General features: G+C 67.3%; 211 protein-coding genes and 1 riboswitch (2 of these 212 cut by a window edge). Of the genes, 115 read left to right on the top strand and 96 right to left on the bottom strand.

Features of this window, described 5'->3' with window-relative positions; genetic code table 11:
- Both BLS50_RS23585 and BLS50_RS23580 read right to left on the bottom strand, forming a co-directional pair.
- A protein-coding gene (locus tag BLS50_RS23585) for a glycosyl hydrolase family 79 C-terminal domain-containing protein (protein ID WP_124621087.1) crosses the window boundary here: on the bottom strand, window positions 1-110 show its beginning. It extends 1402 nt beyond the left edge of the window; the window shows 110 of its 1512 coding nt (coding positions 1-110); it begins with the start codon at window positions 108-110; the stop codon falls past the left edge of the window.
- Between the two features lie 626 nt (window positions 111-736).
- Window positions 737-1747, bottom strand: a complete 1011-nt coding sequence (locus BLS50_RS23580; RefSeq protein ID WP_074804439.1) for a GlxA family transcriptional regulator — start codon at window positions 1745-1747, stop codon at window positions 737-739.
- A gap of 88 nt (window positions 1748-1835) precedes the next feature.
- On the opposite strand from BLS50_RS23580, the gene BLS50_RS23575 reads away from it, so the two are divergent.
- On the top strand, window positions 1836-2936 hold the full coding sequence (locus BLS50_RS23575) for a DJ-1/PfpI family protein (RefSeq protein ID WP_074804437.1): 1101 nt from the start codon (window positions 1836-1838) through the stop codon (window positions 2934-2936).
- A gap of 15 nt (window positions 2937-2951) precedes the next feature.
- Here the strand turns inward: BLS50_RS23575 and BLS50_RS23570 are convergent, their stop codons facing one another.
- Window positions 2952-4031 (bottom strand): alcohol dehydrogenase catalytic domain-containing protein, encoded by a 1080-nt coding sequence (locus BLS50_RS23570; RefSeq protein WP_074804435.1) that lies wholly within the window; start codon window positions 4029-4031, stop codon window positions 2952-2954.
- A 109-nt stretch (window positions 4032-4140) separates the two neighbouring features.
- Between BLS50_RS23570 and BLS50_RS23565 the strand changes: the two genes are divergently transcribed.
- Window positions 4141-4932 (top strand): helix-turn-helix transcriptional regulator, encoded by a 792-nt coding sequence (locus BLS50_RS23565; RefSeq protein ID WP_074804433.1) that lies wholly within the window; start codon window positions 4141-4143, stop codon window positions 4930-4932.
- A gap of 96 nt (window positions 4933-5028) precedes the next feature.
- On the opposite strand, the gene BLS50_RS23560 is transcribed toward BLS50_RS23565, so the two are convergent.
- Window positions 5029-6507 carry an aminotransferase class V-fold PLP-dependent enzyme gene (locus BLS50_RS23560; RefSeq protein WP_074804431.1) on the bottom strand — a complete coding sequence of 493 codons (1479 nt, stop codon included), beginning with the start codon at window positions 6505-6507 and terminating at the stop codon, window positions 5029-5031.
- A 638-nt stretch (window positions 6508-7145) separates the two neighbouring features.
- On the opposite strand from BLS50_RS23560, the gene BLS50_RS23555 reads away from it, so the two are divergent.
- The 13 genes from BLS50_RS23555 (at window position 7146) to BLS50_RS36050 (ending at window position 19506) form a co-directional block, all read left to right on the top strand.
- The gene (locus BLS50_RS23555; RefSeq protein WP_053526102.1) at window positions 7146-8399 is read left to right on the top strand and encodes an MFS transporter; all 1254 of its coding nucleotides are present in this window, start codon (window positions 7146-7148) and stop codon (window positions 8397-8399) included.
- Window positions 8400-8559: 160 nt separating this feature from the next.
- Window positions 8560-9489: a LysR family transcriptional regulator gene (locus tag BLS50_RS23550; protein WP_011694479.1), complete on the top strand. Its 930-nt coding sequence runs from the start codon at window positions 8560-8562 to the stop codon at window positions 9487-9489.
- Between the two features lie 115 nt (window positions 9490-9604).
- On the top strand, window positions 9605-10099 hold the full coding sequence (locus BLS50_RS23545) for a cupin domain-containing protein (RefSeq protein WP_006479834.1): 495 nt from the start codon (window positions 9605-9607) through the stop codon (window positions 10097-10099).
- Window positions 10100-10136: 37 nt separating this feature from the next.
- Window positions 10137-11156, top strand: a complete 1020-nt coding sequence (locus BLS50_RS23540; RefSeq protein ID WP_012338804.1) for a hypothetical protein — start codon at window positions 10137-10139, stop codon at window positions 11154-11156.
- A 56-nt stretch (window positions 11157-11212) separates the two neighbouring features.
- Window positions 11213-12679 carry an aldehyde dehydrogenase family protein gene (locus BLS50_RS23535; protein WP_074804428.1) on the top strand — a complete coding sequence of 489 codons (1467 nt, stop codon included), beginning with the start codon at window positions 11213-11215 and terminating at the stop codon, window positions 12677-12679.
- A 7-nt stretch (window positions 12680-12686) separates the two neighbouring features.
- Complete coding sequence (locus BLS50_RS23530; RefSeq protein ID WP_074804425.1) at window positions 12687-13754, top strand: maleylacetate reductase; 1068 nt, start codon at window positions 12687-12689, stop codon at window positions 13752-13754.
- 108 nt (window positions 13755-13862) lie between these two features.
- Window positions 13863-14174: a YciI family protein gene (locus BLS50_RS23525; RefSeq protein WP_011694483.1), complete on the top strand. Its 312-nt coding sequence runs from the start codon at window positions 13863-13865 to the stop codon at window positions 14172-14174.
- Between the two features lie 3 nt (window positions 14175-14177).
- A complete protein-coding gene (locus BLS50_RS23520) occupies window positions 14178-14513 on the top strand; it encodes a Rieske (2Fe-2S) protein (protein ID WP_074804423.1) in 336 nt (111 codons plus the stop codon).
- Between the two features lie 192 nt (window positions 14514-14705).
- Window positions 14706-15794: a porin gene (locus BLS50_RS23515; RefSeq protein ID WP_074804421.1), complete on the top strand. Its 1089-nt coding sequence runs from the start codon at window positions 14706-14708 to the stop codon at window positions 15792-15794.
- A 346-nt stretch (window positions 15795-16140) separates the two neighbouring features.
- Window positions 16141-16794, top strand: coding sequence for a MipA/OmpV family protein (locus BLS50_RS23510; RefSeq protein ID WP_256334123.1), 654 nt, complete (start codon window positions 16141-16143; stop codon window positions 16792-16794).
- An 8-nt stretch (window positions 16795-16802) separates the two neighbouring features.
- A complete protein-coding gene (locus BLS50_RS23505; protein WP_012338797.1) occupies window positions 16803-17477 on the top strand; it encodes a response regulator transcription factor in 675 nt (224 codons plus the stop codon).
- Between the two features lie 51 nt (window positions 17478-17528).
- Window positions 17529-18881 carry a sensor histidine kinase gene (locus BLS50_RS23500; protein ID WP_074804417.1) on the top strand — a complete coding sequence of 451 codons (1353 nt, stop codon included), beginning with the start codon at window positions 17529-17531 and terminating at the stop codon, window positions 18879-18881.
- A gap of 158 nt (window positions 18882-19039) precedes the next feature.
- Window positions 19040-19143, top strand: a riboswitch (SAM-I-IV-variant riboswitch).
- Window positions 19144-19185: 42 nt separating this feature from the next.
- A complete protein-coding gene (locus tag BLS50_RS36050; protein ID WP_176934280.1) occupies window positions 19186-19506 on the top strand; it encodes a hypothetical protein in 321 nt (106 codons plus the stop codon).
- 696 nt (window positions 19507-20202) lie between these two features.
- On the opposite strand, the gene BLS50_RS23485 is transcribed toward BLS50_RS36050, so the two are convergent.
- Window positions 20203-24210, bottom strand: coding sequence for a PIN domain-containing protein (locus BLS50_RS23485; protein ID WP_074804411.1), 4008 nt, complete (start codon window positions 24208-24210; stop codon window positions 20203-20205).
- 488 nt (window positions 24211-24698) lie between these two features.
- Window positions 24699-26528: a glutamine--fructose-6-phosphate transaminase (isomerizing) gene (gene glmS, locus BLS50_RS23480; RefSeq protein ID WP_074804409.1), complete on the bottom strand. Its 1830-nt coding sequence runs from the start codon at window positions 26526-26528 to the stop codon at window positions 24699-24701.
- Between the two features lie 156 nt (window positions 26529-26684).
- On the opposite strand from glmS, the gene BLS50_RS23475 reads away from it, so the two are divergent.
- Complete coding sequence (locus BLS50_RS23475; RefSeq protein ID WP_006479823.1) at window positions 26685-27176, top strand: Lrp/AsnC family transcriptional regulator; 492 nt, start codon at window positions 26685-26687, stop codon at window positions 27174-27176.
- Window positions 27177-27205: 29 nt separating this feature from the next.
- On the opposite strand, the gene panB is transcribed toward BLS50_RS23475, so the two are convergent.
- A complete protein-coding gene (gene panB, locus BLS50_RS23470; protein WP_074804407.1) occupies window positions 27206-28060 on the bottom strand; it encodes a 3-methyl-2-oxobutanoate hydroxymethyltransferase in 855 nt (284 codons plus the stop codon).
- Between the two features lie 77 nt (window positions 28061-28137).
- Here panB and BLS50_RS23465 point away from each other — a divergent pair, with 77 nt between their 5' ends.
- On the top strand, window positions 28138-28956 hold the full coding sequence (locus BLS50_RS23465) for an AraC family transcriptional regulator (RefSeq protein ID WP_074804405.1): 819 nt from the start codon (window positions 28138-28140) through the stop codon (window positions 28954-28956).
- Window positions 28957-28969: 13 nt separating this feature from the next.
- Here the strand turns inward: BLS50_RS23465 and BLS50_RS23460 are convergent, their stop codons facing one another.
- Window positions 28970-29503, bottom strand: a complete 534-nt coding sequence (locus tag BLS50_RS23460) for a methylated-DNA--[protein]-cysteine S-methyltransferase (protein WP_074804403.1) — start codon at window positions 29501-29503, stop codon at window positions 28970-28972.
- The gene (locus BLS50_RS23455) at window positions 29500-30978 is read right to left on the bottom strand and encodes a DNA-3-methyladenine glycosylase 2 family protein (protein WP_074804401.1); all 1479 of its coding nucleotides are present in this window, start codon (window positions 30976-30978) and stop codon (window positions 29500-29502) included. Before BLS50_RS23455 ends, BLS50_RS23460 begins: the two co-directional genes overlap by 4 nt.
- A gap of 323 nt (window positions 30979-31301) precedes the next feature.
- Between BLS50_RS23455 and BLS50_RS23450 the strand changes: the two genes are divergently transcribed.
- On the top strand, window positions 31302-32594 hold the full coding sequence (locus BLS50_RS23450) for an MFS transporter (protein ID WP_006479818.1): 1293 nt from the start codon (window positions 31302-31304) through the stop codon (window positions 32592-32594).
- 75 nt (window positions 32595-32669) lie between these two features.
- On the opposite strand, the gene BLS50_RS23445 is transcribed toward BLS50_RS23450, so the two are convergent.
- Window positions 32670-33773: a LacI family DNA-binding transcriptional regulator gene (locus BLS50_RS23445; RefSeq protein ID WP_006479817.1), complete on the bottom strand. Its 1104-nt coding sequence runs from the start codon at window positions 33771-33773 to the stop codon at window positions 32670-32672.
- 70 nt (window positions 33774-33843) lie between these two features.
- Between BLS50_RS23445 and BLS50_RS23440 the strand changes: the two genes are divergently transcribed.
- Window positions 33844-34680 (top strand): NAD-dependent epimerase/dehydratase family protein, encoded by an 837-nt coding sequence (locus BLS50_RS23440; RefSeq protein ID WP_074804399.1) that lies wholly within the window; start codon window positions 33844-33846, stop codon window positions 34678-34680.
- Window positions 34681-34696: 16 nt separating this feature from the next.
- On the opposite strand, the gene BLS50_RS23435 is transcribed toward BLS50_RS23440, so the two are convergent.
- A complete protein-coding gene (locus tag BLS50_RS23435) occupies window positions 34697-35017 on the bottom strand; it encodes a DUF1330 domain-containing protein (RefSeq protein WP_074804397.1) in 321 nt (106 codons plus the stop codon).
- Between the two features lie 190 nt (window positions 35018-35207).
- Window positions 35208-35666, bottom strand: a complete 459-nt coding sequence (locus BLS50_RS23430) for a MerR family transcriptional regulator (protein ID WP_012338788.1) — start codon at window positions 35664-35666, stop codon at window positions 35208-35210.
- 79 nt (window positions 35667-35745) lie between these two features.
- On the opposite strand from BLS50_RS23430, the gene BLS50_RS23425 reads away from it, so the two are divergent.
- Window positions 35746-36990 carry an NADH:flavin oxidoreductase/NADH oxidase family protein gene (locus BLS50_RS23425; protein WP_074804395.1) on the top strand — a complete coding sequence of 415 codons (1245 nt, stop codon included), beginning with the start codon at window positions 35746-35748 and terminating at the stop codon, window positions 36988-36990.
- An 88-nt stretch (window positions 36991-37078) separates the two neighbouring features.
- Here the strand turns inward: BLS50_RS23425 and BLS50_RS23420 are convergent, their stop codons facing one another.
- The 4 genes from BLS50_RS23420 to BLS50_RS23405 form a co-directional block, all read right to left on the bottom strand.
- Window positions 37079-39202, bottom strand: a complete 2124-nt coding sequence (locus BLS50_RS23420; RefSeq protein WP_074804393.1) for a TonB-dependent receptor — start codon at window positions 39200-39202, stop codon at window positions 37079-37081.
- A gap of 41 nt (window positions 39203-39243) precedes the next feature.
- Window positions 39244-40719: a PepSY-associated TM helix domain-containing protein gene (locus BLS50_RS23415; RefSeq protein ID WP_074804391.1), complete on the bottom strand. Its 1476-nt coding sequence runs from the start codon at window positions 40717-40719 to the stop codon at window positions 39244-39246.
- Between the two features lie 241 nt (window positions 40720-40960).
- Window positions 40961-41446 carry a hypothetical protein gene (locus tag BLS50_RS23410; protein WP_011694508.1) on the bottom strand — a complete coding sequence of 162 codons (486 nt, stop codon included), beginning with the start codon at window positions 41444-41446 and terminating at the stop codon, window positions 40961-40963.
- Window positions 41447-41812: 366 nt separating this feature from the next.
- Entirely contained in the window at window positions 41813-42136 is a 324-nt protein-coding gene (locus BLS50_RS23405) for a hypothetical protein (protein ID WP_006484612.1), read from the bottom strand.
- 145 nt (window positions 42137-42281) lie between these two features.
- On the opposite strand from BLS50_RS23405, the gene BLS50_RS36045 reads away from it, so the two are divergent.
- Together BLS50_RS36045 and BLS50_RS23400 are read left to right on the top strand one after the other, a co-directional pair.
- The gene (locus BLS50_RS36045; RefSeq protein WP_166488163.1) at window positions 42282-42431 is read left to right on the top strand and encodes a hypothetical protein; all 150 of its coding nucleotides are present in this window, start codon (window positions 42282-42284) and stop codon (window positions 42429-42431) included.
- A gap of 295 nt (window positions 42432-42726) precedes the next feature.
- The gene (locus BLS50_RS23400) at window positions 42727-43359 is read left to right on the top strand and encodes a LysE family translocator (protein WP_074804389.1); all 633 of its coding nucleotides are present in this window, start codon (window positions 42727-42729) and stop codon (window positions 43357-43359) included.
- A gap of 73 nt (window positions 43360-43432) precedes the next feature.
- Here the strand turns inward: BLS50_RS23400 and BLS50_RS23395 are convergent, their stop codons facing one another.
- Window positions 43433-45061 carry an NADP-dependent glyceraldehyde-3-phosphate dehydrogenase gene (locus BLS50_RS23395; RefSeq protein ID WP_011694510.1) on the bottom strand — a complete coding sequence of 543 codons (1629 nt, stop codon included), beginning with the start codon at window positions 45059-45061 and terminating at the stop codon, window positions 43433-43435.
- Window positions 45062-45730: 669 nt separating this feature from the next.
- On the opposite strand from BLS50_RS23395, the gene BLS50_RS23390 reads away from it, so the two are divergent.
- The 4 genes from BLS50_RS23390 (at window position 45731) to BLS50_RS23380 (ending at window position 49923) form a co-directional block, all read left to right on the top strand.
- A complete protein-coding gene (locus BLS50_RS23390) occupies window positions 45731-46702 on the top strand; it encodes an ankyrin repeat domain-containing protein (RefSeq protein ID WP_012338783.1) in 972 nt (323 codons plus the stop codon).
- A 140-nt stretch (window positions 46703-46842) separates the two neighbouring features.
- Window positions 46843-47208, top strand: coding sequence for a hypothetical protein (locus tag BLS50_RS23385; protein WP_011694512.1), 366 nt, complete (start codon window positions 46843-46845; stop codon window positions 47206-47208).
- A gap of 46 nt (window positions 47209-47254) precedes the next feature.
- Window positions 47255-47572, top strand: a complete 318-nt coding sequence (locus tag BLS50_RS35510; RefSeq protein WP_124621103.1) for a hypothetical protein — start codon at window positions 47255-47257, stop codon at window positions 47570-47572.
- Between the two features lie 221 nt (window positions 47573-47793).
- On the top strand, window positions 47794-49923 hold the full coding sequence (locus BLS50_RS23380; RefSeq protein WP_012338782.1) for a TonB-dependent receptor: 2130 nt from the start codon (window positions 47794-47796) through the stop codon (window positions 49921-49923).
- A 193-nt stretch (window positions 49924-50116) separates the two neighbouring features.
- Here the strand turns inward: BLS50_RS23380 and BLS50_RS23375 are convergent, their stop codons facing one another.
- Window positions 50117-51064 carry a LysR family transcriptional regulator gene (locus tag BLS50_RS23375; RefSeq protein ID WP_074804387.1) on the bottom strand — a complete coding sequence of 316 codons (948 nt, stop codon included), beginning with the start codon at window positions 51062-51064 and terminating at the stop codon, window positions 50117-50119.
- 225 nt (window positions 51065-51289) lie between these two features.
- On the opposite strand from BLS50_RS23375, the gene BLS50_RS23370 reads away from it, so the two are divergent.
- The gene (locus BLS50_RS23370; RefSeq protein ID WP_074804385.1) at window positions 51290-52318 is read left to right on the top strand and encodes a DUF1338 domain-containing protein; all 1029 of its coding nucleotides are present in this window, start codon (window positions 51290-51292) and stop codon (window positions 52316-52318) included.
- A gap of 238 nt (window positions 52319-52556) precedes the next feature.
- Here BLS50_RS23370 and BLS50_RS23365 read toward each other — a convergent pair whose 3' ends face one another.
- The 3 genes from BLS50_RS23365 to BLS50_RS36040 form a co-directional block, all read right to left on the bottom strand.
- The gene (locus tag BLS50_RS23365; RefSeq protein ID WP_006479804.1) at window positions 52557-52754 is read right to left on the bottom strand and encodes a CsbD family protein; all 198 of its coding nucleotides are present in this window, start codon (window positions 52752-52754) and stop codon (window positions 52557-52559) included.
- Between the two features lie 53 nt (window positions 52755-52807).
- On the bottom strand, window positions 52808-53158 hold the full coding sequence (locus BLS50_RS23360; RefSeq protein ID WP_074804383.1) for a BON domain-containing protein: 351 nt from the start codon (window positions 53156-53158) through the stop codon (window positions 52808-52810).
- Window positions 53159-53234: 76 nt separating this feature from the next.
- Window positions 53235-53399 (bottom strand): hypothetical protein, encoded by a 165-nt coding sequence (locus BLS50_RS36040; RefSeq protein WP_012338780.1) that lies wholly within the window; start codon window positions 53397-53399, stop codon window positions 53235-53237.
- Between the two features lie 397 nt (window positions 53400-53796).
- Here BLS50_RS36040 and BLS50_RS23355 point away from each other — a divergent pair, with 397 nt between their 5' ends.
- The 4 genes from BLS50_RS23355 (at window position 53797) to BLS50_RS23340 (ending at window position 58562) form a co-directional block, all read left to right on the top strand.
- Window positions 53797-55329, top strand: coding sequence for a helix-turn-helix transcriptional regulator (locus BLS50_RS23355; protein ID WP_011694516.1), 1533 nt, complete (start codon window positions 53797-53799; stop codon window positions 55327-55329).
- A gap of 142 nt (window positions 55330-55471) precedes the next feature.
- The gene (locus tag BLS50_RS23350; protein ID WP_012338779.1) at window positions 55472-55663 is read left to right on the top strand and encodes a CsbD family protein; all 192 of its coding nucleotides are present in this window, start codon (window positions 55472-55474) and stop codon (window positions 55661-55663) included.
- Window positions 55664-56086: 423 nt separating this feature from the next.
- Window positions 56087-57238 carry a branched-chain amino acid ABC transporter substrate-binding protein gene (locus tag BLS50_RS23345; protein WP_074804381.1) on the top strand — a complete coding sequence of 384 codons (1152 nt, stop codon included), beginning with the start codon at window positions 56087-56089 and terminating at the stop codon, window positions 57236-57238.
- Between the two features lie 151 nt (window positions 57239-57389).
- Window positions 57390-58562 (top strand): NAD(P)/FAD-dependent oxidoreductase, encoded by a 1173-nt coding sequence (locus BLS50_RS23340; RefSeq protein ID WP_027809733.1) that lies wholly within the window; start codon window positions 57390-57392, stop codon window positions 58560-58562.
- A 98-nt stretch (window positions 58563-58660) separates the two neighbouring features.
- Here the strand turns inward: BLS50_RS23340 and BLS50_RS23335 are convergent, their stop codons facing one another.
- Window positions 58661-59842: a serine hydrolase domain-containing protein gene (locus tag BLS50_RS23335; protein WP_074806639.1), complete on the bottom strand. Its 1182-nt coding sequence runs from the start codon at window positions 59840-59842 to the stop codon at window positions 58661-58663.
- A 276-nt stretch (window positions 59843-60118) separates the two neighbouring features.
- On the opposite strand from BLS50_RS23335, the gene BLS50_RS23330 reads away from it, so the two are divergent.
- From BLS50_RS23330 to BLS50_RS23315, 4 genes are all read left to right on the top strand, one after another.
- The gene (locus tag BLS50_RS23330) at window positions 60119-61246 is read left to right on the top strand and encodes an aminotransferase class V-fold PLP-dependent enzyme (RefSeq protein ID WP_053526801.1); all 1128 of its coding nucleotides are present in this window, start codon (window positions 60119-60121) and stop codon (window positions 61244-61246) included.
- A gap of 96 nt (window positions 61247-61342) precedes the next feature.
- Entirely contained in the window at window positions 61343-61912 is a 570-nt protein-coding gene (locus BLS50_RS23325; RefSeq protein WP_074804380.1) for a YdeI/OmpD-associated family protein, read from the top strand.
- 96 nt (window positions 61913-62008) lie between these two features.
- Window positions 62009-62443, top strand: a complete 435-nt coding sequence (locus BLS50_RS23320) for a lysozyme inhibitor LprI family protein (protein WP_234621348.1) — start codon at window positions 62009-62011, stop codon at window positions 62441-62443.
- 131 nt (window positions 62444-62574) lie between these two features.
- Window positions 62575-63054, top strand: coding sequence for a GNAT family N-acetyltransferase (locus BLS50_RS23315; protein WP_256334120.1), 480 nt, complete (start codon window positions 62575-62577; stop codon window positions 63052-63054).
- A gap of 102 nt (window positions 63055-63156) precedes the next feature.
- On the opposite strand, the gene BLS50_RS23310 is transcribed toward BLS50_RS23315, so the two are convergent.
- The gene (locus BLS50_RS23310; RefSeq protein WP_074804374.1) at window positions 63157-63732 is read right to left on the bottom strand and encodes a TetR/AcrR family transcriptional regulator; all 576 of its coding nucleotides are present in this window, start codon (window positions 63730-63732) and stop codon (window positions 63157-63159) included.
- Between the two features lie 146 nt (window positions 63733-63878).
- Here BLS50_RS23310 and BLS50_RS23305 point away from each other — a divergent pair, with 146 nt between their 5' ends.
- Entirely contained in the window at window positions 63879-64571 is a 693-nt protein-coding gene (locus tag BLS50_RS23305) for a glutathione S-transferase (RefSeq protein ID WP_074804373.1), read from the top strand.
- Between the two features lie 211 nt (window positions 64572-64782).
- Here BLS50_RS23305 and BLS50_RS23300 read toward each other — a convergent pair whose 3' ends face one another.
- The 9 genes from BLS50_RS23300 to BLS50_RS23260 all read right to left on the bottom strand — a co-directional run bounded on the left by BLS50_RS23300 (window position 64783) and on the right by BLS50_RS23260 (window position 72940).
- Window positions 64783-66003, bottom strand: coding sequence for a cation:proton antiporter (locus BLS50_RS23300; protein WP_027808197.1), 1221 nt, complete (start codon window positions 66001-66003; stop codon window positions 64783-64785).
- 74 nt (window positions 66004-66077) lie between these two features.
- Window positions 66078-67220: an acyl-CoA dehydrogenase family protein gene (locus BLS50_RS23295; protein ID WP_074804371.1), complete on the bottom strand. Its 1143-nt coding sequence runs from the start codon at window positions 67218-67220 to the stop codon at window positions 66078-66080.
- Between the two features lie 11 nt (window positions 67221-67231).
- The gene (locus tag BLS50_RS23290; protein WP_012338768.1) at window positions 67232-67705 is read right to left on the bottom strand and encodes a YbaK/EbsC family protein; all 474 of its coding nucleotides are present in this window, start codon (window positions 67703-67705) and stop codon (window positions 67232-67234) included.
- A 5-nt stretch (window positions 67706-67710) separates the two neighbouring features.
- Entirely contained in the window at window positions 67711-69276 is a 1566-nt protein-coding gene (locus BLS50_RS23285) for an amino acid adenylation domain-containing protein (protein ID WP_074804369.1), read from the bottom strand.
- Between the two features lie 4 nt (window positions 69277-69280).
- Window positions 69281-70036 (bottom strand): thioesterase II family protein, encoded by a 756-nt coding sequence (locus BLS50_RS23280; RefSeq protein WP_074806636.1) that lies wholly within the window; start codon window positions 70034-70036, stop codon window positions 69281-69283.
- Window positions 70037-70041: 5 nt separating this feature from the next.
- Window positions 70042-70299, bottom strand: coding sequence for a phosphopantetheine-binding protein (locus tag BLS50_RS23275; protein ID WP_023475379.1), 258 nt, complete (start codon window positions 70297-70299; stop codon window positions 70042-70044).
- A 22-nt stretch (window positions 70300-70321) separates the two neighbouring features.
- Window positions 70322-71281, bottom strand: coding sequence for a chlorinating enzyme (locus BLS50_RS23270; protein ID WP_074804367.1), 960 nt, complete (start codon window positions 71279-71281; stop codon window positions 70322-70324).
- 155 nt (window positions 71282-71436) lie between these two features.
- Entirely contained in the window at window positions 71437-71718 is a 282-nt protein-coding gene (locus BLS50_RS23265; protein WP_011694535.1) for a hypothetical protein, read from the bottom strand.
- Between the two features lie 100 nt (window positions 71719-71818).
- Complete coding sequence (locus BLS50_RS23260; protein WP_412668071.1) at window positions 71819-72940, bottom strand: branched-chain amino acid ABC transporter substrate-binding protein; 1122 nt, start codon at window positions 72938-72940, stop codon at window positions 71819-71821.
- A 304-nt stretch (window positions 72941-73244) separates the two neighbouring features.
- Between BLS50_RS23260 and BLS50_RS23255 the strand changes: the two genes are divergently transcribed.
- Together BLS50_RS23255 and BLS50_RS23250 are read left to right on the top strand one after the other, a co-directional pair.
- Window positions 73245-73892 carry a GntR family transcriptional regulator gene (locus tag BLS50_RS23255; RefSeq protein WP_074804363.1) on the top strand — a complete coding sequence of 216 codons (648 nt, stop codon included), beginning with the start codon at window positions 73245-73247 and terminating at the stop codon, window positions 73890-73892.
- Window positions 73893-74001: 109 nt separating this feature from the next.
- Window positions 74002-74679, top strand: a complete 678-nt coding sequence (locus BLS50_RS23250; RefSeq protein ID WP_074804362.1) for a hypothetical protein — start codon at window positions 74002-74004, stop codon at window positions 74677-74679.
- A gap of 4 nt (window positions 74680-74683) precedes the next feature.
- On the opposite strand, the gene BLS50_RS23245 is transcribed toward BLS50_RS23250, so the two are convergent.
- Window positions 74684-75655 carry a LysR substrate-binding domain-containing protein gene (locus BLS50_RS23245; protein ID WP_074804360.1) on the bottom strand — a complete coding sequence of 324 codons (972 nt, stop codon included), beginning with the start codon at window positions 75653-75655 and terminating at the stop codon, window positions 74684-74686.
- Window positions 75656-75790: 135 nt separating this feature from the next.
- Between BLS50_RS23245 and BLS50_RS23240 the strand changes: the two genes are divergently transcribed.
- Window positions 75791-78091, top strand: coding sequence for an NADP-dependent malic enzyme (locus BLS50_RS23240; protein WP_074804358.1), 2301 nt, complete (start codon window positions 75791-75793; stop codon window positions 78089-78091).
- Between the two features lie 168 nt (window positions 78092-78259).
- Here the strand turns inward: BLS50_RS23240 and BLS50_RS23235 are convergent, their stop codons facing one another.
- Both BLS50_RS23235 and BLS50_RS23230 read right to left on the bottom strand, forming a co-directional pair.
- The gene (locus BLS50_RS23235; protein WP_074804356.1) at window positions 78260-78883 is read right to left on the bottom strand and encodes an ABC transporter ATP-binding protein; all 624 of its coding nucleotides are present in this window, start codon (window positions 78881-78883) and stop codon (window positions 78260-78262) included.
- Window positions 78884-78894: 11 nt separating this feature from the next.
- Window positions 78895-80133 carry a hypothetical protein gene (locus BLS50_RS23230; protein WP_124621125.1) on the bottom strand — a complete coding sequence of 413 codons (1239 nt, stop codon included), beginning with the start codon at window positions 80131-80133 and terminating at the stop codon, window positions 78895-78897.
- A 472-nt stretch (window positions 80134-80605) separates the two neighbouring features.
- Between BLS50_RS23230 and BLS50_RS23225 the strand changes: the two genes are divergently transcribed.
- The gene (locus BLS50_RS23225; RefSeq protein WP_074804352.1) at window positions 80606-81079 is read left to right on the top strand and encodes a GNAT family N-acetyltransferase; all 474 of its coding nucleotides are present in this window, start codon (window positions 80606-80608) and stop codon (window positions 81077-81079) included.
- Between the two features lie 104 nt (window positions 81080-81183).
- The gene (locus BLS50_RS23220) at window positions 81184-81645 is read left to right on the top strand and encodes an SRPBCC family protein (RefSeq protein ID WP_074804350.1); all 462 of its coding nucleotides are present in this window, start codon (window positions 81184-81186) and stop codon (window positions 81643-81645) included.
- Window positions 81646-81748: 103 nt separating this feature from the next.
- Here BLS50_RS23220 and BLS50_RS23215 read toward each other — a convergent pair whose 3' ends face one another.
- Both BLS50_RS23215 and BLS50_RS23210 read right to left on the bottom strand, forming a co-directional pair.
- On the bottom strand, window positions 81749-82054 hold the full coding sequence (locus BLS50_RS23215) for a GNAT family N-acetyltransferase (protein ID WP_256334118.1): 306 nt from the start codon (window positions 82052-82054) through the stop codon (window positions 81749-81751).
- 173 nt (window positions 82055-82227) lie between these two features.
- Entirely contained in the window at window positions 82228-83157 is a 930-nt protein-coding gene (locus BLS50_RS23210; protein ID WP_074804348.1) for a LysR family transcriptional regulator, read from the bottom strand.
- A 258-nt stretch (window positions 83158-83415) separates the two neighbouring features.
- On the opposite strand from BLS50_RS23210, the gene BLS50_RS23205 reads away from it, so the two are divergent.
- The 5 genes from BLS50_RS23205 to BLS50_RS23185 all read left to right on the top strand — a co-directional run bounded on the left by BLS50_RS23205 (window position 83416) and on the right by BLS50_RS23185 (window position 87729).
- Entirely contained in the window at window positions 83416-84327 is a 912-nt protein-coding gene (locus BLS50_RS23205; RefSeq protein WP_074804346.1) for a DMT family transporter, read from the top strand.
- Between the two features lie 59 nt (window positions 84328-84386).
- On the top strand, window positions 84387-85412 hold the full coding sequence (locus BLS50_RS23200; protein WP_074804344.1) for an alpha/beta fold hydrolase: 1026 nt from the start codon (window positions 84387-84389) through the stop codon (window positions 85410-85412).
- Window positions 85413-85633: 221 nt separating this feature from the next.
- Window positions 85634-86833: an aminotransferase-like domain-containing protein gene (locus BLS50_RS23195; protein ID WP_074804343.1), complete on the top strand. Its 1200-nt coding sequence runs from the start codon at window positions 85634-85636 to the stop codon at window positions 86831-86833.
- Window positions 86834-86845: 12 nt separating this feature from the next.
- Entirely contained in the window at window positions 86846-87037 is a 192-nt protein-coding gene (locus BLS50_RS23190) for a hypothetical protein (RefSeq protein WP_074804341.1), read from the top strand.
- Window positions 87038-87129: 92 nt separating this feature from the next.
- Window positions 87130-87729, top strand: a complete 600-nt coding sequence (locus BLS50_RS23185; RefSeq protein ID WP_074804339.1) for a pyridoxamine 5'-phosphate oxidase family protein — start codon at window positions 87130-87132, stop codon at window positions 87727-87729.
- Between the two features lie 25 nt (window positions 87730-87754).
- Here the strand turns inward: BLS50_RS23185 and gcvA are convergent, their stop codons facing one another.
- Window positions 87755-88645, bottom strand: coding sequence for a transcriptional regulator GcvA (gene gcvA / locus BLS50_RS23180; protein WP_074804337.1), 891 nt, complete (start codon window positions 88643-88645; stop codon window positions 87755-87757).
- Window positions 88646-88779: 134 nt separating this feature from the next.
- Between gcvA and BLS50_RS23175 the strand changes: the two genes are divergently transcribed.
- Window positions 88780-89484 (top strand): SDR family oxidoreductase, encoded by a 705-nt coding sequence (locus BLS50_RS23175; protein ID WP_074806633.1) that lies wholly within the window; start codon window positions 88780-88782, stop codon window positions 89482-89484.
- 203 nt (window positions 89485-89687) lie between these two features.
- The gene (locus BLS50_RS23165) at window positions 89688-90965 is read left to right on the top strand and encodes an epoxide hydrolase family protein (RefSeq protein ID WP_074804334.1); all 1278 of its coding nucleotides are present in this window, start codon (window positions 89688-89690) and stop codon (window positions 90963-90965) included.
- A gap of 53 nt (window positions 90966-91018) precedes the next feature.
- Here BLS50_RS23165 and BLS50_RS23160 read toward each other — a convergent pair whose 3' ends face one another.
- Complete coding sequence (locus BLS50_RS23160; protein WP_074804332.1) at window positions 91019-92404, bottom strand: aminotransferase-like domain-containing protein; 1386 nt, start codon at window positions 92402-92404, stop codon at window positions 91019-91021.
- Between the two features lie 162 nt (window positions 92405-92566).
- Between BLS50_RS23160 and BLS50_RS23155 the strand changes: the two genes are divergently transcribed.
- From BLS50_RS23155 to BLS50_RS23090, 13 genes are all read left to right on the top strand, one after another.
- Window positions 92567-93853 (top strand): hydroxymethylglutaryl-CoA reductase, degradative, encoded by a 1287-nt coding sequence (locus BLS50_RS23155; RefSeq protein WP_012338747.1) that lies wholly within the window; start codon window positions 92567-92569, stop codon window positions 93851-93853.
- Window positions 93854-93952: 99 nt separating this feature from the next.
- Window positions 93953-94450: a hypothetical protein gene (locus tag BLS50_RS23150; protein WP_011694549.1), complete on the top strand. Its 498-nt coding sequence runs from the start codon at window positions 93953-93955 to the stop codon at window positions 94448-94450.
- Window positions 94450-95829 carry a tripartite tricarboxylate transporter permease gene (locus tag BLS50_RS23145; RefSeq protein WP_069230647.1) on the top strand — a complete coding sequence of 460 codons (1380 nt, stop codon included), beginning with the start codon at window positions 94450-94452 and terminating at the stop codon, window positions 95827-95829. Before BLS50_RS23150 ends, BLS50_RS23145 begins: the two co-directional genes overlap by 1 nt.
- Before the next feature lie 256 nt (window positions 95830-96085).
- Window positions 96086-97129, top strand: a complete 1044-nt coding sequence (locus tag BLS50_RS23135) for an alpha/beta fold hydrolase (protein WP_074804330.1) — start codon at window positions 96086-96088, stop codon at window positions 97127-97129.
- Entirely contained in the window at window positions 97129-97671 is a 543-nt protein-coding gene (locus tag BLS50_RS23130; RefSeq protein WP_012338743.1) for a cytochrome P460 family protein, read from the top strand. The genes BLS50_RS23135 and BLS50_RS23130 overlap by 1 nt, the downstream gene beginning before the upstream one ends.
- Window positions 97672-97954: 283 nt before the next feature.
- Window positions 97955-98302 (top strand): DUF4148 domain-containing protein, encoded by a 348-nt coding sequence (locus BLS50_RS23125; protein ID WP_006479766.1) that lies wholly within the window; start codon window positions 97955-97957, stop codon window positions 98300-98302.
- An 84-nt stretch (window positions 98303-98386) separates the two neighbouring features.
- Window positions 98387-99178: an alpha/beta fold hydrolase gene (locus tag BLS50_RS23120; protein ID WP_074806629.1), complete on the top strand. Its 792-nt coding sequence runs from the start codon at window positions 98387-98389 to the stop codon at window positions 99176-99178.
- A gap of 76 nt (window positions 99179-99254) precedes the next feature.
- A complete protein-coding gene (locus BLS50_RS23115) occupies window positions 99255-100655 on the top strand; it encodes an amidase family protein (RefSeq protein WP_074804328.1) in 1401 nt (466 codons plus the stop codon).
- A 374-nt stretch (window positions 100656-101029) separates the two neighbouring features.
- Entirely contained in the window at window positions 101030-101500 is a 471-nt protein-coding gene (locus BLS50_RS23110; RefSeq protein WP_012338739.1) for a rhodanese-like domain-containing protein, read from the top strand.
- Window positions 101501-101528: 28 nt separating this feature from the next.
- Window positions 101529-102467, top strand: coding sequence for a serine O-acetyltransferase EpsC (gene epsC / locus BLS50_RS23105; RefSeq protein ID WP_011694557.1), 939 nt, complete (start codon window positions 101529-101531; stop codon window positions 102465-102467).
- An 8-nt stretch (window positions 102468-102475) separates the two neighbouring features.
- On the top strand, window positions 102476-102697 hold the full coding sequence (locus BLS50_RS23100; RefSeq protein WP_006484517.1) for a helix-turn-helix domain-containing protein: 222 nt from the start codon (window positions 102476-102478) through the stop codon (window positions 102695-102697).
- A 137-nt stretch (window positions 102698-102834) separates the two neighbouring features.
- On the top strand, window positions 102835-103767 hold the full coding sequence (locus BLS50_RS23095; RefSeq protein WP_006479760.1) for a family 2A encapsulin nanocompartment shell protein: 933 nt from the start codon (window positions 102835-102837) through the stop codon (window positions 103765-103767).
- Window positions 103742-105751 carry a family 2A encapsulin nanocompartment cargo protein cysteine desulfurase gene (locus BLS50_RS23090; protein ID WP_074804327.1) on the top strand — a complete coding sequence of 670 codons (2010 nt, stop codon included), beginning with the start codon at window positions 103742-103744 and terminating at the stop codon, window positions 105749-105751. The genes BLS50_RS23095 and BLS50_RS23090 overlap by 26 nt, the downstream gene beginning before the upstream one ends.
- A gap of 70 nt (window positions 105752-105821) precedes the next feature.
- Here the strand turns inward: BLS50_RS23090 and BLS50_RS23085 are convergent, their stop codons facing one another.
- The 7 genes from BLS50_RS23085 to BLS50_RS23060 all read right to left on the bottom strand — a co-directional run bounded on the left by BLS50_RS23085 (window position 105822) and on the right by BLS50_RS23060 (window position 112695).
- Entirely contained in the window at window positions 105822-106706 is an 885-nt protein-coding gene (locus BLS50_RS23085; RefSeq protein ID WP_074804325.1) for an amino acid kinase family protein, read from the bottom strand.
- A gap of 47 nt (window positions 106707-106753) precedes the next feature.
- Window positions 106754-107275 (bottom strand): PTS sugar transporter subunit IIA, encoded by a 522-nt coding sequence (locus tag BLS50_RS23080; protein WP_080486909.1) that lies wholly within the window; start codon window positions 107273-107275, stop codon window positions 106754-106756.
- A gap of 198 nt (window positions 107276-107473) precedes the next feature.
- The gene (locus tag BLS50_RS23075) at window positions 107474-108088 is read right to left on the bottom strand and encodes a LysE family translocator (RefSeq protein ID WP_074804323.1); all 615 of its coding nucleotides are present in this window, start codon (window positions 108086-108088) and stop codon (window positions 107474-107476) included.
- A gap of 161 nt (window positions 108089-108249) precedes the next feature.
- Window positions 108250-109062: a protein kinase family protein gene (locus tag BLS50_RS35505; RefSeq protein WP_143028364.1), complete on the bottom strand. Its 813-nt coding sequence runs from the start codon at window positions 109060-109062 to the stop codon at window positions 108250-108252.
- A gap of 263 nt (window positions 109063-109325) precedes the next feature.
- Window positions 109326-110966 (bottom strand): chaperonin GroEL, encoded by a 1641-nt coding sequence (gene groL / locus BLS50_RS23070; RefSeq protein ID WP_006479755.1) that lies wholly within the window; start codon window positions 110964-110966, stop codon window positions 109326-109328.
- Between the two features lie 12 nt (window positions 110967-110978).
- Window positions 110979-111269 carry a co-chaperone GroES gene (locus BLS50_RS23065; protein ID WP_011694564.1) on the bottom strand — a complete coding sequence of 97 codons (291 nt, stop codon included), beginning with the start codon at window positions 111267-111269 and terminating at the stop codon, window positions 110979-110981.
- A 142-nt stretch (window positions 111270-111411) separates the two neighbouring features.
- Window positions 111412-112695: an alpha/beta fold hydrolase gene (locus BLS50_RS23060; protein ID WP_074804321.1), complete on the bottom strand. Its 1284-nt coding sequence runs from the start codon at window positions 112693-112695 to the stop codon at window positions 111412-111414.
- A 376-nt stretch (window positions 112696-113071) separates the two neighbouring features.
- Here BLS50_RS23060 and BLS50_RS23050 point away from each other — a divergent pair, with 376 nt between their 5' ends.
- Window positions 113072-113752, top strand: coding sequence for a class II aldolase/adducin family protein (locus BLS50_RS23050; protein WP_069230657.1), 681 nt, complete (start codon window positions 113072-113074; stop codon window positions 113750-113752).
- Window positions 113753-113872: 120 nt separating this feature from the next.
- Window positions 113873-115006 carry a sigma-54 interaction domain-containing protein gene (locus BLS50_RS23045; protein ID WP_074804319.1) on the top strand — a complete coding sequence of 378 codons (1134 nt, stop codon included), beginning with the start codon at window positions 113873-113875 and terminating at the stop codon, window positions 115004-115006.
- Here the strand turns inward: BLS50_RS23045 and BLS50_RS23040 are convergent.
- Genes BLS50_RS23040 through BLS50_RS23025 form a run of 4 tightly spaced genes read right to left on the bottom strand, consistent with a single transcriptional unit; the run spans window position 114997 to window position 118840 of the window.
- The gene (locus BLS50_RS23040; protein ID WP_074804317.1) at window positions 114997-115785 is read right to left on the bottom strand and encodes an ABC transporter permease; all 789 of its coding nucleotides are present in this window, start codon (window positions 115783-115785) and stop codon (window positions 114997-114999) included. The two genes, BLS50_RS23045 and BLS50_RS23040, sit on opposite strands and share 10 nt — an antisense overlap.
- A gap of 22 nt (window positions 115786-115807) precedes the next feature.
- Complete coding sequence (locus BLS50_RS23035; protein WP_074804315.1) at window positions 115808-116626, bottom strand: ABC transporter permease; 819 nt, start codon at window positions 116624-116626, stop codon at window positions 115808-115810.
- Window positions 116626-117732, bottom strand: a complete 1107-nt coding sequence (locus tag BLS50_RS23030; RefSeq protein WP_074804313.1) for a PhnD/SsuA/transferrin family substrate-binding protein — start codon at window positions 117730-117732, stop codon at window positions 116626-116628. The genes BLS50_RS23035 and BLS50_RS23030 overlap by 1 nt, the downstream gene beginning before the upstream one ends.
- Window positions 117733-117763: 31 nt before the next feature.
- Window positions 117764-118840, bottom strand: a complete 1077-nt coding sequence (locus tag BLS50_RS23025) for an ABC transporter substrate-binding protein (protein WP_011694571.1) — start codon at window positions 118838-118840, stop codon at window positions 117764-117766.
- A gap of 441 nt (window positions 118841-119281) precedes the next feature.
- On the opposite strand from BLS50_RS23025, the gene BLS50_RS23020 reads away from it, so the two are divergent.
- From BLS50_RS23020 to BLS50_RS22985, 8 genes are all read left to right on the top strand, one after another.
- Window positions 119282-120454: an LLM class flavin-dependent oxidoreductase gene (locus tag BLS50_RS23020; RefSeq protein WP_011694572.1), complete on the top strand. Its 1173-nt coding sequence runs from the start codon at window positions 119282-119284 to the stop codon at window positions 120452-120454.
- A gap of 50 nt (window positions 120455-120504) precedes the next feature.
- The gene (locus tag BLS50_RS23015) at window positions 120505-121551 is read left to right on the top strand and encodes an ABC transporter substrate-binding protein (RefSeq protein WP_074804311.1); all 1047 of its coding nucleotides are present in this window, start codon (window positions 120505-120507) and stop codon (window positions 121549-121551) included.
- A gap of 33 nt (window positions 121552-121584) precedes the next feature.
- A complete protein-coding gene (locus BLS50_RS23010; RefSeq protein ID WP_074804309.1) occupies window positions 121585-122385 on the top strand; it encodes an energy transducer TonB in 801 nt (266 codons plus the stop codon).
- 40 nt (window positions 122386-122425) lie between these two features.
- Window positions 122426-123142 carry a MotA/TolQ/ExbB proton channel family protein gene (locus BLS50_RS23005; RefSeq protein ID WP_074804307.1) on the top strand — a complete coding sequence of 239 codons (717 nt, stop codon included), beginning with the start codon at window positions 122426-122428 and terminating at the stop codon, window positions 123140-123142.
- A complete protein-coding gene (locus BLS50_RS23000; protein ID WP_006484323.1) occupies window positions 123142-123552 on the top strand; it encodes an ExbD/TolR family protein in 411 nt (136 codons plus the stop codon). The genes BLS50_RS23005 and BLS50_RS23000 overlap by 1 nt, the downstream gene beginning before the upstream one ends.
- A 36-nt stretch (window positions 123553-123588) precedes the next feature.
- Complete coding sequence (locus tag BLS50_RS22995; protein WP_074804305.1) at window positions 123589-124653, top strand: ABC transporter substrate-binding protein; 1065 nt, start codon at window positions 123589-123591, stop codon at window positions 124651-124653.
- A complete protein-coding gene (locus tag BLS50_RS22990) occupies window positions 124650-125867 on the top strand; it encodes an MFS transporter (RefSeq protein ID WP_074806624.1) in 1218 nt (405 codons plus the stop codon). Before BLS50_RS22995 ends, BLS50_RS22990 begins: the two co-directional genes overlap by 4 nt.
- A 195-nt stretch (window positions 125868-126062) precedes the next feature.
- On the top strand, window positions 126063-128378 hold the full coding sequence (locus BLS50_RS22985; protein ID WP_074804303.1) for a TonB-dependent receptor: 2316 nt from the start codon (window positions 126063-126065) through the stop codon (window positions 128376-128378).
- Window positions 128379-128450: 72 nt separating this feature from the next.
- Here BLS50_RS22985 and BLS50_RS22980 read toward each other — a convergent pair whose 3' ends face one another.
- Entirely contained in the window at window positions 128451-129470 is a 1020-nt protein-coding gene (locus BLS50_RS22980) for a zinc-dependent alcohol dehydrogenase family protein (RefSeq protein WP_074804301.1), read from the bottom strand.
- Window positions 129471-129596: 126 nt separating this feature from the next.
- On the opposite strand from BLS50_RS22980, the gene BLS50_RS22975 reads away from it, so the two are divergent.
- Both BLS50_RS22975 and BLS50_RS22970 read left to right on the top strand, forming a co-directional pair.
- Entirely contained in the window at window positions 129597-130526 is a 930-nt protein-coding gene (locus tag BLS50_RS22975) for a LysR substrate-binding domain-containing protein (RefSeq protein WP_074804299.1), read from the top strand.
- A 153-nt stretch (window positions 130527-130679) separates the two neighbouring features.
- Complete coding sequence (locus tag BLS50_RS22970; protein ID WP_074806621.1) at window positions 130680-131987, top strand: MFS transporter; 1308 nt, start codon at window positions 130680-130682, stop codon at window positions 131985-131987.
- Window positions 131988-132009: 22 nt separating this feature from the next.
- On the opposite strand, the gene BLS50_RS22965 is transcribed toward BLS50_RS22970, so the two are convergent.
- Window positions 132010-132723 carry a hypothetical protein gene (locus BLS50_RS22965; RefSeq protein ID WP_143028363.1) on the bottom strand — a complete coding sequence of 238 codons (714 nt, stop codon included), beginning with the start codon at window positions 132721-132723 and terminating at the stop codon, window positions 132010-132012.
- A gap of 277 nt (window positions 132724-133000) precedes the next feature.
- Here BLS50_RS22965 and BLS50_RS22960 point away from each other — a divergent pair, with 277 nt between their 5' ends.
- The 5 genes from BLS50_RS22960 (at window position 133001) to BLS50_RS22940 (ending at window position 138217) form a co-directional block, all read left to right on the top strand.
- On the top strand, window positions 133001-134971 hold the full coding sequence (locus BLS50_RS22960) for an arylsulfatase (RefSeq protein ID WP_074804295.1): 1971 nt from the start codon (window positions 133001-133003) through the stop codon (window positions 134969-134971).
- Between the two features lie 15 nt (window positions 134972-134986).
- Window positions 134987-136036 (top strand): formylglycine-generating enzyme family protein, encoded by a 1050-nt coding sequence (locus tag BLS50_RS22955; protein WP_074804293.1) that lies wholly within the window; start codon window positions 134987-134989, stop codon window positions 136034-136036.
- The gene (locus tag BLS50_RS22950; protein WP_074804291.1) at window positions 136033-136845 is read left to right on the top strand and encodes a MetQ/NlpA family lipoprotein; all 813 of its coding nucleotides are present in this window, start codon (window positions 136033-136035) and stop codon (window positions 136843-136845) included. Before BLS50_RS22955 ends, BLS50_RS22950 begins: the two co-directional genes overlap by 4 nt.
- Entirely contained in the window at window positions 136839-137825 is a 987-nt protein-coding gene (locus BLS50_RS22945) for a YkgJ family cysteine cluster protein (protein WP_074804289.1), read from the top strand. Before BLS50_RS22950 ends, BLS50_RS22945 begins: the two co-directional genes overlap by 7 nt.
- 65 nt (window positions 137826-137890) lie before the next feature.
- Window positions 137891-138217, top strand: a complete 327-nt coding sequence (locus BLS50_RS22940; protein ID WP_074804287.1) for an antibiotic biosynthesis monooxygenase family protein — start codon at window positions 137891-137893, stop codon at window positions 138215-138217.
- 10 nt (window positions 138218-138227) lie between these two features.
- On the opposite strand, the gene BLS50_RS22935 is transcribed toward BLS50_RS22940, so the two are convergent.
- Both BLS50_RS22935 and BLS50_RS22930 read right to left on the bottom strand, forming a co-directional pair.
- Window positions 138228-139124: a hypothetical protein gene (locus BLS50_RS22935; RefSeq protein WP_074804285.1), complete on the bottom strand. Its 897-nt coding sequence runs from the start codon at window positions 139122-139124 to the stop codon at window positions 138228-138230.
- 155 nt (window positions 139125-139279) lie between these two features.
- Window positions 139280-140212 carry a LysR family transcriptional regulator gene (locus BLS50_RS22930; RefSeq protein ID WP_012338709.1) on the bottom strand — a complete coding sequence of 311 codons (933 nt, stop codon included), beginning with the start codon at window positions 140210-140212 and terminating at the stop codon, window positions 139280-139282.
- A gap of 206 nt (window positions 140213-140418) precedes the next feature.
- On the opposite strand from BLS50_RS22930, the gene BLS50_RS22920 reads away from it, so the two are divergent.
- The 4 genes from BLS50_RS22920 (at window position 140419) to pdeR (ending at window position 148918) form a co-directional block, all read left to right on the top strand.
- Entirely contained in the window at window positions 140419-141192 is a 774-nt protein-coding gene (locus tag BLS50_RS22920) for a putative hydro-lyase (RefSeq protein WP_074804280.1), read from the top strand.
- 86 nt (window positions 141193-141278) lie between these two features.
- On the top strand, window positions 141279-142577 hold the full coding sequence (locus BLS50_RS22915) for an MFS transporter (RefSeq protein ID WP_006479741.1): 1299 nt from the start codon (window positions 141279-141281) through the stop codon (window positions 142575-142577).
- Window positions 142578-142705: 128 nt separating this feature from the next.
- Complete coding sequence (locus BLS50_RS22910; RefSeq protein WP_074804277.1) at window positions 142706-146344, top strand: hydantoinase B/oxoprolinase family protein; 3639 nt, start codon at window positions 142706-142708, stop codon at window positions 146342-146344.
- Window positions 146345-146914: 570 nt separating this feature from the next.
- On the top strand, window positions 146915-148918 hold the full coding sequence (gene pdeR / locus BLS50_RS22905; RefSeq protein WP_074804275.1) for a cyclic di-GMP phosphodiesterase: 2004 nt from the start codon (window positions 146915-146917) through the stop codon (window positions 148916-148918).
- Window positions 148919-148966: 48 nt separating this feature from the next.
- Here pdeR and BLS50_RS22900 read toward each other — a convergent pair whose 3' ends face one another.
- Together BLS50_RS22900 and BLS50_RS22895 are read right to left on the bottom strand one after the other, a co-directional pair.
- Window positions 148967-149830, bottom strand: coding sequence for a crotonase/enoyl-CoA hydratase family protein (locus tag BLS50_RS22900; RefSeq protein WP_006479738.1), 864 nt, complete (start codon window positions 149828-149830; stop codon window positions 148967-148969).
- A gap of 270 nt (window positions 149831-150100) precedes the next feature.
- Window positions 150101-150397, bottom strand: a complete 297-nt coding sequence (locus tag BLS50_RS22895) for a hypothetical protein (RefSeq protein WP_256334112.1) — start codon at window positions 150395-150397, stop codon at window positions 150101-150103.
- Window positions 150398-150525: 128 nt separating this feature from the next.
- Between BLS50_RS22895 and BLS50_RS22890 the strand changes: the two genes are divergently transcribed.
- Entirely contained in the window at window positions 150526-152442 is a 1917-nt protein-coding gene (locus BLS50_RS22890) for a DUF3857 and transglutaminase domain-containing protein (RefSeq protein WP_074806615.1), read from the top strand.
- A gap of 69 nt (window positions 152443-152511) precedes the next feature.
- Window positions 152512-152676: a hypothetical protein gene (locus BLS50_RS36035; RefSeq protein ID WP_012338702.1), complete on the top strand. Its 165-nt coding sequence runs from the start codon at window positions 152512-152514 to the stop codon at window positions 152674-152676.
- Window positions 152677-152719: 43 nt separating this feature from the next.
- On the opposite strand, the gene BLS50_RS22885 is transcribed toward BLS50_RS36035, so the two are convergent.
- Window positions 152720-153769: an AraC family transcriptional regulator gene (locus tag BLS50_RS22885; protein ID WP_074804273.1), complete on the bottom strand. Its 1050-nt coding sequence runs from the start codon at window positions 153767-153769 to the stop codon at window positions 152720-152722.
- A 70-nt stretch (window positions 153770-153839) separates the two neighbouring features.
- Between BLS50_RS22885 and BLS50_RS22880 the strand changes: the two genes are divergently transcribed.
- Window positions 153840-155042 carry an MFS transporter gene (locus BLS50_RS22880; RefSeq protein WP_027807128.1) on the top strand — a complete coding sequence of 401 codons (1203 nt, stop codon included), beginning with the start codon at window positions 153840-153842 and terminating at the stop codon, window positions 155040-155042.
- A 48-nt stretch (window positions 155043-155090) separates the two neighbouring features.
- Here BLS50_RS22880 and BLS50_RS22875 read toward each other — a convergent pair whose 3' ends face one another.
- Window positions 155091-155969, bottom strand: coding sequence for an aldo/keto reductase family oxidoreductase (locus BLS50_RS22875; protein ID WP_074804269.1), 879 nt, complete (start codon window positions 155967-155969; stop codon window positions 155091-155093).
- Window positions 155970-156070: 101 nt separating this feature from the next.
- On the opposite strand from BLS50_RS22875, the gene BLS50_RS22870 reads away from it, so the two are divergent.
- Complete coding sequence (locus BLS50_RS22870; RefSeq protein ID WP_074804268.1) at window positions 156071-156970, top strand: LysR family transcriptional regulator; 900 nt, start codon at window positions 156071-156073, stop codon at window positions 156968-156970.
- A 198-nt stretch (window positions 156971-157168) separates the two neighbouring features.
- On the opposite strand, the gene BLS50_RS22865 is transcribed toward BLS50_RS22870, so the two are convergent.
- Both BLS50_RS22865 and BLS50_RS22860 read right to left on the bottom strand, forming a co-directional pair.
- The gene (locus BLS50_RS22865; protein ID WP_074804266.1) at window positions 157169-157930 is read right to left on the bottom strand and encodes an isocitrate lyase/PEP mutase family protein; all 762 of its coding nucleotides are present in this window, start codon (window positions 157928-157930) and stop codon (window positions 157169-157171) included.
- Between the two features lie 146 nt (window positions 157931-158076).
- Window positions 158077-158544 carry a MarR family winged helix-turn-helix transcriptional regulator gene (locus BLS50_RS22860; protein ID WP_074804264.1) on the bottom strand — a complete coding sequence of 156 codons (468 nt, stop codon included), beginning with the start codon at window positions 158542-158544 and terminating at the stop codon, window positions 158077-158079.
- 81 nt (window positions 158545-158625) lie between these two features.
- Here BLS50_RS22860 and BLS50_RS22855 point away from each other — a divergent pair, with 81 nt between their 5' ends.
- Both BLS50_RS22855 and BLS50_RS22850 read left to right on the top strand, forming a co-directional pair.
- Window positions 158626-158994 carry a hypothetical protein gene (locus BLS50_RS22855; protein WP_027807123.1) on the top strand — a complete coding sequence of 123 codons (369 nt, stop codon included), beginning with the start codon at window positions 158626-158628 and terminating at the stop codon, window positions 158992-158994.
- Window positions 158995-159091: 97 nt separating this feature from the next.
- Window positions 159092-159709 carry a glutathione S-transferase family protein gene (locus BLS50_RS22850; RefSeq protein ID WP_027807122.1) on the top strand — a complete coding sequence of 206 codons (618 nt, stop codon included), beginning with the start codon at window positions 159092-159094 and terminating at the stop codon, window positions 159707-159709.
- Between the two features lie 60 nt (window positions 159710-159769).
- On the opposite strand, the gene BLS50_RS22845 is transcribed toward BLS50_RS22850, so the two are convergent.
- The 5 genes from BLS50_RS22845 to BLS50_RS22825 form a co-directional block, all read right to left on the bottom strand.
- Window positions 159770-160492 carry an HAD family hydrolase gene (locus BLS50_RS22845; protein ID WP_074804262.1) on the bottom strand — a complete coding sequence of 241 codons (723 nt, stop codon included), beginning with the start codon at window positions 160490-160492 and terminating at the stop codon, window positions 159770-159772.
- 24 nt (window positions 160493-160516) lie between these two features.
- A complete protein-coding gene (locus tag BLS50_RS22840) occupies window positions 160517-161488 on the bottom strand; it encodes an ornithine cyclodeaminase family protein (protein WP_074804260.1) in 972 nt (323 codons plus the stop codon).
- Between the two features lie 106 nt (window positions 161489-161594).
- A complete protein-coding gene (locus BLS50_RS22835) occupies window positions 161595-162725 on the bottom strand; it encodes a DSD1 family PLP-dependent enzyme (RefSeq protein WP_074804258.1) in 1131 nt (376 codons plus the stop codon).
- A 129-nt stretch (window positions 162726-162854) separates the two neighbouring features.
- On the bottom strand, window positions 162855-163814 hold the full coding sequence (locus tag BLS50_RS22830; protein ID WP_074804256.1) for a LysR substrate-binding domain-containing protein: 960 nt from the start codon (window positions 163812-163814) through the stop codon (window positions 162855-162857).
- Between the two features lie 137 nt (window positions 163815-163951).
- Complete coding sequence (locus BLS50_RS22825; protein WP_074804254.1) at window positions 163952-164866, bottom strand: NAD(P)/FAD-dependent oxidoreductase; 915 nt, start codon at window positions 164864-164866, stop codon at window positions 163952-163954.
- 140 nt (window positions 164867-165006) lie between these two features.
- On the opposite strand from BLS50_RS22825, the gene BLS50_RS22820 reads away from it, so the two are divergent.
- The 4 genes from BLS50_RS22820 to BLS50_RS22805 all read left to right on the top strand — a co-directional run bounded on the left by BLS50_RS22820 (window position 165007) and on the right by BLS50_RS22805 (window position 170899).
- The gene (locus tag BLS50_RS22820; protein WP_006479723.1) at window positions 165007-165447 is read left to right on the top strand and encodes an RrF2 family transcriptional regulator; all 441 of its coding nucleotides are present in this window, start codon (window positions 165007-165009) and stop codon (window positions 165445-165447) included.
- Window positions 165448-165708: 261 nt separating this feature from the next.
- Window positions 165709-166299, top strand: a complete 591-nt coding sequence (locus tag BLS50_RS22815; protein ID WP_027807116.1) for a DUF2760 domain-containing protein — start codon at window positions 165709-165711, stop codon at window positions 166297-166299.
- Window positions 166296-168137, top strand: coding sequence for an Hsp70 family protein (locus tag BLS50_RS22810; RefSeq protein ID WP_074804252.1), 1842 nt, complete (start codon window positions 166296-166298; stop codon window positions 168135-168137). Before BLS50_RS22815 ends, BLS50_RS22810 begins: the two co-directional genes overlap by 4 nt.
- Window positions 168138-168142: 5 nt before the next feature.
- Window positions 168143-170899, top strand: a complete 2757-nt coding sequence (locus BLS50_RS22805) for an Hsp70 family protein (RefSeq protein ID WP_074804250.1) — start codon at window positions 168143-168145, stop codon at window positions 170897-170899.
- A gap of 91 nt (window positions 170900-170990) precedes the next feature.
- Here BLS50_RS22805 and ctlX read toward each other — a convergent pair whose 3' ends face one another.
- The 3 genes from ctlX to BLS50_RS36030 form a co-directional block, all read right to left on the bottom strand.
- Entirely contained in the window at window positions 170991-172001 is a 1011-nt protein-coding gene (ctlX, locus tag BLS50_RS22800; protein ID WP_074804248.1) for a citrulline utilization hydrolase CtlX, read from the bottom strand.
- 59 nt (window positions 172002-172060) lie between these two features.
- Complete coding sequence (locus BLS50_RS22795; RefSeq protein WP_074804246.1) at window positions 172061-173140, bottom strand: ornithine cyclodeaminase; 1080 nt, start codon at window positions 173138-173140, stop codon at window positions 172061-172063.
- Window positions 173141-173267: 127 nt separating this feature from the next.
- Window positions 173268-173435: a hypothetical protein gene (locus tag BLS50_RS36030; RefSeq protein ID WP_155123361.1), complete on the bottom strand. Its 168-nt coding sequence runs from the start codon at window positions 173433-173435 to the stop codon at window positions 173268-173270.
- Here BLS50_RS36030 and BLS50_RS22790 point away from each other — a divergent pair.
- Complete coding sequence (locus tag BLS50_RS22790) at window positions 173434-173865, top strand: Lrp/AsnC family transcriptional regulator (RefSeq protein ID WP_006479718.1); 432 nt, start codon at window positions 173434-173436, stop codon at window positions 173863-173865. The genes BLS50_RS36030 and BLS50_RS22790 overlap by 2 nt on opposite strands.
- A 34-nt stretch (window positions 173866-173899) precedes the next feature.
- Here the strand turns inward: BLS50_RS22790 and BLS50_RS22785 are convergent, their stop codons facing one another.
- From BLS50_RS22785 to BLS50_RS22770, 4 genes are read right to left on the bottom strand one after another with little or no spacing between them, the layout of a single operon-like run.
- Window positions 173900-174493, bottom strand: coding sequence for a peroxidase-related enzyme (locus BLS50_RS22785; protein ID WP_023476118.1), 594 nt, complete (start codon window positions 174491-174493; stop codon window positions 173900-173902).
- A complete protein-coding gene (locus tag BLS50_RS22780; RefSeq protein ID WP_074804244.1) occupies window positions 174490-175020 on the bottom strand; it encodes a CMD domain-containing protein in 531 nt (176 codons plus the stop codon). Before BLS50_RS22780 ends, BLS50_RS22785 begins: the two co-directional genes overlap by 4 nt.
- Complete coding sequence (locus BLS50_RS22775; RefSeq protein ID WP_074804242.1) at window positions 175017-176477, bottom strand: NAD(P)-binding domain-containing protein; 1461 nt, start codon at window positions 176475-176477, stop codon at window positions 175017-175019. The genes BLS50_RS22780 and BLS50_RS22775 overlap by 4 nt, the downstream gene beginning before the upstream one ends.
- Window positions 176474-177487: a LysR family transcriptional regulator gene (locus tag BLS50_RS22770; RefSeq protein ID WP_012338678.1), complete on the bottom strand. Its 1014-nt coding sequence runs from the start codon at window positions 177485-177487 to the stop codon at window positions 176474-176476. The genes BLS50_RS22775 and BLS50_RS22770 overlap by 4 nt, the downstream gene beginning before the upstream one ends.
- 44 nt (window positions 177488-177531) lie before the next feature.
- On the opposite strand from BLS50_RS22770, the gene BLS50_RS22765 reads away from it, so the two are divergent.
- The 6 genes from BLS50_RS22765 to BLS50_RS22740 all read left to right on the top strand — a co-directional run bounded on the left by BLS50_RS22765 (window position 177532) and on the right by BLS50_RS22740 (window position 183053).
- Window positions 177532-177828 (top strand): hypothetical protein, encoded by a 297-nt coding sequence (locus tag BLS50_RS22765; protein ID WP_256334111.1) that lies wholly within the window; start codon window positions 177532-177534, stop codon window positions 177826-177828.
- Between the two features lie 13 nt (window positions 177829-177841).
- The gene (locus tag BLS50_RS22760; protein ID WP_074804240.1) at window positions 177842-179035 is read left to right on the top strand and encodes an ABC transporter substrate-binding protein; all 1194 of its coding nucleotides are present in this window, start codon (window positions 177842-177844) and stop codon (window positions 179033-179035) included.
- 39 nt (window positions 179036-179074) lie between these two features.
- The gene (locus BLS50_RS22755; RefSeq protein ID WP_074804238.1) at window positions 179075-180886 is read left to right on the top strand and encodes an ABC transporter permease; all 1812 of its coding nucleotides are present in this window, start codon (window positions 179075-179077) and stop codon (window positions 180884-180886) included.
- An 11-nt stretch (window positions 180887-180897) separates the two neighbouring features.
- Window positions 180898-181755, top strand: a complete 858-nt coding sequence (locus BLS50_RS22750; RefSeq protein ID WP_074804236.1) for an ABC transporter ATP-binding protein — start codon at window positions 180898-180900, stop codon at window positions 181753-181755.
- Entirely contained in the window at window positions 181752-182516 is a 765-nt protein-coding gene (locus BLS50_RS22745) for an ABC transporter ATP-binding protein (RefSeq protein ID WP_074804234.1), read from the top strand. Before BLS50_RS22750 ends, BLS50_RS22745 begins: the two co-directional genes overlap by 4 nt.
- Before the next feature lie 87 nt (window positions 182517-182603).
- A complete protein-coding gene (locus BLS50_RS22740) occupies window positions 182604-183053 on the top strand; it encodes a hypothetical protein (protein WP_074804232.1) in 450 nt (149 codons plus the stop codon).
- 57 nt (window positions 183054-183110) lie between these two features.
- On the opposite strand, the gene BLS50_RS22735 is transcribed toward BLS50_RS22740, so the two are convergent.
- Together BLS50_RS22735 and BLS50_RS22730 are read right to left on the bottom strand one after the other, a co-directional pair.
- Window positions 183111-184535: a sensor histidine kinase gene (locus BLS50_RS22735; protein WP_074804230.1), complete on the bottom strand. Its 1425-nt coding sequence runs from the start codon at window positions 184533-184535 to the stop codon at window positions 183111-183113.
- Window positions 184522-185187 (bottom strand): response regulator transcription factor, encoded by a 666-nt coding sequence (locus BLS50_RS22730; RefSeq protein ID WP_006479706.1) that lies wholly within the window; start codon window positions 185185-185187, stop codon window positions 184522-184524. Before BLS50_RS22730 ends, BLS50_RS22735 begins: the two co-directional genes overlap by 14 nt.
- 237 nt (window positions 185188-185424) lie before the next feature.
- Here BLS50_RS22730 and BLS50_RS22725 point away from each other — a divergent pair, with 237 nt between their 5' ends.
- The 4 genes from BLS50_RS22725 (at window position 185425) to BLS50_RS22710 (ending at window position 188574) form a co-directional block, all read left to right on the top strand.
- On the top strand, window positions 185425-186450 hold the full coding sequence (locus BLS50_RS22725; RefSeq protein WP_074804228.1) for an ABC transporter substrate-binding protein: 1026 nt from the start codon (window positions 185425-185427) through the stop codon (window positions 186448-186450).
- A 129-nt stretch (window positions 186451-186579) separates the two neighbouring features.
- Window positions 186580-187890 (top strand): MFS transporter, encoded by a 1311-nt coding sequence (locus BLS50_RS22720; RefSeq protein ID WP_027808611.1) that lies wholly within the window; start codon window positions 186580-186582, stop codon window positions 187888-187890.
- A gap of 112 nt (window positions 187891-188002) precedes the next feature.
- The gene (locus BLS50_RS22715) at window positions 188003-188278 is read left to right on the top strand and encodes a YlcI/YnfO family protein (protein ID WP_006482105.1); all 276 of its coding nucleotides are present in this window, start codon (window positions 188003-188005) and stop codon (window positions 188276-188278) included.
- A complete protein-coding gene (locus BLS50_RS22710) occupies window positions 188275-188574 on the top strand; it encodes a type II toxin-antitoxin system RelE/ParE family toxin (protein ID WP_012338669.1) in 300 nt (99 codons plus the stop codon). The genes BLS50_RS22715 and BLS50_RS22710 overlap by 4 nt, the downstream gene beginning before the upstream one ends.
- A gap of 36 nt (window positions 188575-188610) precedes the next feature.
- On the opposite strand, the gene BLS50_RS22705 is transcribed toward BLS50_RS22710, so the two are convergent.
- Complete coding sequence (locus BLS50_RS22705) at window positions 188611-190407, bottom strand: sensor histidine kinase (protein ID WP_074804226.1); 1797 nt, start codon at window positions 190405-190407, stop codon at window positions 188611-188613.
- A complete protein-coding gene (locus BLS50_RS22700) occupies window positions 190404-191051 on the bottom strand; it encodes a response regulator (RefSeq protein WP_027811557.1) in 648 nt (215 codons plus the stop codon). Before BLS50_RS22700 ends, BLS50_RS22705 begins: the two co-directional genes overlap by 4 nt.
- Window positions 191052-191383: 332 nt before the next feature.
- Between BLS50_RS22700 and BLS50_RS22690 the strand changes: the two genes are divergently transcribed.
- Window positions 191384-191836 carry a hypothetical protein gene (locus BLS50_RS22690; protein WP_012338666.1) on the top strand — a complete coding sequence of 151 codons (453 nt, stop codon included), beginning with the start codon at window positions 191384-191386 and terminating at the stop codon, window positions 191834-191836.
- Window positions 191837-191951: 115 nt separating this feature from the next.
- Window positions 191952-193970 carry a VTT domain-containing protein gene (locus BLS50_RS22685; RefSeq protein ID WP_074804222.1) on the top strand — a complete coding sequence of 673 codons (2019 nt, stop codon included), beginning with the start codon at window positions 191952-191954 and terminating at the stop codon, window positions 193968-193970.
- Between the two features lie 24 nt (window positions 193971-193994).
- On the opposite strand, the gene BLS50_RS22680 is transcribed toward BLS50_RS22685, so the two are convergent.
- The 4 genes from BLS50_RS22680 to BLS50_RS22665 all read right to left on the bottom strand — a co-directional run bounded on the left by BLS50_RS22680 (window position 193995) and on the right by BLS50_RS22665 (window position 199199).
- The gene (locus tag BLS50_RS22680) at window positions 193995-194324 is read right to left on the bottom strand and encodes a helix-turn-helix domain-containing transcriptional regulator (RefSeq protein WP_006479699.1); all 330 of its coding nucleotides are present in this window, start codon (window positions 194322-194324) and stop codon (window positions 193995-193997) included.
- Window positions 194321-194653 carry a type II toxin-antitoxin system RelE/ParE family toxin gene (locus tag BLS50_RS22675; protein WP_011694634.1) on the bottom strand — a complete coding sequence of 111 codons (333 nt, stop codon included), beginning with the start codon at window positions 194651-194653 and terminating at the stop codon, window positions 194321-194323. Before BLS50_RS22675 ends, BLS50_RS22680 begins: the two co-directional genes overlap by 4 nt.
- Before the next feature lie 390 nt (window positions 194654-195043).
- On the bottom strand, window positions 195044-197494 hold the full coding sequence (locus tag BLS50_RS22670; protein ID WP_074804220.1) for an alpha/beta hydrolase fold domain-containing protein: 2451 nt from the start codon (window positions 197492-197494) through the stop codon (window positions 195044-195046).
- The gene (locus BLS50_RS22665) at window positions 197481-199199 is read right to left on the bottom strand and encodes a GMC family oxidoreductase (RefSeq protein ID WP_074804218.1); all 1719 of its coding nucleotides are present in this window, start codon (window positions 199197-199199) and stop codon (window positions 197481-197483) included. Before BLS50_RS22665 ends, BLS50_RS22670 begins: the two co-directional genes overlap by 14 nt.
- Window positions 199200-199480: 281 nt before the next feature.
- Between BLS50_RS22665 and BLS50_RS22660 the strand changes: the two genes are divergently transcribed.
- Together BLS50_RS22660 and BLS50_RS22655 are read left to right on the top strand one after the other, a co-directional pair.
- Entirely contained in the window at window positions 199481-200512 is a 1032-nt protein-coding gene (locus BLS50_RS22660) for an AraC family transcriptional regulator (RefSeq protein ID WP_023476096.1), read from the top strand.
- 64 nt (window positions 200513-200576) lie between these two features.
- Window positions 200577-201086 (top strand): GNAT family N-acetyltransferase, encoded by a 510-nt coding sequence (locus BLS50_RS22655; protein ID WP_053526629.1) that lies wholly within the window; start codon window positions 200577-200579, stop codon window positions 201084-201086.
- Window positions 201087-201103: 17 nt separating this feature from the next.
- On the opposite strand, the gene BLS50_RS22650 is transcribed toward BLS50_RS22655, so the two are convergent.
- The 3 genes from BLS50_RS22650 to BLS50_RS22645 form a co-directional block, all read right to left on the bottom strand.
- Window positions 201104-202057: a M29 family metallopeptidase gene (locus BLS50_RS22650; protein ID WP_011694639.1), complete on the bottom strand. Its 954-nt coding sequence runs from the start codon at window positions 202055-202057 to the stop codon at window positions 201104-201106.
- A gap of 58 nt (window positions 202058-202115) precedes the next feature.
- Window positions 202116-202238: a hypothetical protein gene (locus BLS50_RS36395; RefSeq protein ID WP_006479692.1), complete on the bottom strand. Its 123-nt coding sequence runs from the start codon at window positions 202236-202238 to the stop codon at window positions 202116-202118.
- Window positions 202239-202643: 405 nt separating this feature from the next.
- Window positions 202644-203099: an Lrp/AsnC family transcriptional regulator gene (locus tag BLS50_RS22645; RefSeq protein WP_074804216.1), complete on the bottom strand. Its 456-nt coding sequence runs from the start codon at window positions 203097-203099 to the stop codon at window positions 202644-202646.
- 115 nt (window positions 203100-203214) lie between these two features.
- Here BLS50_RS22645 and BLS50_RS22640 point away from each other — a divergent pair, with 115 nt between their 5' ends.
- Window positions 203215-203760 carry an RBBP9/YdeN family alpha/beta hydrolase gene (locus BLS50_RS22640; RefSeq protein WP_074804213.1) on the top strand — a complete coding sequence of 182 codons (546 nt, stop codon included), beginning with the start codon at window positions 203215-203217 and terminating at the stop codon, window positions 203758-203760.
- A 183-nt stretch (window positions 203761-203943) separates the two neighbouring features.
- Complete coding sequence (locus BLS50_RS22635; protein WP_074804211.1) at window positions 203944-205194, top strand: YbfB/YjiJ family MFS transporter; 1251 nt, start codon at window positions 203944-203946, stop codon at window positions 205192-205194.
- A gap of 39 nt (window positions 205195-205233) precedes the next feature.
- On the opposite strand, the gene hpaC is transcribed toward BLS50_RS22635, so the two are convergent.
- Window positions 205234-205779 carry a 4-hydroxyphenylacetate 3-monooxygenase, reductase component gene (hpaC, locus tag BLS50_RS22630; protein ID WP_006479688.1) on the bottom strand — a complete coding sequence of 182 codons (546 nt, stop codon included), beginning with the start codon at window positions 205777-205779 and terminating at the stop codon, window positions 205234-205236.
- 354 nt (window positions 205780-206133) lie between these two features.
- Here hpaC and BLS50_RS22625 point away from each other — a divergent pair, with 354 nt between their 5' ends.
- A complete protein-coding gene (locus tag BLS50_RS22625) occupies window positions 206134-206766 on the top strand; it encodes a response regulator transcription factor (protein WP_006479687.1) in 633 nt (210 codons plus the stop codon).
- Between the two features lie 140 nt (window positions 206767-206906).
- Here the strand turns inward: BLS50_RS22625 and BLS50_RS22620 are convergent, their stop codons facing one another.
- The 5 genes from BLS50_RS22620 to BLS50_RS22600 form a co-directional block, all read right to left on the bottom strand.
- Window positions 206907-207650, bottom strand: a complete 744-nt coding sequence (locus tag BLS50_RS22620) for an SDR family NAD(P)-dependent oxidoreductase (protein ID WP_074806612.1) — start codon at window positions 207648-207650, stop codon at window positions 206907-206909.
- A 59-nt stretch (window positions 207651-207709) separates the two neighbouring features.
- The gene (locus BLS50_RS22615) at window positions 207710-208834 is read right to left on the bottom strand and encodes an amidase (protein WP_074804209.1); all 1125 of its coding nucleotides are present in this window, start codon (window positions 208832-208834) and stop codon (window positions 207710-207712) included.
- 31 nt (window positions 208835-208865) lie between these two features.
- Window positions 208866-209387 carry a nuclear transport factor 2 family protein gene (locus BLS50_RS22610; RefSeq protein WP_074804207.1) on the bottom strand — a complete coding sequence of 174 codons (522 nt, stop codon included), beginning with the start codon at window positions 209385-209387 and terminating at the stop codon, window positions 208866-208868.
- Window positions 209388-209395: 8 nt separating this feature from the next.
- Window positions 209396-209773 (bottom strand): hypothetical protein, encoded by a 378-nt coding sequence (locus BLS50_RS22605; RefSeq protein WP_006490490.1) that lies wholly within the window; start codon window positions 209771-209773, stop codon window positions 209396-209398.
- A 102-nt stretch (window positions 209774-209875) separates the two neighbouring features.
- Complete coding sequence (locus BLS50_RS22600; RefSeq protein ID WP_074804205.1) at window positions 209876-211069, bottom strand: acyl-CoA dehydrogenase family protein; 1194 nt, start codon at window positions 211067-211069, stop codon at window positions 209876-209878.
- Window positions 211070-211214: 145 nt separating this feature from the next.
- On the opposite strand from BLS50_RS22600, the gene BLS50_RS22595 reads away from it, so the two are divergent.
- Window positions 211215-212762, top strand: coding sequence for an ATP-binding protein (locus BLS50_RS22595; RefSeq protein ID WP_074804203.1), 1548 nt, complete (start codon window positions 211215-211217; stop codon window positions 212760-212762).
- A 50-nt stretch (window positions 212763-212812) separates the two neighbouring features.
- Here the strand turns inward: BLS50_RS22595 and BLS50_RS22590 are convergent, their stop codons facing one another.
- The 3 genes from BLS50_RS22590 to BLS50_RS22580 all read right to left on the bottom strand — a co-directional run bounded on the left by BLS50_RS22590 (window position 212813) and on the right by BLS50_RS22580 (window position 215161).
- Complete coding sequence (locus BLS50_RS22590; protein ID WP_027811337.1) at window positions 212813-213199, bottom strand: 2-hydroxymuconate tautomerase family protein; 387 nt, start codon at window positions 213197-213199, stop codon at window positions 212813-212815.
- 178 nt (window positions 213200-213377) lie between these two features.
- Window positions 213378-213881: an aromatic-ring-hydroxylating dioxygenase subunit beta gene (locus BLS50_RS22585; protein ID WP_074804201.1), complete on the bottom strand. Its 504-nt coding sequence runs from the start codon at window positions 213879-213881 to the stop codon at window positions 213378-213380.
- Window positions 213878-215161, bottom strand: a complete 1284-nt coding sequence (locus tag BLS50_RS22580; RefSeq protein ID WP_074804199.1) for an aromatic ring-hydroxylating oxygenase subunit alpha — start codon at window positions 215159-215161, stop codon at window positions 213878-213880. The genes BLS50_RS22585 and BLS50_RS22580 overlap by 4 nt, the downstream gene beginning before the upstream one ends.
- 140 nt (window positions 215162-215301) lie before the next feature.
- On the opposite strand from BLS50_RS22580, the gene BLS50_RS22575 reads away from it, so the two are divergent.
- A complete protein-coding gene (locus BLS50_RS22575) occupies window positions 215302-216219 on the top strand; it encodes a LysR family transcriptional regulator (RefSeq protein WP_074806609.1) in 918 nt (305 codons plus the stop codon).
- A 136-nt stretch (window positions 216220-216355) separates the two neighbouring features.
- On the opposite strand, the gene BLS50_RS22570 is transcribed toward BLS50_RS22575, so the two are convergent.
- On the bottom strand, window positions 216356-217345 hold the full coding sequence (locus tag BLS50_RS22570; RefSeq protein WP_074804197.1) for a PDR/VanB family oxidoreductase: 990 nt from the start codon (window positions 217343-217345) through the stop codon (window positions 216356-216358).
- 215 nt (window positions 217346-217560) lie between these two features.
- On the bottom strand, window positions 217561-218964 hold the full coding sequence (locus BLS50_RS22565; protein ID WP_074804195.1) for a spinster family MFS transporter: 1404 nt from the start codon (window positions 218962-218964) through the stop codon (window positions 217561-217563).
- A 410-nt stretch (window positions 218965-219374) separates the two neighbouring features.
- Here BLS50_RS22565 and BLS50_RS22560 point away from each other — a divergent pair, with 410 nt between their 5' ends.
- Window positions 219375-220493: a porin gene (locus BLS50_RS22560; RefSeq protein ID WP_074804193.1), complete on the top strand. Its 1119-nt coding sequence runs from the start codon at window positions 219375-219377 to the stop codon at window positions 220491-220493.
- Between the two features lie 38 nt (window positions 220494-220531).
- On the opposite strand, the gene BLS50_RS22555 is transcribed toward BLS50_RS22560, so the two are convergent.
- Window positions 220532-221569 (bottom strand): LysR family transcriptional regulator, encoded by a 1038-nt coding sequence (locus BLS50_RS22555; protein ID WP_074804192.1) that lies wholly within the window; start codon window positions 221567-221569, stop codon window positions 220532-220534.
- Window positions 221566-222540 (bottom strand): AraC family transcriptional regulator, encoded by a 975-nt coding sequence (locus BLS50_RS22550; protein ID WP_074804189.1) that lies wholly within the window; start codon window positions 222538-222540, stop codon window positions 221566-221568. The genes BLS50_RS22555 and BLS50_RS22550 overlap by 4 nt, the downstream gene beginning before the upstream one ends.
- Window positions 222541-222689: 149 nt before the next feature.
- Between BLS50_RS22550 and BLS50_RS22545 the strand changes: the two genes are divergently transcribed.
- Both BLS50_RS22545 and BLS50_RS22540 read left to right on the top strand, forming a co-directional pair.
- The gene (locus tag BLS50_RS22545) at window positions 222690-223796 is read left to right on the top strand and encodes an NAD/NADP-dependent octopine/nopaline dehydrogenase family protein (RefSeq protein WP_074804186.1); all 1107 of its coding nucleotides are present in this window, start codon (window positions 222690-222692) and stop codon (window positions 223794-223796) included.
- On the top strand, window positions 223793-224728 hold the 5' portion of the coding sequence (locus BLS50_RS22540) for a 3-hydroxybutyryl-CoA dehydrogenase (protein WP_074804184.1). The gene runs 75 nt beyond the window's last position; 936 of the gene's 1011 nt are visible here — the first part of the coding sequence; its start codon is at window positions 223793-223795; its stop codon lies off the right edge, out of view. The genes BLS50_RS22545 and BLS50_RS22540 overlap by 4 nt, the downstream gene beginning before the upstream one ends.

Here is a 224728-nt window from a genome sequence, read left to right as displayed (position 1 = left end):
GGGTGCACTGCTGCGGGAGGTGGCTTGACAGGCGTCGACGCTATCGCGTTGCTCCAACAGCCACCAGTCATCAGTGCCAGCAAGGCGGCGGCAAGCGGAATGGATTTCACGACACGGTTCAATCTGGTGTCGCGTACGTGGACAGGCATACTCTCCGATCTGATCTGCATGGATATCTCGATTGCTTCAGATGATGCGTGGGTGATAGAGCGCGTCGTTGCATCAATCCCGATCGCCAACCTCGTTGCGCCACCACACGCCAGATGTGTTCAAGGGTCAACGCGTGGTGCTTTCTCGCGGTGGAATCGAGGGGAGTGCGCTGTGCGCGATGCTCGACCGCAAAAGTCGAGCATCGACGCAGCAACCCGATGAGTGGACAGCGCCGCGACGGGCGCCGGTTGCGCGCAAACGTCGACACGTCACGCATCGCATCAGGTTGATGCAACGATGCGAGTCTACGCCCAACGTTGATGAGTCTGCTTTCTCGCGGGCATGTATGGGCCGGGTGTATCGGCCATCCGATAGCGCGTAACAAGGCCCGGCCGCGCAGGGGATACGGCTCGGTGGACCTGAACGTAAGCGCGAACGCCTTCTGTCGGCATCTGTTCAACACCACCCGAGCGCGCATGATGGTCGGTGCGTGCAACGGGCGGCATCCGCCCGGTTCGTCGTCGATGACGATGCGCGGTTTCGGCGTGAAGCAAGCCGGGATCGTCGGCAACCTGATGGCGACGGCTTATTCCGTCCGCGGCTTGTTGCGTCGCGGCCCGAAGCGCGCGCGATAGTCGCGCGGCGAGGTGCCGACGCGTTTCGCGAACGCACGCTGCAGTGCGTCCACGCTGCCGAATCCCGCGCGTTCCGCGATCCGTTCGAGTGGCCAGTCGGCCCGCTCCAGCAGCGCCTTCGCTCGCTCGACACGCGCGGCCAGCACGTACTGCGCGGGCGACACGCCGGTCTCCTTGAAGAAATGGCGCGCGAAGGTCCGTTCGCTCATGTGCATTCGCGCGGCCAGCGCGGCGACGCCGAGGTCGCCGGCCGGATCGTCGGCGATGTCGGCGAGCAGCGACCGCATGCGCGGCGTCGCACGAGCCTGGATGTCGAGCCCGACGCTGAACTGCGCCTGTCCGCCGGGACGATGCATGAACAGCACCAGTTCGCGTGCGACCGCGAGCGCGGTGGGCGCGCCGCAGTCCGCCTCGACGAGTGCCAGACACAGATCGATGCCGGCCGTCACGCCGGCCGACGTATGGAACGGCGGATCGCTCACGTAGAGTGCGTCCGGTTCGATCCGCGCGTCGGGACAGAGCGCCTGTAGCGTCGCGCACTGGTTCCAGTGCGTGGTCGCGCGCTTGCTGTCCAGCCATCCGCCGGCGGCGAGCACGAACGCACCCGTGCAGATGCTCGCGATGCGCCGCGTGTCCGCAATCCGCGTGCGAAGCCACGGCAGCACGCCGGCTTCCGACGCGGCGTGCCGCAGCGCCGCTTCGTCGCCGCCCGCGACGATGATCGTGTCGATTCGTGCGGGCAGCGCCGCCAGTGCGGCCGCGCCGGCGAGGCGCAGGCCCGCGTGCGTGACGATGTCGTCCCCGTGTTGCGACGCGAGCGTGAGCCGGTATGGGGCGGCGTGCGCCGGAAGATGACGGTTCGCGACCGCGAACACTTCCATCGGCCCCGTGATGTCGAGCGACTGGACGCCTTCGAAGCCGACGACGACGATGTCGCGTGCCGAGCAGGTTGACTGGGACATGGCGGAAAGTGCGGTGGAGTTGTCCTTGTGACCGCGAGCATGATCCTTGTAATTTTCCGGACATGCAATCGATCGATACGGGTGGACGATGCGGGAACGGAAGACAGGCAGCGCGGTGTTGCTCGTGTGCGGGCTGCTGGGTGCGTGGGCATTGGGGGGGCCGACGCGGGCGATGGCGGAAGATGCGCCGGCGGCGGCCCGGACGCTGACGATCGCCATGCCGAAGGCGGGCCGCACGCGGCCGCTCGTGGCGATCGTCGCGGACAACGCCGGCACGGAGACGACCGATTTCATCGTTCCGTATGCGATTCTGAAGCGCTCCGGCGCCGTCGATGTCGTCGCCGTGTCGGCCGACGAAGGCGAGGTCGAACTGATGCCCGCCCTGCGCATGCTGGCCGATACCACGTTCGACCGGTTCGACGCGACGGTGCCCGCGGGGGCGGACGTCGTGATCGTTCCCGCGCTGCATCGTGCGGACCGGCCGGCCGTGCTGGCCTGGCTACGCAAGCAGGCCGCTGCCGGCGCGACGATGGTGGCGATCTGCGATGGCGCCGAGGTGCTCGCGAATACCGGCCTGCTGCGGCAGCGCACCGCGACGTCGCACTGGTATTCGCGCGAGGGCCTGCGTCGCCGCTTCACCGAGACGAAATGGGTCGACGATCGTCGCTACGTGATGGACGGCAACGTCATGACGACGACCGGCGTGTCCGCATCGATTCCCGCTTCGCTGGCGTTGCTGGGTGTGCTGGCCGGACCGAATGTAGCGCGCGAGACGGCGCGGGGCCTCGGCGTGCAGACATGGAGCGATGGTCACGACGGTGACCGGTTCGGGTTGACCGCGCGCGTGGTGGCGATTGCATTGATGAACCGCCTCGCGTTCTGGCGGCACGAGACGTTCGATCTGCCGGTCGAAAGCGGGTTCGACGAACTCACGGTCGCGTTGACCGCCGACGCATGGGCGCGGACCTGGCGTAGTGATGTCGTCGCAACGGCAGATGTGGGCGTGGTCGAGTCGAGGCACGGGCTGCGGCTGCTGGCGCAGCCGGCCGATGTCCGGCACGCGCGTGTGGCGATGTCGGCTGGCCGGCGGGGCGATTCGGCGCTTCCCGGCGTGCTCGCCGATATCGCGGCGCGCTACGGCGACACGACGTCCAGCTGGGTGGCGCTGCAACTGGAGTATCCGAAGTAGCACCCATCGCGCAGGCTACGGCGCGATCACCGTCATCCTGAACGGCCCGCCATGCTCCGCCGCATGCACGACCGCGTCGTTCGCGTCGTCGAGCGCGAAAACCGTCACGTCGAAATGCCCGAGGTCGAGCAGCCCGCCGCGGACGAGCCCGGTCATCAGCGTCACGGCTTCCGTCGGGTACATCCATTTGCCGCGCAGCGTGATGTCGTTGCGCATGATCCACGGATACGGCAGCTCGAGCCCGGCTCCGCCGAGCATGCCGACGCCGCCCATCAGCACCACGCGTCCATAAGGACGCACGGCCATCACGGCGGCACGCACCGTCGTCGCCGGCACCGACGGCGGCATCAGGTCGATCACGCAGTCGATCGGCCCGGGCGCCGCCTGCTGCATGCGGATGCGGTCCGCGGTTTCGTCGCCGGTCAGCTCGACCGTGCGTACGCGGTCGCCGAAGCGGCGCTCGAGATCCGCCAGCACGCGTGCATTGCGGCCGGGCGCGACCACGCATTGCGCGCCCATCGCCAGCGCCACCGCGATGCAGGCGCTGCCAAAATTGCCGGTCGCGCCGCTGACGAGCAGGATTTCGCCGGCGCGCAGGTCGGACGCAAGCAGGCCGCCGTAAGGCACGAGCAGCGTATTGAGCGCGCACCAGCGCGCGGCGTCGGCCGGCGCGATCGCGCCGATGCGCACCGCGTTCTCGGTCGGCACGCGCAGCCGCTCGGCGAACGGGCCGTCGTGAAAGTAGCGCTGCAACTGCTTGCCGCCTTCGCCGCGCGCACTCCAGCCCTGCAGCACGATGTCGGGCATCCGCGCATCGTCGCGCGAGCGCACGGTCGGGTCGCAGAATACCCAGTCGCCGGGCTGCAACTGCGTCGCGTCGGGGCCGGTTTGCCGGACCCGGCCGATCGCGCCGCAGCCCGGCACCATCGGCAACTCGATCGGATAGCGGCGCTCGCCGCTGAACACTTCCCGCGCATAGGACAGAACCGGCGTCGCGACGACGTCCACGACGACTTCGCCGGTGCCGAGCACGGGGTCGGGCATCGCTTCGATCGCGAGCGGCTGGCCGAGCGACTTCAGAATCGCAGCTTTCATGACGCTTCCTCGGGGTAGGGACGCGTCGATTCTGGCAGGCTTAGAATCGGCAACAAGGCCCGGCGCGAGCCCAGGATTGGCCGGTACCACCCAGCACGGAGCGAACCCGATGACCGTCACCACGCGAACCCCGTTCGGCGATTTCCTGCGCTCGCGGCGCAAGAAGTTGCGCCCGGATGCCGTCGGCCTGCACGACGGCCCGCGCCGGCGCACGCCCGGCCTGCGGCGCGAGGAAGTCGCGGAACGGGCGGGCATCGGTGTCGACTGGTACGTGCGGCTCGAGCAGGGGCGCGACGTCAACCCGTCGGATGCGACGCTCGACGCGCTGGCGCGCGCGTTGCGGCTCGACAAGGCCGAAGCCGCCCACCTGCGCACGCTCGCGCGGCGCGACGGGTCACGTGCGTTCGTGCCGGAGCGTGTGCCGCCGGCCATCGCGCGGCTCGTCGCGCATCTTCAGCAGCCTGCCTACGTGACCGGCCGGCGCTGGGACATCCTCGCGTGGAATGCGGCCGCGGCCGATTTGCTCGGCTTCGACCGGCTGGCGCCGGCCGATCGCAACATCCTCGTCTACATGTTCGAGGCGCCGTACGCGCGTGCGCTGTTCGCCGCAAGCTGGGCCGACGAGGCGCGCCGGATGATCGCGCTGTTTCGCGCGAACCACGATCTCTACGCGAGCGACCCGGCGTTCGTCGCGCTGGTGGCGCGCTTGCGCACCGGCAGCGGCGAGTTCGCGCAGTGGTGGGATGCGCATGACGTGCGCAGCGGCGTGTCGGGCGAGAAGGTGCTCGTGCATGCGCGACACGGCACGCAGCGCTACGAGTACGCGACGTTTCAGGCGAACGACGATCCCGCGCTGAAGCTGGCGATCTATACGCCGGTGAGCGGCGATGAACAGACGTGATGCGGCTGTGACCGGCGCCATCCGGCGTTCACGCAGCGAGGCATCGGCTTCGTGCGTGAACGCAGGGGTGACGCGTAACGGCGGAAGGGCGGCGGCTCAGGCCGTGCGTCGCGCGGACAGCCGATTCCACAGCAGGCCGGAGCGGCTGCCGCTGCGGCAATACGCGAGCACCGGCTTCGGCAGCGTGTCGACCAGCGCGCCGAACGCGTCGACTTCCGCGTCGCCGATACGGTCGCGCTCGACCGGCAGGTAGCGCGCGTCCATGCCGAGTTCGCGCGCGGCCGCAGCGATCTCCTCGAACGCCGGCTGATCGTCGCCTTCGCCATCCGGCCGGTTGCAGATCACCGCGCGGAAACCGGCATTGCGGATCGCCTTCAGGTCGGCCGGCGTGATCTGCCGCGACGCGGTGAAGCCGGTCGCCGCCGCGGCCCGACATTGCTCGATCGCCCGCGCAAAACAGCCGATCGCGAAGTCGACGTCCTGCTCGGTCGAGAAACGCCCGAAGCTGATGCGCACCGTGCGCCCGGCCGTTTCCGCATCGAGGCCGATCGCGGTCAGCACGTGGGACGGCGCGCCGCTGGTCGAATTGCAGGCAGAGGTGGACGACACGGCGAGCGCATCGCCGAGCATGAACGGGAAGAAGCCCGGCGCATGCACCGTCAGGCTCAGCGTGTGCGGGATGCGGCGGGCGGCGGCCGCGTTCTGCGTGACGTCGCCGAGCGCGAACAGCGCGCCGGTGAGCCGCGCGCCGAGTGCCGCGATCCGCGCGGCTTCGCCGTCGAGCTTTTCAGCGGCGAGCTCGCATGCGACGCCCATGCCGACGATCTGATGCGTGGCGAGCGTGCCCGAGCGCAAGCCGCGCTCGTGGCCGCCGCCGTGAATCTGCGGCGCGATCCGGCTCGCGATCTCGCGGCGCACGAATAGTGCGCCGATGCCCTTCGGGCCGTACACCTTGTGGGCGGACATCGACATCATGTCGATACCGAGCGCGCGCACGTCGATCGGCGTCTTGCCGAGCGCCTGCGCGGCGTCGACGTGGAGCAGCGCGCCGGCGGCATGCACGACGCGGGCGATCGCGCCGATGTCGGTCAGCGTGCCGATCTCGTTGTTCACGAGCATCAGCGACACGAGGCCGGTGTCGGGGCCGATCGCGGCCGCCACCGCGTCGGCGGTGATTTCGCCGTGGGCGTCGGGCGTCAGGAAGGTGACCTGCGTGCCGTGCTTCGCCAGGTTCGCCATCGTGTCGAGGATGGCCTTGTGCTCGAGGCGGCTCGTGATCAGGTGGCGCTTGCCGGTCGCGTGTTCCGCATAGCCCTTCAGCGCGAGGTTGTTCGATTCGGTGGCGCCCGACGTCCAGACGATCTCATCGGCATCCGCGCCGATCAGGGAGGCGACTTGCGCGCGGGCGTGCTCGACCTTGTCTTTCGCGAGCCGGCCGGCGGCGTGCGAACTGGATGCGGGGTTGCCGAAGATGCCGTCGAAGCCGAGGCAGGCCGTCATCGCTTCGATCACGCGCGGATCGGCGGGGGTCGTGGCTGCGTAGTCGAGGTAGTGCAGCGGGGTGGTATCGCTCATGTCCGTCTCTTGCTGATTGCGTAGTGACGGAAATGATACGGGGGACAGAAGGGAAAAAGGATCCAAAGTTGGCTGGGGATTGGGCTCCGTGTGGAATAACGTTTTATGAGATCGATGAATAATGGAATTTACTTCTCGATCTGGCCGGTGCCCATACAGGTGAAGATTGGCGACGAAGTTTTCGACGGCGACGGCTCGCCGGAAGGATGCCCGGAGCACTTCTTTCCAGTTGCTCCGCATCCATCGAGCACGTTTTCCAACACGGAATCGACCGGCACCGAGCGAGCAGTCCACCGACACCCCGAGGTCTATGAGGGATTCCCCCGGTAACACGCGAGCGAGTGCCACTCCAGTGCCGCGCCCTTCGCCCGACGCTTTCCCGCTGCCCCTTCCCGCCCGCCGCTCCCGATTATTTGCGTTTCGCGAATGACGCGTTCGCTGGTTGTTCCATACCCGATCGGCGGGCGTGCACCTATCGTGGTGGCGTTGGCTGAGCCCGTTCGATGCGTCGAATCCGGACGCCAGCCGGCACTTCCTCGCGATCCTCGCGATTCGCGTCGCACACAAAAACCATCGGACCCGGGCCATGCGCAGGCGCTGCGGCGCGCGCGGGCGAACCGGCGTCCACGGAGACGGACATGAAAGCAAACGAGTGGGATACCTCATACGAGTGGAAGGCGGTGACGCTGCTGGCGCTCGGCTTCGGGCTGGTCGGCCTCGACCGCTGGCTCATCGCGCCGCTGTTTCCTTCGATCATGAAGGACCTCGACCTGACCGCACAGGACGTCGGCAACTGCATCGGCGTGCTCGGCCTGTCGTGGGGCATCTTCGCGGCGCTGATGGGCGGTATCTCGGACAAGATCGGCCGCCGGAAGGTGCTGATTCCGGCCATCATCGCGTTCTCGCTGCTGTCGGGCTTCTCGGGGCTCGCGGGCGGGCTGCTCGGCCTGATGGCGATTCGCGGGCTGATGGGCGTCGCGGAAGGCTCGTTCTGTCCGACGAGTTTTGCGGCGACGGCCGATGCGTCGCATCCGCGGCGGCGCGGCCTGAACCTCGGCCTGCAGCAAAGCGGCTTCGCGCTGTTCGGCCTCGCGCTGTCGCCGATCATCGCCACGCAGTTGCTCGGTTTCGTGTCGTGGCGCTGGGTCTTCGCGCTCGTGGCCGTGCCCGGCCTGATCCTCGGCGCGATCATGTTCTTCGTGATCCGCGAGCCGAAGGTCGCGAAGGAAGTCGCGTCGGAGCATGCGCCCGCGTCGCTCGGCCATGTGCTCAGGAGCCGCAACATTCTGGTCGCGATGGCCGCGCTGTGCTGTGCGATGACGGGTGTCTTCGTGCTCGGCGCGCTGCTGCCGCTGTACCTGACCGATTACCTGTCGCTCGGCACGCAGAAGATGGGGCTCGTCGTGTCAGCGATCGGCTTCGGCGGCTTTCTCGGCCAGTTCGGGTTGCCCGGCCTGTCCGATCTGGTCGGCCGCCGCATCGCCAGCATCGTCGGCTTCGCGGGCACGGCCGTGATGCTCTACGTCTTTCGCGGCCTCGGCCCGCAGCCGCTCGCGCTGTTCGGTGTGCTGTTCGTCGCATCGTTCTTCACGCTCGGGCTGGTGTCGCTGCTGTCCGGGCCGGTAGCGACCGAGGCCGCGCCGGTCGGCCTCGTGTCGACGTCCATCGGCGTGGTGGTTGGCGTCGGCGAGATCTTCGGCGGCGGCATCGCGCCGGCGATGGGCGGCTACGTTGCCGCACACTTTGGCATCCAGAACATTCTGTGGCTGCCGATGGGCTCGGTGCTGCTCGGCATCGTGGTCAGCCTGCTGCTGAAGGAAACCGCACCGGCCGTGCTGCAGCGCCGCGCGGCCGTGCAACCGGGGCTGGCCGCCGGCGAGCAGCCGCGGTAATGCCGGCGGGCGCATACCGGCGCGGGCGTACCTTCGAGCACCGGTGCCGGCGCGCCCCGCGATTGACATCGATTTGGCGACACAGTGACGCCTTTTGCATGACACAGCGCTCCGCCCGCACAGGTAGACTGCCGGTTCCGCTGTCGAAAAAGGGTGCGGTATGGACCGGTTTCTGAGCATCGAGGCATTCGTGAGGGTCGCGGAGGCCAGCAGCTTCGCCGAAGCGGCGCGGCAACTGGGTGTGACGAGTTCGGTCGTGACGAACCGCATCCAGCAGCTCGAGAAGTTCGTCAATGCACCGTTGTTCCACCGCAGCACGCGCCACGTGCGGCTGTCGGAAGTCGGCGAGACGTTCTATCGCGAGTGCGCCGAGGTGGTGGGCCGCGTCAACGAGCTGACGGACCAGATGCGCGAACTGCGCGCAACGCCGACCGGCCGGCTGCGCATCCAGATGCTGCCCGGCTTCGCGCTCGATCACTTCGGCGCGCCGCTCGCCGCATTCAATCAGCGCTATCCGGGCATTCAGCTCGACATCATCGTCAACGATCGCGTCGTCGATCCTGTCGAAGAAGGGTTCGACATCGCATTCCAGATCTTCCCGCCGATTTCCGAGTCGCTGATCGAGCGACGGCTGTTCACGGTCAGGCGTCTCTTCTGTGCCGCGCCAGCGTATGTCGACGCGCATGGTGCACCACAACATCCGCGCGATCTGCTGCAACACACCACGGCGCTGTATTCGGGCTACCCGTCGCGCAACCGCTGGACGATGACGCGCGGGGACGAGGTCGTCGAAATGGAGTTGCCGGGCATGATCCGCTCGAACTCCGTTCATCTGTTGCGCGAGTACGCGTTGACCGGCGGCGGCGTCGTCTGCCTGCCGACGCTCGTGGCGAGCGACGCGCTCGTCGCGGGCCGCCTGGTGCCGATCCTGACCGACTACCAGCTCGCGCCGCTGAGCTTCGCCGCCGTTTATCCCGCGACGCAGCGACAGGCGTTGAAGGTGAGAGCGTTGGTCGAATTCCTCGCCGAATACATCGGCGACGAATCGCCGTGGGATCTGCCGCTGCTGGCGCGCGGCTGGGTGCGTTGACCCGCGCGGATTATTCGCGAAACGCAAATGCCGTAATCGTCGTCCGTTGCCTTGTTGCGGCTGTTCGTTGCCCCTAGAGTGGAATCCAACAAGCGGTTCAACTCAGGAGACAGCAATGACCAGCACGGCATTCCACACCGTCTTCGGTTCGCTCGACGGTTACCGGAAGGGCGAGATCGAAATCACCAGCGGCAGCGCGCAGCACTACGCCTTCTCGAACGTCTTCGAGGTGGCGTCGAAGTCGGCCCCTTACGAAAAGGTCGTCGCCGGCAAGAACCTCGAATACGTGATCGAAGTGTTGCGGACCGACGGGCAGTCGCCGTGGTTCGCGTGCGCGCACGACGAGTTCGCGATCCAGATGGACGGCGAAGTCCGCATCGACTTCATCAAGCTCGACGATCCGCCGCAATCGGGCCGCGGCACCGTGCGCGCGGGCGCGCATCCGGCCGGCCGAAACATGGGGTACGTCGTGTTGCGTAAAGGGCATCAGGCGCTGCTGCCGGCCGGCTGTGCGTATCGCTTCACCGCGAGCCGGCCGGGCGTCGCGCTCGTCCAGACCGTGCTCGGCGAGCTGTCCGTCGAGAAGTGGGCCGAGATCTGCCTGCACTGACCTTCCGACCGCATTCGACTATTCCAGGAGACACGTAATGGCCACCCTCGAGACCCTAGACCTTTCCACGGGCTTTGCCGCCGATCTGGTGCGATCGACCGAAGCCGATGCCGTCACCGGCTACCGCCGCTTTCAGCTCGGCGAATTCGCCTTCCAGCGCGACGAATATTTCGTGAAGATCAGCTGGCCCGCGAAAGGCCAGACCCGCACGCATGCGATGCCGGCGGACGCGTTCCTGCGCGCGATGATGCGCGACGTCGCGTGGGGCTTCTTCTACGGCTGGGTGAATTTCGACCACGTATTCGGCACGCGCAATCACTACGGCAAGGTCGACATGTATGCGGGGACCTTCAACGGCATTCTGAAGGACGCCGGCGTCGACTACACCGAGACCTTTGATACGCCGACGATCATGGCGACCTTCAAGGCGATGCTGCACGACTGGACCAACGAAGGCTTCGACCCGTTCGCGGCGCCCGAGGAAACGGGCACGGCGTTCGGCCGCAAGCACGGCGAGAACGGCGCGGCGATCGAGCGCACGCGTATCGCGACGCGCCGCATGCCGGGCCTCGAGGGCGACTCGCCGCTGCGCGACGAGCTGCCGGTCAACCGCGCGTTTCTCGACGTGACGCAGGACGAACCGGAAGTGCATGTCGAGCCGGGCTTCGAGGGCGAACTGCACGCGTTCAACCTGTTCAAGTACCTGTCGCGCTCGGACGTGACGTGGAATCCGTCGGTCACGTCGGTGTGCGGGCGCAGCCTGTTCTGCCCGACCACCGAGGAATTCATCCTCCCGGTTTTCCACGGCAACGATCGCGTCGAATGGTTCCTGCAACTGTCCGACGAAATTGTGTGGGACATCGGCGACAAGAACACCGGCGCGCCGCGTGCGCGCATCACGATGCGGGCCGGCGACATCTGCGCGATGCCGGCCGATATCCGGCATCAGGGCTATTCGACGAAGCGCTCGATGCTGCTGGTCTGGGAAAACGCGACGCCGGATCTGCCGCAACGCTACGAGAGCGGCGAGCTCGCGCCGTACCCGATCGCGTTCTAGGCCACGCGTCAGTTGCAGCTTTCGCTTTTGCTTTTGCGATACACCGAGGACGATTCATGCAAACCCAACTCTTCATCGACGGGCGCTTCGTCGACGCCGTCGATCGCGGCACGATCGACGTGCTGAACCCGCACGACGGCTCCGTCATCACGAAGATCGCGGCCGCCACTGCGGCGGACGTCGATCTGGCCGTCGAAGCCGCGGCGCGCGCCTTCCCGACCTGGTCGGCGATGCCGGCCGCCGAGCGCGGCCGTCTGCTGCTGCGCCTGGCCGATGCGATCGAAGCCAACGCGGACGCGCTGGCGCAGCTCGAATCGCTGGACACCGGCCACCCGATTCGCGATTCGCGTGCGCTCGACGTGCCGCGCACGGCGGCCTGCTTTCGCTATTTCGGCGGCATGGCCGACAAGCTGCAAGGCTCGGTGATCCCGGTCGAGACCGGTTTCCTGAACTACGTGCAGCGCGCGCCGATCGGCGTCGTCGGCCAGATCGTGCCGTGGAATTTTCCGTTGATGTTCACGAGCTGGAAGATGGGGCCGGCGCTCGCCGCCGGCAACACGGTCGTGCTCAAGCCGTCGGAAATCACGCCGCTGTCGACGCTGCGGATCGTCGAGTTGATGGCCGAGGTCGGGTTTCCTGCCGGCGTCGTCAACATCGTGCCCGGCTACGGACATACGGCCGGCCAGCGGCTCGCCGAACATCCGGGCGTCGGCAAGATCGCGTTCACCGGGTCGACGGCGACGGGCCGGCGCATCGTCGAAGCGTCGCAGGGCAACCTGAAGCGCGTGCAACTGGAACTGGGCGGCAAGGGCGCCAACATCGTGTTCGACGATGCCAACCTCGATGCGGCCATCAACGGCGCCGCGTGGGCGATCTTCCACAACCAGGGGCAGGCCTGTATCGCGGGGTCGCGCCTGGTGCTGCACGAACGCATCGCGGACGCGTTCCTCGAACGCTTCGTCGCGCTCGCCTCGTCGATCCGGATCGGCAATCCGCTCGATCCGGATACCGAAATGGGGCCGCTCACGTCGAAGCAGCACCTCGATCGCGTGCTGTCGTATGTCGACGTCGCGCGCGAGCAGGGCGGCCGCGTGCTGACCGGCGGCAGCGCACCGCAGGACCCGGCGCTCGCCAATGGCTACTACGTGCGCCCGACGATCATCGAGGCGAAGCGCGCGACCGACCGTGTCGCGCAGGAGGAAGTGTTCGGCCCGTTCGTCACCGTGCTGCGCTTCGGCAGCGACGACGAAGCGCTGGCCATCGCCAACGCAACCGAATACGGGCTCGGCAGCGGCCTGTGGACCAACGACCTGTCGCGTGCCCACCGGATGGCGGCGCGGATCGACGCGGGCATGTGCTGGATCAACTGCTACAAGCGCGTCAATCCGGGCAGCCCGTTCGGCGGCGTCGGCAAGTCGGGCTACGGCCGCGAGATGGGCTTCGAGGCGATGCACGACTACACGGAAGCGCGCTCGGTGTGGGTCAACGTCGACGGCCACGTGCCGCCGCATTTCAAGCGCTGAGGCTCGTATGGAGCGCTTCGTCTATCAGGGCACCCCGTCGCGCGTGGTCTTCGAATGGGGCGCGCTGGCCCGGCTGCCGGACGAGCTGTCGGCGCTCGGCGCCCGCCGTGCGCTCATCCTCTCCACGCCCGAACAGCAGCCGCTCGCCGATCGCGTGAAGGACGTGCTGGGCGAGCAGGCGGCCGGCGTGTGCGCGCTGGCCGTGATGCACGTGCCGGTCGAAGTCGCACGCGCGGCGTGCGAGACGGCCGCCGAACTGGGCGCGGACTGTTGCATCGCGATCGGCGGCGGTTCGACGATCGGGCTGGGCAAGGCCATCGCGCTCCAATCGTCGCTGCCGATCCTCGCGGTGCCGACGACCTACGCTGGCTCGGAGATGACGCCGATCTACGGGCTCACCGAAGATCGGTTGAAGCGCACCGGGCGCGATGCACGCGTGCTGCCGCGGACCGTGATTTACGACCCTTCGCTGACGGTGTCGTTGCCGCCAGCCATTTCGGCGGCGTCCGGTGTCAATGCGATGGCGCATGCGGTCGAGGCGCTCTACGCGGAAGATGCAAACCCGGTCATCAGCTTGATGGCCGAAGAATCGATCCGTGCGCTCGGCGAAGCGTTGCCCGTCGTCGTGCGCGATCCGCAAGATCGCGCGATGCGCGGCCGCGCGCTGTATGGCGCGTGGCTCGCCGGCACCTGCCTCGGCGCGGTCGGCATGGCGTTGCATCACAAACTCTGCCACACGCTCGGCGGCACGTTCAACCTGCCGCACGCGCAGACGCACGCGGCGATGTTGCCGCATACCGCGCATTACAACCACGCCGCTGTGCCCGATGCGCTGCGTCGCGTCGCGCGGGCGCTGGGCGGGCGCGACGCGGCCGAAGCCGGGCCGCTGCTGTTCAGGCTCAACGCGCAGCTCGGCATCGCGCCGGCGCTCGCCGATATCGGGATGCCGCAGCAGGGGCTCGACGAAGCGGCCGATCTGGCATGCCGGAACCCGTATGCGAACCCGCGGCCGATCGAACGCGCGGCGATTCGCGCGTTGCTTCAGCACGCATGGGAAGGACGTGCGCCGCATTGAGCGGCCGGATGAGCGAACGGAGAACGACGTGATGAATGACCAGATCGGCCAGCACGGCCTGTACCGCGAAGCGATGTCCGGCTTCATCCTCGATCGGAGCTGATCGCCATGGCGCGTTTTTTCGCGGTGTTTGCCACCGACCAGCCGGGCATGCGTGACGTGCGCGACCGCATGCGCCCGATTCACCGGAGCTATCTGCGCTCGGCGGCCGAGCACGGCGTGTATGTGCGGCTCGGCGGCCCGACGCTGGACCCGCAAGGCGATGCGATGAACGGCACGCTGCTCGTCATCGAAGCGGACGATATCCATGCGGTGATGCGGTTCGTCGGCAACGACCCGTATGTGAAGGAGGGCCTGTTCTCTCACGTCGAGGTGCGTCCGTGGGACTGGAGCCTCGGCAATCCCGAGCAAAGGGTGTGAGCGATGGAAGCGAAACAGCTGTGCCGCGTGGCCGATGTACCGGACGGCGGCGCGCGAGTCGTCGACGCAGCGTGTATCGGGCAGCCCATCATCGTGGTGCGGCGTGGCGCGCAGGTGTGGGCGTACGTGAATCGGTGCCCGCACTTTTCGGTGCCGCTCGATTTCGTGCCGGGCACTGTGTCCTGCTACCGGTCCCAGGTGTTGATGTGTGCGCATCACAGTGCGTTGTTCCGGTTCGATGACGGCGTGTGCATCGACGGGCCCTGCACGGGGGCCGGGCTGGAAACCGTGACCGTCGAGGTGGATGCATCCGCGTGGGTCGTCTTTCGGGGCGCTTGATTTCGCGGATTTGGAATGTTTGCGCGTCGATGCAGGTTCACTGGAAATTTTTCGAATTGATCAATCAGTAAAACTAATTTCTGGTGTTGATGTGACTGCCTGAGCCAAGGCGATTTTCTACGAAGCAATGAGCGAACACTCGCCCCGCGGCGGGTGACGGACTCGTATTTTCATAAAAAAGACGGAGACGACATGAAACTCAGGTTTGGTGTATTGGCGATGCTCACCGTGGCACAAGGCGCGTGCGCGCAAAGCAGCGTGACGATGTTCGGGCTGATCGACTCCGGCATCACGTACGTCAGCAACGAGGGCGGCGGAAAGAACGTCAAGTTCGACGACGGCATATTCGCGCCCAACCTGTTCGGCCTGCGCGGTACCGAGGATCTCGGCGGCGGATATCGCGCGACGTTCGCGCTCGTGAACCAGTTCTCGATGGCGAACGGCAGCATCGTCGGGACCGGTATTTTCGGGCGCAACGCCTACGTGGGCATCGAGAGCGACCGGTTCGGCAGCATCACGCTGGGCAATCAGTACGACTTCATGGTGGATGCGCTCTTTTCGAAGGGCAACGCGATTTCGCGGGACATTTCCGGGTTGTACGGCTTTCGGAACGGCCCGTTCCAGCGTCTCGCGCTGCCGGGCAATCCGACCGGCGCGTTCGACTGGGACCGCACGGCCGGCAGCAAGCCGATCGCGAATTCGGTCAAGTACAGCTCGCCGACGGTCGCGGGTTTTTCTGGCGGCGTGATGTATGCGTTCGGCGGCGTGGCCGGCTCAGTCGGTGCGGACAACGCCGTGAGCGCCGGCGTGAACTACGAGCTGGGGGCCTTCGGCGTGGGCGCGGCCTATACGAACGAAAAGTACGGCCCGGCGCCGGGCGTGCCGTCGACCAGCGTGCGCAACTGGGGTGTCGGCATGCACTACGACTTTGGTGTCGTGACCGCGAAGGCGCTGATGACCACCGTGCGCAATTCGTTCAACGATGCGGGCGTGTGGATGGCCGAGGCCGGCGGCTTGTGGCGGATCAGGCCGGATATCGTGCTGGGCGCGAAATACATGTACATGAAGGGCAATGAAGCGGTGAACGACAACCATGCGCATCAGATCAGCGTCGCGCTTCAATACCTGTTGTCGAAGCGGACGATGGTGTATGTGTCGGCGGATTATCAGCGCGCGAATAGCGGCGCGAATGCGCAGGTGAATGGCGTGCTGGATCCGAACGGGGCGTCGAGTTCCGCGAGTCAGGCGGTCGCGCGGATGGGGTTGCATACGATGTTTTGACGGGGGCGCACTGCCATATTCCTTAAAGGCGCGGGGGCGACACAGGCTCGCCCTGCGTCGATATTTCCCACGATCTGCATTTCCCGCACAGTCCGCAAAGCGATGATTTTTTCCTGGTAAGTGAGCGGTAAGTCGACTGGTCCTACAGTAGCCCCCGTTTCGACCCTCGACTCCAGGAACGATTGTGAAAATTGCCTCTCGCCGCGCCCGCCCGTTATGGCTGATTGCCGCTTCATTTGCACTTTCATCTGCTTCCGCGTGGGCGGACGAGGGCGCGAGCCCGCCCGATCCCGACAATACGGGGCTGACCATCCTCAACAACGCGACGAACGTCACGCACTGGGGATTGGGCGCCGGCGTCGGCGTCGAGCCGTCGGCCTACAGGGGCGACGGCACCCGCGTATTGCCTTTTCCGTTGGTCTACTTCGACAACAAATGGGTGCAGGCCATCGGCACCACGGTCGATCTGAAAATCGGCAGCTGGAGTGGCGTCAATCTCGCGTTTCGTGGCCAGTTCTCGCTGTTCGACGGATACAAGGGCTCGGACGCGCCGATCCTCAACGGCATGGAAAATCGCAAGGGCGCGTTCTGGTACGGCCCTGCACTGTCATGGAGCACCGGCTTCGGCACGTTGTCGGGTAGCTTCCTGCTCGGCGGCAACAAGGGCGAGCGCGCGAAGATCGGCTTCGAGAAGGCGTTCGCCGTCGGCGCATTTTCGATCGCGCCACATGTCGGCGTGGAATGGCTGAGCAACAAATACGTCGACTACTATTACGGCGTGCGACCATCCGAGGCGCGTGCCTGGCGCGCCGCCTACAGCGCGGGTTCGGCCGTGAACGTGTCGGCCGGCACGCGTGTCGACTACCGGCTGACGAAGCAGCAGACGATGTTCGTGGACGTGGGCGTGTCGCGTCTCGGCGACGGCATCACCGACAGTCCGCTCGTCGGCAGGCGGTTCATTCCCGAGGCCAGGATCGGCTACATGTATCGGTTCAAGTGAGTGCGAGCATGCCAAGAGTGGCGATTGTCGAGGATCACGAGCGCCTGGCCGGCCTGTTGTCGCAGGCGTTGGCCGCGGCGGGAATCGAATCCGACCGGTTCGGCAATGCTCGGGAAGCTGCTTACGGTGTCGACCGGGCCGATTACGCGCTGCTGATCATCGATCGCGGATTGCCCGACGGAGACGGTCTGGCGTTCTTGCGGACACTGCGCGCGGCGGGGCGCATGATGCCTTGCCTGATGCTGACGGCACGCGACGCGTTGCATGACCGCATCGACGGACTCGAAAGCGGCGCCGACGATTATGTGACCAAGCCGTTCGAAATGAGCGAACTCGTCGCCCGCGTCCGTACGCTGATGCGGCGTCCGGCGCTGCTCACGACGCTCGTCGCATCGTTCGCGGATGTGACGGTGGACCCGCCCCAGCGCGCGATGCGCTGTGGCGACCGGACGGTGCTGCTGGCGCCGGCCGAGCTGCAGATCATGCTTTGCCTGATCGAAGCCGCGGGCCGCACCGTCCGGCATTCGAACCTCGAGCATGCCGCATGGGGGCTCGCGGAAGCGGTCACGCCGAACGCGCTCGAGGTGACCGTACACCGCTTGCGCAAGAAACTGACGGCGATCGGCGCAACGATGCGGCTCACCAATATCCGCGGCGCCGGCTTCGCGCTGCGGGAGGCGTGACGATGCTTCGCCGCGTGTCGCACGTGGCTACTCCCTCGTAAGAAAACCGCCATGTTCCGTCATTGGGTCCTGCGTCTGTCGACGCGTCTGTGGGTGACCAACGTTGCCGCGTTCGCCATCAGCCTGGCGCTGTTGTCCGCGCTTTCCGTCTATTTTCTGGATCGATATCCCGAGTTCCTGGGGCGGCGCCAGCAGATGGAGAGCATCCGTCATATCGTGGCCGGGATGCGTTTCGATGCGGCCGGGCGCCCGGCATCCGTGCGATTGGGCGAGCATCCGGCGGTGATGTTCCGGCTCTTGCCGGCCGACGTGAAGTATCGGGTGCTCGATGCGACGGGGAAGGTGTTGCTGGCGTCGGCGCCTTCGAACGACGATCGACCGTGGCTGACAGAGGACCTCGCGACGGTGGCAGGCAAGGTGCTGCCCACCACGATCGACGGCAAGGCATACGCGGTCGCGACGCAGCGCGCGTTGAACGGGAGCGTCGTCTATTACGTGCAGGTGGCACACAGCGACCAACTCGTCGATGCGCTTGTCAGGACGCGGATCGATCCGATACCGAGGACGGTCGTTTATGTGCTGGTCATTGCGACCGTCATTTTCGGACTGACGCTGCCGTTGACGATCAGCCATGTGCTGAAGCCGTTGCGGGAGGTGTCGCGGGCCGCGCGGGAAATCGAGCCGCGCAACCTGAAGACGCGGCTGTCGTCGGCCGGGATTCCCAGCGAGATCAAGCCGCTGATCGATGCGTTCAACGACGCGCTGACCCGGCTCGAGAACGGCTTCGCGGTGCAGCAGCAGTTTCTGGCCGACGCTGCGCACGAGTTGCAGACGCCGCTCACGCTGGTCAGAGGGCAGATCGAGCTGCAGCCGGACATTAGCCAGAAGGCGCTTTTGCTTCGCGAGATCGACTTGATGGCTCGGCAGGTGAAGCAACTGCTGCATCTGGCTGAAGTGAGCGAAGCGCAGAACTTCAGTTTCGGCGACGTGAATGGCGCCGACGTCGCGCGGGACGTCGTGAGCTTGCTGGCCGGCAAGGCCGATGCGAAGCAAGTGACGCTTCATATCGAAGCGCGCGATTCCGCGTCGCCGATACGGGCGGACGGTGGGGCGCTTTTCATCCTGCTCAAGAACCTGCTCGAGAATGCGATCAATGCGTCGCCGTCGGGCGGGGTCGTCGTGCTGACTGTTCTTGATACGGCGATTCATGTTGAAGATGAAGGGCCGGGTATTCGGCGGGAACATCTTCCGCTGGTCTTCGACCGATACTGGCGGGCGCCGGATTCGCGGTATGACGGTGCGGGGCTCGGCTTGGCAATCTGCAGGGAGATTGCGGAGGCCCATCAATGGACACTGACGGTCGATGTGTTGGCGACGGGGACGCGGTTCAGTGTTTGGTTTTAGCCGGATATGACGGGATTCCGACCCTCATACGAGGCGCTCGGTGGAGGTGGGGCGGGCGGGGGCGCCTGTCCCGCTGAAGTACTGCTTTTCACAGACTCCTTGTTCGCCGTCGATTTTTCGATATAATGAATCCACGTTCGGAATGTCGAACGTGAGAAATCAAGCATCCAGAGTCGGGTTTCCCGACGCCAACCTGCCCTCCCGGGCAAGGTGGACGCCCTCGAGGCGATGCGGCCGATTGACGGCAACGAAACGGGAGCAGCATGGCTGGCACCGGTTCGATCACCATTCATCCGGAGCAACCATGAGCCAAGTTTCCTCCGCTTCCCATCCGACGGTCTGTGAAGACTGGTCGCACTTCCTTCCCGGTTTCACTTTGACGCATACGGTTCATCTCGTTTCGAGACGGAATCCGGGCATCGTTTCGACCGCGGCGGCCGTGCTCGAAGGTGAAACGGCTACGGTCGATCGGTGGGCTATCACGCGCTGTGGTGACGTTCTCGAACAAAAGATCGTGCTCGGTGAAATGACCGAAGGGCAAGCGGTGCGGCTGCGTGAGCGGCTTGCTGCGCTGGAAGGTGTGCTCCGGACGAGAGTGGAGCATCATTTCGTTCGGGCGGGTTAAGCCGCCGTCGCAATGAACCGGAGAGCGGCCGTTAGACGACGCGTTCGCGTCGACGTGCCGCAGAATCCTGGTTTCCCTCGAACGCGCGCGCGCCCTTTTTTGCCTGAGCGCAGCCAAGAATGAGCTATGTGGCGGCCGCGCGTTAGCGGACGACTACCTGAACGGAGTCATCGAGTGGAAATCATCGTGGAGACGTATGTGCCCTCTGGCGAACCTTCGTCGGCAGGCTTGCGCGTGAGGCCGCTTCCTGGGCAGGGGGTAGACCCAAAGCTCAAAGTCGAGTGCAGTCGATCCATGCGGCAACAATATCCGGCTGGCTCGTTGTTCCGGCTTACGGTGAAACTGACTGACCGTGAAGGCACACAGTTTCTGTACGCTCACCATGCAGCGCCGTTTGAGCATGTAAGCCGCGAAGAAGCGATACGATTCATTTCGACCATATTCGGCACCTGACATGTCGAAGCGCCCGCATGGGAACACGCAGATGATGTAGCAGACTATCTACAACGGTTGCGTGCTATGAAGCCACGCCATTGAGCAACTGGAAGAGGTTTTCTCGCCGCTAGGCGATATGCCGCGAGCGGGACGATTACCCGGGAGCGGAAATTCGTTGAAGCTAAAGAGTTCTCGGTGGCTTCTATACCGACGAGGAGGCGCGAGACTCTCGTAGGCGCGCGCGTGGGCCGACTCGCACAGTTACTCTGACTTGGCTGCCTCATTGACCCGATACATACGTTGGGTGCAACAGTACACGGGGGCAACGTTGAGAGAACGCGAAACAAGCTCATCCACCGTTTGCTCCTTCGCCAGACGGCGAGCTTTAAATATCGACGCGGAGAGAAAACGCTGCCAAAGAGCTTGGTCTTCTTCAATCTTCGGTGCCTCCACCGGATGGGCTCGCTTGGGATCAAGCCCCGTATTCACAATCTGCGCAATGCGCAACTCGATTGAAACATGAATGCGGTCGGCGTCTGCGTCTCCACGCGCGAACAGCAGAGGCAGGAAGGTTTCGATAATTCGACGTAAGGCAAAAAGAGTTGCACCAGCCACCGCCATGCGGTTGAGCGACTCACCGACGAACAGCACAGCGCTTCTCCAGTCAACAGAGGGGTTGGTAATATATTTCAGTAAAGCACGCATCGCAAAATGTTGGAAGTCCATCGGCTGCGACAGTAGCCAAATGAAATCTATCGCGTTTACTGCAACGTGCGACCGACGCTTGACAAGGCTTGTAAATACAAACTGAGCATACTCGCCGGTTGAGCACAAGCCGGCGTTACCTGCGGCAGCGATGTATACCTGTGGCCAAACTCCTTTGATGCCGCCGACGATATTGGCTAGTTCCCGAAGACGGCCGTCGAGCGTAAGGAGGACAGCATTCTTCTCCAGAGCAAGAAGGAGCGCATCGTATGACTCTTCGTCGATTAATTCGCGGAATTTTAGAAGGTTGGGCGGTGGGTCCTCGACTCCGTAGACAGGAACAACTTGGCAGTATTTTTCCACGCACTCGCGCAGGCGAACGAGATACGCGCGCTGTTTCTCATGATAGGCATCGTCGAGCTCCGTCAGAACGATACGACCATTTTGCTCTGCCATATTCGCTCTGCTCTTGTTGCCTTCTTCCTCTGAGATAAGGTTGTCGAGGACGCCTGATGCCGAGGCGGCAAGATATACAGCGGAGCTGTAGCTCAATACCTTCTCAAGACCCACCGCCACCAGCTCGTTCACAGTCGCAAGGTCAACTACCAAGGCTTGGTCTCTATCCTTCAGATGAGTCTCAGCCTCCAGACGCTCTCCGGGCGTTCCGTTGCAGACGTACAGATTTGCTTCAACGCTCTGGGGCCAATCTCCAGACACCACGGCGGCTGATGTTCCTAAGAGTTTTGCCACAATACCCACGGTGGCCTGGCCGCGCTGATATGCATCAAACACGTCGCGTACGCGGTCGCTCCGTTGTTTGAGCATTTCCAAAATGCGTGAGAGGTCGTATTCGCCATCGGGGGTTTTATGCAGGTCTACGGATGTCAGACTTCCACTCTTCCCGACCGATTTGCGTATGAGTTCCTGCGCAAGGTGCCCCAACCAGCGGAAAGACGACGTGATGCCGGAAATGAGGTATTCCTGTGGAGCGCCTATCCCATCGGACACAACGACTATGTCGCCGACATGCTTTCCATTGAGCGACTCGAAAACTGGCGAAGACGTCGAGAAAAAATTGCTAGCGTCCGACACCTTACTAAGCCCGTCTGGGTCGACGACTACGGTCTTGGTCTGACCAAGCTCATCCGTAAGCGTGACAGCGCAGTCGCTGGAAACCAGTGTGGGCTCGGGCGGCATGCTCTCCGGTGACAACATGAGGATGTGACTGAGGTAGGCCGATGCTGCTTCCGTGCTGTTCAAGGCCTCCCGGAAAGCGAGATACAAGCGCTTGAAGCCTCGCTCCTGGACGCCGAATTCGATTTCGAGCCGTGCCAATTGGGTTCGATACCGAAGCGGGCCCTCTAGCACCAGGGGAATATCCTGTGAGAGGAATTCGCGCAAAGCGCCGGCGCGCTTTTGGGCGATGAATACTGACGCCATGAATCCCCAAGCGTCTACGCGCTGAGGATGCGCCGCTAGATGCAGTTCCGCCAGCTTGGACAGTTGCTCCCAATCGCCTGCGTCACGCGCTAACTCCACCGCGTCCTCTCTGACGCTCGGGTCTTCGAGTGCGGTTTCTGGGAAAGAGTTGAGCATCTGCAGCGCGCGCTTTCGCGAGCCACGCTGAACCAGTGCGCTGAAAAGTAACCGGTGAGGCTCGCTGAAATACCCTGCCGGAAGCCGCTTTTCGAGGGACGAGACGACATCGTCGAATCGATTCGCAAAGAGGAAAAGCTGCGCAGACGTGACTACATCGCGTGTCGGAGTCGCGGCTGTAATGTCTTTGGACAGCGCTTCAATCGCCGCGTCAGCCCAAGGCATTTGCTCGCGCTTCGCAATGGTTAGTGCTGTGACTTTCGCGCTAGTCGACTCCAACTCTTGTACGCTTGCCTCGGTGAGGGAACCAGCCAGTTCCGTAGTCTTACCTTGCCGAGCAAGAAGGAGCCATCCGAAAGCTTGAACGTCTTCAGGGTAACGCTTGCCTTCCTCCTCTTCATTCAGCGCGCGTACAACCGCTTCGAAAACTGGCGCATCGCCACGTCGTGCGGCCATCTCAGCGACAACAAGCCGGCCCTCGCTATCAAGGTTGGCGATGTTTTCCTTACCGAAATTGAAGGCATCGTTACCTGACCCGGCGCGGAAGCAACTCTCAAGGCAAACCCGTCCAAGCTGACCGTCGCCGGGGAAACGCTTCACAGCTTCAAGCAAGACTTCACGCGCTCGGTCGGCACGGTCAACCATCATGTACGCGTAACCGAGGCAACCTGCGGCCTGACTCAGCGAATGAACGCTTTGCCTGCTCCACAAGACCTTGTCGACTGGTTCGAAAGATGGAATTTGCTCCGCCAACGAGGCTTTAATCGCGGGCGCGATGATGCCGTTGCTCGCGAGGACGCCGTCTTCCGTTGCCTCGTTGACAGTCGCAAGCAGCCTTAGGGCGTTGACTTCAAAACTCCGGTCTCCCTTTTGCTGGGCAGCGGCAGCCAATCGACTTGCTTCAGCAAAGTCACCAGCAAGGACCGCAAGCCAAGCGAAGACGTGCAAGATGTCTGCTGACTCCCGCATTTCAGGTGGTACTGCCTTCCATTGCGGCGTTGTGCCGCTTCTGTCACTCGCTTGCACCCAAGCAGTGAACACTCCTTCCGACGCGGGAAAGCGTTGACGCAGTTCGTCACCGAGAGTTAGCGCGGCCGCGAAATCCTCGAGGAGCAGCTTGCCTCGGATAGCGTTGCCGGCAATCTTCTCGTCATCTGGCGTGAGGCGATAGGCGGCAGCGAATTCTTCGGCTGCCGCGGCAAAATCATGCTTCTGCCAGTAGCAGTGAGCGCGCTGGGTATGCCAACGGGCGCGTTGATGAATGTCGAGAACAGTCAGGTCTCTTCCGAGAATGCTGAGATTGGCGAGCGCGTCATCGAACTTGCCGGCAAGCAACTGCGCCTTTATTCCGTCGAGCTGCGCGTCCATCACCTTATCGAGAGAGCCTGCACGAGCCTCCGGGATGGCCCACGCCAACGATTCGGCGGATTGGAACATCGTCCGCATTTCGCCCGCGAACTTCTCGAAGGTGACCTGTTGGTCTGTGAAGGCCTGACGTTGTTCCCAAAAAGCTCCTCCCGGCATGTGCGGAGCGAGCATAGTCTGCAGTCGAGGAAACCGCCGTACGTAAGACTCAAGCGTGTCCCAAAAGGCGACGCTGACGCGGAATTTCCCTTCCGCGTGCCGAGCGTCTGACAAGATTGCTGCGTATTCGACCAGCGCCACGTCATTGGGCGCAGTGGTCGCGATAATCAGTTCTTCGATTTTTACGTTACCGCGGTCTGCGAGTGTGACTTCCTCGTCAACGATTTTGGTCGTCAAGGAGCCATACGTCTTCCGCTTGCACTGCACCCCGTAGCGTTTCTCCTTGCGCATCGCGAAGATGTCGACGCCGTTCTGTTTTTGCCCGGAACGTCCGTTCTTAATCGCAGTAGGGTCGTCAAAAACCTCGCTGTAGACTGTAAGGCAGAAGTCCTCGAAATCTTCGGCCGTGCGAGGCGGCTGTACCCCGGTGCTGTACGGAATCATGGGCCCTTATAACGCGTATTTATCTGGGGAATCTTACCGCGCTTCGTTGCAAACTGGGAGGTATCCGCGCTCGAAATTGTCCGGGAGGACTTTAATATGCCACAGCAATTCCGACGGCTTCACATGAAACCGCCAATTGTCTCAACTGAGCGTCGAGAATTCAGCGTGCGCGTGCCGGAACGCGTTCAATATTACATCGTCTCCAGTTTTGCTTTCCATATACACGATAAGTTCGCTGGCGCACGAGGTAGGGTCCCTGTGCCGAAGTGCGAAGCGGTGCTCGACGTTGAGATTGGTGTCGGCGCCAGCTTGTACTAGGCGAAGGCGGGGCAGGAGCGCTGGCGAGGGAGGCGAAGCTGCTCGGCCAGCGATGAGCGACGGAGAGGAGCGAAGAGGCTCAAGGCGCGGGAAAAGCGAGGTGAGAGATCGGGGCCGAGGCCCAGGGGCAACTGCGAAAGGATTCATTCGAAAGGGTAGGGGTGCTCCCCTCACTCCACCGTCACCGACTTAGCCAGATTCCTAGGCTTATCAATATCCGTCCCCCTTGCGAGCGCCGCGTGATACGCCAGCAACTGCATTGGCACAGTATGCAAGATCGGCGACAACGGCCCGTAGTACTCGTTAAGCCGAATCACCTCGATCCCGTCACTCGGCACGATCCCACAGTCCACATCCGCAAACACAAAAAGCCGCCCGTTCCGCGCACTGACCTCATGCATGTTCGACCTGAGCTTCTCGAGCAACATGTCATTCGGCGCAACCGCGATCACCGGCATTTCATTGCTGACGAGCGCCAGCGGCCCATGCTTCAGTTCCCCCGCCGGATAAGCCTCCGCGTGAATATAGGAAATCTCCTTCATCTTCAGCGCGCCTTCCAATGCGATCGGATAATGCATCCCGCGTCCGAGAAACAGCATGTTGTCGCGCCTCGCGAGCAACTCCGACCACGCCATGATCTGCGGTTCCAGCGCGAGCACTTTCGACATCGCATCGGGCAGATGCCGCAGCGCCCGCAGATGTTCCTTCTCCTCGTCGTCACTCAACCGCCCGCGCACCTGCGCCAGTGACAACGTCAGCAGGAACAGCGCAACGAGTTGCGTCGTAAACGCCTTCGTCGAAGCCACACCGATCTCCACCCCCGCACGCGTCACGAACTGCAGCGCACATTCGCGCATCAGCGCACTCGTCGCGACGTTGCAGATCGCAAGCGTGTGCATCATCCCGCTGCGTTTCGCGACATGCACGGCGCCGAGCACGTCGGCCGTCTCGCCGCTCTGCGACACCGCAACCACCAGCGTGCGCGGATTCGGCACACTGTCGCGATAACGAAACTCGCTGGCAATCTCGACGCTGGCCGGCAGCTTCGCAATACTTTCAATCCAGTACTTCGCGGTCAGCGCCGCGTGATAGCTGCCGCCGCACGCGAGCAGCAGCACCGAATCGACGTCATTGAACACGCGCCACGCGCCGTCGCCGAACAGCTCGGGCATGATCGACGAAACGTCGAGCAGCGTATCGGCCACGGCCTGCGGCTGCTCGAAGATCTCCTTCTGCATGTAGTAGCGATACGATCCGAGATCGGCCGCGCCGCTATGCGCGGCGACGCGTTGCACCGCGCGCTCGACGCGCTGGCCGTTCGCGTCGACGATCCAGTAGCGATGCAGTTGAATATCGGCGACGTCGCCGTTTTCCAGGTAGGCAATGCGATCGGTGATGCCCGACAGCGCAATCGCGTCGGACGCCAGAAAATTTTCGCCTTCGCCGATCCCGACGACGAGTGGCATCCCGTCGCGTGCGCCGACGATCCGGTGCGGCTCATCGCGGCACATCACCGCGATCGCATAGCTGCCGCGCAGTCGCGCGACCGCACGCCGAACCGCCTCGAACAGGTCGCCGTCGTACAGGTGGTCGATCAGGTGCGCAATCGCCTCGCTGTCGGTCTGGCTCGCGAACACATAGCCGTGCGCCTGCAGTTCCGCGCGCAGTTGATCGCAGTTCTCGATGATCCCGTTGTGCGACAGCGCGATGCGTGCATTCGCGTCGCTCGGCGAGAAGTGCGGATGCGCGTTGAGCGTGACGGGTGCGCCATGCGTGGCCCAGCGCGTATGCGCGATGCCCGTGTAACCGGACAACGCTTGGTCGGCAATCTCACGCTGCAGATTCGCGACACGATCGACGCTGCGGGCGCGCGCCAGTGCGCGGTCGCGGTAGACCACGACGCCGCACGAATCGTAGCCGCGGTATTCGAGCCGCTTCAGGCCGTCGACCAAGTTCGGCAGGATGTCCCGCTGGGCAACCGCCCCGACAATTCCACACATATCGCGCTCCGTAAATGTCCTGTCTGGATCAGTGAGAGCGATGGTAGGGCCGGTGAAATGGAATTAAATTTCAAAAAACAAACGAATATGAAACGGATGGATGATCGTCTATCATGTTGAAATTAAATTTCACTCTCTGATCGGAAGGAGTGGCCGATGGCCGGCATCACCCTCGACGATCTCGACCTGCGCATCCTCGCGATCCTGCAGGACGACGCGTCGGTGTCCAATCTGCAACTCGCCGAGCGCGCGCTGTCGTCGCCGCCCACCTGCATGCGTCGCGTGCGCCGGCTGACGGAAGCCGGCGTGATCCGCCGGCAGGTCGCGGTGCTCGACCCGGTCGCGATCGGCACGGCCGTTACCGCGCTGATCGAGATCAGCCTTGACCGGCAGACGGCTGAAGACTACGACGCGTTCGAAGCGTACGTGTGCGCGGAACCGGCCGTCACGCAGTGCTATCGCGTGTCGCCGGGGCCCGATTTCGTCGTGATCGCTGATCTGGCCGACGTTGCCGAATACGACGAATTCGCGCGGCGGCTGTTCACCGGCGCGTCGAACGTCCGCAACGTGCGAACGTTTTTTTCGACGCATCGCGCGAAATTCGAAGCGAACGCGCGGGTCGCGCACGCGATGCGCAAGCGCACATGACGTGAGCTAGCCGCATCGTTCGTCCTGCATCACGCAGCGGCGGCCGCGTCCGCCAGTTGCAGCGGCTTGCCGTATCCGAAGCAATGCGCGGGCTCCGGAAACACGCGCTGCCGCACGTCGTGCGCGTACTGTCGGATCGCGTCGCGCATCACCGCGTTCGCATCCGCGTAGCGCTTCACGAAGCGCGGCGTGTACGCATCGAACGCGCCGATCATGTCCTCGGTCACGAGCACTTGTCCGTCGCACGCGGGCGATGCGCCGATGCCGATCGTCGGGATCGTCAGCGTTTCGGTCAGGTGGCGCGCGAGCGCTTCGGCGGTGCCTTCGATGACGACGCTGAACGCGCCGGCCCGCTCGGCCGCACACGCGGCGTCGAATACCTGCGCGGCCGAACGCGGGTCCATGCCCTGCGCGCGGAAACCGCCCGCCGCGTTGGCCTGCTGCGGCATGAGGCCGACATGCGCCATCACCGGAATGCCGCGATCGGTCAGGAAGCGGATCGTGTCGGTCATCTCGCAGCCGCCTTCGAGCTTCACGGCCTGCGCGCCGGTTTCGGCGAGCAGCCGCGCGGCAGAGCGATACGCCTGCGGGGGCGATTCCTGGAACGTGGAGAACGGCAGGTCGACGACGACGCACGCCTGTGCGGCGCCGCGCACGACGGCTGCCCCATGTGCAATCATCATGTCGAGCGTGACGCGCAGCGTATCGGGCATCCCGTACAGCACCATGCCGACGGAGTCGCCGACGATGATCACGTCGGCTACTTCATCGACGAGCTTCGCCATCGGCGCGGAGTACGCGGTCAGCGACACGAGGCTGCCGATGCCTTTGGTCGAACGGATCGCGGTGACGGTCTTGCGGGTGATGCGGGTATGAGCGCTCATGGGCGGAAGCCGTGTGAAAAAGGAGCCGCCACGGTAGCATCGCGTGCGTTCGTGCAATGACCTTCGGAGGACGTCTTATGTTGCTGGCGGGACAACCCGGCGACCCTTACGCGGTGCCGCCGATGACGCGCCTGCCGAGGCCGCTGTACGTGCGCGCGTTCGGCATTCCCGGCAACGTGAGCGTCGACGCGCACAGTCATCCGTGGGCGCAGTTGATGTATGCGACGAGCGGCGTGCTCGAGGTGTCGACGCCGTCGGGCCGGCAACTGCTGCCGCCGCACTATGCGATGTGGATTCCGCCGCACGTGCCGCACGCGGTGTCGACGCGCGATTGCGTCGCGTTCCACAGCCTGTATCTCGACGCAGCCATTGCGCGCAGCGACGTGAACGACGATTGCACGATCCTCTGCATGACGCCGCTGCTGCGTGAGCTGGTGATCGCGACCGGCGAGTTGCCGGTGAATTACGACGAGGCGGGGCCCGACGGTGCGCTCGTGTGCCTGATTGCGGACCGGATCGCACGCATGCAGCCGGCGCCGCTCACGGTGCCGCTGCCGCGCGATCCGCGCCTGCTGAAAATCGCGCGTGCGTTGCATGCGGCGCCGGGCGACACGCGCAGTCTCGACGAATGGGGCCATCAGGTCGGCGCGACGCGGCGCACGCTGTCGCGGCTGTTCCGGCAGGACACGGGGCTGTCGTTCACCGAATGGCGGCAGGCCGTGCGGCTGCTCGCGTCGCTGCCGCTGCTCGATGCAGGCCAGCCGATCGGCACGGTGGCCGCGCAACTGGGTTACGACTCGACGTCGTCGTTCATCGCGTTGTTCCAGGCGAAATTCCGCATGACGCCCGGCGCGTATGCGAAGCGTGAAGCGCGCCGGCCGGTGCTGCCCGCGTGACGCGCTCCGTCGATCAGAACGCGAGCGCCTGCTGCATCGGGTGATGCGCGCCGCGTGAAAGTTCTGCGCCTTCGAGCGACAGCAGCGCACGTTTGCGATCGATGCCGCCCGCATAGCCGGTCAGGCTGCCCGATGCGCCGACCACGCGATGGCACGGCACGATGATCGATACCGGATTGCGGCCGACCGCACCGCCCACGGCGCGTGCGCCGCTCATCGGCAGCCCGACGCGTTCGGTGATGTCGCCATACGACACGAGTTCGCCGAACGGAATCGCAAGCAGTTCCTGCCATACGCGTCGCTGAAACGCGGTGCCGCGCAGGTGGATCGGCACCGAGAACGTGTCGCGCGCGCCGGTGAAGTACTCGGTGATTTCTTCCGCGACCCGGCGGGCGATCGGCGACATGGCGAGCGTGTGCGCGTCGTTCAGGATCGCAAGCGACGGGAAGTATTTCTGGCCGACGAAGTACAGGCCGGTCAGCGCATCATCCTCGATGCGCACGGCGATGTCGCCCAGCGGGCTCGGAATCAGGTGAGCGGGAGTCATCGCAATCCATCTCCATGAAGGCGCCACACATGCAGTGCGGCATACGCGCGCCACGGCGCCCAACGTGCCGCATGGGGCGCTGCTGATGGCACGCGCGTGCGGTCGGTGCGCTCGGCGCGGGCGGGCAGCAACGCGTCGTCGGCGGGGAACGCGTTCGGCCAGGCCATCGCACGCATCGCGACGTACTGCACCGCGCGTTCGTCGAAGCCGGGCAGCGCGCGCAGCGCGGCGAGCGTCGCATCGAGCGGCGCCATCGGTTCGAGCGCGAGCGTGCCGTCGTCGACGGCACGGGCGAGCGACACGATCGCATGCGCCATGTCGCGCTCGATGCCGATCGTTTCGAGGGTCGAAGGCGGCAGCGCGGCCAGTGTCGCGGCGCAGGGCAGGGCGTGCGTGAGGCCGGGCGGCGCACCGTCGACCGAGTGACCGAAGCGCTCCGCGATCCGTGCGAGCAACGGCGTATCGGCCTGCGCCGCCGCAAGCTGCTCGCCCGCGATCGCGCGGATCGCAATCTCCAGACCGTCGAACGCGCCGGGCACGCGCAGCCCCGGCGAGCCGCTCGCGAGATCGCCGAGATGCGCGTCGATCACGTCGGGGCGGCTGTCGAGATCGAACAGCCGGCGCACGCGTGCGAGCACGGCCGGCACGACCGGCGTCAGCGCGGGCGACACGGTGACGGCCAGCGCGAAGCGCTGCGGCACGTGCGCGACGGACAGCCAGCCGGCCACGCGGTCGCCGTCGTGTCGATTCGGCAATTCGACAATGCGTGCATAACCGCGCGCGTCGATCCGCTCGACGCCGTCGATCTGCCGCTGCGCGAGAAAACGCATCAGGTCGGCCCACGCGAACGGCGGCCGGTACGGCAGTGGGAAGGTCATGTCGCCGTCGGTCGACGCGCCGGCCCCTTTGCGCAGCCGTAGCGGATTGAGTCCGTAGCGCTGGCGGAACAGGTCGTTGAAGCGCCGTACGCTGCCGAACCCGGCCGTCGATGCGACGACGGCCACCGGCAGCGCGGTATCGGTCAGCAGCCGCTTGGCCATCAGCAGCCGCTGCGTCTGCGCGAACTCGACCGGCGACACGCCGAACTGCGCGCTGAAGATGCGGCGCAAATGGCGTTCGGTCACGCCGACGCGCCGTGCGAGCGCGGCGACGGAATGCGCATTCAGGAAACCGTCGTCGATCAGCGTCGCGGCCGCGTCGGCGAGATTGCCGGACAGGTCGAGCAGCCCGTGGCCGGGCGCGAGTTCGGGGCGGCAGCGCATGCAGGGCCGGAAGCCGGCTTTCTCGGCGGCCGCGGCGGTCGGGTAGTAGCTGCAGTTTTGCGCTTTCGGCGGCTTCACCGGGCAGACGGGGCGGCAGTACACCCCGGTCGTCGCGACGCCGACGAAGAACCAGCCGTCGAAGCGGCGGTTCCGCGAAAGCAGGGCGTCGTAGCAGGTGTCGGGATCGAGGCGCATGGGACGACTGTAAACCATCCCTGCGGTCGATTCTGGCTGGAATCGGACATGTGTGTCGGCCGCCGCGCGCCAGCCGCGCCGCAGCGGGAAAATCAGGGGAAAAACGGTTAATACCACTCTGCGAAACAGTCGTCTCTTTTACCGCGATCAATTTGAGATGACTCATCGAAATCCCCGACTGACACGGTACCGGCAGACGCCCTATTCTTTAAAAAACGTTTTCCAGATGGGTTGGCGAAAAGGGCCGGTGCGTCAGCACATGGGCCGTTCGCCCCGGCGCCGGTCGCCGGTCAACGAATACCGCGCGGCGCGACGGGCGCGACCGCGCATCGGAGACATTCATGCAATCTGCCGTCGTCGGCGCCGTGCGCGCGGCCGCCAGCCGCTACCGCTGGACCGTCTGTGCGCTGCTGTTCTTCGCGACCGTGATCAACTACATGGATCGGCAGATCCTCGGCCTGCTCGCGCCGATGCTCCAGCACGACATCGGCTGGAGCCAGGTGCAGTACGGCCGCATCGTGATGGCGTTTTCGGCGTTCTATGCGCTGGGTCTGCTCGGCTTCGGGCGCATCGTCGACTGGCTCGGCACGCGCGTGTCGTACGCGGTGGCGATGCTGGTGTGGAGCATCGCCGCGATGCTGCACGCGGCGGTCGGCTCGGTGACGGGCTTCGCGTTCGTGCGTGCGCTGCTCGGGATCGGCGAGGGCGGCAACTTCCCGGCCGCGATCAAGACGACGGCCGAATGGTTTCCGCGCCGCGAACGCGCGCTCGCCACCGGCATCTTCAACTCGGGCGCGAACATCGGCGCGGTGTTCGCGCCGGCGATCATCCCGGCGATCGCGGTGGCCTACGGCTGGCGCGCGGCGTTCGTGATCATCGGAGCGATCGGCATCGTGTGGCTCGCGGTGTGGCTGGTGATGTATCGCACGGCCGACACGCGTGCGCTCGCCGCGGAATACGACGAACCGCGCGACGAAGCCGAAGCGCTCGACGCGGCGAACGCGAACGCCGGCGCGCCGCGCTGGGGCGAACTGATCCGCAAGCGCGAGACGTGGGCCTTCCTGATCGGCAAGTTCCTGACCGATCCGGTGTGGTGGTTCTACCTGTTCTGGCTGCCGAAGTGGCTCAACGAATCGCGCGGGATGGACATGCAGCACATCGGTTTGCCGCTCGTCTGCATCTATGCGCTGACGACGGTCGGCAGTATCGGCGGCGGCTGGCTGTCGTCGATGCTGCTGCGTGCGGGCTGGAGCGTGAACCGGGCGCGCAAGACGGCGATGCTGATCTGCGCATGTTGCGTGCTGCCGATCGCGTTCGTATCGCAGGTGCAGAGCCTGTGGATCGCGGTGCTGATCGTCGGCCTCGCCGCCGCCGCGCACCAGGGCTGGTCGGCGAACCTGTTCACGACGGCGTCCGACCTGTTCCCGCGCCGCGCGGTCGCATCGGTGGTCGGTATCGGCGGGATGGCCGGCTCGATCGGCGGCGTGCTGTTCTCGGAAGTGATCGGCCAGGTGCTGCAGCGCACCGGCCACTACTGGGTGCTGTTCGCGATCGGCGCGTCGGCCTACCTGATCGCGCTGGCGGTGATGCACGTGCTCACGCCGAAGATGAAGCCCGCGAAACTCGATGCGTGATCGCGTATCGGCAAGCGACAACGCCGCCCTCGGGCGGCGTTTTTGCGTTTGGGGACGTGACGCGTCGCGACCGCGTCAGCCGGCCGATGCGGTCGACGCGCGCATGATCAGCCGCGGTTCGAACGTCGAATAGCTCGCGTCGGTGCGCCCGGCGAGCGCATCGATCAGCTTCTGCATCGCGAGTTCGCCCATGTTCTCGCTCTGGATGTCGACGGTCGTCAGCGCGGGCGCCGCGTATGCGCCGTACGGCACGTTGTCGATGCCGGCGACGGACACGTCCTGCGGCAGGCGGAAGCCGAGCGACGCGGCTTCCTTCATGAAGCCGAGCGCGATCAGGTCGTTGTAGCAGATCACGGCCTGCGGGCGCTGCGGCCCGAGCATCACGCGCGAACACGCACGCTCGCCGGCCTCGGCGGTCGGCGCGTGCGCGTCATGCACGTCGAGCGTGAGCCCCGCTTCGGCGAGGCAGTCGCGCGCGCCCTGGATTCGTTCGTCGTTCACGCGCGCGGTGCCGAAGCCGAGATACGCGATGCGCGTATGGCCGAGGTTGAGCAGGTGGCGCGCGAGCATGTAGGTCGACAGCCGGTTGTCGATACCGACGCTCGGAATCGGCAGGCCGGGGCTGCGACGCAGCAGCACGAGCGGCTTGTTGAGGTCGAGCATCCAGCCGGCTTCCTCGTCGGGCATCCGCGTGCTGACGATCAGCCCGTCGACGCGCTGCGCGAGCGCCTCGATCAGCGAGCGTTCGCGCGCCTGGCTCTCCTCGGTATCGACGAGCAGCAGCGTGTAGTCGTGCTGCAGCGCGACGCGGTTCGCGCCTTTCACGACGTTCGTGAAGTGCGGGTTGCTGATGTCGAGGATCACGAGGCCGATGGTGCGCGTGCGGCCGGTGATCATCGAGCGCGCAAGCGGATTCGATCGATAGCCGAGCCGCTCGATGGCCTCCTTGAGCCGTGCCTCGACGGTCGGCGAGAAGCGTTGCGTGCCGTTCACGTACTTCGATACCGTCGCGACCGACACGCCGGCTTCCGCGGCCACGTCGCGGATCGTCGAGGAAACTTTTTTCATCGGAAGGGTAACGTTTTCGTTCGATAACGCCGGATTGTGGCAGAAAAAGCCGGCGTGCAGCCACCCGTCGATATCGGGAAAGTGCGGATGGCTGCGAGCAGATTCGACCATTGACGCTCGACGCCGCGCACGCGTATAGTTGGAAAACGTTTTCCGCTTTAGGTCAGATCAAGGAGATTCGATGAACGCCTCATCCACCGCCGCGCGCAAACCGTTCGGCCGCCTGCTGCTGACGGGCGCGGCCGGCAACCTCGGCCGCCAGTTGCGCGGCGCGCTCGCCGACTGGGCCGACGTCGTGCGCGTCAGCGACATCGCGGCGCTCGGCGACGCGGCCGCGCATGAAGAACTCCGCGTGGTCGACCTGGCCGACCGACCGGCCGTGATGCAGCTCGTCGACGGCGTGGACGCGATCGTTCACCTCGGCGGCATTTCGGTCGATGCGCCGTTCGACGATCTGGTCGGCGCGAACATCACCGGCACGTACAACCTGTACGAAGCCGCGCGCAAGCACGGCGTGAAGCGCGTCGTGTTCGCGAGCTCGAACCATGCGATCGGTTTCCATCCGGTCACCGAGGTGCTCGACGCCGATGCGCCGCTGCGCCCCGACAGCCTGTACGGCGTGACGAAGTGCTTCGGCGAATCGCTGTCGCGCTATTACTTCGACCGCTTCGGGATCGAAACCGTATGCCTGCGGATCGGCTCGTCGTTCGAGGTGCCGAAGAACCCGCGCATGCTCGTCACGTTCCTCAGCTATCGCGATTTCATCGAGCTCGTGCGCTGCTCGCTGCTGACGAACCGCGTCGGCCACGCGATCGTCTACGGCACGTCGGACAACCCGGTGAAGTGGTGGGACAACACGAAGGTCGGTTTCCTCGGCTTTCGCCCGCGCGACAGCTCCGAGCAGTTCGCCGGGCTGTTCCCGGTGACGGCGCCGACCGCCGAATACGACGATCCCGCGCAGCGGTTCCAGGGCGGCGGGTTCGTCGTCGGCGAGCCGATGGAGCGCAACGCGAAATAAGTCAGGGCGGCGGCGATCAACGCAGAATGTCGGTTGCCTTGTGTCGCTCGTCGACGCCGTCGATCAGGATCAACGGGCCGCTCGCGTGCCGTTCACGCAGCGGCTGGATCTGCCGGTACGCAGGCGAGTCGTACCACGCGCGCGCCGTGTCGAGATCCGGAAACGCGATCGCGATCAGGTCGCCGCGCCACACGCCTTCGCGTACCTCCGGCCGTGCGCCGTGAATCACGAAATGGCCGTCGTACGGCGCGAGCGTGCCGTCGATCCGTTCGAGGTATTCGACGATGTCGTCGCACATTTCGACGTCATGCAGGTGGGCGATGGCGTAGGCGGTCATGGCGGGCTCCTTGGCGTGATGCGGTTCGAGAGTCGATGGCGCCATGATCGCGGCGCGGGCGGCGCGCGTCGATTACCTGCGACGTAAGCAAATCCGTATAACCGTACCGCGTGTTGCTTCCGGCCGCGGCGCGCATCGATCGATGGACGGCGCATCACAATCACGCATCACCCTCCCGCAGCACACTCCATCACGCCCGCTTGCGCGCCGGCCGCACGACGGGCGTCGCCTCCAGCGGCTCGGCGGCCTGCTCGCACAGCCGGTCGAGCATTCGCTGCGCGGCGCCCGCGCAATCCTCGCCCGCCGGCTTGTTCTCGATCTCGTCGATCAGTGTTTCCAGATGCTGCCGGTTCTGCGCGAGACGCCGTTCGAGCAGCGCAATTTCGTCGACCTTGTGCCGCAGCGCGGCCAGCAGTTCGTCGTGCGGCCATGCGCCGAGATCGGGCGGCAGCACCGCGCGGATCTCGTCGAGCGAGAAGCCCGCGCACTGCGCGCGGTCGATGATCGCAAGCCGCGTCAATGCTTCCGGCCCGTATTCCCGATAGCCGTTCGCCTGCCGGCGGGCCGGTTCGAGCAGGCCGCTCGCTTCGTAGAAGCGGATGCGCGACGCCGCGAGGCCGCTCGCCTTCGCCAGTTCGCCGATTTTCATGATGGGCTCCAAAAAGGGCTTGACCTTAAAGTTGACTTTAAAGTTATCGTGGGCCATCGTCAATCAAGGATGTCCCACCATGAATCTGTTTGCGCCCCTCACACTGCCCAACGGGGCGGTAATTCCGAACCGTCTGGCCAAGGCCGCGATGGAAGAAAACATGGCCGATGCGGATCACGCGCCGTCCGACGCGTTGCTGCGCCTGTACCAGGCGTGGGCCGACGGCCAGGCCGGGCTGATCCTGACCGGCAACGTGATGGTGGACGGCCGAGCGATGACGGGGCCGAACGGCGTCGTACTCGAAAGCGACGCGCATCTCGACCGTTTCCGCCGCTGGGCGCAGATCGCGCGCTCGAACGGCGCGCACGTGTGGATGCAGATCAATCACCCGGGGCGCCAGATGCAGGCGGCGCTCGGCCAGACGACGCTCGCGCCGTCGGCAGTGCCGCTCGCGCTCGGTGCGCTGTCGAAGCAGTTCCCGGTGCCGAAGGAGATGACGGCCGCCGATATCGCCGACGTGCAGCAGCGCTTCGTGCGCGCCGCGCAGCTCGCGGAGCAAAGCGGCTTCACCGGCGTGCAGGTGCACGCGGCGCACGGCTATCTGCTGAGCCAGTTCCTGTCGCCGCTGACGAACCGCCGGCAGGATCAATGGGGCGGCAGCATCGAGAATCGCGCGCGCCTGCTGCTCGATATCGTGAAGGCGGTGCGCGCGGCGGTGTCGCCGGCATTCGTCGTCGCGGTGAAGCTGAACTCGGCCGATTTCCAGCGCGGCGGTTTCAGCGCGGACGACGCGAAGCGCGTGGTCGAACTGCTGAATCCGCTCGGTGTCGATCTGGTCGAACTGTCGGGCGGCAGCTATGAAGTGCCGGCGATGCAGGGTGAGGCGCGCGATGGCCGCACGCTGGCGCGCGAAGCGTATTTCCTCGAATTCGCGCGCGACATCACCGCCGTCGCGCGGATGCCGCTGATGGTCACGGGCGGCATCCGGCGTCGTGCTGTGGCCGAGCAGGTGGTGAACAGCGGCGTGGCGATGGTCGGCATCGCGACCGCGCTGTCGATCGACCCGAACCTGCCGCGCGACTGGCGCGCCGGCAAGGACAGCGCGCCGGTGCTGCAGCCGATCCGCTGGAAGAACAAGGCGCTGGGCGCGCTGGCGAACATGGCTGTCGTCAAGTTCCAGCTCGCGCGGTTGAGCGAAGGGCGCCGCACGCACCCGCAGGTGTCGCCGTTGCGCGCGTTGGTGGGCCAGCAACTGACCGCGCAGTGCCAGACGCGACGCTACCGGAAGTGGATGGCGGGGCGCGCGGCGGGCACGCGTGCATGATGCATCGACGCGCGCCGGCGATGCCGAAGGCTGACCGGCATGCCGCCGCGCCCGTGCCGCCTGGCACGTTGAGCGGCGGCCTGCGCGCTCAGAACCGGTAGTTCGCCAGCACCTCGACGCGCCGGTCGTTGCCGAGCAGATACTGCGTCTCGTTGTAGTACGCGGACTGCACGTAGCGGCGATTGAACACGTTGTACGCGCGGGCGGTGATCGTCGTGTCCTTGCGCGGCTTCCACGCGAGGCCGAGGTCGACGGTCGTGTACGACGGCATCACGAGCTGGTTCGCGGTATCGGCGAATCGCTTGCCGACGTACTTGACGCCCGCGATGCCGGTCCAGTCCGGCGCGAAGCGCCAGCTCACCCACAGGTTCGCGAGCCGCTGCGGCACCGACACCGGCACGTTGCCCGCGCGCGACACGGTCGTGCCGCCGGACGACTGCTGGAAATCGTCGTATTTCGCGCGCAGGATCGACACGTTTGCATCGACGCGCCAGTCCTTCGCGATCTCCGCGCCGACCGTCGCCTCGAGCCCGCGCGACGACTGCTGGCCGACCTGGATCGACTGGTTCGGGTTCACCGGGTCGGCCGTCAGCAGGTTGCTCTTCACGATCCGGTACGCGGCGAGCGTCCATTCGGCCTTGCCGTCGAGGAACGACTGCTTCACGCCGATCTCGATCTGCCGGCCGGTCGCGAGCGTGAAGTTCGCCTTCGACGCATTGAGCGACAGCAGCGAGCTGACCGGATCGGCCGCGACCGAATACTGGCCGTACACGGCGAGGCCGGGCCGCACGTCGTACACGGTGCCGATGCGCCAGCCGGTGTTCGCGAACACCTTCGTGAATGCGCCGCCGTTCACGAGATCGTCGCGGTTCACGCTCGCATGGTCGTAGCGCAGCCCGCCGATCACCGACCAGCGCGGCGTGATCTCCAGCCGGTTCTCGGCGAACAGCGCGTACTGGTTCGACTGGCTGCGATACTTCGGGAACGTGCCGGCCGTGTTGATGAAACTGCCCGGATCGAAGTTGAACGGATCGACCGTAGACGTGCCCGCATACGGCGAATTGTTGTCGTGCTGGAACGTCGTGTGGTTGAACTCGACGCCCGCCGAAAACGTGTTGCGCATGCCGAGCAGCGCGCCGCCGACGGTGGCCGTCGTCACGTTGCCGTATTGCTCCTGGTCGTGAAAGATCTCGGTGTAGCTGCTGCGGCGTACCTGCGCGCTCGACGGCAGGTACATGTAGTACTCCACATCCTTCCAGTGACGGTTGCTCTTCATCCGGTACAGTGTGCTCGTCACGTTCAGGCTGTCGCTCGGCTGCCAGTTCGCCGAGACGGTGGCCCAGCTGTCGCGGAATGCGATGTCGGCGTCGCCGACGTTGTAGTTCTTCTTGTCGAGCGCGCGGTCACGCGCACCGTTGACGAGCGGCACGCCGAAATACTGCATCGGATGCATGAAGCCCTGCGCATACGACGCCGTCACGTACAGGTCGGGCGTCACGTCGTAGCGTAGCGCGCCGGACACCGACAGGTTGCGCGAATCGCCGCGATCGACCCAGTTCGACGCGCGGTTGCCGCTGATGTCGAAGCGGTACGACAGCTTGTCGTTGATCGCGCCGCCGCTGCCGAACGCGGCGCGTGCCGTGCCTTCGGTGCCGCCGCCGACTTGCAGTTCGTTGCGGATCGGCGTGCGCGTCGGCTTCTTCGGCACGATGTTGACCACGCCGCCGATCGCGCCTTCGCCGTAGATCACCGAAGCGGGGCCGCGCAGCACGTCGATATGGTCGACCGACCACGTGTCGAACGGGAACGTGACGCCGATCGCGCCGTACGGGCGCACGCCGTCGTAGAGCTGCGTGACTGACGACGCGCCGACGAAGCCGCGCGCGGCGAGCTCCGAGTTGCCGTTGCCGGGATGTGGCGACGCGCTGATGCCGGCGGCGCGGCTCACGGCGTCGATGATCGAACTGTCGCCGCGCGTGTCGAGTGTCGCGCGGTTGATCTGCTCGACGCTCGCGGGCGTTTCGAGCGGCGACAGCCCGAGATGGCTGCCCGTGTCGAGCGGTTGCGTCAGGGCGGGCGCCCTCCGCGCGTCGACGCGAATCGGTGCGAGCGTGGCGCCGGTGCCGTCGACACTGCGTTCCTGTGTTTGTGCCTGCCCGGCCGGCGACAGCGCCGCGAGCACGGCGGCGGGCAGCATCAATCTGAACTTCATTGTTTCGGTTTCCTTCGAATGGGTGGAAGCGCTTGCGTCGGTCACGCCGCGGCGCGTGCCGCGCGGCCGAACAGCAGCCGGTCGAGCAACCAGACCGCGACGATCGTCAGCCCCATCAACGGGAAGACGAGGCCGAGCAGCACGAGCCCGGCGAGCCAGCCGCGCATCGGCGGCGTGCCGCGTTCGCGCGACGGCGCGCCCAGCGTCCCGGCCGGGCGGCGCTTCCACCACATCACGGTGCCCGTGACGGCCATCGCGGCGAGCCCGAGCGACAGCACCGCGCAAATGATCTGGTTCGCGAGCCCGAAATAACGGCCCATGTGCAGCGACGTGCCGTACGACACCGCTTTCGATACCGCGCCGTAGTCGCCATAGCGGATGTCCTTCAAGACGGCGCCGCTGTACTGGTCGACGTAGATCGTGCGTTCGGCCTTCGGATCGGCCGGGAAGTACGACGCGGTGAACACGCCGTCCGGGCCGGACGGCAGCGCGAGCGTGTAGCCGCTCGTCACGCCGAGCCCGGCGACGATCGCGATCGCGCGGCCCAGCGGCAGCGGCGCGGGTGTGGGCGCGGGCGCGGCCGGCGAATGCGGCACGGGCACGTTGCCGACCGCCCACGGCGTTTGCGGCAACGGCAGGTCGTCCATCACCATGCCCGGCATCGATTCGCCGGAATCGTGGTGATGGCCGGACGGCGCGGCGGCCTGCGCAGGCGCATGCGCGGCCGTCGCGGCGGCACCCGGGCGTGTCGAGCGCATCGACGCGCCGCCCCACGCGCCTTCCGGCGCGCCGAGGTTCACGGTCGCGGCGAGCGCCTTGAAGTTCTTGCCCCACGAGCCCGACCACGGCAGCCCGGTCAGGATGAACGCGATCGTGCCGGCCGCGAGCCAGATGCCGGCCGTCGCATGAAGGCTCTTCCACAGCGGCCGGCCGCGCAGCGACAGGTCGGGCCGCAGCGCGCGCCCGACGCGTGCCGCGCCGCGCGGCCACCACAGTGCGATGCCGGTGCCGATCATCACGAAGGTCCAGCAGGCGGCGAGCTCCATCAGCAACTCGCCGGTCTTGCCGAGCAGCAGCTTGCGATGCAGCATCCGGTCGACCTGCATGAAGCGGTTCTCGACGCTCAGCGTGCCGAGCACGCTGCCGTCGTACGGGTTCACGTACACGCTCTCGCGGCTGCCGTCGCGCAACCGGAACACGTACTCGGCGCTGCGGTCCGGCGCGGTGGAGACCTGCACGGAAACCGGCGTGGCGTCGGCCGGCATCGCGGTGCGGGCGCGGGCGAGCAGCGTGTCGGCATCGAGCCGCGGCGTCGCGCGCGGTTCGACGACCAGCCGATGCGGATACAGCAGCGGCTCGATCTGCGGCTGGAAGCAATAGAGCGTGCCGGTGATCGCGAGGATCACGAGGAACGGCATCACGAACAGGCCGGCGTAGAAGTGCCAGCGCCAGAGCGTCCGGTAACCGGCGCTGGCGGAACGGGCGGGCGAGATGGCCCGATCGACGGTGGTCGACATGGTGTGAACTCCTCGGTTCGTCGAGCGGCGGGGCCGGCGCGGGCCGGCGGCCGTCAACGTGCGTCGCACTCGCGTGCGGGCATCGCCGCAGCAGGCGGCGCGGCACGCTGCGCGAACAGGGCGCAGGGCGGCGTCGCCCGTGCGATGCGGGCAGGCGGGTGAACGCGTGAATCAGGTCGGGTGAAACGAACGGCGTGAACGCGCAGGCACGTCGACGTGCCTGCGCCACAGGGCGGAACGTTCAGCAGAACCGAGGAGGGGCGCGGGAGGGCGGGCGATCGTCGAATACCGATCGCACGAAAGGAAGACTGTCGAAGTGAACGCGGAAGCGTCGCGGCGGCGCCGCGGGAAACAGCAGCACCAGCAGCACGAACGATGCGATCGCGGTGAACAGCGCGGCGCCGAATGCGCACAGGCTGTCGCCGTTACCGGAAGACGCCGCCTTGTCGGCGTGCGCGTCGTGCTTCAGTGCATCGACGAGCGCCAGCGCATCGTTGGCCGGCGTGATCGGCGCGCTCGCGTCGAAGCGGGCGGCCAGCGCGGCGGCGGTGACGATCAGCGGGCCCTGGCCTGAACACAGCACCACCGAGCCCGCATCCGGACCGTCCGGATCGAGCATCACGGCGCCCGACATCAGCGCGCGGGACAGCAGCGTCACGAGGAGGAACCCCCACAGCCACTGTCGCGCGACGCCTGGCCGGAGCAGGAAGCGGCGAAGTGCGTTCATGGCGCGCGATTGTACCTCCGTTTGCGCGGAGGGGCAGGCGGGCCGTGCGTGTGGAGTGGGGCAAGTCAGGGGGGAGCCAGGGGTGACGTCCCGTTCGCCGTCGGCCAGCAGATCGGCGCGATCGGCCGGCGACAGTCGCTTCATCATGTGCTCGGTGGCGTGAGCGTAGCGGCGATCGTTCGATCGGGATGCTTCCGCACGTTGCGACCGTATTGCTTCATGAAGAAGCCGAATTCGCCGGCTGGCCGGGATGTCCGGTTTCTATTTCCAACGCTCATGCGGCGAGGTTATCCGACACTCGCGCGAATCGTGTATGGCCGGCGTTGCCGCGACGGTCCTGCGCGGCCCCCGAGCCGTTGCGCCCGCTCACACCGGATACGCATCGTCGACCTTCAGGTTCGCGAGCCGGAACAGCGTGCGCAGCGTTTGCGGATGGATGTCGCGGTGCGCGGCGAGCGACGTCAGCATGAAGTCGAGCACCTTCGCGTAGCGGAGCAGCACGAGGCAGCGCGCAAGATCGGGCGTGCGGCCGCGCATGTCTTCGGCGAGCGTGACCATTTGCGTCGACAGCGTGCGCGCCATCTCGAGTTCCATCTGCTGTTTTTCGGTCCAGTCGGGCAGCGGCTGTTCGAGCACCTTCGCGAGGAAGAGCTGGAACGACGTATCGGACGAATTGGGCTGCGCATCCATGAAGAGCCTCGTTGCGTGTGCATAGCGTACGGGCGTATCCGTGGGAGCGCCCGAGGGTGAATTCATGTCCGCGCGGTACCGGGCGCGGCTTCTGCCCGAACGGAATGCAGATTCCGTACCAGCCCCGCCGGACGATTGTTGAGCAATGTTGAGCCGCGATCCGGCATCGGTCGGCGAGTCCCGCCGGGACTGGATCGCGCAGGCGATCGAGGAGGGCATCTACGGGCGGCAGGTAAGCGACGTCGGGCGCCTGACGCGGCGCGGCGACGCGAAATGCTTCACGGATGTAACGTAACGCGGGCATCGAGCGCATCGCGCGCTCGTGCCGGCGAACGGCCGGAACGATGCGCGCCGCGCGGTGCGGCCATGCCCGCCGTGCGTTCGCCGACGGGAAACGGCTGCAGGGAGCGCACGCCGCCGCATCGCGCGAACCGGCGGCGAATGCGCCAGTTGTTTCAAAACAGAGACGGTTCGGCGCGGCGATTGGTTGCATGGCCACGCAACTGGCCCAGCGATTGGCCGCGTAATTGTCCATGGGCAGACGGTGCAGGTTTGCCAACAATCTCCCGATCATCCCCGCGAGGTTCGATATGAACGTCCACGCCTTCTTTTCGGCCAACCTGCTGCTCGCCTACACGGCCTATTTCATCGGCACGGCCAGCCCCGGGCCGAGCAATCTCGCGATCATGTCGGTCGCCGCGAACCAGGGCCGCAAGGCGGCGCTCGCATTCGCGCTCGGCGTGATTTCAGGGTCGATGTTCTGGGCGACGGTGGCGGCGCTCGGCATCTCGGCCGCACTGCTCGCGTGGTCGAAGCTGCTGGTCGCGATCAAGGTGTTTGGCGGGCTGTACCTGCTGTGGCTCGCGTTCAAGTCGGGCCGCACGGCGCTGGCGGGGCCGCCGGCGGCAGCGGCGAACGCGGCGCGCGAGCAGCGGCTGTCGCGCTTCTACGTGCGCGGCGCGATGCTGCACCTGACCAATCCGAAGGCGATTCTCGTGTGGGTGTCGATCGTCGCGCTGTCGTCGAACGGCGCGGGCGGCGCGCATGGCGCGGTCGTGCCGGGCTGCCTGGCGATCGGCTGCCTGGTGTTCGGCGGCTATGCGCTGGTGTTCTCGATGGACGGGGCGCGCCGGCTGTACGTGCGCGGCCGGCGTGCGATGGAAGCCTGCCTGGCCGTCGTGTTCGGCGTGGCGGGCGTTCGGCTGCTGGTGACGAACGTCTAGCCGCGCAGCGTGTGCCGGAAGCGCTCCGCCGCATTGGCGTGCGACGGAGGCTCCGGTAGCGGTCAAGCCGGCTTCAGAAGATGAAGCCCGTATTGATGAACTTCGAGTGGTGATCCGACACGATCGAGTCGAGCAACTGTTTGCTGCTGTCGGTCTGCTTCGCCGCGACCATCGAGCGGATCGAGAACGCGCGCAGCGCGTCGCTCACCGACAGCGTGCCTTCCGCCGAATCCTTGCGCCCGGCGAACGGGAACACGTCGGGCCCGCGCTGGCACTGGCAGTTGATGTTCACGCGGCACACCTGGTTCACGAGCGGATCGACGAGCGCGCCGATCTGCGCCGGATCGGAACCGAAGATGCTGACCTGCTGGCCGTGCTCCGACGTCGTCACGTAGTCGAGCGCGGTTTCCACGTCGTCGAACGGCGCGACCGGAATGATCGGCCCGAACTGCTCCTCGCGGTACAGCTTCATCCCTTCGGACACCGGATACACGACGGCCGGGTAGAACAGCGTCTTGCTGAATTCGCCGCCCTGATGGTTGACGACCTGTGCGCCTTTCGCCTTCGCGTCATCGATCGCATCGGTCATGTACGCGGTGCGATGCATGCCGGGCAGCGGCGTGATGCTGACGCCCTTTTCCCACGGCATGCCGATCTTCAACTGTTCGAGCGCGGCGGTGAAGCGCTTCAGGAATTCGTCGACGATCGAACGATGCACGAGCAGCATCTTCAGCGCGGTACAGCGCTGGCCGTTGAACGACAGCGCGCCGAGCAGGCACTCCTTCACGGTGAGGTCGAGGTCGGCGTCGGGCAGCACGATCGCCGCGTTCTTCGCGTCGAGGCCGAGGATCGCGCGCAGCCGGTGCGACTTCGGGTGCTGCTTCTTCAGGTGATCGGCGACCTTGCTCGAGCCGATCAGCGCGAGCACGTTGATCTTGCCCGACGCGAGCATGTGCGGCACGACCACCGCGCCCGGCGCATAGATCGTGTTGATCACGCCCTTCGGGAACGCATCGCGGAACGCTTCCAGCAGCGGCTCGAACAGCAGCGTGCCGTACTGAGGCGGCTTGAACACCACGGTGTTGCCCATCAACAGCGCGGGGATCAGCGTCGCGAAGGTTTCGTTCAGCGGATAGTTGTACGGGCCCATGCACAGCACGACGCCGAGCGGCGTGCGGCGGATCTGGCCGATCGTGCCTTCCGCGATCACGAAGCGCGAGTTCGCGTTGTCGAGCTCCTTCAGCGCGTCGATCGTCTGCGTCATGTACGTGACGGTGCGATCGAACTCCTTCTGCGAATCGGCGAGGCTCTTGCCGATCTCCCACATGATCAGGTTCACGACGAGTTCGCGCTGCGCGACCATCCGCTTGATGAAGTCCTGCATGCACGCGATGCGCTGCTCGACCTTCATCGTTGGCCACTCGCCGCGGCCGGCGTCGTACGCGCGCACGGCGGCGTCGAGCGCCGCGTCGCTTTCCGTTTCGCCCATCACCGGGTAGCTGCCGATCTCGACCTGCTCGACGCTGCCGTCCGCCTGTCGCACGCATACCGGCGACAGCACGGTCTTGGTTGCGCCGTCCCACGGTCGCAATTCGCCGTCGACGAGCGACACGCGCTGGTGGATCGGCGAAGCCAGCCGGAATTCGGCGGGAATCTCTTGCAAGGCGGGAAACAGATGCTGCAGGGAGGCGGAATCGGGCATGACGGTCTCGTTTGACGGGGTGTCCGGGAAGGACGGGCGATGCGAAATCCTGAGCGGAATGATCCTCGATCCTGAATCGGCATCATGACGCGCACGGGGCTGCTCGTCACGCACGAACATGGCCGATTCAATGAATGGAACCAGTTCCATTTAAAAGGAACGCCGCAATGAATGCAACCTGGGTGCTATCGCGTCGAAATGACCGTAAGCATTTGGAAAGACTGTTGCCGAATTGCCGGTATAACAGCGTGGGTGCAACCGCAAACGTTTTACTTCGGCTGAATTGAGCGGATAATGGCCCGACGCGGTGAGGAAAAAAATGCAGTGAACCTGAGAGCAGACGTAGTGAAGAACAGAAGAAGATCCGCCGCGCCGCCGATACGAGGTCGGCTGCCCGGAGCGCCGGGTCGGGGTTGCCCGGTCCGGCGCGCACCGGACATTCGCAGCGTGCCACACGCGTCGCTTCCCATCCTCGTCTTCCTGATTGCTTTCCCGTCCTGTCTTTAGAAGGTATCGCGCGAACATTGTGCGTGTGCGGTATTTCGTCGATCATGTCGGCGCGCGACAGCGCCACGAATACACACAACGATACTGAGAGCGTTCATGCGGTCGAGAACGAAAAAAGCCGCTACCGTGCTGGCACGGGGGGTGGCGTGCCTGTGCGCCGGAATGGCGTTGTCCAGTGCGAGCTACGCGCTGGAAGGCAAGGAATGGAAGCTGATGGTCGCCATGGGCGACTACGCGGCGGATAAAACCCCGCGGAACCTGGCGCGCGTCAGCGCGCTGCTCAAGCAGGGCGCGCGTCCGTATGACAAGACGGCGAAGCAGCGCTACGCGATGCCGGATGCCGAACTCACGCCGATGGGGCTGGCCGTCGTCAGCCAGGTGCCGGACGTCGTTGCACTGTTCATCGCGTCCGGCGTTGCGATCAACATGCCGATGTCGCCCAAGGGCTGGACGTTGCTGACGTACGCGATCAGCAACGCGACGCTCGGCGAACTCAAGCCCGACCAGCTCGAAACGATCCGCCTGCTGATCGGCGCGGGCGCGAACGTCAACGCGATCGCACCGAGCGGCGAGCCGCCGCTGGCGATGGCCGCGAATGCGTATACCCCGTCGCCCGAGCTCGTCCGGATGCTGTTGAAGTCTGGCGCCGATGCCCGCGCCACCGACCCGAATGGATACACGGTGCTGACCGGACGCGCGGCATCCGATCTCGACATCCTCAAGCTGCTGGTCGACGCCGGCGCCGATCCGTACGCGCATGCGAAGACCGGACAGACGCCGCTCAGCTTCGTGTGCGAGCGACGCTACGAACTGGACGGTCAGCCCGACCCGACCGCGGCCGAGCGCATCGCGATCCTGCATGAACCCGGCACGCCGATCGAGCCGCGGCTGGGCGAGCAACGCGTCCGCTGGGGCGAGACGCCGTTGCTGCGCGCGGCGATCGTGCACAACCCTGACTGCGTGAAGGCGCTTCTCGATGCCGGCGCGGATCCGGATGCGCCCGCGCTGATCGGCGCGGGTAAGGATGACGCCACCGGCAGCGTGCGCGAAGCGGTCGCGCGCGGCGCGAAGGCGACGCCCGACGTGTACGACCGCAGGGCCGTCGCGCTGATCGAAGCAGCCCCACGCAAATAACCGTCAGGCCGTGCACGTCGTGCGCCGTCGTGTTGCCCGTGGGGCGGACACGGGGCGCGTGCGTGCAGGGCCGTCGTGTTCCGCCGGCGCGCGAGCGCCAACTTTTTCAAAACACTGTTCAACCACGGAGAAACCACGCAATGAAACGAATCGCACTTGCCGCCCTCGCGCTGACGATCGTCTCGGGCGCCATGGCCGCGAAAGGCGAGCTCAAGGTATCGGCCGCGCAGATGATCGAGGCCTATACGGGTTCGGGCGGCGACAAGTATTTCGACCAGCCGGTCGCGCTGACGGGCACGCTGCTCGGTCTCGAGAAGGGCTTCACAGGCAAGACGCTCGCGGAGATCGGCGAAGACGTGGATGCCGATCAGGCGGTGCGCGCGTCGTTCGTCGATGCGGCGGCCGAACAGAAGGCGCAGCGGCTGGTCGGCAAGCGCGTCACGCTGCATTGCGTGGGCGACTTTGCATCGGGGATCGCGACCGTTCGCGATTGCCGCCTGAAGTAAGACCCGGCGTCGACGGGCCCCGCCGGCCCGTCGACGCGCCGGCGGGATGTCGCAATGGCTCGCGTCATTCGACGTCCTCGTCGTCTTCCTCATCGGCCTCGTTCGTATCGCACTCCGGCGCCGCATACGCGCTCGCCAGGTCGGCTTGCCGTCGTGGATCGCGCCCGAAGTGCATGTCCTCGAACGACGCATCCCAAGCAGCCCTTCGATCCATACGGTCATAACGCACCGCGCCCGCTCAATTTCTTTCTATTTCTTTACGAAATCCGCGCGTCGATGCGCAAAACTGAAAGTTATTCGTCAGGAATCCGCAGTGTTAGCCGGAGGTACGTTGCACGAAGGCGACATGTTGGAAATTGATTAATAACGCGAATCATTCTCGTTTAATATTTCGCTCCATTACGAGCCGTGACGCGTCGCAACGGCGTTTTCGTGCCGGGCATGCCGGCCGGGGCGACGAGGCGATTCTCTGTGCGCCGTCCGTTGTGCGTAGACACGCGTTCGCCTGTCGAGTCGCCGGCTGATGACCCTGCGTCGGCCGCACGCGTTTGCGCTCACCATTTTCCCTCTGCCTTTACTTCAACGATGAAATTCAACAAGAGCGCGTGCCACGTCCTTCTGATCGCCTCGTCGCTTGCCGGCACACGCGCCGCCTGCGCGCAGGCGGCCGACGCCGCGGCGACCCTGCCCGCGATTTCCGTCAACGCGGCCGCCGAGCATGCGTCGTACGACGGCGGCCATTCGCGCGCGGCGACCAAGACCGACATGTCGCTGATGGACGTGCCGCAGACCGTGAACGTCGTGCCGCACGCGGTGATCGAGGATCAGAACGCGACGTCGCTGCAGGACGCGTTGCGCAACGTGCCGGGTGTCGGCTTCTCGGTCGGCGACGGCCAGCGCGACCAGATCACGATCCGCGGCTTCAACAGCATCACGGACCAGTACGTCGACGGCATTCGCGACGACGCGCTGTACTACCGCGACCTGTCGAACGTCGATCGCGTGGAAGTGTTGAAGGGGCCGGCGGCCGTGCTGTACGGACGCGGCTCGGCGGGCGGCATCGTGAATCGCGTGCTGAAGCGGCCGCTCGCGAACCCGGTGAACGACGTGGGCGTGACGCTCGGCACGCGCGGCGAGCGGCGCGGCGAATTCGACCTCGGCTGGAACGCGAACGACGCGGCGCGCTTTCGCATGACCGGCGCGGCCGAGAATTCGAACAGCTTCCGCGACCAGTTCCAGCTCAACCGGCAGGCGATCGCGCCGTCCGCGCAGTTCAAGCTCGACCGCGACACGGTGCTGAACGTCGAATTCGACTACCTGCACGACCGCCGCACGTCCGACCAGGGGATCCCCGCGTATCTCGGCCGGCCGGTCGACGTGCCGATCAACACGTACTACGGGTCGGCCGACGGGGTGAACAGTTCGTACAACGACGTCTCCGCGAAAAGCGCGACGGTGTCGCTCGATCATCGCTTCAACGATTCGTTGTCGTTCCACGGCGCGATCCGCGCGTACGACTTCTCGCTCGAGCGGAAGAACTACGTGACGTACGAGCCGATCAAGACCGCCGCGCACCCGGTCGTCACGCTCGACCAGTCGACGCGCCAGCGCACCGATCACGGTATCGACGGGCTGTTCGAACTCACGCAGAAGACGTCGCTGTTCGGCATGCGCCACGAGCTGCTGTACGGGCTGGAACTGTCGCAGCAGCAGAAGTTCGACACGATCTACAGCGTGTCGAAGGTCGCGACCTACGATCTCTTCAATCCGCAGCCGGTCGTCCTGCCCGGCGTGCCGACCGGCACGCGTGCGAAGACGAACGCGTCGACCGTCGTCGGGCTCGCGGGCGTGTACGCGCAGGACCTGATCTCGCTGACCGAACACTGGAAGGTGCTCGCCGGCCTGCGCTTCGACTACCTGAACCAGATCCGCCACGACTACACGTCGTCGAACGTCAATCTCGATCGCACCGACCATGCGTGGAGCCCGCGCGTCGGCCTGATCTACGAACCGCTCGACTGGCTGACGCTGTACGGGTCGTTCAGCCAGTCGTTCTCGCCGCTGGCCGACACGCTGATCAGTTCCGGCGCGTTCACGAACGGCGCCGCGCTCGCGCCGCAGAAGACCACCGCGTATGAAGTCGGCTCACGCTTCGACCTCGGCGGCAAGGCGACGGCCAGCGTCGCGCTGTTCGACATGCGCCAGACCAACCAGCAGATCGGCGACCCGGCGAATCCCGGCTATGCGCTGCCGATCGGTACCCAGCACGTACGCGGGATGGAGCTCGGCTTCACCGGCGAGATCGCGCCGAAGTGGTCGGTGTATGCGGGTTACGCGTACCTGAACGGCACGGTGGACGGCTCCGCGCAATCGACGGCGGCCGGCCTTGCGGTATCGAGCAACACGCCGGGGCTGATGCCGCGCCACAGCGCGAACCTGTGGCTCAAGCGCGAGCTGCCGTACGGCTTCTATGCGGCGGCCGGCATGCAGTTCCAGTCGGCGCGCTACACGTCGGCGAGCGACCTCGTCACGCTGCCGTCGTTCACGGTGTTCAACCTGGGCGCCGGCTATCGCAGCAAGAAGGTCGACGTGACGCTCACGCTCGACAACCTGTTCAATCGCCGCTACTTCATCGCCGCGCACGGCAATGCGGACCTGTACAACATGCCCGGCGATCCGCGCACGCTGACCGCCACGGTGAAGTGGCACATGTAACGCACGCGGTGCGCGACGATGCGGGGCTTCCTCACGATGCCTCGCACTCGAGCGCCCATGATCCGGCTCGCGCTTGACGTGTCGAGCATGAGCGGTCGCGCCCGCGCGCTGCTGGTGAAGATCGTTTCGGCCGGCGTGCCGGCGCGGCACGCATGCGGCGCCACCGCGTCATGACACCGGTGCGACCGCGCCGTTACTCGACGTCTTCGTCATCCTCTTCATCGGCGTCTTGCGTGTCGCGTTCCGGCGCCGCATACGCGCTCGCCTGTTCGAGCAGCCAGCCGCGGAACGATTCCAGCGGCTTGCTGTGGCTGAACTCGGTCGGATACACGAGGTAGTACGCCGAATCGCCGACGGTTGCCGCGTCGCACGGCACGACGAGGCCGAGCTGCTGCAACTGTTCCTCGACGAAGAACTTCGGCACGAGCGCGACGCCGAGCCCGGCCGCGGCCGCGCTGATCAGCATCGTATGCAGTTCGTAGCGCACGCCCTGCATCGTGCGGATGTCCTCGACGCCATGCGTCTCGAACCACTGCGCCCACGCGCCGGGGCGCGTCGTCGAATGCAGCAGCGGATACGCGAGCAGATCCTCGACGCGCTCGACCGGCCCGTTCAGCAACGCGGGCGAGCAGATCGGCACGACTTCCTCGCCGAACAGGTAGTCGGACGACGTGCCGGGCCAGGTCGGCTTGCCGTAGTGGATCGCAGCCTCGAAATGCGTGTCCTCGAACGAGAACAGGTCGGTGCGGCTGCCCATGTTCACGCGCACGTCGGGCGTGCGGTCGTAGAAGCTCTTGATGCGCGGGATCAGCCAGTGTGACGCGAAGGTCGGCAGCACCGCGAGTTCCAGGTAGCCGCCGCCGCTGCCGTGCGCGATGATCGACAGCGTGTCGCGGTCGAGCGTTTCGAGCGCGCGCCGCACCTGCGTGCCGTACAGCTTGCCGGCGCGCGTCAGCACGACGCGCTGCTTCACGCGTGCGAACAGCCGCACGCCGAGGCTCGCCTCCAGCGTCGCGATCTGCCGCGACACGGCGCTTTCGGTCAGGAACAACTCCTTGGCCGCGTGCGTGAAGCTCTCGTGGCGGGCGGCGGCCTCGAAAGCCACGAGCGCGCCCATGTTGGGGATCTTGAATTTGCGCATGATGCTCGATTGATCTGATGAACGGACCCGCCCGCCGCCGGGGGCGAAACGCCGGCGATGAGCGGCTGATAATTCCAAAAACTCATCACATATCAATTTAATCTCGCTTTACGCCCCGCTGCAACCCTTTGAATAATGCTTGCCATGCAAGGCTTGGCGCCCGTGGGCGGCCGGCCGACGAGTGGCCGGCACGTTTGCCGGCGAGTCCCCGAGACGAGAATCCTGATGCGCAATCCGAATATCGACAGCTTGCTGACCAAGCTGCTGGGACAGGCGAAGACCGACGCCCTGTTCTCGACCCTCAACATGCCGGCCATCCTCGAAGAATGGGAAGACGGCGTCGTGACGCGCGCGGAAATCGCGCAAGCGATGAACATGGCGCTGTTCGAAGGGCTGCTCGAGCGTTCGGCGAACGGCCGCGCGTACACGGCCGAGGCGATCGAAAACGGCGGCTCGGTCTATTTCGACCACGGCGCGCTGCGCACGGTGCGCTGGCCGCACACGGGCGCACTGCCGCCGGGCGAGGCGGCGTTCACGCGCATCCTGCGTCCGCTCGGCTTCCGCCTGAACGGCCGCTACCCGCTCGACAAGCTCGGCATGACCGGCCGCGCGTATGCGCATGAAGACGCGCCGGACGAAATCGCGCAGTTCTTCGTGAGCGAACTGCATCCGGAGCGCTTCTCGAAGGAATTCCAGCAGGCCGTGACGAACGTGGTCGGCTCGTCGCGCGACCCGCTGTCGCCGGCCGCCGTCGCGCGGCTGTGGGAAGTCGAGCGCGAAGGCTGGCTGTCGCTCGAAGACGCCCATGCGCTGCTGCCGGAAATCGTCGGCGCGTTCGCGCGCCAGCACGACGTGCCGAACGAGCTCGACTACGAGACGCTGCTGATGGAATCGGCGGAAATGGCGTGGATCGCGACCGAGGGCAACGCGTTCAATCACGCGACCGACCGCGTGGCCGACGTGTTCAAGCTGTCCGACGACGAGAAGGCGAAGGGGCGGCCGATGAAGCCCGAAGTCGAACGCTCGCGCTCGGGCCGCGTGTTCCAGACGGCCTATCGCGCGGATACCGTCGAGCGCGAGTTCCGCACCCGCGACGGCGGCACGGTGAAGCGCAACGTGCCGGGTTCGTTCTACGAGTTCATCACGCGCAAGCGCACGTTCGACCAGGCGGCGCGCCGGTGGGTGACCGACCTGCGCTTCGATGCGGGCAACGCGCAGGGCATCTTCAAGATGACGGCGAACGGGGCGAAGTAAGCGCGACGCGTCACGTACGCCACGCAAAAGAGAAGGGCCGGCGGCTGGTTTCAGCCGTCGGCCCGTTTTCATTGACGACGCGTCGCGTGCGTCAGAAGAGGTGCGTGACCAGATAAAACAGCACCAGCAGCCCGATCGGTACGCCGAGCAGCCATGCGATCAGATATTTGCCCATGTCGTGGTCCTCCTCGTGGCCGCGACGCGGCGTGCGTCGCGGCGGGGTGAGACGACTGGCGCGTTACAGCTCGCGGTCGAACTCCTTCAACTGCTTCTCGGCTTCGTCGCGGGCGATCCCGTAACGCTCCTGGATCTTGCCGGCCAGATAATCGCGATTGCCTTCCGCGACCTGGAGGTCGTCGTCGGTCAGCTTGCCCCACTTGGCCTTCAGCTTGCCGGTGAGCTGCTTCCACTGGCCCTTGATCTTGTCTTCGTTCATGGTGTGCTCCTTTCGTAAGGGGAGAAAAGTGCGGCGCTCGGCCGCGGGGTAGCTCAGGCCTTCGCCTTCAGGCCGGATGCGTCGACGTGCTTCACGCCCTTGATCGCGCGGGTCACGGCGATGGCCTTCTTCACGGCGGTCTTCGTCGGCAGCACGCCCGTCAGCGTCACGACGCCGTCCACCGTCTTCACGCTGATGTCGGTGCTCTTCACGCCGTCGGTCGTTGCGAGCTCACCTTTCACCTTGGTCGTGATCCACGTGTCGGTGACAGGCTGATTCGATTCGCTCGCCATGCCGCTGTCGGTCGACGAGGCCTGGGCGTGCGCGTTCGTGAGCGGCGCGGCGGAAAGCAGGAAGGCCGCGCTGACGGCGAGCAGGGTCGAAAGGTGCGAGGTCTTGTTCATTGATGTTCTCCTTCGATTGGCGGGTTGAATCAATCAGTCGGTGAGCACGGCGCGTTCCCGTGCGGTGCCGGCGCGTTCAGCGCGCGATCGGCGTGTCGTAGCCGGGCTCGCGCGGCGGCATGTCCGGGCGCGGCACGTCGGGCGGCAGCGGTACCGGCGGGTCGGTGCCGGGCGCCGGTTCGGGCGGATGGTCCGGGGCCGGTTCGGGCCGCGTCGGATCGGGTGTCTGATGCAATTTCATCCGGGTGTCCTCCCTCTGCGGTATGAAAGGGCAGCGCATGAGCGCCGATGCAGTACCAGCGTACCGACGCGAACGCGAGCGGACATCGCGCAAATTCACCGGATCGGTTAGTGCGTTTGCACTGGGGGACGGAACAGACGGTGGGCGGGGACATGCACCACGACCCGGGCAACGCGGCGCGACAGGCGCGCTGGCCGCACCGCACCATTCGGCGGGGCACCGCACGATCACGGGCGGCGTGCGAATGTACTATTCGAGATAGTGCATTCGCGCGTGTCGCGCCGTTGCGCGGCACGCGATCATCGCCGCACGTGCCGGCCGGGGCATGCCGCTGCAACGGGCGCTCGGCCGGCGCTCATGTTGATCGCTCATGTTGACGAGAAGGGACAACGATTCGATGAACGAACCAGTAGACGAACAGGCGCTCAAGTCGCATACCGACCGGCGCCAGCTGCACCAGATCATCGCGGGGCTGACCGAGGGCGTGATCCTGATCGAGCCGGACCAGCGGATCGTCTGGGCGAACGAGGCCGCGCTCGCGATGCATGGCGTGACCGAGCTGAAGGCGCTCGGCGCGGACGTCACCGAATACCGCGAGCGATTCCGGCTGCGCTACCGGAACAATCATCCGGTGCGCGACGGTCACTATCCGATGGATCGTGTGATCGCCGGCGAGGAATTCAGCGACGTGACGGTCGAAGTCGAATCGGCCGCCGACGAGTCGGTGAGCTGGGTGCACCGCATCCGCAGCCTAGTGCTGACGAACGCGGCCGGCGCGCCCGACTGCCTCGCGCTCGTGCTGCACGACGCGACCGAATGGGCGAGCGCCGAAGAACGCTTCGAGCGCACCTTCAACGCGAATCCGGCGCCGGCCGTGATCTGCCGGCTCGACGACTTGCGCTACGTGAAGGTCAACCAGGGCTTTCTCGACATGACGGGCCACGCGCGCGACGACGTGCTCGGCCGCTCGGTGTACGAGATCGACGTGCTCGAACAGGCCGAGCGACGCGAGCTGGCGATCGAGCGGCTCGGCGAAGGCGCGACGATCCCGCAGATGGAGGCTGTGCTCAAGCTTGCCGACGGCAGCACCAAGGCGGTGGTGGTCGCCGGGCAGCCGATCGACATGAACGGCGAGGCGTGCATGCTGTTCACGTTCATGGATCTCGAGCCGCGCAAGCAGGCCGAGCGCGCGCTGATGCAAAGCGAGGAACGCTTCGCGACGGCCTTCCGGATGGCGCCGGTCGCGATGGCGATCGTCACGGCCGATCGATTCGAACTGCTCGACGTGAACGACGGGTTTGCCGCGATGACGGGCCATGCGCAGGCCGATCTCCTTGGTAAATCCGCGGACGAGATCGGGCTGTGGGCCGAACGCGGCGCGTGGTCGCGTATCGAAGGCCGGCTCGCGGGCGACGGTCACGTGCGCAACGTGGACGTGCAGATTCGCACGCGCGACGGCGACGTGCGCGATTGCGTCGTGTCGGCCGACCCCGTCGCGATTCACGGGCGCGATTGCCTGCTGGTCGCGCTGCTCGACATCAGCGACCGCAAGCGTACCGAGATGGAGCTCGTCTATGCGATCGAGACGGCGATGCAGGACGCGTCGTGGTTCAGCCGCACGCTGATCGAGAAGCTCGCGAACGTGCGGCGCGCGAATGCGCCGGATGCGGGTGCGCAGTTGTCCGACCTGACCGCGCGCGAGCGCGACGTGTTCGACCTGCTGTGCCACGGTCTGGCCGACAAGGAAATCGCCGGCCGCCTCGGGCTGGCGCCGAACACCGTACGCAATCACGTCGCGACGATCTACGCGAAGCTCGACGTGCACAGTCGCGGCGAGGCGATCGTGTGGGCGCGCGAGCGCGGGATCGTCGGCGCGGCCGAAGCGAACGGCGCGCGCGGCGACAAGGGCGGCGCGAAGGGCAAGGACTGAGCGCGGCGGTACGAATGCACCATGCGGATTGGTGCATCCGCATCTACCTCGCGCGGCGCCCGCTTGCGATCCTGTCCACTCGGCGGTGCGACGGAGGGCGCCGCATCGCCGGCTCTCCCTCAAACCATCGCAGGAGATGACCATGGACAAGAATCGCATCGAAGGCAAGCTCAAACAGGTCAAGGGTTCGGTCAAGGAAGCACTCGGCAAGGTGACGGGCGACCGCGAGACCGAAGCGGAAGGCGTGGCCGAACAGCAGGCCGGCAAGCTTCAGGAGAAGGCCGGCGAGGCGGCCGATGCGGTGCGTAACCAGACGGGCACCGATCGGCACTGACCGATGACGCGGCGCCCGCAAGGGGCGTCGCGAAGGCCGGCCGGGCCGGCATCGCAACGATGATGCGTTGCCGGCATGACCACGCCCGGCCTTGACCCGGCGGCGCGGCCGCTGTCTCCTGCCGCAGACTTCCATTCCGGCTCACCGTCGTACGGGCCGTGGGTCGGCCATGACCACGGGACTTGATGACCAAATCTCACAACATAGTTCCGATATTTCGTTTGCTGCACGGGTATTGGCTACCCACAATCCATTCACCTCTTTCGCGGTGAAAGGTTCTTCGGAGACGGAACCGCGGTGATCGGCCGGCCGGTCGGACGCATGAAATGCGCCCCCGGCAGTGCAGGCAGTCATCGGCGCGCAGGAGGTTGCCGACGCGCGTCGATCGCGCGTTGCATCCCGACCCCCAGAAGAAGGACAGCCATGACGTTCCGCATTCGTTCGCTTTCCGGCGTCGCCCTGACCGCCGCGCTTCTCGCGTTCCAGACGGGCGTGGCCCATGCGCAGGAGACGATCGTCAAGGTCGGCGTGGCCGGCCCGCTGACGGGCGGCGGCGCCGCTTACGGGAAAGACATCGAGAACGGCGTGCGCATGGCGGTCGACGAAGCGAATGCCGCGCGCACGATGGTCGGCGGCAAGCCGGTGAAATTCGTCATCGCGTCGCAGGACGACCAGAGCGATCCGCGCACCGGCGTGCAGGCCGCGCAGCAGCTCGCCGACGCGCAGGTGGCCGTCGTGATCGGCCACTTCAATTCGGGCACGACGCTGCCCGCGTCGAAGATCTACGCGAAGGCCGGCATTCCGATGATCACGCCGTCGGCGACCAATCCCGACATCACGCGCGCCGGGCTCGGCACCGTGTACCGCGTGATCGCGACCGATACGCAAAACGCGGGCAACGCCGGTGCGTACGCCGCGAGCGTGACGAAGGCGAAGCGCATCGCGATCATCGACGATCGCACCGCGTTCGGCCAGGGCGAAGCCGACGAATTCGAGAAGGCCGTGAAGGCGAACGGCGGCACGATCGTCACGCGCGAATTCACGAACGACAAGGCCGTCGACTTCAGCGCGCAGCTCACGAAGATCAAGAGCACCAACGCCGATCTCGTGTTCTTCGGCGGCCTCGACGCACAGGCCGCGATGCTCGTGAAGCGCATGCGCCAGCTCGGCATCCGCGCGCAGTTCCTCGCGGGCGGCGGCGTGATGAACGCGAACTTCATCAAGCTGGCCGGCAATGCGGCCGAAGGCGCATCGGTGTGGGAATACGGGCAGCCGCTGTCGCGTCTCGCGAAGGGCAAGCTGTTCGAAACGAAATTCAAGCAGAAGTACGGCGTCGACATGCTCGCGTATGCGCCGTTCGCGTACGACGCGACGTGGATCGCGATCAACGCGATGCAGAAGGCGAACTCGACGAAGCCGGCCGATTTCAACGGCGCGCTGAAGGGCACGCGCTACGACGGCATCACGGGCACCATCGCGTTCACGAACACGGGCGACCTGAAGAACCCGAGCTCGACGCTGTATGAAGTGAAGAACGCCGCGTGGCAGCCCGTCACGACCCAGTCGGCGGACTGAACGCAACCCGCGCGCGGGCTTTCGCGGCGATGCCGGACGTGCTGAAATAGCAGAAGCGATCGTTCACGAAGCCTGCCCGCGGCACGCCGCGGGAGTCGCGGCGCGAATCACCCACAGGCCCTGAGCCTTTTACGTGCAACCGGAGTCAGTCGTGAGTTCTCAAGTCGTCATCGTCGGCGGTGGTGTGATCGGCAGCTCGATCGCTTATTTCCTGCGCGCCACCGATCCCACGGTCGCCGTGACCGTCATCGAGCGCGACCCCACCTATGCCAGATCGTCGTCGGCGCTGTCGGCCGCGTCGATTCGCCAGCAGTTCTCCACGCCGCTGTCGATCGAGATGTCGCTGTTCGGCATCGACTTCCTGCGCACGATCGGCGAGCGGCTCGAAGTGGACGGCAACCGGCCGTCGATCGATCTGCACGAAGGCGGTTACCTGTTCCTCGCGACGCCGGCCGGCGACGCGACGCTGCGCGAGAACCATGCGCTGCAGACGCGCCTCGGCGCCGATATCCGGCTGATGGACGGCGACGCGCTGCGCGCGAAGTTTCCGTGGCTGAACGTCGACGATCTCGTGTCGGGCGCGTACGGCGTGAGCGGCGAAGGCTGGTTCGACGGCTACGGGCTCGTGCAGGCGCTGCGCAAGAAGGCACAGGCGCTCGGCGCGCGCTACGTGCCGGCCGACGTGAAGGACGTGGTGCGCGACGGCCGCAGGATCACGCATGTCGTGACGGGCGACGGCGAGCGCTATGCGTGCGACACGCTCGTCAACGCGGCCGGTGCGTGGACGCGCACGCTGTCGTCGATGATGGGCATCGACATTCCCGTGTATGCGCGGCGCCGGAGCATCTTCAACGTGTCGTCGCCGGCGAAGCTCGCCGATTGCCCGCTGCTGATCGATCCGACCGGTGTGTATTTCCGGCCGGAAGGGCGCACGTATATCTGCGGCACGTCGCCGAGCCCGGATCGCGACCCGGACGACCTGCCGCTCGACGAAGTCGACCACGACCTGTTCGACGACGTGATCTGGCCGACGCTCGCGCACCGCGTGCCCGAATTCGAGGCGCTGCGCGTCGAGAATTGCTGGTCCGGTTACTACGAGTACAACGTGTTCGATCACAACGCGATCATCGGCTACCACCCCGAACTCGACAACGTCGTGTTCGCGAACGGCTACAGCGGCCACGGGCTGCAGCAAGGGCCGGCGACGGGGCGGGGCGTCAGCGAACTCATTCTGGGCGGGCGTTACGACACGCTCGACCTGTCGTCGCTCGGCTGGGCGCGCGTGCTCGAAAACCGGCCGATCGTCGAAAAGAACGTCGTGTAGCGCGGCGTGACCGCCCGGTATGGGGTGGGCGGGATTCTCCTAGTGTCTCAAACCCGTTGGCCCGACTGTGTCGGGCCTTTTTTCGTTGCGCGGGCGGGTTATCGCGCGCCGTAGACGGCATCGCGCAGATCGAGCGTGTACTGCCCGTTCATCCCTTCGTAGAGCGTGTTCGTCAGCGACACGACGGTGAGCCCGCGTGCGCGGTCGACGAACCACGAATGACCGTAGACGCCGCCCCAGCGCCACGTGCCGACGGATTCCGGCGATGCGGCCGCCTGCGGGTCGCGCAGCACCGAGAAGCCGATCCCGAAGCCCGCGCCGGGCAGGTCCGGCAATTCCCAATCGCCGGTCTGTACGCGGCCCATCTCGTCGACCAGCTCGGTCGGCAGGATCGTGCCGCCGCCCGCGCGCAGCGTGTCCAGCACCGTCAGCACGTCGCCCGCGGTGCCGACCATCCCCGCGCCGCCCGACGGGAACGCGTGTGCATTCAGCGCGCGCGACGGCGAGTACGTGACGCCGACAAAACCTTCGTCGATGGGCACCGTCTCGTTCTCGGCGAGCCGGTGCGGCTGCGGCGTGTCGTTCACGTACGGCGTGGCGAGCCGCGCCGGATCGCGTGCGACGAAGCCCGTGTCGCGCGCACCGAGCGGGCGCAGCACGAGCGCATCGATCGCATCGGCGAGCGGCACCCCGCAGACCGCCTCGATCAGCGCACCGATGACGTCGATCGACAGCGAATAATTCCAGCTCGTGCCGGGCGCGAACAGCAGCGGCACGCTCGCGATCCGGCGCAGGTTTTCGGCGAGCGTGATCGATGCGCCATCCAGCCCGTCGGAGACACCCGCACGCGCATAGGGGCCGTTCGCGTCGGTTTCGTTGAAGCGATAGTCGAGGCCGGCGGTATGCACGAGCAACTGGCGCACCGTGATCGTCGGCACGCGGCCGTCAGGCAGCGCCGGACGGAATTCGGGCAGCCAGCGCGCGATGTCTTCGTCGAGCGACAGCTTGCGTTGCGCGACGAGTGCCATCGCGGCCGCCGACACGATCGGCTTCGTCACCGATGCGAGCCGGAACAGCGTGTCCTCGCGCATCGGCGTATGTGATTCGCGATCCGCGAACCCGGCCGCGCGGCGATAGACGAGCTCGCCGTCGCGGGCGACGAGGACGACCGCGCCGACCAGGCGCCGCGTGTCGAGCTGGCGGGGCAGGACTGCGTCGATGCGCGCGGCGAGCGCCGGATCGGTGGACGACTGCAGTGACGATGCGGGGGAGGAGGTCATCGAAGTTTCCGTCGTGAAGGGCTTGGTCGACATGTTATGAGGCGGTTGCCGCACGCGTCGTTAACCCTTACTCCGAACAGGGCGATGGGCGCGGCACGGGCCGGCATGGGCGAACACCGACCCCGGCGGCCGATAAAATAGGCGCCAATCGTCCGTTGGCGTTCGTTAGAATCTGCTTTCGTCGAGGAAATGACGCATTTGCATGGTGCAGAGCAGTATCGAATCGAAGACGCTGCTTGTCCTGATTCCATCGTTCATCTTTCACCGGAGGCGAGCATGCCAGGTTTACTTCCCGATGTTGACCGCGAGGGGCTCCTCGAATATTCGGTGGTGTACACCGATCGCTCGGTCAACCATATGTCGCAGCGCTTCCAGGGCGTCATGCGCGACATCTCCGCCACGCTGAAAAAAGTCTACAACGCGAAGTCGGTCGCGATCGTTCCGGGCAGCGGGACGTTCGGCATGGAAGCCGTGGCGCGACAGTTCGCGACGAACAAGAAGTGCCTCGTGATCCGCAACGGCTGGTTCAGCTTCCGCTGGTCGCAGATCTTCGACATGGGCAGCATTCCGTCCGAGACGACGGTGCTGAAGGCGCGCCCGGTGGAAGCGGGCAGGCAAGCGGCCTATGCGCCGGCGCCGATCGATGAAGTGGTCGCCGCGATCAAGGAAAACAAACCCGATCTCGTGTTCGCGCCGCACGTCGAGACCGCGTCCGGGATCATGCTGCCCGATGCGTACCTGCGCGCGGTGGCCGATGCCGTGCATGCGGTCGGCGGCATGTTCGTGCTGGATTGCATCGCGTCCGGCACCGTGTGGGTCGACATGCAGGCGAGCGGCGTCGATATCCTGATCAGCGCGCCGCAAAAGGGCTGGAGCGCGTCGCCGTGTTGTGCGATGGTCATGTTGAGCCCGCTCGCACGCGAGCGTATCGATGCGACGACCAGCACCAGCTTCGCGTGCGATCTGCGCAAGTGGCTGCAGATCATGGAAGCGTACGAGGGCGGCGGGTTCGCGTATCACGCGACGATGCCCACGGACAGCCTCACGACGCTGCGCGACGTGATGAAGGAAACCGACGCATACGGCTTCGACAAGGTGAAGGCGGAACAGCTCGAACTCGGCGAGCGCATTCGTGCGCTGCTGACGGAGAAGGGGTTCAGGAGCGTGGCCGCGAAAGGGTTCGAGGCGCCGGGTGTCGTGGTGAGCTACACGGACGATGACGGGATTCGCACCGGGAAGAAATTCGCCGATGTCGGTTTGCAGATCGCGGCGGGTGTGCCGTTGCAATGTGACGAGCCGGAGGATTTCAAGACGTTCCGGCTCGGGTTGTTCGGTCTCGACAAGCTGCATGATGTCGATGGCGCGGTGAAGCGGTTTGCCGATGCGTTGAACCGGATTGTTTGACGCGGTTTTGCGGGGTGGAGTGTTTTGGTGGCCGCCGCTCATTCGTTGAGCGGCGGCTTTTTAATCGTTGAAAACGCAACCATTCTGGATCGTGACATGACCGAAGGCGCTCTGACGTTTGCCAGTCAGGCTGAATGGGAAAGCTGGTTGGAGCAAAACGGCGGCACGTCGACTGGAGCATGGCTGCGGCTCGCGAAAAAAGGCGCGAGGCAGCGAACCGTCAGCTATGAAGAGGCGGTGGAAAGTGCCCTCTGCCACGGCTGGATCGATGGCCAGAAGAAGGCCGAGAGCGAGCAATACTGGTTACAACGCTTTACCCCGCGCTCAGCGAAGAGCATCTGGTCCAAAATCAACAAGGACAAGGCCGAAGCGCTGATCGTCGCCGGCAGAATGCGCCCGGCCGGCCTGCGTGAAATCGAGAAGGCCAAACAAGACGGCCGTTGGGAGGCTGCCTATACGTCGGCCAGCAATTCGATCGTGCCGGACGACTTGCAGGCGGCGCTGGACGCCAATCCGAAGGCCGCGAAATTTTTTGCGACGCTGAACAGCCGTAATCGCTATGCGATCCTGTTCCGGATACAGAACGCCAGGAAGCCGGAAACACGGGCACGCAAAATCGCGGAGTTCATCGACATGCTGAAGCGGGGCGAGACGTTTCATCCGTAGATGAGTGGGGTGTCTGACGGAGTTTTTGTCGAACCCGATCGACGCGGGAATTGTTCCGGTCGCCGTATGAATGGGAAAACAGGAATGGGAGCAAGCATGCATATCCGCGCATCGGCGTTCAGCCCGCGTCGCGCGGCGCTCGGCGTCGTCATGGCGCTGACGTTGTCGTGGTTCACCGCTGCGCAAGCGCAGAGCTGCGCACCGGATAGCGTGGCTCCCGAGTGCTTGCTGCAGCGTAGTCAAGATGAGTTGCAGCGAGTCGATGGCGAATTGAACCGCACTTACCAAAAGGTTCTGAAGTCGCTGTCTCGGCCACGTGACGAGTACGTCGACTATCCGGCACTCAAGGTGAAATTTGTCGCGGCACAGCGGCAATGGCTCCGTTTCATCGACGACGAGTGTTCCGCTTGGTATCTGATAAACGAGGCAGGCGCGGATCGTAATCTTGATCTACTGACTTGCGAAATCGATAGAACACGGGATCGTACGCGTGAATTGAATGCGTGGCTCAAGCAAGTGAGTCATGATTAGCGCAGCGCTCGATAAAGAGCCATGAGTGCCGGGCGCGCGGCTAGAGTCAGCGCAGTCACGTGGTGCACCGGCATGGTAGCTCCGACATAACGGGGTAACGAGCGATGATCTCAAAGAACGTCCGCAGAGCGATGGCAGACGATGTCCCGGTGCTGACACAGATCCGGAACGACGCACATGCCAAAAAAGTCACGCACGGCGACTACGTGTGGGGCAGGGAAGGCGACGGCTTCTCGGAACGGTGGGTGCGAAACCATGTCGCCGAGAAAGCCGTGTACGTCGTCGAACAGGATGGCACGCTGGTCGGCACGTTCTCGCTCGACTTCGACGAGGACACGCACTGGGGGCCTCAAGCGCCGATTGCAGGCTACGTGCACGGCCTTTGTGTGCGGCAAGGTTTCAACGGGTTCGGGCTCGGCGGCTTCATGCTCGACTGGTGCGCGCATGAGGTGAGCCGCTTGAATCGGCGTCTGCTTCGACTCGACTGCGGCGCCGAAAACACGAAGCTCAGCGCTTACTACGAGTCGCTGGGCTTTGTCCGCGTCGGATTGAAAACGGACGGTATTGTCTGGTCCCTGTACGAAAAACCTGTCAGTTCGACCAGCCGGTGATCGTGGCGGTCCGTCTGCAAACGCTGCAAGTGGGCCGCACGATTGACCATCGCGCGTTCGCGAACGTTCGACGTCACTCGACGCCGCGTCACCGTTGCCCTGCTACGCCGGCAACAGCCCCGATTTACGATAGTTGTCGATCAGCGCGTCATAGAGCGAGAGATCGGCGCGACTCCGCGCGATGAGCTGCGCGCCGGCGATGGCCGCGAAGATGGCCCGTGCCCGCTGTTTGCTCTCCCGGGCGCCGACCACGGCCGCCGCGGACAGAGCCTTGCTCAGCCACGCGACATTCACGTCGGCGAAGGCCAGGACTTCTTTCATCACGACTTCCGGCAGATCGTCGGTTTCGGCGGCCATGAAGCTGCAAAGGCACAGGCGGTTGCCGGTCTCGAGCGCCTTGCGGAAGGTATCCGGATAGCGACGCAGGCAATCCAGCGGATCGCGCGAGTTGGCCAGCATGTCGTCCAGCGCCGCCGCCGAGTTCTCCCAATAACGCCTCGCTACCGCTGCGCCAAGATCGGCCTTGCTTTCGAAGTGGTGGTAGATGCTCGCGGCCTTGATCCCCACCTCGCTGGCGAGATCCCGATAGTTCAACCCGCCGTAGCCGTGCGTCTGCGCGAGCCTCGTGGCGGCTGCCAGAATTCTTTCTCTCGAGTTCGAGCTCGCGTCGTTCGTCACTGCTTCAGTCTCCGCGTACGGGAAAGGGATGTTGACACCCCGGATTGTACCTTATATGGTTAACCTAACAAACGTTAGGTAGATTCGTGGGTGGCGTGTCTTTCACGTCGTCCGACCCAGTGCAACCGACTACGGAGCGCCCCGCAATGACTTCCAGCAACGTCGATTTCGATGCAGCCCGACTGCCCCTGATGAAGATCCACGATTTCCCGACTGGGCCCTATCCGACCCGCGTGCGTATCGCGCTGGCCGAAAAAGGGCTGCAATCGCGCGTCGAGTTCGTGATGGTCGATCTTTACAAGGGCGAGCACAAAAAGCCCGAGTTCATTGCCGGCAAGAATTATTCGGGTACGTTGCCGGTGCTGGAGCTCGATGATGGCACCTGTATCGCCGAGTGCACGGCCATTACCGAATACCTCGACGCGCTCGACGGCGTGCCCACACTCACCGGCAGCACGCCACGCGAGAAGGGCATCATCCACATGATGAGCAAGCGCGCCGAGCTGGAGCTGCTCGATGCCATCAGCGTCTATTTCCATCACGGCACGCCGGGGTTGGGCCCCGACGTCGAGACGTATCAAAACCCGGAGTGGGGGTTCCGCCAACGCGACAAGGCGCTGAGGGGCATGCGCTATTTCGATGCCGTTCTGCAAAGCCAACCGTATGTCGCGGGCGAGGCGTTCTCGATGGCCGACATCACCGTCATCGGCGGTCTGATCTTTGCGATGCTCGTGAAGCTGCCGGTGCCTGATGAGTGCGAGGCGCTTCGAGCCTGGTACGCGAGAATGCGCCAGCGGGAGAGCGTCAGGAACCAGCCGGTGTTTGCCAACCTGACTTGATCTGACGCGGCCGCCGGTCGATAACGGGCAGGGGGTTCACACAGCACTTGGACGGTGCACATTGAACGGCGCCGGATGTGGCAGGCGATGCTTCGTTATATGAACTAATCGCTGTCAAACGGCATGAAATCGCTTGCCGTTGAGTCGGCCAGAGTGGTGGGGGCCGTAGGCGGCGCCGTGGTCTGCACTGAACCTCGGCCGCCGCCTCGCCCTACACCGATTCCGTCGCGCCGCCCGCCACCGGGCGCAGATGGTGCCGCAACAGCGGCGCGGTGATCGCGGTGGTGAACAGCGCGAAGATCACCAGCATCGTGTAGACGTTCTGCGGCAGGATGCGCAGTTGCAGCCCGATCGACAGGAAGACCAGTTCCATCAGGCCGCGCGCGTTCATCAGCGTGGCGATCACCGTCGCGTCGCCGCTCGTGTGCCCCGTCAGTCGCGCGCCGGCGAACACGCCCAGGTATTTCCCCGCGAAGCCGACCACGATGAAGGCCAGCAGCCAGAGCCATTGCGCATGGGCGGTGACGTCGAAGAACTGCAGGTTCAGGCCCGCGCAGGCGAAGAAGATCGGCATCAGGATGGTATGCAGGAAGCCGCCCAGCAGGCGGTCGAACTGCTCGCGCACGCTCGGTACGTCGCGCAGCAGCATGCCGATCAGCAGCGCGCCGAACGCGCTATGGAAACCGAGCTGTGAAGTGATCCACCCCGACACCAGCACCGAGGCGACCAGGATCGCCACCGTGTCGCGCGACCAGCCCTGCGCAAGCGAGCGCCCGACCACGCGCAGCAGCACACCTTTGGCCGCGATCACGAGCAGCGCCACGTACGCGACGAGCAGCACGACGTTGACGCCGAGGGTGCGCCATCCGGCGGCGTCGTGCGACAGGCAGACGAGCAGCGACAGCGCGCCCCAGCCGAGCAGATCGCCGACCATCGCCGCCGAGAGCGCCGACGCGGCGCCGGCATGCCGTGTGAGATTCAGGTCGGTCACGATGCGCGCCATCACCGGCACGGCCGATACCGACAGCGCCACGCCGCAGAACAACACGAACGGCCAGAACGGCTGCTGCGGCGCCAGGACGTCGTGGGCGAGCCAGCCCACCGTCAGCCCCCCGCCGAACGGCAGCAGCATGCCCGGCACGGCGATCAGCACCGGGCCGAGCAGCGCGCGTTGCGCCGGCAGGCGCACGTCGAGGCCGATCTCGAACATCAGCAACGCGAGGCCGATCTCGCCGATGCGACTGATCGCCGAGGTGTTGTCGGGCGTGAACAGCTCGTGATAGAGCGACGGCGTGACGACGCCGAGCGCGAGCGGGCCGAGCAGGATGCCGCCGGCGATCTCGCCGATCACCTTGCATTGCCCGAGCCGCTCCGCGATCGCGCCGCAGCCGTTACAGACCAGAACGACGAGCGCCACTTGTATCAGCCACATCACGTGTTCCTTGAGCAAGAAGGGAAAAAGTCGTTTCGCGACCGTGCGGCCCCGCGGGGCGCGCGGCAGTGGGTTCAGTCGAGCAGCGCTTCCGGATCGACGCTGTCGAAGATGATTTCGCGCACCAGTTCGCTGGCGCCGGCGGCGATCGTGCCGGCGGTCGCGTCGCGATAGAGCCGCGCGACATCGGATTCCGACAGATAGCCGCGCGCGCCGTGAAATTGCGCGCACAGATGCGCCGCTCGCTTCGCCAGCTCGGTGCTGCGCAGCTTCAGGATCGACGCGTCGCCGCTGCCGAGCTTGCCGCCCACGTATTGCTGCACCAGCTGATAAGCGAAATGGCGCAACAGCCGCAATTCGGCGATCAATTCGACCAGTTCGTGCCGGATTGTCTGGTTCGCGCTCAGCGGCACGCCGCGCACCACGCGCTGGCGCACGAAGCGATTCATCAGCCGGATGCTGCATCCCGCGCCACCGAGCGCGAGCATGCCTGCCACCATGCGCTCGAAGTCGAGGCATCGCATCAGGTAGGTGAACGCCTTGTCGGGCTTGCCGAGCGTGTTCTCGCGCGGCACCGCGACGTCCTCGAAGCGGATGTCGCAGACGTCGGCGCTGCGCCAGCCCAGCAGGTTCAGCGGCGTGCGCGTGACGCCGGGCGCCTCGGCATCCACGACCAGCAGGCTGCAACCGCCCAGTGCGTGGCGCTGCGCGTTGCTGCGGACCAGCGCGACGATCAGCGTGGCCTGCGAGCCGTTCGAGACGAAACGTTTCATGCCGTTCACGCGCCAGCCGTCGCTGCTCGCCGCGGCGCTGCATTGCAGGTCGCTCAGGTCGCTGCCGGCCTGATCCTCGGTGATGGCGAGCGCCGCCACGGCCGTGCCGTCGCGCATCCTCGCCAGATAGCGCTCGCGCTGTGCGTCGTTGCCGAACCAGGCGAGGTAGGACGCTGCCATGAACGCATGCACGCCGATCGCGGCGCGCACGCCCGCATATCCGAGGCGTCCCAGCTCCTCCAGGAACACGGCGCTGCGCACGAAGCCTTCGCCCGCCAGCGGCAGGTCCAGCCAGCCCTCGGCGGCCAGTGCCGGCCAGATGGCGCGCGGAAGATGGCCGCGCGCCTCGGCGCCCTCGGCTTCGGGCAGCAGGCAGGCCTGCAGGCGCTCGCGCAGCTCGGCCGCGAGGCCGCGATACGACTCGTCCGGATAGGGACTGGACATGGGCAGCCTCGTTACTTCACGGAGACCACGCGATGCGCGGGCAGCACGTCGGTGAAGCGGCCGGTGATCTTGAACACCGCGCTCGGCGTACCGGCCGCCGCCCACAATTCGTCGAACTGGAGCAGGTCCTCGTCCACCAGCAGCGCAACTTCCTCCCGGTGGCCCAACGGCGGCACGCCGCCAATCGCGAAGCCGGTGGTTTCCTTGACGAAGTCGGCATCGCCCTTGACGATCTGCGCGCCGATCAATTCGGAAATCGCCGCCTCGTTCACGCGATTCGGCCCGCTGGCGAGCACCACCACCGGCCGGTTGTCGGCCAGCGAGCGAAATACCAGCGACTTGACGATCTGCGCCTTCTGGCAGCCGAGCGTGCGCGCGGCGTCGTCGGCGGTGCGCGTGGAGGCGGGCAGTTCGAGGACTTCCATCTGCAGGCCGCGATCCGCCAGCAGATCCTGGAAATATTGGGCGCGTTTGCTCAGGCTCATGCTTGTCACTCCAGTGTCTGTTTCAGATGTCGATGATCGATCTTGCCGTTGGCCGAGATCGGCAGTTCGTCGCAAAGATGGATTTGTGCCGGCACCATGTATGCGGGCAGGACCTCGGCCAGCGCGGCGCGAATCTGCTCGGCCCCGCTGGCTTCGCTCTTGGGCACGACGAACGCCACCAGCCGCTTCTCGATGCCGTTGTCATGCACGGTCACATAGCTGCGCCGCACTTCGGGCCGGTTCTGCAGATGGAACGCGATCTCGCCGAATTCGATCCGGAAGCCGTTGATCTTGACCTGGTCGTCCAGGCGCCCCTTGAACACCAGCACGCCGTCCTCGCGCAGATAGCCGATATCGCCGGTGTGATAGAGCCGCTCGCGTCGCCCCGCGATCTCGTATTCGACGAAGCGCTCGCGGGTGATCTCCGGCATGCCGAGGTAGCCGGGCGTCAGGCCCGGCCCCGCGACGCAGATCTCGCCGGGCTCGCCGGCGCGGCACAGCGCACCCTGGTCGACGACATAGAGGCGCGTGTTCTGGATCGGCAGGCCGATCGGCAGCATGGTTTCGTCGGGGCCGATCTCGTGCACCGGATACCAGGTCGTGAAGGTCGTGCATTCGGTCGGACCGTAGACGCTGACGATCCGGTCCGCGCCGTAGCGGCGCAGTGCCTCGTTCATGTGGCGCAGCGAGTGGGCCTCGCCGCCGGTCAGCACCGTCTCGACGCTCGCGAGCGTCGCCGGCGCTTCGTCGACGAGCGCGTTGAACAGCGCGGTGGTCAGGAACAGCAGGTTGATCCGGTGGCGCTCGATCAGGTCGCGCAGGCGCGACGCGCGCACGAAGCCGTCTTCGTAGACGACGCACGCGCCGCCATTGAGCAGCGGTCCCCAGATCTCGAAGGTCGCGGCATCGAACGTGACCGGCGCCATCTGCAGCACGCGGCTCTCCGTGTCGAGCCGCGCATAACGCGCGCCGAAGACCAGCCGCGCGACGCTTCGATGCTCGATCGGCACACCCTTGGGCTGGCCGGTGGAGCCCGACGTGAAGTTGATATAGGCGATCGAGGCCGCCGTCGCGCGCCCGTGGGGCGCTTCGCGTCGGCCTTCCTCGCGGAGCGCGTCGACCGACACCGGCAGCGCGCGACACGCGCCGAGCGCCGCGGGCGCCGGGCCGGCCGCGCCGTACAACGCATGGCGGCAGCCGGTCTGCTCGAGCAGGTGCGCGATGCGCGGGGCGGGCCAGGCCGCGTCGAGCGGCAGGTAGGCCGCGCCGGCCTTGACGATCGCGAGCAAGGCGGCCACCAGATCCACGCCGCGCGGCAGCACCAGCGCGACCACGTCGCCGGGGCGCACGCCCTCGTCGATCAGGCGCCAGGCCAGCGCATTGGCGCAATCGTCCAGCTCATGATAGGTGCAGGTCCGGCTCGCGGTGATCACGGCTGCCGCGTCCGGCCGGCGCGCCACGACGCGGTCGAACAACTCGCCGATGCTCGCGTCGTCAGGGTACGGCACGGACGTCTGGTTGATCCGCTCGTGAAGCGACCATGCGGCTTCATCGCAGCGAAGCGATTTCATCGAACTAGCTCCTCAAACGAGTGGCCATGTGCGCAAGCAACGGTTCGCGATGGCTATCGAGAAAGAAATGCGCGCCGTCGAACCCGACCAGCTCGCATCCGGATGTGGTGAATCCGCGCCAGCCGGCTACGCTGGCCTCGCTGTCGATCGGATCGGCGTGCCCGTAGTAGACATGCAGCGGTACGTCGAGCGGCGTGCGGTGCCAGTTGCCCCACAGCTCCGCGAGCCGCATGTCGGCGCGCATGATGGGCAGCATCAGGCTCATCAGCCGTTCATCCTCGAGCACCTCGGTCGGCGTGCCGCCCATGGTGCGCAACACGGCGCGGAACGCCGGCTCCGGCAGTTCGTGCAGGTAAGGCCGCGCCTGCGGACTGTCGGGGCTGCGGCAACCGCCGATGAACAGCCCCCGGCAGGTGCCCGGCGGCAGCACCGGGCGCATCCGCTGCGCGATCTCGTAGGCGAGACGGCCGCCGAAGCTGTGCCCGAACAGCGCGTGCGGCTCGCCGAGATACGGTGCGAGCGCGCTCGCGCAATCCTCGACGAGCGCGGGCCATTCGCCGTACAGCGGTTCGCGCAGGCGCATGCCGCGGCCGGGCAGGCGCACCGCCACCAGCTCGACATCCGGGGCGAGGTGCTCGACCCAGTTGCGGAACAGGTCGGCGCTGCCGCCCGCATAGGCGAAACAGATCAACCGCAGCCGGGGAGCGGCCACGGGGCGCGGAACCAGGCACCATCGTGCCTGGGCCGCGCCGGCTTGCACCTGCGTCACGAGGTGCGCGTTTCGCTGTGTTGCGCGATGTGGCTCGCGATGTCGGACAGGCGGCTGTGCTCGAACAGTGCCTCCGGGGTCAGCGCATCCTCGCCGAAGCGCTCCTCCACGCGCGAAAGCAGCTTGACCGCGGTGATGGAGGTGCCGCCCGCCGCGAAGAAGTCGCTGTCGGCGTTCTCGACCCGCAGGCCCAATGCACCGCAGGCCTCGACCAGCCACGCCTCGATGTCGGTGATATCGTTGCGATTGCTCATGGTGTTTAGTGCTCCTGCCGGATTAGTTGGCCTGGAAACGGAAGCCGTTGACGTTCTCGGTGACGAAACGGTTGTGACCGAAGGCATCCTGGCCCGCGACCTGCACGCAGCCGAACTTGTCGAGACTGGCGCTGCCGCCGAATTCCTCCAGCGTGTTGGAATACGGATAGACGCGCACCGAGTTGGGCAGATAGCGCGCGGCGAAGCCCAGCCGCATCTTGTCGGTCAGCCCGCTGTGCGGATGCGACGCGTGCATGAGCGTCGACCAGAAGATGATGAACTGGCCCTGGCGCATGACCATCGACTTGGCCTGGCTCTCGTCCGGGCTCCAGTTCGGGTCCTTCTGCAGCTGCCGGTAGTCGTAGCCGAAGAAGCCGCGGCGCACGCCCTGTTTTTCCCGGTTGTTGATGGCGTCCTCGCGATACTCCATGACCTTCGATTCGTCGTAGTTCATGGTGCGATGCGTGCCGGGAATGAACTGCAGGCAGCCGTTCTCGATGGTGGCGTCGGTAAACGCCGACCAGACCGTGATGGTGCCGCCGAACTGCGCATCCTCCGGCCACACGATCTGCGGGTGCTTGGAGCCGGCCACGTTGGAGAAGTTGTCGGCCTGATGCCAGTCGGTGCCCTCGTCGCCCGGATACTTCGGGAAGAACTCCGAGCGCCAGCACAGTACGTCCGGGCCGAGAATGCTCGCGACCCGGTCGGTGATTTCCGGGCGCGTGATGTGCGAGGCCAGGAAGTCGACATCGAGATGGCGATCGTAATTGGCCAGATTGGTCACGCCGGAAATCGATTTTTCCTGGCTGTAGATGGCCTTTTTGGTGTTCAGCAGCTTGGGGCGCAGCGCCTGAAGGTTGGCTTCCATCTGGTCGCTGGGATAAAGATCGAACGGCCCGATATAGCCGTTGCGATGAAAATCTGCCAATTCTTGCTGGCTCAAAGCAAAGCTGGTACTACGTACCTCGATAGTATTGTTCATGGTTATTTTTACGGCCCTCGAATGATGGAACTGCATTGCTCGACTGCGACATCAAAAAGCGAATCTCTTTTATTGTTGTTACGTTTTTGTTTTTAATCCGGGAGTTTGATTCGCGCTGCGGCATGCATGTCGCAAGCCGCAGGCGCTACAGCTGCTCAGCCCTGCAGGGCCGGCTTGGCGTGGCTCATGCCGAACTTGATCGGCGCGCCGCGCGGTTTCTTCTGCTCGATTTCCATTTGATCGATAATATCGCGAAATTCGATTTGATGGTCGGCCATTTCGCCCATCAAGAGCGCGATTACCGCGAGGTGAGACGGCACAACACCTTTTTGTGAATAATTGGTGATTGAATTTTCATTCATCTTCACCAGGCTCGCAAATTCCCGTACGGTCAGCCGCGCGCGTTTAAGCTGATCGCGGAATTCGAAATACGTCATTACGGACACAACGGCTCTCCTTCAAAAAGATCCGGGGTTTTGCCTGAAAAAATCCGCCCTGCACGATTTCTCGATTCCGCGATCCCGGGCAATGACCCGCTTACATCTTCACCTGATCGAGGAACGTCTTCTTGCCTGCCTTGTAGACGTACAGCGAGATCACGCCATGCGCGAGATCGCCATGCGAATCGAACTGGGTTTCACCGATCACGCCGTGATAGTCGGTCGGCGGCATCTGCGCGAGGATCTTGGCGGGGTCGGTGGATTTCGCCCGCTTCATCGCATCGACGATGATGTACACGGCGTCATAGGCGAACGGCGCGTCGTATTCGACTACCTGTCCGAAGCGCTTCTTGTACTTCGCCTGGAACGCCTCGCCGCCCGGCATCGTCTGGATCGCCGCGCCGGCCTGCGAGCACACCACGTTCTCGGTCGCATCGCCGGCGAGATTGGCCAACGATTCCGTGCAGACGCCATCGCCCGTGAAGACGCGTGCGCGCAGGCCGAGCTGCTTGGCTTGCTTGGCGAACGGGCCGCCGGTCGAATCCGAGCCGCCGTACATGATCGCGTCAGGCGTCTCGCCCTTGATCTTGGTGAGTACCGAGCGGAAGTCGATGGCCTTGTCGCTGGTGGCATCGTGCGACAGCACGGTGATGCCCAGCTCCTTCGCGCGCTTCTCGAATTCGTTCGCCAGGCCCTGGCCGTAGGCGGTCGAATCGTCGACGATCGCCACTCGGTGGATGTTGCCCAGCTTCTTCGCATAGTTGGCCAGCGCCGGGCCTTGCTGCGCGTCGGTGGCCACGACCCGGAAGGTGGTCTTGAAGCCTTGCTGCGTGTAGACCGGATTGGTCGAGGACGGGGAGATCTGCGTGATGCCGGCTTCGCTGTAGATCTTCGAGGCCGGGATCGACGTACCCGAGTTCAGGTGACCGACCACGGCCACCACCTTGTCGTCGACGAGCTTCTGGGCCACTTGCGTGGCCGTGCGCGGGTCGGCTGCGTCATCCTGGGCGTCGAGCTGCAACGTGACGGAATGCCCGCCGATCGTCAGGCCTTTCGCGTTGATTTCCTCCACCGCGAGGCGCGCGCCGTTTTCGTTGTCTTTACCAAGATGCGCGATCCCGCCGGTCAACGGCTCGACGCTGCCGATCTTCACGACGACCGGGTCTGCACTCGCTGCCGTCGCGGCGGCGAACGCCAACACCGAAAGCGTGGCGTTCAGCGAAAGCTTGAATGCGCTGGATGAATTTGCTCGTTTCAAGTGCGGCTCTCCTGCGAGTGTGGTTGAGAACTTCCCGTCACGCCCGGCAACTGACCGGTGCCTTGTTTTGAATCACGCCAGCCCCTCGCTCGCGACCCCGTCGGCAGCCTGCTGGCCCCCGGGTTTCGCCGCTCTGGTGCAGGACGACGACGTGCAACACCGCAAATCGTCTTATGTATCCATATTATGTATTTTGGATACATTGGTAGCATATCGGTGCCAAGATACAATTGGCAAGTCAAAAAAATCAAGCCGGAGGTATGCATTGCGACCCCCAAACACGCTGGTCGCGGAAGCGATTCGCGAGGACATCCTGCGGGGAGAATTGCCGCCTGGAACGCCGCTGATCCAGGAGAACCTCTCGGTCAGATATGGTGTGAGCCGGATTCCGATCCGGGAGGCGCTGGTGCGCCTGGAAGCCGACGGGCTCGCCCGGCAGGAGGGCAAGCGCGGCCTGACGGTGGCGCCGCTGCATGCCACCGAGGCCGAGGACTTGTGGATGATGCGTTCGCGCCTGGAGCCGCTCGCGCTCGAAATGGCGTTTCCGTTCCTGACCAAGAGCGTGCTGGGCGAAGCGGAGGACCTGATCGACAAGGTCGAACACCTCGGCAACGACCCCGCGAAACAGAGCCAGGCGAACTGGCTGTTCCACCGCACGCTTTACGAGAAGGGCAACCGCCGGCGCCTGCTGGTCACGCTCGACGGGCTGCATTTGCAGGCGGAAAGGTACTTGCGGTTCCAGTACGACGTGATGAGCCACAGCCGCGACAGCCGCACCGAGCACATGGCCATCCTCGATGCGCTGCGTGCCCGCGACCTGGAGGCGGCCTGCCAGGGCCTCGTGCGGCACATCGAGGACGCCGGGCGCAAGCTGGTCACGGCGTTGCGCAACGTGCCCATTGCGGAGGCGTAGGCTTCGCCGCATGGCCTCGCCGACTGAACCGATGCCGGCGATGCCGGTTGGCGGCAGCCGGCGAGATCACTGACAATATGCCGCTGTAAATAATGAGAGAGGGTGCGGTATGCGCTGGATCGGTAAGACGCTCGCGGTGATCTCGGGCATGGCGGTCGTCGGCATCGCGTGTGTTCAAGCCGCCCCCAGCGAAACCGCATTCCCGCGCTTCACCCAGGCCCAGGGCAAGCTCGATGCCGACGGGCTCCCGCTGTCCGGCGTGAAGCTCTGCGTGCTTCCCGACCATGCGCCGTGCTTCGAGATGCCGCCGACGCTTGTCCCCGGTTCCGCCAAGGAGCTGTATCAGTTCGGTCTGAATCCGCGGTCCGAACGATTGCCGATTGCATCCGGCGGCTCGTGGGTGTTTTTAGCCGGAACGTTTTCAGGCGGCGGCAGCGGCATGCTGGAGCGCGTGGCCGTCCTGCGTGTCGGCGCGAACGGCAAGATCGAGAACCTGATGCCGATCGTCACCGAAACGGAGATGGCCGATCGCGCGATGTGGAACTTGCCGGCGGTGTCGCCGTATCCGCTGTTCGTCCGGGCCGACTATGTGTGGGGCAAGGGCGAGGATCATTTCGGCAAGCACTTCTTCGACGTCGACGCATGGGCGTTCGATCCCGCCGCCAATCAATACGCGAAGCGCTTTTCCTACCGGACGAGCCAGCGCTACGACAGGGGCGAGGGTGCGGACCACGTGCTGAGCGCCGAGCGTGCGGAAATCCTCCGCCGCCTCGCCGCCGCCAAGTAGCGCGCTATCGCTGCGCGTCCCCGTAAGTCTCCTTGCACACCGTGCGTAGCGCGTCGACGAGCAAATCCCGCGCGGGCGACCGCGAATCGGCGGAGCGCGTGAACAGCGCAATGGGCGGCAGCGTCCACACCAGCGAATACGGCACGATCGCCACGCCGGCGATCCGCACCAGTTCCTCCGCGATATCGGCCGGCACGATCGATACGGCTTCGTCGCTCGACGCGATCATTTCGCCGATCAGCTTCGACGAGTAGCTTTCGACGATCGGCACGGGCGGCGCGATGCCGGCCGACAGGAACAGGTCGGTCACCTGTTCGCGCATCGGCGTATGCGGCGCGCCGAGAATCCAGTCGAGCGCGTGCAGCTTGTGCCAGTCGAGCGGCGTGCGCGCGAGCTTTGCCGCCAGCCGCCGGCTCGCGATCATGCGCGGCTGCTGCTGATACAGCACTTCGAACGAAACCTGCCCGAGATCGATCGCCGACGACGCGCGCCCGATCACGATATCGACACTGTGATCCTTGAGTTGCAGCAGCAGTTGATCGCTGGTGCCCTCGTGAATCGTCACGGTCAGGCGCCGCTCCATGCGCGCCTGCAGCCGCTTCAGCGCGGCCGACAGCATCTGGCCGGAGATGAACGGAATCACGCCGATGTGCAGATGGGCCGCATGCCCGGCGGCGACGGCCTCCATCTCGCGGGCGAGGTGGTCGAGATCCTTGATCATCGCCTTCGCGCGCTCGAGCACGACCGCGCCGAGCGCCGTGGGCCGCATGCCGCGCGACGAGCGCTCGAACAGCGGCGTGCCGAACATGCTCTCCAGTTCGGACAGCGCGTTCGTCACGGCCGGCTGGCTGCTCGCCATGTGCTCGGCGACCCGCGTCAGCGAGCCGTGCTGCTGGATCTGCAGCAACAGCACCAGATGCCGGATCTTCAAACGCGCGCCGAGCCGCCTGACCACGTCGTTTGCATCAAAATTCATTGACTGGTCATGCATTCATCAGGAAAAAGTGATGGACCGATATTAAAACAGAATCATAACGTTATGGCAGATCCCTAGAATCCTCTTCATGGATCGCGCCGGGACTGGCCTGGCGCCCACGCCGAGACCCAGAACATGAAACAGACAGAGACACAGCAGCAGGCCGCGTTCGACTATCACGAGTTTCCGACCCCCGGGAAAATCTCGGTCGTGGCGAGCAAGCCGCTGGTGACCCAGCGCGATCTGGCGCTGGCTTATACGCCCGGCGTGGCGAGCGTGTGCGAGTCGATCGCCGCCGATCCGCTGCAGGCGCACCGCTTCACGAGCCGCGGCAACCTGGTCGGCGTGATCACGAACGGCACCGCCGTGCTCGGTCTCGGCAACATCGGCCCGCTCGCGTCGAAGCCGGTCATGGAAGGCAAGGCCGTCCTGTTCAAGAAGTTCGCCGGGATCGACGTGTTCGACATCGAGATCAACGAGACCGACCCGGACAAGCTGATCGACATCATCGCGGGCCTCGAACCGACGTTCGGCGGCATCAACCTCGAGGACATCAAGGCGCCGGAATGCTTCACCGTCGAGCAGAAGCTGCGCGAACGCATGAAGATCCCCGTCTTCCACGACGATCAGCACGGCACGGCCATTACCGTGTCCGCCGCGTTCATCAACGGGCTGAAGGTCGTCGGGAAGTCCATCAAGGAAGTGAAGGTCGTGACGTCGGGCGCCGGCGCGGCCGCGCTGGCGTGCCTGGACCTGCTGGTCGACCTCGGGCTGCCGGTGGAAAACGTCTGGGTGACCGACATCGAGGGCGTCGTCTATCGCGGCCGCACCACGTTGATGGACCCGGCCAAGTCGCGTTTCGCGCAGGAAACCGACGCGCGCAAGCTCGCCGAAGTGATCGGCGGCGCGGATGTGTTCCTGGGGCTGTCGGTCGGCGGCATTCTGACGGCCGAGATGCTCAAGCAGATGGCGGCGCGCCCGCTGATTCTCGCGCTGGCCAACCCGACGCCGGAAATCTTCCCGGAACTGGCGCATGAGACGCGCGACGACGTCGTGATCGCGACGGGCCGCTCGGACTACCCGAACCAGGTCAACAACGTCCTCTGTTTCCCGTACATTTTCCGCGGCGCGCTCGATGTGGGCGCGACGACGATCACGCGCGAGATGGAAATTGCCGCGGTGCATGCGATCGCGGGGCTGGCCGAGGAAGAGCAGAACGAAGTCGTCGCGGCGGCCTATGGTGCGTACGACGTGTCGTTCGGCGCGCAATACCTGATTCCGAAGCCGTTCGATCCGCGCCTGATCGTGCGGATCGCGCCGGCCGTCGCGAAGGCGGCGATGGAAGGTGGCGTGGCGACGCGTCCGCTCGCGAATCTCGATGCGTACGTCGAGCAGCTGCAGCAATTCGTCTATCACTCGGGCGCATTCATGAAGCCGCTGTTCGCGACCGCGCGTCAGCTCGTGCGCGACGGAGGCAAGGCGCGGATCGTGTTCACCGAAGGCGAGGATGAGCGCGTGCTGCGGGCGGTGCAGGTGATCGTCGACGAGAGGCTTGCGCGGCCGATTCTGGTCGGTCGCCCGGAGGTGCTGCTGGCGCGCATCGAGCGGTTCGGCCTGCGCCTGCGACTCGGTCAGGATGTCGAAGTGACCAATCCGGAATATGACGAGCGCTTCCCGCAGTACTGGACGAAGTATTGGGAACTGCGTTGCCGCGACGGCATTTCGAAGGAAATGGCGCGCGTGGAAATGCGCCGCCGCCTGACGCTGATCGGCGCGATGATGGTGCAGCTCGGCGACGCGGACGGGATGATCTGCGGGACGGTGGGCGAGTATCACAATCACCTGCGGTTCGTGGACGAAGTGATCGGCAAGAAGCCGGGGGCTTCGACCTACGCGGCGATGAACATCCTGTTGCTCGATCAGCGGACGGTCGCGCTGGTGGATACGCACGTGAACGACAACCCCGATGCGGAGCAGATCGCGGAATTCACGATCGCGGCGGCGCGGCAGATGGAATGGCTGAACCTGACGCCGAAGGTGGCGCTGCTGTCGCGGTCGAATTTCGGGTCGGGGAGTGCGGCTTCGGGCGTGAAGATGCGTCGGGCGCTGGAGATCGTGCGCGAGCAGGCGCCGGATATCGAGGCGGATGGCGAGATGCATGGTGACTGTGCGCTCGATGAAGGGCTGCGCGCGAAACTGCTGCCGATGTCGCCGTTGAAGGGGGCCGCGAATTTGCTGGTTTGTCCGAATGTGGATGCGGGGAATATTGCTTACAACCTGCTCAAGACCGAGGCGGGGAGTAATGTGGCGGTGGGGCCTTTCTTGCTCGGCGTTAATGCTCCCGTGAACATCCTGACTTCGAGCGCGACCGTGCGGCGGATCGTGAATATGGCTGCGCTGACGGTGATCGAGGCCAATCGGGGTGTGGGTGGTTGATCGATGGGCGAAGGGGCGGCTACTGCCGCCCCTTGGTTGTCGGCAATCGGCCGGAATTCGTCCCCGGTCGACTGCTTCTCGTTGTCCGGTCGTCCATCGGCGATGGACAATCGCGGCATCGAGATCCTCGGGTATCGGGATGACTGACTGGATAGCTAGACTCGCGTGCTATCCAACCGCACCAAGATCGGCAAAACTGATTGTTCTCGCACGGCAGCCTTCCGTGAATTCGGGATCGTGACTCGAAAAGAACACCACCCGATCTTCTGCGAGCGTGCGGAACATGTCCATGAGGACGCCGCGCGCAGCGGCGTCGAGCCCGTTGCTGGGCTCGTCCGCAACGATGACCGAGGGTTTCCCGAGTGTGACGGCACTCAGGAAAATCTTCTTGCGCGTGCCGAGCGACATCTGCTCAAAGCGCTTTTCCAGGTGCGGCGCCAACCCGAAACGATGCGCGACTTCGAGCGTGACGTGGTCGACTACCGTCTTCTTGGTCGAGGCGACGAATTCCAGGAACTCGCGTCCGGTCTGGAACGGATACGCCATGCAGTCGTCCGGCACGTATGCGAGCGAGGACTTTGCCTCGAGCGGCGCTTCACGTAGCGAATGGCCATTGATCCAGACATCGCCTTCATCGGCATCGACGGTCCCGGCCAGGATGCCCAGCAAGGTCGACTTGCCGCTGCCGTTCTCGTCGCAAAGCGCTACACAGCCCGCTCCGAATCGGTGATGGAGCCCCTGGAATATGACGCGCTCGCCATAACGTTTGCGGATGTTTTCAATTCGAAGCATCGTGAAGTCGATCAGATGAAGATGTGCCATGCTGCGGCGATCCAGACCACGGCGAGTATCGCGCCGAGCAATACGGATTCTGTCGACGCATAGCGTTGCGGCAAACGCAGCAGCGCAAGCAGTGGCGCCCCCGCCAATACGATTCCGACGGCGACGCGTACCGACAGGACGCCGTGCACGACCAGAAGCAGTGGCGCAACGGCCGCAAATGGCAGTGCGAGCGCGGTGACCGTCAGCACATCCGCACGAACCTGCACAATCGAGCGTAGCGGGAGCGACCGCACGAAATGGGCGGCCCGAACATGACTTGCCCACAAATCGCGATAGGTCGTCGCCGCGATCAGCGCGATCACGGCCTGTGCGATCAGCGTCAACGGCACGACACGTGCGTCGAAACCCCACAGGTCAGCCACGTAGCAAGTGGAAACAGTGACCGCACCCATGACTACGCAGCGGCTGACGGTTCCTGCGAAGTGACACCCCAGAATACCGAGCTGAAGTTTTACGACAGCCGGGAGCCAACGTGCCGTATTGACGGAGACGTGACCGACTGGTCGACGCCACGTCGTACCGAACTGCGTCGCGCGCGAAGAGGATGCCGCAGGCGTACGGACCAATGCGAACGCAGCCATGATCAACGACGCTGCCAGCAGCATCGTCCGCACGGCGTTACCGGTCTGCAGCGCGCCGACCAGAGTGAAATTGGCCACCACCAACGGCGCTCCGTTACCGATATTGCGCGACAACGCGGCCAATTGCCATCCAAGCGTAATCGTCATCAAACCGATCACGTACAGATAGTTCGAGACCTTGTCCGGCAAGTAAGCTAACGCGGTCGCCGCGGCAATGACGGGTAACAGCAGCGGCGTACTGGCGATCAGCACGACGGTTGCATCCAGGGTACGGCGACGCCGATCGGAAACAGGCAACGATTTGGCAAATACGGCGAACGGGCCGCCGCTAATGGCCGTGCGCTGGACCATCACCCAAAGCATGCCGACGGCTTCAAGCATATGCACCCAGACAAACCGCCATGCGAAGCCATGCCCTGGCGCCAAAGGCGCGAGTACGGGCGCGCCCAGGAGGCGGGACTGTGCGAACACGGGCATCGTGGGCAGTAGCAGCAGGACACCAAGGCATAGCGCCTGCCAGTGCCTGTGCAGCACCCGTGCCGTTGTGAGCACGTACCAACGCAATCGACGTGAAAGCATTATTTTTTTATTCCCGTAACGCACCACGCGGCCCCGCATGATCGAGGCGGTATCGTGCCACGTCGTCCGGCATGGCACAACTCGTACCCCATCCGCCGCGTCGGGTCGACGACCGTCGGGTAACCTGCGTCGAAGGAGACGTGTAAGGCGTTTGTCTGAATGGCGCATTCGCGGGTTGAGGCATTTGCCTCGACTACTCGAATCGCTCGATCTCCGGACGGCCATTGACGGCCACGTCGTGGCACGGCAATATGATTCGCATGAACTTCAACGCGCTCAAATCCATGATGTGCACCATGACTGCCTATGGCGAGTCGTGGGAGACATGACGCATCCATCGCACACACATGTCCGCTACGGCCCCGCCATCATGACGGGGCCGTGTCTTTTCAGTCGCTCCGGATTGCATTGGCTCAAACAGGAGTGGTTGCATGCATGACAGAGTAAGTGTTTCCGTCCCGCGAGCCTTTGCAGGCGTATCGAAGCGATTGCTCGAACCGGGGAGAGCGACATGCTGACGATACGAAAGGCGGGTGGCGATGACGCCGGCGACGCATGGGATATACGCAAAGCCTCAGTGCATGCTGCATGCGCCGGTTACTATTCGGAGGCCGCTCTTTCGGGTTGGGTCGATGGGATACCCACCGATAAATGGGCGAGCGTCGTCGAACGTGACTTCTACGTTGCCGTCGATGCAGGACGGGTTGTTGGCACCGGCATGCTGACAGTCGAGAGCGGGCAGGTCGACGCAATCTTCGTCCGTCCATCGCACATGGGACGTGGCATTGGCCGCAAGGTGCTGTGCTTTCTCGAAGCGTTGGCCGCCGAACATGGCCTGGTCGAAATGCGCCTCGATGCCACGCTCAACGCCGCGCCGTTCTATCGCAGGTGTGGTTGGACGGGCGATTCGATTTCGGCCTATCGGACTTCACGTGGATTGGAATTGGCGTGCGTACCGATGAGCAAGTACATCGCCCTCGCGTAGGTTACATTCCATGCGGCTTGCGCTTGCGGGCAGGAGCAGGCGACCGTTCCTGACCGCTGTCGATGGCCATGGACCTTTCGAATACGAAGCGTTTCCGATGCCTTATGAGCGCGACATCCGATCATCCGTGTCATGAGCCCGTTGAACGTGTGATCTTCGTCGCCGCGCCCGTCGAGATCCTGGCGGCCAGACTTGCCGATCCCGCGCGAATGGCCGAGTGGATGGGTGATGAAGCCATGCCCGTCTCTGTCGAGCATGAGGGGCGCGCCGGCGGCTCGATCGTTGTACGCGGGCGACAGCACGTACCGTTCGAGAACCGTGGACGCATTTTGCGCTGGGATCCGCCGCGGCGCTTCAGCTGGACACACCTGAGCACACTGTCAAACCTGCCGGACGAGCCAGCCAGCTACACGACGCTGGATTTCGCGCTGGAGCCCACTCGCGGCGGAACGATGCTCTCGTTCACGATGCACGGCTTTCCGACGCTGGTTATCCGCAAGCATCTGGTGCTCTACTGGCGCGTGACGCTGGATGTCATCCGGTGCCAGGCGGAGGCCGACGTTTGATCTCACGCGGCCTTCACTATCCTGTCCGTCTTTGTAACGACTTGAGTGCGACAGCAGAAGCGCAGCACGTATCCATGCATTGCATTGCTCCGAGCGTCATGCGTCATTGAATGCGAAGAAACATTCCCGCTTTCTTCGGAAGCACCGACGGCTGGAAGCCATAGCGCTCATAGAACTTCGGCGTCCCGTGATCCGCCATCAGACTGACATACGCGGTTGGCGGCGCATTCTCGTGAATGTAGCCCATGAGCGCGCGCATGATCAGATCGCCCACGCCCTTCTTCTGGTGGGCCGGCAATACGGCAATATCCACGACCTCGAAGAAACAACCGCCGTCGCCGATTACCCTGCCGATTCCGATCGGAACGCTGCCCCAGTATGCCACTACGCTGAAAAGGCCATGCTTCAATCCGATCGTTGCGGCCTGCTCGGACTTTCGGCTCAGCCCGGCAGCGACGCGAATCTCGATATAGGCAGATACGGAGGGGACTTCCTAGCGAATGATGTATTCCATGTGAATCCTTCAAGGCGGACTTGCAGCGAATGTGCGGTGCTCGATGAGCATCGCGGGTTCTGACTGGCTTAGTTGAAGAACGGCAGCCGCTCGGCACCGCGCCAGATTTGGCTGTCGATGATTTCGTCGACCATCCCGAGAACCATCCGCTTGCCTTCAAGCACCGCTGGCGAATGCGAGCGCGCCGCATTTTCACAGAGCGCCCAGGTGATGTAGGCGCCCCGGATCGGACTCCACGAGATTGAATCTTCCCAGAACGCGTTGCCGCTGACCGCGCAACATGGCGTCACGGTGTCCGCGATTCCCCGCCGCGCGAGGTCCATCGACAGATGCATCGCATCGAGTTCGAACAGGATGTCGAGTTCGAAATTGCGACGGGCCATCGCGTGCTCGATGGTCGAACGGATCACATTTTGTTTTCCCGCCAGCGCGAGTTTGCGATCTCTGAGACGCGACAGCGGCACTGCTTTGTCAGGTCTCAAGCCAGCATCCTTGGCGCTCACGAGAATCAGCGGCTCCCGAACGAGCGGGGTATGGACATAGCCCTGCGGCGGCGACGCTTCGAACGGGACGATGGCGAGGTCCAGCATGCCGGCATGCATGACGTCACGAAGCTCGTGGCTCACGCCCTCGTGAACACGAAGTCTCACGCGTGGATAGTCGGCGACCAGGCGCGCCACGAAGTTCGATGTGAACAGATTGCGCCAGGAAGGCGCAATGCCTATTGCCAACTGGCCCGCCGCGCGGTCGCCCACCTGCTCGACCAACGACGTCAACTGACGAAGAATGGGCCGAGCGCGCTCCACCAGCAGCGTACCGGCCTCCGTCAGCTGAACGCCGCCCTGCGTTCGCGTAAAAAGCTTCGCGCGAAGTTGATGCTCGAGCAACGCGATGTGGCGCGACAGCGCCGGCTGGGAGAGCCGCAAGTCAGTTGCGGCCTTGTTGATACTGCCGAGTTCGGCAACACGCAAGAAGTATTCGATAAGGCGGGAGTCCACTGGCGCCTCCGTGCGTTCCAGTTGGGTCTATTGCAAAAGCAGGGCAAGCATAACGCCGTTATTCAGTAGATGGATAACAGCCATAAAACGTCCGCATTATCGGGATAACGATGCGCTCGGTAGCATTGAAGTCATCGCATACGAGGTCGTCGACCGCAACGGTCCCGGGGCAGCCCCGTACAGCGAGCATTTCATGAGCCTGTGCTCCGGCGGCAAGGAGGCCACGATCGCCGGATTCGTCAGGGAGGAGAGTGGAAAGTGACTGCGACAACCACGGCCCATACCCGCTGGAGCGCGCATCGCGGGTGGGTCGCGCTCGCCGTCGGCTACCAATGGTTCTACAACGGCGCCAATTTCCTGGCTTTCAAGGTGGCCGGGAACGCGTTGCATCCGCTGATGGTGGCGACATTGCGCTTCTCGCTCGCGGCGCTGGTCGTCCTGCCTTTCGCGCTGGCGCGCTGGCGCCGATCGCCTGCGTCAGGCCGCGAGTCGGGTGGGGCGGCGTTGATTGGCGTCACCATGCTGGTGGCCAGTCAGGCACTCGCGATCTGGGGGACGCATTTTCTGCCGGCAGGCGTGGCCGCGCTATTCGGTTCATCTTCGCCGCTCTTTCTGGCGTTGTTCGCATGGGCCGTGTTTCGCCAGCCGCTGACCGGCCGTCAGATCGCTGGGGTCGCCATCGGCTTTGCCGGCCTCGCGCAGATGGGTTGGACGTCTGCTACCGGCGACGACTTCCGGCCGATGGGCGCGGTGCTTGCGCTTATCGCGACTGCAGCCTGGGCAGTCGGATCGTTGCTTGCGCCGCGACTGGCGTTGCCTCGCGATCCCGTGATCAGCCTGGCGATACAGCTGATATCGGCCGGCGCGCTGCTCGGCGCGATCGTTGTCGTGTCGGGAATCGCTGCCACGACGCACCTTGCGCGCGTACCGCCTGCGGCATGGGCAGCGCTCGCGTTTCTCGTCGTGGCGAGCACGCTGATCGGCTACGCCGTGTTCCTGACGCTCAACGCTCAGGTCTCGACGACGCTCGCCAATACCTTCAACTATGCCGCGCCGGTGATCGCGCTGTGTCTCTCCGCACTTGTGCTGCACGAGCCGTTGACGCGCGTGAAGCTGATTTCCGGCGGCATCGCGTTGGTGGGCGTGGCGCTGATGATCGATCGCAAGTAGCGCGGCGAACGGGCCTTTCACGTTTAGCATACCTCTGAATTCGACTGGAGCCTTGAATCATGACGGAAACATATCGACACCCGCTGGTATCGCGCACGTCCAACATGACGGGTCAGTCGACGCACTATCTCGAGAGTGGGCCGGCCGAGGGACCGCTGATGTTCTTTCTGCACGGCTGGCCGAGCATGAGTTTGATGTGGCGCGCACAGATGGAAGCCTTCGCCGCCGACGGCTGGCGCTGCGTCGCGCCGGACTTGCGCGGCTATGGCGGCTCTTCTGCGCCTGAAGCCAACGACGCCTACACCATCGAGGCCGTCGTGACGGACATGACCGAGCTTCATGACCACCTCGGCGGCACGCCTGCGATCTGGGTCGGGCATGACTGGGGGAGCGTGGTGGCCGCCGAGCTGTCCGCGCACGAGCCGGGGCGCAGCCGTGGTGTGGTGCTGACCTCGCTGGCCTATCAACCCGGTGGGCACGCACTGAGCACAGTCGTTCCACTGGTCGACCGGACGATTTATCCCGCCGACGAGTATCCCGATGGTCAGTGGGATTACTACCGCTACTACATGACGCACTTCGACGCGGCGGTCGCAGACCTGGACGCGGACCGGACGGCGTCGCTGGCGTCGATTTTTCGACCGGGCAACCCCGACGGTATCGGCAAGGTGTCGCCGAATGCCGTCGTCACCCGCAATGGAGGGCGTTTCGATGCCGCGCATCGGGCGCCGCCGACTCGCCCTGATCCGGCTCTGTGGCCGCCGGCGGACTTTGAAGCGCTGGTAGCGTCGTTCAATACGCATGGCTTCCGTCCCGCCTGTGCGTGGTATCTGAACGACGAGGCCAACATCGATTACGCGCGCAACGCGCCGGATGGCGGCCGTCTCTCGCAGCCGGTGCTGTTCGTCAACGGCGAATTCGATCAGATCTGCAGCATCACCGGAAATCGCCAGGGTGACCCCATGCGTGCGGCATGCGCAGACCTGACCGTGACAACGATGCCGGCCGGACACTGGTTGCCGCTGGAATGCAAGGCACGGCACATCGAGGTTATCCGTGCGTGGCTTCGGAGCAGAAATCTTTGATGCGGTGAGGCCAGCGGCCGAAACCGGCATCGAATCCACGCCCCGTGTCGCCCCCCATTTAATGACCAAACCGCAAGACCTAGTGCATAGATATCGTTTGCCGAGCCCTTAATGACTATCGACAATCGTGGCTCGAATTCACCGCCGCGGCGCCAGAAGCGCCTTGGCGGCCGGCACTCGGCGGCTATCCCGGCCGTCCGCGCCCACCAGCACACGACGACATGTACGCGTTCACGCCCTCATTCCAAAACCCTGCCGGCTCGCCGATCCGCGAGTTGTTCAAGTACCTGTCCGAACCGGGCATGATTTCCTTCGCGGGCGGCTATCCGGCGAGCGACCTGTTCGACGTCGACGGCCTGAACGCGGCCGCCGAACGCGCGTACGCACAGCCCGTCCGCTGCTTGCAATACGGCCCGACCGACGGCCTCGCCGAACTGAAACAGCAACTGATCGCGTTGATGGCGCGTCGCGGCGTCGCGTGCACGCCGGCCGAACTGCTCGTCACGACCGGTTCGCAGCAGGGCCTCGACCTGCTGCTGCGCGTGATGGTGTCGCCCGGCGACGTCGTGCTGACCGAACAGCCGGCATACCCGGCCACGCTGCAGGCGATGCGGTTGCAACAGGCGCGCATCGTGACGATTCCCGTCGATGGCGAAGGCCTCGACGTCGATCGCCTCGCAGCGCAACTCGCGTCCGGCGCGATCGCGCAGCCGAAGCTGCTCTACACGGTCCCGACCTTCGCGAACCCGACGGGTGCGACGCTCACGCGCGAACGCCGGCTGAAGCTGCTGCGTCTCGCGGTGCAATACCGTTTCCTGATCGTCGAGGACGATCCGTACGGCGACCTGCGTTTCGCCGGCGAAGCCGTGCCGTCGATGCTCGCGCTGGCCGGCGAGGTGGACGGCGCGCGCGACTGGCTCGTGCATTTCGCGAGCCTGTCGAAGATCGTCGCGCCGGGGCTGCGCGTGGGCTGGACGATCGCACCGGCCGAGATCACGCGGCGTTGCGTGATCGCGAAGCAGACGGTCGATCTGTGCAGCACGCCGTGGACGCAGGCGACCGCCGCCGAATATCTGGCCGACGGTGCGCTCGAACGTCATCTGCCGCGCATCACGGCCGCGTACCGGCGCAAATGCGACGCGATGTGCGATGCGCTGCGCGACGGCTTCGGCGATGCGATCGAATTCCATCGTCCCGAAGGCGGGATGTTCGTGTGGGCGCGGCTCGGTGCGGTGTCGTCGGACGTGCTGCTGCAACAGGCGATCGCGAACAAGATCGTGTTCGTACCCGGCAAGGCGTTCTTCGCGGACAACGTCGACGCAGCGTCGCTGCGCCTGTCGTTCGCCGCGCCGGACGTCGATGCGATCCGGGAAGGCGTCGCGCGCCTCGTGCGCGCGTATGGTGCGGCGCTGGCCGCGTGAGGAGACATCAGCGTGAATATCACCGTCAACGAAACGGCATCGATGGGCGTAGCCTCCGGCGCTGACGACACGCGGCCGGCGAAGCATCGCTCGTCGCAGATCAGTGCCGGGCCGCAATATGTGGCCGACGTGCTCGGCCGCTTCGGCGCGGAGCCGGCGCCCGATGCAGGCGATGCGGCGCCGGTCGTGCTCGGCTACAACTGACCGGCACAACGGCGGCGGCGCATTCCATGCGAGCCGTCGCCGAAACAAACGGTTAAGCTGGCGTGATCGAAACACCGACGATCGCCGCCCCCATGTCCGACTCGACCCCCGACTCGATGTCCGAATCGCTCGCGCAAACCTACGACCGCCTGTGGTCCTGCCTCGAATCCGGCGTCAACGTGCAGCGCTCGCCGTTCACGATGCTGCAGGCGGCGACGCTCGGCCTCGATGGTGCGCCGAAGGTTCGGACGATCGTGTTGCGCCAGGTGAATCGCGTCGAGCGCGTGCTGTCGTTTCATACCGATGCACGTTCGGAGAAGGTCGCGGAGTTGCGTCGCGATCCGCGTCTCTCGATCGTCGCCAACGATCTCGACGCGCTCGTGCAGATTCGTGCGGAAGGCGTTGCGTCGATCTGTGACGACGAAGCGCAACGGCGCGCGATCTGGGAAACGAGCCGCCCGCATACGCTGCTGCTGTATCGCGCGCCGCTGCCGCCCGGCACGCCGGTTGCAGCGCCTGAAGCCGCGTATATCGACAGCACCGCACCCACCGCCGACGGCTACGAAAACTTCTGCCTGATCCACATGACGGTCACGCGCATCGACTGGCTCGAACTCGCGCGCGCCGGCCATCGTCGCGCGGTATTCGATCTGAACGAACGCGGCTACGAAGCTCGCTGGATCGCGCCCTGACGCTGGCCAAGCGCACCCGATCCGTTCAAGGCCGCCCGTCCGACGCGGCCTGGATCATCCACGCGCGCATCACCGCGATCGCATCGTCGTCGCGGCGCTCGGCCGGATACACGAGATAGAACCCCATCGACAGCGGAAACGCGAAGTCGAACGGCTTGCACAGCCGGCCAGCGGCGATGTCGCGCTCGACGAGCGGCTCGGTCGCGAGCGCGATGCCCTGGCCCGCGACGGCCGCATCGATCGCGAGCGACGTCTGGTTGAAGCGCAGCCCCTTGTGCGGATCGACGTCGACCGGTGTGGGCATCGCCGCGAGGAACTCGGGCCACAGGTCATGCGCGTCGTGCAGCAGCACCTGCCCGGCGAGCGCGCGTGGCGAAGCCGGCGCGGTCAGCAGTGAGGGGCTGCACACCGCACACACGTCGAGCGGAAACAGCGCATGGGTGGCGAGATGCTTGCCGAACGGCGGCTTGCCGTAGCGGATCGCGAGATCGACGCCATCGTGGCGGAACGTCGCGATCTGCGGATCGGCGATCACGCGCACGTCGTAGTCGGGGTGTGCTTCGGTGAACTGCGCGAGCCGCGGGATCAGCCACTTCGACGCGAACGACGGCGTCGTGCTGATCGTGAGCGCCGCGCGCCGCTTGACGAGCTTGTCGGTGGCGTCGGCGATCGCATGCAGCGCGCGCTGCACGTCGGAGAAATACGCGGCGCCGTCGTGCGTGAGCGCGAGGCCGCGCGGCAGGCGCTCGAACAGCTTCAGGCCGAGCACGTCCTCGAGGTGGCGCACCTGCTGCGCGACGGCGCCCTGCGTGACGCCGATCTCGTCGGCGGCGGCGCGGAAATTGAGGTGCCGCGCGGACACTTCGAACGCACGAAGCGCATTCAATGGCGGCAGACGGGAAGGGCGTGGCGGCATCGTCAGGCTGTAGAAAAACTATCGGCTGGCGGCAGAAATACTGGTTCGACAGCCGGAATCGATGCGCCTACATTACCACCATGGCGCGCCGAATGGCGGCTGCGCGGCGGCAGAATCGGAATGAGGAGCGGATCGTGACTGTAGAAAAAGTGGCGTTGATCACGGCGGCGGGCAAGGGCATGGGCGCGGCGATCGCGCGCGAACTGGCGGCGACGGGCTATCGCGTCGCGCTGATGTCGCCGTCGGGCAGCGCGGTGGCGCTCGGCGAGGAACTGGGCGGCTTCGGCATCCAGGGCTCGGTGACGGAAGAGGCCGATATCGACACGCTCGTGCAGGAAACGATCGCGCGCTACGGGCGGATCGACGCGGTCGTGAACAACACCGGCCATCCGCCGAAGGGCGAGCTGCTGGCGATCACCGACGACAACTGGCACGCGGGCCTCGACCTGATCCTGCTGAACGTGGTGCGCGTGATGCGCCGCGTGACGCCGATCTTCCAGAAGCAGGGCGGCGGTGCGGTGGTGAACATCTCGAGCTTCGCGGCGGACGCGCCCGAGCAGCCGATGCCCGTGTCGTCGGCGCTGCGCGCGGCGTTGAGCGCGTGGACGCGCCTCTACGCGGAACGCTATGCGGCCGAGAATATCCGGATGAACGCGGTGCTGCCGGGCTTCATCGACAGCTGGCCGGAAACGCCGGAGATCGTCGCGCGCATTCCGGCCGGGCGCTTCGGCAAGACCGGAGAGATCGCGAAGACGGTTGCGTTCCTGCTGTCGGACGGCGCGGGCTACATCACCGGGCAGAACATTCGCGTCGACGGCGCGATCGTCAAGGCGCTCTGAGCGCCGCACCGGCGAGCGGCCGCGCAAGCGTGTTCGCTCGCCTCGCAGCAGCTACAAACGCGTACAAATCAGACAAATCCGGGATACATCAGACCTTTCGAATAGGCGACGCCGCGTGACGAGGGCGCGCCTGATTGAAAGCCTGGGCGCGATTCCGCGCGCGGCATGTTCACTTTCCACTTCACGAAAGGAGATGCCGAACGATGTCTTCCACACCGTTTTCCCCGATGCGTCGCCACCTGCTGGCCACTTCCGTGGCCGCCGGGGTCTCGGCGATGCTGCCCACCGCGCTGCATGCCGCCACCGGCGCGAACGGCATACGCCCGTTCACCGCACACATTCCCGATGAAGCTGTGGCCGACCTGCGCCGCCGCATTGCCGCGACGCGCTGGCCGGGCCGCGAGACCGTCGCCGACGAATCGCAGGGCGTGCGGCTCGCGCGCATGCAGGCGCTGCTGCGCTACTGGGGCACCGACTACGACTGGCGCAAGGGCGAGGCGCGCCTGAACGGTTTCCCGATGTTCATCACGGAAATCGACGGGCTCGACATTCATTTCATTCACGTGCGGTCGCGGCACGAAAACGCGATGCCGATGATCATGACGCACGGCTGGCCCGGTTCGATCTTCGAGTTGCTGAAGGCGATCGGCCCGCTGACCGACCCGACCGCGCACGGCGCGAGCGCGGACGATGCGTTTCATGTCGTCGTGCCGTCGCTGCCGGGCTTCGGCTTCTCGGGCCGGCCGACGAAGACCGGCTGGGGCTCCGACCACATCGCGCGAGCGTGGGGCGAGCTGATGGCGCGGCTCGGCTATACGCGTTTCGTGTCGCAGGGCGGCGACTGCGGCTCGGTGATCTCGCACCGGATGGCGATGCAGCGCGTGCAAGGTCTGGCCGGGATTCACGTGAACATGCCGGCGACGGTGCCGCCGGAGATCGCGACGCTGCTCGCGACCGATGCGCCCGCGCCGGCTTCGTTGTCGCCGAAGGAGAAGGCCGCGTACGAGAAGCTCGCGACGTTCTATCGCGACAACTGCGGCTACTCGGCGATGATGGTCACGCGGCCGCAGACGGTCGGCTATGCGCTGGCGGATTCTCCGTCCGGGCAGGCTGCGTGGATGTACGACAAGATTTCGCAGTGGACTTATAGCGGAGGTGTACCGGAACGCTCGATTCCGCGCGACGAGATCCTCGACGACATTTCGTTGTACTGGCTGACCAATACAGCGACGTCGGCTGCGCAGATCTACTGGGAGGATCACTCGAACAACTTCAACGCGGTGGATATCTCGTTGCCGGCGGCGATCACGGTGTTTCCGGGCGAGATCTACCAGGCGCCGCGCAGCTGGGCCGAGCGCAGTTATCACAACCTGATCTACTTCAACGAAGTCGACAAGGGCGGGCACTTCGCGGCATGGGAGGAGCCGGAATTGTTTGCGCGTGAAGTGCGTGCCGGGTTCCGGCCGTTGCGGCGCGTGTAAGCAGGGTGGCGCGACGAATGCGGGCCGGCCGGTTGCGCGGCTCGCGTTCGTTTTCAGGTCACCGCCTGCAACGCCTGCGCAAACCGCTTGTCCGCGAGATACGCGACGTTGAAGCGGCAATACTTCGACGGACGATCGGCCTGCGGCGAGAACACCGCCCCGGGCGCGAGGATCACGCCGCGCTCCAGCAGCGCCTGCGCGAGCGGCATCGAATCCGGCCAGCCGGGCAGCGCGGCCCACAGATACAGGTTCTGCTCGCACGGCCGATAGACTTCCGCGCCGAGACGGCCGAGCGCATCGAGCGCGGTACCGGTCGCGCGCCGCAGCTTCTCCTGCAGATGATTCGTATGCCTGAGAAAATGGCCATCGCTGACGATCGCATCGAGCGTGCGTTCGCAGTATTCCGAGCTGCTGACGTGCGTCAGCATCTTCACGTCGGCGAGATCGCTGGCAAGCGCCGCATTGCACGCGAGAAACCCGACACGCAGCGCGGCCGACACCGATTTCGAAAAACTGCCGATATAGATGGTGCGGCGCAACTGGTCGAGCGTCGCGATGCGCGTGAGCGAGCGCGGCCGCAGGTCGGCCAGCGCATCGTCCTCGACGATGATCAGGTCGTGCGCGTCGGCGAGTTGCAGGATGCGGTGCGCCTTGGCCGCGCTCGTATCGGTTGCGGTCGGGTTGTGGCCGACCGATTGCGTGAAGAACAGCTTCGGCCGGTACGCGGCGATGTGCTCGGCCAGCTTCGTGACGTCGGGGCCGTCGATCTCACGCGGCACGCCGACGATGTTCGCGCCGCTCAGTTTCAACTTGCCGAACAGCGGGTAGTAGCCGGGATCGTCGACGAGCACGGTGTCGCCGGGGCGCACGAAGTAGCGCAGCACGAGGTCCATCGCCTGGTTCGCGCCATGCGTGAGCACGATCTGCGCGGGCGGCGCCTCGATCTCGTAGCCGGCGAGCTTCTGCTGCAGCGACTGGCGCAGCGGCAGGTAGCCGAAGCGGCTGCCGTAGCGGAAGAGCGACGCGGCGCTCGTGCGCATGATGCGCTGCTGGTACTGGTTCAGCCGCGTTTCCTCGAGCCACTCGATCGGCGGGAAGCCTTCGCCGAGATTGAGCACGTCGGGCTTCGCGTGCAGTTGCTCGCGCATCAGCCACACGATGTCCATCGCGCGGTCGAGCGAGCTCGGCTCGTCGAGGTCGGGCGCGGCCGCCGCGCGTCGTGTGACGAAGAAGCCCGAGCCGCGGCGCGGCTCGATCAGGCCGTCGGCCGCGAGCATCTCGAACGCGCTGATCACAGTGTTCTTCGAGCAGCCGGATGCCTCAGCGTATTCCCTGATCGACGGCAGTTTCGTGCCGGCCGCCAACACCCCTTCCTCGATCTGTCTGGCGAGATTGTCCGCCATCGCGCCAGACAGGCTGGCTTTTGCACGCTGTTTCATCGGAATCTTCCGTCGGGACGGCCCACTGTCATGGGTACGGTTGAGTGACTGTCTGCGCCGTCTGTACCTTTTCAATGGGTACAGCATGACTATTATTCGGCTGTCCGCCGCCCGCCGCAAGCACCGACGGGCGACATCGCCACCCGCAACAGTCAACCCATCATGCCGATCGATTCCGCCTTGCCGAACTTCCGCTCGCTGACGCCCGAGCAACGCCTGTCCCACCTGTCCCGTATCGTCGGGCTCGACGATGCCGAGCACGCGCTGCTCGCTCAACCGGGCGCGCTGCCGCTCGATACCGCGAACGGGATGATCGAGAACGTGATCGGCACGTTCGAGCTGCCGATGGCGGTGGCCGGCTACTTCCGGATCAACGATCGGGACGTGATCGTGCCGATGGCCGTCGAGGAGCCGTCGATCGTGGCGGCCGCCTCGTATATGGCGAAGCTTTCCCGCGCGGCGGGCGGCTTCCGCACGTCGAGCAGCGGCCCGCTGATGCGTGCGCAGGTACAGGTGATCGGCGTCGACGATCCGTATGGCGCGCGGCTCGCGATCCTGCGTCATGCGGCCGAACTGATCGCCCTCGCGAACAGTCGCGACAAGGTGCTGGTCGGCCTCGGCGGCGGCTGCCGCGACATCGAGGTTCATGTGTTCCCCGACACGCCGCGCGGCGCGATGATCGTCGCGCACCTGATCGTCGACGTGCGCGACGCGATGGGCGCGAACACGGTCAACACGATGGCCGAAACCGTCGCGACGCGCATCGAGGCGATTACCGGCGGCCAGGTACGGTTGCGGATACTGTCCAACCTCGCCGACCTGCGGTTGGCGCGCGCAGAGGTACGGTACTCGGCCGCGACGCTCGCGACCGACGATTACGCCGGCGAAGCGGTGATCGACCGCGTGATCGACGCATACGTGTTCGCGGCGACCGATCCGTACCGCGCGGCGACCCACAACAAGGGCATCATGAACGGCATCGACCCGGTGGTGGTCGCGACCGGCAACGACTGGCGCGCGGTCGAGGCCGGCGCGCATGCGTACGCGAGCCGCAGCGGCCGCTATACGTCGCTGACGACGTGGGAGAAGGCCGCCAACGGAGACCTCGTCGGCACGATCGAGATGCCGATGCCGGTCGGGCTCGTCGGCGGCGCGACGAAGACGCATCCGCTCGCGCGCCTCGCGTTGAAGATCATGAACGTGACGTCCGCGCAGGAACTCGGCGAAATTGCGGTCGCGGTCGGGCTTGCGCAGAATCTCGGTGCGCTGCGCGCGCTCGCGACCGAAGGCATCCAGCGCGGCCACATGGCGCTGCATGCGCGCAACATCGCCGTCGCGGCCGGCGCGACCGGCGCCGACATCGACCGGATCGCGCAGCAGATGGTCGCGGCGAAGGACGTGCGCACCGATTTCGCCGTCGAGCTGCTCGCGGGCCGCAGCGGCGGCTGAGGCGTGGCTGACGCGCGGCTGCGCGCCGCGTGATCGATGCGGCGTGCAGTCCGCGCCGCGCCGGCCCGGCCGGCGACATATCAAACCAGGAGGAGACACATGGAACAGACCGGTTCAAGCGCCGTCGCACCCGCGCCGCATCGCACCCGGCCGTTGGCCGGCGCCGATGCGGCGGCCACGACGCTCGTCGAGGTATGGGGCGACACGGTGGCGACGAAGCATCTCGCGTGGTCGGTGCTGCTCGGCATCGCGATCAGCCTCGGCGCGTTCGAAATCGGCCGCATCGCGCTCGCATCGTTCGTGCACGACGCGGCGATCGCACGTGCTTATGCGATGCTGATCGGCCTCGGCGGCTGCCTGCTGGCTGGCACGATCTGCGCCGTGCTGTTCAAGCCGAAGCGCACGGTGATCGAACATGCGGCGGGCAGCGCCGAGCGCGACGACGCCTTGCGGCAACTCGCCGAAGCATCGGGCGGACTCGGCGCGACGAGCGACCTGTCGGCCAGCGCGCGCGCCGAGATGGAGGAACTCGGGCTGCTCGACCTGTTCGCGTCGTACGACGCGTCGACCGGGCGCGCACGCGCGGGAGGCCGCTGATGGACGCACTGCTGCAGGCGTGGCCGGCCGCGTTCGCGATGGGGCTGCTCGGCGCGATCGTGTTCTCCGGCATCGGGCTGATCTCCGGCACCGACGAAACGACGACGATCGCGCCGCTCACGTTGCTCGTCGCGCTGCTCGGCGTGCCACCGGCCGGTGTGTTCACGTTTTTTCTCGCTGGCGCGGTGGCCAAGCACATCACGCATGCAATCCCGACCGCGCTGCTCGGCATTCCCGGCGACACGATGGCCGCGCCGCTGCTGCAACAGGCGACGCTGCTGCGCGCGCTCGGCGTGCCGCACATCGCGCTGCGCAAGATGATCTCCGGCGCAATCGTCGCCGCGTTCGTCGCGCTGCCGCTCGCGGTGCTGTTCGCGTCGTTGCTCGCGCCGTTCGGCGCGGCGATCGCGAAGGCCGCGCCGTGGGTGTTCCTCGCGGCGGCCGTCGGCATCGCGTACTGCTCGGCGGGGCGCTGGGCATCGGTACTGCTGCTGGTGCCGTTCGTGATGCTGGTGGTCGGGCTGCAGGCGCTCACGGGTCATTACGGCGTGAAGCTGAGCGTCAGCTACTTCCTCGGGATCGCGATCGGCCCGCTGGTGGCCGACCTGTTCTCGATCCTGTCGCCGGCCGAGCGGCGGCGCATGCGCCGCGACGGGCCGTCGACGTTCGTGCTCGCGCCCGACGTGAAAAGCTGGCGCGGCTATTTCCCCAATCCGCTGAAGGTACTCGACCGCGAGCAGGTCGCGTGGACGGTCGGCACGGCGGCCGTGTCGAGCGCGACGTTCGTGTTCAGCCCGGTCGCGATGACGGTGCTGATGGGCGAGATCGTCGGCGCGCGCGTGCGTCATGCGTACCAGCGCCTGACGACCGTGATCGCCGCACGCAACGGCGTGACCGAGGCCACCTATATCGCCGAAGCGCTGATTCCGCTGATCGCATTCGGGCTGCCGCTGAGCCCGGTGGCGGCCGGCCCGGCCGCGCCGCTGTTCAATGCGCCGCCGCGCTTCACGGTCGACGCGGCGAGCGGGCAGATCCACAACCTGCATACGCTGATGAGCTGGCCCGAGTTCCTCGGCTACGGGCTGCTGTCGATCGTGCTGGCCGCGCTGATCGCGTATCCGCTCGCGATGCACCACGCGCACCGCGCGGCGTCGTTCGTCGCGCGCAAGCTGAGCCACGAAGCGATCATCGCGACCTTCGCGGGGTTGATCGTCGTGATCGGCGTGTGGGAAGGGCAACTGCTCGGGCTCGCCGTGATCGTGACGATCGGCCTGTTCGGCGGGCTGCTGTCGCGCCTGTTCGCGTTCAACACCGGCGTGCAGTTCATGGGCTATTACGTCGCGGTGCTCAGCGTGCCCGCGATCGCCAGGCTGTTCTGACTCGCCGGCGCACGGGGCCGCGAGTGCCGCGCGGCTGTGCCGAAGCGTCGTTTTCCCGCGATTTTTGAATCGCTGTGTGTCGTGTTCGCACACGGATACGTTGAGATACAAAGCGTCCGGACGGTTCGGATATAAAACCGGTGAAGCGATTCACACGGCGGCGCGGTGCCATGCGCTACCGCTGCGAATGGCGAGAACCGGTTGCCCGCATGTGCCGCGGGCCCTTTCCTTAGCGATCGACAATGGAGAACGAGTCATGCCTGATACCGTGAACACCCGCCGCCGCCTGATCCTGGGCTCGACGCTGGCGAGCCTGAGCCTCGCCGACCTCGGCTTCAGCGCACTCGCGCAGGCGCAGTCGGCGCCCGATGCATCCGCGGCGAAGCGCCCGGCCGGCGTCGCGTCGCTGGGCACGATCCACCAGATCGACGCGGGCGTGCTCAACGTCGGGTATGCGGATCTCGGCCCGAAGAACGGCCCCGTCGTGTTCCTGCTGCACGGCTGGCCGTACGACATCTACAGCTACGCGGACGTCGCGCCGCTGCTCGTCGCGGCCGGCTATCGCGTGATCGTGCCGTACCTGCGCGGCTACGGCTCGACGACGTTCCGCTCGGCCGACACGGTACGCAACGGCCAGCAGGCGGTGACGGCCGTCGACATCGTCGCGCTGATGGACGCGCTGAAGATCGACAGCGCAGTGTTCGGCGGCTACGACTGGGGCGCACGCACGGCCGACGTCATCGCGGCGCTGTGGCCGCAGCGCGTGAAGGCGCTGGTGTCGGTGAGCGGCTACCTGATCGGCAGCCAGGCGGCGAACGCCAAGCCGCTGCCGCCGCAGGCCGAATTCCAGTGGTGGTATCAGTTCTATTTCACGACGGAGCGCGGCGAACTCGGCTATGCGCAGAACCGCGAGGCGTTCAACAAGCTGATCTGGCAACTCGCGTCGCCGAAGTGGCAGTTCTCCGACGAAACCTATGCGCGCTCGGCCGCATCGTTCCGGAATCCCGACCACGTGGCCGTCGTGATCCACAACTATCGCTGGCGTCTCGGGCTCGCGAAGGGCGAAGCGCAATACGACGACATCGAGCGGCGTCTCGCGGCGGGGCCTGCGATCACCGTGCCGACGATCACGATGGAAGGCGACGCGAACGGCGCGCCGCATCCGGAGCCGGCCGCGTACGCGAAGAAGTTCACCGGCAAGTACCAGCACCGGACCATCACCGGCGGCATCGGCCACAACCTGCCGCAGGAAGCGCCGCAGGCATTCGCCGATGCGGTCCTGCAAGTGGAGCATCTGTGATGCGGGCCCGTGTAGGGCTCGGGCGGCGCGGTGTGCGTCGTGCGCTCGTCGCGGGTGTGCTGCTGGCCGGCGCGTGGTCGGCGAGCGGGCCGGCCGCGTTCGCGGAACAACCGAAACCGGCCGCGGCCGCGTCGCCGATCTACGGCGTGACGATTCCGCCCGGCTACCGGAAGTGGGAGATGGTCGCGCCGGCCGAAGAGGCCGCCCCGCTCGACGAGCTGCGCGTGGTGCTCGGCAACCCGGTCGCGATCCGCGCGCTCGAACAGGCGACGCTGCCGTTTCCGGATGGCACGATCCTTGTGAAGCTCGCGTACAAGCGCAAGCAGTCCGACGAGTTCGCGCCCGCGACGGTGCCCGGCCAGGCGACGACCGTGCAGGTGATGGTGAAGGATTCACGCCGTTACGCAGCGACGGGCGGCTGGGGATTCGGGCGCTTCGTCAACGGCGTGCCGGCCGACATCGGCCAGCATCAGACGTGCTTTGCGTGCCATCAGGCGCGGGTAAAGAATCACGACTACGTATTCACGCGGCTTGCGCCGTGACGTGACACGGCGGTGTGAAGGCGAAGGAAAGGCGTGCCCCGCGAGGCACGCCTTTTTTCGTGGTGCGTAGCGCGAGGCGAAACGAATCCCCTCGGCAAGCGGGTTTGTATCGCTCTGTATCTGCGGCCGCTCCTGAAAAACTGGCATGCAGAAAGCCCGGTTTCGGAAACATGCCGGATACGTGCGCGGGTTCTACTGTCGACATGCAGCAAACGTTCGGTGCCAGACGTTCGCACCGGATGCCAAGTGATCGACCACCCAACTTCGTTCAAGGAGAAATCTCATGAAAGCCGCTCGAATCCTCGCCGTTGCCGTTCTCGCCGTCGCACCCGCACTGTCGTTCGCCGATACCGGCCACGGCCTCACGCGTGCCGAAGTGCGCGCCGACCTCGTCCGTCTCGAGAAGGCCGGCTACAACCCGGCCGGCAGCGAAGCGCATTACCCGGACGACATCGCCGCCGCAGAGCATGCCGTCGCGGCTGCCGAGCAGGTCGCGCGTTCCGACCAGAACGGCCCGTCGAAGTCGCAAGACGACAACGTGGCCGATGCGTCGACGCCGGCCGGCCATCGCGATGCCGCACCGTCGCGTGCGGCACGCAACGCCGCCGACGACCTGTACGCGCATTCGTGATCTCGCGTCGCGCCTGTCGCATGCAGGCGCGATCGCTCAGACAGCACTTCACTTCAACGACACGATAAAGAAAGGAGCATGACGATGGCCGGTTTGATGAAACGCGCTCTGGTATCCGCCGCGATGATCGGCGGACTGTTCGGCGCGGTCGCGGCGCAGGCCGCGCCGAAGGAAGACCTGAAGGGCACCAACGTCGTGCTCGTACATGGCGCGTTCGCCGACGGGTCGAGCTGGAACCGCGTGATTCCGCTACTCGAGGCGCGCGGCCTGCACGTCGTGTCGGTGCAGAATCCGCTGAGCTCGCTCGCCGACGATGCTGCCGCGACGAAGCGCACGGTCGACGAACAGAAGGGACCGGTCGTGCTGGTCGGCCATTCGTGGGCCGGCGTCGTGATCAGCGATGCGGGCAACGACGACAAGGTGAAGTCGCTCGTATACGTCGCGGCGTTCGCGCCCGACAACGGCCAGTCGATCGCGGACGTCACGCAGGGGCTGCCGGCGCCGTCATGGGCCGGCGAGCTGCGCAAGGACGCGGGCGGTTTCGCGCGGCTGTCGGACAAGGCGATCGCGCAGGATTTCGCGCCGGATCTGCCGCCCGCGCAGCAGCGCCTCGTTGCCGCGACGCAGGGGCCGTGGTACGGCGGGTGCATCTCGGAGAAGGTCACGCAGGCGGCGTGGCATGCGAAGCCGTCGACGTTCGTGGTCGCGACACAGGACCGGATGATCGATCCGGCGCTGCAGGAAGCGATGGCGAAGCGGATCGGCGCGACGGTCACGCGCGTGAATGCCAGCCACGTCGCGATGCTGAGCCAGCCGAAGGCCGTGGCCGACGCGATCATTGCCGCCGCCGAGCGCGCGAAGCAGGATACGCAGTGAGCGAATGCGGCGCCGCGCTGTCGTGAGGCGGTGCGGCGCCGCGCGTGATCGTGATGTCTTTTCACCAGGAGAAGTCATGACCGAACTCTGGCAACTGTCGGCAACCGAGCTCGCGAAACGCGTGCGGCAGCGCGACGTATCGGCGCGCGAAGTGGCGGACGCGGTGCTCGATCGTCTCGATGCCGTGAATCCGGCGATCAACGCGGTGGTCGAACATCGTCCCGACGATGTGCGGCGGCAGGCCGACGAAGTCGATCGTGCGATCGCGCGCGGCGACGATCCGGGGCCGCTCGCGGGCGTACCGGTGACCGTGAAGATCAACGTCGATCAGGCCGGCTTTGCGACGACCAACGGCACGCGCCTGCAGGAAAACCTGATCGCGCATGCTGACAGCCCGGTGGTCGCGAACATCCGCAAGGCCGGCGGGGTGCTGCTCGGCCGTACCAATTCGCCGACGTTCGCACTGCGCTGGTTCACGTCGAACCTCGTGCATGGCCATACGCGCAACCCGCGCAATCGGTCGCTGACGCCGGGCGGATCGAGCGGCGGCGCGGCGGCGGCCGTGGCGGCCGGGATCGGCCCGCTCGCGGTCGGCACCGACATCGGCGGCTCGGTGCGCTACCCGGCCTATGCGTGCGGCGTGCACGGGATACGGCCGTCGCTCGGTCGCGTGCCGGCGTTCAATGCGTCGTCGCCGGAGCGGGCGATCGGCGCGCAACTGATGTCGGCGGCTGGACCGATCGCGCGCACGATCGACGATCTCTCGCTCGCGCTGCGGGCGTTCTCCGCGCCGGACCCGCGCGATCCGTGGCACGTCGCGGTGCCGTTCGACGGGCGCGAGGTGCCGAAGCGCGCGGCGTTGTGCTTGCGTCCGCGCGGCCTGGAGGTCGTGCCCGAAGTCGAGGCTGCGTTGCGCGATGCCGCGCGTCGGCTCGTCGATGCGGGCTGGACCGTCGACGAGATCGACGATACGCCGCCGATGCGCGAGGCTGCGCTGCTGCAGGAACAGCTGTGGCTCGGCGATGGTTTCGACGCGCTGGCGAATGCCGCGGAGCAAGACGGCGATCCGGGTGCGGCCGCGGTGATCGCCGCCGTGCGCGGCAAGGTGCGCGATCTGCCGGCGGATGTGATCAGCCGTGCGCTGGTCCGGCGCACGACGTTGACGCGAGAGTGGCGGCTGTTTCTCGACGAATGTCCGGTGTTGCTGCTGCCTGTTTCAGCGGAACTGCCGTTCCCCGACGAACTCGATCGGCAAGGGCCGGAAGGGTTCGATCGCGTGTGGGAAGCGCAGCTCACGTTGCGCGCGCTGCCCGCGATGGGGCTGCCGGGGCTGGCGGTCACGACGTCGCTCGTGAACGGTGTGCCGGTGGGCGTGCAAGTGGTGGCCACGCATCATCGCGAGGATCTGTGTCTGCTTGCCGGGCGCGATATCGAGGCCCGTGGGGCGCCGGTTGTGCCGGTCGACCCGGTGGTATGACATCCTGAAGAACCCATGCATCGGCGAGGCTCGGTGGCGTCGTCGCTGCATGGCCTGATCCGCCCCATTTCGGATTCCATGACGATGCGCCGAATGCCGCGCTGATCGTTCTTCCCCTTCCTTTCAAACCCCTTCGATGCACGCCATCGAACGGTCCTCGCCTTCCATTTCCATCCCGCCATCAACCGCGCACCGATAGCGCGCGTCTGCTATTGCATTCCCCGCGGCGCTGATTAGGAAATGAATTTTTATTGGTTCTGCTTCCCCGGCCGCACTCGCATAGTGGCGTTGACGGCTATAGACAGCACGCAAGCTGCAACAGCCGCATTCCCGGTGTCTTTGTTCATACGAATCTGAGAATACAAGGAAGTGTCATGACGGTTGAACTGCAAGAACGAACCGCTGCGCAGCAGGCGCTCGAAGACGCGCGCGCGGCGGCCCTGGCGGCTGGCAAGCCTTACGCGGGCGGCGTTGCGCCGGAAACCGCATGGGCGTTGTTCTCGGCGGGCGACGCCGTGCTGGTGGACGTGCGCACGGCCGAGGAACGGAAATTCGTCGGCTACGTGCCGGAGTCGCTGCACGTGCCGTGGGCGACCGGCACGAGCCTGACGCGCAACCCGCGCTTCGTGCGCGAACTGGAAGCGAAGACCGGCAAGGACGCGGTCGTGTTGCTGTTGTGCCGCAGCGGCAACCGCTCGGCGCAGGCGGCCGAGGCCGCGGCGAAGGGCGGTTTCACGCAGGTTTTCAATGTGCTCGAAGGCTTCGAGGGCGACCTCGACGAGCGGCAGCATCGCGGCGGCCAAAACGGTTGGCGCTTCCGCGGCCTGCCTTGGGCGCAGGATTGATTCACGGCGGTTACGGGGAGAAAGCAGCATGGCCGCATTCGATATCGACGACATCGTTCAATCGCTGCAGACGGTGCGTCGCGCATGGCGCGAAAAGCAGCGGCGTTCGCTCGAACCCGGCGGGCGCGATTTGCCGGCGCGCGAAGCGCTCGCGCAGATCGTCGGCGCACTGAAAGGCGTGCTGTTCCCGATGCGGCTCGGGCCGCCCGACCTGCGGCAGGAAAGCGAGAACTTCCACGTGGCCCACGCGCTCGACGCGGCGCTGAATGCGTTGCTCACGCAGGTGACGCTCGAATTGCGCTACGCGGCGCGTCACCGCAATGCCGACGGGCCGGCGGACAACCTCGACGAAGTTGCGTCGAAGGCCGTGCAGGCGTTCGCCGCGCGCTTGCCGGAGATTCGCCGGCTGCTCGACAGCGACGTGCTGGCGGCGTTTCACGGCGATCCGGCGGCCGGCAGCGTCGACGAGGTGCTGCTGTGCTATCCGGGCATCCTCGCGATGATTCACCACCGGCTCGCGCACGAACTGTACGGGCTCGGCCTGCCGCTGCTCGCGCGGATCATCGCCGAGCAGGCGCATGCGGAAACGGGCATCGACATTCATCCGGGCGCGCGCATCGGCGCGGGCTTCTTCATCGACCACGGCACGGGTGTCGTGATCGGCGAGACGGCGATCATCGGCGAGCGCGTGCGCGTGTATCAGGCTGTCACGCTCGGCGCGAAGCGCTTTCCACGCGATGCGGCCGGCCATCTGGAGAAAGGGCTCGCGCGCCATCCGATCGTCGAGGACGACGTGGTGATCTATGCGGGCGCAACGATCCTCGGCCGCGTGACGATCGGGCGCGGCGCGGTGATCGGCGGTAACGTGTGGCTCACGCAGGACGTGCCGGCCGGCGAAAACGTCACGCAGGCCGTGCTGCGCAGCGAAGCGAACGCCGCGCCGCGCACGGCGGCGCGCGTCGCCTAGGAGGCGCGATGAGCGACCTCATCCATCACTTCGGCGCCACCGTGCGCAAGCTGCGCGAAGCGCGCACGTGGTCGCAGGAGCAACTGGCCGAGCATGCCGGGCTGAACCGCTCGTACGTCGGCGAGATCGAGCGCGGCGAGGCGATCGCGTCGATCGTCACGGCCGACAAGATCGCGCGCGCCTTCGACGTGTCGATCTCGACGCTGCTGCCGGGCGCGTACGTCACCTGAGGTCGCGCTGCATCGTTTCCCCTTTCGGGTGCACGACCTGACGGCTATAGCATGTTGAGCCGGCAGGGGCGTGCTTCCGATAATCACCCAGCGTCATAAGCAATCCCGTTTTTCATCTTAAGAACCCGGAGCCACACATGTCGACCGTTGCAAGCGGCACGGCTGCGCTGAGCGATCACGCCGCCCGCCAACTAGCGAACGCTACCAAGACCGTCCCCCAGCTTTCCACGATCACGCCGCGCTGGCTGACCCATCTGCTGCAATGGGTGCCGGTCGAGGCCGGCATCTATCGCCTGAACCAGGTGAAGAACCCGGAAGCCGTGCGTGCCGCGTGCACGCAGCTCGAGGACGAAAGCGTGCTGCCGCAGACGTTCGTGCCGTACGAGGAACAGCCGCGCGAGTACTTCCTGAACGCGGTGAGCACGGTGCTCGACGTGCATACGCGGATCTCCGATCTTTACAGCAGTCCTCATGACCAGATCAAGGAACAGCTGCGCCTGACGATCGAGACGATCAAGGAGCTGCAGGAAAGCCAGCTGATCAACAACCCCGACTACGGGCTGCTCGCGAACGTGACCGACGAACAGCGGATCTTCCCGCTGACGGGGGCGCCGACGCCGGACGATCTCGACGAGCTGCTGACGAAGGTGTGGAAGGAGCCGGCATTCTTCCTCACGCACCCGCTCGCGATCGCCGCGTTCGGCCGCGAATGCACGCGGCGCGGCGTGCCGCCGCCGACGGTCAGCCTGTTCGGCTCGCAATTCCTGACGTGGCGCGGCATTCCGCTGATTCCGTCGGACAAGGTGCCGGTCGCGGACGGCAAGACCAAGATCCTGCTGCTGCGCGTCGGCGACAAGCGTCAGGGCGTCGTCGGCCTGTATCAGCCGGGCGTCGCGGGCGAGCAGGGGCCGGGCCTGTCGGTGCGCTTCATGGGGATCAACAACCAGGCGATCGCGTCGTACCTGATCTCGCTGTATTGCTCGCTCGCGGTCCATTCGCCGGATGCGCTGGCTGTCCTCGATGACGTCGAAATCGCCAAGTTCCATGACTATCCCGACACCTACCGTTAATCCCGGCCTGGCCGGCGGCGACGCGCACGCGTTGCCGCATGCGCCGCTGCCGGCCGGCTTGCCCGACCCGGCGACGCTTGCGCGGCTCGCGTCCGAGTTCTTCGCGACGCCGCCCGGGCAGGCCACTGCGCCCGGGTTGTCGGCGGGCAGCGGCGCGGTCGGCGGCGTGCCGTCGGCCTTGCCCGCGGCGGCGCCGATTCTCGCGTCGGTGAGCAACCCGGTGCCGGGCGGTTCGCCGCTCGCGGGCCCGGGCGGGGCGGGCACCGGCGTACCGGGGCTCGCGCTGCCGCAAGGCAAGGTACCGGGTGCGAACCTCACGCCGTCCGCGCCGACGCACGTGCTGTCGCTCGGCAACCGCGCACCCGCGCTCGCGCCGCATGCGGCCGCGCAGAACGGGTTGCCCGACAACGTCGTATCGATCGCGCCCGCGCTCGAACCGCGGGTCGGCGGCGCGGCGCTCGGCGTGCCGCAGGTGAATGCGCCGGCACCGGAAGGCGCGGCGAAGGCGTCGCCGTACTACTTCACCGACGGTTCGCTGCAGGGCTGGCAGGGGACGCCGCAGGACATCGTCGTGCCGTCGAACGGCCTCGCGTCGCCGGAAGCGTTCGGGCTGCCGGGCGACGACGCGCTGCGCGCGCTGCTCGCCGTGCAGCGCGACGTGCCGGTGTCGCGTGCGTCGGGCGCATCGGGCGCCGACGTGCCGCGTTATTTCATCGACGATGCGCACGCAGCCGAGCCGCAAGGCCAGCTGTATCGTGGCGCTCATCCGCCGTTCGACGTGAACGCGATCCGCCGCGATTTCCCGATCCTGCAGGAGCGCGTGAACGGCAAGCAGCTCGTCTGGTTCGACAACGCGGCGACGACGCACAAGCCGCAGGCCGTGATCGACCGCCTCGCTTACTTCTACGCACACGAGAACTCGAACATCCACCGCGCGGCGCATGCACTGGCCGGCCGTGCGACGGATGCGTACGAGCATGCACGGGAAACGGTGCAGCGCTTCATCGGCGCATCGTCGCCCGACGAGATCGTGTTCGTGCGCGGCACGACCGAGGCGATCAACCTGATCGCGAAGACGTGGGGCGTGCAGAACGTCGGAGAAGGCGACGAGATCGTCGTGTCGCATCTCGAGCATCACGCGAACATCGTGCCGTGGCAGCAGCTTGCCGCGCTCAAGGGCGCGAAGCTGCGCGTGATTCCGGTCGACGATTCGGGGCAGGTGCTGCTCGACGAATACCGGAAGCTGCTCAACGATCGCACGAAGATCGTGTCGGTCACGCAGGTATCGAACGCGCTCGGCACGGTCGTGCCGGTGAAGGAGATCGTCGAGCTTGCGCATCGCGCGGGCGCGAAGGCGCTGGTCGACGGTGCGCAGTCGATCTCGCACATGCGTGTCGACGTGCAGGCGCTCGATGCGGATTTCTTCGTGTTCTCCGGGCACAAGATCTACGGGCCGACCGGGATCGGCGTGGTGTACGGCAAGCGCGCGATCCTCGACGACATGCCGCCGTGGCAGGGTGGCGGCAACATGATCGCGGACGTGACGTTCGAGCGCACGGTGTTCCAGCCGCCGCCGAACCGTTTCGAAGCCGGCACCGGCAACATCGCGGATGCGGTGGGGCTCGGCGCGGCGCTCGACTACGTGAACCGTGTCGGCATCGAGAACATCGCGCGCTACGAGCACAATCTGCTTGCGTATGCGACGAGCGTGCTCGCGCCGGTGCCGGGCGTGCGGCTCGTCGGCACCGCGCGCGACAAGGCGAGCGTGCTGTCGTTCGTGCTGAAGGGCTATGAAACCGAGGAAGTCGGGCAGGCGCTGAACGAAGAGGGCATCGCGGTGCGCTCGGGGCATCACTGCGCGCAACCGATCCTGCGGCGCTTCGGGCTCGAAGCCACGGTGCGACCGTCGCTCGCGTTCTACAACACGTGCGACGAAGTCGATGCGTTGGTGAGTGTCGTCAGGAGACTGGCGGCGCGGCGCTGACGTTGTCGTTGTGCTGATGTTGTCTGCTTGCGGCGGCCTTTGCGGGCCGCCGCAAGCGTTTTGATTACGATCAGAAGCGCACGACCGGCTTCTGCTCGACATTGAACCCGTCGCGCAGCACGCACGCCGAATCGGCGAAGTAGCGACGAGTTTCCGACAGCAGATCGGTGTTGCCGCGCCGGCAGAACACCACGCCCGATCCTTCCTCCGTCAACAGTTCATCGATCAGCGATTCGGGTTGCCCGATATCGGCGAGATGGACGTTCTGCACGCCGTGTGCGAGCGCATCGAGCGCGTCCCGTACGCACGGCGCCGCGTCGGCGGCCGGATGCTCGGCGAGCCATTGCTCCAGCTCCGTGATGCCGTACAGCCCGGCGAGCTCGCCAAGTTCGTGCAGCAACCCTTTGTCGACCATCATCACCAACGAGACGGCGCACGTGCGTTGCGCGAGCAGGCTGCCGAGCCGTTCAGGGCTCAGCAGGCAGTCGCGACCCGCGTCGTCTGGTGCGACCGGCATCACGACGGGCACCAGTCCGTTGTCGAGCAACGCGTTCAACGCGGTGACGTCGAACCGCGCGACAGTGCTCGTGTTCGCGCTATCGGGTACGGCGCTGGCGACGAGCAGGCCGCCGTCGTGACCGTCGATGCCGATCGCCCGGGCGCCGTGACTGCCGATCAGGCGCACCAGTTCATGGTTGACGCCGGCCATGGCGGCGTGTGTCGCGTGGACTGATTGCGCGCCGGACGCAGTCGGGATGCTTTGGATCACGATCGGATGGATACCGGTGAGCGCGAGCAGCGCGACATCCTGCGCGAAGGCGGAGCGCGTGTGGACGTCGCTGGCGGCACCGCCGTCGACGATGACGACGGTCTGTCCGTGCAGCGCCTGCATGAACGGCAGTGAGCGGGCCAAGCCGGCCACGCGTCGAGTGGGCGTTTCAGGGTCTGGGAACATGGGGGGCGAAAGGATGAAGGGGATACCTGTCGTTGCGCGACGTTGGGTCAAACCGTACGTCGCATGAGCCGATGAATCTCGTCGGGCGTTTGCGCGTCGCGCGATGCCTGCCGGATCACGCGTTCGCTGAACCATCGCGCGGCGTCGGCGAGCAGTTCGAGGTGCGCGCGGTCGTCCGCGAGCGGCAGCACCAGCACGACGAATTCGCGCACGGGCTTGCGATCCGGCGCATTGAACGCGAACGGGTACCGCGCGCGAACGAACAACGCGACGGCCGAACCGAGCCCGTCGATGCGTGCATGCGGAATCGCGACGCCTTGCCCGAGGCCGGTCGAGCCGAGTCGTTCGCGCTTGATCAGTTCGTCCCCGATCCGCTCCGCGGATACGCTGCCGCCGCGCGCGACATGGCGTGCGACGAGGTCGAACAATTGAATCGTGCCTTCCACCGGCACGTCGAGCAGGATGTTGTCCGGCGGACAGGCATCGGCGAGCCGGGGCGCGAACGGCGTGCTGCCGCGTCGGTGAGGGAGGATGGGTTGGCCGCCGCCGGCGGCCTGATGCGTTTGCATGCGGACTGCTCCGTGTCGGGATGACACGGAAATCCTAGTCAACCGCGCGTAAAGACGGTGTCAGATACGCGGGGGCCGGGCATTAAAATTTCGTATCGGGCACCGATGGAGCCGTGCCCGCACGGCCACGGACGCGCGCGGGTGCAGCATGGAAACCAAGCGGCGAGGGCTCCGAAAAAAGGACAAATACGCAGAGGCTCAGCGCCCCGCCAGCATCCGCCCACCGACACCCATCAGCAGCAGCCCGGCCGCCGTATCGAGCACGGCCTTGCGCCGGACCAGCAGCCGGCGTACCGACGGATGCGACGCGAGCAGCGCCATCGTGCAATACCACGCGGCCGAAATCGCGATCGACAGCACGACGACCGACAGATCGAGCCACGCCGGCGCATGAGCCGGCACCATCAGCGCGAAGATACTGCCGTAGAACGCGACGGATTTCGGGTTCGTCATGCTGACGACGTAGCCCTTCCTCGCCGCGCGCCAGTCGGACAGCGCGGCCGGCGCGGAAACGGGCAGCGGCTGGCGCGCGGTCACGATCATTTTCAGGCCAAGCCAGATCAGGTAGGCGGCGCCCGCCAGCCGCAGCGCGGTATGCACCCACGCGACATGCGTGACGAGCAGGCTCAGGCCGGCGATCGCGATCGCGGCCCAGGTGCCCGACGCGGCGGCGAGGCCGAGCCCCGTCATCATGCCGGCGCGGCGCGACAGGACGGCGGTCGACGTGACGATCACGAAATTCGGGCCCGGGCTGGCGACGCTCAGCAGCAGGACGCCGGCAAGCGGCAGCAGGGTGTTGGCGATGGGCGACATGGTGTTGGGGATGGCCGGATCACGGTCATCTTACTTGAGTGCGCCGGCGTTGCTTTTCAATGGGCCGCCGTAGATCCCATACTCGAGAATCAGCTCCTCTGATTGCGATGCCACTGGCAGCGATGGGGCGCTCTACGTGTCAGACCAGAACGAGCATTTCACTAGATGCCAAGGACTTCGTCGACATAGCGTTTTGCTTTGTGCCTCAGACCGGTTGTATCGTGGCCGAGCGTGTCTGCGGTTTTGATTTGGAGTTGAACGTATCGATCACCATCTACTCTGATTGCGGTTGCTTGATTCGGCCATTTAACCGACAGGTAGCAGCCAAATTCATTATCGTCTAGGCGAACCGCACGGACGACCGACCCATCCAGCAGGTTCACAAGGTCGTCGTTGGACTCATCTTTATGAAACTGCGGAAGGTTTGCGAGCAATCGGATCAAGGCACGAGAGGACCTGCGCAACGATCCGCGGGGAGACTCGTCCAATCGAGTGTCGGTTTCCGAGGTTTCATCGCGTCGAAATGACAGAATCAGCGAAATCAGCCCGATCGGTACTGAAACAATAAAGACTACAACTTTCCACGCAAGATGAGGGGCGGACCATTTTTCTCGGTATGTAAAATTGCGACTGATAGCGTCCGAGATAATGTTAGTTCCCCACGAGGCAGTGGCAAAGGGAATGATCCAAAGGAGGAAATTTGCTGAGCTTGTGAATGTCTTGACTTGCTCCGGAGACATTCGAAAGTTGGTTGCGACCTTCGCGGCGGTCATTGCTTCAGCGATTGGTAACCAACGAACTTGAATTTGATAGGCAGTCCACCCCGCCTGAGCGATCAGTACAGATCCAAGTAGGATTGCGCCTGTCTTGCTGATATCTTCACTTGTAAGGAAAATTGTTAGAACAACAAACACCGTCATTGAGAGAGTCAGTAAATTGGCTGACATCACGGCGTTCAGGAACGCGAGCATCATATTCGCTCCAAAATCCGTTTTTTCGGCACCAATGTACGAATCTTTAGGGTTGTGCGTTTAGCAAGATTTCCGTGAGGATGGTGTGAAGTAGTTTGACAAGGCGGCACATACGATGTGATTTGAAGGGATGCGTTGCTCATGCCGACGTAGATTATGTCGGTGGGTTGGCTAAAAAACACAACACGTGACGACAAAAATCGCCACGCGTTGTGTTTGTTGCAGCGTTGCTGGACCTATTTCTGAAACGGTCCTTTCAGACATTGTCAGAAATCGAACCCCGGCCCGCCCGCGCCCGGGCCGCCCGGTGCGGCGGCCGGCGCCGCATCCTTCGGCGCTTCGTACACGGTCGCATCGGTCGTCAGCAGCAGCCCGGCCACCGACGCCGCGTTCTGCAGCGCGGTACGCGTGACCTTGGTCGGATCGAGCACGCCCGATTCGACGAGGTCGCCGTACTCGCCCGTCTGCGCGTTGTAGCCGAAATTGCCGGTGCCTTCCGCGACCTTCGCGACGACGACGCTCGCTTCCTCGCCCGCATTCGTGACGATCTGGCGCAGCGGTTCCTCGAGGGCGCGCAGCACGATCTTGATGCCCGCGTCCTGATCGGCGTTCGCGCCCTTCAGTTCGCGGATCGCCTGCCGCACGCGGATCAGCGCGACGCCGCCGCCCGGCACGATGCCTTCCTCGACGGCCGCGCGCGTGGCGTGCAGCGCGTCGTCGACGCGGTCCTTCTTCTCCTTCACCTCGATTTCGGTCGCGCCGCCGACCTTGATCACCGCCACGCCGCCCGCGAGCTTCGCGACGCGTTCCTGAAGCTTCTCGCGATCGTAGTCGGAGGTGGCCTCTTCGATCTGCACGCGGATCTGCTTTACGCGCGCTTCGATGTTCTTCGCATCGCCCGCGCCGTCGATCACCGTGGTGTTTTCCTTGCCGACCTCGATGCGCTTCGCCTGGCCCAGTTCGGCCAGCGTGGCCTTCTCGAGCGTCAGGCCCGTTTCCTCGGCGATGACCTGGCCGCCGGTGAGGATCGCGATGTCCTCGAGCAGCGCCTTGCGGCGATCGCCGAAGCCCGGCGCCTTGACCGCGACCGTCTTCAGGATGCCGCGGATGTTGTTCACGACGAGCGTCGCGAGCGCTTCGCCTTCGACGTCTTCCGCGATGATCAGCAGCGGCCGGCCCGACTTGGCGACCTGTTCGAGCACCGGCAGCAAGTCGCGGATGTTCGAGATCTTCTTGTCGTGCAGCAGGATGTACGGGCTTTCGATCTCGGCGATCTGCTTGTCTGGATTGTTGATGAAATACGGCGACAGGTAGCCGCGATCGAATTGCAGCCCTTCGACGACGTCGAGTTCGTCGGCGAGCGACTTGCCGTCTTCGACGGTGATCACGCCTTCCTTGCCGACGCGGTCGATCGCTTCCGCGATGCGCTGGCCGATCGACTCCTCGCCGTTCGCGGAGATCGTCGCGACCTGCGCGATTTCCTTGCTCGTGGTGGTCGGCTTGCTGATCTTCTTCAATTCCTCGACGGCCGACGTGACGGCCTTGTCGATGCCGCGCTTCAGGTCGAGCGGATTGAGCCCGGCCGCGACGTATTTCTGGCCTTCACGGACGATCGCCTGCGCGAGCACGGTGGCCGTGGTCGTGCCGTCGCCGGCTGCGTCGCTGGTGCGCGACGCGACTTCCTTCACGAGTTGCGCGCCGATGTTCTGCAGCTTGTCCGCGAGTTCGATTTCCTTCGCGACCGACACGCCATCCTTCGTGACGACAGGGGCGCCGAAACTGCGTTCGAGCACGACGTTGCGGCCTTTCGGGCCGAGCGTGACCTTCACCGCGTTCGCGAGGATGTTCACGCCTTCGGTCAGCTTCGACCGTGCGATGTCGCTGAAAAGAATTTCCTTGGCTGCCATGATTGCGCTCCGTTATTGATTGACGACCGCGACGATGTCTTCTTCGCGCAGCACGAGAAACTCATTGCCGTCCACCTTGACGGCTTGCCCCGCGTACTTGCCGAACAGCACGCGTTCACCGACCTGCAGGTCGGGCACGATGCGCTGGCCGTCCGTGTCCTTGCGGCCGGGGCCGACGGCGATCACTTCACCCTGGTCAGGCTTTTCGGCGGCGCTGTCGGGGATCACGATGCCCGACGCGGTGGTGGTTTCCTGATCGAGTCGCTTCACGATCACGCGATCGTGCAAGGGGCGTAGGCTCATTTTTTCGTCCTGTCCTGTTCTGTCGAAATTGGCTGGCACTCTTTAACAGAGAGTGCTGACGAGTATAAAAATGCGCGGCGGCGCGATCCAATAACGGATTTGCACAAGCATTCGCGCCGTCGTGCAAAGCGCCGTGAGCCGGCTATTGCGACACGGCTGCCTGTGCGACCGGCGAGCAGACCGGGCGGATCGTCTCGCCGGCCAGCACGCGCTTCACGAACGGAATCGAATCGGCGAGCGACGCGTTCACGGTGCCGTTGTGATCGCGGCCCGCATACAGGTGTGCCTCGACCGTCGTGCCGGCCGCGCAGGCGTCCCTGGCGAGCGAGAGTTCGAGCGGCGCGAGCCCGTCGTCCGCACCCGCACCGATGAAAACGGGCGTCGCGATCTTCAGCGTCGGGTACTTCAGGTAGTCGTCCCACCATGCCTTCAGCCGCGCATCGCCGCCCGGCTTCACGGTGTTCGCGTGCGTGAGGTGCGCGAGCGCCGCATCGTCCTCGAGCGATGCGAGGCAACTGATGCGCGACTGTTCGAGGATCGGCAGTGCGGTATCGGTCAGCACCTCGTCGGCGCGCAGCGACGGGTCGATCTGCTGCGCGGACAGCACCGAGTAGAACTGATACGCGAGCGTCGGATCGACGCGTTCGGGATCGCGCCGGTAGGCCGTCTCGAACTTCGGCAGCGACGCGAGCGTGGCGCGCGACGCGTTGTAGATCGTGCCGGTCGCGACGGTCGCGCGAATCGCCAGTTCGGGCGCATAGACCGGCGCATAGCCGGCCGCCGCGATCACGGCCGAGCCGCCTTGCGACTGGCCGACCAGCACGACCTCGTTCGCGAGGCCCGGCACGCCGGCGAGCACCGCGCGCACGCTGTCGAGCAGCGTGTAGCTGTTCGAGCGGTTGTTGAGCTGCGGATTCGGGCCGGGCGTGCCGAGCCCCTGATAGTCGGTGGCGACCACCGCGAACCCTTGCTGAAGCCACGCGTTCAGGTAGCGCACGTCGCGATACGAGCGGCCGAACCATGACGGCGCGCAGATGTCGGCCATCCCGAACGTGCCGTGCGCCCACGCGACGATCGGCCAGCCGCCGGCCGGCGGCGTGCCGCGCGGCAGGAACAGCGCGCCCGACACCGCGATCGGCGTGCGGCCGCCGACGCCGTCGGTCGACGCGTACAGGATGCGCAATTGCCGCGCGGCACTCGCGAGCCCGAGCGTCGCGGGCAGCGCTTCGGTGCGCAGCAGCGCGCCGGGCGTGGCCGGAACGTCGCGGTCCCACGTGTAGAACGCGGATACGCGGCCGTCGCCTTGTAGCGGGTCCGGGGCGGGGACACGGCCCGGCGACGCCGCGAGCGAAACGACGGAAGACACGGCGAGTGCCGATACGAGCAGCGTGCGCGCGGCGATGCCGCGCAGGGAAAGAAGCGTCATGGTTGGATGAAGGTCGGTGAGAGCGGATACGCCGGGTAAGGCCGGCGCGGGCCGAGTGCGATGCAAGTTTCGAACCAGCGGGGTCGTTGCGTACGCAACGCGCGGTATGGCGGAGCGATGGATCGATGCCGCGCGCATCGTCCACACGCACTGACTGCGTGTCATGCAGCAATCCCGGCCGGCACGGTGTTGCTTGCGCAACAGATGCGTAGGCGCAGGCTGCACGCCGCAAGTCGGGCGTCGCATGCCTGCGCCGCGTCAGCCGGCCCTCGAGATGCCCATCGCACCGCTGGCACGATTGCTGCTGATTCGCCGACCGTGCGTCGCGGCGTTGCGACGCGAGCCCATCCGTTCAACCGATCAAGGAACCTTCCTCATGTCCGTCACCCAAGCCATCGACAGCGGCGAACTCGTGGCATTCGTCGAGCGCGCCACGCGCGAATTCGCGCAGGCCGAGCGCGTGCTGAAGGAAACGCGCACGCTCAGCGCCACCAACACGTTCCAGGCGTTTCAGCGCGTGCCGGGCACGGAGCTCGTCGTCGCGCTGTCGGCGCCGAGCCCGTGGGCCGCGTCGCGGGAGATCCAGCCGGTCGTCGTGACGCTCGACGGCGACGTGCTGCACGGCGATGCGCGCGCGGGCGGCAACGGCCCGCGCTACGCGGGCGTATTTCGCGAGGTGCCGGAAGTCGACGTGGTGATTCATGTCCACGGCCCGTATCTCGGCGCATGGGCGAGCGCGCATCGTCCGCTGCCGATCCGTTACGCGCCGGCCGCGCGTTACACGCGGGCACGCGAAATCCCCGTCTACGTCGATCGCCGCCCCGGCGAGCCGCGCTTCATCGTCGACACGATCCGGCGCGATCCCGACGTGCCGGCGATCATCGAGGCGAACGGCGGCGCGACGTTCTGGGGCAAGTCGATCCTCGACGTGTCGAAGTACATCCTGATCCTCGAGGAAGCCGCGTACTTCCAGGTGCTCGCGGAACCGCTCGGCGGCTCGCTCGAATTCGGGCCGGGCGCGCTCGAACAGCAATGGAAGATGACCGGCCTCGCATGATGCCGCGCGGCGGCCGGCGCAATCCGGCCGCCGTCATACCGATAGCTCGATGAATTGGTTCGTGGCCGGCGTGCGCCTTGCTATCGTCGAACCTTCCCCGTTCAACACGCCGGTCGTGCCATGGCCATCTTCAGCTTGCCGGACCCGACTTCGCACGCGATCACGATTCGCGCGAAGGCACTGACGTTCGACGATCCCAAATCGCGGGTGCTGCTCGAACGCATCCAGCTCGTCGCACCGAGCGATGCGACGGTGCTCGTCACCGGCGAGAGCGGCACGGGCAAGGAGCTGATCGCGCGCCTCGTGCATTCGCTGAGCGAGCGTCACGACGGGCCGTTCGTCGCGGTCAACTGCGGGGCTTTTTCGGAAACGCTGATCGAAAGCGAGCTGTTTGGCCACGAGCGCGGCGCGTTTACCGGCGCGATCAACAGCCAGCCCGGCTGGTTCGAATCCGCGAATCGCGGCACGCTGTTTCTCGATGAAGTGGGCGACCTGCCGCTGTCCGCGCAGGTCAAGCTGCTGCGTGTGCTGCAGGAGCGCGAGGTGACGCCGGTCGGCTCGCGCAAGACCGTGAAGATCGACGTGCGGCTCGTCGCGGCGACCAACGTGAATCTCGAAGCCGCGGTGCGCGCGGGTAATTTCCGCGAGGATCTGTACTACCGGCTCAACGTCGTGAAGCTGAGCCTGTTGCCGCTGCGCGAGCGGCCGGGCGACATCGCGCCGCTGATCGAACACTTCATCGACACCTACGCGAAGCGGCTGCGCGTGGCCGCGCCGACGCTGACCGACGCCGCTCGCGCGCGGCTTCATGCGCATGCATGGCCCGGCAACATCCGCGAACTGGAGAACGTGATTCACCACGCGGTGCTGATCTGCGCAGGCGGCGCGATCGACGTCGGCGATTTGCAGTTCTCCGCGCTGTCACTTGCGCCCGATCCGGCGGACGCAGCAGGTGCGACCGCCGCACCGCCGCGCCGCGCGCGCGACGTGGCCGAAGCGACCGACGCACTGCGCCACGCGGTGATCGAACTGCTGGATCTCGGCACGCCGGCGCTGTGGCAGCACATCGAGGACACCGTGTATCGCAGCGTGTTCGACTACAGCGAGCACAACCAGCTGCGGATGTCGCGCCTGCTCGACCAGTCGCGCAACATCGTGCGGGCCCGGCTCGCGCAGCTCGGCATCCTGAAGCCGCGCGACGCGGGCGACGGCGGCGACGCCGACACCGGCGCGCGGCTGCGCCGTCAGGCGTGATCGCGCCAGCGCAGCGCGCGCTGGGCGATCCGCTCGCATAACGTACTCATGCCGACGGCCAGCGCCGTCACGCCGAGCACGCACACCAGCAGCACGTCGGCGCGCGCGCCGGCCTGCGCGTTCTGCATCAGGCTGCCGACGCCGGCGCCCGTATTGAACAGCAGCTCGCTGCTGGTCGCGGTGATCCACGCGAACGGCACGGCCTGCAGCACGCCCGCGAACAGGTCGGGCAATGCGCCGGGGATCAGCACGTCGCGCCACAGGCCGATACGGGTCAGGCGATACGACTGCGCGAGTTCGACGTAGCGCGGATCGACGCGGCGCAACCCGTCGAAGCTGGCGGTGGTCATCGGGTAGAACGCGGCCAGCGCGATGATGAACACCTTCGCGAATTCGCCGGTGCCGGCCCACAGGCTCAGCAGCGGAATCAGCCCGAGCAGCGGTACGTAGCGCAGCGCCTGGAACGCCGGTTCGCCGAGCTTGCGTGCGAGCGTCGAGCGCGCCATCGCCGCGCCGAACACGAGCCCGAACGCGACGCCGAAGCCGAGCCCGAGCGTCGTGCGGCACAGGCTCGCGCCGAGATCGGTCGCGAGTTCGCCGCTGCGCGCAAGTTCGACGAGCGCGGCGCCGACCTGCTGCAGCGGCACGAACGCATATTGATGGGCCGCGTCGCCGGACGAGGCGGTTTGCCAGGCGGCCAGCAGCAGCGCCGGTACGACGAGGCCGCGCGCGCGGCGGCGCAGCGGGGCGAGCGAGGCAACGCGGGTAACGAAGGTCATGCCGAAGCGGTTCCGGTCAGGGTCAGCGCACGGGCGTCTGCCAGCGCAGCGCATAACGTTGGACGAGTGCGATCGAGCGGTCGAGCGCAAAGCCGATCAGCCCGATTACCGCGACGTCGACGAGCACCACGTCGAGCCGCAGCATCTGCCGGGCGAGTTCCATCATCTGGCCGATGCCGCTGTCCGCGCTGAGCAGCTCGACCGCGACGAGCGCGAGCCACGCACGCGCGAGCGCGATCCGCACGCCGGTCAGTAGCGGTGGCAGCGCGGCCGGCAGCAGCACGTCGCGCAGCAGCGCGAAGCGGCCGAGCCCGTAGTGGCGCGCCATCTCGACGAGATCGCGCGGCGCGTCGTGCACGCCCGTGTACGCGGCCAGTGCGACCGGGAAGAACACGGCCTTGCCGACCACGACGAGCTTCAACGGTTCGTCGACGCCGATCAGCAGGATCAGCAGCGGAATCAATGTGAGCGTGGGCAATTGCCGCAACAGGTCGAAGGTCGGCCGCAGGTAGTCGGCGAACAGCCGGCTGCGTGCGAGCAGGATGCCGAATGCGGCGCCGCTGGTCGCGCCGATCGCGAAACCGAGCGCGAGGCGGTGCAGCGTGATCGACAGGTTGTCGCGCAGTTCGCCGGTGTCGAGCAGCGTGCGCAGCGTCGCCGCGAGGCGCTCGGGCGGCACGACGAGCTGCGGCGGAAACCAGCGCTGCGCGCTAGCGAGCCACCACAGCGCGGCGAATGCGACGGGCGTGATCCACCACAGCGCGTGGTCGCCGAGCCGCGCGACGCCCGGCAGGCGAACCGCCGCGCGCAAGCCGTTCGGCGCGAGGGCGCGCGTCGCCATCAGCGGCTCGCGACGCGCGGGGCGTCGGCGCGCCAGTAGCCGTCGAGGCCGAGCTGCTTGAGCGCGGTCGACACGAAGGTCGGCGCGAGCAGCGCGTTCACGTCGACCGGCGCGGACGTCAGCCCGGCCTGGCGGCTGTACGCGACGACATCGCGGTAATGGCCGGTCAACGCCGGCGTGAACAGCGGCGTCCATTGCTCCTTCCACGGCGTCGCTTCGTCCGCGTATTCGCGGCGCACGACGCTTTCCGGCTGGCCGGACGCGCTCAGGATCTTCACGTACGCGTCGCGGTTCTGCGGCTGCGAGATCCAGTGCGCGGCCCGGACGTAGGCCGTCGCGACGATCTGCGTGATATCGGGGTAGCGCCGCACGAAATCGTCGGACGCCCACAGTTCCGCGCGCATCTTCCAGTCGTCGGGCGCGCGCTTGGTCGACCAGATGATCTTGCCGACGTTCTTGTCGACGAGCGAATACGCGTCGGACAGCGTGAAGAAGCCGTCGACGCGGCCGGCCGCGACGGCCGCCGCGCCGGCCTGCGGATCGAGGTTGTAGATCCTGAAGTCGGACAGCTTCAGCCCGTTCTCGGCGAGCAGCTTGCTGAACGGCACTTCCCACGGCCGGCCGCGATTGAGGGCGATGCGCTTGCCCTTGAGGTCGACGATCGACTTCGCGCTCGAGCCGGCCGGCACGACCAGATAGGTGTTGCTGCCGACGCCGCCCGGCACGATCAGGCGCGTGTGCGTGCCCGACGCGTTGACGACCACCGACGGCAGGTCGCCGTAGCCGGCGAAATCGATGCTGCCGTTCGTGAATGCCTCGTTGACGAGCGTGCCGACCGCGGCGGTCGACACCGGCACCCATTGCAGCGTCACGTGTCGCGCGGCGAGCGCTTTTTCGAGCGACTTGTCGGCGTCGATCAGCGCGGAAGCGCCCGCGTATTGCGTCTTGCCGCCGCTCGAATACGCGACGACGGCGATTCGCACGACCTTGGGCGCGTCTTGCGCGTGGGCGGCGGGCGTGACGAACGATGCGACGGCCAAGGGCAGCGCGGCGAGCAGCGCGCGCAGCGGGCGATGCAGCGACGCGAGGGAGAGTGTGGGTTTCATGATGGTCCGGAGCAGTGAACGTGAAAGGGGCTCACGCGCGCTTCTGCAACGACGGCCGCAGCACGTCGGCGAGCGGGCGCGGATCGATCCAGTCGGCGACGTCGAAATCGGCTTCCAGAAAACCGTGGTCGTGCAGGAAGGTCTTGAACTCGTCGAGCGCGGCGACCGATTCGTCGTCGAGATTGATGCCGAGATGCCGGTGCAACTGGTTGCCGTACGCGGCGCGCACCCAGTCGATCGACGACGCGGTTTCGCCGGCCACGTAGTGCGCGGTTTCGTCAGGATGCGTGCCGGCCCATTCGCCGGCGGCGACCACGAGTTTCAGGAAGCCGGCGACGATGTCGGGGTGGTTCGCGAGCACGTCCGCGTTGACGGTCAGCGGGCGCGGCGTGCCGTTGTTGTTGCGGATCGAGCGCTCCGGATGAAAGCCGATGTCGATCACGACGTGTGCGCCGATCAGTTGCGCGATCTCGAGGCCCGTCGAACCCTTCACGTAGATCGCGTCGACTTCGCCGCGCAGCAGCGCGCCGGCTTCGGCCGCATACAGCGCACGGCTCGAAAAGCCTTGCGGCGACGCGAACAGGCTCGCCGCGCGCGCCGGGCCGACGGCTTGCAGCGTGCGGGCGCGCACGTCGACGCGTTCGACGTCGCCGAGCGTCAGCCCGTCGAGGCTCAGCGCATTGACGAAGCCGCGCAGCGCCGACGCGCGAAAGATGTCGATGCGATCGTCGGGGCGGCTCGGAATCGCGATCCGGCGCCCGCGCAACGCCTTCACGGAGCGGATGCCCGACTCGGGGCGCGCGAGGATCAGCTGCGATTCGTCGACCCACGACAACCCGATCACGCGTGTGTTCGCGTCGTTCGAGCGCGCCCACATCGCGGGGATGCTGCCGCCCTGACGAAACGACTGCGCGAGCGTGTGGTCGCTGATCGACGACACGTCGTGCCGCGTGGCGCCGCGCGGCGAGCGGATCGCGACGCCGTCGGCCGACGTCTCGCCGTTGAGCCAGCCGAGATGCACGGCGATGCCGAGCGGCGTCGGCACTGGCGATCGGGCGTACCAGAACGTCTGCTGCTTGTCCGATGACGAATCGGGCCTGTCTGTCATGTGTGAGATTCCCCTGTCTGGGTAAGCGTGGTCGAGGCGCGGTGTCGCCCGCGCGGGCCGTTCCACGTTGCAAGTTCCGGGCCAGTGAACGGCAACCGCCGTGCGGCTGCTGCCGCGGGCCTCGCGGGCGATGCGCGGCATGGCGGCAGTCCCCTGCGTTGTTGCGTGAGCAACAGTCGCGTCGGGCGCTGTTGCGCGCGCAGCACCGGTGCGGCGGAAGCAGCAGCGGCACGGGTGCGTGTCGCGACATGTCCGGCGGCACCCGGCGCACATGATTCGAATCGTCGCGCACGCCCGACCCGCAAGGCGCCGCGCGCATTCGCCGGCGGCTTCGCGCATGTCGCGGCGAACCCGTTGGCACACCGCGTGCTTTACAGCGCTACAAACGCGCGGCACGCCGGTGCCGCACGCAATCCGAACGGGCCGACAAGGAGAATCCCGATGGCTGTTGAATTTCTGTGGCGCCTGCCGATGCACGGCGACGGTCGGCGCGCACACGATCTGCATACGCGCGGCGAATGGAATCGCCAGCGCGCGTCGCGCGTCGCACCGAAAGTCGACGACGACGCGTTCGGCTACATCGACTATCTGTCGCAGGTCGCGCGCGCGGCCGACATCGCCGGCTTCCACGGCGCGCTGATTCCGATCTTCCGCTTCACCGAGGAACCGTGGGTCGTGGCGGCCGCGCTGGCGCGCGAGACGCGCCGGCTGCGCTTGCTGATCGCGCTGCAGCCGCATTTCGTGCATCCGGTCTATGCGGCGCAGATGGCCGCGAGCCTGCAGCGGATCAGCCGCGGCCGCGTCGAGTGGAACGTCGTCACGGGCGGCGGCGGGCCCGACCAGCGTGCGTACGGCGACTTCATCGATCACGACAGTCGCTATGCGCGCACCGACGAATTCCTCGATGTCGTGAAGGGCGTCGCGGCCGGCGCGCCGTTCACGTTCGACGGCCGCTTCTATCGCGTCGAGGAGGGCGGTTTGCTGCCGCCGCTGAGCGGCCAGAAGCCGCCGCGGATCTATCTGGCCGGCGCGAGCGACGCCGCGCTCGCGGTCGCCGCGAAGCACGGCGACGTGCACCTGAGCTGGGGCGAGCCGCTCGCGAAGCAGAAGGAAGTGATCGATGCGGCGCGCCGCGCGCTCGACCGGCAGAACGCCGAGCGCGATCTGCGCTTCGGCATGCGCATCGACATCCTGGCGCGCGAGACCGAGGAGCAGGCGTGGGCCGAGCTGCGGCAGATGTTCGCGACGGTGGGCGACACGACGCGCAATGGCTTCGGCGGGCGCGGCGCAGCGTCGGAATCGGTCGGAGCGAAACGCCAGTTCGCGCTGCACCAGGGCAACACGCAGCACTTCGACGACCTGATCGTCGGCCCGAACCTGTGGGCCGGGATGTCGCAGATCCGTGGCGGCCCCGGGTGCGTGATCGTCGGCAGCCACGAGCAGGTGGCCGAGCGGCTCGCGGAATACGTCGAGATCGGCGTGTCGACGTTCATCCTCGCGAGCAACCCGCACCTCGAAGAAGCGTACCGCGTGGGCGAGGAAGTGCTGCCGCTCGTCGACGGCGCGCTGAACGCGCGCGGCACGCAGGCGGCGCTGCGCGTGGCCGGCGCCTGAGCGCGGCGGCCCGCCGCCACGCACCCATGACAACGACAAGGACACTCACCATGACGGCACTCGCTGCGCAGGCCACGGCTTGCGACGCACTCTGGTACACGCGCTGCCCGGTGCCGACCGCGCTCGGCATCGCCGTGCATCGCGGCTGGTTCGACGAGGAGTTCGGGCCGGACGGCATCGCACTCCATTCGCTGCAGGAGACGGCCGACGCCGACAAGCGCGAATCGCACTTCGATCACAGCCTGCCGCACTCGTTCCGGCAGGGCGGCAACATTCCCGCGCTGTGGGCGCGGGCCCGCGGCGCCGATACGCGCGTGATCGGCCTATCGTGGACCAACGAATTCCAGGCGATCGTCACGCTGCCCGAGCGCGGCATCCGCACCGCGCGCGACCTGCGCGGCCGACGGCTCGGCTTGCCGCGCCATCCGATCAGCATCGACTTCTGGCGCGCGGCCGCGCTGAAGGGGTTCCTGAGCGCGCTCGAGCTGGAAGGGCTTGGCCACGGCGACGCCGAATGGGTCGACCTGCCCGACACGCGCGAGCGCCACACCGGGCCCGCGTCGTTCACGCGCGGCCCGCACGAATACGGGCTCGAAATCGCTGCGCTCGTGCGCGGCGACGTCGACGCGGTGTTCGTGAAGGGCGTGGCCGGGCTGGAAACCGTGCATCTGATCGACGCGCAGGTCGTCATCGATCTCGGCGCGCATCCCGATCCGCTGGTGCGGATCGGCAACGGCACGCCGCGCACGCTGACCGTCGACCGCGCGCTGATCGACGCGCGCCCCGATCTCGTGAGCCGCTTCCTGTCGGTCGTGGTCGGCGCGGGCGACTGGGCCGCGCGCCATCCGGCGGAGACGGTCGCGTATATCGGCCGCGAAACGCGTGCATCCGACGAGTGGGTGCGCTACGCGTATGGCGCGGATGTGCATCGCCATCTGGAAACCGGGCTCGCGCCGACGTCGATCGACGGGCTGGTCGCGTTCAAGGATTTTCTCGTCGAGTGGGGCTTTCTCGAACACGATTTCGACGCGCGCGCGTGGATCGATCCGGCGCCGTTCACGCAGATCGACCGGCACCGCCATGCGTGGGTCGCGTAGCGCGCCGCGGCGTGTCATTGCAAGGAGTCGAACATGACAGGGCTGACGATCGAATACGGCGTGCCGCCCGCACGCCGGCATGCGGCACGTGCGGCGCCGCGCACGGTGGCGGCGGTTGCGCGGCCGCCGTCGCTGCCGCCGTCCGCGCAGGTCGACGCACGGGCCGCACCGGCGAACGGATGGCGTGGCGCGGCGGCGATTGCGCTGGCCATCGCGGCGCTGCATGCGGGCGTCGCGCTGCTGGCCGCGCGCGTGCCTGCCGCACCGCCCGTGCAGCCGCCGCGGCCGTTGCCGATGACGGTCGAGCTGACGCGGCCGCCCGAACCGTTGCCGCAGGCCGCGCATCCGCCACCGCCGGTCGTGCCGCCGAAGCCGTTGAAGCAGGCGCCGGTCCCGCCGAAGCCGCGCGCGGCCGTACCGCGTCCGGCGCCGGCGGCCACGCCGCAGGCGACGCGCGAAGCCGCACCTGCACCCGTGCCGGCGACGCCGGCCGTCGCCGCGCCCGCTGCCCCGATTCAGGCGCCTGCGCCCGCACCCGCCGTACCCGTGCGCGAAACCGCGCCGATCGGCGACGCGGCGTACCTGCGCAACCCGGCGCCCGACTATCCGGCGTTCGCGCAGGACCAGGGCTGGGAAGGGCGCGTCGTGCTGCGCGTGCACGTGCTCGCGAGCGGCACGCCCGATTCGGTCGAGGTTCGCACGAGCAGCGGCCGCCGCCTGCTCGATAGCGCGGCCGTGGCCGCCGTGAAGCGCTGGACCTTCGTCCCCGCGAAGCGCGGCGACGAAGCGGTCGACGGCTGGGTGAACGTGCCGATCGATTTCAAGCTGGGCTGACCCGCCGGGCCGCCCGCACATTTTTCAAGGAACTCACATCATGAACGCTATCCCGACCACCTTCATCGTCCAGGGCGCGCTCTGGCTGCTGGTCGTCTTCTCCGTCGTCACATGGACGCTGATCGTCGTGAAGGCGATCCAGAGCCTGCGCTCGAGCGCGCGCAACCGGCGTTACGTCAGCGCGTTCTGGGCCGCGAACAGCTTCCACGACGCGGCCGCGCTCGACGGCGCCAACAGCCCGGTGGGCGAACTCGCCGCGACGGGCTTCGACGCACTGCGACGCGCCGACGAGAGCAGCGCGCACGATCTCGAACACAGCTGGAGCCGCCACGACCTGCTCGAACGCCATCTGCGCCAGCAGATCCACAACGCGCGCCGGCGCGAGGAAGCGGGGCTCGCGGTGCTCGCGTCGATCGGCAGCACCGCGCCGTTCGTCGGGCTGTTCGGCACCGTGTTCGGCATCATCCATGCGCTGACCGCGATCACGCACAGCGCGTCGGCGAGCATCGACGTCGTGGCCGGGCCGATCGGCGAAGCGCTGGTCGCGACCGGCATCGGCATCGCGGTCGCGGTGCCGGCCGTGCTCGCGTACAACTTCTTCGTGCGCCGCGTGAAGGCCGCGTCGGCCGATCTCGACGCGTTCGCGACCGACTTCGTCACGCTCGCGCAGAAAGCCGGCTTCCGCGTGCCGGCCGCCGTGCCCGCCGCCGTGCCGGCGCGCCGTTCCGACGACACCCGCCAGGAGGCGTTCGCATAATGGCCTTCTCGTCCTCCTCCGACAACGACGACGTGCTCAGCGAAATCAACATCACGCCGCTCGTCGACGTGATGCTCGTGCTGCTGGTCGCCTTCATCGTCACCGCGCCGCTGCTGAACAACGCGGTGCACGTGAATCTGCCGAACACCGTCGCCACCGCGCCGGCCGACCGCAAGCCGAACGTGACCGTGAGCGTCGACGGCAAGGGCGTCGTGTACCTCGACAAGCGCGCGGTCGCGCTCGACACGGTGCCAGCCGAGCTGGCCGCGCTGAAGGCCGGCCGGCCCGACGTCGCGCTCGACCTGCAGGCCGACGAGCACGTGCCGTACGGCACTGTCGCGAAGCTGATGGCCGCGATCGAGCACGCGGGCATCACGCGATTGTCGGTGCTCACCGCGCCGCGCGGCTGACGCGCGTTTCACGACTCCTTTTTTGCGAACGCATTCATGAGCACTACGGCTTCACACAACGTTCAGTCGATCTGGTACACGCGCTGTCCGGTGCCGACACCGCTCGGCATCGCCGCGCATCTCGGCTGGCTGGATCACGAATTCGCCGGCGACGGCATCACCGTGCGCGCGCTGCAGGAAAGCCAGCACGCGGCGCTGCATCACGCGCACGTCGACCATTCGCTCGACAACGCGTTCCGGCAGGGCGGCAGCATTCCGGCGCTGTGGGCGCGCGCGTCCGGCGCCGACACGCGCGTGGTCGCGCTGACCTGGGTCGACGAGGCGCAGGCGATCGTCGCGCTGCCGGAAGCCGGCCTCGCGCGGCCGAAGGACCTGCGCGGGCGCCGCATCGGCCTGCCGCGCCGCGACGGCGAGCGGATCGACATCTTCCGGGCGGCGGCGCTGCGCGGCTTCGTGAGCGCGCTGTCGCTCGACGGGCTCAGCCCCGGCGACGTCGAATGGGTCGACGTACCGGCATCGAACCTGCGCGCGCCGGTGTCGACGCCCGCGACCCGCGACGCGGCGTTCAGTCATCCGGCGAGCCTGTCGAGCCGCCGGCTCTATGCGGCCGAGGCGGCCGCGCTGGTGCGCGGCGACGTCGACGCGATCTACGTGAAGGGATCGCTCGGGCTCGAAACCGCGCACCTGATCGGCGCGCAGCCAGTGGTCGACATCGGCTTTCATCCCGATCCGCAGATCCGCATCAATAACGGCTCGCCGCGCCCGCTGACCGTCAATGCGTCGACGCTCGAACGCCATCCCGACATCGTCAGCCGCTTTCTCGCACGCGTGACCGACGTCGAAGGCTGGGCGCGCGAGCACGAGCACGAAGTGCTCGGCTATCTCGGCCGCGAGACGGGGTCGGGCCATGACTGGCTGCGGCTCGCGTACGGCGTGGACGTGCACCGGCGGCTGCGCACGGATCTCGACGAAGCGTCGATCGCCGCGCTCGACGATTTCAAGCGCTTTCTGGTCGACTGGCGGTTCCTGCCCGCCGACTTCGACGTGCGCGCGTGGATCGACCGGCGCGCGCTCGCCGGCATCGCGACGCTGTCGCGGTGAGCACGCCGGCACGCGTCGCCGACGCATGGCGGCGCGAGCGCTTCACCGGTGGCTTCATGCTGCTCGCGCTCGCGAGCGGCACGACGATCAGCATGGCGCAGCTCGCGACGACGCTGTATGCGCTGGCGCTCGGCGTCGACGACGCGCGGCTCGGCATCATCGCCGCGATGGAGCCGCTCGGTATCGCGCTGATGACGTTGCCGGCCGGGCTGCTGGTCGCGCGCTACGGTGCGCGCCGCGTGTACTTCGCCGCGAGCATGGGGCCGATGCTGCTCAATCTCGTCGTGCCGTTCACGGGCGCATGGCCGCTGATCGCGCTCACGCAGGGGCTGATCGGGCTGTGCATCCCGTTCCGGATCGTATCGATCAACGGCGTGTTTCTCGCGCGGCTCGCGCAGATCGGCCTCGCCCGCGCGGGCTGGTATCGCGCGGCGATGTCGATCGGCACGGGGATGGTGGGGCCGTGGCTCGCGAGCGGGCTGATCGGCACGCACGGTGCGGTCGCGACGTTCTGCGTGGCGTCGGGGAGCTTCGCGGGGATGGCGCTGTTCAGCCGCGTGTTGCTCGGCGAGGCGGCGCCACCATCGCGCGGCGCGTTACGTCGAACCGGTGGCCTGCGCGCGCTGTTCGCGCTCGCGTGGAGCCGCGACATCCGCGAGCAGCTCGTCGTGGAAGCGGTGAACAGCGCGACGCGCGCGCTCGTCGGCACCTATACGGTGGTGCTCGCGATTCAGTCGCTCGGTCTCACGCAGACGCGTGCCGTCGCACTGCTGACGTTGCAGGGCGCGGTCGCGGTGATCGCGCTGTTCGGGCTCGGGCGCGTCGCGCAGCGCATGACCGAGCGCCGCTGTCATGCACTCGGCCTCGCGGGCGGCATGGCCGGGCTGCTCGCGCTCGGCCTCGGGCGCGATGCTTGGATCGTCGGCGCGGGGCTCGCCGCGTTGTGCGCCGGCTCGTCGCTGCTGCATCTCGTCAACATGCAGCATCTCGGCCGTCATCCGGCCGACAAGAGCCAGGTATCGAGCCTCTACAACCTCGCGTCGATGACCGGCGCGTTCTGCGGCCCGCTGGTCGGCAGCGCGCTCGCGCCGCTCGTCGGGTTGCGGGCCGTGTTTCTGTGCTGGCTGCCGGTCGTCGTGCTGGTCGCGCTCGCGCTGCGGCTCGCACACGGGCGTCGCGGCGCGACGCAAGCGCTGCCTGCGAAGCTGTCCTGACGAATTCGGCATCGTGCGGTGTTGCGTGACCAGCAATTTTCCGCTTCCACAGATGCGCATGCAGCAACACGGGCGCAGCAGGGCCGCCGCGCGCCCCGTGCGACGGGCCTGTCGATGCTGGCATCCGAATTGCATGAGAGAACCCGTGCGTCGCGCACGCACTGCGTTCAACCGATCAAACAGGATGACTCATCGATGTTCAGGAAAAAACTAATCGTCACCGCGCTGGGGGGACTGCTGACGGGCGGCGCCGTATCGTTGCCCGCATGGGCAGAAGATGGCGCGGCGACGGCGGGGGCGCCGGACGCGAAGCCGGCGCAACAGGCATCGGACGACGCGGCCGCGGCCGCACCGAAGGCGGTGCGTGCGAACCGCGGCACGGCCGTACGCGAAACGAACCTCGGCACGGTGACCGTGACGGCGCGCCGGCGCAAGGAGCGCATCCAGGACGTGCCGGTCGCGGTCAGCGCGCTGAGCGGCGATGCGATCAAGAACAACGAGCTGCGCGTGATCAACGACGTGACGAAGTACGTGCCGAACTTCACCGGGCAATCGACCGAGGGCCGCGAACGGCCGCGCTGGTTCCTGCGCGGCGTCGGCAGCAACGATCCGTCGGACCTGTCGCTGAGCCCGATCGGCGTGTACTTCGACGACGTGTACATCAACAGCGTGTTCGGGCAGGGCTTTCCGCTGTTCGACCTCGACCACATCGAAGTGCTGCGCGGGCCGCAGGGCACGCTGTGGGGCAAGAATACGGTCGGCGGCGCGCTCAACATCACGTCGCAGAAGCCGACGTTCGACGTGAGCGGCTACGGCAAGCTCGGCTTCGGCCAGTACAACAGCCGGCTCGCGGAAGCGGCGATCGGCGGGCCGATCGGCAAGAACGACGTGCTGGCCGCGCGCGTGTCGGTGTATCACGAGAATGCCGACAGCTTCTATACGAACACGGTGCAGCAGGGGCGCTTCGGCGGCTTCCACGACAACGCGGTGCGCTTCCAGGTGCTCGCCGTGCCGACGTCGGACACCGATTTCCTGTTCAACATCCATGGCCGCAACTACACGGGCGGCGGCAACGCATGGCACGCGGAAGGCGCAGGGCGCGGCGGCACGAACCAGTTCGGCTTCGTCGGGTCGAGCGATCCGTATACGGTGTCGCTCAATGCGCCGTCGAGCGATCACATCTCGACGTGGGGCACGTCGCTGACCGCGCACTGGCGCATCAACCCGGCGGTGTCGCTGACGTCGATCACCGCGTTCGAAGGGCTGCACCGCTGGTACCAGGACGACGAGGACTATTCGCCGTTCGATGCGGCACGCTCGCACGACCGCCTGTCGAGCCGGCAGTTTTCGCAGGAATTCCGGCTCGAATCGCCGCAAAGCGACCGCCTGAGCTGGATCGTCGGCACGCACCTGTTTACCGAGCAACTGGCCGAGCAGGGCGCTGGCGGCGGGCTGCCGGGCTCGCCGTCGCCCGCGTACTACCACCTGACGGATCTCACGCAGCACACGCAGAGCGCGGCGATCTTCGGCAGCGTCAAGTACCGCTTCACCGACCGCTTCAACGTGACGGGCGGGCTGCGTTACACGATCGAGCGCAAGACCATCAACCTCACCGGGCTGCAGGATACCGGCAACGTGACGTTCAGCGATCCGAACAGCTGGTGGTCGCCGTCGTCGGTGTCGTCGCCGCTCGCGGTCAGCGCGCGGCAGAACCAGACGAACACCTGGCGCGCGCCGACCTGGGACCTCACGCCCGAATATGCGCTCAGCAGCAACGTGCGTGCGTATTTTCGCTATGCGCGCGGCTTCCGCTCGGGCGGCTACAACGGCAACGCGTATACACAGAGCACGGTGTCGACCGTGTCGCCGGAGTACCTGACCGATTACGAAGTAGGCATCAAGAGCGAATGGTTCGACAAGCGGCTGATCGTCAACGCGAGCGTGTTCCACTACGACTATCGCGACATCCAGGTGTTCGCGCTGGCGCCGAACCCGTTCGGCGGGCCGCCGGTGTCGACGCTGTCGAATGCGGGGCAGGGGCGCGCGGACGGCTTCGAGCTGGAGCTGAAGGCGCAGCCGGTCAACAGCCTGTACCTGTTCGCGAACCTCGGGATGCTGAACACGCGCTACACGGAATTCCGCAACGTACCGACGGCCGTGGGCAACTCGTTCGCACGTTCGCCGCATACGACGCTGAACGCGGGCTTCGACTATCGCGTACCGGTGTCGTTCGGCACGCTGACGGCCGGCGGCGACGTGAACTACCGCAGCCGCGAGTACTTCAGCGCGACGCGGCAGACGATGCCGCAGCTGTGGCAGGGCGGCTATACGGTGCTGAACGCGCATGTGTCGTACACGACGCCGAACCAGAAGTACATCGTGACCGGCTACGTGACGAACCTGACGAACAAGGTCTACAAGAAGCTCGAGCTGTTGCCGTCGTATGGCGCGTATCCGACGCTGTACGGCGATCCGCGCACGGTCGGGATCACGCTGACCGCGAAGATCTGAGCCTGACCGGAAACGCCTGCCGCGGCGCCGGCGCCTGGTGCGTCGAGCCGCGGTACGTCGTCCCTTCACGCGTCACGACGCGACGCGAATCACCACCTTGCCGAAATGCTGCCCCGATTGCAGGTGCGCATACGCTTGCGGCGCTTCGTCGAAGCCGAACACGCGATCGACCACCGGCTTGATCCGCTTCGCGTCGACGAGCCGCACGACGTCGTCGAGCATCGCGCGGCTGCCGACCATGAAGCCGTGCAGTTGCTTGACGCCGCCGATCAGCGGCAGCAGATCGAGTACCGGCCCGCCGAAGCTGCTGAGGCCCCCGATGATCGACACGATGCCGCCGAGCTTCGTCGCGGCGATCGAGCGCGGCAGCGTATCGCGGCCGCCGACTTCGACGACGAGATCCGCGCCCGCGCCGCCGGTGAGCCGCAATACTTCATGTTGCCATTCGGGCGTCGTCCGATAGTTGATCGTTGCGTCCGCACCGAGTGTGCGGGCGCGTTCGAGCTTCGCATCGCTCGACGACGTGACGATCGTGCGCAACCCCGTGGCCTGCGCGAGCTGCAACGCGATGATCGATACGCCGCCCGTGCCGAGCAGCACGACGGTCGCGCCCGGCTTCAATCCGCCGCCGACGAACAGCGCGTTCCACGCGGTGATGCCCGCGCACGACAGCGTCGCCGCTTCGTCGTAGTCGAGATGCGGGGGAATCGCGACCAGCGCGGTTTCGTCGGCGACGAAGCGTTCGGCCAGCACGCCGTCGAATTGCGCGCCGGGCGAACCCGACACTTTGTGCGGCGTCGGCGGCCCGTCGCTCCAGCGCGGGAAGTAGGTGTTGATCACGCGGTCGCCCGGCTTGAAGCGCGTGACGTCGCGGCCGGTCTCGACCACTTCGCCGGCGCCGTCGGCGACCGGGATCAGCGCTTCCTTGCCGATACCCAGATAGTCGCCGCGCGCGAACATCAGGTCGCGATAGTTCAGCGCGGCCGAGTGAATCTTCACGACGACGTCGGTCGGCCCGACCGGGCGCGGCGTCGCGTCGATGCGCCCGAGCCCGGCAATGCCGTCGCCCGGTTTGAGGTGCCATGCATGCATGTCGACTCCTTTTCGAGATAGTCCGGACTATCATAGTGTTGCGCAGGCGGACGCATTGGCGAGAATTCGGCCAACGATTGTCGCCGGCATGGACACAACCTTGTCATCGCACCGGAGCGGAGCGGCATGGATGAACGGCTGAGAGGCGTCGCCGAATTCGTCGACGTGGTGGAATCGGGCAGCTTCGCGGCGGCGGCGCTGCGCCTCGGCATGACGCGCTCGGCCGTCGCGAAGATCGTCGCGCGGCTCGAACTGCGTCTCGGCGCGCGGCTCCTGCAGCGCACGACACGCCAGCTCGGCCTGACCGACGAAGGGCTCGTCTATTACGAGCAGTGCCGGCGGCTGCTGGCCGAACTCGGCGAAACGGAAGCCGCGCTCGACGCGGGCCGTCGCGAGCCGGCCGGGCGTGTGCGCGTCAGCGTGCCCGTGCTGTTCGGGCGGCAGTGCGTGGCGCCCGTCGTGCGACGTCTCGTCGAGCGCCATCCGCGGCTCGAAATCGACATGTCGTTCAGCGATCGCGTGGCCGACCTCGTCAACGACGGTTTCGATCTGGCCGTGCGCATCGGCGAGCTGGCCGATACGAGCGCGCTGGTCGGCCGCAAGCTCGGCGTGCAGCGCATGGGCATCTGCGCATCGCCCGCGTATCTCGCGCGTCACGGCCGGCCGGCGGGGCTCGACGAACTGGCGTCACACGTCGGCATCGCGTATTCGCGCGGCGGACAGCCGACACCATGGCGAGTCATCGGCGCGGACGGCGCGGTGCACGACCATCGCGCGACCGGCCGCCTGCGGTTCGACGACCTGCAGGCGATCGCCGATGCGGCCGCCGCCGGCGCGGGCCTGGCGTGGCTGCCGTGCTGGTTGATGGCGCCGTACCTGCACGATGGCCGTCTCGCGCTCGTGATGGACAGCAACAGCGTGTCGGGCGCCGAGGTGTTCGCGGTGCGGCCGGCGGCGCGCCACGTGCCGTCGAAGGTGCGGGCCGTCGTCGATGCGCTGGTCGACGAGATTCCGCACATGCTGGCGTCCGACGACGCGAACGGCGAGCGCGGATGACGACGGCGCGACAACCCGGCTGGCCGCGCATCGCGCCCGCTCGCGTCTCATATATCGAGAACACATCCCGGTAATTGACGCGAATTTCACGGGGCTCCTAGACTGGCCTGCATGACGCCGCGCCTCACGCGAGACGATCCAGGAGACATGCCGATGACCGCCACCGCCCCGCAGTTGCACGCCGCGACGATGCGGCGCCTGAACCTGCGCCTGATTCCGTTCCTGATGCTGCTGTACCTCGTCGCGTATATCGACCGCTCGAACATCTCGGTCGCGGCGTTGCAGATGAATGCCGACCTCGGCCTCAGCGCCGAAATGTACGGGCTCGGCGCGGGGCTGTTCTACGTGACCTACATCCTGTTCGAGGTGCCGAGCAACCTGTTCCTCGCGCGGGTCGGCGCACGCCGCTGGATCGCGCGGATCATGATCACGTGGGGCATCGTCGCGGCCGCGATGAGCGCGGTGCAGACGCCGGGGCAGCTCTACGCGATGCGCCTGCTGCTCGGCGCGGCCGAAGCCGGCTTCACGCCGGGCATCATCTACTACCTGTCCGCGTGGTATCCGCAGAGCGACCGGGCGCGTGCGATGTCGTTCTTCTATATCGGCGCGACGCTCGCGTCGGTAATCGGGTTGCCGCTGTCCGGCGCGCTGCTGAACCTGAACGGCGTGCTCGGCGTCGAGGGCTGGCGCTGGCTGTTCCTGCTCGAAGGCGTGCCCGCGCTGCTGCTCGGGTTCGTCGTGCTGCGCCGCCTGCCCGATACGCCCGCGCACGCGCGCTGGCTGCCGGCCGACGAGCGCGCGTGGCTCGAAGCGACGCTGCGCGACGGCGCGCCGCGCGAGCATCTGTCGCATGGCGTCGCATTGCGGCGTGCGTTCGGCGACGGCAAGGTGTGGGCGCTCGCCGCGTTCTGGTTGTTGCAGGCGTTCGGCACGATCGGCCTGACGTTGTTCCTGCCGCTGCTCGTGAAGAGTCTGTCGGGGCAGTCGAGCTTCGCGGTCGGCAGCCTGTCCGCGCTGCCGTTCCTGTTCGCATGCGTCGCGATGTATCTAAATGGCCGGCATTCGGATCTCGGCGGCGAACGCGCGCTGCATCTCGGCGTGCCGATGCTGTTGGCCGGCGCGTTGCTGGTCGCGGCGATCTACGCGCCGGTGCTGCCCGTCGCGTATGCGTTGCTGGTGCTCGCCGTTGGTTTCAACTGGGCCGCGACGCCGGTGTTCTGGGCCGTGACGACCGAGTACGTGTCGGGCCTCACGGCGGCCGCGTCGATCGCGCTGATCAACGCGGTCGCGAACATCGCGGGGCTCGCGCTGCCGCCGGTGATGGGGCGGATCAAGGACGTCACGCATTCGTACGATTTCGCGCTGCTGCTCGTCGCGGTCGCGTTGCTGGCGGGCGGTGTGCTCGCGTTGCGGATCGCGTCGCGGCGCGCGATGCCGGTGGTGGCGGGGCGGGTGGGGTGAGCGTGCCGCGGCGAGGAAGGTGCTACGTGTTCTTTCCCGCTGTCTCCAACGTTCGCCGCAACAACGCCAGTTCGATCAGCTCGAGTTGGTACACGAAGCGCGACTGGACCCGCTTCAGCATCATCGAGCCGACGGACAGGCCGAAGACGAGCGCGATACCCCAGAGAATCGCCGTGTTGATGAAGTTTCCGAAGACGAGTCCGCTCGCCAGCGTGTTCCTCAGCCACGGCAATCCGCCCGCATCCTTGATGTTGGTGAACGTGATGGCAAGAAGTGCATAGGCCGCCGCGCCGCTGCCAAAAAATGAGACGACGCGCGAATCGAGGCGGTTCACCTTGATCTGTAGGCAATGCTGCGCGTATTTGAGAGTGTTGTCGGCATAGCTGTTCAGAAATCGGGCGTTCATCTCGTCGGTTTCTATCTCGCGCGTGAGGGTATCGAGCGCTTCTTGTTTCCAGCGAAACATCTGGATGACACCGACGATGGGTTCGACAACGAGAGAGAGCAAGCTGAGAACCACGGTCAATGTATAGAGCGTGATTGCTGGAATCATCTGCCACTCGGCGGCCGCCAGTTTGCGCCACCCCACCAACATGAGGAGTAGCAGGAAGCAGACGCCGCTACCACCAAGCAGAAGCGTCGAAGCCTTCCGCGCTCGCTCGACCGACAGCGCTTTCCTGGGCCGATAAGGCTCGCACGTATCGAGGGTTTTCAGTAGTTCCTTGATTTTCAGCATGAAGTATCCGATGAAGATTCCAGGGTTGGACGGCATGCCCGCATGATGTTTTCAAGCGACAGCAACATGCGGCCGCGCGCTTTAACGACGGCGCGCGACAGGATTATGGGTCCGGGATGCCTATTCCTATCGCGATATTCGGATTGGAAAGCGCGGGCAAGCACATGCTGTCTGAGGCGCATATTCCCCCACCCCGTTAGCATGTGACGAATCCGACTTTGGGCGCCGCGCGAGCGACGCTAAGATCGCCGATCCCGTAGATCGAGCGTCAACAATAATGAAAAAGTCCGCGTCGCCGTTGCATGCTTTTCGTTTCCGTGTCGTCTGCGCCGCGATTGCCGGCGCGGTGTCGCTCGCGTCGTGCGGCGGCGTCGACAGCGACGCGCCGCCGTCGCAGGCCGGCGTCACGCCGACGCCTACCCCGACCCAGGCCGCGAAACGCCCGAACATCCTGTACATCATGGCCGACGATCTCGGCTATTCCGACATCCATGCGTTCGGCGGCGAGATCAACACGCCGAACCTCGATGCGCTCGTCGCATCGGGCCGCATCCTGTCGAATCACCACACGGGCACCGTCTGCGCGATCACGCGCGCGATGCTGGTGTCCGGCACCGATCACCATCTCGTCGGCGAAGGCACGATGGGCGTGCCGACCGACGAGCGGCGCGGGCTGCCCGGCTACGAGGGTTACCTGAACGATCGCGCGCTGTCGTTCGCGCAACTGCTGAAGGACGCCGGCTATCACACGTATATCGCGGGCAAGTGGCACATCGGCTCGGGCATCGTCGGCAGTGCGACGGGCAGCGGGCAGACGCCCGACCAGTGGGGCTTCGAGCGCAGCTACGTGCTGCTCGGCGGCGCGGCGACGAACCACTTCGCGCACGAGCCGGCCGGCTCGTCGAACTACACGGAAGACGGCCGCTACGTGCAGCCGGGCCAGCCCGGGCAGCCGGGCGGCACGGGTGGTAGCCCGGCCGTGTTCTATTCGACCGATTTCTATACGCAGAAGCTGATCTCGTACATCGATGCGAACAAGCAGGACGGCAAGCCGTTCTTCGCGTACGCGGCCTACACGTCGCCGCACTGGCCGCTGCAGGTGCCCGATCCGTGGCTGCACAAATACGCGGGCGTATACGACGCCGGCTACGATGCGATCCGCAACGCGCGGATCGCGCGGCAGAAGGTGCTCGGCCTGATTCCGGCCGATTTCAAGCCGTTCGACGGGCTGCCCGAGACGACGGTCGCCTCGCCCGCGACCGCGAACAACGGCACGGCCAGCGCGAAGTACATCAACGCGGTGCATTCGGCCGCCGACGGCTACAGCGACTACGGCCCCGGCAAGGTCGACAAGCTTTGGTCGAGCCTGTCGCCGGCCGAGCGCAAGGCGCAGGCGCGCTACATGGAGATCTACGCGGGGATGGTCGAGAACCTCGACTACAACATCGGCCTGCTGATCCAGCACCTGAAGGACATCGGCGAATACGACAACACGTTCATCATGTTCCAGTCGGACAACGGCGCGGAAGGCTGGCCGATCGATTCCGGCGCCGACCCGACCGCCACCGACACCGCGAACGCGCAGGAGCCGACCTATTCGGCGCTCGGCACCGACAACGGCAGGCAGAATGCGCAGCGCCTGCAGTACGGGCTGCGCTGGGCGGAAGTGAGCGCGGCGCCGTTCCGGCTTACGAAGGGCTATTCGGGCGAAGGCGGCGTGTCGACGCCGACGATCGTGCACCTGCCGGGCCAGTCACAGGCGTTGCCGACGCTGCGCGCGTTCACGCACGTGACCGACAACACGGCGACGTTCCTCGCGGTCGCGGGCGTCACGCCGCCGTCGCAGCCGGCGCCGCCGCTGGTGAACACGCTGACGGGCGTCGACCAGAACAAGGGCAAGGTGGTTTACAACAACCGCTACGTGTATCCGGTCACGGGCCAGTCGCTGCTGCCGGTGCTTACCGGCTCGGCGACGGGCGAAGTGCACACGACACCGTTCGGCGACGAAGCGTACGGCCGCGCGTATCTGCGCAGCGCCGACGGCCGCTGGAAGGCATTGTGGACCGAGCCGCCGCTCGGCCCGCTCGACGGTCACTGGCAGCTGTACGACCTCGCGTCGGATCGCGGCGAGACGACCGACGTGTCCGCGCAGAACCCGTCGGTGATCGGCACGCTGGTCGACCAGTGGAAGACCTACATGGGCAACGTCGGCGGCGTCGAACCGCTGCGTCCGCGCGGCTACTACTGATCGCGGGGCGACACGATGCGGTTGCGTTTCTGGACGATCGGCGCGGCGCTGGCCGCCACGCTGTTCGCCGCCGCGTTCGCGGCGGGCTATGCGAATCCGGCGGCGCCGGCGGACGGCGCGTTCGACGACCAGAATCGCGGCCGCGCGCTCGCGCCGCTCGGTTCGGAGCGCGCGTGCGAACGCTATTCGGGGCTGCCGTCGAAGTGGCGTGACGACCCGCAGGCCGGGATGGTGCACCTGCGCGGCGGCGCGTTCGTGTTCGGCAGCACGCGCGGCTATGCGGACGAGCGCCCGGTCGGCGACGGCAAGACGCGCGTCGGCGGCTTCTGGATCGACCAGACCGACGTGACGATCGCGCAGTTCGCCGCGTTCGTGCAGGCCACCGGTTACGTGACCGAGGCCGAGCAGCAGGGCGGCGCGGCGGTGTTTCATGTACCCACGCGCGACGAGTTGAACGCGCGCGACCTCGCGTGGTGGTCGTGGGTGAAGGGCGCGTCGTGGCGACATCCGCGCGGTCCGGGCAGCGACGTGGAAGGGCTCGGCAACCTGCCGGTGACGCTCGTCACGCAGCGCGATGCGCTCGCGTATGCGCGCTGGCTCGGCCGCGACCTGCCGACCGAGGCCGAATGGGAATACGCGGGCAAGGCGGGCCGCGACGACGCATCGCTCGATGCGGCGCCGCGCGATGCGCAGGGCAAGCCGGCCGCGAACTACTGGCAGGGCGCATTTCCGGTGCTGGACTCGGCCGAGGATGGCCATGCCGGATTGGCGCCCGTCGGCTGCTATGCGGCGAACGGCTTTCGTCTTTACGACATGATCGGCAACGCATGGGAATGGACGAAGGACGCGTACACGGGCCCGCATCAGTCGCACACGAACGGCGATACGGCGGCCGTCGCGCCGCCGACGCGCCGGCACGATACGCCGATGGTGATCAAGGGCGGTTCGTTCCTGTGCTCGCGAGACTACTGCGTGCGCTATCGCGCATCGTCGCGCGAACAGCAGGAAGCCGATCTCGGCGCGTCGCACATCGGCTTTCGCACGATCCTGAGGGACGCGTCATGACGGCGCGCATCGGGCGTTTCATGGCGGCGTGGCTGCTGGCTGCATGCGGCGTCGTGCTTCACGGCGCGGCAGTGGCTGCCGAAGCCGCGGCGCCGGCCGTGCGCGTCGGCGTCACACGCGGCGTGCATGCGCAGATCCTCGACGAAGTGAAGCGGGTGGCGGCCGCGCGCGGGCTGAGCGTCGACGTCGTCGAATTCGACGATGCATCGCGCATCGACACGGCGCTGGCCGACAGGCGGATCGACGCGGCCAGCTTCGAGGATGCGCAACAGCTTGCCGCGACCCGTGCGCGCAAGCGGTACGCGCTGACCGAAGTCGCGCCGACCGTCACGCTGCCGATGGCGTTCTATTCGCGCAAGCTGAAGAACCTGAACGAACTGCAACCCGGCGCGACGGTCGCGTTGCCCGCCGATCCGCGCGGGATGGCGCGTGCGCTCGTGCTGCTGCAGAACGACACGCTGGTGACGCTGCGCGAAAAAGCCGGCCTGCATGCGACGCTGCGCGACGTGACCGGCAACCGGCTCGGGCTGAAATTCGTCGCGCTGCGCCGCGACCGGCTTTACGCGGCGCTCGACACGGCCGCGTTCGTCGCGATCGACAGCGATGACGCGGCCCGCTTCGGACTGCAGCCCGCGCGCGACAGCATCAGCCTCGAGGACGCCCGCTCGCCGTATGCGAACGTGCTCACGGTGCGCGATGCCGATCGCGCGAAGCCGTGGGTCGCGCAGCTCGTCGCCGCGTATCACTCGGACGACGTCGCGCGCTTCATCCTCACGCGCTACCAGGATTCGGTGCGGCGGCCGTGGTAGACACCTACCTGCTCGCGTGCAACGCGTGCGGCCGCTGCTGCAACAGCGCACCGACGCTGTCGTTGCGCGAACTGTTCCGGCATCGGCATCGCTTCGTCGGCGCGTTGACGATTCGCCGCGTGCCGAAGCGGCGGATCGGCGAACGCTGGCAGGCGGGCGGGCGCGGGCATGTGCTCGACGCGGCCGACGTCGCCGCGGCCGACGCGCTGGCGGACCGGCTGTTCCATCGCGGCGGCGGCGTGCAGGGCGAATGGCTCGCGCTGACGCTGCAAGGCTACGACTATCCGTCGCTGGGCCGTTGCGCGGCGCTGGCCGACGATGGCCGCTGCGGCGTGCATGCGAACAAGCCTTCGATCTGCGGCGCGGTGCCGCTCGATCCGATGCTGCCCGACCGGTTGCAGGCCCGCGTGCTCGCGGCACGGCGCGACGATGCGGCGTGGCTGGGCGCGAACTGCATCGTCGAAGCGGGGCATGTGCGGTCTGCCGATGAATCGGTGTTTCCGATTCCGCTGGTGACGGCCGGGCAGGTCGCGGATCGCGCGGCGCTCGACGCGCATCGCGAGGCGCTCGTGTTCGAGCGCGCGGTGTGGCGCGACGCCGTGTTCGCGTCGCTGGCCGACGGCGGGCCGGGGGTGAGCCATGCGCTGTCGCGGCTGGCGCCCGGCGGCTACCTGACCGTGTCGATCGTGCCGGTCCTGCTGGCCGTCGCGCAGGTTTCCGCGCATTGCCGCGCGCTGTGCGTCGACTTCATCGACTCTCAGCTCGCATTGATCGGCGCGAACGTCGAAGCGGCGCTCGCGCGCCGACATGCCGCCGACCGGCCCGCGACGCACGAATTGCGCGGCTTCGCGCAGGCGCTGGGACGGGCGCGACAAGCGCTCGCGGCGATGCCGGTACCGGCAGCCACCGCGCATGAAGATGCGCCACGCATCGACGCGTGGCTCGACGATCGCGCCGACGCCGCGCCACTCGCCGCCTGACGCTCGCGATACGCCGCGTGTGCCGTACACTTGGCGCTCTTTCAATCGTGGCAGAGCGAGCAGGCATGTACGCATCGACCTTCATTTTCCGTGCCGGGCAGTACGACGACGAATTCCATCGGCTCGATCGGCAGATCGCCGACATGGCGCGTGCGACGCCCGGCTATCTCGGCGAGGAAACGTGGGAGAACGCGGACGCCGGCCTGATCCAGAACGTCTATTACTGGGAATCCGAGGCGGCGCTGCGGCAGTTGATGCAGCATCCCGCGCATCTCGAGGCCAAGGCGAAGCAGGCGCGCTGGCTGGACGGGTATCGCGTCGTGATTTCGCAGGTGCTTCGCGAGTATGGCGACGGCAAGCTGACACCGCCGCATGCGGGGCCATCCGCGTAACGGTTGCCGGTCAGGCGGTCGCGCCGGTTTCTCCCGGCGTGGCTGGTTCTCCCGCCGCGCGCGCCCAGATCGGGAACGTCGCGTTCTGGATCGACGTCTGCGCGTCGATGACCTTGCGGTGATCGATGCCGGGCAGGTCGAGCAGCCGGTCGACCGCTGCCTTCGCGCCTTCGGCATCCTGCGGAAAGGCACACGCGAACTGCTTGTTCGTATCGAACAGAATCCACCAGATATCCGACGCGAACGGGCCTTGGTCGTTGGTCTCGATCATGATCGCGCCGAGGTCGGACAGCGCGATGCCGCGCATCGCCCCGGTCCCGTCGGTCGCTTCGATGCGCGTATCGGTTGCCGTCACGGTCCAGCCGCTTTGCCGGGCAAGCGGTCGGGGCGATGACGGCGCGGCATCCGGTCGGGCCGGGCTGCCGGTGACTGCGCCAGTGCCGGTGCCGGTCGGCACGGCCCCAGCCGCGGCACCGACGCCGAGGCCCGGCGCCCCGTCATCCTGCGAACCGCGCCCATCGATCCACGGCAGCGCGGCGGCACCCACCATCACCGCCATCCATAAGTAGTACCCGGCCCCGAACGTGCGGATCGTTTCGTAGTTCGCATCGGTCGGGACCGTATGCCACCCGAGCGCGAAGACCACGACCACGGCCAGCAGCGCGGATACGGTACGGCTGGGCCTGAGCAGCGCGACGACGAGCAGCGGGTTACCGAGCCATGCGAATTGCAGGTCGAGGATCGCGAGCGGGCCGAGCACGAGCACGGTGTAGCCATGCCACCAGCTCACCGCGCCGGCCGCGTTCGGCGGTTCGGCCGCGACGGGCAGCAGCAGCGACGCGACATACAGCGCGACGATCACGACGCGTGCGAGGTTCAGGCGGGGCGAAGCGGAACGAATCTGCATGTTGCCTTCTCGTGGTGCACGATCATGCGAAGCGACGAATGCCGGGCGGCCGGGCCGTCATTCACGGTGCGCGGCGCCGATGCGGCGACGCGTCGAACGCGATTGTGGGCGATTCATGCGGCGATGTCGAACGCGCGTCGTCCGCCGCTGCAAGGTCAAAGCGCTTCGACCAGCAACCGCGTGCTCTTCTCGCAATACTCGTGACATGCTGCACGCGCCGCGATCGACGCGCCGTGCACGAACCGCGGCGCGTCCGCCCGCCGCGACATCGACACGACGATCGACGGTGGCGATGGCTGCAGCGGCAGCTCGACGACTTCGCCGCTTTCGATCAATGCATCGACGAACAGCACCGGAATCGCGGCGACGCCGAAGCCGTCACGCACCAGCTGCACGATCACCGAGATCGACGGCGAGCCGGTGATGCGCGTCTCCGACAGCGGCACGCCGTGCGCATGCGCGAGCGTGCGGACGATGTCCTCCAGCGCGCGATGGGGCGCGGTGCCGCGGCCGTAGGTGAGGATCGGCTGGCGCAGCACCTGGCGTGCGAGGCCCGCGCGGGTATTCGGCAGCAGCCCGGCGCGCGCGATCCAGCGCACCGGGTAGTTCGCGAGCGCGTCGCACACGACCGACGCCTCGTCGCTGCCTTCCACACGGATGATCAGGTCGAGCTCGCCGGCCATCAGCCGGCGTTGCAGCACGACGCTGACGTCGACGGTCAGGTCGATCTCGAGCTCGGGATAGTCGGCCGCGAGCCGCCGCATGTAGTGCGGCAGCCAGCTGTGCACGACCGTCTCGATCACGCCGAGCCGCAGCTTGCCGCGCAGCGCACTCTCGCCGGACGCGGCGGCCTGCAGTTCCTGCGTCGCCTCGACCACGGCTTTTGCATAGCCGAGCAGGTATTCGCCGTTCGGCGTGAGCCGGAATTCGCGGCTGTCGCGATCGACGAGTACCGTATGCAGTTCGTCCTCGAGCGCCTTCAGGCGCTGCGAGATCGCGGCCGGCGTCGCGTGCAGCGCCGCCGCGGTCGTGCGGAAGTTGCGCAGCTTCGCGAGCGTGACGAAGGTTTCGAGAAAACGCGTGTTCATGGCGGTCGGGCGAGGCAGTGGATGCGCAGCTTGCCGGCGACGAAAAGTGAACGGGACCGGGGAAAACCCGCAGATCCGTTAAGAAATTCTATACAACAGGCGCAAAAAAACTCGTTGGCGACAAAATTTTTTCCTTTCTATTCTTCGCCCTATCCGATGACACATCACCGTCATCGCCACGCCATCCCGATCTGCGACCGACTCTCATGACGCCTTCCGAATTCCGTCAATCCGTGCGCCACGGCGCGTTCCGCGGCCCGACCGCCGGCCATTGCGGCCCGTTTGCCCAGGCGAACCTGGCGATCCTGCCCGACGCGTACGCGCACGATTTCCTGCGCTTCTGCCAGGCGAACCCGAAGGCCTGCCCGCTGCTGGGCGTCGGCGAACCGGGTGCGTTCCGGATCGATGCGCTCGGCGACGATCTCGACATCCGCACCGACGTGCCGAGCTACAACGTCTATCGGGACGGCCGCCTGACCGAGCGCGTCGAGTCGCTCGACGCGCTGTGGCGCGACGATTTCGTCGTATTCGCGATCGGCTGCTCGTTCTCGTTCGAGGACATGCTCGCCCGCGAAGGGATCGGGCTGCGCCACGTCGAGGAGGGGCGCAACGTGCCGATGTACCGCACGTCGATCGCGAACCGCCGCGCGGGGATCTTCGGCGGCCAGCTGGTCGTGTCGATGCGGCCGCTGCGCGGCGCCGACGCGATCCGCGCGGTGCAGATCACGAGCCGGTTCCCGGGCGTGCACGGCGCGCCGATCCATATCGGCGATCCGCGGGAACTCGGCATCGAGGATCTGAACGCGCCCGAATTCGGCGACGCGGTGACGATTCGCGACGGCGAGCTGCCGGTGTTCTGGGCATGCGGCGTGACGCCGCAAACCGCGCTGATGGACGCGAAGCTGCCGATCGCGATCGCGCATACGCCCGGCCACATGCTGATGACCGACATCACGAATGCCTCGCTGGCCGTGTTCTGACCTGGCCGGCCCACCCGTAAGCGACGTACAGACGACACACCGCACCCCACGCCATTGGATCGGCGCATAACGACAGGAGTACCACCATGGAAAGCAAGACCCTCGCGGCGCCCGCCGCCGAGCCCGCGAGCCGCGAGCGCACCGGCCTGTTCTCGTGGTACGCGGATGCGCAGCCGCGCGAACGCCGCGCGTTCTGGAGCTGCAAGGTCGGCTACATGCTCGACGGGATGGACACGCAGATGCTGTCGTTCGTGATCCCGACGCTCGTCGCGACCTGGGGCATCTCGCTCGCCGACGCGGGCTTCATCGGCACGATCACGCTGCTCGCGTCGGCGCTCGGCGGCTGGATCGCCGGCATCCTGTCCGACCGGATCGGCCGCGTGCGCACGCTGCAGCTCACGGTGCTGTGGTTCGCGGTGTTCACCGCGCTGTGCGGGCTCGCGCAGAACTACCACCAGCTGGTCGCGGCGCGCGCGCTGATGGGCTTCGGCTTCGGCGGCGAATGGACGGCCGGCGCGGTGCTGATCGGCGAAGTGATCCGCGCGCGCGACCGCGGCAGGGCGGTCGGCCTCGTGCAGTCGGGCTGGGCGATCGGCTGGGGGCTGTGCGCGCTGCTGTATGCGCTGCTGTTCTCGGTGCTGCCGGCCGAGCAGGCGTGGCGCGCGCTGTTCCTGGTCGGGCTCGCACCCGCGCTGCTGGTCGTCGCGATCCGCCGCTACGTGAAGGAGCCGGACGTCTACGAGAAGGAGAAGGCCGCGCAGGCGAAAGTGGCCGACGCGCCGCGCCTCACCGAGATCTTCGCGCCGAAGCTGATCACGACGACGCTGCGCGCGGCGCTGCTGACGACCGGCGCGCAGGGCGGCTACTACGCGATCACGACGTGGCTGCCGACCTTCCTGAAGACCGAGCGGCACCTGACGGTGATGGGCACCGGCGGCTATCTCGCGATGATCATCTTCGGCTCGTGGGTCGGCTACCTGACGAGTGCGTACCTGACCGACCGCCTCGGCCGCAAGCCGAACTTCATCCTGTTCGCGGTCGGCTCGATGGTGATCGCGTTCGCGTACACGTCGCTGAACCTGACCAACGCGTCGATGCTGTGGCTCGGCTTCCCGCTCGGCTTCTTCGCATCGGGCATCTTCTCGGGGATGGGCGCGTTCCTCACCGAGCTGTTCCCGACCCGCGTGCGCGGTTCAGGCCAGGGCTTCTGCTACAACGTGGGCCGCGCGATCGGTGCGCTGTTCCCGTTCCTGATCGGCGCGCTGTCGAAGCAATACGGGCTCGGCACGAGCATCGGCATCTTCGCGGTCGCCGCCTACGGCGTGGTGATCGTCGCCGCGCTGACGCTGCCCGAGACCCGCGGCCGCGAACTCGACGCCGCCTGACCGGCGGCAGCGGCGGGGCCGCCGGCCCCGCGTTTTTCCTCCCCTTTCATCGACACCGTGACACGGCGCGCGACGCGCGCCGTGCGGCGGCGCTCGTCCCTCGAATCAACGACGCATCGACCGACACCATGACTGACCGACACCTTTCCCCCGTTCCCTCCGACACCGCGCGCTGGCAATTCTGGATCGACCGCGGCGGCACGTTCACCGACATCGTCGCGCGGCGGCCCGACGGCACGCTCGTCACGCACAAGCTGCTGTCGGAGAACCCCGAGCAGTACCGCGACGCGGCCGTGGCCGGCATCCGCCACCTGCTCGGCCTCGCGGCCGGCGAGCCGATCACGCCCGCGCAGGTCGACATGGTGAAGATGGGCACGACGGTCGCGACCAACGCGTTGCTCGAACGCAAGGGCGAACGTACCGCGCTGGCCACGACGCGCGGTTTTCGCGACGTGCTGCGCATCGCTTACCAGAACCGGCCGCGCCTGTTCGATCTCGACATCGTGCTGCCCGACGCGCTGTACGAGACGGTCGTCGAGATCGACGAGCGCGTCGGTGCGCACGGCGACGTGGTCGTGCCGCTCGACGTTCAGGGGGCCGAAGCGTCGTTGCGCCGCGTGTTCGACAACGGAGTGCGTGCGCTCGCGATCGTGCTGATCCACGGCTATCGCTACACCGCGCACGAACGGATGGTGGCGGAACTCGCGCGCCGCATCGGCTTCACGCAGGTGTCAGTGTCGCACGAGGTGTCGCCGCTGATGAAGATGGTGTCGCGCGGCGATACGACCGTGGTCGACGCCTACCTGTCGCCGATCCTGCGCCGCTATGTCGAGCAGGTCGCGCACGAGATGCCGGGCGTGAACCTGCAGTTCATGCAGAGCAGCGGCGGCCTCACGCGCGCCGATGCGTTCCAGGGCAAGGACGCGATCCTGTCGGGCCCGGCCGGCGGCATCGTCGGGATGGTGCGTGCGGCGCGCGCGGCCGGCTTCGGCCAGGTGATCGGCTTCGACATGGGCGGCACGTCGACCGACGTGTCGCACTACAACGGCGAATTCGAGCGCGAATTCGAGACGCAGGTGGCCGGTGTGCGGATGCGCGCGCCGATGATGAGCATCCACACGGTCGCGGCCGGCGGCGGCTCGGTGCTGGGGTTCGACGGCGCGCGGCTGCGCGTCGGGCCCGAATCGGCCGGCGCGAACCCGGGGCCGGCCGCGTACCGGCGCGGCGGCCCGCTGACGGTGACCGACTGCAACGTGATGCTCGGCAAGATCCAGCCCGATCATTTCCCGCGCGTGTTCGGCCCGCATGCGGACCAGCCGCTCGACCGCGACGGCGTGGTCGCGAAGTTCGCGGCGCTCGCCGACGAGATCCACGCGGCGACCGGCCGGCGCGAGACGCCCGAGGCGCTCGCCGAAGGGTTCCTGGAGATCGCGATCGGCAGCATGGCGAACGCGATCAAGAAGATTTCCGTGCAGCGCGGCCACGACGTGTCGCGCTACGTGCTGACGACGTTCGGCGGCGCGGGCGGCCAGCACGCGTGCGGCGTGGCCGATGCGCTCGGGATGACGCAGGTGTTCGCGCATCCGCTCGCCGGCGTGCTGTCCGCATACGGGATGGGGCTGGCCGACCAGACCGCGATGCGCGAGCGCGCGGTGGAAGCCGTGTTGTCCGACGCATCGCTGCCGGCGCTGAACGCGGCGCTCGACCGGCTCGCCGACGAGGCCATCGGCGCACTGCTCGAACAGGGCGTGCCGCCGGAGCGGATCGCGACCGAGCGGCGCGTGCACCTGCGCTACCAGGGCACCGATTCGGCGCTCGACGTGCCGGCCGGCAGCGTCGCCGCGATGCAGCAGGCGTTCGAGGCCGCGTACCGGCAGCGCTACGCGTTCCTGATGCCCGGCACGCCGCTGGTGGCCGAACTCGCGTCGGTCGAGGCGATCGGCCGCTCGGACGCGCCGGTCGACATCGCGCCGCTCGCGCCGCGCGAAGCGGGCGCGGCGCCGCAAGCGCACGCGGCCGTGCGCTTTTATTCCGGCGGCCAGTGGCACGACGCGGCGCTGGTCGTACGCGACACGCTGCGCGCCGGCGACACGATCGACGGCCCGGCGATCGTCGCGGAGCAGAACGGCACGACCGTCGTCGAGCCCGGCTGGCGCGCCGCGATGACCGCCCAGGGCAACCTCGTGCTGACGCGCACGACGTCGCTGCCGACGCGCCGCTCGCTCGGCACCGATGCCGACCCGGTGCGGCTCGAGATCTTCAACAACCTGTTCATGTCGATCGCCGAGCAGATGGGGCTGCGGCTGCAGAACACTGCGTACTCGGTGAACATCAAGGAGCGGCTCGACTTCTCGTGCGCGATCTTCGACGGCGACGGCAACCTGATCGCGAACGCGCCGCACATGCCCGTGCACCTCGGCTCGATGGGCGAGAGCATCCGCACGGTGATCGAGCGCAACCGCGGCCGCATGCGCGACGGCGACGTGTTCATGCTGAACGATCCGTACCACGGCGGCACGCACCTGCCGGACGTGACCGTCATCACGCCGGTGTTCGCGGACGGCTCGGACGCGCCGCTGTTCTACGTCGGCTCGCGCGGCCACCACGCGGACATCGGCGGCACGACGCCGGGCTCGATGCCGCCCGATTCGACGCACATCGACGAGGAAGGCGTGCTGATCGACAACTGGCAGCTCGTGTCGGCCGGCGTGCTGCGCGACGCCGACACGCGCGCGCTGCTCGCATCGGGCCGCTACCCGGCGCGCAACGTCGACCAGAACATGGCCGACCTGCGCGCGCAGGTCGCGGCGAACCAGAAGGGCGTCGACGAGCTGCGCCGGATGGTCGCGCAGTTCGGCCGCGACGTCGTGCTCGCGTTCATGGGGCACGTGCAGGACAACGCGGAAGAAGCCGTGCGGCGCGTGATCGGCGCGCTGCAGGATGGCGCGTACCGCTACCCGCTCGACAACGGCGCGGAGATTCGCGTCGCGATCCGCGTGGATCGTGCGGCGCGGTGCGCGGAGATCGATTTCACCGGCACGTCCGCGCAGCTCGACAACAACTTCAACGCGCCGAAGGCCGTCTGCATGGCCGCGGTGCTGTACGTGTTCCGCACGCTGGTCGGCGACGACATTCCGCTGAACGCCGGCTGCCTGAAGCCGCTGACCGTGATCGTGCCGGCCCGCTCGATGCTGAACCCCGACTACCCGGCGGCCGTCGTGTCGGGCAACGTCGAGACGTCGTCGGCGATCACCAACGCGCTGTACGGCGCGCTCGGCTGCGTCGCGTCGAGCCAGGGAACGATGAACAACTTCACATTCGGTAACCATCAGTACCAGTACTACGAGACGATCGCCGGCGGCAGCGGCGCGGGCGACGGCTTCGCGGGCGTCGGCGCGGTGCAGACGCACATGACGAACTCGCGGCTCACCGATCCGGAGGTGCTCGAATGGCGCTACCCGGTACGGCTCGAATCGCACGTGATCCGCGCCGGCTCGGGCGGCGGCGGGCGCTGGCGCGGCGGCGACGGTGCGGTGCGGCGGGTCCGCTTCCTCGAGCCGATGACGGCGTCGATCCTGTCGAACAACCGGATTCACGCGCCGTTCGGCGCGGCGGGCGGCGCGGCCGGCGCGCTCGGCCGCAACACGATCGAGCGGGCGGACGGCACGGTCGAGGTGCTCGACCATATCGGCCGCGCGCAGATGGCACCCGGTGACGTGTTCGTCGTCGAAACGCCGGGCGGCGGCGGCTACGGCGCGGCGGACTGAGCCGCGCATCCGGCTCCCGGCGCGGATGCCCCGCGCCGGGGCGGGCAGAGGATATTGCAACGAACTGTGGAATAAAGCCCGGCATTCACGCGCGAATGGAATCAAAAATGACAAAAATCCGGCGCGCGGTACGCAATTCACCCCCGCCGCGGCGACGCGTTCGAGCATCCGGCCCCTTATCCGTGGATCGGTCATGAACGCCCGCCCGGCGGGGCTTCCGGGCCGTCTGGCCACCCCGGATGCGCGTCGCGTCACCTGCGCATTCGCCGCTGCCAATCATGAAAAATCCGGCTTGCCAATCGAGTCCCGATTCCTTGACACTCTGCTCTAAATGTGAGTGCCAATCCTCATCGTCATTTGATAAGATGGCTCTCATCATTCGTAAGGTGGAACCTGCGCATCACGCGCGAACGCCGGTCGCATCAGCTGGAAACAAGTAACGGGACGAGGCCCGCCGTCACGGCAATCACGGCAGCCCTGCCGGGCACGCGCACTGCGTGGCCCGGGACGGCGGTCGGCCCACTCGCCTCCGTCTACACTATGCGTTTTTTTCTGGATCGGGGCGTGTCCATGGATGACGAAAACGATAGCGCGGTGCTCGAGGCGCATGTCGGTACGCGCAGCCCCTGCTGGCGTCTCGGCAGCGACAGCAACGCGCTCGAACTGGCCGCAGTCCGCGGCCTGACCAACGTCGCGGTCGCGCTGACGGTCGAGCAGGCCGCGCGCATCCGCGCGCTGACCGGCGTCACGTCGCACCTCGTGCTCGACATCGTGCTGTTCGGCAACCCGGTCAGCCTCCATCTCGTCGGCAGGAAGGTCAATACGGTCGACTGGGCCGGCACGGCGTCCGCCTATTCCGATACCGAGTCCGTCGCCGGCGACTTGTCGCACGGGCTCGCGTTCGCCGAGCAGGTCGTGTCCGAAGTGAATTCGCTCGTCGTGATCCTCGACCGCAACGGGATGGTGCAGCGCTTCAACCGCCTGTGCGAGGAAGTGACGGGCAAGCGCGAGGTCGACGTGATCGGCCGCAGCGCGTTCGAGCTGTTCATGAGCCCCGAGCAGGGCGCGCAGTCGCGCAGCAACATCACGGGCTTCTTCGCGAGCAACCAGTCGTTCGCGGTCGAGCGCTACATCAACACGGTCAACGGGCCGCGCCTGTTCCAGTTCCGCAACAAGTTCGTGCAGAGCGGCAGCGGCGTCGACGAGCAGTACCTGATCTGCTCGGGCATCGACATCACCGAGGAGCGCAACGCGCAGCATCGGCTCACCGAGCTCGCGAACACCGACGTGCTCACCGGGCTGCCGAACCGCCATGCGATCAGCGAGCGCATCCACGCGGCGATCGCGGAGGAAGACGCCAATACGCGCGGCCACGTCGGCATCCTGTTCCTCGATCTCGACAACTTCAAGCGCGTCAACGATCACTACGGGCACATCACCGGCGACCGGCTGCTGCAGGACGTGTCGGCGATCATCAGCGGCTGCCTGCCGTCCGGCGCGACGCTCGCGCGGCTCGGCGGCGACGAATTCCTCGTGCTGTTCGAACACGCCACGCGGCCGCTGCTCGAAGCGACCGCGCAGATCATCCTCGAACGGCTGCGCACGCCGATCCATCTCGGGCTGATGGAGGTCTACACGAGCTGCTCGATCGGCATCGCGATGCATCCGCAACACGGCGATTCGCTCGAGACGCTGATCCGCAGCGCCGACACCGCGATGTACGTCGCGAAGGAAGAGGGCAAGCATACGTATCGCGTGTTCTCGCTGGAGATGAACCAGAAGGTCGCGAAGTACATGTGGCTCGACACGAACCTGCGCAAGGCGCTCGAGGAAGAGCAGTTCGTGCTGCACTACCAGCCGGTCGTCGATATCGCGACGGGCGACGTACATGCCGTCGAGGCGCTGATCCGCTGGCAGTCGCCCGATCGCGGGCTCGTCGCGCCGGTCGAGTTCATCCGCTTCGCGGAAGAGTCGGGGCTGATCGCGCCGCTCGGGTGCTGGGTGATGCGCACCGCGGCCGCGCAGGCGGCCGCGTGGAAGGCGAAGGGGCTCGGCGTCCGGATCGCGGTGAACCTGTCCGCGCGGCAGTTGCAGGACATGAACATCGTGCACCAGTTCGCGTCGATTCTCGACGGCGCGGGGCTGAAGCCCGGCCTGCTCGACATCGAGCTGACCGAGAGCTGCTTCATCGAGGACGAGGAGGCGGCCAACGGGCTGATGCGGCAGTTCCGCCAGCTCGGCGCGGAGATCCATCTCGACGATTTCGGCACCGGCTATTCGTCGCTGTCGCAGTTGTCGCGCCTGCCGCTCGACGCGATCAAGCTCGACCGCACCTTCATCACGGCGATCGACCGCAATCCGCGCTCGCAGGCGCTGGTGCGCTCGGTCGTGTCGCTCGCGAAGGCGCTGAATTTCGCGGTGGTCGCGGAAGGCGTCGAAACGCATGCGGAAGCCGAATTCCTCAAGCAGCTCGACGTCGATCATGCGCAGGGCTACTACTACGCGCGGCCGATGCCGGCGCAGGCGTTCGAGGCGTGGCTCGCGGAGACGAGAAAGCTCAGGCTGATCGCCTGAGCGTCGTTCCGGAAAAAGGCGCCGCCGGCCCCGGCGGCGCCCGTCGCATTACACCGTGCGCAGTTTCGACACGCGCCGGTTCTGCAGCATCACCAGGCGTTCCATGTACGCGAGATCCTTCGGCTCGATCGTGAACGCCGCATGCACCCACGCTTCCGTGATGTCCATCAGCTCCGAGCGCGACAGCTGGAACACGCGTTCGCGGGCGCGCAGCATCGCGCGGATGCCGTTCAGCTTGGGCTTCGTCACGTCGATGAAGGTGCGCGTCGCCAGATACGCGTCACCGGCGTCGAACGTCTCGTCGATCAGCCCCTGATCTTCGTACCATTCGGCCGCATGCGCTTCGCCGGTCGCGATCAGCGATTCCGCGAGGCCGCGGTTCGCCTTGCGTGCGACCAGCGAATAGCCGCCCATGCCCGGGAACAGGTTGAACGCGATCTCGGGGAAGCCGAGTTTCACGCCCTTCTGCGCGAGCACGTAGTGATGCGCGAGCGCGGCCTCGAAGCCGCCGCCGAGCGCGCTGCCCTCGACCATCGCGATCGAGATCGCGCCGGTGCCGAAGCCCGTGTAGATCTCGTACACGCCGTCGATGCACGAGCGCGCGTACGCCATCAGCTGGTCGCGTCGGCCGCTGCGGATCGCATCGACGAAGAAGCTCAGGTCCCCGCCGACGTTGAACAGCTCGGGGACGAGGGAGCCCGTCACCCAGAAGTCGAACTTGAGGCCCGAGTCGCGTGCGACGCGCGCGAGATGGATGATGTCGGTGACGAGTTGTTGGTTGAAGCACGGTCGCGGCTCCGATCGCAGCATCATCCACATGACGTTACGGCCTTCTTCGTAGAAGGCCGTCAGTTGGGAGAGTTCGCCGGCTTCGTAAAACGGACGGCAAGCCGGATGGGATTGGAGTTGCATGGTATGTCCTCGTGAGATGTGGTTTTAAAGACCGCCGCGCCAGGCGCCAGGCGGGCATCGGGTTGCCCGCCTGGCGCCTGGCGCGAGGCATCGCCATTGTTGCGCGCGCACAAATGTCGAATTGCGGGGAACAACGCACGACCGGGACACCGGTGCGGGTCGCGTTCGAGGCGCAGGGACGGGTGGCGACGGATGGAGGGACGGAGGTCGGTGGATGGAGGGGGACCGGAGCGGGCGCGCCGGCGGTGACGCAGCCGGCGTTGCCGCCGCTTACGCGCTGAAAGCGACGTCAGGACGCCGATCCGCTGTTGCGAGTCGGGCCGGCGTGCGTGCGGGCGGTTCGTCTCGCCGTGAGCGAGAGAGAATGCGCGGCGCGCATGGCCGCTCGGCGTCGATCGGTTTCGGATGCCGCCGTTCGAGATGCAGCACCGTCGGCAGCGTGCCCGACAGGATCACGCGTAGCCACGCGAACGCCATCACGCGGTCACCGGTTTCGAAAGCGTCGCCGATCGGCGTGAGGTGTCCTTCCCGCTGGCGCGGCTTGACGCTCGCCAGCCCGTCGCCCACACTGGGCCGCACGACGGCCACGCGTGCGGGTGCGCGCGAGCGGCCTGTCATGCGCCCGTCATGCGGTATGGCTTCCGCTCCGGCGCGCGGCGCTGACGTCCGGTAACGAACGCGCGGAGAGCTTCGACGTGGTGCGTTTTTATTCCCGATGGACCGGCTGCGTGCTTGCGTGCGCCGTTGTGCTCGGCGCGGGTAGGGCCGTGGCCGATACGCGCGACTCACACGACACGCGGGACGCTCGCGACGCGGGCGATATGGCGCCCGTCACGCTCGTGACCGACGTCCACGAATTCGTGATCCAGCACGACGGTTCGCTCGACGAGCACGACGATTCGACGCTGCGCGCGAACGACGCGAATGGCATCGACGCGGTCGCGCAGCGCTACGTATGGTTCGACAAGAATCTCGAGAAGGTGGAGCTGCTCGCGGCCGAGACGATCGATCGCGACGGCGTCGCGCATCCGGTCGGCGCGGACGGCATCCGCGACGTGCAGGAGCCGCGCTCGGCCGGCGCACCGACGTTCCAGGACGGGTTGCTGCGCACCGTCGTGTTTCCCGGCGTCGAAGCCGGGTCGAGCACCCGCGTCGCGTTCCGCAAGACCCGCACGAAGCCGGTCAATCGCGGCTACTTCGGCTACACCGTCGAGCCGTCGCGCGAGCCGGTCGACAGCCAGCGGCTGATCTTCGACGTGCCGGCCGACATGCCGCTGTACGCGGACGCGCGCGGCTACGTCGCGCTGCCGCCGGTCACGGCGAACGGCCGCACGCGCTACGAATTCGACTACCGGCACGGCGCGTACGATCGCATCGAGAGCGGCTCGGTCGGCTATCCGACCTACGGCGACCGGCTCGTCGTGTCGACGCTGCCCGACTACGCGGCGTTCGCCGCGCGCTACCGCAACGCGGCCGTTGACCCGAGCGCGAACGATGCGGCCGTCGTGCAGCTGGCGCGTGCGCTCACGGCGAATGGCGCCGATCCGCGCGACAAGGCGCGCATCCTGTATGACTGGGTGCAGGCGAACGTGCGATACGTCGGGTTGTTTCTCGGCGAGACGGCCGCCGCGCCGCATCGCGTGACCGACATCCTGCGCAACCGCTACGGCGACTGCAAGGATCATGTCGCGCTGTTCGGCGCGTTGCTCGCGGCGGTCGGCATTCGCAGCGAACCGGTGCTGATCAATCTCGGCGCCGTGTACACGCTACCGTCGGTGCCCGGCTACGGCGCCGGCGCGATCAATCACGCGATCACGTGGCTGCCCGATCTCGCGCTCTACGCGGATACGACGACGGCCGGCATCGCGTTCGGCTACCTGCCGCCGATCGTGATGGATCGCCCGGCGCTGCTGGTCGATACGGGCGTGCTGTCGCGCACGCCGGCCACGCAGCCGCGCGCCCGCACCGCGCGGATCTCGATCGATGCCGCGCAGCCGGGCGCCGCACGTGTTCAGGCTTATGTCGAGGACGACGGCTGGACGGCCGAACTCGAACGCAACCTGTTTCGCCGCGCGTCGCGCGAGCGCATCGCGCAACTCGCGACCGAGCGCCTGCGGCAAAGCGGCCTGCGCGGCCGCGCGCAACTGTCGACCAGCGACCGGCGCGTGACGGACGGGCCGTTCGACGTGACCGTCACCGGCACGCTCGATCATTTCGTCTGGCCGGACGGCACGACCGCGTTGCCCGCGCTGTCGAGCGTCACGGGCGGTATCGCGACTCAGGTCGAGACCTGGCTGGCCGAGCCGGTGCGCACGCAGCCGTGGGGCTGCATCGGCGGCGCGTTCGACGAGACCGGCCAGATCGCGTTGCCGGCGGGCGTCGCCGTGACCGACCTGCCGGCCGATACGGCCGTGCACGGCCGCTTCGTCGATTTCACGTCGCATTACGTGTTCGATGCGGCCGCGCGCGTCGTGCAGGTCACGCGGCGGATGAACGCGGATTTCGGGCGGCAGGTCTGCACGCCGGACGAATTCGCGGCGCTGCGCGCGTCGCTCGAGCGCATCGAGCGCGACACGCAGGCGCAGATCGTCGTGCGGGCGAAGCAGCGTTGAGCGGCGCGGGCACGGCAATCGCTCCGGACGGGCGAATCACCAGAATCGCCGACGCGCAGGAGGGACATCATGACGGAACGGGATCACGAGATCGCCGAACTCTCGAAGGAATTGCTGGGCCGGATCGTGCAGGGCACGGTCGCGACCGGCGCGGCCGTCGACGTGGAGCAGTGCGCGGCGCTCGCCGTGCAGTGCGCGACGGCGCTGGTCGACCGGCTCGACGCGTTGAAGTGACGGCCAGCGGGCCGGCACCGCCGCTGGCCCCGCGCGTCGGTCGTTACGCTTCGGCGGGCACGTCGCCGTCCGCGCGCACGGCGCCCGGCGGCTTGCCGACCACGCGCTTGAACGCACGGCTGAACGCCGCGAGCGAACCGTAGCCGAGTCGGTACGCGACCGCTTCGATCGTCTCGCGGTCGCGGCCGATCCATTGCGCGGCGAGCCGCATCCGCAACTCGGTGAGGTAGCGCACGGGCGTCATCCCGGTGGCCGCGAGGAAGCGCTCGGCGAACACCGAGCGCGACACGCCTGCCTCGGTCGCGAGCTCCGCGACGCTCCAGTTGCGGCCCGGGTCGCGATGCAGCGCGACGATCGCGCGGCCGAGCTTCGGCTCGCGCAGCGCCTGCACCCAGCCGGTCGCATCGCCGCACCCGCACTCGACCCAGCCGCGCACGATGAACGCCGCGACCACGTCCGCGAGCCGCGCGAGGATGCCCGCGAAGCCTGCGCGCGCCGTGCACGCCTCGCGCTCCATCGCATCGAGCATCGGGCGGATTTCCGGGTAGCGCGCGAGCAGCGTGCCCACGTGCATGAACGCGGGCATCGTGCCGACCAGCGGCTGCATGCCGCCGAGGTCGAGTTCCATGCAGGCGCTGAAGATCAGCGCATCGCCGGCGCCGGGTTCCTTCGTCGCGCAGCTCGTGGGCGACACGCCGGCCGACGCCACCGACGCGACCGTATCGCAGATCTTCGCGACCTCGAAGCCGTCGATCTCGCGGCACGGCACATCCGGATCGGACACCAGCGCGTGCATGCCGCCCTGCGGCAACAGGATCGCGTCGCCGGCCTCGAGCCGCATCGTCTCGCCCGATGCGCCGCGCAGCAGCACGGGTCCGCGCACGATGAAATGGAACTGCGCGCGGCCCGTCCCGTGGCCGAAACTCAGTCCGAACGGCCGCGCGACCTGGATGCGGCGGTACTGGACGCCGCTCAGCCGCATCCCCAGCAGCAATTCGCTGACGAGGTCGTGCACATCGGGAATCGGGGGCAGAAGGGGCTCGGACATATCGAGATACGGACGTTCGATCAACAAGAACGGATTGTATGTCATAGACCGTCCTGCCGCTGTTCCTTACGATACGCCTTTATCCGTACTTTCCCTAACCGACACGGAACCCCGCATGAATCCCGGAATCTCCTCGGCCGCCTCGACGGCGGCCCCCCGCGAACCGGCCTGGGGCGCGGTCTTCGCGATGACGCTCGGCGTGTTCGGGCTCGTCACCGCCGAATTCCTGCCGGCGAGCCTGCTGACGCCGATGGCCGACAGCCTCGGCGTGACCGAAGGCGTGGCCGGACAGGCCGTCACGGCCACCGCCACGGTCGCGCTCGTCACGAGCCTGCTGATCTCGGCGCTCACGCGCACGATCGATCGGCGGCGCGTGCTGCTCGTGTTCTCGGTGCTGCTCGTCGTATCGAACCTCGCCGTGGCGTTCGCGCCGAACCTGGCCATGCTGCTGTTCGGCCGCGTCGTGCTCGGCATCGCGCTCGGCGGCTTCTGGACGATGGCGACCGCCACCGCGATGCGGCTCGTGCCGACGGCGATGGTGCCGCGTGCGCTGTCCATCATCTTCAGCGGCGTGGCGGTCGCGACCATCGCGTCCGCGCCGATGGGCAGCTACTTCGGTCACCTGATCGGCTGGCGCAACGTGTTCCTGATCGCGGCCGTGCTCGGCGGCATCGCGTTCGTGTCGCAGATCGTCACGCTGCCGTCGATGCCGCCGAGCGGCACGACGCGGCTGCGCACGCTGATCGACGTGCTGCGCCGGCCGACCGTCGGCCTCGGGATGTTCGCGACGATCCTCGTGTTCACCGGCCATTTCGCGTTCTTCACGTATCTGCGGCCGTTCCTCGAACAGGTGGCGGGCGTCGGCGTGAACGGGCTGTCGGCGATCCTGCTCGGCTACGGCATCGCGAACTTCGTCGGCACGTCGCTCGCGGGCCGCGTGCTCGAACACCGGCTGCGGCCGATGCTGATCGGCATGCCCGCGCTGATGGTCGTGCTCGGCATCGCGCTCGTCGTGCTCGGCCGCGCGCCGATGATCGACGCGGTGCTGGTCGCGTTGTGGGGGATGGCGTTCGGCGGCGTGCCGGTCGCGTGGTCGACGTGGGTCACCCGCACCGTGCCCGACGAGGCCGAGAGCGCGGGCGGGCTGATCGTCGCGGCGATCCAGCTCGCGATCGCGACGGGCGCGGCCGCCGGCGGCGTCGTGTTCGACGCGAACGGCGCGGCAGGCGTGTTCGTCGGCGCGGCGATCGTGCTGGCGGTCGCGGTCGCGACGATCGTGACCGGCGTGCCGAAGCGGGTCGGCGTGGTCGCGTCCTGACCGGCCCGGCGGCCCGCGTGGCCGGGCCGCCAGGCGATCGGCCGCGCGTCAGGCGGCGCCGGCGCCCGCGATGCCGTCGAGTGCCGCGAGCGCGTCGGCCGGCAGGTTCAGGTCGGCGGCCGCGAGATTCTCGCGCAGATGCGCGACCGACGACGTGCCGGGAATCAGCAGGAGATTCGGCGCGCGGCGCAGCAGCCACGCCAGCGCGACCTGCATCGGCGTCGCGCCGAGGCGGGCCGCGACGCCGGACAGCGTCGACGACTGCAGCGGCGAGAAGCCGCCGAGCGGAAAGTACGGCACGTAGGCGATGCCGTCACGGGCCAGCGTGTCGATCAGCGCATCGTCGCCGCGATGCGCGATGTTGTAGTGGTTCTGCACGCAGACGATGTCGCAGATCCGCCGGCCTTGCGCGACCTGCGCGGGCGTGACGTTGCTCAGGCCGATGTGCCGCACGAGCCCGCGCCGCTGCAGCTCCGCGAGCGTGGCCAGCGGCGCCTCGATCGATCCTTCGGCCGGCCCGTGCGTATCGAACATGATGCGCAGGTTGACGACGTCGAGCACGTCGAGCCCCAGGTTGCGCAGGTTGTCGTGCACGGCCCGTTCGAGCTCGTCGGGCGCGAACGCGGGCAGCCATGATGCGTCGTCGCCGCGTCGCGCGCCGATCTTGGTAACGATCACGAGATCGTCGCGATACGGATGCAATGCGTCACGAATCAACTGGTTCGTGACGTGCGGGCCGTAGAAGTCGCTGGTGTCGAGATGGTCGACGCCGGATTCGACGGCTTCGCGCAACACGTTCAATGCGGCTTCGCGATCTTTCGGCGGGCCGAATACACCGGGGCCCGCGAGCTGCATCGCGCCATAGCCGATCCGTCTGACGTGGCGATCGCCGAGCCTGAAGGTGGCGGTGTGGCGAATATCGGGCATGACCGTACTCCTGTCGAAGAGATGAATGCGTTCAGCATAAGGACGAGTCGCCTGCGCGATAAGCCGGCATAATTCGCACGGGTTGTACGAAAAGGCGAACAATGCAAAACGATCTGGGCGATCTGAACGCGTTCATGGCCGTGGCACGCGCCAGCGGATTCCGTGACGCCGCACGCGTGACGGGCCTCAGCGCGTCGGGGCTGAGCGAGGCCGTGCGCCGGCTGGAAGCGCGGCTCGGCGTGCGGCTGCTGCACCGCACGACGCGTAGCGTCGTGCCCACCGAAGCCGGCGAGCGCCTGCTCGCGCGTCTCGCGCCCGCCCTGACCGAAGTGGCGGCGGCGCTCGACGGGATCGACGAATTCCGCGGCCGACCGGCCGGCACGCTGAAGCTCAATGTGCCGGTCAGCGCCTCGCGGCTCGTGTTGCCGGCGATCGTGCCGCGCTTTCTCGAGGCGTATCCGGACATCCGGCTGGAAGTGACCGCCGACGAAAGTTTCGTCGACGTGCTGGCGGCCGGCTGCGACGCGGGCATCCGCTACGACGAACGGCTCGAACAGGACATGATCGCGGTGCCGATCGGCCCGCGCATCCAGCGGTTCGCGACCGCGGCGGCGCCCGGCTATCTCGACCGGCACGGCCGGCCGCGGCATCCGCGCGACCTGCTCGGCCATCGGTGCCTGCGCGGACGCTTCGCCAGCGGCGCGATGCCGCCGTGGGAGTACGAGCGTGACGGCGAGGTCGTGCGGGTCGAGCCGGCCGCCGGGCCGCTGCTGGTCCAGATTGGCGGGGCGACGGACCTGATGGTCGACGCGGCGATCGCCGGGACGGGGATCCTGTATCTGTTCGAAGACTGGGTGCGCCCGCATTTCGACAGCGGCGCGCTCGAACCAGTGCTCGAACCGTGGTGGCGACCGTTTTCGGGGCCCTTTCTGTATTACCCGGGGCGGCGTCTCGTGCCGCCGGCGCTGCGCGCGTTCATCGATTTCATCAAGGTTTCCTGATCATTGGTCCGTACGCTGGGTGTGCGCGTCGAGCAGGTGCCGCGTGCCATCGTCGGTCATGGGGCCGATCGATGCGCGATGCAGGTGCCGCAGCAGACTGCGCGACACACGAAGCGTAGGAGCGGGCGTGTCGCGCGCCAATTACATGCGATGTAATCGTTTGACGCGCGAGCGCCCGCCCGCTGCCCCTTGAATGCGTTAGCCGCCTTGCTTGACCAGCGCCGCCAGCGCTTTCATCGCCTGCAGATACGGATACGGCCCGTGACTGATGCGCGCCACGCCGTAATCGGCGAGTTCCGCGAGCGTCGGTGTTTCCGCGACGCGCATCACGTTCACCGGCAGCGGCGACGCGGCCGTCAGCGCGCGAATCAGCGCCGGCGCGCGTAGACCCGGCACGAACAGGCCGTCGGCGCCGGCCGCCGCATAAGCGCGAGCGCGCGCCAGCGTCGCGTCGAGCAATCGTTCGTCGTGCGTATCGGCGGCTGCCGTGAAGAACACGTCGGTGCGCGCGTTGATGAAGTAGTCGGCGCCCGCGCGATCGGCCGCTTGCCGGGCTGCCGCGAGGCGGGCCGCCGCTTCGTCGACGTCGCGCAGTTCGCCCGTGGCCGGAAAACTGTCTTCGAGATTGCAGCCGATCGCACCGGCCCGGATGCTGAGTGCGATCGTCTCGGCGACCTCTTCCGGCCGCTCGCCGTAGCCGCTTTCGAGGTCGACGGTGACGGGCAGGTCCGTCGCGCGCACGATCCGCTCCAGCACTTCCATCATCAGCGCGCGCGGCATCTGCTCGCCGTCGCCGAAACCGTTGGCTGCCGCGACCGACCAGCTGCCGGTGGCCAGTGCGACGGCGCCCGCGTCGGCCGCCGTACGTGCACTGCCGGCGTCCCACACGTTGAACAGCGCCAGCGGCTGGCCCGCGCGGTGAAGCGACCGGAAAATCGCGCCTTTCTCGTTGTTGCCCATGCTCGTCTCCTCGTGAATACCGGATCGGTTGTCGTGCCGAGCGATATTGCCATCGAATCGGGCGGTGCGACCGGCATGCGCAATGTCTGCTGACAGCGTGTGACAGAACGTGCGCATGACGGCTGCAGCACGATCCGTGCGCTGCCTCAGTCGCGCGACCCCGGCTCGATCGACAGCGTGCGCAACTGGCCGCGCAACTGGTCGACTTCGCCCGGCGCGAACGGCCGCTCGATCTCGGCATGCGTCTGCTGCCACAGCGGGAACGCTTCGGCCAGCAGCTCGTGCCCGGCTGGCGTGAGTTCCAGCAGGCGGCTGCGTCGGTCGTCCGGGTCCTGCGCGATCGTGACGAGGCCGCGCCGCTCGAGCGGCTTGAGCGCCGCGGTGAGCGTGGTGCGGTCCATCGCGAGCAGCGATGCGACCGATTTCATCGGGGCCGGTTGCGGCCGGTTCAACGACATCAACAGCGAAAACTGGCCGTTGGTGAGGTCGAGCGGGCGCAGCACGTCGTCGAAGATGCGCGCCAGATTACGGGCCGCGCGCTGCATGTGCAGGCACAGGCAGCAATCGCGCACCATCAGCGTCGTTTCGAAGGGAAGCTTTTCTTTGCGTGCCATGTTGCAATTGTGTTGATATCAACCTATCTTGTCAAGGTCGAGGCGTGGCAACCCGCCGCGTCCGTCATCGGAGGAGCAGGCATGAGTGCGCAACAACCGTTGTATCTCGCCGTATTTCTCGGAACCCAGGATAGCCCGGCGATGAAGGCCTGGATCGCGCTGCCGGAGGAGGAGCGGCGCACCCGCGAGCGTGACGGCATCGCCGCGTGGCATGCGTGGGTCGACCGGCATCGCGACGCAATCGTCGAGCTGGGCGGCCCGCTCGGCAAGACCAAGCGCATCGACGCGAGCGGCATCCACGACACGACCAATGCGCTGAGCGGCTTCACCGTCGTGCGGGCGGCGTCGCACGAGGCGGCCGCCGCGCTGTTCGAAGGTCATCCGCATTTCACGCTGTTCCCGGGCGTGTCGGTGGACGTGATGCCGGTGCTGGCGATTCCCGGCGCATGAGCGACGCGCGCTGCGGGGCGTCGCGCGTCGCTTCGCGCGACGTGTCGTGCCCGGCATGCGGCAGATATTTTTATGATGTTCTGGATGGAGACTGGCGATGAAGCTTTACGGATTTGCCGGCACCCGCTCGCAACGGGCGCTGTGGGGGCTGAAGGAACTGGATGCGGATTTCGAATTCGTGTCGGTCAACCTGCTCGAGGGCGAGCACAAGCGGCCCGACTTCCTGCGCCTCAATCCGGCCGGCAAGGTGCCGGTGCTGGTGGACGGCGACCTCGTGATTCCCGAATCGGCCGCGATCGTGCTGTATCTCGCGGACAAGTACCCGGAGAAGGCGCTGCTGCCCGTCGATCCGGCGCTGCGGGCGCACGCCTATCGATGGATCATGTTCGCGGTGACGGAGCTGGAGCAGCCGCTGTGGCGGATCACGCGGCATACGTTCCTCTATCCGCCGGAGAAGCGCTCGCCGGCCGATATCGAACTGGCCCGCGAGGATTTCACGACGATGGCCGCGATTCTCGACACGCATCTCGAAGGGCGCGAATTCATCGTCGGCGATTCGCTGACGGTGGCCGATTGCGTGACGGCCTACCTGATCGACTGGGCGAGCGAATGCCACTTGATCGAACCGTTCCCGCAATTGCGCGCGTATCTCGAACGGCTGTATGCGCGGCCGAAGGCGCCGCAGCGGATCGCGGACGCGAGGAAGGCGGCGTGAAAGTGAAACGGGCGGCGGGTCATGTGCCGCATCGGCATGACGCGCCGCGCCCGCCCAGGATCACGAAACGGTGTCGGGCCCGCCCAGCGCACGACACAGCATCGCCAGATCACGCAACGTGAGATGCGGCATTTCCGCCTGCTGCAGCGTCGGTTTTTCTTCTGCCCGCGGCTCGCGCACGACCCATGCGGCCTGAAGCCCCGCATTCAACGCGCCGACGATATCGAGGTGGAAGTCGTCACCCACATGCAGCAATTCGGCCGGACGCACGCCGAGTGCGTCCGCCGCCGCATGGAAGATCTCGGGCTCCGGCTTGGCGAAGCCGAATGCACGCGCGCTGAGCGTCGTGCGGAAGAATTCGTCGCCGCCGGTGAGCCGAAGGTCGGCGTTGCCGTTGGTGACCGCGATCAACGGAAAGCGGGCGCTCAACCACGCCAGCGCCGGCAACGCGTCTTCGTAGAATTCGACACGATTGCGCGCCGCGTAGAAGACGTCGTAGGCACGATCGGTCAGCGAGACATCTTCGTTCGCGCGTTCCAGCGCAAGCCGGATCGAGCCGATTCGCATCGCGCGATAGTCGCTGGCGAGATCCGGGCGCAACCGTTCGTATTCCTCACGGAGTGCGCTGAGTGCCTGTTGCGTCGGCAGCACGCTCGCGGTATCGGGCGCGTGCTCGATCAGCCATGTGCGCAGCGTCGCCTCGGCCCGGACGACGGACGGCCCGAACGGCCACAGGGTGTCGTCGAGGTCGAACGAGAGGGCGGAAACTTTGGCGAGACGCATGGCGGTTGAAAGCGGGAAGTCGTTTTACCAGGGCCACGGAACGGAGGTTCCGCTGCCGTTGTCGAGCGCGTGCCGATACAGGAAGCGCGCGACGGTCAGATCCTGCAGCGCGAGCCCCGTCATGTCGAAGACGGTGATCTCGTGCGCGGCACGCTCGACCGATGTCGCACCCGCGAGGATGTCACCGATTTCCGTGCGCGGCAAATCCGGCGCCCACTGGCACTCGCCGATGCCGCGCGCCTGATCGTGATCGTCGACGACGATGCGCGCGCGTTCCAGCACGCCGGCCGGAAGTTCGCGCTTGCCGGCAGTATCGGCGCCCACGCAGGTCAGATGGGTGCCTGGCTGCACCGCATCCGCGTCGAACAAGGGGCCGCCGCCGGGCGTGGCCGTGATCACCACGTCGCTATCGGCGACCGCTTCGTTCCGGTCGCGCGCTACGCCGATCGTGCATCGTTCGACGAAGTGCGCTTCGAATGCCGGGTCCGGCTCGCCGCTCACGGTCACGTATTGCACCGTGCACCGCCGCGGCAGCAGCGCGAGCGCGTAGTCGAGCTGCACGCGCGCCTGCACGCCCGTGCCGAACACGCAGAGCCGCGTGCTGTCGCGCCGTGCGAGCTGTTGCAGCCCGAGGCCCCCTGCGGCGCCGGTTCGCGCGGTGGTGATCGCGTTGCCGTCCATGATGCACAGCGGGCGGCCCGTCGCCGGATCGAACAACGCGACGGTGGCCTGATGCGGCTCGCCGCCGACGGTTCGATTGGCCGGCCAGAATCCGGCCGCCTTGAAGCCGAGCAGATCCTGGCCGGCGACGTCGCCCGACTTGATGCCGAACACGCCGCCGGTATGCAGCTTCTCGCGCACCACCGGGAATACGCGTCCGGCCCTTTGACTGTGCAGCACGAAGGCTTCGCGCACGGCCGCCATCACTTGCTCGGCCTGCAGGGCGGGCTCGACGGCATCGCGGTCGAGGAGAAGGAGGCGGGCGTCGGTCGGCATGGTCGGGGGCTGTTCGGTGCGGGACGAATCGAGAGTATTTAAAGTTTGTCCAGAATTGGACAAATAGTCAATTAATGGATGATCCGGCATGCACGCCGGACTTCACTTACCACCCGTAGAAGCGCGGCCACGTCTGCGCGGCGCCGTCATCGCCGACGGCCTGATATTCGGGATGCTGCGCGCCGGTCGCGCACGCATGATTCGGCAGGATGCGCAGCCGCGTGCCGATCGGAAAACGCTGCGCGATGCCCGTATCCGGCGTATCCGTTCGCGACACGATCCCGTGTTCCTGGTTGGCGGCGCTCAGCAGATAGCCGCCGAGCACGTCGCCGGCTTCGGTGCAGACCTGCCCGTAGCCGAAATCGTGCGCCTGGCGCTGCGTGCCGCGGTCGCGGCTCATCGCCATCCAGCCCGCGTCGACGATCGCCCAGCCTTTCTCTTCCTGGTGGCCGATGACGGTGGTCAGCACCGACAGCGCGATGTCGGACAGTTCGCACACGCCGACGTTGTGCATCACGAGGTCGAACATCACGTACACGCCGGCGCGCACTTCGGTCACGCCGTCGAGCCGTTCCGCCGCCAGCGCGGTGGGCGTCGACCCGATGCTCACGACGGGGCAGGGCAACCCGGCGGCCCTCAGGCGCTCCGCGGCCCGCACGGTGCGGCTGCGCTCCTGTTCGGCGATCGCGGCCAGCGCCTCGGGCGTGTCGTATTCGTAGCTGGAGCCCGCGTGAGCGAGCACGCCGCCGAGCAGCATGCCGCCGTCGGTCAGCGCGCGGCCGACGTCGATCAGCAGGTCGGCGTCGGGCGGGATGCCCGAGCGGTGGCCGTCCACGTCGACCTCGATCCACACGTCGAAACGTTCGCCGTGCTCGCGCCCGAACGCGGCGATCGCGTGCGCGGCCGGCAGGCTGTCGGCGACGATCTTCAGGTCGCAGCCTTGGCGGCGCAGCGCAAGCGCCTGGCCGAGCTTGGTGGGCACCATGCCGACCGCATAGACGATGTCGCGGATGCCGTGCGCGAAGAACTGCTCGGCTTCCTTGAGCGTCGACACCGTGATGCCCTGCGCGCCCGCCGCGATCTGTGCGTCGACGACGTTTCGGCACTTGGTGGTCTTCACGTGCGGCCGGAACCGCACGCCGAGCGCGTCCAGATGCGTCTGCATGCGGGCGATGTTGCGCTGCATGCGGTCGATATCGATCAATGCGGCGGGGGTGTTGAGGGTGTGAAGGTCCACGATGCGTCCGATGGCGGGGTTGTCGATGTGGACACTGTACGGCGGCTAGCTCGCATCATGTTTAATGCACGACTAATCCGGCATTAAGCAGAATTTAATCCATCGAATCTCGCGGATCGCGGCTCCGGCTCACGCCTTGCCGCGCCACGGCGGCGGATCGAGAAACTGCCGCGCGGCGTCGAGAAACACGCGCTGCCGCGCGGAGCGGCCGGTACGCGACGGCAGCAGCGCCGTCACCGGCGCGGGCGGCAGGCTCCAGCCGGGCAGCAACCGCACGAGCTTGCCGTTCGCGAGCAGCGGGGCGACGTCCCACTCGGAGCGCTCGACGATGCCGAGCCCGGCGAGCGCCCATTCGGTGATGACGGTGCCGTCGTTGGACGACAGCGCGCCGGTGACGCGGATGACAGTAGCCCGTCGTGATTCGCCCTTGACGCCGCGGCCGGGCGAGAAGCGCCAGCGCGGGATGTCTTCATCGTTCTCGCGCAGGCACAGGCAGTCGTAGCGCGTCAGGTCGGATGGATGGTTCAGGTCCTTGAGGCGGCGCGCGTAGCCGGGGCTCGCGCACAGGAAACGCTCGTTGGGCGCGAGCGGATAGCCGATCCACGAAGACGACTTGAGGCTGCCGACATGCACGACCACGTCGGCCCCCGATGCGCTGGTCAATGGGCTCTCCGACAGGTGGAGCGAGATTTCGAGCTTCGGATGCGCGCGCTGCACGTCGCGCACGATCCGCGCGACGTACTTGCGGCCGAAGCCGAGCGGAGCGACGACGCGCAGCGTGCCCTGCACGTCGCCGTGGTCGCCCGCGATGTTGACCGGCAGCGCCTCCACGCGCTCGAGAATGCCGACGGCTTCCTGGTACAGCCGCTGCCCTTCGTCGGTCAGCGCGATTCCTTTTGGCTGCCGCACGGCGAGCCTCGCGTTCAGCCGTGCCTCCATCCGCTGCAGGCGAATCGTGACCGCGGGCGGCGTGAGGTCGAGCAGCCGGGCGGCAGCGGCTAACGAGCGCGACGTGCCGATCGCGCGGACGAGTCGAAGGTCGTCGAGGTCGAGCATTTCATGGCTCTTAATGCGGAGGGTGTCGAGCATTAAACCGCAGATCGCGCGGCGAAGCCATCAGCGTGGCGTGGGGCCACGACGCCGAGGATGACCGGAACGCGTCTGTCCCATTCGCCCGATACATTGAGTTTTCCGAATCGATCGCGACGCTCCGCCGGCCCACCCACCTACGCGTTCAGCCCGAAAATCAGCGACCGATGTACGCCCACCCCCGCCGCCACGCCCGATGCCGAGGCGAACGTCGCATTGGTCATCAGGCTCGACGCGTCGCCGGCCGCGTACACGCCGGCGACACTCGTCTGCTTCCAGGTATCGACGCGAATCGCGGTGCCGAGCGGACCTTCGTCGAACGCGCAGCCGAGCTGCTGCGCGAGGTCGCTCGCCATGTCGGTGCGCGCGCCGATGAACAGTGCGTCGATCGGCACGAGCTGACCGTCGGCGAGCCGCAGCGCGTCGATACGCGGCGCATCGCCGAGGATCTCGACGACCGGCGAGCGCTCGATGCGTACGCCGCGCGCCGCGAGCAACGCGGCTTCCTCTTCGTTCGCGTCGACCACGCCCTGCGTGAACCACGTCGTCGGGCCCCAGTCCGGAATCAGGATCGCCTGATGGACCGACAGCGGATGCGTGGCGAGCACGCCGAGCCGCTGGCCGCTCACTTCATATCCGTGGCAGTACGGGCAGTGCAGCACGGTGACGCCCCAGCGTTCCGCGAGCCCCGGCAGCGCGGGCAGTTCGTCGCGGATGCCGGTCGCGAGAATCAGCCGGTCGGCGCTCGCGCGGCTACCGTCGGCCAGCGTCACGTGAAAGCGTCCGTTAGCGTCGCGCTCGGCGGTGCGCGCCTCGCCTTCGATGCGCTGCACGGTCGGATACGCGGCGAGTTGCGCGGCGGCTTCGGCGACGATCCGCGCGGGCGGCTTGCCGTCCTGCCCGAAGAAGCCGTGCGCGTGTTCGGCAAATCGGTTGCGCGGCCGGCCGGCGTCGATCACGAGCACGTGGCGGTGTGCCCGCGCCAGTTGCATCGCGGCCGACAGCCCCGCGAAGCTGCCGCCGATCACGATCACTTCATGATGGGTATCCATGCATCCACTCCTTTCTGAACCTGCGTGACGGACAGACGTGTTCCGCTGGCGGCCAACTCATGAAACACGAGAAGTTGCATGATAGGGCAGTGATATCATTCATGCAACTTCAGAAGTTTCGAGAGAGGGGAGCTCCGCCCGTGAGAACCGACAGCCGTTTGTCGCGCATGCTGCATGCGCTGATCCACATGGACCAGGCCGACGGCCCGCTGACGTCGGAGACGATCGCGACGATGCTGTGCACGAACCCGGTCGTCGTGCGGCGCCTGCTCGGCGGGTTGCGCGATTGCGGCTACGTGCAGTCGGAGAAGGGGCACGGCGGCGGCTGGGCGCTGAGCGTCGCGCTCGACGACATCACGCTGCTCGACGTCTATCGCGCGGTGGGCGAGCCGCCGCTGTTTTCCGACCTGGTGCCCGAGGACGAGCCCGAATGCCTGGTCGAACAGGCGGTCAACGCGCATCTGTCGGCGACGCTGAAGGAGGCCGAAGCGTCGCTCCTGGCACGCTTCGGCGAAGTCACGCTCGGCATGCTGTCGCGCGATTTCGAAGCGAAGGCGGCGCTGCGGGGGTACACGCGCTGACGTGGCGCAGCATCCCGATCGAGCGCGCCTGACATGCAATCTGGCACGATCCGGCGTGGCCGAAACCGCCGCGCCGCCATGTTCTGTCCCCCAACTTCTGCCCGGTTCGCCCGCCACAGGGCAAAATACGGGTTTTCCGCACCCGCGAGGGCGCGTTCGAATCACGCGCCGGGCGGCGCCAGTGCGCATGCCGCACGCCGCCGCCGGGCGCCCAGGCAAGAAACGCTCGCCGTGCTGCGAGCCCACAGGAGTCCAGACCCCATGCCCGAATCCAATCTGTCCTTCTTCGGCCGGCTGTCGCTGGCCGTCGGCACGTTCTTCTCCGTGCTCGGCAATCGCGAGTTCGCGGCCGACGTACTGCGCGTGCGCGATGGCGCGCCGGCACCCGTTGCACCCGTCCCGACCCCGGCACCCGCCGCCGCGCCCGTCGCACCCGCGCCGGTGAAGGCGCCGGCCCCCGAGCTGCGCGAAGCGAGCCCGCAGGCTGCCCTACAACTGCTCGGCCTGCTGCAGCGCGATGCGCGCTTCATCGATTTCGTCGAGGAAGACATCGCCGGCTACGCGGACGCCGACATCGGCGCGGCCGCGCGCCTCGTGCACGACGGTTGCCGCGCCGCGCTGCGCGAACACTTCACGATCGTGCCGGTGCGCGACGAAGCCGAAGGCAGCCGCGTGACACTGCCGGCCGGCTTCGACGCGACGGCCGTGCGCGTGACCGGCAACGTGGTCGGCTCCGCGCCGTTCACCGGCACCGTCAGCCATCGCGGCTGGCGCGTGTCCGACGTGCGCCTGCCGAAGCTGACGGGCAGCCACGACGCATCGGTGATCGCACCGGCGGAGGTGGAACTGTGAGCGATCCGCGCTATTCGATCGGTATCGATCTCGGGACGACCCATTGCGCGCTGTCGTACGTCGACAGCAGCACGAGCGACGGCGAAAAGATCGTGCAGCAGGTGCTGCCGATCGCGCAACTGACCGCACCCGGCGCGCTGGAGTCGCGCGACCTGCTGCCGTCGTTCCTCTACCTGCCGCATGAAAGCGAACTGACCCAGGGCGACCTGACGCTGCCGTGGACCGATTCGCGCGGCTTCGCGGTCGGCGAAATGGCGCGCACGCGCGGCGCCGGCACGCCGATCCGCCTCGTGTCGAGCGCGAAGAGCTGGCTGTGTCACCCGGGCGTCGACCGCCGCGCGGCGATCCTGCCGAGCGATGCGCCGCCGGAAGTGGCCCGCGTGTCGCCGCTGGAAAGCTCGATCCGTTATCTCACGCACCTGCGCGAAGCGTGGGATCACGCGCACCCCGACGCGCCGTTCGCCGACCAGGACGTGACGGTGACGATCCCCGCATCGTTCGATCCGGCCGCGCGCGAACTGACGGCGGAAGCCGCGCGCGCCGCCGGCTACACGCGGATGACGCTGCTGGAAGAGCCGCAAGCGGCGCTCTACAGCTGGATCCAGAAGAGCGAAGGCGGCTGGCGCAAGCAGGTACAGGTCGGCGACCTGATCCTGTGCGTCGACGTCGGCGGCGGCACGACCGACCTGTCGCTGATCGCGGTGGTCGAGCGCGACGGCAATCTCGAACTGCATCGCGTGGCCGTCGGCGAGCACATCCTGCTCGGCGGCGACAACATGGACCTCGCGCTCGCGCACGTGGTCGCGCGCAAGCTCGCGCAGCAGGGCACGCAGCCCGATCCGTGGCAACTGCGCGCGCTGACCTACGCGTGCCGCTCGGCCAAGGAAACGCTGCTGTCCGACCCGACGACCGACGCGGTGCCGCTCGTCGTGCCGAGCCGAGGCTCGAAGCTGATCGGCGGCTCGATCCGCACGGAACTGACGCGCGCGGAACTCACGCAGACGATCCTCGAAGGATTCTTCCCGCAGGTCGATGCGGCCGCGCGCCCGGTGAGCCGCGCGCGCGTCGGCCTGACGCAGCTCGGCCTGCCGTATGCGCAGGACGCCGGCATCACGCGCCATCTCGCGGCGTTCCTCGGCCGCCAGGTCGCGGCGCTCGACACGCTCGAAGGCGTGCAGCGCACGCTGCCGCAGGGCGCGACGTTCCTGCATCCGACCGCCGTGCTGTTCAACGGCGGCGTGTTCAAGTCGACGCTGCTCACGCAGCGCGTGCTCGATACGCTCAACAACTGGCTCGCCGCCGAAGGCGCGCCGCCCGCCCGCCTGCTCGAAGGTGCCGATCTCGATCTCGCGGTCGCGCGCGGCGCGGCGTACTACGGCTACGTGAAGCGCGGCCGTGGCGTGCGCATTCGCGGCGGCACGGCGCGTGCGTACTACGTCGCGATCGAATCGGCGATGCCCGCGGTGCCGGGGCTGGAGCCGCCGGTGCAGGCGCTGTGCGTCGCGCCGTTCGGGATGGAGGAAGGCTCGGACGCGGCGCTGCCGCCGCAGGAGTTCGGCCTCGTCGTCGGCGAACCGGTGCAGTTCCGCTTCTTCGGGTCGTCGGTGCGTCGTCAGGACCAGGTCGGTACGCTGCTCGACTACTGGTCGCCGGAAGAGCTGCAGGAGCTGGAGGAAATCCAGGCGACGCTGCCCGCCGAAGGGCGCACCGTCGGCGAAGTCGTGCCGGTGAAGCTGCATGCGCGCGTGACCGAAGCCGGGACGCTCGAACTCGAGGCGATCCCGAGCGGCACGAACGAGCGCTGGAAGGTCGAGTTCGACGTGCGCGGCGCCGCCTGAGCGCGATGAAGCGTTATACGGTCGGCATCGACCTCGGCACCAGTAATACGGTCGTCGCGTACGTCGAGGCCGGTTCCGACGCGATCCGCGTGTTCGACGTCGAGCAACTGGTCGGCCCCGGCGCGGTGGCCGCGCAGCCGTTGCTGCCGTCGGTGCGTTATCACCCGGCGGCGGGCGAGTTGCCGCCGGACGCGCTGCGGCTGCCGTGGGCGGCTGATCCGAAGGTAAACACGAAGGCGAACGCGGCCGATGCGCCGGCGGCCGTGATCGGCCGCTACGCGCGCATGCTCGGCGCGCAGGTACCGGGCCGGCTCGTGTCGAGCGCGAAGAGCTGGCTGTCGCACTCCGCGGTCGACCGGCTCGCGGCGATCCTGCCGTGGGGCGCGGCCGATGGCGTCGACAAGGTGTCGCCGGTCGATGCGAGCGCGAGCTATCTCGCGCATGTGCGTGATGCGTGGAACGCGCATTTTCCCGATGCGCCGCTCGCGCAGCAGGACGTGATCCTGACGGTGCCCGCGTCGTTCGACGACGGCGCGCGCGCGTTGACCGTCGAGGCCGCGCGGCGCGCGAAGCTGCCGGCGCTGCGGCTGCTGGAAGAGCCGCAAGCCGCGTTCTACGACTGGCTGCACGGCCAGCGCGACACGTTGCGCGACACGTTCACCGCGGCGCGGCGCGTGCTGATCTGCGACGTCGGCGGCGGCACGACCGACCTCACGCTCGTCGACGTCGCGCCGGGCGACGACGGCGAACCGACCTTCACGCGCGTCGGCGTCGGCAATCACCTGATGCTCGGCGGCGACAACATGGATCTCGCGCTCGCGCGCCTGGTCGAGTCGCGGCTGACCGAGCCCGGTACGCGGCTGTCGGCCGCGAGCCTGTCGCAACTCGTCGAGCGCTGCCGCGCGGCGAAGGAGCGGCTGCTCGGCGACGACGCGCCCGCGTCCGTCACCGTCACGCTGCTCGGCGCGGGCAGCAAGCTCGTCGGCGGCGCGCGTTCGGCCGAGCTGACGCGACAGGAAGTCGAGCAGATCGTCGTCGACGGGTTCTTTCCGCAGGTGGAGGCCGGCGAATTGCCGCGCCGTGCGCGCGCGGCGATCGTCGAATTCGGCTTGCCGTATGCGAGCGACGCGGCCGTCACGCGCCACGTCGCCGCGTTCCTGAAGCGTCATGCGGAAGGCCCGCTGCCGGACACGCTGCTGCTCAACGGCGGCGTGTTCCGCGCGGACGCGCTCGCCGGCCGTCTCGCGCAGACGCTCGGTACGTGGCGCGGCGCACCGCTCGACGTGCTGCACAACGCGCATCCGGACGTGGCCGTCGCGCGCGGCGCGGTGGCCTACGGGCTTGCGCGCGCCGGGCATGCGCCGCGCATCGGCGGCGGCTCTGCGCGCAGCTATTTCCTCGTGCTCGACGATGGCGCCGAGGGTGCTGTCGCGCGCGGCGTCTGCCTGCTGCCGCGCGGCGCGGAAGAGGGCCGCGAGATTCATCTCGACGATCGCACGTTCGCGCTGCAACTCGGGCAGCCGGTGCGATTCCACCTCGTATCGACGGTGGTCGACACGAAGTACCAGCCCGGCGATCTCGTCGATCTCGACGGCGGCGATTTCGTGCGGCTGCCGCCGATCGCGACGGTCGTCGACGCGAAGGCGGGCAGCGACGCGCGCGAAACGCCGGTGAAGCTCACCGCGTCGCTGACCGAGGTCGGCACGCTCGAAATGCATTGCATCGCGACCGACGACGCGGCGCGCCGCTGGCGGCTCGAATTCCAGTTGCGCGGCGATGCGCCCGTGCAAGGCGACGATGCGGCGCCCGCGCGGCATCCGCGGCTCGACCAGGCGCTCGAGCTGATCGAGCGCTCGTTCGGCAGCAAGGCCGCGGGCGTGACGCCGAAGGACACGCGCCGGTTGCGCGCGCAACTTGAACAGGTGCTCGGCGCGCGCGAAGAGTGGGACGTTGCGCTTGCACGCGAACTGTTCGACGCGTTGCTCGCGCGGGCGCGGCGGCGGCGTCGCTCGGCCGATCACGAGCGCGCGTGGCTGAATCTCGCCGGGTATTGCCTGCGTCCGGGTTTCGGTCATCCGCTCGACGCGTGGCGCATCGAGCAGCTGTGGCCGCTGTTCGACGACGGCATTCAGTACGTGACCGATGCACAGGTGTGGTCCGAGTGGTGGACGCTGTGGCGGCGCGTGGCCGGCGGCCTCGACGACGACGCGCAGACGCAGGTGCGCGACGCGATCGCGTTCCTCGAACCGTCCGACGACAAGCGGCGCAAGCTGCCGTTCGATCCGGCCAAGGTCGGGCCGGCCGACATGACGCGGTTGTCCGCGTCACTCGAACGGCTGCCCGTCGAGCGCAAGGTCGAGCTGGCCGAGCGCCTGATCGCGCAATTGCAGAAGCCGGCCGAACGTGCGTTGTGTGCGTGGGCGCTCGGGCGCATCGGTGCGCGGCGGCCGTTCTATGGCAGCGCGCACAGCGTCGTGCCGGCGGAAATCGTCATCGGCTGGCTCGATGCGCTGTTCGCGCTCGACTGGAAGCAGGTCGAGCCGGCTGCGTTCGCGGCTGCACAGATTGCGCGGATGACCGGCGACCGTTCGCGCGATCTGCCGGACGATACGCGCGAAGCCGTCATCAAGCGCCTGTCGGCGGCGAATGCATCGGTGGCGTGGATCGACATGGTTCGTGAAGCGATCGCGTTTGACGAAGCCGATACGGTGCGGGTGTTCGGCGAAACGCTGCCGGCCGGGTTGAAGCTGCTGGGCGGGTGAGCGCAGCTTGGGATGCTTCGATCTCGTTCGCAGATCGAAGCATCCGGTCGACGTCGCAGCAACCATGGCGCGACGTCGACGCCCGTTTCATTCAGGCGTGCGATACCGACACCGCATCGCGCCGCTTTTCCTCTGATTCGATTTCCACGCCGTCATGCGCCGCTGCCGAACGCCGCGCAAGATGAATCCCTGCGAGCATGCAGCGCACCGACCCGCCGGCCAGTTCGATCGTCGGCACGTCGAGCGGCAGCAGTCGCGCGGAGCGTTCGATCGTCACGCGCTGCTCACCGGTGAGACAGTTGAACGCGCGCCTCGACAGCGCGAGCACGCGCCCATTCTTCCCCGACAATTCCAGCGTATTGCCCGCGAAATTCGCGATTTGCGACGGATCGAGCGCAATCACCGCGCGCCCCGTTTCGCTCAGACGTTGCGCGATCTCGCCACGGCGGCGGCTATCGGCGATCAGGTCGAGGCCGACCATCGCGAACTCGGTCGCGACGCTCATCATCACGTTCGTGTGATAGATCGGCCGCCCGTTCGCATCGGCCGTGTCGAAGCAGATCGGCTCGAAATTGAAGTGCGTGCAGAAGCGTTCGAGCGGGACCGGATCGGCACGGCGCGAGCGCGCGGTGTACGCGATTCGCGCGACGTGATCGAGCACCATCGCGCCGGTGCCTTCCAGGAACACGTCGTCGTATTCGAGGCCCGAGTAGTCGATCACGTCCTGTACGCGGTACTCGGCCTTCAGCATTTCAATGACGTTCGCGCGCCGCTCGCGGCGGCGGTTCGGGCTGTGCATCGGATACAGCGCGATATGCCCACCGGGATGCGTCGAGAACCAGTTGTTCGGGAACACGGAGTCGGGCGTGTCGCGCTCGCCGTGGTCGTCGAACACGTGCACGCGCACGCCCGCATCGGCGAGCGTCTGCGCGGCGGCCGTGACTTCGTCGCGCGCGGCGGCCGACACCGCCGACATGTCGTGAGAACCGCCTGCGGCCGTGCGCTGGAATGCGTTGTCGGCAGCGGTCTGCGGGTTCGGCACGAAGCGGTGCGGCCGGATCATCACGACGGCGGACGGCGCCTGGATCGATACGAGATTCATGAGGGGCGGGAGCGAAGGGCAGGAAAACGGGCGGCGTACGGGCCGCCCGCGCATGACGGTCAGCGCGCGAACGCGGCGACGGCTTCGGTCACGAACGCCGTGTGACCGTGCGCGATCGCGGCCGGGTCGTCGATCAGCGCGAACAGGTTCTTCGGATCGACGGCCGGCGGAATCAACGCGATCTCGACGCCCGCGTTGTGCTGCTGCGCGAGCGCGTACAGGTAGCGCAGCGCCGAGTAATCCTCGAGCGCGAAGCCGACCGAGTCGAACACCGTGACTTCGTCCGCGCGTTCGCGGCCGGTCGTCTCACCCTGCAGCACGCGCCACAGTTCGGTCACCGGGAAATCGGCCGGCATCTGCTGGATCTCACCCTCGATGCGCGACTGCGGCTCGAATTCGACGAACACGCGGCCCGCGCGCAGCACGCCCGCTTCGAGTTCGGTCTTGCCCGGGCAATCGCCGCCCACTGCATTCACATGCATGCCGGGCTCGATCATGTCGGCCGTGACGATCGTGGCAAACGCCTTGTCGGCGGTGACGGTCGTCACGATGTCGGCGCCGCGCACCGCGTCGGCGGTCGAAGCGGCGCGCACGATGCGCAAGCCGGGGTACGCGGCGAGGTTCCGCACGAGCTTGTCGGTCGCGAGCGGATCGACGTCGAACACGCGGATTTCGTCGATGCCGAGCAGCGTGTGGAATGCGATCGCCTGGAATTCGCTTTGGGCGCCGTTGCCGATCAGCGCCATCGAGCGCGCATCGGGCCGCGCGAGCACCTGCGCGGCGAGCACCGACGTGGCGGCCGTGCGCAGCGCGGTGGTCAGCGTGAGTTCGGCGAGCAGCAGCGGGTAGCCGGTATCGACTTCGGCGAGCGCGCCGAACGCCATCACAGTGTGCATGCCGCGCGCCGCATTGACGGGGTGGCCGTTCACGTACTTGAACGCGAACAACGACGCGTTCGCCACAGGCATCAGCTCGATCACGCCGTCCCGCGAGTGGCACGCGACGCGCGGCGACTTGTCGAAATCGGCCCAGTGCAGGTAGTCGGCGCGCAGCGTGTCGACCAGTTCGCGCAGGAACGTCGTGACGCCGGTTTGGGCGATCAGGCGGGCGGTGGCGGGAACGTCGAGGAAGCGAGTCATCGGTCTGTCTCCATATTCGGTGCCGGTACGGGGGTCCGGCGTTCTGGTCGACCGGGCGGGGCTTCGGCGCGAATCCGGGCTTCCTGGAAAGGCAGCGGCGCGCCGGGTCGGCCGGTCGATGGAGTCATTATTTCCGCGAGTCGAGCCAACAAAAAGACGGCAAAAGTGGCAGATTTATCGATAGACTTGGCAAATTGCCAGCCCGTTCCGGCAGTTTGATCAATTCAAGCTGGCCGGCATGCGCCGCCTCCGGCACGCTGGCGGCCGGTTCACGCTCAACAGGAAAGCCGTTCATGATCACGCTCGACGACGTCGACCGTCAGCTCATCGCGCTGCTGCGCGACAACGCGCGACTGCCTGTCGTCGCGTTGGCGAAAGAATTGCGCGTGGCGCGCGCAACCGTGCAAAACCGGCTCACGCGGCTCGAGAAGAACGGCGTGATCGTCGGCTATACGGTGCGGCTCAAGCCGGCCGCCGAACGGCACCGGATTCGCGCGCTGATGTCGATCGCGGTGCAGGGCAATCGCGGCGCGGAGGTGGTGAAGGTGCTGCGCGGGCATCCGAACGTCGCGTCGATCCACAGCACGAACGGGCGCTGGGATCTCGTCGCCGAACTGCATGCCGATTCGCTCGAGCACTTCGATCGTGTGCTCGGCGCGATCCGCTTGATCGACGGGATTGCCAATACCGAGACGAGCATCCTGTTGTCGACGCACAAGGCGTGACGCGGGCAGGGCCGCGCCACGTTCCTGCGCGCGGTCAGGCGCCGGCCGCCGATTCCGGAAACACCGGCTCGCCGAGCGTCAGCATCAACCGGTTCGCCCACGCGAAGATCGCGATCGCGTGCGACAGGTCGAGAATCTCCTCATGCGTGAGCCCTTCGGCTTCGAGCGCGGCGATGTCGCTTTCGCCGATCGCGTCGGGCCGTTCGGTCAACGCGATCGCATAGCGGACGATCGCGCGTTCGCGCGCCGTCGTGCCGGCCGTCGCCGGATCGTCGAACACCTGTTCGATTGCATCGGTGCGTTTCGCGAGTTGCGCGAAGCGCTGCGCATGCACCGACGCGCAGTACACGCAGCCGTTCACGCGCGACACAGCCGTGCTCGCCAGTTCACGCTCCGCGCGCGACAGCCCGCCGGGGCCGTACATGATCGCGTTGAACACGCCCGAGCGCTGCCGCAGGATCTCGGGCAGATGGACGAGCAGCAGGTAATAGTCGGACGTTTTCGCTTGCGGATGGCTCGCTTCGAGCACCGCGAGCTGTTCGGGCGTCGCGGCGTCGAGCGAGACCGTGTCGAGCCACGCGCGCCAGCCGAGCGTGTCGGATGTGAAGCCGTGAGTGGCCGTCGTCATGCGGCCTCCTTTGCGGCACGTGCCTGAAGTGCCCGCGCGGCGGCGGCGACACGCAACTGATACGCGACGAACGCGACGAGCTGCGACAGCGCGACGATCGCGGGTGTCGTGAGTCCGGCCGATTTCAGCGCGTCGAGATCGGATGCGCGCGCGTCGACCGGCGCGTGCGTCAGGCGCTTCGCGTGCAACAGGATCGCGCCGAGGCGGCGCGGCAGTGCGTCGAGCGCGTCGGCATCGGCTCGTTCGATGTCGGCAAGCGTGCCGCCTGCGTCGAGCAATCGGGCGCGATAGATGTCGGCCAGCGCGTGTGCATTCGACTGCCGCGCGACATACCGTGCCGCATGCAGCCGCTCGATCAGCGAAAGATCGGGCAGCGCGGGATCGAACAGCGCGGCTTCGCTCAGTTGCGTCGGCAGCAGCACCTTGTCGCGGGCGCGGCGCAGCGCGGCGACGACGTCGCCTTCCCGCAAGCCGGCTGCCGCATCGATCGTATCCGGCACCGCGGCCGGCGTGAGGGAGTCAGTCATCGTTTCGGTGTTCCTTCGTCGTCAAAGTGATCGAGGGCGTCGGCGTCGCGCCATTCGTCGCCTTGCAGTTCGGCATTCGCGTAGGCGACGAGCGCGTCGTAGTGGCGGTCGCGATCGGCATCGAACAGCCGGCTCGCAATGCCGCGTGCCAGCCGCTGCGCGCCGGCGCTGATCGCCGGGATGTCGCCGGACAGCTTGCCGTGGCTCAGGCTCGCCGCATGGTTGAAGCAGTGGATGCGCGTGACGGCCGGGCACGCGCCGCGCTCGCGCTCCTGAAACGCGAACGCGGGGCCGAGATCGGGCGACTCGGCGAGCTCGTCGAGCCACAGCGCCGGTTCCGGCCGATAGCGATCCTTCCAGCGCCGCACGTGCGCGCCGAACGACGCGAATTCGTCGCGCGTCGTCCAGTCCGAATGAAAGCCCGTCGCGAAGATCAGGAAATCGACCGTGTAGCGGCTGCGCGGCGTCGTCACGTCCAGCCCGTCCGCATGGTCGGCGAGCGTCTCGATCGGGCTGCCCGCATGGAAATGCGCATGGTCGTGGCGCGAGACGCGCAGCACGCTGTCGCGCGGCGGCGGCGTCTGCGACGTGAGCGCGTAGTGCATGAAACGCCACTTCGTCGCGTCGTCGAGATCGGCGTAGCCGTGCACGAGGCCCGGGCTGCCGATGCCGGTCAGCTTGTTGATGCGCGGAATGTCCGCGCGACGGAAGAACAGGTCGACGCGCGCGGCGCCGGCTTCGAGCGCGGTGCCCGCGTTGTCGAACGCGGATGCGCCCGCGCCGACCACGCCGACACGCTTGCCGGCGAGCGCGGCGAAATCGATCGGCTCGGACGAATGGGCCCAGCGCGAGCGCGGCGCGCGCTGCGCGACGGGCGGCACGTACGGGCCGCCGAGCCCGTCGCGGCCGGTTGCGAGCACGACGTGCCGCGCGAGCAGCGTCTGCGCTTCGCCGTTGCCGTGCACGTCGAGCGCGAGCAGCCCGTCGTCGCGCGGGCGCAGCGCGACGAGCGTCGTGTCGTTGCGCACCTGCAGGTCGAGCACGCGCCGATACCAACGCAGATACTCCATCCATTGCGGGCGCGGAATCTTGTAGAGCGCGTCCCACGCGTCGCGGCCGTATTGCGCTTCGAACCACGCGCGGAACGTCAGCGCGGGCAGGCCAAGCGCGGGGCCCGCAAGCTGCTTCGGCGAACGCAGCGTCTCCATCCGCGCGAACGTGACCCACGGGCCTTCGTAGCCGGCCGGCGCGCGGTCGATCACGCACTGGTTGTCGATGCCGAGCAGGCGCAGTTCGGCGGACGCCGCGAGCCCGGCCATGCCGCCGCCGACGATCGCCACGTCGAGCACGCGCACGCCGTCCGTTTCGCGCGGCGGCACCCATGACGGCGCGGGCAGGTCGAGCCAGCGCAGGTCCTGCGCGAGCCGGGCTTCGAGTGCGTCGAGCTGGGCCGTCATGCGGCCTCCGGGCGTGCGCGGCGCGCACGGGTCGGGCGAGGCGGGCGCGCCGTGCGGTCGGTGCGCAGCCGGTCGCCGCGCAGCAGCGCATCGTGCGCGGCCGCGTCGTGAAAGATCACGTCGTCGAGCAGCGTGCGTGTCGTGCGATGCAGCGCGTCGAGCAGCGCATCGACGGCCGCCGTGCGCGCCTTGCCGGCCGGCGTCGCGACGCCGAACGCGAACGGAATGTCGACGTCGAGCGCGCGCGCGACGACACCCTCCACCGGCAGCGCGACGCCGGTGGCTGGATCGACGATGCCGATCCCGATGCCCGCGCGCGCGGCCATCACCGCATTCAGCGACGCATTGGTTTCGATGAACACGCGCGCATCGACCCGCGCGGCCGCGAACGCCGCATCGATCCGCTGGCGCAGCCGGTGCCGGTTCGCGACCGTCACGATGCGGCGTCGCGCGAGGTCGCGCAGTGCGATGCGCGGTTTCGCCGCGAGCGGATCGTCGGCCGGCAGCACGGCGACGCAGGGCGTCTGCGCGATCCAGTGCACGTCGAGCCCGGCATGCGCCATCGGCAGTGTGACGACGCCGACATCGGCCGTGCCGGCCAGCACCTCGTGCACGACATGCTCGGCCGATTCACTGCGCAACTGGTAGTGCGGCGCGTGCGCGTCGTCCGGCAACGCGGCGAGCGCGGCCGGCACGAGCGTGGCCGCGAGCGACGGCGTGGCCGCGATTCGCACGGGTTCGGCGGTTTCATCGCCGAGCGCGCGGGCCCGCGCCTCGATCGCGCGCAGGCCGACCAGCGAGCGCTCGACTTCCTCGTACAGCAGGAACGCGCGGCGCGTCGGCGTGACGCGCGGGCCGTGCCGGTCGAACAGCGCGTAGCCGAGATCGGCTTCGAGTTCCTGGATCTGCCGCGTGACGGCCGGCTGCGAGCGGCCGAGCAGTTCGCCCGCGCCGGTCACGCTGCCGGCCGACATGACCGCGGAAAAGGCTTCGAGTTGATGCAGCTCCATGACGCGTTCCGATAATGCGATTTGCGCATTGTAGGAGTGTGAGCATGCGCGATTCATATAATGATTTTTGCTATCGACAGCGGGAAAACTGCGAAGGGCGCGACCGTCGCGGCGGCCGGCCCTGCGCGCATGCGCGCTGGTTGCGCGGGGTGACGAGAACGAAATGCCAATCGAATCAACGCGATGCGATGCATGCCCGCATGTCGGTCGAGGCAGCAGGCATTCACGTCGATCGCGAACGTCATCCGCTTCGCGCCGCATGCGATATCGATATGCACAAAACTTCGTTGGAACGCTATGACCCGGATGGTTACATGCCCTCACTCTTTTCGATTGACTGAAGCTGGGGGACGCATGAACGTTTCGGGGAACGACGCACGCCGCGCATGGCGGCGCGTGCTGGGCACGGTGGCGGCGCTCGCTGCCGCATGGGGCTTGTCGACGGGCGGCGCGCTCGCGGCCGGCGTGTCGGGCGAGCCGGTGGTGATCGGTGTGAGCGGGCCGCTCACGGGCCAGGACGCGCAATACGGCGAGCAGTGGAAGCGCGGTTTCGACCTCGCGCTCGACGAGATTAACGGCAGCGGCGGCATTCACGGCCGGCCGCTCGCGATCGACTTCCAGGACAGCCGCAGCGATCCGCGCCAGGCGGTGGCGATCGCGCAGAAGTTCGTCGCTGATCCGCGCATCGCGATCGAGCTCGGCGATTTCTCGAGCGCGACGTCGATGGCTGCGTCGCCGATCTACCAGCGTGGGCAACTGATCCAGTTCGGCTTCACGAATTCGCATCCGGATTTCACGAAGGGCGGCGACTATCTGTGGAGCACCGCGCTGAGCCAGGCCGAGGAGCAGCCGCTGCTCGCGCGCTATGCGGTGAAGGAACTCGGCTTCAAGCGGATCGCTGTGCTATACCTGAATACCGACTGGGGCCGCACCAGCAAGGACATCTTCGTGAAGGCGGTGACGGGGCTCGGCGCGCAGGTCGTCGCGGCCGAAGGCTACCAGCCGGCGGAGAAGGATTTCCGCTCGACGCTCGTGCGCATCGGTGAGTCGAAGCCCGATTCGATCGTGCTGATCTCCTACTACGCGGACGGCGCGCAGATCGTGCGTCAGGCGCGCACGTCGGGCGTTGCACTGCCGATCGCGGCGGTGGGCTCCGTGTATTCGCCGAAGTTCCTCGAACTGGGCGGCACGGCCGTCGAAGGCGTCTATACGGAATCGAACTTCTTCCCGGCCGAACCGCGCCCCGAGGTGCAGGCGTTCGTGCAGCGCTATCGCGCGAAATTCCACGCCGATCCCGATTCGTTCGTCGCGCGTGCTTACGATGCGCTGATCCTGTCGGCCGAGGTGCTGCGCCGCTACGGCACGACGCGCCAGGCCGCGCACGACGGCTTCGCGAAGATCAGCGACGTGCCGAGCGTGATCTTCGGCAAGGTGCGCTTCGATCCGCAGACGCGCCGCGTCGCCGGCGCGCGCACGGTCTATCTGGTCGTGAAGCAGGGGCAGTGGGCGCTGTGGGACGGCGCGAAGCCGCAGCTCGCGGCGCGCTGAACCCGACATGAACCGCCTGCACCTGACGGACGCATCGTGATGGCTTCCTGGCTCGACTACACGCTCAACGGCCTCATCGTCGGCAACATCTACGCGCTGCTCGCAGTCGGGCTCGCGCTGATCTTCGGCGTGTCGCACCTGATCAACTTCGCGCACGGCTCGGTGTACATGGTCGGCGCGTTCATCGGCTGGCTGTGCCTGACGCGCTTCGGGCTGCCGCTGCCGGTCGCGCTCGCGGCGGTCGTGGTCGGCTGCGGCGCGCTCGGCATCGCGATCGAGCGCATCGGGCTGCGGCCGCTGCGCCATGCCGCGCGCATCGCGCCGCTGCTCGCGACGATCGGCATCAGCTTCATCCTCGACCAGTTCGCGCAGCTCGCGTTCGGTGCGGACCCGCGCGCGGTGCCGACGCCGCTGCCCGACTGGCACGTGCGGATCGCCGGCGCGACGCTCGGCTCGCTCGACCTGCTGATCGCGGGCATCGGCATCGCGGCGGCCGCGCTGCTGTACGGTTTCCTGCGCTTCACGCGGCTCGGCTGGGCCGTGCGCGCGACCGCGCAGGATCGCGACGCGGCGCTGCAGATGGGCGTCGACGTCGATCGCGTGAACCAGACCGTGTTCGCGATCGCGTGTGCGCTCGGCGGCGTGAGCGGGCTGCTGGTCGGCATGTACTACAACAGCATCGATCCGGCGATGGGTTTCCAGGCGACGCTGAAGGGGGTGGTCGCGCTGCTGATCGGCGGCCTCGGCAACGTGCCGGGCGCGATCGCGGGCAGCCTGCTGCTCGGTCTCGTCGAAAGCTACGGCGTCGCGCTGTTCGGCACCAGCTACCGCGATCTGTTCGCGTTCGGGCTGCTGATCGTATTCCTCGTGTGGCGGCCGAACGGCTTGTTCAGCGCGAATCGCGCGCTGCCGCCCGAGCCGATGACGGGCACCTTCCTCGCCGCCGCGAAAGCGGTGCGCGTGCCGCGCCCGGTGCTCGTCGCGCTGATCGCGGCGGCGGCCGTGCTGCCGTGGCTCGGTGCATCGCCGTACGTGCTGCAGACGCTGACCAACGCGTGGCTGTACGGGCTGCTCGCGCTGAGCCTCACGCTCGTCGCGGGCACGGTCGGGCAGATCTCGCTCGGCCACGCCGCGCTGCTCGTGATCGGCGCGTATGCGTCGGCGCTGCTGTCGTCGGATCTCGGCTGGTCGCCGGCGGTGACGATTCCGTGTGCGGGCGTGATCACCGCCGTGCTCGGCACGCTGCTCGTCTATCCGGCGTTCCGGCTGCGCGGGCACTACGTGTCGATCGCGACGCTCGGCATCGGCGAGGTGGTGAGCCTCGTGATCCTGAACTGGGACGGCCTGACGCGCGGGCCGCTCGGCATCACCGGTATCGCGCCGCTGCCGTGGGCGACGACCGCGCGCGCCGCGTACTGGTTCACGCTCGCGGTGCTCGTCGTGTTCGCGCTCGTGCAGGTGAGGCTGCTGCGTTCGCATCTGGGCCGCACGCTGCGCGCGGTGCGCGAGGACGATGTGGCCGCGCGTGCGCACGGCATCGCACCGAACCGCTACAAGGCGATCGCGTTCGCGGTCGGCGGCGTCGCGGCCGGCGTGAGCGGCGGCATCGCCGCGCATCTGTACAGCTACATCAATCACCAGACCTTCGATTCGCAGGTGTCGATCCTCGCGCTGACGATGGTGATCCTCGGCGGGCTCGGCAACGTGCTCGGCGGCATCGTCGGCGCGATCGCGCTGATCGGGCTGCCCGAGCTGTTCCGCTGGGCGGCCGATTACCGGATGCTGATCTACGGCCTCGTGCTGCTGCTGCTCGTCCGGTTCCGGCCGCAGGGCCTGCTCGGCACGGTGTGAGGAGGAATGCGATGACCACCATTCGACCCCTGCTCGACGTGCAGGGTTTGACGCGCCGCTTCGACGGCGTGACCGCGCTCGACGGCGCGAGCCTGACGCTGGCCGACGGCGAACTGCTGAGCGTGATCGGCCCGAATGGCGCGGGCAAGTCGACGCTGTTCAACCTGATCGCGGGCGCCGACCGGCCCGACGCCGGCCGCGTGACGTTCGACGGCCGCGACATCACCGGCACCGCGCCGGAACGGCTCGCGGCGCTCGGCATTGCACGCACGTTCCAGCATGGCCGTGTGTTCGGCAACCTGAGCGTGCTCGACAACGTGCTGATCGGCGCGCATGCGCGGCTGCGTGCGGCACGGCCGGGCTGGCCGGCGCTCGGCGCGGCCGCCGAAGTGCTGCGCGCGCTCGTGCGGCCCGCGTCGGTGCGGCGCGAGGAAGCGGCATTGCGTGAAGAAGCGCGCGAGATCGTCGCCGGTTTCGGCGAACGGCTCACGCCGCGCATCGATCATCCGGCGCACAGCCTGTCGTATGCGAACCGGCGGCGCGTGGAGATCGGCCGCGCGCTCGCGCTGCATCCGCGCCTGCTGCTGCTCGACGAGCCGACGGCCGGGATGAACGAGACGGAGACGGCCGAGATGCTGGAACTGATCCAGTCGCTGAAGGCGCGCGGGCTGACGATCCTGCTGATCGAGCACAAGCTCGAACTCGTGATGCGCGTGTCCGACCGCGTGATGGTGCTCGACAACGGCGTGAAGATCGCGGAAGGTGCGCCGCGCGACGTGCGGCACGATCCGCGCGTGATCGAGGCCTATCTCGGCCGCCGCCACGCGGGCGGCGCGGCCACCGAGCATTCCGCGCAGGCGGCCGCATGACCGTGCAATCTTCCGTGCCTGATACGACCATGACCGACGCGCTGCTGAAACTCGAACATCTCGACACGTTCTACGGACCGGTTCAGGTGCACTTCGACGTGAACTTCGAGGTCGGCCGCGGGCAGATCGTCAGCCTGCTCGGCGGTAACGCGAGCGGCAAATCGACGACGATGAAGCTGATTCTCGGGCTGATGCGGCCGAAGCGCGGCGTCGTGCGTTTCGACTGCGACGACGTGACGGCGCTTGCGACGCCGCAGCGCGTGCGGCGCGGGATCGCGGCCGTGCCCGAGGCGCGGCGGCTGTTCGGCGACATGAGCGTGCGCGAGAACCTGCTGATGGGCGCGTACACGCGCGGCGATCGTGCGGCGGTCGCCGATGACTACGAGCGTGTGCTCGACCTGTTTCCGCGTGTGCGCGAACGGCTCGCGCAGCGCGCGGGCACGCTGTCGGGCGGTGAGCAGCAGATGCTCGCGATGGCGCGTGCGCTGATGGCGCGGCCGAAACTGATCTGCATGGACGAGCCGACGATGGGGCTGTCGCCGCTCTACGTCGACAAGGTGCTGGAGCTGATCGACGCGATCAACAAGCAGGGCGTGACGGTGTTCATGGTCGAGCAGAACGCGAGCCTCGCGCTGGAGATCGCGCACTACGGGTACGTGCTGCAGACGGGGCGCGTCGTGCTCGAAGGGCCCGCGAAAACACTGCTCGACGATGAACGCGTGCGCGATGCGTATCTCGGTGGGGAGGCGGTGGCGGTGTAGGCGGGTCAAGCAGGTGCTGCCAAGCGCTGTCGAATGTGGAGTAGATTGGCGTTCTGTCGCGATCGACACCACGGAGAGCACTGCGCTATGTTGACCTATTCCATCCAGAAAGTCGGCTACGACTTCAATCAACTCGATCAGCAGGGCGCGACCGACTATGCATCGTTCGTTCATGCGTTCGATGCGTTCCCTTGGGTGGCCCAGCACGTCGAATGGAACGAGACGCAGGACGGCCCGCTGCCGGCGCTCGTGCTGCAGCATGCCGACGATCAGCGTGAGCTGTGGGTGACGGCGTTGACGGATGCGCATTCGGACGGCTTCCAGCTGAATGCGGTGTCCATGCGGATCAAGAAGGGGCTCTTCGGCATCGGCAAGGGCAAGCTGGAGCAGCACGTCGACACGATCGACGTCAGGAAGCGCGTCGACGTCGATGCGTTGTGCCGGTTGTTCTGCGACCGCCAGTATGACGAACTGGATCAACGGGTGGCGCGGCATGCGCAGCGCAACGCCGACGACGATCGGGACAGCGACGACTGAACGCGTGTCGCCGGGGTGGCGTTCGATCGAGCGTGCGTGCGCCGAATCTGAGGTTGCTTAAGCGTCGCTTGCAGCGTGCGTCGCCGCCGCACGCGGAAACGTCAACACCACCGCGAACCCGCCCGCATCGGGAAACGCGAACCCGACGCGCCCGCCGTGCGCCTTCATCACTTCCTGCACGATCGCGAGCCCGAGGCCCGACCCCGTGCGCCGTTCGCTGCCGTCCGGCGCGATCCGCACGAACGGTTGCAAGGCCGCGTCCCAGTGCTCGCGCGGCATCCCGCGCCCGTTGTCCGTGACGGTCAGCGTCACCGCTCGATCCACGTTGCCTTGAGTCGCGACCGCCACGACGATGTCATCCGCATGCCCATGCAGCAGCGCGTTGTGCAGCACGTTCGACAGCGCTTCCTGAAGACTGATCGCATCGCCGTCTATCCACGCATGCGGCGCGTCGCTCGCGAACGCAACGGCCACATCGCGTTCGCCGGCGAGCGGAATCGTGCGGCCCAGGACCTCTTTCGCGAGCGCGACGAGGTCGACCGGTTGCAGCGGCACGGCCTCGGTGCGATGAATCACCATCGCATGATTGAGCAACTGCCCGGTGAGCCGGCCGACGTCCGACGAGGTCGCACGCAGCGCATCGAGCCGCGCCGCGTGCCGCGCGGGATCGGATTCGCCGTCGAGCAGTTCGATCTGCGCGTCGAGCCGCGCGAGCGGCGTGCGCATCTGGTGCGCGGCGTCGGCGATGAAGCGCTGCATCGCGTTGATCCGCTCGGCGAGGCGGTGCATCAAGCCATTGATCGACCCGATGATCGCGTCGATCTCGCTCGGCGTATCGACGGCCACGGGCCGCAGGTCGGCCGGGTCACGCGCGGCGATGATCGCGCCGATCTGCGCGAGCGGGCGCAGGCCGCGCCGGATCGCGAGGCCGCTCGCACCGATCGCGAGCACGCTCATCAGCAGGATCAATGTCCACACCTTGAAGCTCATGTCGTTCGTCAGTTGCTGGCGCGCGTTGGTTGTCTGCGCAACCGTCACGAGCGCCCAGCCCGGCGTACTTTCCTCGGGCATGTAGCGCGCGATCGTCGCGGTGCGGACCCGATGCCCCTGATAGACGGCATTCGCGAACGCCGGACCCTGCTTCGCGGCGGCGAGCGTCGCGGGGCTCGCGAGATCGTGGTAGCCGGCCACGACCACGCCACGCGAATCGATCACCTTGTAGTAGACGAGGTCGTAGCGCGACAGCGTCGACAGCGCGGCGACCGGCGGATTCAGCGCGAGCACGCCGCCTTGCACGTAGAGGTTTTCCGCGACCTGGATCGACGCGCCGGCGAGCAACTGATCGTATGCGCGTTCGGCGGCGACGCCCGCGTAGTAGCGCGCGATCGCCGCGAGCGCGAGCGCGCCGGTCGCGACGACGAGCGCGATGAACAGCAGCGTGCGCCCGAACAGCGTCTTCGGAAACCAGTCAATGCGCGGCAATCTGATACCCCATCCCGCGTGCGGTGCGGATCTCGACCGAGCTGCCCTGCAGCTTCTTGCGCACGCGCGTCACGTATTGCTCGACCGCGTTCGCGGTCGGCTCGTTGCCGAAGCTGAACAACTGGTTCAGCAGTTCTTCCTTCGAGAAGATGCGCTGCGGGCGGCTCGCGAGGATTTCGAGCAGCGCGAATTCCTGGCGCGACAGCGACAGCGGCTGGCCGTCGAGTTCGGCGAGGCGGCTGCTGCGGTCGATCACGAGGCCGCCGAGCGTCAGCACGTCGTTCGCGTGGCCGCTGTTGCGGCGCAGCAGCGCCTGCACGCGCGCGTCGAGTTCGCGGTAGTCGAACGGCTTCACGAGGTAGTCGTCGGCGCCGAGGCCGAGGCCGCTCACGCGGTCGTCGATCGCCGAGCGCGCGGTGACGAGCAGCACGGGCGTCGTGCTGCCCGATGCGCGCAGGTGGCGCAGTACCGTGAAGCCGTCCATGCCGGGCAGGTTCGCATCGAGCACGACGAGATCGAAGCGCTCGACGCGCAGCAGCCCGTTCGCGGTCGCGCCGTCGGTTTCGAGGTCGACGGCGTGGCCGAGCCGGGCCAGCCGGCTGCGGATCGCCGCGCCGATTTCGGCATCGTCCTCCACGACGAGAATGCGCATGGTGCCGTTTGCAGGTAGGTGAATTAGGGGTTTTCCCGGGGCCGGGATGTCAGCATTTTCTCAGACTCGGCCGATAACCTGTGTCGAGCCGGAAGCAGGATGCAAGGACGGCATTAATACCAGAAATATTCAAGGAGACGGCAACATGCAGCATGTCACGGGCACGACGAACGCGCGCCACGGCGCCACGCCGGCTTGCGCGTGGCCGCTGGCCGTCGGCCGCACGGCGGCACGCGCATGACGACGTCGCCGCGCCGCCGCGCGTTGATCGCAGCCGCGCTCGGCGTGCTGGGCGGGCTCGGGGCGCCGGCGCTGGTGCGCGCGAAGCCGCGCACGGTGCGGATCTCCAAAGGCTATGGCGTGCTGTACCTGCCGTTGCTCGTGATGGAGAAGCAGCGGCTCTTCGAGCGGCACGCGGCGCGTCACGGCGTGCGCGACGTCGCGGTCGAATGGGTACTGCTCGACGGCGGGAATTCCGTCAACGACGCGATGATGGCCGGCACGCTCGATTTCGCGGGCGCCGGCGCGCCGGGTTTCATCGAGCTGTGGGCGCGGGCGCGCGGCATTCCGAACGTCGAGGTGATCGGCATCAGCGGGCTGTCGACCACGTCGCTGTCGCTGAACGCGAACCGCGCGGGCCTCGCATCGCTGCGCGACTTCACGCCGTCCGACCGGATCGCGGTGCCGGGCATCCGCACGTCGCTGTCGGCGGTCGTGCTGCAGATGGTCGCGAGCCGGCAGCTCGGCCCGACGCATTTCGCGCAGCTCGATTCGATCACCGTGAACCTGCCGCATCCGCAGGCGATGCAGGCGCTGATCCGCCGCGAGAACGGCGTGACCGCGCACTTCACGTCGCCGCCGTTCTCGACGCTCGAATTGCGGCAGCCGGGCATCCATCGCGTGGTGAGCTCGGTCGACGTACTCGGCCCGATGACGCTCGACGTCGTGTTCGCGCCGAAGCGGCTCGTCGATGCGGAGCCGGCGCTCGCCGTCGCGTTTCTCGGCGCGCTCGACGAAGCGAACCGCCTGATCGCGCAGGACCCGCGTGCGGCGGCGGCGCTCTATGCGGCGTCGTCGGGCGTCGGCGTGTCGCACGACGACGTGATGCGGATGCTCGCCGCGCCCGACACGCGCTTCTCGGTGCAGCCAAAGCAGTTGATGGACTACGTCGAATTCCTGTACCTGGCCGGCACGATCAAGGCGAAGCCGCGCGCGTGGCACGAGATGTTCGCGCCGATGCTCGACGACTACCGGTCGGGTTGAGCTACGCCCGTCGCGATCCGGTTCCATTCATCGAAACACCTCGCGCCGGCGCGTTCGTCACGCGCGGCGCCGATTCAACCGATTCACCGATTCAACCGATATGCAATCGATTCACCCAAGGAGCCTGAAGTGAACGCTACCGACACCCTGGACCCCGCGTCCGCCGAAGAACAGCGCATCATGTCGAAGATGGCGCGGCGCCTGCTGCCCATCCTCGTCGTGATGTTCCTGATCGCGTTCATCGACCGGCAGAACGTCGGTTTCGCGAAACTGCAGATGGTGCACAGCCTCGGCATGACGGAAGCCGCGTTCGGGCTCGCGTCGTCGCTGTTCTTCATCGGCTACCTGCTGTTCGAGGTGCCGAGCACGCTCGCGCTGCATCGCTACGGCGCGCGCGTATGGCTCGCGCGGATCATGCTGACGTGGGGGCTCATCACGGTGCTGATGGGCTTCACGACGTCGATGCCCGCGTTCTGCTCGCTGCGCTTCGTGCTCGGCATCGCCGAGGCCGGCTTCTATCCGGGCGTGATCTATTACCTGACGCTGTGGTTTCCGCAGAGCTACCGCGCGAAGGTGCTCGGCATCTTCACGCTCGGCAGCGCGCTCGCGAACATGCTCGGCTCGCTGGTCGGCGGCCTGCTGCTGAGCCTGAACGGCGTGTGGGGGCTGGCGGGCTGGCAGTGGGTGTTCGTCGCGACGGGCATTCCGGCCGTGGTCGTCGCGATCGTCGTGTTCCGCGTGCTGCCTGCATCGTTTCGCGAAGCGCGGTTCCTCGACGAGCGCGAGAAGCAGATCGTCGCGGCCGCGCTGGAGCGCGAGAAGCCGGCGCAGGCCGAGCACGGTCAGCCGTGGAAGGCGCTGCTCGATCCGCGCGTGATGCTGTTCGCGGCGACCTACATGCTGATGTCGACGTCGTTGTACGGCGTCACGTACTGGCTGCCGACGATCGTGAAGTCGTTCGGCGTGTCGAGCACGACGAACGGGTTCCTGAGCATGCTGCCGTGGGCGCTCGCGGTGGTGCTGCTGGTGTGGCTGCCGTCGAAGCTGCGCCGTGCGAAGAGCATCCTGCGCACGATCGCGATCGTCGCGGCGCTCGGCGCGCTCGGCTTCCTGCTGAGCCTCGTGCTGCCGTCGACGCCGCTGCGCTTCATCGCGCTCGTGCTCGGCGGCGCGTGCATCCCGCTGCTGTATCCGTGCTTCTGGTCGATGCCGCCGCGCTATTTCACCGGCGCGCGGGCGGCCGCGAGCGTCGCGGCGATCAACTCGATCGGCAACCTCGGCGGCTTCTTCAGCCAGAACCTGATGCCGTTCGCGGGCAAGGTGACGGGCACCGCGTTCGGGCCGATGATCGTGCCGATCGTGTGCCTCGCGCTGCTCGGCGTCGGCGCGCTGGTCGCGTGGACGCGCTCGGAGCGGGGGATGGTGGCGGCGCGGGCGTGATGGACGGCCGGGGTTGTGGCCCCGGGATACGTGGATTAGGCCGAACGGCCGACTGCACGCGAAAAAGCGGGTGTGCTACCATGCATTACATATGTAATGCATGGAGTGTGCGATGAAAACCGCGACCATGCCGGCGCTGCGTGTCGATCCGCAATTGCGGGAGGAGGCAGAGTCGGTCCTTGAGGAAAACGAGACGTTGTCTGCGTTCATGGAGTCGGCGCTGCGCGACGGGATCGCGCGTCGCCGTCTGCAACGCGAGTTTGTAACCCGTGGCCTCGCATCGCGCGACGAGGCGCGTCGTACCGGTGAATACGTCGATGCCGCCGACGTGCAGGCCGAACTCGAGGGCATGCTGAAGGCTGCGCGTGCAGCGAAGGCGGCTGATTGATCTATCGGGTCCGATATACACGTGCGGCCCGTGAGGATCTGGTACGGATGTATCGATACTTGCTCGAACGTGATGTGGATGCGGCGGCGCGGGCTGTGGACGCGATCGAACAAGGTGTCGCCATGCTCCGCATGTTTCCGTTCACATGCCGCAAGGTCGATCACGGAAATCCATTTTTGCGCGAGCTGATCGTGTCCTTCGGCACGTCGGGCTATGTCCTGCTGTTCGAGATTGAAGCAGCCGAGCAAGTTACGATTTTAGCCGTACGACACCAACGGGAAGATGATTACCACTGATACGTGACGATGCGGTGGTTGTCGTTGCCGCGTTGGTCAGCGATTGATTCGCGAATCCCCGTCCACGCCATGCGCGACCGCCACAGGCGTCGGCGCCCGCGGAATCTCCACCTCGACCGTCGTGCCTTCGCCGAGCGTCGTCGCGATCCGCAGCGTGCCGCCGACCAGATACGCACGCTCGCGTAATCCCACCAGCCCGAACGACGCCGACTTGCGCGGCACCGCGGGATCGAATCCCGCGCCGTCGTCGCGTATCGTCAGCGCGATCGCTTCGCCGCCGCACACGAGTTCGACGTCCGCATGCGACGCCGCCGCGTGCCGGGCGACATTCGCGAGCGCTTCCTGCGCGATGCGGAACACGGCCGTCGCGTACGGCTCGTCGAGTTGCAGCTCGGGCGGCTCGACGTGCAGCGAACAGGCAATCCCGTGACGGTGCCGGAAATCCTCCACGAGCCATTGCATCGCGGCCGCGAAGCCGAGATCGTCAAGCATCAGCGGGCGCAGGTCCGACGCGATGCGGCGGGTCGCGGCTACCGCGCCGCGCGCGAGCGCATGCATCGCCGCGATCTTGCGTGCCAGCGATGCGTCGTCCTGCGGCACGTGGTCGATCAGCCACTCGAGATCGTTCTTCAGCGTCGCGAGCGTCTGCGCCAATTCGTCGTGCAGTTCGCGCGCGATGCGGCGCTGCTCCGCTTCGCGCGCGCTGGCGCTGATCGCGGCGATCTCGCGCAGCTCCTCGCGCGAGGCCTGTAGCGCCCGCTCCGCACGTACGCGCTCCTCGACTTCGCGCCGCAGGTCGCGGTTCGACGCGCTCAGTTGCGCGGTGCGCGCGGCGACGCGCTGTTCGAGCCGTTCGTTCGCCTCGTTCAACTGCGCGCTTTTCTGCACGACGAGCAGATGCTGGTAGCGCGCGCCGGCCAGCGCGCGCACCGTCTGCGCATGCAGCCGGCCGTTCTCGAACAGCATCGCGAACAGCACGACGCCCGACGCGACGAGACCGTACGCGCGCCCCGCATAGAAGCCGAGATCGAAGCGCCCGTGATTGAGCATCGACGACAGCGCGATGTCGAACAGCCACGCGACGAGCACCGTCATCACCCACAGGTCGAGCACGGAATGGCGGCGCCGCTGCCGCCACATCAGCATCAGCGCGACGAGGTTCAGGCCCCAGACGACCGTGATCGCGTTCGTCATCGTCGAGGTCATCCGGTTGCCGCTCATGATGTGCGGCAGCAGCGCGTGGCCGGCGGTCGCGAGCAGCGCGAGCGCGGCCGTCGCGCCGCCGGCGGCCACGAGGCAGAGGACGACCGGAATCGCCGCGCGCCGCTGCGGGGCCGGAGCCGGGCGCCCGCGCGACGTCGCGCGCAGCAGTGCGTACGCGGCGACCGACAGCGGAAAGCCGCCATGCCAGAACAGGTACAGCCATGCGGTGGTCTGTTCGCCGGCGCCGAGCAGGCCGGTCGGCGTGAACAGCCCGGGGAAGGTCAGCATGTGCGTGCCGGCCATGAACGCCGTGAACAGGTAGCCGCCCGCCAGCACGAGCAGCGGCTTCTCGCGCAGGATCGCGTACTGGCCGAGCAGCAGGCCGGCCGTCACCATGTCGTTGATCACGATCGCCGACTGGTACACGGGAATGAACGCCCAGCCCGGCGCGAGCGGCATGGCCGCGAACGGTGCGAGCGCGGCGAAAATCACGGCCGATACGAGTACCGTCGCGAGCGCGAGCCGCCGCTCGCGCCGGCCCGGCGGCAGCGACGACATGAACAGGCGCGACGTGTCCGGATCGTCGTCGTCCGGCGGTGACGCGGGCGGGAAGCGGAAGGCGGCCGTCATGCGTCGTCGTCCCCGAGGTCGAGATCGTGGCGCACCGTGTAGCGGACCAGTGCGGCTTCGTGCGGCAGCCCCATTTTCTCGAGGATGCGCGTCTTGTACGTGCTGACCGTCTTCGCGCTCAGCGCGAGTTCGGACGCGATCCGCGTGACGGTCTGGCCCGCGACGATGCGGCGCATCACGTCGAACTCGCGCGCCGACAGCCGTTCGTGCGGCAGCGCCTGCGCCGGCACGCGCAGCGTGTGAGCGAGGCTTTCGGCCGCGGACGGGCTCACGTAGACCCCGCCTGCCGCCACCTTGCCGACGGCTTCGACGAGTTCGGCCGTCGCACTGTCCTTCGTCAGGTAGCCGGTGGCGCCGGCCTTGAACGCGCGTGCCGCGTACTGGGTTTCCGCGTGCATCGTCAGCACCAGCGTGCGCAGCGACGGCGCCTGGCGCTTGACCAGCCGGATCAGCTCGATGCCGGTCGGCGCGGGCATCGACAGGTCGAGCAGCAGCACGTCGGCGGCCGCGCGCTCGGCCAGCGCGAGCGTGCCCGAGCCGTCGCTCGCCTCGCCGACGATCTCGAAACCGCCGGCCCGCTCCAGGATGTGACGCAGTCCGTCCCGCATGACTGCGTGATCGTCAGCCAGAATTACCCTGATCATCTTCCAGCGATCCTCTTCGGGATGACGCCGCGCGTTGCTGTCGTTGCTGTCCGGGTGTCGCCGCGGCCGTTCTTCTGATCAATATATGCGCCCAATCCCGAAAAAGGTACTCGTTCGCGAAATTTTCGGGAGGGTTGGGTGCGGAATGTGCACTGAAACGAAATAATCGGCAGGAAAGGGTACGGTGTGGCGCGCAGGTGGAACAGGGTATTCCCGGGTACCGTTGCCGCCGCCGCGAGCCGGCCCGGCCACGCCGGAACCGCGCCCCCGAACCGTTCCGATTCGGGACTAAACTGGTGCCCGATGCCACCACTCGAACCAGGAGCCCTGCAATGATCGACCTTGCCGATATCCTGCCGTCCGCACTGCCCGCCGCGGTCGCCTGGGCCGAAGCGGAGGCGGCGCGCGGGCTCGCGCAGGGCGAGCCGCTGACGCCGGCGCAAGCCGACGACGCGCGCACGGTGGGCGTCGCGCAGCCGGACCGGATTCGCGTGATGGCGGTCGACCGCATGCCGTTTCCCGACACGCCGACGCTGGCCGCGATCGCCCGCGACTCCGGGCTGCTGGCGCCCGGGACGATCGGCCTCACGCTCGGTCATGCGGTGTACGTGCTGCGCGGGCACGACACGCGCCGCCTGCTGACCCACGAATTCAGGCATGTCCACCAATACGAGGCTGCCGGCTCGATCGGCGCGTTTCTTGCGCGCTATCTACGGGAGATCGCGACGGTCGGCTATCACGACGCGCCGCTCGAGGCCGACGCGCGGCAGCACGAGTTCGACTGACCCAGCCTGCTGACCTCCGACGTCGGCGCGAGCGTGCGCATGTTGCGATGAACGTATCCAATGCCGTTGCCGGCCCGGTAGTCGCGCACCGGGCCGCATCGTCCGGGAGGGTGCAATGAGCGACACGATCCATGCGTGGATCGGCGCGATCGGCGCGCATCCGCTGCTCGTGCTGGCGATCGTGTTCGTGGCCGCGTGCGCCGAGGCGATCGCGCTGGTCGGCACGATCGTGCCGGCCGGCGCCGTGATGTTCGCGGCCGGCGCGCTGATCGGCGCGGGCGCGCTCGACGCATGGGCGACGATCGGCGTCGCGGCCGTCGGCGCGGTGATCGGCGACGGGATCAGCTACGAACTCGGCCGGCATTACCGCGGGATGATCCGCAACGCGTGGGCGCGCTTCGGCTATGCGACCGCCTACGCGCGCGGCGAGGAATTCGTGCTGCGTCACGGCATGAAGAGCATCGTGCTCGCGCGCTTTCTCGCGCCGGTGCGGGCGGTCGTGCCGGTCATCGTCGGCTGCGCGACGCTGCCGCGCCGGTCGTTCTATCCGGTCAACGTGATCTCCGCGCTCGTGTGGGCGCCCGTGCACGTCGCGCCCGGCATCCTGTTCGGCGCGTCGGCTGCGCTGGCCGCGGCGATCAGCGTGCGGGTCGCCGCGATCCTGCTGGTCGTGGCCGGGCTGGTCGCGCTCGTGTGGATCGGTGTGCGCGTCGCGCTGCGGCGCGGCTGGCCGTTGCTGCGCCGCGCGCTCGTCCAAACCGTGCATGCATGCGCGCGCCGCTGGCCGCGATTCGGCGCGCGGCTGCACGACGGGATCGCGTACTTGCGCGGGCTGCCCGGCGCGGTGCCCGTGCTCGCGCTGCTGTTCATCGGCTGCGTATGGCTGTTCGCGGGGATCGTGCAGGACGTCGTCGCGAACGATCCGCTGATGCATGTGGACATTGCGCTGTATGCGTTCCTGCAGAACCTGCGCACGCCACCCGGCGACGCCGTGATGAGTGCGCTCGCCGTGCTGCATGGGCACGACACGGGGCTGATCGTCGCGGCCGCGTTCCTCGTGTGGCTGATGATCCATCGCTGCTGGCTGACGGCGGCCTGGTGGCTCGCGACGATCGGTGTCGCCGTTGCGCTCGTGCCGGTGTTCGGCGCGAGCGTGCCCGGCGCGACGCCCGCGAGCCTGCCGCCCGGCGCGCTGCACGTGGCGCTGCCCGACGCCGACGCCGCGTTCGCGATCCTCGCGAGCAGCGGCCTCGGCTGGGCGCTCACGCGCGACCGGCCCGCGCTGTGGCGCATACCGGTCGTGACGGCGGTCGTGCTGTGGATCGTGCTCGGCGGCTTCGCGCGACTGTATGTCGGCGATACCTGGTTGTCGGGTCTGCTGGGCGGATGGAGCCTCGGGCTCGCGTGGTTCGCGCTGCTCGCCGGCGCCTATGCGTACTGGCGTGTGCGCGAGCACGTACAGCCCAGAGGCGCGCTCGTCGCGGTCGTCGTCGTGCTCGCGACGGCCGGTGTATGGACAGTTCCCGCGCAGTGGCAGCTCGATCGCGCGGCGCGTCCGCATGTCGGCGACGTGGTCGCGATGACCGTCGACCAGTGGCTGCGCGGCGGGTGGCAGCGCGTGCCGACGCGGCGCACCGAGATCGGCGGCGACCGCGAGGAATTTCTGCCGCTGCAATGGAGCGCGACGTCGGACACGCTCGACCGTCATCTCGCGCAGGCCGGCTGGCAGCGCGCGACGCCGTGGACGCCGGCCACCGCGCTGCGCTGGCTGTTGCCGCAGGCGGCCGCCGATACGCTGCCCGTGCTGCCGCGCTACACGCATGGCGAAAGCACGCGGCGTGTGTTCGTTCGCGTCGATCCGGCCCACCCGGAAAGCCGCTTCGTGCTGCGGTTGTGGCGCTATCCGTACGTGTTGCAGGATGCGCTCGGCATGCGGCCGCTGTGGTACGGCGCGCTGTATCGCGAGACGCTGCGCCGGCCGGCGCGGCTGATGACGTTCGTGCGCTCGACGACGATCGACGATGCGGTGGCGATCGCGCACGCGCTGGCGGTCGAGCCGACGATCGTGCATCGGCCGGCGGGGATGGCGGCCGCGCCGGACGCGATGCTGCTCGTGTGGATGGTCCAGCCGTGAGGGAGCCCGCGCGCTGTGCGCCCCTTACGCGTGCGACGGCTGCGCGGGAACGACGGACAGGCGCAGGCCGACGGTCTTGAGCACCGCGAGCAGGGTCTTCAGCGTCGGGTTGCCGTTCGGGGACAGCGTGCGATACAGCGATTCGCGGCTGATGCCGGCTTCGGCCGCGACCGCGCCGAGCCCGCCATACGCTTCCGCGACCGTGCGCAGCGCGAGCAGGCCGGCCGCACGGTTGTCGGGATCGTCGAGCGATTCCATCGCGACGCGCAAATAGGCGACCGCGAGCTCGCGGTCGGCGCCGAGTTCGGCGACTTCCGCATCGTGGTGCGATACCGCGCCTTTGAGCTTGTTCATGTTTGCCTCCGTTTCCAGTTCGACCAGTGTTCCCTGGCGCGCCTGATGTCGTCGGGTTGACTCGCCTTGTCGCCGCCGGACAGCAGCAGCACCAACGCGCTGCCGTGCCGGCCGAAGTACACGCGGTAGCCGGCGCCGACGTGGACGCGCAGTTCGATCACACCTTCGCCGACCGGCTCGCAATCGCCGAAGTTGCCGGTCTGCACGCGGCGCAGGCGCTCGCGAATCCGCGCCTGCGCGGGCTTGTCACGGACGGCGTTCAGCCATTCGGTGAAAGGCTCGCGACCGTCGTCGCGCTGATAGCGAAGGAGTTCGAACTTGGCGAGCATTGTAACTTATAAGCTACAAAAGAGGTAGTGGGAACGAAGCGGTTGGCATCGCAATGGTTTAGAGGCCGACACGCATACGGCGTCTTCATGGTCGGGATATCAGGGCGTGGTGCGGGCTTCCCGAACGACGATCATTCTTTCATCCGGGATGGCGCATGACGATTCGGCCAAATGGCCGGCTGTCGATGGCGTGAGGAGAGGAGACGCACCCCGAGACGGGGAGCGTGAGGGAATGAATGATGGGCGGAAAATCCGCCGGCAGACTGTGTAATTACTGCTTCGCCGACGCGGCCGTCGCGATCTTGGGTGGTTGTCGCCCCGGCGGCGCTCCGTTGCAAGCGGACACGACGATCGGACATGCGCTGATCGTCGTGCGTCCTCGTTTCATCGTCATGCCGTCGTGGCGACACGTTCCGCCGCAAACCCCGCCAACGTCCGCAACGCGTCCCGCGCCGAGCGCAAGTAAAACGCCTGCAGATGGAACACATGCCAGCGCGCCGCATGGATTTCCAGCCGGCACGGCACACCGCACGCGTGTGCATGCTCGGCCAGCCGCTGCGCATCGGACAGCAGTACTTCCTGGTCGCCGGCCTGGATCAGTATCGGCGGCAAGCCATGCAGATCGGTGTCGAGCGGCCCGCGCGCCGCGGCGGAGCCCGTGCCATGATACCAGCGCAGCCCCTGTTCGAGCCAGCCGCGCCGGATCATCGGATCGTCGTGGCGACGCGAGGCCAGCGTCGCGCCGCCGAGCGTCGAGTCGGTCACGGGCGAGATCAGCAGCAGTGCGGCGGCGGTCGGCTCGCCGCGCTCGCGCAGCGCGATGGCGAGCGCCAGCGCCAGCGCGCCGCCGGCCGAGTCGCCGGCAATCACGATCCGGTGCGGCGCGTAACCCTGCGTTCGCATCGCGTCGTAGGCGGCCAGTGCGTCGTCGAGCGCGGCCGGGCTCGGATGCTCGGGCGCGAGCCGGTAATCGGGCACCCACACCGGCAGGCCCGCATCGTTCGCGAGGCGCGTCGTCACGCCGCGATGCGTATGCGGCCCGCCGAGACAAAACGCGCCGCCGTGCAGATAGAGAATCGCGCCACCCGTGTCGCCGCGTTTCGGCGCGACCACTTCGATCGGCACATGCTGCGCCGACGTGCGGTAGCGCAGCGTGCCGCCCGCACCGGGCATCAGCGGCGACAGCAGCGCGACGACGCGGCGCTGCATGCGCGCGCCGAACGGCGGCCCGATCAGCGGCCGGAACGCGACACGCAGGAACCCGCGCAACGAAGCGGCCGTGAAGGCTTCGAATCTGCCGGCGGGCGGCGCGACCACCATGCCGTGCATCGGAGCGGCCGCCCCGGGCAGCGGCTGCGACAAGCGGTACGCGGACATGCCGGTGAAGCGCGTGATCCACCGGTAGGTCAGCGTGAAGCCCGGCCAGTTCGTGCTGTTGTGCCCCGACGCATCGACGTACCAGCTCTTGCAACTGCTCCACACCGATCCTTCGAGCCGCTGCTGCACGTGCACGTTGAAACGCCGGTAGCGGCGCGCGTCGACGTCGATCTCGCGTGCGCCGTCGCGACGCATCGCCTGTATGCAGCGCACCACGTGCGCGATCTGGCTCTCGAGCATGTAGACGATCGAGTTGTGACCGAGGTTGGTGTTCGGGCCGTACAGCATGAAGAAGTTCGGAAAGCCGGGCACGGTGAGCCCGAGATACGCCTGCGCGCCGCGTCGCCACGCATCGTTCAGGTCGAAGCCGCCGCGGCCCGTGATGCGCATCGGCGACAGGAATTCCGTTGCCGCGAACCCCGTGCCGTAGACGATCGCGTCGACGGGATGATGCACGCCGTCGACGGTTTCGATCCCGTCCTCGGTCACGCGCCGGATCGGCTGCGTGACGAGCTCGACATGGTCGCGGCTCATCGCGGCGAGATAGTCGCTCGACAGCAGGATGCGCTTGCAGCCGACCGGATAATCGGGCGTGAGCCGTGCGCGCAGCGCGGGGTCCGGCACGTCGCGCGCGAGCAGCTTGCGAAACGGCCGGCCGACCGCGACCTTCATCAACCCGTGCAGCCGCGTGAACGCGATCGCACGCGCTTCGTAGCGCAGGTAGATCGATGCGCGATGCAGTTTCATCGCCGCCGGCAGCCGGCGAAACAGCGCCTTTTCCCACGGGCGATACGCGCGGTCGGGGCGCGGCATCACATAGGCCGGCGAGCGCTGGAACACGATCAGGCGTCGCACGTCGCCGGCGATCGCCGGAACGAACTGGATCGCCGATGCACCGGTGCCGACCACGGCCACCCGTTTGCCGGCGAGTGCGTAATCGCGATCCCAGTGCGCGGAGTGGAACGCACGGCCGCGAAACGTGTCGATGCCCGGCAGGTTCGGCATGGCGGGGCGGCTCAACTGGCCGGTGCCGCTGACGAGCAGCGCGGCGCTCAGCGTCGTGCCGTCGCGCAGCGTGACGTGCCACAGCGCACCGGCTTCGTCGTAGCGTGCGTGTTCGACTTCGGCGCCGAAGCGCAGATAGCGGGCGAGACCGTACTTGCGCGCGCAGTGTTGCAGGTACGCATGAATCTCGGGCTGCGGCGCGAACACGCGCGACCACGCGGGATTGGGTTCGAACGAGAACGAGTATAAGTGCGAAGGCACGTCGCACGCGGCGCCCGGATAACGGTTGTCGCGCCACACGCCGCCGACGTCGTGCGAGCGTTCGACGATCACGAAATCGCGAATGCCGGCGCGTTGCAGCGCAATTGCCATGCCGATGCCGGCGAAGCCGGCGCCGATGATGATCGCCGCAAGCGGCGTGGTGGAGCCGGCGGAACGGGAAGGATCAGGCGACAGCATGGCGGGTTTCCTCGGGCTGGTCGCCGGCGTGTGCGGCGCGGGTTGCAAGGGTAGGGTCACGATCCGTCGTTGTCCTGACGGTTGCGTCGGCATGCGGCTGCGCCGGCACGCGGCATACGCCGCGCATCAGGTCGACGGCCTTCTCGGCGATCATGATCGTCGGCGCATTGGTGTTGCCGCCGATGAGCGTCGGCATCACCGATGCATCGACGATGCGCAGCCCTTGCAGGCCATGCACGCGCAGTTGCGGATCGACGACGGCGAGCGTGTCGCGCCCCATCCGGCAGGTGCCGACCGGATGATAGACGGTGTCGGCGCGCCGTCGCAGCACGTCGCGAATCTCGTCGTCGGTCGTCACGTTCGCGGTGAACAGGTCGCGCGTGGTCCAGCTGGCGAGCGCCGGCGCCTCCATCAGGCGACGTGTGAGGCGGAAGCCCGCGACCATGTCGTCGAGATCGCGCGGATCGTCGAAGAACGCGGGATCGATGCGCGGCGCCGCGAGCGGGTCGGCGCCGTTCAGCGTGACCGAGCCGCGGCTGCGCGGCCGCAACAGGCACACGTGGCACGACAGCCCGTGACCGGCATGCAGCTTGCGCGCATGGTCGTCGACGAGCGCGACGACGAAATGCAGCTGGATGTCCGGTGCGGCGAGATCGGCACGCGTTTTCAGGAAACCGCCGCCTTCCGCGAAATTCGATGTCAGCATCCCGCGCCGTTCGCGGCGAAAGCGGGCGAATTCGCGCAGCATGCGCAGCCCGCCGCGGACGGACACGCCCATCGTGTCGACGCTGCGCGTGCGGTAGCCGAAGATGAAATCCGGATGATCCTGCAGGTTGCGGCCGACGCCCGGCAGATCGGCCTGTACGGCGATGCCGAACTGCTGGAGTTCGCGCCCCGGGCCGACGCCCGACAGCATCAGCAACTGTGGCGTCTGCAGCGCGCCGGCCGCGAGCACGACTTCGCGCCGCGCGCGCAGCGTGCGGATTTCACCGTGCTGCCGCACCTCGACGCCGGTCGCGCGCGTGCCGTCGAACAGGATGCGCAGCACCTGCGCGTGCGTCTCGACCGTCAGGTTGTCGCGGCGGCCGACGTGCGGCAGCAGGTACGCGCGCGCCGCGCTCCATCGTTCGCCGTGCTTCTGCGTGACCTGGTAGATCCCGATGCCTTCCTGTTGCGCGCCGTTGAAATCGTCGGTGAGCGGCAGGCCGGCCTGTTGCGCGGCTTCCAGATAGCGCGCATGAAACGGGTTGCCGGTGCGCAGGTCGCTGACCCACAGCGGGCCGTCGCGGCCGTGCCAGGCATCGTCGAAGCGCTCGTTGTGCTCGCTCAGGCGGAAGTACGGCAGCACGTCGTCGTACGCCCAGCCTTCGTTGCCGAGCGCGGCCCAGCCGTCGTAGTCGACGCGATGACCGCGGATATAGACCATCGCGTTGATCGCCGACGAACCGCCAAGCGCCCTGCCGCGCGGCTGATAGCCGATGCGCCCGCCGAGCCCCGGCTGCGGCACCGTGTCGAACGCCCAGTTGTTCAGGCGGGTCGGCATCATCGCGACCGCGCCGGTCGGCACGTTGACGACCGCGCTGTCGCCGCGGCCGCCGGCCTCGAGCACGCAGACGGTCACGGCCGGGTCCTCGGTCAGCCGGCCCGCGACGACGCAACCGCCCGACCCGCCGCCGACCACGATGTAGTCGAAAGTCTTGCTCATGGAATCGTCTCCTTGCTTCGGTGATCGGTGGGTCATGCGACGCGTGTCGGCATGCGGGCGCGGGCGGTGCGCCGACGGGCGAAGTGGGCGAAGTGGGTGAAGTGGGCGGCGGGATCGGTCGGGCGACTCGGTCGCATGGTGTCTCCTCCTGGGGTGATGGCGTCGTTCGGACGACGACTGGATGACGCCGATGGTGCGGGCCGCATGGGAAAACACCAATGCTGGTTGGGGACAATTGTTTTAGTATTTGGGCCAAATCGGCGCTTCGAGGGTTTCTCCGCATGAGCTTCTGGGATTTCACCCGGAGTCCGGCCAGCGCCCGGTTGCTGGTCGATTTCGGCGACGAACGCGGTGTGCCGCATGCCACGCTGCTGGCCGGCACGGGCCTCGCGAGCGCGCAGCTCGACGACCCGAAAGTCGAGGTGACGGCCGCGCAGGAACTGCGGCTGACCGGCAACCTGCTGCGCGCGCTCGGCCGGGCACAGGGCCTCGGGTTCGAGGTCGGCCGGCGTTACCACTTCTCCGCGTACGGCGTGTGGGGCTACGGGCTGATCGCGAGCGCGACCGGACGCGATGCGCTCGCGCTCGCGATGCGTTTTTTGCCGCTCACGTATGCGTACACCGTCATCACGTACCGCGAGTCGGCTGACACTGGCGTGCTCAGCTTCGGCGCGCCGGAACTCGACGCCGACCTGAGCCGGTTCCTCGTCGAGCGCGACATGACGGCCGCGGCCGTGCTGCTGCACGAAATCGCCAGCGGCGATTTCGCGTTGTCGCGCTTCACGCTGCAGGCCGCGCGTTCGCCGGCGCTCGCGGCGCCGCGCATCGCCGGCATCGAGCCGACGTTCTCGGCGCGGGCGAACAGCCTCGCGTTCGACCGTGCGTTCCTCGACCGGCCGTTGCCGCATGCGAATCCGCTGACGGTGTCGATGTGCGAGCAGATGTGCGGGCAACTCGTCGAAGCACGGCGTGCGCGCGTGGGCACGTCGGAGATGGTGCGCCAGTACCTGAACGCGACGCCCGGCAGCGCGCCGTTCTCGCTCGAGGACATGGCGCGCCTGATGAACACGAGCCCGCGCACGCTCAAGCGGCGCTTGCAGGAGGAGGGCACGACGTTTCGCGCGCTGCTCGCGCAGACGCGCGGGGCGATGGCCGAGACGCTGCTCGGCGATGCGCGGCTGTCGCTCGCGGACGTGGCCGAACGGCTCGGCTTCAGCGATCTATCCAGTTTCTCGCAGGCGTTCAAGCGCTGGTACGGCGTGCCGCCGGGCGCGTATCGCAGCGCGGCGCGGCGAGCCGGCGACCGTCGATGAATCGCGGTACGATCGCTCGCTTGCCTGTCCTGCCTGTCGACATCCCACTCACGAGAGACCCCGCATGATCACGATCCGCCCGATGACCGACGACGATTTCGCGCGTTTCTGGCCGACCTACCGCGCCATCGTCGCTGCTCAGGAAACCTATGCATTCGATCCCGAACCGACCCAGGAAGCGGCACGCGCACTGTGGCTCGACGCGCCGCTCTGTACGTGGATCGCGGAGGAGGACGGCGTAGTGCTCGGCTCGTACTTCCTGAAGGCGAACGCCGCCGGGCCCGGCAAGCATGTGAGCAATTGCGGCTACATGGTGAGCGAGGCCGCGCGCGGCCGCGGCGTCGCGCGCCTGATGTGCGAGCACTCGCAGCAGGTGGCGCGCGAGCGCGGTTTCCTCGCGATGCAGTTCAATTCGGTGGTCGCGACGAACGAGGTCGCGGTCGCGCTGTGGCAGAAGCTGGGATTCGAGATCGTCGGCCGGCTGCCGCGCGCATACCGTCACGCGCGGCTCGGTTTCGTCGACTGCTTCGTGATGTTCAAGTGGCTCGGCGACGCGGCGGCCGCCGAAGCCTGAGCAACCTGCTCGCTGCGTCAGACGGCGAACGCGCCGTCGAACACGATCCGCTCGTCGAGCGCGAGCGTGCCGCGCGCGAAGATCAGGTCGAGATGGTGGCTGCCGTTTTCGCCGCCGCCGAGTCCGAGATGCAGGCCCGGATGGCGTTCCTCGAACCCCGCGTTGCGGCCGTACAGGCCGCGGATGCCGAGGTTCGTGCCGATGCCGAATTCCTCGATCCGCCGGTGATTCGCGTGCCGGTCGAGATAGGTCGTGAAATCGCGCCGGAAGCCCGCATCGTCGGTATCGAAATCGACGATCGTGCTGTGCTCGACATGCAGCGTCGCGAGCCGCTCGGCCACCTTGTACTTGATCGCGAACGGCACGGTGCCGAGAAAGGTGCCGCTGAACACGACCGAGCCGTTGAGGTCGGTCACGTGCGTCGCGATCTCGCCGGGCACGACGTCGAGGTTGCCCATGCCGTCCACGCTCGTCCATTTCTGGTCCGGCGCGAGCGAGCCCGTCAGCGTGTTGCCGGCTTCGTCGATGAAGCGGATCTGCGACGCGCGCGCGGCCGCGTCGATCAGCCGGCCATTGCGCGCGGCGATGTCGTCGAGCGATTCGGCGAACGCCTCGTCGAGGTGCGGGCCGTAATCCTTGAATAAAACCGATTTGCTCCAGTGCTCGACGATCGCGGGGCGGATCGCGGCGAGAAAGGGCGGCCCGCTCGGCGACGGCGTCGGCAGGCACGACGAGTCGTACAGCAGCACGAACAGGTCGGCGGCGTCGAGCGCGGCGGCGATGTCGGCGGGCGGGGTGCTTTCGAGGCAGAGGGTGGTCGCGTCGAGCGAATCGGGCAGGGCGGAAAAGGCGCGCAACGCGATGTCGCGGTTGCGGGTGTCATGGCCGACCAGCAGTTTTCCCGATTCGCCGCGGGCCAGCTTGTCGCGCAACGCGGGGTGAAAGCCGAGCGCGCGGTGCAGGTTCAGCATGCGTATCTCCGGAAGCGGCGGAAGGGCCGCGGCCCTTCCGCGAGAACGGGTGGCCCGCTCAGACCGGCCAGAGCGCGGTGCCGAACGGCACCACGGCGTCCTCGACCATCATGTCGACGGCCTCGGGGTGCGTGTCTTCCTGCATCCAGTCAAGCAATTCGATCTGCTGGGTTTCCTGCATGTCAATTCTCCTGTGGTGAACATGAGTGATTCAACATGAAAGCGCGGAAAAAACATGACCGCTCCTCGTTCGATATTTTGTGAATGCCGGACGAGTGGCGTCGATATTAGTCTGACGAATTTTCGAATGCAATGCGTTGCAGTGTTTTTAGCCGTGACGTGCTAAACACGAGGCATTCGCGATTCACATATTGGAAAAGCAGGATAAAACGAGCGACAGATCACGAATAATTTTTTTAGCGGAAGGAATCCGGATCGACGAAATGAATTCGGTTATTTTCAATTTGAATTCAATTGCCTCGATTGCTGCGTTTTATGTCATTCACGAAAACGCGTGCGTGATCGCCTGGTGCTCGAACCGGTCCGCATGATTCCATGCGTCACGCAGTCAATCAGCATCCGCACGTCATCCAAGCAACGCCTTTCCGATCGTCTTGGTCGGTTCGGAGCGCAGCACCAGCGAAGTCGTGACCGCGCCGAAGCGCGCAATCGCGTCGATGAGCGTTTCGAGCTGGCCCGGTGTCGGCACCAGCACCTTCAGCAGAAAGCAGTCCTCGCCGGTCATGCGGTGGACTTCGATGACATGCGGCATCTCGGCGAACGCGCGCAGCGCCGGTTTGATGTGCTCGTGAGTCGTTTTCAGCCGGATGATGGCCATCATGCCCAACCCGAGCGCGGCCGGATCGATGCGTGCGCCGTAGCCGGCGATGATGCCGCGTTCTTCCAGCCGCTTGACGCGCTCCGAGGTGGCGGGCTGCGACAGCCCGATGCGCCTGCCGACTTCCGACAGCGGCGTCCGCGCGTTCTCCTGCAGCGCTTCGAGGATCGCAAGATCCAGGCGATCCAGTGCTTCTTCCGGCATGACGGTCCTCCGGTACCGTTGATTCATCGGCATTTTGTCTCAATAACCGATGACTTGCCATTCCCTGCCGACCGGCGCGTGGTCACACTCCGGGTTTCAGTTGACGGAGGGCGTGATGGATCAGGCGATCGTGATCGTGCCGGGTATCGGCAATTCGGGACCGGATCATTGGCAGAGTCATTGGGAGACGGCGTTTCCCGGCGCCGCGCGCATCGCGCCGGCTTCGTGGGAGGCGCCCGACCTCGCCGACTGGACGGCGGCGCTGGACGCGGCCGTCGCGAACGCCGGGGCGCCCCCGCTCGTGATTTGTCATTCGCTGGGCTGTTTGTTGTTCGCGCATTGGCGTGCCGGGTCGGCGCGCGCGGTGCGCGGCGCGTTTCTCGTGGCCGTGCCCGACCCGGCAGGGCCGCGTTTTCCGGTTGCCGCCGCCGCGTTCGCGAACCTGCCGGGCGGTCGGTTCGGGCGCGTGCCGGTGCTGGCGATCGCGAGCGCGGACGATCCGTACGATCCGGCGGGGCGAGCGCTCGAATGGGCCACGGAACACGGCGCGACGCCGCTTCTGCTCGGCGCGCGCGGCCATCTGAACGCGGCGTCCGAGTTGGGCGGATGGCCCGAAGGGCGCGCGCTGCTTGCGGCGTTTGCGGCCGGACTCGGGCGGTAGTGCGTGCCGGCGCCGGCCGGCATTCCGCGTTTTCCGGCCGTTGCGCGCGTCGCGCCGGGGAGCGGAGCCCGGGTGCGACGGCCGGCGGGTTTCTGCCGCCGGCGCGCACCGGTTTCACGGCTCCAGTATGATCGACCGACGGCGGCGAACGCCCCGGAATCGAACAACGAAGGAGACACCCCGATGCGTGCAGTGCCGCAACCGGAGCGTGCCGGCCGCTCGCGGCCGGACGCCGGCGCAACCGATCCCGGCCGCATGGCCGCGTGGCGGCTCGCGATCTGCCTGTCGCTGGGCAGCGCGATCGCGCTCGGCCTCGCCCGCTTTTCGTATGCGCTGCTGCTGCCGCCGATGAAGGCCGACCTCGGCTGGACGTTCGCGCAGGCCGGCGCGCTGAACACGGCGAACGCGGCCGGCTACCTGATCGGTGCGCTCGCATTCCCGCTGCTGTCGCGGCGCTGGCGTGCGGGCACGCTGCTCGCGGCCGGCTGTGTGCTGACCGCCGTGCTGATGGCCGCGGGCGGGCTCACGTCGGACATGCACGCGCTGCTCGCGCAGCGGCTCGCAACGGGTGTCGGCAGTGCGTTGATCTTCATCAGCGGCGGCGTGCTGGCCGCGCGGCTCGCATCCGCGTCGCCGCGCGACGCAGGGCTGCTGCTCGGCCTCTATTACGGCGGCACCGGATGGGGCATCGTTGCATCGTCGCTGCTCGTGCCGGCGACGCTCGTGCACCGTGTACACGGCTGGCAGCCGGCATGGTTCGCCCTCGCGACGGCGTGCGTGCTGTTCTCGGCGGTGGCCGTGTCGGCCGCGCGCCGCATCGAGCATGCGCATGCGGCACCGGCCACGCAGGCCGACGGCGCGAAACCGGCCGTGACCGCGAGCCCGGCCCGCTTCGCACTCGCGCTGGCCGGCTACGGCCTGTTCGGCGTCGGCTATATCGGCTACATGACGTTCATCGTCGCGCTGCTGCGCGGCGCGGGGATGAGCGGCACGGTGGTCGCCGCGTTCTACGTGATGCTCGGCGTCGCGACCGTCGTGTCGGCGCGGTTGTGGTCGGGGCTGCTCGACCGGATGCGCGGCGGCCAGGCGCTCGCCGTGCTCAACGCGCTGCTCGGCGTCGCGACGCTGATGCCCGCGCTGTTCGTGCATCCGGCTGCGGCGTTCGCGTCGGGCTTGCTGTTCGGCGCGACGTTCCTGTCGGCGGTGGCCTCCACGACCGCCTTCGTGCGGCACAACCTGCCGCCCGATGGTTGGGCGAAGGGCATCAGCGCATTCACGACGGTCTTCGCCTTCGGGCAGATCGCGGGGCCGGTCGCGATCGGCTGGGTGTCGGACAGCGCGGGGCTCGCGCGCGGGCTCGTGTATTCGGCGCTGACGCTGTTCGCGGGCGCCGCACTTGCGGCCGGGCAGCGTGCGCTGCGGGCGCCTGCGTAGTCCGCCCGAACGCGCACGCCGCGCCACATGCCGGCATCGTTACCGCACGCACGCGGTGCGCGACACGCGATGAAACGCGCGGCTGAAGTAGATCAGGCTGTCGCCGTCGTCGCGCACGCGAATCGACGTCGCCTCGATGAACATCACCGAATGCGAGCCGACTTCCTTCATCTCGGCGATCGTACCCTGCAGGCTCGCGAGCGCATCGCGCAGCACCGGCACGTCCTGTTCGCCGCGATCCCACACGGGCAGTTCGAAGCGCTGTTCCATCGGCAGGTCGGTGAGTCCTGCGAAGTGTCGCGCGAGCAACTCGTGCTCGGCCGGCAGCACGTTGATGCAGACCTGGCGGTTGCGCTCGAAGGTCGCATGCATCGCGCTCGACCGGTTCAGGCACACGAGCAGCGTCGGCGGCGCGTCGGTGACCGAGCACACGGCGCTCGCGGTGATCCCGCAGCGGCCGTGCGGCCCCGCGGTGGTGATCACGTTGACGGCCGCGCCGAGGTGGGCCATCGCCTGGCGGAAGGCCTTCTGCGCGTCGGTCGGTTCGACGCGCGCCGGTCGCTGGATATCGGTCGTGGAAGACATGGGCGCTCCTGATTGGACGAAGGCGGCGAACCGCGCAGCGCTGCAACGGCAGCGCCGGATCGCCGACGATGACCCAAGCGTACGTCGCGAAAATGCGGCCGACCATTCGCACGATTGGCGATCGGGATGGCGTTCCTGCCGACGCGTCTAAAGGTTCTACCTAGATGCGTGCCGCCGCGTGCGAAAAAAACCGCGATTGCGCGTTCGTACGGCACGTGCAGGGGTTTGCAGCGGATTTTCGGCTCGTTATGATGTGCCGCACATCCCCAGCGAACGACGCGCGCGATACGCCGGCCACCGGCGTTGCGCGCGGCGCGTGCGACCCCGATACCGATATTCAGCGAGACACCCGCGATGACGTCACCCGCACCGATCGTATACATCGTCGACGACGACAGCGGCATGCGGACGTCGCTCGCGTGGCTGCTGGAATCGGTCGGCATCGCGTCCGAAGGGTTCGCGAACGCCGCCGACTTTCTCGCGCGTTTCGACGTGAACCTGCCCGCGTGCCTCGTGCTTGACGTGCGGATGCCGGAGAAAAGCGGTTTCGACGTGCAGGCCGAACTGAATGCGCGCGGCGCGACGCTGCCGGTGATCTTCGTCAGCGGGCACGGCGACATTCCGATGTCGGTGCGCGCGCTGCAGAACGGCGCGATCGATTTCGTCGAGAAGCCGTACAACTCGCAGCAGATGCTCGAGCGCGTGCAGCGTGCGCTGCGGCTCGCGCAGCAGCGGCATGCGGTGAGCCAGCGCCACCGCGAGCTGCGCCAGCGGCTCGACGCGCTGACCGCGCGCGAGAAGGAAGTGCTGCGCGGCGTCGTGGACGGCAAGGGCAGCAAGCAGATCGCGTCCGATCTGTCGATCAGCGTGAAGACCGTCGACGTGCATCGCGCGAGCATCAAGGAGAAGCTCGGCGCGACGTCGATCGCCGCGCTGGTGCGCGACGTGATGGTCGTGTGGGGCGACGACGGGGAGTCGTCGCGCTAGCGGTCGGGGCTGCTTGCGGACGGGCTGCGCAGGCACGCCACGGCACACGAAGCACGTGGAGCAGGCGAGGCAGGCGCCACGCGTGCCCTATACGCCACACGTATTGCGCACGGCACCACACGCCCGATGCGTGCCGCCGTTCAACGCATGTACAGCCCGCCATTGATGTCCCAGCACGCACCGTTCGCGAAATGCGCGTCGCCCGACGCGAGCAGCACGGCCGCATCGGCGACGAAGCCGGCCGACCCGAGCTTGCCGCCCGGCAGGCTCGCGAGCACCTGACGCAGTTTTTCGGGCGCGACGCTTTCGTACACGATCGGCAGATCGAGCGGGCCCGGCGAGATCGCGTTGACGGTCACGCCCTGCGCGGCGAGATCGCGCGCGAACACCTTGGTCAGCGTCAGCGTGCCGCCTTTCGCGGCCGCGTAGTGCGCGCCCGTGGCGGAACCGCCGTTCTGCCCGGCGAGCGACGCGATGTTGACGATGCGGCCCGCGCCGCGCTGCGCGAAGTACTGGCCGAACACCTGGCAGCCGAACAGCACGCTGCGCAGGTTTACGTCGATCACCTGGTCGAACTGCTCGGCCGTGATTTCCATCGCCGGCACGACCTTCGATGCGCCTGCGTTGTTGACCAGCGCGTCGATCGTGCCCCAGCGCGCGACGAGTGCATCGCGTGCCGCTTCGAAATCGCGTTTCGACGTGACGTCGAGCGGCAGCGCGATCGCGCGCTCGCCGCTCGGGTCGAGGTCGCGCGCATGCGCGTGAATCGCGTCGGCGGCGATGTCGGCCAGCGCGACGCGATAGCCGGCCGCATGGAAGCGTTCGGCGATGACGGCGCCGAGCCCGCGCGCGGCGCCGGTGACGAGGACGACTCGATCTGACATGGTGTGGAATTCCGTGGTTCGCGGGCGCGCGCCGGTGGCAGCGGCACCCGCATCGTGGTTCATGCGGCGAGTGCCGCCTCGAAGTGTGCCGCGATCGCGCAGACCTGTTCGTCCGCGCCCTTGCGTCCGACGATCTGCAAGCCGGCCTTCAACGGCGAACCGGCGAGCGGCAGCGGCAGGCTGAGCGCCGGATGGCCGCTCAGGTTGAACGGCCGGATCAGCGACGACATCGCGATCACCGATACGCCGTCGCGTGCCTGCTGCAGCGTGATCGGCAACGCGGGCAGCGTCGGCAGCACCAGCACGTCCGCGTGTTCGAGCGCGGCATCGACCTGCGCGGTGAAGCGTGCGCGCACGGCTTCGGCTTCCTTCAATGCCGCAGGCGCGGTCGTTGCGGCCGCACGCAATCGCGCATCGAGGTCGGCGCCGAGCTTGCCGCTCGCGACCAGATGACCGAACGCGCGCGACGTTTCCGCGTTGATCACGGTGAGCCCCGCCGCGAACGCGGCCGGCATTTCATCGAGCACCACCGTGTGCGAACGCAGCCCCGATGCGCGAACGGCCGCATCGAGCGCGGCGGCGATCGCCGGATCGGCTTCGACGGCGAGTTGCGCAACCGTGCAGCCTGCCGCGGTTGCCGTCGCCCGCGCACGGTCGAAGCCCGGTGCGATCGCGGCCATCACCGCGACGAGCGTGCGGATTTCGCGGGCGAACGGCCCGACGCAATCGAGCGTGGTATCGGCGGGTGCGACACCGCGGCGCGACACGCGACCGAACGTCGGCTTCAGCCCGGCCACGCCGCAGCAGGCGGCCGGCCCGCGAATCGAGCCGCCGGTATCGGTGCCGAGCGCCGCGTCGACGGCGCCGAGTCCGACGAGCGATGCGGAGCCGCTCGACGAGCCGCCGGGAATGCGCGTGGCATCCTGCGGATTGACGGGCGTGCCCGTGTAGTCGTTGATGCCGGTCATGCCGAACGCGAGTTCGTGCATGTTCGCCTTGCCGGCGATCTGCCAGCCGGCGTCGAGCAGCAGGCGGACCACGTCCGCGTGGTGTTCGGCGGGCGGCGCATCGGCGAGCGCGCGGCTCGCCGCGCGGGTCGGATGCCCCGCGATGTCGATCGTGTCCTTGATCGCGATCGTCGGGCCGGGGCCGCCGAGCGTGAAGGTGTCGATGAAGCCTGTCATGGTCGGTATCGTGCGAAAGCAGCGGGAAACGTCAGGGCCGTGGCGCGGCGGCGAGCGGCCACGGGCCGTCGAGCACGCGTTCGGTGCGGAAATGGCGGATCAGCCACGCGGCGCCGTTGGCGGCCGGCGCGAAATCGATCGTGAGCCGCGCGGCGATCAGCTCGGCCGCGCCGTCTGCGTAGCGCGACGCCTGCAGCATGATCCAGCGGCCGCGCGCACTTGCAAGATCGGAGGCGATCTCGATCGACTCCGACGTCAGGAAGTGCAGGTTCGCCGAGAAATGCGGATCGGGCGGCAGGTAGCGGCCGAGCATCGCGACGATCGCGGCCGTGCCTTCGAGGCGGCCGAACTTGTGCGCGTACTGCGGGCCGATGCCTTCCCATACGGCGTCGGGCGTGAACAATTCGGCGAGCGACGGGCCGTCGCCCGCCTCTTCGGGTACGTCGCACAGCGCCATGTAGCGCGTGATCGTCGCGCGCACCGCGCGCTCGGCGTCGAGCGCCGCGACGCGCTGCACGAGCGCGTCGATCGCGGCGGGTGACAGCTCGGTCATCGCACGCCTCACGCCGCGGGTTTCGCGGCCGGCGGCACGGTCAGCGCGCGGCCCACGCGTGCCTCGATCTTGCCGTAGCGCCACAGGTTGTATTCGCCGACGGGCGTCGTGCGGTACAGGTTGCACACGGCGACCGTCGTGTCGAAATCGGCGACGTCGGCCATGATGTAGAAGGTCCACGGCGCGCCATCGGCCTGGCCGACCACGAGGCGGTCGTCGTCCATCACGCCGAGCACGCGCACGCCGGGCATCGCCTCGACGGCCGCGAGCATCGCGCCGTACGCCTGCCACACTTCGCCGATCTGCTCGCGTGGCAGGTCGAAGAAATTCTGCGACACGCCGCAACAGAACAGGACGCGCAGCGGCAGCGGATTCGAATCGGACATATCGGGTTCTCCAGGGGAATCGGTCGGGCGCATGAACCGGCCGGTGATGCTCCGTCGGGTTCGGCTTCATGCGCGTTCGTCAAAAGCGTCGGTCGACGCGGGTTACAGGTAGCCGGGAAACGGCGTGACGCCGGTGAATACAGCGCCCGCGCCGTCGAAGTTGCCCTCGGCGAGGAACGCGTGCTGCGTGACGACCATCGCATCGCGCAGCAGCCGCTGCAGCGGGTGCGACCGATAGATCGCCGCCGTGCCGCCGAGGCGATACGCGCGTTCGACGACGCTCGCGCCTTCGCGGGCGATCTGCGTGGCCGCGAGCCGCAGCAGGCTGACCTGATCGGGCGTGACCGGATTGCCGGCGAGGATCGATTGCCAGACCGTGTCGGTCGCGTCGTAGAAGAACGCGCGCGCCGAGCGCAGTTGCGCTTCGGCCTTCGCGAGCTCGATGCGGAAATACGCGCGATCGGCGAGGCGCGGCGCGCCGGTCGTCGTCTGGCGGCCGCCGGACATGCGGTTCACGACGTCGAGCGCCGCACGCGCGAGGCCGAGGTTGACGACGGCCAGCACCTGCGCCGCATACGCGACGGTCGGATAGCGGTACAGCGGCTCGTCGACGGTCGGTTCGCCGCCGCGCACGAAGGTCCACGCCTCCGGCACGAAGCGGTCGTTCACGCGCAAATCGTGGCTGCCGGTGCCCTGCATGCCGACCACGCTCCAGTTCTCGACGATCTCGACGTCGGCGGCGCGGAACACGGCCGTGCGCGGCTTGTTCGGCGCGGCGTCCTGCGCGCCCGGCACGGCGATGCCGACGCCGAGCCAGTCGGCGCCCTTGCAGCCGCTCGCGAATTTCCACGTGCCGTTCACGCGCCAGCCGCCCGGCGCGTCCTGCGCGGGCTGCACTGGGAACAGGCCGCCCGCGAACACCTGGTCGGGGCCGCTCGCGTACAGCTCGGCCTGCGTGTCGAGCGGCAGTGCGGCGAGGTAGACGTTCGCGGAGCCGAAGCTCGCGACCCATGCGGCCGAGCCGTCGGCGGTCGCGATCCGTTCGATCATGTCGAGGAACGCGGTCGGCGCGAGCGCATCGCCGCCGAAGCGGCGCGGCGTGCCCGCGCGATAGATGCCGGCCTGCTTGAACAGCGCGATCACGTCGCGCGGCACGTGCGACAGCCGGTCGAATTCCTCGCGGCGCGCGGCGACGGTTTCGATCACCGCGTCGAGCGGCGACAGCTGCCCGGCCGCGGGACGCGTCGCGGGCGGCGAGGTCGGCGCGGATTCGATGGCGAGAGCGGCTTGCGGCATGAAAGTCTCCTGGGGATGGGGGGCGATGTCGGTTGCGGGGGGGCAAGACGATGCAACCAGTCTAGAAACGCCGAAAACACGCATCAATTGGTGCGTTGGGCCGAGCGACTGGTGACGCTCCGTGCCGGCCTAAAGAAATCTTCAGATGCGATCGGCGCGCGCCGGTGCTATGTTGGGTTTCCGGCCGCGCGATGCCGCGCGCCTTCCTCCGAATCCGATCATGAGTTTTCCCGACGAAGACGATTTCCACCGGCTGCTCGACGCGCTGACCACGTGCGTGCTGCTGCACGACGCACGCACCCGGGCGATCGTGTGGGCGAATCGCGCCGCGTGCATCGCGCTCGGCTTTTCCGTCGAGGAATTGCTGCCGCTGAAGGCGCCGGACATGACGCGTCCCGAGCCGAAGTACCAGCGCGAGATCGCGGTGAGCGCGTGGGATCGCGCGCGCGTCGATGGCCCGCAGGTGTACGAGTGGTGCTATCGCTCGCGTACGGGCGTCGACATGCTGTCCGAGGCCACCGCGACTTACGTGCCGCTGCGCGGGCGCGACGTCGTGATGGTGCAGTTTCGCGACATCAGCGCGGAAGAGGCGGTCCGCCAGCAGTTGCGCCGCTACGAGGCGCGGCTGCGCGAGTTCATGCAGGATCTCGACGAAGGCATCGCGGTCGTGACGCCGCACGGCGGCGTGCAGTTCATCAGCGAGTCGGGCCGCCGCGTGCTCGGGCTCGCGCCCGACGAGCCGCTCGGCGAGGTGCTCGACTACTGCTCCGCGGCCGATCGCGATCGGCTCATTGCGCAGTTGCGCGACGCGCCGTCCGCGTGCCCGTCCGCGCCGCAGCGCTACCGGATCGTGCGGCGCGACGGCTCGGCATGCTGGCTGCGCATCCTGTGCCGGCAGGTCGAGATCGAAGGCGATCTCGACGGGCTGCTCGTGCAGTTCCGCGACGTGAGCGACGAAGTCGCGATCGAGGAGGCCCGGCGCGCGGAGGCGCGGATGCTCGAATACGCGGGCCGCTACAACGCGATGGGCGAGATGGCGACCGTGATCGCGCACGAGTTGAGCCAGCCGCTCGCCGCGGTGCGCAATTTCATCGAAGGCGCGGTGCGGCGGCTGAACGGCAACGGCGCCGTCGACGACGCGATCTGGGGGCTGCGCAGCGCGGACCGGCAGGCCGAGCATGCGGCGCTGATCATCAAGAGCGTGCGCGAATTCATCGTGAAGCGCGAGCCGGTCGTCGCGCGCGCCGACCTGCGCGACATCCTCGCGGACGTCGCGTACTTCATCGAGCTGCGCGCGAAGGAGGCCGGCGTAACGGTCACGATCGTGCAGGCCGACGCGCCTCTGCCGATCCGCTGCGAACGCGTGCTGATCGGGCAGGTGATCCTGAATCTCGCGTTCAATGCGATCGAGGCATTCGCCGGCCGCGAGCGCGTGCCGCGCACGCTGACGCTCGGCACCGCGAACGTGGCCGGCCATGCGGAATTGCGGGCGATCGACAATGGCCCGGGGATCGAGGCCGGCGCGCATGATCGGCTGTTCGACGGCTTCTCGTCGTCGAAGGCCGGCGGCAACGGAATCGGGTTGTCGCTGTGCAAGAGCATCGTCACGCGCCACGGCGGGCGGATCGCCGCGACGCCGGCCGCGGGCGGTGGACTCGACTGCCGCGTGACGCTGCCGCTCGCCGACGGTTGAGCGCAACCGCGTCGGCGCGTCATGGCGGAGCAGCGACGCGCGACGCATGGTCAGCGCCCCAGCGCCCGCGCGGTCTGGCCGCCGATGCCGAAATCCGTGTTCGGAATGTCCTTGATGATTACGCGCGTGGCTTGCAGCGGCGCGTCGAGCACGTTCGCGCCCGCGTCGGACAGCGCGGCGATCAGCGCGCGCTTCTGTTCATCGGTGCGGCCGGCGATCAGGATCGCGACGATCACCGGCAGCGACGGCGGCGCGCCGTCCGCGGCGCTGCGGCCGCCGAGGCCGATATGCGTCGCGGGCAGTTCGGTGAGCAGCACGCGCACCGAATCGATCGGTGCGCCGATCGCGTCGACGGTCGCGTGGCTGAGCCGGGCGATCAGCTCGGCCTTGCGCGCGTCGTCGTGGCCGGCCGGCAGGAAAACTTCGAGTGTGGGCATGGTCGTCCGGAAAGGTGAAGGTGACGGGCTCACCATTGCGCGAGTGACGGCGAAGCGGTCGCGCTGAAAGGTGAAGGTGACCGCCTCACCTTTGCGCTGGCGATCGTGAGCCGGCAGCCGCTCACGGGTGAAGGTGCCCGGTTCACCATTGCGTTGGCGACGGTGAACCGGCCACGGCTTACAGCAGGAAGCCGATCGCGCTGAGCGCTTCGGTCGAGTCGATCAGGCGCACGACTTTCTCGGCAATGCGCATCTCGCCGTCGGCATCGACGTGCAGCTTGTGCGTGACGTCGGCCGCGAACAGCGTCGCGACGCCGCGCTTGTACGCGACCACGACCTGCGCCGATTTCAGTTCGACGGTATCGGCGCTGCCGCTCTCCAGCGTGAAACGCGACACGGTGCGCACCGTGCGCGCCGCGTCGGTGGCCGACGCCGAATAGCCGGACACCATCCGCTGCACGCGCTTCTCGCGCATGTCCTGGTCGTCGAACACGTAGTTCAGCGTCGCCGCGAAATCGGTCGTGTCCGGATCGATCGGCACCACGTAGTGGCCGGCCCGGTCCCACAGGTCGAGCCACGCGCGGTAGTCGCGGCGGTCGAGCATCTCGGCTTCGCGCCACACGAATTCGACCGCGCGGGCGAAGGTCTGCTCGGAAAAGAGGGCGTTGCGGTCGTCCATCACTGTTGCTCCATCATCTTGCGCCATTGCTGGTAGGCCTCGCGCATGCCGGTTTCGTCGGTCGCATGCGCGGTCTTTTCGCCGTTCGCGGCGGTCGTCTCGCGGTTCAGCCCGCGATTCACGAGGATCGGTACGTCGGGGCCCGCATGCGCGCCGCGCTGCACGCGCTCCCAGGCTTCCGCGTCGTCGGGGCTGCCGAAGCCGAACGGGCCCTGGAAGTGCTCGTGGATGCGCAGCCGCTCGCGGTTCGCTTCGTCGGGGCCGCCGTCCATCGCGAGCGCGACGTGGCGGATCTCGGTTTCGTTCGCGGAGATCGGCCGCAGCACGCGGAAGAACGCCATCGACAGCGCGAGGTTCGGGAACAGGTTCAGGTTGAAGCCGACGCCCATCAGCGAGCGCACGATGCGGCGCACTTCGTCCGGCGCATGGCGCTCGGCGAGCTTCGCCGCGAGCGGCGCGAAGCGTTCGGGCAGCGGTGCGCCGTCGTCGTCGTCGAGATCGATCAGCTCGGGCATCAGCACTGCAAGGCTGTGGCCGTTGCCGAGCCCGCGGCAGAACGCGTGCTCGCTCGTCATGAAGCTCGTGATCGCGGCGGCCGTCTCGTCGTCGATCGACTTCATCCACGACTTGTGCACGACCGGGAAGTGGTAGAGGTCGGTGGTGTTCTCGAGCTGGATCTTCCAGTTGCCCTTGAACTTGAACTTGTGTTCGCCGTTCGCCTTGATCGGGTAGCCGGCGCCCTGTTTCATGAACAGGTCGATCCACGGCTTCGCGCCGCCGAGGAAATCTTCCAGCGGCTCGATCGCGTCGTTGAAGCTCGCGAAGATCAGACCCTGGTACACGCCGACGCGCAACTTCACGAGCGGCAGGTCGCCTTTGTCGCACACGCCTTCGTAGCCGTCGCCGTACGGCAGCGCGCGCAACGTGCCGTCGAGCGCATACGACCAGCTGTGATACGGGCACGTGAAGCCCTTCGCGTTGCCCTTGTGCGCTTCGCACACGGTCGCGCCGCGATGGCGGCAGCGGTTCTGCAGCACGTTGATCTCGCCGGTCTTGTCGCGCACGACGATCACCGGCTGGCGGCCGATCGTCGTCGTGATGAAGTCGCCCGGGTTCGGCAGCTCGCTGTCGTGCGCGACCCAGATCCAGGTGCGGTAGAAAATGCGGTCGAGCTCGGCTTCGAACAGCGCGGGGTCGTGATACATCGCGGGCGCGATGCGGTCGGGCTGCGCGAGGCCATGCAACGCGCGGGTGTCGATCGTCTGGTAGGCAATGTCGCTCATCGTCGTCGTGGGGAAAGAGTCGCGAAAATCGGGCCGCGCCGTGCGCAGCGTCCGGGGACCAGTCTCGTCTTCTGCTACATATCGGTCAAATTGATCTAAAATCGATGATCAAATAAATGCGGCAAATGATGGAGGTCACGATGACATCGGTCGATCATCTCGATCTGAACCTGTTGCGCGTATTCCAGGCGATCGTCGAGGAACGCAGTCTGACGAAGGCCGGCGAGCGGCTCGCGCTGTCGCAGCCGGCCGTCAGCTATTCGCTCGGCCGGCTGCGCACGCTGTTCGACGATCCGCTGTTCGTGCGGACGCGCTCGGGCATGCAGCCGACGCCGGTCGCGCTCGAACTCGCGGGCATCGTCGGCAAGGCGCTCGACATGGTGCGCGTGGCGCTGCGCTATGCGGAGCGTTTCGATCCGGCCACCAGCACGCGCACATTCCGGGTGTCGCTGTCGGATGCCGGCGAGATGGCGTACCTGCCGGCGATCTGCCAGGCGCTGCGCGAGCGTGCGCCGCGCGTGACGTTGAGCGTGCAGCCGCTGCCGGTGGAGGAGATCGAGGAAGCGCTGCGCGCGAGCCGGCTCGATTTCGCGATCGGCAACCTGCCTGAGCTGATGCCGCGCACGCGCCACCAGGTGCTGTTCGAGGAAACCTACGTGTGCATGACGGGGCGCCGGCGCGGGCTGCCGACGGCCGCTGCGCTGAGCCTCGAGCAGTTCGTGCGCGCCGCGCACGTCAACGTGAAATCGGTCGAGCACAGTCACCACGCGCTCGACGACGCGTTGCGCGTGCAGGGCGTGGGCCGCAACATCGCGCTCGAGGTGCCGCACTTCGTCGCGCTGCCGAGCGTGCTGTCGGTCACCGATCTGTATGCGACGCTGCCGAGGCGGCTCGCGCAGATCCTGAACCGCGACAACGCATTCCGTCTGTATGAACTGCCGGTTACGCTGCCGCCCGCGCCGGTGACGATGCACTGGCACGAGCACTTCCACGAGGACGAGGGCAACGCGTGGATGCGCGCGCTGCTCGCGGAGATCGTCGAGCGTTTCGACGAATGACGGTCGGGCGGTGTGCGATGGTGCGCCGGTGCGTGTCGCCAGCGCTGGTCCGCATCGGCTTTTTCAGTGCACCGGTGCATCGGTGCCTCAATCGAGCGCTAGATCGGCGCCGCGGCATGGCGGCGCGCTCGGCGCATCAGAGATCGAGCACGAGCACCGCCGAGCGTGCACGCGACACGCAGCAGCAGATCACCGTGTTGCTCGCGCGCTCGGCCTTGCTCAGGCAGTGGTCGCGATGATCGGGCTCGCCGTCGAGCACCGGCACCATGCAGGTGCCGCACACGCCTTCGCCGCATGACGTATCGACCTCGATGCCGATCTGCGCGAGTGCGTCGACGATCGACGTATCGGGGGCGACGCGCACCGACCGGCCGCTCCGTTGCAGGCGTACTTCGAAGCCGTCGGCCGGGCCGGAACCGGCTTCGGCAGTGCCCGCATCCGCGGCGACGGGTTCCGCCGCGAAGCGTTCGAGATGAATCGCGTCTTCCGGGATGCGCTCGGCCGCGGCCGCGACGACTGCGTCCATGAACGGCCCGGGGCCGCACGTATAGACATGCGCTGTCGGGTCGATCGATTCGACGCAGCGGCCCAGTTCGGCCGCGAGCGCGTCGGGCTCGACGCCGTAATGGAACGTCACGTGCGACGCGAACGGTTCGGCCGACAATGCGTCGACGAACGCGGCATGCGCGCGGCTGCGTGCGAAGTAGTGCAGCCGGTAGCGCGCGCCGCGCTTGTGCAGCGCATACGCCATCGACAGCAGCGGCGTGATGCCGATACCGGCCGCGATCAGCACGTGCTCGCTCGCGTCATCGGTCAGACGAAACAGGTTGCGCGGTGTGCCGATCGACAACTCGGCGCCGACGCTCACGTCGTCGTGCAGCGAACGCGAGCCGCCGCGCGACTGCGCTTCCTTCTTCACCGCGAACAGATAGCTGCCGCGCTCGTCGGGGTTGCCGCACAGTGAGTACTGCCGCGTGATGCCGGACGGCGCGGTGACGTCGATATGGGCGCCCGGTTCGTACGCGTCGAACGGCTGGCCGTCGACGCGCGAGACCCGGAAACAGCGGATGTCCTGCGCCGCGTCGATCAGCGCGTCGATCCGGACCTGGTGGCGGTTCGCTTGCATGGGAAATTCCGTGGGGTAGAGAAAAGCGGCGCGGCAGAGCCCCGCGCCGTCATGCGATCGAGAATAGGGACGCGCATCGCATAAATCAAATCGATTAAAAAGCGATGATTAAATAAGCAGGATGGATGATGGTGGGCGTGCCGATTGTTGCCGGTCAGCGTGGCGGCGATCGCGCGGCCGGTGTGCCGACCACGCGATCGGTGAACCGCGCGACTTCAGCGAGCAGCAATGGCGGTGCCGCCGTCGACGGCCGCGTCAGCCGAAGCCGATGCCGCCGCATGGCCGCGTTCGCGCTCGAGGCTGCGGCGATAGTGACGGCAGCCGGCGGCGAGCAGCAGCGCGGCGAGCGTGGCCGCCGCGACGTTCACGATCGACATCGAATGGCCGACCGCGGCCGGCACGCCGAACACGCGATCGGTGAACAGCGCGACGACGGTCGTGCCGATCCCGAGCGCGATCAGGTTCGACACCAGCAGAAACAGCGCGGAGATCTGCGCGCGCATCTGGTTCGGCGCGAGCGTCTGCATCGCGGCGGTCGACGTCGGCATCGGGAACGACGCGAAGAACATCGCGACGACCAGCATCGCGAGCGACGCCGGCAGGCTGTCGAGCTGCGTGAACAGCGTCGCGGGGATCACCATGCACGCGGCGCCGATTGCACCGGCACGCATCGGCGCATCACCGCGGCCGCGCCGCAGCAGCCAGTCGTTGAGCCAGCCGCCGCAGAACACGCCGGCCGTGTTCGCGACCAGCAGCACGATGCCGAGCGTGTAGCCGGCTTCGACGGCCGTCATCCCGAAGCGGCGGATATAGAACGCGGGCGTCCAGCTCAGCAGGCAGTACAGCGCCATCGCATAGAACGAGAAACCGAGGTAATGGCACGCGAAGGTCGCGCGGTGCGTGCCGACGAAGCGCAGCGAATCGCGCATCGATACGCGCCGCACGGCGCCCGAACGGTCCTGCGCGAGCCCCTTGCGCTGCGGGTCGCGCACGGTCGCGGCGAACAGCAGTGCGACGAGGATGCCCGGCAGCCCGACGATCAGGAACGTGACCTGCCACGCATGCACCTGCCCGACCACCGGCAGCGTGAACGCACTCGCATGCTTGAGCAGCGCGATCACGTAGCCGCCGATCAGGAACGCGATGCCGCCGCCGATGAACGAGCCGAGCGAATACACGGCGACCGCGCGCCCGAGCTTCTCCTTCGGGAAGTAGTCGGCGAGCATCGAATACGCGCCGGGCGACAGCGCGGCCTCGCCGACGCCGACGCCCATCCGCGCGATGAACATGTGAACGAAGTGCTGGCTGAGCCCGCACGCGGCGGTCGCGACGCTCCACAGCGCGATGCCGAGCGAGATGATGCGCGGGCGCGCATAGCGGTCGGCGAGATACGCGACGGGCAAGCCCATCACCGCATAGAACAGCGAAAACGCGAAGCCGTTGAGCAGGCTGAACTGCGTATCGGACAGGTGCAGGTCGCGCTTGATCGGCTCGATCATCAGCACGAGGACTTGCCGGTCGACGAACGAGAAGATGTACGCGAGCATGCAGATGACGACGACATACCATTCGTACGTATAGCGCTTGCCGTCGGCAGCGCGGGCCGTGGATGCGGACATGCGGGTTCTCCAGGAGCGGGCGGTGGAAAAGCGCGGCATCGGCCTGGCGGGCCGGGCGCCGTCGCGGCGCGAAAGCGTGCGGGTGACACGATCGGAAACGCAGCGTAGTCGGCCAAATTCGGCTGCCATAGCCGGAGTGACAGCCGCGCCACACGGACATTTACCGACCCGGATAAAGAAAACACCGAGACCGTGCGCGCGGGCCGCCGCGCAGCGCGCGTGCGGCGGGGCCCGTGCGCGTCATGCGGCGCATCTATAAGCGTTATAGAGCGCATTGCGTCGACGTCCGAAATTGTCGTTCCTAGACTCGGCCCGGTTTTGATCGGCAGCGTTCGCCTCTGAAAGCGAACGCGCTTCACATCAAGCGGCGCGATGCCGACAGGCGCCGCAACTTCTACGGGACGACGCAGATGAACCATCCGAACGGGCGGGCCGACCGGCTTGCCGTACCGCTTGCCGCGCTGCTCGCATGCATGACGCTGCCGGCCGCCGCGCAATCGAGCGTGACGCTTTACGGCCGCATCGACACCGCGATCGAATACGCGAACGCCGGACCGAACCACGTGACGCGCATGGGCAGCGGCAACCTGTGGGCGTCGCAGTGGGGGCTGAAGGGCGTCGAGGATCTCGGCGGCGGCTACGCGACGATCTTCAAGCTCGAGGACGGTTTCAACGCGGCGAGCGGCGCGTTGTCGAACAGCAGCGCGCTGTTCGGCCGCGAAGCGTGGGTCGGCATCACGGGGCCGTTCGGCGGCGTGCAGTTCGGCGAGCTCTACACGATCCTGCATACGACGCTCGTCACGTACAGCCTGCCCGGGCTCGGCGCGGGGCTTGCATGGGGGAACGCGACCAACAACTTCGTCGGGCCCGCGTTCCTGCGCGTACGCAACTCGATGCGCTACACGTCGCCGCGCTACGCGGGCTTCCTGCTGCGCGCGATGGCCGCGCGCGGCACCAACGGCGCGGCCGGGCAGCCGGCAACGCTCGGCGATACCTACGGCGCCGGCCTCAACTACTTGCGTGGTGGGCTGTCGGTCGACGTCGACTATATGCAGCAGAAGTTCAGCCCGGTGGCGGCATCGACGCTCGGCGCCACGAGCACGGCCGCGAACGGCAACTACACGCTCGGTGCGATTTCGTACGACTTCAACGTCGTGAAGGTGGCCGCGCTGTACCTGCGCCATCGCGGCGGCCCCGATGTCGCGACTGCGATCGACAGCCAGAGCGCCTATCCGCACAGCGACATCATGGAGCTCAGCGCGACGGTGCCGATCGGGCGCGCATCGCTGCTGCTGAGCATCGGCCATTACCGGAAGGTGGCCGATAGCGACGGCAATGCCGATTCGTACGGCATTCGTTTCGACTATCCGCTGTCGAAGCGCACGGTGCTGTACACGGGCGCCGCGATGGTACGCAACGGCGCGCATGCCCGCTTCGTCGTCAACGGCGCGGCCGGCGGCGGCGTCGCCGTGGCCAAGCCGGGCGCGACCGCGAGTTCGCTCGTCGCGGGCATCCTCACGTCGTTCTGAGCGTCTCGGCGGGCCCGCGCCCGTGTCCGCTCGCGCCGCTACGCGCAGGCGGGCGGCTGCGGCGCGAGCCATGCGTCGAACGGCGCCTGTTCGCCGATATTGAACAGCTCGAGCAGTAGCGCACGCAGCCAGCGATGGCCCGGGTCCGCGTCGAAGCGGCGGTGCCAGTACGCGTTGACGGCCCATTCGCCGGCGCCGGCGATCTCGTACAGCACGCACGGCTGGCGTGCCGCGAACGTGATCGCGATCGTCTCCGGCAGGATCAGCGCGTAGTCGCCGTCCTGCAACAGCGCCGGCACCACCAGAAAATCCGGCAGCGCCGCGCGCACCCGCGGCATCAGTTCGTGTCGTTCGAGCAGTTGCATCGATTGAGGATGCGACGTGACGGCGACGAAGCGCAGCGTGTCGGGCGCCGCGCCGTCGAGCACGAAATCGGCGGGCAGCCCGACGCGCTGCGCGGTGCGGCGCGGCATCAGCAGCACGCAGCGCTCGTGCAGCAGCGCGGTGCGCTGGAAGTGGCTCGACGCATCGGCGAAATGCCCGAGCGCGAAGTCGATGCGCCCCGATTCGAGCGCGACGTTGAGCTGGCATTCGTCGACGTGCAGCGTCTCGATCACGGCGCCCGGCGCGCGCCGGTCGAACGCGGCGAGCAGCGTCGGCAGGAACGCGCTCGCCGCGAAATCGCTCATGTGCAGGCGGAACACGCGCTGCGTGCTGTCGGGCGCGAAGCGCGAGCCTTCGTCGAGCACGTCCTGCAGGATCGCGAGTGCCTTGTCGACCGAGATCGCGAGCCGCTGTGCGCGCGGCGTCGGCTCGACGCCGGTGCCGGTGCGCACGAACAGCGCGTCGCGGAACATCAGCCGCAGCCGGCCGAGCGCGTAGCTGACGGACGGCTGCGTGACGCCGAGCCGCAGCGCCGCGCGGCCGACGTGCCGGGCTTCATACACCGCGCGAAACGTCTTCAACAGGTTGAGATCGAGATCCTGCACGCGCAGGCCGTCGGACGCGTCGCCGTCGTGCGGCACGGGTTCGGGGCGGGTTGGTGCCGCGGGGCGGCCGGGAGCGGAGAGCGTCATCGTGTCTGCCTCGCAGTGACGGAAGGCGCGTGGCCGTAACGCCGTGCATACGCCTTCGCGAAATGGCCGAAGCCATGGATGCCGTGCGCGATCAATACGTCGGTCACGCTGCGCGCGTTGCCGCGCTGTAGCGCCGCGTGTACGGCGGCGAGCCGGCGCTCGCGCACGTACGCGGCCGGCGAGGTGTGCAGAAACGCGCGGAACGCATGTTGCAGCGTGCGCGGCGCGACCCCGGCGACGGCCGCCAGCGCGGCGAGCGCGAGCGGTTCGCCGAGATGCGCATCGACGTGAGCGCACGCACGGCGCACGTGCGCGGGCAGCGGCGGCGTGCCGCGTCGCAGCGCGTCGCTGTACGAATGCGGCAGGTGCGTGAGCAGCAGCGACATCAGCCACGCGGTGAGGTCGGCGCCGAACACCGGCGATGCCGCGCCGATGCCCGGCTGCGCACCGAGCCGGCACAGGTATTCGAAGGTCGGCCGTACGAGCGCGGCGCCCGCACCCGCGCCGCCGGCCGCGAGGTCGAATTGCAGCGGCCGCGTGAGCGTCGCCTGCAGCATGTCCTGCAACTTGCGCTCGAGCGCGCCGCGTTCGAGCCGCAGCACGAGGTTGCGGCAATCGGGGCTCGTGCGCAGACGGCTCGGAAGCGCGGGCGACGATACGGTCAGCGCGCCGGGGCCGGCGCGCGCGACGACGTTGCCGGCCTGCAGTTCGCACGCACCGGCAAGCGTCAGCCGGAACAGGAAGTGATCGGCGTCGTCACCGAACTCGATGCGCGTTGCGCGGCCGTAGCAGAGTTCGAGCAGCGCGCCGTGATGCAGCGGCACCTCGTACAGCTCCGCGTGAAACGGATCGCGGCCGGACGCGGCCATCCGGTGCGGCCCGAGCCGGTGCGCGACCGCGCGTTCGACTTCGTCGGGCGCCTGTAGCGTGCCGAGCCGGTTCGGCGCATGACGGGAAAGGGCGATGTCCATTCGTAGACCTCGTGACGGATGCAGGGGCGCGGCGGCATGCGCCGCACCGCGATTGCGTTGCGCGAACGGGCGCGCCGTTGCGCGTTTTGAAGCGACGCGGTGCAAGTGCCCGCGTAGTCTCGGACATACTCGATCACCGGGAGAAAACGATGAAGGTATGTGTTCTGGGCGGCGGCCACGGCTGCCATGCGGCGGCCATCGACCTGCTCGAAAAAGGCCACGACGTGACGTGGTGGCGGCGCGATCGCGAGCCGCATGCGCGGCTGCGCGAGCTTGGCGTGCTGAACGTCACCGACTATCGCGGCAAGCGGGCGGTGCCGCTCGGCGATGCGCCGGGCGCGATCCGCCTGACCGACGATCTCGCCGCCGCGCTGCGCGGCACGCGGCTCGTCGTGGTGCCGCTGCCGGCCACGTCGCACGACGCGCTCGCCGCGCAGGTCGCGCCGCTGCTGGAGGACGGCCAGGTCGTGTTCCTGCCGCCCGGCACGTTCGGCAGCGTCGTGTTCGCCCGCGCGGCCGCCGACGCCGGCAACCGTGCGCGCGTCGCGTTCGCCGAAACCGGCACGCTGCCGTACCTGGTGCGCAAGCATGGCGACAACGACGTCGTGATCAGCGCATACGCGACGCGCCTGCCGACCGGCGTGTGGCCGGCGAACGCGGCCGGCTGGGCGTTCGACGTGCTGCGCGCCGGCTATCCGTCGGTCGAGCCGGTCGAGGATGCGTTGTCCGGCGCGCTGATGAACGCGGGCCCCGTGATCCATCCGCCGCTGATCCTGATGAACGCCGGGCCGCTCGAACACTTCGACGCGTGGGACATCCACAACGAAGGCACGCAGCCGTCGATCCGCCGCGTGACGAACGCGCTCGACGCCGAACGCATCGCGGTGCGCGAAGCGCTCGGCTACCGTGCGCCGCATTTCCCGCTCGCCGATCACTACGCGACCGACGGCGACGAGTGGATGTACGGGCGCGGCGCGCACGGCAAGCTGACCGATAGCGGCGACTGGCGCGAGAAGATCGATCTGCGCACGCATCGCTACATGCTCGAGGACACCCGGCTCGGGCTGTCGTTCATCGTGTCGTGCGGGCGCTGGGCCGGCGTGCCGACGCCCGTCGCGCAGGGGCTGCTGAGCGTCGCGAGCGCGGTCGCGGTGCGCGACCTGTATGCGGAAGGGCGCACGCTGGAGCGGCTCGGGCTCTCGGCGCTGTCGAAGGATGCGCTGCGCGCGCTGCTCGACGCGGGGTATTCGGCATGAAGGCGGCCGACGATGTGACGCGCATCCACGTGCTCGGCGCGGGCCGCATGGGGCAGGGTATCGCGCTCGTGTTCGCGTTCGCGGGCCTCGACGTGACGCTGATCGACTTCAAGCCGCGCGACGCGGCCGGCCGGCACGCGTTCGACGTGCGCACACGCGACGAGATCATCCGGCCGTTGCATGCACAGGTCGCGCTGGGCCGCATCGACACCGCGCAGGCGGATGCCGTCGTCGCGCGCATCGCGCTGGTGGCGAGGGAGGGCGCGGCGGACGCGGTGCGCGATGCCGACATCGTGTTCGAGGCGCTCCCGGAAGTGCTCGATGCAAAGGCCGACGCGCTGCGCTGGCTCGATGAACACGTCGATGCGCACGCAACGATTGCGTCGACCACGTCGACGTTCGTCGTCACCGAATTGCAGCGCCACGTCGCGCACCCGGCGCGGATGCTGAACGCGCACTGGCTGAACCCCGCGCTGCTGATGCCGCTCGTCGAGGTCAGCCGCAGCGATGCGACCGATCAGGCCGTCGTCGACGCGCTCGCGGCGCTGCTCGAACGCGTGGGCAAGAAGCCGGTGATCTGCGGGCCGGCACCCGGCTATATCGTGCCGCGCATCCAGGCGCTCGCGATGAACGAGGCCGCGCGGATGGTCGAGGAAGGCGTGGCCAGCGCCGAGGACATCGACACCGCGATCCGCACCGGCTTCGGCCCGCGCTTCGCGGTGCTCGGGCTGCTCGAATTCATCGACTGGGGCGGCTGCGACATCCTGTACTACGCGTCGCGGTACCTGGCCGGCGAGATCGGCCCGCGCTTCGCGCCGGCCGCGAGCGTCGTGCGCAACATGGAAGCCGGGCGCGACGGCGTGCGCACGGGCGCCGGCTTCCACGACTATGCGGCGGTCGACGTGCCCGCGTACATGCGGCAGCGGCTCGGC

This window comes from Burkholderia orbicola, assembly GCF_900100915.1.
Taxonomy (GTDB): domain Bacteria; phylum Pseudomonadota; class Gammaproteobacteria; order Burkholderiales; family Burkholderiaceae; genus Burkholderia; species Burkholderia orbicola.
Note: the sequence above shows the minus strand (reverse complement) of the source record. Positions and strands in the feature narration are given on the sequence as shown.

Excerpts from the sequence above, each read along its gene's own strand:
- BLS50_RS23580 (WP_074804439.1), bottom strand. The coding sequence starts at position 1,747 with ATGTCCCAGTCAACCTGCTCGGCACGCGACATCGTCGTCGTCGGCTTC.
- BLS50_RS23575 (WP_074804437.1), top strand. The coding sequence starts at position 1,836 with ATGCGGGAACGGAAGACAGGCAGCGCGGTGTTGCTCGTGTGCGGGCTG.
- BLS50_RS23570 (WP_074804435.1), bottom strand. The coding sequence starts at position 4,031 with ATGAAAGCTGCGATTCTGAAGTCGCTCGGCCAGCCGCTCGCGATCGAA.
- BLS50_RS23565 (WP_074804433.1), top strand. The coding sequence starts at position 4,141 with ATGACCGTCACCACGCGAACCCCGTTCGGCGATTTCCTGCGCTCGCGG.
- BLS50_RS23560 (WP_074804431.1), bottom strand. The coding sequence starts at position 6,507 with ATGAGCGATACCACCCCGCTGCACTACCTCGACTACGCAGCCACGACC.
- BLS50_RS23555 (WP_053526102.1), top strand. The coding sequence starts at position 7,146 with ATGAAAGCAAACGAGTGGGATACCTCATACGAGTGGAAGGCGGTGACG.
- BLS50_RS23550 (WP_011694479.1), top strand. The coding sequence starts at position 8,560 with ATGGACCGGTTTCTGAGCATCGAGGCATTCGTGAGGGTCGCGGAGGCC.
- BLS50_RS23545 (WP_006479834.1), top strand. The coding sequence starts at position 9,605 with ATGACCAGCACGGCATTCCACACCGTCTTCGGTTCGCTCGACGGTTAC.
- BLS50_RS23540 (WP_012338804.1), top strand. The coding sequence starts at position 10,137 with ATGGCCACCCTCGAGACCCTAGACCTTTCCACGGGCTTTGCCGCCGAT.
- BLS50_RS23535 (WP_074804428.1), top strand. The coding sequence starts at position 11,213 with ATGCAAACCCAACTCTTCATCGACGGGCGCTTCGTCGACGCCGTCGAT.
- BLS50_RS23530 (WP_074804425.1), top strand. The coding sequence starts at position 12,687 with ATGGAGCGCTTCGTCTATCAGGGCACCCCGTCGCGCGTGGTCTTCGAA.
- BLS50_RS23525 (WP_011694483.1), top strand. The coding sequence starts at position 13,863 with ATGGCGCGTTTTTTCGCGGTGTTTGCCACCGACCAGCCGGGCATGCGT.
- BLS50_RS23520 (WP_074804423.1), top strand. The coding sequence starts at position 14,178 with ATGGAAGCGAAACAGCTGTGCCGCGTGGCCGATGTACCGGACGGCGGC.
- BLS50_RS23515 (WP_074804421.1), top strand. The coding sequence starts at position 14,706 with ATGAAACTCAGGTTTGGTGTATTGGCGATGCTCACCGTGGCACAAGGC.
- BLS50_RS23505 (WP_012338797.1), top strand. The coding sequence starts at position 16,803 with ATGCCAAGAGTGGCGATTGTCGAGGATCACGAGCGCCTGGCCGGCCTG.
- BLS50_RS23500 (WP_074804417.1), top strand. The coding sequence starts at position 17,529 with ATGTTCCGTCATTGGGTCCTGCGTCTGTCGACGCGTCTGTGGGTGACC.
- BLS50_RS36050 (WP_176934280.1), top strand. The coding sequence starts at position 19,186 with ATGAGCCAAGTTTCCTCCGCTTCCCATCCGACGGTCTGTGAAGACTGG.
- BLS50_RS23485 (WP_074804411.1), bottom strand. The coding sequence starts at position 24,210 with ATGATTCCGTACAGCACCGGGGTACAGCCGCCTCGCACGGCCGAAGAT.
- glmS (WP_074804409.1), bottom strand. The coding sequence starts at position 26,528 with ATGTGTGGAATTGTCGGGGCGGTTGCCCAGCGGGACATCCTGCCGAAC.
- BLS50_RS23475 (WP_006479823.1), top strand. The coding sequence starts at position 26,685 with ATGGCCGGCATCACCCTCGACGATCTCGACCTGCGCATCCTCGCGATC.
- panB (WP_074804407.1), bottom strand. The coding sequence starts at position 28,060 with ATGAGCGCTCATACCCGCATCACCCGCAAGACCGTCACCGCGATCCGT.
- BLS50_RS23465 (WP_074804405.1), top strand. The coding sequence starts at position 28,138 with ATGTTGCTGGCGGGACAACCCGGCGACCCTTACGCGGTGCCGCCGATG.
- BLS50_RS23460 (WP_074804403.1), bottom strand. The coding sequence starts at position 29,503 with ATGACTCCCGCTCACCTGATTCCGAGCCCGCTGGGCGACATCGCCGTG.
- BLS50_RS23455 (WP_074804401.1), bottom strand. The coding sequence starts at position 30,978 with ATGGTTTACAGTCGTCCCATGCGCCTCGATCCCGACACCTGCTACGAC.
- BLS50_RS23450 (WP_006479818.1), top strand. The coding sequence starts at position 31,302 with ATGCAATCTGCCGTCGTCGGCGCCGTGCGCGCGGCCGCCAGCCGCTAC.
- BLS50_RS23445 (WP_006479817.1), bottom strand. The coding sequence starts at position 33,773 with ATGGTCGAATCTGCTCGCAGCCATCCGCACTTTCCCGATATCGACGGG.
- BLS50_RS23440 (WP_074804399.1), top strand. The coding sequence starts at position 33,844 with ATGAACGCCTCATCCACCGCCGCGCGCAAACCGTTCGGCCGCCTGCTG.
- BLS50_RS23435 (WP_074804397.1), bottom strand. The coding sequence starts at position 35,017 with ATGACCGCCTACGCCATCGCCCACCTGCATGACGTCGAAATGTGCGAC.
- BLS50_RS23430 (WP_012338788.1), bottom strand. The coding sequence starts at position 35,666 with ATGAAAATCGGCGAACTGGCGAAGGCGAGCGGCCTCGCGGCGTCGCGC.
- BLS50_RS23425 (WP_074804395.1), top strand. The coding sequence starts at position 35,746 with ATGAATCTGTTTGCGCCCCTCACACTGCCCAACGGGGCGGTAATTCCG.
- BLS50_RS23420 (WP_074804393.1), bottom strand. The coding sequence starts at position 39,202 with ATGAAGTTCAGATTGATGCTGCCCGCCGCCGTGCTCGCGGCGCTGTCG.
- BLS50_RS23415 (WP_074804391.1), bottom strand. The coding sequence starts at position 40,719 with ATGTCGACCACCGTCGATCGGGCCATCTCGCCCGCCCGTTCCGCCAGC.
- BLS50_RS23410 (WP_011694508.1), bottom strand. The coding sequence starts at position 41,446 with ATGAACGCACTTCGCCGCTTCCTGCTCCGGCCAGGCGTCGCGCGACAG.
- BLS50_RS23405 (WP_006484612.1), bottom strand. The coding sequence starts at position 42,136 with ATGGATGCGCAGCCCAATTCGTCCGATACGTCGTTCCAGCTCTTCCTC.
- BLS50_RS36045 (WP_166488163.1), top strand. The coding sequence starts at position 42,282 with ATGTTGAGCCGCGATCCGGCATCGGTCGGCGAGTCCCGCCGGGACTGG.
- BLS50_RS23400 (WP_074804389.1), top strand. The coding sequence starts at position 42,727 with ATGAACGTCCACGCCTTCTTTTCGGCCAACCTGCTGCTCGCCTACACG.
- BLS50_RS23395 (WP_011694510.1), bottom strand. The coding sequence starts at position 45,061 with ATGCCCGATTCCGCCTCCCTGCAGCATCTGTTTCCCGCCTTGCAAGAG.
- BLS50_RS23390 (WP_012338783.1), top strand. The coding sequence starts at position 45,731 with ATGGCGTTGTCCAGTGCGAGCTACGCGCTGGAAGGCAAGGAATGGAAG.
- BLS50_RS23385 (WP_011694512.1), top strand. The coding sequence starts at position 46,843 with ATGAAACGAATCGCACTTGCCGCCCTCGCGCTGACGATCGTCTCGGGC.
- BLS50_RS35510 (WP_124621103.1), top strand. The coding sequence starts at position 47,255 with ATGTCGCAATGGCTCGCGTCATTCGACGTCCTCGTCGTCTTCCTCATC.
- BLS50_RS23380 (WP_012338782.1), top strand. The coding sequence starts at position 47,794 with ATGAAATTCAACAAGAGCGCGTGCCACGTCCTTCTGATCGCCTCGTCG.
- BLS50_RS23375 (WP_074804387.1), bottom strand. The coding sequence starts at position 51,064 with ATGCGCAAATTCAAGATCCCCAACATGGGCGCGCTCGTGGCTTTCGAG.
- BLS50_RS23370 (WP_074804385.1), top strand. The coding sequence starts at position 51,290 with ATGCGCAATCCGAATATCGACAGCTTGCTGACCAAGCTGCTGGGACAG.
- BLS50_RS23365 (WP_006479804.1), bottom strand. The coding sequence starts at position 52,754 with ATGAACGAAGACAAGATCAAGGGCCAGTGGAAGCAGCTCACCGGCAAG.
- BLS50_RS23360 (WP_074804383.1), bottom strand. The coding sequence starts at position 53,158 with ATGAACAAGACCTCGCACCTTTCGACCCTGCTCGCCGTCAGCGCGGCC.
- BLS50_RS36040 (WP_012338780.1), bottom strand. The coding sequence starts at position 53,399 with ATGAAATTGCATCAGACACCCGATCCGACGCGGCCCGAACCGGCCCCG.
- BLS50_RS23355 (WP_011694516.1), top strand. The coding sequence starts at position 53,797 with ATGAACGAACCAGTAGACGAACAGGCGCTCAAGTCGCATACCGACCGG.
- BLS50_RS23350 (WP_012338779.1), top strand. The coding sequence starts at position 55,472 with ATGGACAAGAATCGCATCGAAGGCAAGCTCAAACAGGTCAAGGGTTCG.
- BLS50_RS23345 (WP_074804381.1), top strand. The coding sequence starts at position 56,087 with ATGACGTTCCGCATTCGTTCGCTTTCCGGCGTCGCCCTGACCGCCGCG.
- BLS50_RS23335 (WP_074806639.1), bottom strand. The coding sequence starts at position 59,842 with ATGACCTCCTCCCCCGCATCGTCACTGCAGTCGTCCACCGATCCGGCG.
- BLS50_RS23330 (WP_053526801.1), top strand. The coding sequence starts at position 60,119 with ATGCCAGGTTTACTTCCCGATGTTGACCGCGAGGGGCTCCTCGAATAT.
- BLS50_RS23325 (WP_074804380.1), top strand. The coding sequence starts at position 61,343 with ATGACCGAAGGCGCTCTGACGTTTGCCAGTCAGGCTGAATGGGAAAGC.
- BLS50_RS23320 (WP_234621348.1), top strand. The coding sequence starts at position 62,009 with ATGCATATCCGCGCATCGGCGTTCAGCCCGCGTCGCGCGGCGCTCGGC.
- BLS50_RS23315 (WP_256334120.1), top strand. The coding sequence starts at position 62,575 with ATGGCAGACGATGTCCCGGTGCTGACACAGATCCGGAACGACGCACAT.
- BLS50_RS23305 (WP_074804373.1), top strand. The coding sequence starts at position 63,879 with ATGACTTCCAGCAACGTCGATTTCGATGCAGCCCGACTGCCCCTGATG.
- BLS50_RS23300 (WP_027808197.1), bottom strand. The coding sequence starts at position 66,003 with ATGTGGCTGATACAAGTGGCGCTCGTCGTTCTGGTCTGTAACGGCTGC.
- BLS50_RS23295 (WP_074804371.1), bottom strand. The coding sequence starts at position 67,220 with ATGTCCAGTCCCTATCCGGACGAGTCGTATCGCGGCCTCGCGGCCGAG.
- BLS50_RS23290 (WP_012338768.1), bottom strand. The coding sequence starts at position 67,705 with ATGAGCCTGAGCAAACGCGCCCAATATTTCCAGGATCTGCTGGCGGAT.
- BLS50_RS23285 (WP_074804369.1), bottom strand. The coding sequence starts at position 69,276 with ATGAAATCGCTTCGCTGCGATGAAGCCGCATGGTCGCTTCACGAGCGG.
- BLS50_RS23275 (WP_023475379.1), bottom strand. The coding sequence starts at position 70,299 with ATGAGCAATCGCAACGATATCACCGACATCGAGGCGTGGCTGGTCGAG.
- BLS50_RS23270 (WP_074804367.1), bottom strand. The coding sequence starts at position 71,281 with ATGAACAATACTATCGAGGTACGTAGTACCAGCTTTGCTTTGAGCCAG.
- BLS50_RS23265 (WP_011694535.1), bottom strand. The coding sequence starts at position 71,718 with ATGACGTATTTCGAATTCCGCGATCAGCTTAAACGCGCGCGGCTGACC.
- BLS50_RS23250 (WP_074804362.1), top strand. The coding sequence starts at position 74,002 with ATGCGCTGGATCGGTAAGACGCTCGCGGTGATCTCGGGCATGGCGGTC.
- BLS50_RS23245 (WP_074804360.1), bottom strand. The coding sequence starts at position 75,655 with ATGAATTTTGATGCAAACGACGTGGTCAGGCGGCTCGGCGCGCGTTTG.
- BLS50_RS23240 (WP_074804358.1), top strand. The coding sequence starts at position 75,791 with ATGAAACAGACAGAGACACAGCAGCAGGCCGCGTTCGACTATCACGAG.
- BLS50_RS23235 (WP_074804356.1), bottom strand. The coding sequence starts at position 78,883 with ATGCTTCGAATTGAAAACATCCGCAAACGTTATGGCGAGCGCGTCATA.
- BLS50_RS23230 (WP_124621125.1), bottom strand. The coding sequence starts at position 80,133 with ATGCGGGGCCGCGTGGTGCGTTACGGGAATAAAAAAATAATGCTTTCA.
- BLS50_RS23225 (WP_074804352.1), top strand. The coding sequence starts at position 80,606 with ATGCTGACGATACGAAAGGCGGGTGGCGATGACGCCGGCGACGCATGG.
- BLS50_RS23220 (WP_074804350.1), top strand. The coding sequence starts at position 81,184 with ATGAGCGCGACATCCGATCATCCGTGTCATGAGCCCGTTGAACGTGTG.
- BLS50_RS23200 (WP_074804344.1), top strand. The coding sequence starts at position 84,387 with ATGACGGAAACATATCGACACCCGCTGGTATCGCGCACGTCCAACATG.
- BLS50_RS23195 (WP_074804343.1), top strand. The coding sequence starts at position 85,634 with ATGTACGCGTTCACGCCCTCATTCCAAAACCCTGCCGGCTCGCCGATC.
- BLS50_RS23185 (WP_074804339.1), top strand. The coding sequence starts at position 87,130 with ATGTCCGACTCGACCCCCGACTCGATGTCCGAATCGCTCGCGCAAACC.
- gcvA (WP_074804337.1), bottom strand. The coding sequence starts at position 88,645 with ATGCCGCCACGCCCTTCCCGTCTGCCGCCATTGAATGCGCTTCGTGCG.
- BLS50_RS23165 (WP_074804334.1), top strand. The coding sequence starts at position 89,688 with ATGTCTTCCACACCGTTTTCCCCGATGCGTCGCCACCTGCTGGCCACT.
- BLS50_RS23160 (WP_074804332.1), bottom strand. The coding sequence starts at position 92,404 with ATGAAACAGCGTGCAAAAGCCAGCCTGTCTGGCGCGATGGCGGACAAT.
- BLS50_RS23155 (WP_012338747.1), top strand. The coding sequence starts at position 92,567 with ATGCCGATCGATTCCGCCTTGCCGAACTTCCGCTCGCTGACGCCCGAG.
- BLS50_RS23150 (WP_011694549.1), top strand. The coding sequence starts at position 93,953 with ATGGAACAGACCGGTTCAAGCGCCGTCGCACCCGCGCCGCATCGCACC.
- BLS50_RS23145 (WP_069230647.1), top strand. The coding sequence starts at position 94,450 with ATGGACGCACTGCTGCAGGCGTGGCCGGCCGCGTTCGCGATGGGGCTG.
- BLS50_RS23135 (WP_074804330.1), top strand. The coding sequence starts at position 96,086 with ATGCCTGATACCGTGAACACCCGCCGCCGCCTGATCCTGGGCTCGACG.
- BLS50_RS23130 (WP_012338743.1), top strand. The coding sequence starts at position 97,129 with ATGCGGGCCCGTGTAGGGCTCGGGCGGCGCGGTGTGCGTCGTGCGCTC.
- BLS50_RS23125 (WP_006479766.1), top strand. The coding sequence starts at position 97,955 with ATGAAAGCCGCTCGAATCCTCGCCGTTGCCGTTCTCGCCGTCGCACCC.
- BLS50_RS23120 (WP_074806629.1), top strand. The coding sequence starts at position 98,387 with ATGGCCGGTTTGATGAAACGCGCTCTGGTATCCGCCGCGATGATCGGC.
- BLS50_RS23115 (WP_074804328.1), top strand. The coding sequence starts at position 99,255 with ATGACCGAACTCTGGCAACTGTCGGCAACCGAGCTCGCGAAACGCGTG.
- BLS50_RS23110 (WP_012338739.1), top strand. The coding sequence starts at position 101,030 with ATGACGGTTGAACTGCAAGAACGAACCGCTGCGCAGCAGGCGCTCGAA.
- epsC (WP_011694557.1), top strand. The coding sequence starts at position 101,529 with ATGGCCGCATTCGATATCGACGACATCGTTCAATCGCTGCAGACGGTG.
- BLS50_RS23100 (WP_006484517.1), top strand. The coding sequence starts at position 102,476 with ATGAGCGACCTCATCCATCACTTCGGCGCCACCGTGCGCAAGCTGCGC.
- BLS50_RS23095 (WP_006479760.1), top strand. The coding sequence starts at position 102,835 with ATGTCGACCGTTGCAAGCGGCACGGCTGCGCTGAGCGATCACGCCGCC.
- BLS50_RS23090 (WP_074804327.1), top strand. The coding sequence starts at position 103,742 with ATGACTATCCCGACACCTACCGTTAATCCCGGCCTGGCCGGCGGCGAC.
- BLS50_RS23085 (WP_074804325.1), bottom strand. The coding sequence starts at position 106,706 with ATGTTCCCAGACCCTGAAACGCCCACTCGACGCGTGGCCGGCTTGGCC.
- BLS50_RS23080 (WP_080486909.1), bottom strand. The coding sequence starts at position 107,275 with ATGCAAACGCATCAGGCCGCCGGCGGCGGCCAACCCATCCTCCCTCAC.
- BLS50_RS23075 (WP_074804323.1), bottom strand. The coding sequence starts at position 108,088 with ATGTCGCCCATCGCCAACACCCTGCTGCCGCTTGCCGGCGTCCTGCTG.
- BLS50_RS35505 (WP_143028364.1), bottom strand. The coding sequence starts at position 109,062 with ATGATGCTCGCGTTCCTGAACGCCGTGATGTCAGCCAATTTACTGACT.
- groL (WP_006479755.1), bottom strand. The coding sequence starts at position 110,966 with ATGGCAGCCAAGGAAATTCTTTTCAGCGACATCGCACGGTCGAAGCTG.
- BLS50_RS23065 (WP_011694564.1), bottom strand. The coding sequence starts at position 111,269 with ATGAGCCTACGCCCCTTGCACGATCGCGTGATCGTGAAGCGACTCGAT.
- BLS50_RS23060 (WP_074804321.1), bottom strand. The coding sequence starts at position 112,695 with ATGACGCTTCTTTCCCTGCGCGGCATCGCCGCGCGCACGCTGCTCGTA.
- BLS50_RS23050 (WP_069230657.1), top strand. The coding sequence starts at position 113,072 with ATGTCCGTCACCCAAGCCATCGACAGCGGCGAACTCGTGGCATTCGTC.
- BLS50_RS23045 (WP_074804319.1), top strand. The coding sequence starts at position 113,873 with ATGGCCATCTTCAGCTTGCCGGACCCGACTTCGCACGCGATCACGATT.
- BLS50_RS23040 (WP_074804317.1), bottom strand. The coding sequence starts at position 115,785 with ATGACCTTCGTTACCCGCGTTGCCTCGCTCGCCCCGCTGCGCCGCCGC.
- BLS50_RS23035 (WP_074804315.1), bottom strand. The coding sequence starts at position 116,626 with ATGGCGACGCGCGCCCTCGCGCCGAACGGCTTGCGCGCGGCGGTTCGC.
- BLS50_RS23030 (WP_074804313.1), bottom strand. The coding sequence starts at position 117,732 with ATGAAACCCACACTCTCCCTCGCGTCGCTGCATCGCCCGCTGCGCGCG.
- BLS50_RS23025 (WP_011694571.1), bottom strand. The coding sequence starts at position 118,840 with ATGACAGACAGGCCCGATTCGTCATCGGACAAGCAGCAGACGTTCTGG.
- BLS50_RS23020 (WP_011694572.1), top strand. The coding sequence starts at position 119,282 with ATGGCTGTTGAATTTCTGTGGCGCCTGCCGATGCACGGCGACGGTCGG.
- BLS50_RS23015 (WP_074804311.1), top strand. The coding sequence starts at position 120,505 with ATGACGGCACTCGCTGCGCAGGCCACGGCTTGCGACGCACTCTGGTAC.
- BLS50_RS23010 (WP_074804309.1), top strand. The coding sequence starts at position 121,585 with ATGACAGGGCTGACGATCGAATACGGCGTGCCGCCCGCACGCCGGCAT.
- BLS50_RS23005 (WP_074804307.1), top strand. The coding sequence starts at position 122,426 with ATGAACGCTATCCCGACCACCTTCATCGTCCAGGGCGCGCTCTGGCTG.
- BLS50_RS23000 (WP_006484323.1), top strand. The coding sequence starts at position 123,142 with ATGGCCTTCTCGTCCTCCTCCGACAACGACGACGTGCTCAGCGAAATC.
- BLS50_RS22995 (WP_074804305.1), top strand. The coding sequence starts at position 123,589 with ATGAGCACTACGGCTTCACACAACGTTCAGTCGATCTGGTACACGCGC.
- BLS50_RS22985 (WP_074804303.1), top strand. The coding sequence starts at position 126,063 with ATGTTCAGGAAAAAACTAATCGTCACCGCGCTGGGGGGACTGCTGACG.
- BLS50_RS22980 (WP_074804301.1), bottom strand. The coding sequence starts at position 129,470 with ATGCATGCATGGCACCTCAAACCGGGCGACGGCATTGCCGGGCTCGGG.
- BLS50_RS22975 (WP_074804299.1), top strand. The coding sequence starts at position 129,597 with ATGGATGAACGGCTGAGAGGCGTCGCCGAATTCGTCGACGTGGTGGAA.
- BLS50_RS22970 (WP_074806621.1), top strand. The coding sequence starts at position 130,680 with ATGACCGCCACCGCCCCGCAGTTGCACGCCGCGACGATGCGGCGCCTG.
- BLS50_RS22965 (WP_143028363.1), bottom strand. The coding sequence starts at position 132,723 with ATGCTGAAAATCAAGGAACTACTGAAAACCCTCGATACGTGCGAGCCT.
- BLS50_RS22960 (WP_074804295.1), top strand. The coding sequence starts at position 133,001 with ATGAAAAAGTCCGCGTCGCCGTTGCATGCTTTTCGTTTCCGTGTCGTC.
- BLS50_RS22955 (WP_074804293.1), top strand. The coding sequence starts at position 134,987 with ATGCGGTTGCGTTTCTGGACGATCGGCGCGGCGCTGGCCGCCACGCTG.
- BLS50_RS22950 (WP_074804291.1), top strand. The coding sequence starts at position 136,033 with ATGACGGCGCGCATCGGGCGTTTCATGGCGGCGTGGCTGCTGGCTGCA.
- BLS50_RS22940 (WP_074804287.1), top strand. The coding sequence starts at position 137,891 with ATGTACGCATCGACCTTCATTTTCCGTGCCGGGCAGTACGACGACGAA.
- BLS50_RS22935 (WP_074804285.1), bottom strand. The coding sequence starts at position 139,124 with ATGCAGATTCGTTCCGCTTCGCCCCGCCTGAACCTCGCACGCGTCGTG.
- BLS50_RS22930 (WP_012338709.1), bottom strand. The coding sequence starts at position 140,212 with ATGAACACGCGTTTTCTCGAAACCTTCGTCACGCTCGCGAAGCTGCGC.
- BLS50_RS22920 (WP_074804280.1), top strand. The coding sequence starts at position 140,419 with ATGACGCCTTCCGAATTCCGTCAATCCGTGCGCCACGGCGCGTTCCGC.
- BLS50_RS22915 (WP_006479741.1), top strand. The coding sequence starts at position 141,279 with ATGGAAAGCAAGACCCTCGCGGCGCCCGCCGCCGAGCCCGCGAGCCGC.
- BLS50_RS22910 (WP_074804277.1), top strand. The coding sequence starts at position 142,706 with ATGACTGACCGACACCTTTCCCCCGTTCCCTCCGACACCGCGCGCTGG.
- pdeR (WP_074804275.1), top strand. The coding sequence starts at position 146,915 with ATGGATGACGAAAACGATAGCGCGGTGCTCGAGGCGCATGTCGGTACG.
- BLS50_RS22900 (WP_006479738.1), bottom strand. The coding sequence starts at position 149,830 with ATGCAACTCCAATCCCATCCGGCTTGCCGTCCGTTTTACGAAGCCGGC.
- BLS50_RS36035 (WP_012338702.1), top strand. The coding sequence starts at position 152,512 with ATGACGGAACGGGATCACGAGATCGCCGAACTCTCGAAGGAATTGCTG.
- BLS50_RS22885 (WP_074804273.1), bottom strand. The coding sequence starts at position 153,769 with ATGACATACAATCCGTTCTTGTTGATCGAACGTCCGTATCTCGATATG.
- BLS50_RS22880 (WP_027807128.1), top strand. The coding sequence starts at position 153,840 with ATGAATCCCGGAATCTCCTCGGCCGCCTCGACGGCGGCCCCCCGCGAA.
- BLS50_RS22875 (WP_074804269.1), bottom strand. The coding sequence starts at position 155,969 with ATGCCCGATATTCGCCACACCGCCACCTTCAGGCTCGGCGATCGCCAC.
- BLS50_RS22870 (WP_074804268.1), top strand. The coding sequence starts at position 156,071 with ATGCAAAACGATCTGGGCGATCTGAACGCGTTCATGGCCGTGGCACGC.
- BLS50_RS22865 (WP_074804266.1), bottom strand. The coding sequence starts at position 157,930 with ATGGGCAACAACGAGAAAGGCGCGATTTTCCGGTCGCTTCACCGCGCG.
- BLS50_RS22860 (WP_074804264.1), bottom strand. The coding sequence starts at position 158,544 with ATGGCACGCAAAGAAAAGCTTCCCTTCGAAACGACGCTGATGGTGCGC.
- BLS50_RS22855 (WP_027807123.1), top strand. The coding sequence starts at position 158,626 with ATGAGTGCGCAACAACCGTTGTATCTCGCCGTATTTCTCGGAACCCAG.
- BLS50_RS22850 (WP_027807122.1), top strand. The coding sequence starts at position 159,092 with ATGAAGCTTTACGGATTTGCCGGCACCCGCTCGCAACGGGCGCTGTGG.
- BLS50_RS22845 (WP_074804262.1), bottom strand. The coding sequence starts at position 160,492 with ATGCGTCTCGCCAAAGTTTCCGCCCTCTCGTTCGACCTCGACGACACC.
- BLS50_RS22840 (WP_074804260.1), bottom strand. The coding sequence starts at position 161,488 with ATGCCGACCGACGCCCGCCTCCTTCTCCTCGACCGCGATGCCGTCGAG.
- BLS50_RS22830 (WP_074804256.1), bottom strand. The coding sequence starts at position 163,814 with ATGCTCGACACCCTCCGCATTAAGAGCCATGAAATGCTCGACCTCGAC.
- BLS50_RS22825 (WP_074804254.1), bottom strand. The coding sequence starts at position 164,866 with ATGGATACCCATCATGAAGTGATCGTGATCGGCGGCAGCTTCGCGGGG.
- BLS50_RS22815 (WP_027807116.1), top strand. The coding sequence starts at position 165,709 with ATGCCCGAATCCAATCTGTCCTTCTTCGGCCGGCTGTCGCTGGCCGTC.
- BLS50_RS22805 (WP_074804250.1), top strand. The coding sequence starts at position 168,143 with ATGAAGCGTTATACGGTCGGCATCGACCTCGGCACCAGTAATACGGTC.
- ctlX (WP_074804248.1), bottom strand. The coding sequence starts at position 172,001 with ATGAATCTCGTATCGATCCAGGCGCCGTCCGCCGTCGTGATGATCCGG.
- BLS50_RS22795 (WP_074804246.1), bottom strand. The coding sequence starts at position 173,140 with ATGACTCGCTTCCTCGACGTTCCCGCCACCGCCCGCCTGATCGCCCAA.
- BLS50_RS22790 (WP_006479718.1), top strand. The coding sequence starts at position 173,434 with ATGATCACGCTCGACGACGTCGACCGTCAGCTCATCGCGCTGCTGCGC.
- BLS50_RS36030 (WP_155123361.1), bottom strand. The coding sequence starts at position 173,435 with ATGAACGGCTTTCCTGTTGAGCGTGAACCGGCCGCCAGCGTGCCGGAG.
- BLS50_RS22785 (WP_023476118.1), bottom strand. The coding sequence starts at position 174,493 with ATGACGACGGCCACTCACGGCTTCACATCCGACACGCTCGGCTGGCGC.
- BLS50_RS22780 (WP_074804244.1), bottom strand. The coding sequence starts at position 175,020 with ATGACTGACTCCCTCACGCCGGCCGCGGTGCCGGATACGATCGATGCG.
- BLS50_RS22775 (WP_074804242.1), bottom strand. The coding sequence starts at position 176,477 with ATGACGGCCCAGCTCGACGCACTCGAAGCCCGGCTCGCGCAGGACCTG.
- BLS50_RS22770 (WP_012338678.1), bottom strand. The coding sequence starts at position 177,487 with ATGGAGCTGCATCAACTCGAAGCCTTTTCCGCGGTCATGTCGGCCGGC.
- BLS50_RS22765 (WP_256334111.1), top strand. The coding sequence starts at position 177,532 with ATGCGCGATTCATATAATGATTTTTGCTATCGACAGCGGGAAAACTGC.
- BLS50_RS22760 (WP_074804240.1), top strand. The coding sequence starts at position 177,842 with ATGAACGTTTCGGGGAACGACGCACGCCGCGCATGGCGGCGCGTGCTG.
- BLS50_RS22755 (WP_074804238.1), top strand. The coding sequence starts at position 179,075 with ATGGCTTCCTGGCTCGACTACACGCTCAACGGCCTCATCGTCGGCAAC.
- BLS50_RS22750 (WP_074804236.1), top strand. The coding sequence starts at position 180,898 with ATGACCACCATTCGACCCCTGCTCGACGTGCAGGGTTTGACGCGCCGC.
- BLS50_RS22745 (WP_074804234.1), top strand. The coding sequence starts at position 181,752 with ATGACCGTGCAATCTTCCGTGCCTGATACGACCATGACCGACGCGCTG.
- BLS50_RS22740 (WP_074804232.1), top strand. The coding sequence starts at position 182,604 with ATGTTGACCTATTCCATCCAGAAAGTCGGCTACGACTTCAATCAACTC.
- BLS50_RS22730 (WP_006479706.1), bottom strand. The coding sequence starts at position 185,187 with ATGCGCATTCTCGTCGTGGAGGACGATGCCGAAATCGGCGCGGCGATC.
- BLS50_RS22725 (WP_074804228.1), top strand. The coding sequence starts at position 185,425 with ATGACGACGTCGCCGCGCCGCCGCGCGTTGATCGCAGCCGCGCTCGGC.
- BLS50_RS22715 (WP_006482105.1), top strand. The coding sequence starts at position 188,003 with ATGAAAACCGCGACCATGCCGGCGCTGCGTGTCGATCCGCAATTGCGG.
- BLS50_RS22705 (WP_074804226.1), bottom strand. The coding sequence starts at position 190,407 with ATGACGGCCGCCTTCCGCTTCCCGCCCGCGTCACCGCCGGACGACGAC.
- BLS50_RS22700 (WP_027811557.1), bottom strand. The coding sequence starts at position 191,051 with ATGATCAGGGTAATTCTGGCTGACGATCACGCAGTCATGCGGGACGGA.
- BLS50_RS22690 (WP_012338666.1), top strand. The coding sequence starts at position 191,384 with ATGATCGACCTTGCCGATATCCTGCCGTCCGCACTGCCCGCCGCGGTC.
- BLS50_RS22685 (WP_074804222.1), top strand. The coding sequence starts at position 191,952 with ATGAGCGACACGATCCATGCGTGGATCGGCGCGATCGGCGCGCATCCG.
- BLS50_RS22680 (WP_006479699.1), bottom strand. The coding sequence starts at position 194,324 with ATGAACAAGCTCAAAGGCGCGGTATCGCACCACGATGCGGAAGTCGCC.
- BLS50_RS22675 (WP_011694634.1), bottom strand. The coding sequence starts at position 194,653 with ATGCTCGCCAAGTTCGAACTCCTTCGCTATCAGCGCGACGACGGTCGC.
- BLS50_RS22670 (WP_074804220.1), bottom strand. The coding sequence starts at position 197,494 with ATGCTGTCGCCTGATCCTTCCCGTTCCGCCGGCTCCACCACGCCGCTT.
- BLS50_RS22665 (WP_074804218.1), bottom strand. The coding sequence starts at position 199,199 with ATGAGCAAGACTTTCGACTACATCGTGGTCGGCGGCGGGTCGGGCGGT.
- BLS50_RS22660 (WP_023476096.1), top strand. The coding sequence starts at position 199,481 with ATGAGCTTCTGGGATTTCACCCGGAGTCCGGCCAGCGCCCGGTTGCTG.
- BLS50_RS22655 (WP_053526629.1), top strand. The coding sequence starts at position 200,577 with ATGATCACGATCCGCCCGATGACCGACGACGATTTCGCGCGTTTCTGG.
- BLS50_RS22650 (WP_011694639.1), bottom strand. The coding sequence starts at position 202,057 with ATGCTGAACCTGCACCGCGCGCTCGGCTTTCACCCCGCGTTGCGCGAC.
- BLS50_RS36395 (WP_006479692.1), bottom strand. The coding sequence starts at position 202,238 with ATGCAGGAAACCCAGCAGATCGAATTGCTTGACTGGATGCAGGAAGAC.
- BLS50_RS22645 (WP_074804216.1), bottom strand. The coding sequence starts at position 203,099 with ATGCCGGAAGAAGCACTGGATCGCCTGGATCTTGCGATCCTCGAAGCG.
- BLS50_RS22640 (WP_074804213.1), top strand. The coding sequence starts at position 203,215 with ATGGATCAGGCGATCGTGATCGTGCCGGGTATCGGCAATTCGGGACCG.
- BLS50_RS22635 (WP_074804211.1), top strand. The coding sequence starts at position 203,944 with ATGCGTGCAGTGCCGCAACCGGAGCGTGCCGGCCGCTCGCGGCCGGAC.
- hpaC (WP_006479688.1), bottom strand. The coding sequence starts at position 205,779 with ATGTCTTCCACGACCGATATCCAGCGACCGGCGCGCGTCGAACCGACC.
- BLS50_RS22625 (WP_006479687.1), top strand. The coding sequence starts at position 206,134 with ATGACGTCACCCGCACCGATCGTATACATCGTCGACGACGACAGCGGC.
- BLS50_RS22620 (WP_074806612.1), bottom strand. The coding sequence starts at position 207,650 with ATGTCAGATCGAGTCGTCCTCGTCACCGGCGCCGCGCGCGGGCTCGGC.
- BLS50_RS22615 (WP_074804209.1), bottom strand. The coding sequence starts at position 208,834 with ATGACAGGCTTCATCGACACCTTCACGCTCGGCGGCCCCGGCCCGACG.
- BLS50_RS22610 (WP_074804207.1), bottom strand. The coding sequence starts at position 209,387 with ATGACCGAGCTGTCACCCGCCGCGATCGACGCGCTCGTGCAGCGCGTC.
- BLS50_RS22605 (WP_006490490.1), bottom strand. The coding sequence starts at position 209,773 with ATGTCCGATTCGAATCCGCTGCCGCTGCGCGTCCTGTTCTGTTGCGGC.
- BLS50_RS22600 (WP_074804205.1), bottom strand. The coding sequence starts at position 211,069 with ATGCCGCAAGCCGCTCTCGCCATCGAATCCGCGCCGACCTCGCCGCCC.
- BLS50_RS22595 (WP_074804203.1), top strand. The coding sequence starts at position 211,215 with ATGCGATCGGCGCGCGCCGGTGCTATGTTGGGTTTCCGGCCGCGCGAT.
- BLS50_RS22590 (WP_027811337.1), bottom strand. The coding sequence starts at position 213,199 with ATGCCCACACTCGAAGTTTTCCTGCCGGCCGGCCACGACGACGCGCGC.
- BLS50_RS22580 (WP_074804199.1), bottom strand. The coding sequence starts at position 215,161 with ATGAGCGACATTGCCTACCAGACGATCGACACCCGCGCGTTGCATGGC.
- BLS50_RS22575 (WP_074806609.1), top strand. The coding sequence starts at position 215,302 with ATGACATCGGTCGATCATCTCGATCTGAACCTGTTGCGCGTATTCCAG.
- BLS50_RS22570 (WP_074804197.1), bottom strand. The coding sequence starts at position 217,345 with ATGCAAGCGAACCGCCACCAGGTCCGGATCGACGCGCTGATCGACGCG.
- BLS50_RS22565 (WP_074804195.1), bottom strand. The coding sequence starts at position 218,964 with ATGTCCGCATCCACGGCCCGCGCTGCCGACGGCAAGCGCTATACGTAC.
- BLS50_RS22560 (WP_074804193.1), top strand. The coding sequence starts at position 219,375 with ATGAACCATCCGAACGGGCGGGCCGACCGGCTTGCCGTACCGCTTGCC.
- BLS50_RS22555 (WP_074804192.1), bottom strand. The coding sequence starts at position 221,569 with ATGACGCTCTCCGCTCCCGGCCGCCCCGCGGCACCAACCCGCCCCGAA.
- BLS50_RS22550 (WP_074804189.1), bottom strand. The coding sequence starts at position 222,540 with ATGGACATCGCCCTTTCCCGTCATGCGCCGAACCGGCTCGGCACGCTA.
- BLS50_RS22545 (WP_074804186.1), top strand. The coding sequence starts at position 222,690 with ATGAAGGTATGTGTTCTGGGCGGCGGCCACGGCTGCCATGCGGCGGCC.